Origin of the sequence: Streptomyces platensis (assembly GCF_008704855.1) — a bacterium.
Lineage (GTDB): Bacteria > Actinomycetota > Actinomycetes > Streptomycetales > Streptomycetaceae > Streptomyces > Streptomyces platensis.
This window is the reverse complement of record NZ_CP023691.1, coordinates 7,554,151-7,784,836: the sequence shown is the minus strand read 5'-3', so window position 1 is coordinate 7,784,836 and position 230,686 is coordinate 7,554,151. Positions and strand designations below refer to the sequence as shown.

General features: G+C 70.2%; 200 protein-coding genes and 6 pseudogenes (2 of these 206 running past the window's edge). 99 read left to right on the top strand and 107 right to left on the bottom strand.

Translation table 11 applies throughout. From position 1 onward, the window contains the following. Both CP981_RS34350 and CP981_RS34345 read right to left on the bottom strand, forming a co-directional pair. Positions 1-975 carry the 5' portion of a hypothetical protein gene (locus CP981_RS34350; protein WP_143658800.1) on the bottom strand. Its footprint begins 159 nt before the window's first position, so 975 of the gene's 1,134 nt are visible here — the first part of the coding sequence; its start codon is at positions 973-975; its stop codon lies beyond the left edge, outside the window. 383 nt (positions 976-1,358) lie between these two features. Beyond that, complete coding sequence (locus CP981_RS34345) at positions 1,359-2,069, bottom strand: CTP synthase C-terminal region-related (seleno)protein (RefSeq protein ID WP_085922284.1); 711 nt, start codon at positions 2,067-2,069, stop codon at positions 1,359-1,361. Between the two features lie 76 nt (positions 2,070-2,145). Between CP981_RS34345 and CP981_RS34340 the strand changes: the two genes are divergently transcribed. Together CP981_RS34340 and CP981_RS34335 are read left to right on the top strand one after the other, a co-directional pair. Further along, the gene (locus CP981_RS34340) at positions 2,146-3,024 is read left to right on the top strand and encodes a LysR family transcriptional regulator (RefSeq protein WP_085922285.1); all 879 of its coding nucleotides are present in this window, start codon (positions 2,146-2,148) and stop codon (positions 3,022-3,024) included. Positions 3,025-3,110: 86 nt separating this feature from the next. Beyond that, positions 3,111-3,746 carry a GNAT family N-acetyltransferase gene (locus CP981_RS34335; protein ID WP_085922286.1) on the top strand — a complete coding sequence of 212 codons (636 nt, stop codon included), beginning with the start codon at positions 3,111-3,113 and terminating at the stop codon, positions 3,744-3,746. Between the two features lie 296 nt (positions 3,747-4,042). Here CP981_RS34335 and CP981_RS34330 read toward each other — a convergent pair whose 3' ends face one another. Then, positions 4,043-4,936, bottom strand: a complete 894-nt coding sequence (locus tag CP981_RS34330; RefSeq protein ID WP_167536180.1) for an NADP-dependent oxidoreductase — start codon at positions 4,934-4,936, stop codon at positions 4,043-4,045. Between the two features lie 70 nt (positions 4,937-5,006). On the opposite strand from CP981_RS34330, the gene CP981_RS34325 reads away from it, so the two are divergent. From CP981_RS34325 to CP981_RS34315, 3 genes are all read left to right on the top strand, one after another. Beyond that, positions 5,007-5,582: a TetR/AcrR family transcriptional regulator gene (locus CP981_RS34325; protein ID WP_085922287.1), complete on the top strand. Its 576-nt coding sequence runs from the start codon at positions 5,007-5,009 to the stop codon at positions 5,580-5,582. Positions 5,583-5,847: 265 nt separating this feature from the next. Continuing rightward, positions 5,848-6,807 carry a DMT family transporter gene (locus tag CP981_RS34320; RefSeq protein WP_085922450.1) on the top strand — a complete coding sequence of 320 codons (960 nt, stop codon included), beginning with the start codon at positions 5,848-5,850 and terminating at the stop codon, positions 6,805-6,807. Between the two features lie 91 nt (positions 6,808-6,898). Then, positions 6,899-7,957: an RICIN domain-containing protein gene (locus CP981_RS34315; RefSeq protein WP_085922288.1), complete on the top strand. Its 1,059-nt coding sequence runs from the start codon at positions 6,899-6,901 to the stop codon at positions 7,955-7,957. 96 nt (positions 7,958-8,053) lie between these two features. Here CP981_RS34315 and CP981_RS34310 read toward each other — a convergent pair whose 3' ends face one another. From CP981_RS34310 to CP981_RS34260, 12 genes are all read right to left on the bottom strand, one after another. Beyond that, a complete protein-coding gene (locus CP981_RS34310; RefSeq protein WP_085922289.1) occupies positions 8,054-8,728 on the bottom strand; it encodes a DUF5825 family protein in 675 nt (224 codons plus the stop codon). A gap of 48 nt (positions 8,729-8,776) precedes the next feature. Further along, positions 8,777-10,711 (bottom strand): RiPP maturation radical SAM C-methyltransferase, encoded by a 1,935-nt coding sequence (locus CP981_RS34305; protein ID WP_085922290.1) that lies wholly within the window; start codon positions 10,709-10,711, stop codon positions 8,777-8,779. Between the two features lie 261 nt (positions 10,712-10,972). Then, on the bottom strand, positions 10,973-12,823 hold the full coding sequence (locus tag CP981_RS34300) for a S9 family peptidase (RefSeq protein WP_085922291.1): 1,851 nt from the start codon (positions 12,821-12,823) through the stop codon (positions 10,973-10,975). After that, entirely contained in the window at positions 12,820-14,091 is a 1,272-nt protein-coding gene (locus CP981_RS34295) for an MFS transporter (protein ID WP_085922292.1), read from the bottom strand. Before CP981_RS34295 ends, CP981_RS34300 begins: the two co-directional genes overlap by 4 nt. A 507-nt stretch (positions 14,092-14,598) precedes the next feature. Continuing rightward, a complete protein-coding gene (locus tag CP981_RS34290; protein ID WP_085922293.1) occupies positions 14,599-14,976 on the bottom strand; it encodes a DUF2267 domain-containing protein in 378 nt (125 codons plus the stop codon). 206 nt (positions 14,977-15,182) lie between these two features. Then, complete coding sequence (locus CP981_RS34285) at positions 15,183-16,346, bottom strand: aromatic ring-hydroxylating oxygenase subunit alpha (protein WP_085922294.1); 1,164 nt, start codon at positions 16,344-16,346, stop codon at positions 15,183-15,185. A gap of 344 nt (positions 16,347-16,690) precedes the next feature. Continuing rightward, positions 16,691-17,896: a cytochrome P450 family protein gene (locus CP981_RS34280; protein ID WP_085922295.1), complete on the bottom strand. Its 1,206-nt coding sequence runs from the start codon at positions 17,894-17,896 to the stop codon at positions 16,691-16,693. 151 nt (positions 17,897-18,047) lie between these two features. Further along, the gene (locus CP981_RS37970) at positions 18,048-18,209 is read right to left on the bottom strand and encodes a hypothetical protein (RefSeq protein ID WP_158092604.1); all 162 of its coding nucleotides are present in this window, start codon (positions 18,207-18,209) and stop codon (positions 18,048-18,050) included. Between the two features lie 88 nt (positions 18,210-18,297). Beyond that, positions 18,298-18,975 carry a hypothetical protein gene (locus CP981_RS34275; protein ID WP_085922296.1) on the bottom strand — a complete coding sequence of 226 codons (678 nt, stop codon included), beginning with the start codon at positions 18,973-18,975 and terminating at the stop codon, positions 18,298-18,300. Continuing rightward, complete coding sequence (locus tag CP981_RS34270) at positions 18,972-19,550, bottom strand: RNA polymerase sigma factor (protein ID WP_143658801.1); 579 nt, start codon at positions 19,548-19,550, stop codon at positions 18,972-18,974. The genes CP981_RS34275 and CP981_RS34270 overlap by 4 nt, the downstream gene beginning before the upstream one ends. 770 nt (positions 19,551-20,320) lie before the next feature. Continuing rightward, positions 20,321-21,436, bottom strand: coding sequence for an IPT/TIG domain-containing protein (locus CP981_RS34265; RefSeq protein WP_085922298.1), 1,116 nt, complete (start codon positions 21,434-21,436; stop codon positions 20,321-20,323). 410 nt (positions 21,437-21,846) lie between these two features. Beyond that, entirely contained in the window at positions 21,847-22,329 is a 483-nt protein-coding gene (locus tag CP981_RS34260; RefSeq protein WP_085922299.1) for a hypothetical protein, read from the bottom strand. Positions 22,330-22,917: 588 nt separating this feature from the next. On the opposite strand from CP981_RS34260, the gene CP981_RS34255 reads away from it, so the two are divergent. From CP981_RS34255 to CP981_RS34235, 5 genes are all read left to right on the top strand, one after another. Next, on the top strand, positions 22,918-24,390 hold the full coding sequence (locus CP981_RS34255; RefSeq protein ID WP_208853020.1) for a Dyp-type peroxidase: 1,473 nt from the start codon (positions 22,918-22,920) through the stop codon (positions 24,388-24,390). Positions 24,391-24,396: 6 nt separating this feature from the next. After that, complete coding sequence (locus CP981_RS34250; protein ID WP_085922301.1) at positions 24,397-26,526, top strand: flavin monoamine oxidase family protein; 2,130 nt, start codon at positions 24,397-24,399, stop codon at positions 26,524-26,526. Beyond that, positions 26,523-28,409, top strand: a complete 1,887-nt coding sequence (locus tag CP981_RS34245) for an alpha-keto acid decarboxylase family protein (RefSeq protein WP_085922302.1) — start codon at positions 26,523-26,525, stop codon at positions 28,407-28,409. The genes CP981_RS34250 and CP981_RS34245 overlap by 4 nt, the downstream gene beginning before the upstream one ends. Further along, complete coding sequence (locus CP981_RS34240) at positions 28,406-30,067, top strand: flavin monoamine oxidase family protein (RefSeq protein ID WP_085922303.1); 1,662 nt, start codon at positions 28,406-28,408, stop codon at positions 30,065-30,067. Before CP981_RS34245 ends, CP981_RS34240 begins: the two co-directional genes overlap by 4 nt. 114 nt (positions 30,068-30,181) lie before the next feature. Beyond that, on the top strand, positions 30,182-30,661 hold the full coding sequence (locus tag CP981_RS34235) for an HIT family protein (protein WP_085922304.1): 480 nt from the start codon (positions 30,182-30,184) through the stop codon (positions 30,659-30,661). Positions 30,662-30,747: 86 nt separating this feature from the next. Here the strand turns inward: CP981_RS34235 and CP981_RS34230 are convergent, their stop codons facing one another. From CP981_RS34230 to CP981_RS34175, 12 genes are all read right to left on the bottom strand, one after another. Further along, positions 30,748-32,061, bottom strand: a complete 1,314-nt coding sequence (locus CP981_RS34230; protein WP_085922305.1) for a sensor histidine kinase — start codon at positions 32,059-32,061, stop codon at positions 30,748-30,750. Further along, positions 32,058-32,729 (bottom strand): hypothetical protein, encoded by a 672-nt coding sequence (locus tag CP981_RS34225; RefSeq protein WP_229894036.1) that lies wholly within the window; start codon positions 32,727-32,729, stop codon positions 32,058-32,060. The genes CP981_RS34230 and CP981_RS34225 overlap by 4 nt, the downstream gene beginning before the upstream one ends. A 171-nt stretch (positions 32,730-32,900) precedes the next feature. Then, positions 32,901-35,648: a caspase, EACC1-associated type gene (locus CP981_RS34220; RefSeq protein WP_085922306.1), complete on the bottom strand. Its 2,748-nt coding sequence runs from the start codon at positions 35,646-35,648 to the stop codon at positions 32,901-32,903. Between the two features lie 299 nt (positions 35,649-35,947). Next, positions 35,948-37,669, bottom strand: coding sequence for an acyl-CoA dehydrogenase family protein (locus CP981_RS34215; protein ID WP_085922307.1), 1,722 nt, complete (start codon positions 37,667-37,669; stop codon positions 35,948-35,950). 118 nt (positions 37,670-37,787) lie between these two features. After that, on the bottom strand, positions 37,788-38,345 hold the full coding sequence (locus CP981_RS34210; protein ID WP_085922308.1) for a PadR family transcriptional regulator: 558 nt from the start codon (positions 38,343-38,345) through the stop codon (positions 37,788-37,790). Between the two features lie 137 nt (positions 38,346-38,482). Beyond that, positions 38,483-39,019 (bottom strand): hypothetical protein, encoded by a 537-nt coding sequence (locus tag CP981_RS34205; RefSeq protein ID WP_085922452.1) that lies wholly within the window; start codon positions 39,017-39,019, stop codon positions 38,483-38,485. Between the two features lie 72 nt (positions 39,020-39,091). Further along, the gene (locus CP981_RS34200) at positions 39,092-39,622 is read right to left on the bottom strand and encodes a DinB family protein (RefSeq protein WP_085922309.1); all 531 of its coding nucleotides are present in this window, start codon (positions 39,620-39,622) and stop codon (positions 39,092-39,094) included. A gap of 127 nt (positions 39,623-39,749) precedes the next feature. Then, on the bottom strand, positions 39,750-40,130 hold the full coding sequence (locus tag CP981_RS34195; protein WP_085922310.1) for a VOC family protein: 381 nt from the start codon (positions 40,128-40,130) through the stop codon (positions 39,750-39,752). A 38-nt stretch (positions 40,131-40,168) separates the two neighbouring features. Beyond that, a complete protein-coding gene (locus CP981_RS34190) occupies positions 40,169-40,555 on the bottom strand; it encodes a hypothetical protein (protein WP_085922311.1) in 387 nt (128 codons plus the stop codon). A 42-nt stretch (positions 40,556-40,597) separates the two neighbouring features. After that, a complete protein-coding gene (locus tag CP981_RS34185; RefSeq protein ID WP_143658802.1) occupies positions 40,598-41,305 on the bottom strand; it encodes a hypothetical protein in 708 nt (235 codons plus the stop codon). A 77-nt stretch (positions 41,306-41,382) separates the two neighbouring features. Then, a complete protein-coding gene (locus CP981_RS34180) occupies positions 41,383-41,763 on the bottom strand; it encodes a hypothetical protein (RefSeq protein WP_085922313.1) in 381 nt (126 codons plus the stop codon). 336 nt (positions 41,764-42,099) lie between these two features. After that, positions 42,100-45,015 (bottom strand): helix-turn-helix transcriptional regulator, encoded by a 2,916-nt coding sequence (locus CP981_RS34175; protein ID WP_085922314.1) that lies wholly within the window; start codon positions 45,013-45,015, stop codon positions 42,100-42,102. Positions 45,016-45,382: 367 nt separating this feature from the next. Between CP981_RS34175 and CP981_RS34170 the strand changes: the two genes are divergently transcribed. Next, entirely contained in the window at positions 45,383-45,811 is a 429-nt protein-coding gene (locus tag CP981_RS34170) for a DUF779 domain-containing protein (RefSeq protein WP_085922315.1), read from the top strand. A gap of 180 nt (positions 45,812-45,991) precedes the next feature. On the opposite strand, the gene CP981_RS34165 is transcribed toward CP981_RS34170, so the two are convergent. The 3 genes from CP981_RS34165 to CP981_RS34155 all read right to left on the bottom strand — a co-directional run bounded on the left by CP981_RS34165 (position 45,992) and on the right by CP981_RS34155 (position 48,940). Continuing rightward, on the bottom strand, positions 45,992-46,939 hold the full coding sequence (locus CP981_RS34165) for a hypothetical protein (protein WP_085922316.1): 948 nt from the start codon (positions 46,937-46,939) through the stop codon (positions 45,992-45,994). A 160-nt stretch (positions 46,940-47,099) separates the two neighbouring features. Next, positions 47,100-47,618, bottom strand: coding sequence for a lytic polysaccharide monooxygenase auxiliary activity family 9 protein (locus CP981_RS34160; RefSeq protein ID WP_085922317.1), 519 nt, complete (start codon positions 47,616-47,618; stop codon positions 47,100-47,102). 302 nt (positions 47,619-47,920) lie between these two features. Further along, positions 47,921-48,940: a LacI family DNA-binding transcriptional regulator gene (locus tag CP981_RS34155; protein ID WP_085922318.1), complete on the bottom strand. Its 1,020-nt coding sequence runs from the start codon at positions 48,938-48,940 to the stop codon at positions 47,921-47,923. A 342-nt stretch (positions 48,941-49,282) separates the two neighbouring features. Here CP981_RS34155 and uriH point away from each other — a divergent pair, with 342 nt between their 5' ends. Further along, complete coding sequence (uriH, locus tag CP981_RS34150) at positions 49,283-50,230, top strand: uridine-preferring nucleoside hydrolase UriH (protein ID WP_085922319.1); 948 nt, start codon at positions 49,283-49,285, stop codon at positions 50,228-50,230. After that, positions 50,227-51,714 carry a uridine transporter UriT gene (gene uriT, locus CP981_RS34145; protein ID WP_244329923.1) on the top strand — a complete coding sequence of 496 codons (1,488 nt, stop codon included), beginning with the start codon at positions 50,227-50,229 and terminating at the stop codon, positions 51,712-51,714. Before uriH ends, uriT begins: the two co-directional genes overlap by 4 nt. A gap of 76 nt (positions 51,715-51,790) precedes the next feature. On the opposite strand, the gene CP981_RS39315 is transcribed toward uriT, so the two are convergent. After that, on the bottom strand, positions 51,791-51,919 hold the full coding sequence (locus CP981_RS39315) for an LPFR motif small protein (protein WP_280117057.1): 129 nt from the start codon (positions 51,917-51,919) through the stop codon (positions 51,791-51,793). A gap of 91 nt (positions 51,920-52,010) precedes the next feature. Continuing rightward, on the bottom strand, positions 52,011-53,150 hold the full coding sequence (locus CP981_RS34140) for a baeRF2 domain-containing protein (RefSeq protein ID WP_085922320.1): 1,140 nt from the start codon (positions 53,148-53,150) through the stop codon (positions 52,011-52,013). Positions 53,151-53,417: 267 nt separating this feature from the next. On the opposite strand from CP981_RS34140, the gene CP981_RS34135 reads away from it, so the two are divergent. Both CP981_RS34135 and CP981_RS34130 read left to right on the top strand, forming a co-directional pair. After that, positions 53,418-53,828 (top strand): DUF2795 domain-containing protein, encoded by a 411-nt coding sequence (locus tag CP981_RS34135; RefSeq protein WP_425282189.1) that lies wholly within the window; start codon positions 53,418-53,420, stop codon positions 53,826-53,828. Between the two features lie 120 nt (positions 53,829-53,948). Beyond that, the gene (locus CP981_RS34130; protein WP_085922322.1) at positions 53,949-54,428 is read left to right on the top strand and encodes a DUF5709 domain-containing protein; all 480 of its coding nucleotides are present in this window, start codon (positions 53,949-53,951) and stop codon (positions 54,426-54,428) included. A gap of 43 nt (positions 54,429-54,471) precedes the next feature. On the opposite strand, the gene CP981_RS34125 is transcribed toward CP981_RS34130, so the two are convergent. Together CP981_RS34125 and CP981_RS34120 are read right to left on the bottom strand one after the other, a co-directional pair. Beyond that, positions 54,472-55,011 carry a cysteine hydrolase family protein gene (locus CP981_RS34125; RefSeq protein ID WP_085922323.1) on the bottom strand — a complete coding sequence of 180 codons (540 nt, stop codon included), beginning with the start codon at positions 55,009-55,011 and terminating at the stop codon, positions 54,472-54,474. Between the two features lie 11 nt (positions 55,012-55,022). Beyond that, positions 55,023-55,646 carry a DNA polymerase ligase N-terminal domain-containing protein gene (locus CP981_RS34120; RefSeq protein WP_085922324.1) on the bottom strand — a complete coding sequence of 208 codons (624 nt, stop codon included), beginning with the start codon at positions 55,644-55,646 and terminating at the stop codon, positions 55,023-55,025. 315 nt (positions 55,647-55,961) lie between these two features. On the opposite strand from CP981_RS34120, the gene CP981_RS34115 reads away from it, so the two are divergent. Further along, positions 55,962-57,257 (top strand): NAD(P)/FAD-dependent oxidoreductase, encoded by a 1,296-nt coding sequence (locus CP981_RS34115; RefSeq protein WP_085922325.1) that lies wholly within the window; start codon positions 55,962-55,964, stop codon positions 57,255-57,257. Between the two features lie 188 nt (positions 57,258-57,445). Then, positions 57,446-58,456: an SMP-30/gluconolactonase/LRE family protein gene (locus tag CP981_RS34110; RefSeq protein WP_244329922.1), complete on the top strand. Its 1,011-nt coding sequence runs from the start codon at positions 57,446-57,448 to the stop codon at positions 58,454-58,456. A gap of 53 nt (positions 58,457-58,509) precedes the next feature. Here CP981_RS34110 and CP981_RS34105 read toward each other — a convergent pair whose 3' ends face one another. Then, on the bottom strand, positions 58,510-58,926 hold the full coding sequence (locus CP981_RS34105; RefSeq protein ID WP_085922326.1) for an Asp23/Gls24 family envelope stress response protein: 417 nt from the start codon (positions 58,924-58,926) through the stop codon (positions 58,510-58,512). A 249-nt stretch (positions 58,927-59,175) separates the two neighbouring features. Between CP981_RS34105 and CP981_RS34100 the strand changes: the two genes are divergently transcribed. Both CP981_RS34100 and putP read left to right on the top strand, forming a co-directional pair. Next, the gene (locus tag CP981_RS34100) at positions 59,176-59,811 is read left to right on the top strand and encodes a class I SAM-dependent methyltransferase (protein WP_085922327.1); all 636 of its coding nucleotides are present in this window, start codon (positions 59,176-59,178) and stop codon (positions 59,809-59,811) included. Between the two features lie 342 nt (positions 59,812-60,153). Continuing rightward, a complete protein-coding gene (putP, locus tag CP981_RS34095) occupies positions 60,154-61,656 on the top strand; it encodes a sodium/proline symporter PutP (RefSeq protein WP_244329921.1) in 1,503 nt (500 codons plus the stop codon). 2 nt (positions 61,657-61,658) lie between these two features. Here the strand turns inward: putP and CP981_RS34090 are convergent, their stop codons facing one another. After that, positions 61,659-64,394, bottom strand: coding sequence for a type 1 periplasmic-binding domain-containing protein (locus CP981_RS34090; protein ID WP_085922329.1), 2,736 nt, complete (start codon positions 64,392-64,394; stop codon positions 61,659-61,661). 382 nt (positions 64,395-64,776) lie between these two features. On the opposite strand from CP981_RS34090, the gene CP981_RS34085 reads away from it, so the two are divergent. Next, positions 64,777-66,189 (top strand): amino acid permease, encoded by a 1,413-nt coding sequence (locus CP981_RS34085; protein WP_085922330.1) that lies wholly within the window; start codon positions 64,777-64,779, stop codon positions 66,187-66,189. A gap of 137 nt (positions 66,190-66,326) precedes the next feature. On the opposite strand, the gene CP981_RS34080 is transcribed toward CP981_RS34085, so the two are convergent. Further along, entirely contained in the window at positions 66,327-66,770 is a 444-nt protein-coding gene (locus tag CP981_RS34080) for a hypothetical protein (protein ID WP_085922331.1), read from the bottom strand. A gap of 229 nt (positions 66,771-66,999) precedes the next feature. Further along, complete coding sequence (locus CP981_RS34075) at positions 67,000-67,611, bottom strand: GOLPH3/VPS74 family protein (RefSeq protein ID WP_085922332.1); 612 nt, start codon at positions 67,609-67,611, stop codon at positions 67,000-67,002. Between the two features lie 322 nt (positions 67,612-67,933). Here CP981_RS34075 and CP981_RS34070 point away from each other — a divergent pair, with 322 nt between their 5' ends. The 4 genes from CP981_RS34070 to CP981_RS39310 all read left to right on the top strand — a co-directional run bounded on the left by CP981_RS34070 (position 67,934) and on the right by CP981_RS39310 (position 74,125). Next, complete coding sequence (locus tag CP981_RS34070) at positions 67,934-68,800, top strand: DUF4190 domain-containing protein (RefSeq protein WP_085922333.1); 867 nt, start codon at positions 67,934-67,936, stop codon at positions 68,798-68,800. Positions 68,801-69,027: 227 nt separating this feature from the next. Further along, complete coding sequence (locus CP981_RS34065) at positions 69,028-70,836, top strand: HSP90 family protein (RefSeq protein WP_085922334.1); 1,809 nt, start codon at positions 69,028-69,030, stop codon at positions 70,834-70,836. Continuing rightward, the gene (locus CP981_RS34060) at positions 70,833-73,823 is read left to right on the top strand and encodes a hypothetical protein (protein ID WP_085922335.1); all 2,991 of its coding nucleotides are present in this window, start codon (positions 70,833-70,835) and stop codon (positions 73,821-73,823) included. The genes CP981_RS34065 and CP981_RS34060 overlap by 4 nt, the downstream gene beginning before the upstream one ends. A 179-nt stretch (positions 73,824-74,002) precedes the next feature. Further along, a complete protein-coding gene (locus CP981_RS39310) occupies positions 74,003-74,125 on the top strand; it encodes a hypothetical protein (protein ID WP_280117056.1) in 123 nt (40 codons plus the stop codon). A 9-nt stretch (positions 74,126-74,134) separates the two neighbouring features. Here the strand turns inward: CP981_RS39310 and budC are convergent, their stop codons facing one another. Beyond that, positions 74,135-74,908 carry a meso-2,3-butanediol dehydrogenase gene (gene budC, locus CP981_RS34050; RefSeq protein ID WP_085922336.1) on the bottom strand — a complete coding sequence of 258 codons (774 nt, stop codon included), beginning with the start codon at positions 74,906-74,908 and terminating at the stop codon, positions 74,135-74,137. A 526-nt stretch (positions 74,909-75,434) separates the two neighbouring features. Between budC and CP981_RS34045 the strand changes: the two genes are divergently transcribed. Further along, positions 75,435-76,091 carry a TetR/AcrR family transcriptional regulator gene (locus tag CP981_RS34045; protein WP_085922337.1) on the top strand — a complete coding sequence of 219 codons (657 nt, stop codon included), beginning with the start codon at positions 75,435-75,437 and terminating at the stop codon, positions 76,089-76,091. On the opposite strand, the gene CP981_RS34040 is transcribed toward CP981_RS34045, so the two are convergent. After that, a complete protein-coding gene (locus tag CP981_RS34040; protein ID WP_085922338.1) occupies positions 76,082-77,566 on the bottom strand; it encodes an LVIVD repeat-containing protein in 1,485 nt (494 codons plus the stop codon). The genes CP981_RS34045 and CP981_RS34040 overlap by 10 nt on opposite strands. Positions 77,567-77,712: 146 nt before the next feature. On the opposite strand from CP981_RS34040, the gene CP981_RS34035 reads away from it, so the two are divergent. After that, positions 77,713-78,414 carry a DUF305 domain-containing protein gene (locus CP981_RS34035; RefSeq protein ID WP_085922339.1) on the top strand — a complete coding sequence of 234 codons (702 nt, stop codon included), beginning with the start codon at positions 77,713-77,715 and terminating at the stop codon, positions 78,412-78,414. A 97-nt stretch (positions 78,415-78,511) separates the two neighbouring features. Here CP981_RS34035 and CP981_RS34030 read toward each other — a convergent pair whose 3' ends face one another. Then, entirely contained in the window at positions 78,512-79,705 is a 1,194-nt protein-coding gene (locus CP981_RS34030) for a DUF6214 family protein (protein ID WP_143658803.1), read from the bottom strand. Positions 79,706-79,898: 193 nt separating this feature from the next. On the opposite strand from CP981_RS34030, the gene CP981_RS34025 reads away from it, so the two are divergent. After that, positions 79,899-81,296 (top strand): FAD-dependent oxidoreductase, encoded by a 1,398-nt coding sequence (locus CP981_RS34025; protein WP_244329919.1) that lies wholly within the window; start codon positions 79,899-79,901, stop codon positions 81,294-81,296. A gap of 130 nt (positions 81,297-81,426) precedes the next feature. Here the strand turns inward: CP981_RS34025 and CP981_RS34020 are convergent, their stop codons facing one another. Then, a complete protein-coding gene (locus CP981_RS34020; RefSeq protein WP_085922343.1) occupies positions 81,427-81,798 on the bottom strand; it encodes an ArsR/SmtB family transcription factor in 372 nt (123 codons plus the stop codon). Between the two features lie 165 nt (positions 81,799-81,963). Here CP981_RS34020 and CP981_RS34015 point away from each other — a divergent pair, with 165 nt between their 5' ends. From CP981_RS34015 to CP981_RS39305, 7 genes are all read left to right on the top strand, one after another. Continuing rightward, entirely contained in the window at positions 81,964-83,067 is a 1,104-nt protein-coding gene (locus CP981_RS34015; protein WP_085922344.1) for an NADH:flavin oxidoreductase/NADH oxidase, read from the top strand. 145 nt (positions 83,068-83,212) lie between these two features. After that, a complete protein-coding gene (locus CP981_RS34010) occupies positions 83,213-84,298 on the top strand; it encodes a WD40/YVTN/BNR-like repeat-containing protein (protein WP_085922345.1) in 1,086 nt (361 codons plus the stop codon). A gap of 145 nt (positions 84,299-84,443) precedes the next feature. Continuing rightward, a complete protein-coding gene (locus CP981_RS34005) occupies positions 84,444-85,121 on the top strand; it encodes a uracil-DNA glycosylase (RefSeq protein ID WP_085922346.1) in 678 nt (225 codons plus the stop codon). 23 nt (positions 85,122-85,144) lie between these two features. After that, positions 85,145-86,230: an LURP-one-related family protein gene (locus tag CP981_RS34000; protein WP_085922347.1), complete on the top strand. Its 1,086-nt coding sequence runs from the start codon at positions 85,145-85,147 to the stop codon at positions 86,228-86,230. After that, positions 86,223-87,251 (top strand): N-acetylglucosamine kinase, encoded by a 1,029-nt coding sequence (locus CP981_RS33995; RefSeq protein WP_085922348.1) that lies wholly within the window; start codon positions 86,223-86,225, stop codon positions 87,249-87,251. The genes CP981_RS34000 and CP981_RS33995 overlap by 8 nt, the downstream gene beginning before the upstream one ends. 83 nt (positions 87,252-87,334) lie before the next feature. After that, positions 87,335-88,288, top strand: coding sequence for a sirohydrochlorin chelatase (locus CP981_RS33990; RefSeq protein ID WP_425282188.1), 954 nt, complete (start codon positions 87,335-87,337; stop codon positions 88,286-88,288). A 334-nt stretch (positions 88,289-88,622) separates the two neighbouring features. Beyond that, the gene (locus CP981_RS39305) at positions 88,623-88,748 is read left to right on the top strand and encodes a hypothetical protein (protein WP_280117055.1); all 126 of its coding nucleotides are present in this window, start codon (positions 88,623-88,625) and stop codon (positions 88,746-88,748) included. A 16-nt stretch (positions 88,749-88,764) separates the two neighbouring features. Here CP981_RS39305 and CP981_RS33985 read toward each other — a convergent pair whose 3' ends face one another. After that, positions 88,765-89,814 (bottom strand): lactonase family protein, encoded by a 1,050-nt coding sequence (locus tag CP981_RS33985; RefSeq protein ID WP_085922350.1) that lies wholly within the window; start codon positions 89,812-89,814, stop codon positions 88,765-88,767. 205 nt (positions 89,815-90,019) lie between these two features. Further along, positions 90,020-91,528 carry an FUSC family protein gene (locus tag CP981_RS33980; RefSeq protein WP_085922351.1) on the bottom strand — a complete coding sequence of 503 codons (1,509 nt, stop codon included), beginning with the start codon at positions 91,526-91,528 and terminating at the stop codon, positions 90,020-90,022. Positions 91,529-91,757: 229 nt separating this feature from the next. Here CP981_RS33980 and CP981_RS33975 point away from each other — a divergent pair, with 229 nt between their 5' ends. Beyond that, a complete protein-coding gene (locus CP981_RS33975) occupies positions 91,758-92,234 on the top strand; it encodes an Lrp/AsnC family transcriptional regulator (RefSeq protein ID WP_085922352.1) in 477 nt (158 codons plus the stop codon). A gap of 191 nt (positions 92,235-92,425) precedes the next feature. On the opposite strand, the gene CP981_RS33970 is transcribed toward CP981_RS33975, so the two are convergent. Both CP981_RS33970 and CP981_RS37965 read right to left on the bottom strand, forming a co-directional pair. Then, a complete protein-coding gene (locus tag CP981_RS33970) occupies positions 92,426-93,505 on the bottom strand; it encodes a sugar ABC transporter substrate-binding protein (protein ID WP_244329918.1) in 1,080 nt (359 codons plus the stop codon). A gap of 420 nt (positions 93,506-93,925) precedes the next feature. Continuing rightward, on the bottom strand, positions 93,926-94,096 hold the full coding sequence (locus CP981_RS37965) for a hypothetical protein (RefSeq protein ID WP_158092605.1): 171 nt from the start codon (positions 94,094-94,096) through the stop codon (positions 93,926-93,928). Between the two features lie 162 nt (positions 94,097-94,258). Here CP981_RS37965 and CP981_RS33965 point away from each other — a divergent pair, with 162 nt between their 5' ends. Next, entirely contained in the window at positions 94,259-95,167 is a 909-nt protein-coding gene (locus tag CP981_RS33965; RefSeq protein WP_425282187.1) for a phenylalanine 4-monooxygenase, read from the top strand. A gap of 143 nt (positions 95,168-95,310) precedes the next feature. On the opposite strand, the gene CP981_RS33960 is transcribed toward CP981_RS33965, so the two are convergent. Continuing rightward, complete coding sequence (locus CP981_RS33960) at positions 95,311-96,159, bottom strand: SDR family oxidoreductase (protein WP_085922355.1); 849 nt, start codon at positions 96,157-96,159, stop codon at positions 95,311-95,313. 94 nt (positions 96,160-96,253) lie between these two features. On the opposite strand from CP981_RS33960, the gene CP981_RS33955 reads away from it, so the two are divergent. Further along, positions 96,254-96,715, top strand: coding sequence for a MarR family winged helix-turn-helix transcriptional regulator (locus tag CP981_RS33955; protein ID WP_085922356.1), 462 nt, complete (start codon positions 96,254-96,256; stop codon positions 96,713-96,715). Here CP981_RS33955 and CP981_RS33950 read toward each other — a convergent pair. Beyond that, entirely contained in the window at positions 96,693-96,908 is a 216-nt protein-coding gene (locus tag CP981_RS33950; protein ID WP_085922357.1) for a hypothetical protein, read from the bottom strand. The genes CP981_RS33955 and CP981_RS33950 overlap by 23 nt on opposite strands. Positions 96,909-97,020: 112 nt before the next feature. Between CP981_RS33950 and CP981_RS33945 the strand changes: the two genes are divergently transcribed. From CP981_RS33945 to CP981_RS33915, 8 genes are all read left to right on the top strand, one after another. Beyond that, entirely contained in the window at positions 97,021-98,190 is a 1,170-nt protein-coding gene (locus tag CP981_RS33945; protein WP_085922358.1) for a lactate 2-monooxygenase, read from the top strand. After that, positions 98,187-99,200, top strand: a complete 1,014-nt coding sequence (locus tag CP981_RS33940; RefSeq protein WP_085922359.1) for a 2-hydroxyacid dehydrogenase — start codon at positions 98,187-98,189, stop codon at positions 99,198-99,200. Before CP981_RS33945 ends, CP981_RS33940 begins: the two co-directional genes overlap by 4 nt. A 216-nt stretch (positions 99,201-99,416) precedes the next feature. Further along, on the top strand, positions 99,417-100,703 hold the full coding sequence (locus tag CP981_RS33935) for an MFS transporter (protein ID WP_085922360.1): 1,287 nt from the start codon (positions 99,417-99,419) through the stop codon (positions 100,701-100,703). 275 nt (positions 100,704-100,978) lie between these two features. Beyond that, complete coding sequence (locus tag CP981_RS33930) at positions 100,979-102,286, top strand: NsdA family TPR-like regulatory protein (RefSeq protein ID WP_085922361.1); 1,308 nt, start codon at positions 100,979-100,981, stop codon at positions 102,284-102,286. After that, on the top strand, positions 102,213-103,508 hold the full coding sequence (locus CP981_RS33925; protein ID WP_341873695.1) for a UDP-N-acetylmuramate dehydrogenase: 1,296 nt from the start codon (positions 102,213-102,215) through the stop codon (positions 103,506-103,508). The genes CP981_RS33930 and CP981_RS33925 overlap by 74 nt, the downstream gene beginning before the upstream one ends. 209 nt (positions 103,509-103,717) lie before the next feature. Then, positions 103,718-103,858, top strand: coding sequence for a hypothetical protein (locus tag CP981_RS37960; RefSeq protein ID WP_158092606.1), 141 nt, complete (start codon positions 103,718-103,720; stop codon positions 103,856-103,858). Between the two features lie 99 nt (positions 103,859-103,957). Beyond that, a complete protein-coding gene (locus tag CP981_RS33920) occupies positions 103,958-107,107 on the top strand; it encodes a lantibiotic dehydratase (RefSeq protein WP_085922363.1) in 3,150 nt (1,049 codons plus the stop codon). Continuing rightward, positions 107,104-108,507: a lanthionine synthetase C family protein gene (locus CP981_RS33915; protein WP_085922364.1), complete on the top strand. Its 1,404-nt coding sequence runs from the start codon at positions 107,104-107,106 to the stop codon at positions 108,505-108,507. The genes CP981_RS33920 and CP981_RS33915 overlap by 4 nt, the downstream gene beginning before the upstream one ends. An 80-nt stretch (positions 108,508-108,587) precedes the next feature. On the opposite strand, the gene CP981_RS33910 is transcribed toward CP981_RS33915, so the two are convergent. The 6 genes and pseudogenes from CP981_RS33910 to CP981_RS33885 all read right to left on the bottom strand — a co-directional run bounded on the left by CP981_RS33910 (position 108,588) and on the right by CP981_RS33885 (position 114,367). Continuing rightward, the gene (locus CP981_RS33910; RefSeq protein ID WP_208853019.1) at positions 108,588-108,872 is read right to left on the bottom strand and encodes an acylphosphatase; all 285 of its coding nucleotides are present in this window, start codon (positions 108,870-108,872) and stop codon (positions 108,588-108,590) included. 70 nt (positions 108,873-108,942) lie between these two features. Then, positions 108,943-109,716: a DUF72 domain-containing protein gene (locus tag CP981_RS33905; protein WP_085922365.1), complete on the bottom strand. Its 774-nt coding sequence runs from the start codon at positions 109,714-109,716 to the stop codon at positions 108,943-108,945. Positions 109,717-109,981: 265 nt separating this feature from the next. After that, a pseudogene (locus tag CP981_RS33900) lies at positions 109,982-110,669 on the bottom strand (XdhC family protein). After that, complete coding sequence (locus CP981_RS33895) at positions 110,662-112,809, bottom strand: xanthine dehydrogenase family protein molybdopterin-binding subunit (RefSeq protein ID WP_085922366.1); 2,148 nt, start codon at positions 112,807-112,809, stop codon at positions 110,662-110,664. Before CP981_RS33895 ends, CP981_RS33900 begins: the two are co-directional and overlap by 8 nt. Continuing rightward, positions 112,806-113,798: an FAD binding domain-containing protein gene (locus CP981_RS33890; protein ID WP_085922367.1), complete on the bottom strand. Its 993-nt coding sequence runs from the start codon at positions 113,796-113,798 to the stop codon at positions 112,806-112,808. The genes CP981_RS33895 and CP981_RS33890 overlap by 4 nt, the downstream gene beginning before the upstream one ends. After that, positions 113,795-114,367, bottom strand: a complete 573-nt coding sequence (locus tag CP981_RS33885; protein ID WP_085922368.1) for a (2Fe-2S)-binding protein — start codon at positions 114,365-114,367, stop codon at positions 113,795-113,797. The genes CP981_RS33890 and CP981_RS33885 overlap by 4 nt, the downstream gene beginning before the upstream one ends. Positions 114,368-114,709: 342 nt before the next feature. On the opposite strand from CP981_RS33885, the gene CP981_RS33875 reads away from it, so the two are divergent. Further along, positions 114,710-115,288, top strand: coding sequence for a TetR/AcrR family transcriptional regulator (locus CP981_RS33875; protein WP_085922369.1), 579 nt, complete (start codon positions 114,710-114,712; stop codon positions 115,286-115,288). A gap of 130 nt (positions 115,289-115,418) precedes the next feature. On the opposite strand, the gene CP981_RS33870 is transcribed toward CP981_RS33875, so the two are convergent. The 5 genes from CP981_RS33870 to CP981_RS33850 form a co-directional block, all read right to left on the bottom strand. Continuing rightward, a complete protein-coding gene (locus tag CP981_RS33870; RefSeq protein ID WP_085922456.1) occupies positions 115,419-116,036 on the bottom strand; it encodes an MBL fold metallo-hydrolase in 618 nt (205 codons plus the stop codon). A 114-nt stretch (positions 116,037-116,150) separates the two neighbouring features. Beyond that, positions 116,151-117,296, bottom strand: a complete 1,146-nt coding sequence (locus CP981_RS33865; protein ID WP_143658804.1) for a trypco2 family protein — start codon at positions 117,294-117,296, stop codon at positions 116,151-116,153. Next, positions 117,280-118,281 (bottom strand): caspase family protein, encoded by a 1,002-nt coding sequence (locus CP981_RS33860; RefSeq protein ID WP_085922371.1) that lies wholly within the window; start codon positions 118,279-118,281, stop codon positions 117,280-117,282. Before CP981_RS33860 ends, CP981_RS33865 begins: the two co-directional genes overlap by 17 nt. 4 nt (positions 118,282-118,285) lie before the next feature. Further along, positions 118,286-118,630 carry an effector-associated constant component EACC1 gene (locus tag CP981_RS33855; protein WP_085922372.1) on the bottom strand — a complete coding sequence of 115 codons (345 nt, stop codon included), beginning with the start codon at positions 118,628-118,630 and terminating at the stop codon, positions 118,286-118,288. Between the two features lie 108 nt (positions 118,631-118,738). Beyond that, a complete protein-coding gene (locus tag CP981_RS33850) occupies positions 118,739-119,233 on the bottom strand; it encodes a MarR family winged helix-turn-helix transcriptional regulator (protein ID WP_425282186.1) in 495 nt (164 codons plus the stop codon). 246 nt (positions 119,234-119,479) lie between these two features. On the opposite strand from CP981_RS33850, the gene CP981_RS33845 reads away from it, so the two are divergent. The 3 genes from CP981_RS33845 to CP981_RS33835 all read left to right on the top strand — a co-directional run bounded on the left by CP981_RS33845 (position 119,480) and on the right by CP981_RS33835 (position 121,875). After that, a complete protein-coding gene (locus CP981_RS33845) occupies positions 119,480-119,992 on the top strand; it encodes a nitroreductase family deazaflavin-dependent oxidoreductase (protein WP_085922374.1) in 513 nt (170 codons plus the stop codon). A gap of 57 nt (positions 119,993-120,049) precedes the next feature. After that, positions 120,050-120,976 (top strand): immunity 49 family protein, encoded by a 927-nt coding sequence (locus CP981_RS33840; RefSeq protein ID WP_244329916.1) that lies wholly within the window; start codon positions 120,050-120,052, stop codon positions 120,974-120,976. A 227-nt stretch (positions 120,977-121,203) separates the two neighbouring features. Then, positions 121,204-121,875, top strand: a complete 672-nt coding sequence (locus CP981_RS33835; RefSeq protein ID WP_085922375.1) for a DUF4142 domain-containing protein — start codon at positions 121,204-121,206, stop codon at positions 121,873-121,875. Positions 121,876-121,944: 69 nt separating this feature from the next. Here CP981_RS33835 and CP981_RS33830 read toward each other — a convergent pair whose 3' ends face one another. Continuing rightward, positions 121,945-123,087, bottom strand: coding sequence for a substrate-binding domain-containing protein (locus tag CP981_RS33830; RefSeq protein ID WP_085922376.1), 1,143 nt, complete (start codon positions 123,085-123,087; stop codon positions 121,945-121,947). Positions 123,088-123,659: 572 nt separating this feature from the next. Between CP981_RS33830 and CP981_RS33825 the strand changes: the two genes are divergently transcribed. The 9 genes from CP981_RS33825 to CP981_RS33785 all read left to right on the top strand — a co-directional run bounded on the left by CP981_RS33825 (position 123,660) and on the right by CP981_RS33785 (position 135,254). Beyond that, a complete protein-coding gene (locus tag CP981_RS33825; RefSeq protein WP_085922458.1) occupies positions 123,660-126,026 on the top strand; it encodes a sensor histidine kinase in 2,367 nt (788 codons plus the stop codon). 25 nt (positions 126,027-126,051) lie between these two features. Continuing rightward, positions 126,052-126,483 (top strand): roadblock/LC7 domain-containing protein, encoded by a 432-nt coding sequence (locus CP981_RS33820; protein WP_425282226.1) that lies wholly within the window; start codon positions 126,052-126,054, stop codon positions 126,481-126,483. A 151-nt stretch (positions 126,484-126,634) separates the two neighbouring features. After that, positions 126,635-127,051 carry a DUF742 domain-containing protein gene (locus tag CP981_RS33815; RefSeq protein ID WP_085922378.1) on the top strand — a complete coding sequence of 139 codons (417 nt, stop codon included), beginning with the start codon at positions 126,635-126,637 and terminating at the stop codon, positions 127,049-127,051. Continuing rightward, complete coding sequence (locus CP981_RS33810; RefSeq protein WP_085922379.1) at positions 126,999-127,613, top strand: GTP-binding protein; 615 nt, start codon at positions 126,999-127,001, stop codon at positions 127,611-127,613. The genes CP981_RS33815 and CP981_RS33810 overlap by 53 nt, the downstream gene beginning before the upstream one ends. A gap of 261 nt (positions 127,614-127,874) precedes the next feature. Further along, the gene (locus CP981_RS33805; RefSeq protein ID WP_244329915.1) at positions 127,875-129,689 is read left to right on the top strand and encodes a PKD domain-containing protein; all 1,815 of its coding nucleotides are present in this window, start codon (positions 127,875-127,877) and stop codon (positions 129,687-129,689) included. A 298-nt stretch (positions 129,690-129,987) separates the two neighbouring features. Next, the gene (locus CP981_RS33800; protein ID WP_085922380.1) at positions 129,988-130,947 is read left to right on the top strand and encodes a LysR family transcriptional regulator; all 960 of its coding nucleotides are present in this window, start codon (positions 129,988-129,990) and stop codon (positions 130,945-130,947) included. Between the two features lie 212 nt (positions 130,948-131,159). Beyond that, positions 131,160-133,148 (top strand): collagenase, encoded by a 1,989-nt coding sequence (locus CP981_RS33795; RefSeq protein ID WP_085922381.1) that lies wholly within the window; start codon positions 131,160-131,162, stop codon positions 133,146-133,148. A gap of 193 nt (positions 133,149-133,341) precedes the next feature. Then, the gene (locus CP981_RS33790; protein WP_085922382.1) at positions 133,342-133,722 is read left to right on the top strand and encodes a VOC family protein; all 381 of its coding nucleotides are present in this window, start codon (positions 133,342-133,344) and stop codon (positions 133,720-133,722) included. 338 nt (positions 133,723-134,060) lie between these two features. Continuing rightward, entirely contained in the window at positions 134,061-135,254 is a 1,194-nt protein-coding gene (locus CP981_RS33785; RefSeq protein ID WP_244329914.1) for a M20 metallopeptidase family protein, read from the top strand. A 78-nt stretch (positions 135,255-135,332) separates the two neighbouring features. Here the strand turns inward: CP981_RS33785 and CP981_RS33780 are convergent, their stop codons facing one another. After that, on the bottom strand, positions 135,333-135,998 hold the full coding sequence (locus CP981_RS33780; protein ID WP_244329913.1) for a TetR/AcrR family transcriptional regulator: 666 nt from the start codon (positions 135,996-135,998) through the stop codon (positions 135,333-135,335). A gap of 332 nt (positions 135,999-136,330) precedes the next feature. On the opposite strand from CP981_RS33780, the gene CP981_RS33775 reads away from it, so the two are divergent. Then, positions 136,331-136,969, top strand: a complete 639-nt coding sequence (locus CP981_RS33775; RefSeq protein WP_085922385.1) for an SRPBCC family protein — start codon at positions 136,331-136,333, stop codon at positions 136,967-136,969. 96 nt (positions 136,970-137,065) lie between these two features. Here CP981_RS33775 and CP981_RS33770 read toward each other — a convergent pair whose 3' ends face one another. Then, positions 137,066-138,334 (bottom strand): MFS transporter, encoded by a 1,269-nt coding sequence (locus CP981_RS33770; RefSeq protein WP_208853018.1) that lies wholly within the window; start codon positions 138,332-138,334, stop codon positions 137,066-137,068. A gap of 93 nt (positions 138,335-138,427) precedes the next feature. Here CP981_RS33770 and CP981_RS33765 point away from each other — a divergent pair, with 93 nt between their 5' ends. Continuing rightward, a complete protein-coding gene (locus CP981_RS33765) occupies positions 138,428-138,880 on the top strand; it encodes a winged helix-turn-helix transcriptional regulator (protein ID WP_085922386.1) in 453 nt (150 codons plus the stop codon). Here the strand turns inward: CP981_RS33765 and CP981_RS33760 are convergent. The 5 genes from CP981_RS33760 to CP981_RS33735 all read right to left on the bottom strand — a co-directional run bounded on the left by CP981_RS33760 (position 138,764) and on the right by CP981_RS33735 (position 144,747). Beyond that, entirely contained in the window at positions 138,764-139,429 is a 666-nt protein-coding gene (locus CP981_RS33760) for a 2'-5' RNA ligase family protein (RefSeq protein ID WP_143658805.1), read from the bottom strand. The genes CP981_RS33765 and CP981_RS33760 overlap by 117 nt on opposite strands. 865 nt (positions 139,430-140,294) lie before the next feature. After that, entirely contained in the window at positions 140,295-142,484 is a 2,190-nt protein-coding gene (gene katG, locus CP981_RS33750; protein WP_085922387.1) for a catalase/peroxidase HPI, read from the bottom strand. A gap of 899 nt (positions 142,485-143,383) precedes the next feature. Beyond that, positions 143,384-143,794: a hypothetical protein gene (locus CP981_RS33745; protein ID WP_143658806.1), complete on the bottom strand. Its 411-nt coding sequence runs from the start codon at positions 143,792-143,794 to the stop codon at positions 143,384-143,386. A gap of 231 nt (positions 143,795-144,025) precedes the next feature. Continuing rightward, the gene (locus CP981_RS39000) at positions 144,026-144,376 is read right to left on the bottom strand and encodes a hypothetical protein (RefSeq protein ID WP_244329912.1); all 351 of its coding nucleotides are present in this window, start codon (positions 144,374-144,376) and stop codon (positions 144,026-144,028) included. A 74-nt stretch (positions 144,377-144,450) separates the two neighbouring features. Continuing rightward, positions 144,451-144,747 carry a WXG100 family type VII secretion target gene (locus CP981_RS33735; protein WP_085922390.1) on the bottom strand — a complete coding sequence of 99 codons (297 nt, stop codon included), beginning with the start codon at positions 144,745-144,747 and terminating at the stop codon, positions 144,451-144,453. Between the two features lie 632 nt (positions 144,748-145,379). Here CP981_RS33735 and CP981_RS33730 point away from each other — a divergent pair. Further along, positions 145,380-146,195: an SDR family NAD(P)-dependent oxidoreductase gene (locus CP981_RS33730; protein ID WP_085922391.1), complete on the top strand. Its 816-nt coding sequence runs from the start codon at positions 145,380-145,382 to the stop codon at positions 146,193-146,195. Positions 146,196-146,492: 297 nt separating this feature from the next. Here the strand turns inward: CP981_RS33730 and CP981_RS33725 are convergent, their stop codons facing one another. After that, complete coding sequence (locus CP981_RS33725; RefSeq protein WP_085922392.1) at positions 146,493-146,744, bottom strand: hypothetical protein; 252 nt, start codon at positions 146,742-146,744, stop codon at positions 146,493-146,495. After that, the gene (locus CP981_RS33720) at positions 146,741-147,421 is read right to left on the bottom strand and encodes a ParA family protein (RefSeq protein ID WP_244329911.1); all 681 of its coding nucleotides are present in this window, start codon (positions 147,419-147,421) and stop codon (positions 146,741-146,743) included. Before CP981_RS33720 ends, CP981_RS33725 begins: the two co-directional genes overlap by 4 nt. 274 nt (positions 147,422-147,695) lie before the next feature. Between CP981_RS33720 and CP981_RS39630 the strand changes: the two are divergent. Together CP981_RS39630 and CP981_RS33710 are read left to right on the top strand one after the other, a co-directional pair. Further along, positions 147,696-147,788, top strand: a pseudogene (locus CP981_RS39630) (IS5/IS1182 family transposase); the annotation flags it as partial. Between the two features lie 235 nt (positions 147,789-148,023). Further along, positions 148,024-148,506: an SAM-dependent methyltransferase gene (locus CP981_RS33710; protein ID WP_085922394.1), complete on the top strand. Its 483-nt coding sequence runs from the start codon at positions 148,024-148,026 to the stop codon at positions 148,504-148,506. Between the two features lie 97 nt (positions 148,507-148,603). Here CP981_RS33710 and CP981_RS33705 read toward each other — a convergent pair whose 3' ends face one another. Continuing rightward, positions 148,604-149,029, bottom strand: a complete 426-nt coding sequence (locus tag CP981_RS33705) for a pyridoxamine 5'-phosphate oxidase family protein (protein ID WP_085922395.1) — start codon at positions 149,027-149,029, stop codon at positions 148,604-148,606. 17 nt (positions 149,030-149,046) lie between these two features. On the opposite strand from CP981_RS33705, the gene CP981_RS37955 reads away from it, so the two are divergent. Then, positions 149,047-149,211: a hypothetical protein gene (locus CP981_RS37955; RefSeq protein WP_167536179.1), complete on the top strand. Its 165-nt coding sequence runs from the start codon at positions 149,047-149,049 to the stop codon at positions 149,209-149,211. 59 nt (positions 149,212-149,270) lie between these two features. On the opposite strand, the gene CP981_RS33700 is transcribed toward CP981_RS37955, so the two are convergent. Further along, complete coding sequence (locus tag CP981_RS33700) at positions 149,271-150,200, bottom strand: EamA family transporter (RefSeq protein WP_244329910.1); 930 nt, start codon at positions 150,198-150,200, stop codon at positions 149,271-149,273. A gap of 542 nt (positions 150,201-150,742) precedes the next feature. Between CP981_RS33700 and CP981_RS33695 the strand changes: the two genes are divergently transcribed. Further along, entirely contained in the window at positions 150,743-151,303 is a 561-nt protein-coding gene (locus CP981_RS33695; RefSeq protein ID WP_208853017.1) for a GNAT family N-acetyltransferase, read from the top strand. 131 nt (positions 151,304-151,434) lie between these two features. Further along, positions 151,435-152,496 carry a hypothetical protein gene (locus CP981_RS33690; protein ID WP_085922396.1) on the top strand — a complete coding sequence of 354 codons (1,062 nt, stop codon included), beginning with the start codon at positions 151,435-151,437 and terminating at the stop codon, positions 152,494-152,496. Positions 152,497-152,517: 21 nt separating this feature from the next. Here CP981_RS33690 and CP981_RS39625 read toward each other — a convergent pair. Together CP981_RS39625 and CP981_RS33680 are read right to left on the bottom strand one after the other, a co-directional pair. Then, positions 152,518-152,685 (bottom strand): annotated as a pseudogene (locus tag CP981_RS39625) (IS630 family transposase); the annotation flags it as partial. Between the two features lie 82 nt (positions 152,686-152,767). Continuing rightward, entirely contained in the window at positions 152,768-153,793 is a 1,026-nt protein-coding gene (locus CP981_RS33680) for an Lrp/AsnC family transcriptional regulator (protein ID WP_085922397.1), read from the bottom strand. 115 nt (positions 153,794-153,908) lie between these two features. Here CP981_RS33680 and CP981_RS33675 point away from each other — a divergent pair, with 115 nt between their 5' ends. Together CP981_RS33675 and CP981_RS33670 are read left to right on the top strand one after the other, a co-directional pair. Further along, on the top strand, positions 153,909-155,462 hold the full coding sequence (locus CP981_RS33675) for an AbgT family transporter (RefSeq protein WP_085922463.1): 1,554 nt from the start codon (positions 153,909-153,911) through the stop codon (positions 155,460-155,462). Between the two features lie 48 nt (positions 155,463-155,510). Then, positions 155,511-156,692, top strand: a complete 1,182-nt coding sequence (locus CP981_RS33670) for a M20 family metallopeptidase (protein WP_085922398.1) — start codon at positions 155,511-155,513, stop codon at positions 156,690-156,692. 225 nt (positions 156,693-156,917) lie between these two features. Here the strand turns inward: CP981_RS33670 and CP981_RS33665 are convergent, their stop codons facing one another. Next, a complete protein-coding gene (locus tag CP981_RS33665) occupies positions 156,918-160,124 on the bottom strand; it encodes a bifunctional cytochrome P450/NADPH--P450 reductase (protein ID WP_085922399.1) in 3,207 nt (1,068 codons plus the stop codon). Positions 160,125-160,262: 138 nt separating this feature from the next. On the opposite strand from CP981_RS33665, the gene CP981_RS33660 reads away from it, so the two are divergent. Next, on the top strand, positions 160,263-160,916 hold the full coding sequence (locus tag CP981_RS33660; RefSeq protein WP_085922400.1) for a TetR/AcrR family transcriptional regulator: 654 nt from the start codon (positions 160,263-160,265) through the stop codon (positions 160,914-160,916). A gap of 68 nt (positions 160,917-160,984) precedes the next feature. Here CP981_RS33660 and CP981_RS33655 read toward each other — a convergent pair whose 3' ends face one another. Next, a complete protein-coding gene (locus CP981_RS33655; RefSeq protein ID WP_143658807.1) occupies positions 160,985-161,257 on the bottom strand; it encodes a hypothetical protein in 273 nt (90 codons plus the stop codon). A gap of 895 nt (positions 161,258-162,152) precedes the next feature. Here CP981_RS33655 and CP981_RS33650 point away from each other — a divergent pair. The 3 genes and pseudogenes from CP981_RS33650 (at position 162,153) to CP981_RS38990 (ending at position 164,188) form a co-directional block, all read left to right on the top strand. Continuing rightward, the gene (locus CP981_RS33650) at positions 162,153-163,100 is read left to right on the top strand and encodes an MBL fold metallo-hydrolase (RefSeq protein WP_208853016.1); all 948 of its coding nucleotides are present in this window, start codon (positions 162,153-162,155) and stop codon (positions 163,098-163,100) included. A 46-nt stretch (positions 163,101-163,146) separates the two neighbouring features. Continuing rightward, positions 163,147-163,476 (top strand): annotated as a pseudogene (locus CP981_RS39620) (SIP domain-containing protein); the annotation flags it as partial. Positions 163,477-163,552: 76 nt separating this feature from the next. After that, positions 163,553-164,188, top strand: a complete 636-nt coding sequence (locus CP981_RS38990) for a hypothetical protein (RefSeq protein WP_244329909.1) — start codon at positions 163,553-163,555, stop codon at positions 164,186-164,188. Positions 164,189-164,927: 739 nt separating this feature from the next. Here CP981_RS38990 and CP981_RS33635 read toward each other — a convergent pair. Further along, positions 164,928-165,848, bottom strand: coding sequence for a LysR family transcriptional regulator (locus tag CP981_RS33635; protein WP_085922403.1), 921 nt, complete (start codon positions 165,846-165,848; stop codon positions 164,928-164,930). A gap of 728 nt (positions 165,849-166,576) precedes the next feature. Here CP981_RS33635 and CP981_RS33630 point away from each other — a divergent pair. From CP981_RS33630 to CP981_RS38980, 5 genes are all read left to right on the top strand, one after another. Then, complete coding sequence (locus CP981_RS33630; protein ID WP_085922404.1) at positions 166,577-167,134, top strand: helix-turn-helix domain-containing protein; 558 nt, start codon at positions 166,577-166,579, stop codon at positions 167,132-167,134. Between the two features lie 48 nt (positions 167,135-167,182). Beyond that, positions 167,183-167,650, top strand: coding sequence for a YbaK/EbsC family protein (locus tag CP981_RS33625; protein WP_425282185.1), 468 nt, complete (start codon positions 167,183-167,185; stop codon positions 167,648-167,650). A 205-nt stretch (positions 167,651-167,855) separates the two neighbouring features. After that, complete coding sequence (locus tag CP981_RS33620) at positions 167,856-168,470, top strand: class I SAM-dependent methyltransferase (protein WP_085922466.1); 615 nt, start codon at positions 167,856-167,858, stop codon at positions 168,468-168,470. A 255-nt stretch (positions 168,471-168,725) separates the two neighbouring features. Then, on the top strand, positions 168,726-169,259 hold the full coding sequence (locus tag CP981_RS33615; RefSeq protein WP_085922405.1) for a DUF1648 domain-containing protein: 534 nt from the start codon (positions 168,726-168,728) through the stop codon (positions 169,257-169,259). 190 nt (positions 169,260-169,449) lie between these two features. Then, positions 169,450-169,806 carry a TetR/AcrR family transcriptional regulator C-terminal domain-containing protein gene (locus tag CP981_RS38980; protein ID WP_244330101.1) on the top strand — a complete coding sequence of 119 codons (357 nt, stop codon included), beginning with the start codon at positions 169,450-169,452 and terminating at the stop codon, positions 169,804-169,806. On the opposite strand, the gene CP981_RS33605 is transcribed toward CP981_RS38980, so the two are convergent. Then, positions 169,708-170,235, bottom strand: coding sequence for a hypothetical protein (locus CP981_RS33605; RefSeq protein ID WP_085922467.1), 528 nt, complete (start codon positions 170,233-170,235; stop codon positions 169,708-169,710). The genes CP981_RS38980 and CP981_RS33605 overlap by 99 nt on opposite strands. Positions 170,236-171,214: 979 nt before the next feature. Between CP981_RS33605 and CP981_RS33600 the strand changes: the two are divergent. After that, positions 171,215-171,433: pseudogene (locus CP981_RS33600) on the top strand (IS5 family transposase); the annotation flags it as partial. Positions 171,434-171,482: 49 nt separating this feature from the next. Here the strand turns inward: CP981_RS33600 and CP981_RS33595 are convergent. Beyond that, the gene (locus CP981_RS33595; RefSeq protein WP_085922407.1) at positions 171,483-172,247 is read right to left on the bottom strand and encodes a GNAT family N-acetyltransferase; all 765 of its coding nucleotides are present in this window, start codon (positions 172,245-172,247) and stop codon (positions 171,483-171,485) included. 337 nt (positions 172,248-172,584) lie between these two features. On the opposite strand from CP981_RS33595, the gene CP981_RS33590 reads away from it, so the two are divergent. Further along, positions 172,585-173,142, top strand: coding sequence for a hemerythrin domain-containing protein (locus CP981_RS33590; protein ID WP_085922468.1), 558 nt, complete (start codon positions 172,585-172,587; stop codon positions 173,140-173,142). A gap of 367 nt (positions 173,143-173,509) precedes the next feature. On the opposite strand, the gene CP981_RS33585 is transcribed toward CP981_RS33590, so the two are convergent. The 5 genes from CP981_RS33585 to CP981_RS33560 form a co-directional block, all read right to left on the bottom strand. Beyond that, positions 173,510-174,127 carry an SAM-dependent methyltransferase gene (locus CP981_RS33585; RefSeq protein ID WP_085922408.1) on the bottom strand — a complete coding sequence of 206 codons (618 nt, stop codon included), beginning with the start codon at positions 174,125-174,127 and terminating at the stop codon, positions 173,510-173,512. Beyond that, a complete protein-coding gene (locus CP981_RS33580; RefSeq protein WP_085922409.1) occupies positions 174,124-174,891 on the bottom strand; it encodes a PIG-L deacetylase family protein in 768 nt (255 codons plus the stop codon). The genes CP981_RS33585 and CP981_RS33580 overlap by 4 nt, the downstream gene beginning before the upstream one ends. Next, the gene (locus tag CP981_RS33575; protein ID WP_244329908.1) at positions 174,888-175,919 is read right to left on the bottom strand and encodes an acyl-CoA dehydrogenase family protein; all 1,032 of its coding nucleotides are present in this window, start codon (positions 175,917-175,919) and stop codon (positions 174,888-174,890) included. The genes CP981_RS33580 and CP981_RS33575 overlap by 4 nt, the downstream gene beginning before the upstream one ends. Before the next feature lie 333 nt (positions 175,920-176,252). Then, positions 176,253-176,816 (bottom strand): GNAT family N-acetyltransferase, encoded by a 564-nt coding sequence (locus CP981_RS33570; RefSeq protein WP_085922410.1) that lies wholly within the window; start codon positions 176,814-176,816, stop codon positions 176,253-176,255. 282 nt (positions 176,817-177,098) lie between these two features. Then, positions 177,099-177,425, bottom strand: coding sequence for a plasmid stabilization protein (locus CP981_RS33560; protein WP_085922411.1), 327 nt, complete (start codon positions 177,423-177,425; stop codon positions 177,099-177,101). A 306-nt stretch (positions 177,426-177,731) separates the two neighbouring features. Here CP981_RS33560 and CP981_RS33555 point away from each other — a divergent pair, with 306 nt between their 5' ends. Beyond that, on the top strand, positions 177,732-178,292 hold the full coding sequence (locus CP981_RS33555) for a DUF488 domain-containing protein (protein ID WP_085922412.1): 561 nt from the start codon (positions 177,732-177,734) through the stop codon (positions 178,290-178,292). Here CP981_RS33555 and CP981_RS33550 read toward each other — a convergent pair. The 5 genes from CP981_RS33550 to CP981_RS33530 all read right to left on the bottom strand — a co-directional run bounded on the left by CP981_RS33550 (position 178,272) and on the right by CP981_RS33530 (position 183,641). Then, on the bottom strand, positions 178,272-178,766 hold the full coding sequence (locus CP981_RS33550) for a hypothetical protein (RefSeq protein ID WP_085922413.1): 495 nt from the start codon (positions 178,764-178,766) through the stop codon (positions 178,272-178,274). The two genes, CP981_RS33555 and CP981_RS33550, sit on opposite strands and share 21 nt — an antisense overlap. Beyond that, positions 178,763-181,261, bottom strand: coding sequence for a molybdopterin oxidoreductase family protein (locus CP981_RS33545; RefSeq protein WP_085922414.1), 2,499 nt, complete (start codon positions 181,259-181,261; stop codon positions 178,763-178,765). The genes CP981_RS33550 and CP981_RS33545 overlap by 4 nt, the downstream gene beginning before the upstream one ends. A gap of 124 nt (positions 181,262-181,385) precedes the next feature. Next, the gene (locus CP981_RS33540) at positions 181,386-181,802 is read right to left on the bottom strand and encodes a hypothetical protein (RefSeq protein ID WP_244329907.1); all 417 of its coding nucleotides are present in this window, start codon (positions 181,800-181,802) and stop codon (positions 181,386-181,388) included. Further along, positions 181,799-182,380 (bottom strand): hypothetical protein, encoded by a 582-nt coding sequence (locus CP981_RS33535; protein WP_425282184.1) that lies wholly within the window; start codon positions 182,378-182,380, stop codon positions 181,799-181,801. Before CP981_RS33535 ends, CP981_RS33540 begins: the two co-directional genes overlap by 4 nt. Before the next feature lie 379 nt (positions 182,381-182,759). After that, on the bottom strand, positions 182,760-183,641 hold the full coding sequence (locus tag CP981_RS33530; protein ID WP_150522383.1) for a SigB/SigF/SigG family RNA polymerase sigma factor: 882 nt from the start codon (positions 183,639-183,641) through the stop codon (positions 182,760-182,762). Positions 183,642-184,196: 555 nt separating this feature from the next. On the opposite strand from CP981_RS33530, the gene CP981_RS33520 reads away from it, so the two are divergent. Continuing rightward, positions 184,197-187,232: an AfsR/SARP family transcriptional regulator gene (locus tag CP981_RS33520; RefSeq protein ID WP_085928471.1), complete on the top strand. Its 3,036-nt coding sequence runs from the start codon at positions 184,197-184,199 to the stop codon at positions 187,230-187,232. Positions 187,233-187,292: 60 nt separating this feature from the next. Here CP981_RS33520 and CP981_RS33515 read toward each other — a convergent pair whose 3' ends face one another. The 6 genes from CP981_RS33515 to CP981_RS33490 all read right to left on the bottom strand — a co-directional run bounded on the left by CP981_RS33515 (position 187,293) and on the right by CP981_RS33490 (position 199,250). Beyond that, the gene (locus CP981_RS33515; RefSeq protein ID WP_085928470.1) at positions 187,293-193,364 is read right to left on the bottom strand and encodes a non-ribosomal peptide synthetase; all 6,072 of its coding nucleotides are present in this window, start codon (positions 193,362-193,364) and stop codon (positions 187,293-187,295) included. A 29-nt stretch (positions 193,365-193,393) separates the two neighbouring features. Further along, the gene (locus tag CP981_RS38970; protein ID WP_244329906.1) at positions 193,394-193,600 is read right to left on the bottom strand and encodes an MbtH family protein; all 207 of its coding nucleotides are present in this window, start codon (positions 193,598-193,600) and stop codon (positions 193,394-193,396) included. Positions 193,601-193,661: 61 nt separating this feature from the next. Beyond that, on the bottom strand, positions 193,662-194,438 hold the full coding sequence (locus CP981_RS33505) for a thioesterase II family protein (protein WP_085928468.1): 777 nt from the start codon (positions 194,436-194,438) through the stop codon (positions 193,662-193,664). Between the two features lie 151 nt (positions 194,439-194,589). Continuing rightward, positions 194,590-196,413: a non-ribosomal peptide synthetase gene (locus CP981_RS33500; RefSeq protein ID WP_085928467.1), complete on the bottom strand. Its 1,824-nt coding sequence runs from the start codon at positions 196,411-196,413 to the stop codon at positions 194,590-194,592. Then, a complete protein-coding gene (locus CP981_RS33495; protein WP_085928466.1) occupies positions 196,410-197,444 on the bottom strand; it encodes a TauD/TfdA family dioxygenase in 1,035 nt (344 codons plus the stop codon). The genes CP981_RS33500 and CP981_RS33495 overlap by 4 nt, the downstream gene beginning before the upstream one ends. A 516-nt stretch (positions 197,445-197,960) precedes the next feature. Continuing rightward, positions 197,961-199,250, bottom strand: a complete 1,290-nt coding sequence (locus tag CP981_RS33490) for an MFS transporter (RefSeq protein WP_244329905.1) — start codon at positions 199,248-199,250, stop codon at positions 197,961-197,963. A 94-nt stretch (positions 199,251-199,344) separates the two neighbouring features. Between CP981_RS33490 and CP981_RS33485 the strand changes: the two genes are divergently transcribed. Further along, positions 199,345-200,361: a helix-turn-helix domain-containing protein gene (locus CP981_RS33485; protein WP_085928464.1), complete on the top strand. Its 1,017-nt coding sequence runs from the start codon at positions 199,345-199,347 to the stop codon at positions 200,359-200,361. 19 nt (positions 200,362-200,380) lie between these two features. On the opposite strand, the gene CP981_RS33480 is transcribed toward CP981_RS33485, so the two are convergent. Next, a complete protein-coding gene (locus CP981_RS33480) occupies positions 200,381-201,673 on the bottom strand; it encodes a condensation domain-containing protein (protein WP_244329904.1) in 1,293 nt (430 codons plus the stop codon). Positions 201,674-202,171: 498 nt separating this feature from the next. Here CP981_RS33480 and CP981_RS39300 point away from each other — a divergent pair, with 498 nt between their 5' ends. Beyond that, the gene (locus CP981_RS39300) at positions 202,172-202,297 is read left to right on the top strand and encodes a hypothetical protein (protein ID WP_280117053.1); all 126 of its coding nucleotides are present in this window, start codon (positions 202,172-202,174) and stop codon (positions 202,295-202,297) included. 228 nt (positions 202,298-202,525) lie between these two features. Here CP981_RS39300 and CP981_RS33475 read toward each other — a convergent pair whose 3' ends face one another. Beyond that, positions 202,526-203,134, bottom strand: coding sequence for a hypothetical protein (locus tag CP981_RS33475; protein WP_030077669.1), 609 nt, complete (start codon positions 203,132-203,134; stop codon positions 202,526-202,528). A 173-nt stretch (positions 203,135-203,307) separates the two neighbouring features. Between CP981_RS33475 and CP981_RS38965 the strand changes: the two genes are divergently transcribed. Further along, positions 203,308-203,757 (top strand): transposase family protein, encoded by a 450-nt coding sequence (locus CP981_RS38965; RefSeq protein ID WP_244329903.1) that lies wholly within the window; start codon positions 203,308-203,310, stop codon positions 203,755-203,757. Positions 203,758-204,481: 724 nt separating this feature from the next. Next, complete coding sequence (locus CP981_RS33460; protein WP_085928462.1) at positions 204,482-205,474, top strand: PI-PLC domain-containing protein; 993 nt, start codon at positions 204,482-204,484, stop codon at positions 205,472-205,474. Between the two features lie 173 nt (positions 205,475-205,647). Here the strand turns inward: CP981_RS33460 and CP981_RS33455 are convergent. Together CP981_RS33455 and CP981_RS33450 are read right to left on the bottom strand one after the other, a co-directional pair. Continuing rightward, positions 205,648-205,962 (bottom strand): annotated as a pseudogene (locus CP981_RS33455) (amino acid permease); the annotation flags it as partial. Further along, the gene (locus CP981_RS33450; RefSeq protein ID WP_425282225.1) at positions 205,881-206,372 is read right to left on the bottom strand and encodes a recombinase family protein; all 492 of its coding nucleotides are present in this window, start codon (positions 206,370-206,372) and stop codon (positions 205,881-205,883) included. The pseudogene CP981_RS33455 and the gene CP981_RS33450, both read right to left, overlap by 82 nt. Positions 206,373-207,418: 1,046 nt before the next feature. Between CP981_RS33450 and CP981_RS33445 the strand changes: the two genes are divergently transcribed. Together CP981_RS33445 and CP981_RS33440 are read left to right on the top strand one after the other, a co-directional pair. Further along, positions 207,419-207,955, top strand: a complete 537-nt coding sequence (locus CP981_RS33445) for a hypothetical protein (RefSeq protein WP_150522382.1) — start codon at positions 207,419-207,421, stop codon at positions 207,953-207,955. Between the two features lie 132 nt (positions 207,956-208,087). Then, positions 208,088-209,065, top strand: coding sequence for a helix-turn-helix transcriptional regulator (locus tag CP981_RS33440; protein ID WP_085924922.1), 978 nt, complete (start codon positions 208,088-208,090; stop codon positions 209,063-209,065). A gap of 501 nt (positions 209,066-209,566) precedes the next feature. Here CP981_RS33440 and CP981_RS33435 read toward each other — a convergent pair. Further along, positions 209,567-209,989 (bottom strand): YjbQ family protein, encoded by a 423-nt coding sequence (locus tag CP981_RS33435; protein WP_085924923.1) that lies wholly within the window; start codon positions 209,987-209,989, stop codon positions 209,567-209,569. Positions 209,990-210,579: 590 nt separating this feature from the next. Between CP981_RS33435 and CP981_RS33430 the strand changes: the two genes are divergently transcribed. The 5 genes from CP981_RS33430 (at position 210,580) to CP981_RS33410 (ending at position 216,187) form a co-directional block, all read left to right on the top strand. Next, on the top strand, positions 210,580-211,530 hold the full coding sequence (locus tag CP981_RS33430; protein WP_425282183.1) for an ABC transporter permease: 951 nt from the start codon (positions 210,580-210,582) through the stop codon (positions 211,528-211,530). Continuing rightward, a complete protein-coding gene (locus tag CP981_RS33425) occupies positions 211,503-212,342 on the top strand; it encodes an ABC transporter ATP-binding protein (protein WP_244329902.1) in 840 nt (279 codons plus the stop codon). The genes CP981_RS33430 and CP981_RS33425 overlap by 28 nt, the downstream gene beginning before the upstream one ends. 130 nt (positions 212,343-212,472) lie before the next feature. Next, the gene (locus CP981_RS33420) at positions 212,473-213,516 is read left to right on the top strand and encodes an ABC transporter substrate-binding protein (RefSeq protein ID WP_085924924.1); all 1,044 of its coding nucleotides are present in this window, start codon (positions 212,473-212,475) and stop codon (positions 213,514-213,516) included. Position 213,517: 1 nt separating this feature from the next. Continuing rightward, the gene (locus tag CP981_RS33415; RefSeq protein WP_085924925.1) at positions 213,518-214,723 is read left to right on the top strand and encodes an LLM class flavin-dependent oxidoreductase; all 1,206 of its coding nucleotides are present in this window, start codon (positions 213,518-213,520) and stop codon (positions 214,721-214,723) included. A 276-nt stretch (positions 214,724-214,999) separates the two neighbouring features. Continuing rightward, on the top strand, positions 215,000-216,187 hold the full coding sequence (locus CP981_RS33410; RefSeq protein ID WP_085924926.1) for an NAD(P)-binding domain-containing protein: 1,188 nt from the start codon (positions 215,000-215,002) through the stop codon (positions 216,185-216,187). Here CP981_RS33410 and CP981_RS33405 read toward each other — a convergent pair. From CP981_RS33405 to CP981_RS33370, 8 genes are all read right to left on the bottom strand, one after another. Continuing rightward, positions 216,139-216,741 carry a GTP-binding protein gene (locus CP981_RS33405; RefSeq protein WP_085924927.1) on the bottom strand — a complete coding sequence of 201 codons (603 nt, stop codon included), beginning with the start codon at positions 216,739-216,741 and terminating at the stop codon, positions 216,139-216,141. The two genes, CP981_RS33410 and CP981_RS33405, sit on opposite strands and share 49 nt — an antisense overlap. Beyond that, the gene (locus CP981_RS33400; protein WP_085924928.1) at positions 216,722-217,096 is read right to left on the bottom strand and encodes a DUF742 domain-containing protein; all 375 of its coding nucleotides are present in this window, start codon (positions 217,094-217,096) and stop codon (positions 216,722-216,724) included. The genes CP981_RS33405 and CP981_RS33400 overlap by 20 nt, the downstream gene beginning before the upstream one ends. 10 nt (positions 217,097-217,106) lie before the next feature. Continuing rightward, positions 217,107-217,514: a roadblock/LC7 domain-containing protein gene (locus tag CP981_RS33395; protein ID WP_085924929.1), complete on the bottom strand. Its 408-nt coding sequence runs from the start codon at positions 217,512-217,514 to the stop codon at positions 217,107-217,109. Beyond that, positions 217,511-220,057, bottom strand: coding sequence for a sensor histidine kinase (locus CP981_RS33390; RefSeq protein ID WP_244329901.1), 2,547 nt, complete (start codon positions 220,055-220,057; stop codon positions 217,511-217,513). Before CP981_RS33390 ends, CP981_RS33395 begins: the two co-directional genes overlap by 4 nt. A gap of 33 nt (positions 220,058-220,090) precedes the next feature. Then, the gene (locus tag CP981_RS33385; protein WP_085924931.1) at positions 220,091-220,855 is read right to left on the bottom strand and encodes an MHYT domain-containing protein; all 765 of its coding nucleotides are present in this window, start codon (positions 220,853-220,855) and stop codon (positions 220,091-220,093) included. A gap of 679 nt (positions 220,856-221,534) precedes the next feature. Then, a complete protein-coding gene (locus tag CP981_RS33380; RefSeq protein WP_085924932.1) occupies positions 221,535-222,875 on the bottom strand; it encodes an MFS transporter in 1,341 nt (446 codons plus the stop codon). A 348-nt stretch (positions 222,876-223,223) separates the two neighbouring features. Continuing rightward, entirely contained in the window at positions 223,224-223,607 is a 384-nt protein-coding gene (locus CP981_RS33375) for a hypothetical protein (RefSeq protein ID WP_085925014.1), read from the bottom strand. A 305-nt stretch (positions 223,608-223,912) separates the two neighbouring features. Further along, positions 223,913-225,076, bottom strand: coding sequence for an NAD-dependent formate dehydrogenase (locus CP981_RS33370; RefSeq protein WP_085924933.1), 1,164 nt, complete (start codon positions 225,074-225,076; stop codon positions 223,913-223,915). A gap of 185 nt (positions 225,077-225,261) precedes the next feature. On the opposite strand from CP981_RS33370, the gene CP981_RS33365 reads away from it, so the two are divergent. The 7 genes from CP981_RS33365 to CP981_RS33335 form a co-directional block, all read left to right on the top strand. Further along, positions 225,262-225,759, top strand: a complete 498-nt coding sequence (locus CP981_RS33365) for a fluoride efflux transporter FluC (RefSeq protein WP_244329900.1) — start codon at positions 225,262-225,264, stop codon at positions 225,757-225,759. Further along, on the top strand, positions 225,756-226,124 hold the full coding sequence (gene crcB, locus CP981_RS33360; protein ID WP_085925016.1) for a fluoride efflux transporter CrcB: 369 nt from the start codon (positions 225,756-225,758) through the stop codon (positions 226,122-226,124). The genes CP981_RS33365 and crcB overlap by 4 nt, the downstream gene beginning before the upstream one ends. Before the next feature lie 140 nt (positions 226,125-226,264). After that, positions 226,265-226,543 (top strand): FmdB family zinc ribbon protein, encoded by a 279-nt coding sequence (locus CP981_RS39615; RefSeq protein WP_085924934.1) that lies wholly within the window; start codon positions 226,265-226,267, stop codon positions 226,541-226,543. 81 nt (positions 226,544-226,624) lie between these two features. Continuing rightward, complete coding sequence (locus CP981_RS33350) at positions 226,625-227,263, top strand: AmiS/UreI family transporter (protein ID WP_085924935.1); 639 nt, start codon at positions 226,625-226,627, stop codon at positions 227,261-227,263. Between the two features lie 24 nt (positions 227,264-227,287). Then, positions 227,288-228,538, top strand: coding sequence for a formamidase (gene fmdA, locus CP981_RS33345; protein WP_085924936.1), 1,251 nt, complete (start codon positions 227,288-227,290; stop codon positions 228,536-228,538). A gap of 168 nt (positions 228,539-228,706) precedes the next feature. Continuing rightward, positions 228,707-230,164: a hypothetical protein gene (locus CP981_RS38960; protein ID WP_244329899.1), complete on the top strand. Its 1,458-nt coding sequence runs from the start codon at positions 228,707-228,709 to the stop codon at positions 230,162-230,164. Between the two features lie 97 nt (positions 230,165-230,261). Next, positions 230,262-230,686: the 5' end (the start) of a hypothetical protein gene (locus CP981_RS33335; protein WP_085924937.1), read on the top strand. Its footprint extends 445 nt past the window's final position; 425 of the gene's 870 nt are visible here — the first part of the coding sequence; its start codon is at positions 230,262-230,264; its stop codon lies beyond the right edge, outside the window.

Genomic DNA, 230,686 nt, shown 5'->3' with positions numbered 1-230,686 from the left:
GGTGCCCGGCCATATCTGCGCCTGCTCCGGGGGCGCCGTCTCCGGCGGGAAGGGCCCGACCATGTGACTGTCCGAGGCGGTGCCCACACTCACGTTGGTGGTGGGGCTGATGGCTTCGAAGGTGCCGCTGGTGCGCTCCCCGAGCAGCCCCGGTTCGCTCTCGGTCGTGTACGGGGGCAGCCACTGAGTGGGAGTCCGGGTGTCCAGACGGGTGTAGTCGTGGGTGCCCACGATGCGTCCGGCGCGGTCGATGTCGCGGGGGTACCAGAAGTCGTAGGGCACTCCCGCGGGCCAGAAGCGCTGGAGCGGTACGGCCGCGGCACCCCTCCTGGCGGGCCAGACGACGCCCGCCGACCACGACTCGTCGTCCTTGACGGCCTCGCCGGAACCGGCGATCTGACCGGCGTTGTTGAGGGCGGTCACCGAGGTCAGCGAGTACCCGGCCGGTGGCGCGAGCCGACGCAGGATCCGCGTGCCCTCCCATTCGAGGCCGACGAGAGAGCCGTCCTTGACCGCGTCACCGACGATCAGCCCGTGGTCGTTGACGTCCGCCGCATGGGCCCCTTCCGGCAGCAGGGTCACCGCGCGGGCGCCGGCGCGGAAGCTGAAGGCGGCGGTACGGCCCGCGGCGTGCAGCGAACCGACCATCAGCCCCTTCGCGTTGACGGCCGCGACCTCACCACCGGTGAATCCGGCGGGCAGCGGTACGCGATGGACCCGGGTCCCCGTCCAGTACACGGGCAGCCCGCGCGATGCCCCCACCGCCAGGGCGGTCGGCCCAAGTCCCTTGACCTGACTGCCGCCTGAGCCCGGCAGAGAGGCCAGGACCTGGAGGGCGGGCCGGCAGTCGGCGGGCTTACGGGCGCCGTCGGTGGACCGGCCCGACAAGGCGGGCGCCGGACCCGCCGTCAGCAGAGGCACGAGGAACGCGGTCGCGACCACCGCCACCGCGGCACGGATGGGTCTTCGCATCATGGTCTCCGTTTCCGAGAACACGGGAATGGCCCCCGTCGGCACCGGAATCAGCCGGTGCACGACGGGAAGGACCCGGCAATGCCGGAGGGGAGCTGTTCGTTCGGTGCGCTCACGGGAGAGGCGGGGGCCGACCACCTCACCTCACGGCCGCGCGGAGCGATTACCCTCCCCGCACCACCTCGGGCATGCCACGCACACGTCCGTGACGTACCGAGAACTCCCTCAACCTCCCTGGATGGGAAGTTTCCGCGGACCGGCCCCTTTCCTACCGCACCCATGACCGGTCGGGACGATTCCGCCGCCCAATGGCCGGAACTCGTCCGGGAGTGTCCGGGTCCGCCCCGGGAGCGGCCGGCTCCACTTGGGTCGGTGGCCGGGCGCGCTTATCGAGCGCCGAGGTGGTCCACGGCGGCCGAGGCCAGGCCGGTGATCAGCGGGTGCGCCCGGGTGCCGTCGCCGTCCAGCTCAGGCTGGAAGAGGGTGGCCAGGAAGAAGGGGTGAGCGGGCAGTTCGGCGATGCGCAGCTCGCCGGATTCATCGGTGCCGGTGAAGGCCATTCCGTGTGCCCGCAGGACATCGAGGTAGTCGGGGTTGGGGCCGTAGTTGCAGTGGTAGCGGGCCTGCGTACGGTCGGCGCCGAGCAGTTGGGCGGCCCGGGAGCCGGGCGTGACGTCGACGATGCCTTCGTGGCCGACCAGGGAGCAGGCGAGCGGGCGGATGACGGCGTCCTCGTCGGCGGTTTCCGGGGCGTTCTCGGCATGGCCGGCGCGGGTCACGCCGCAGACGTCGCGGGCGAATTCCAGCAGCGCGTGCTGGAAGCCCCCGCAGGTACCCAGAAAGGGAATGCCGCCTTCGCGCGCCGCCCGGATCGCCGCCAGGACGCCGCGCTCACTGCGGTAGGGACTGCCGGGCAGCACCCAGACCGCGTCGAAGCCGTCCATGCCCTGGTCGGCGTCCTCGGTGGGGATCCAGTAGGCGTCCAGGTCCAGTCCGTCCCGCACCCGCAGCGCCTCCAACAGGCCGGGGATACGGGCATGGGACCGGACGGCGTCGGAGCGGTCGCCGACCAGGGCGATACGTGCGGTGTGGTTCATGGCGACGATCCTGCAACCCAGGGCACATCAGGTCCAACGATGATGTCTGCACGCGCCATTAGCGATCCTGATGCCCATGGATCCACATCTGCTGCGCACCTTCGTCGCGGTCCTCGACCACCGCTCGTTCTCCGTCGCCGCCTCGGCCCTCGGCTATACGCAATCCGCGGTCTCCCAGCACATCGCCGCCCTCGAAGCCGATCTGGGCACCCGGCTGGTCGAACGCCGCCCGGTCGCCCCCACCCCGGCCGGAACCCGGCTGATGGAGCACGCTCCCGCCCTGCTGCTGCGGCTGGACGCCGCCCGCACCGACATCTCCCGCCTGCGGCACACCCGCTCCACGCGACTGACCCTCGCCTGCTCACCCGCCGCTCTGACCCCCGCCATCGCGCAGGCCCTGTCCCAACTGCGCGCCGCAGCACACTCGTTGGATCTGGAGGTGCATACGCTGGGCCGGGAAGCGGTGCTCGCGGAGGTGCTCACCGGACGCGCCGATATCGGCCTCGTCGACGGCGCCGCGGCCCCCAGCGACCCGCTCCCGCTGCCCGACCTCGGGCCCGCCACCACCCTCGTCGCGGCCGAGGAGCCCTTGGCCGTGCTCTTCCCGCACCACCATCCCCTGGCACGGCGCCGCACAGTGCGCCTGACCGACCTGGCACAAGCCCACTGGATCGACGCCCCGGACACCGCCATACCCCTCGACCGGCTGCGCGACATCTGCCGCACCGACGGCTTCCGTCCCCGGATCCGCCACCGCGGCACCGACCTGCACGCCCTCGCCGCACTCGCCACCACCGGCCACGGCCTCGCCGCCCTCCCTCTCCCCCTCGCCACGACGCTCGGCGGCACAGCCGTCCCGGTGGCAGAGCCACGGCTGGTACACCGCACCGAGGCCGTTCACGCCGCCAACCCCTCACGAACGACGCAGCAGTTGGTCGAGCGCATGACCTGGTGACCACAGCCGCCGTGGAGTGGGGTGGCGGTCTGTACGTGCCACACCAAACCGATCCCCCTGCAACTCAAGATCATCGAGCGTGCAGAATGACCCGTATGCCGATAACCAACCGGAACAACACCACAAACACCCCGATGACGGCCGCGATCGACGACGCTCCGCTCATCAGCCGGGTCCTCGCCGACGCCTTTGACGACGACCCGATGATGCGCTGGTTCTTTCCCGACGATGCCGCCCGTCCGGCGGGGCTCGTCCGTTACTTCAGCACCCTTTTCACCCGGCAGTACGGCCGGCACGGTGTGTGTGAACGTACCGGGGCGGCGGCTGCGTTCTGGGTGCCGCCGGAGGCGATGGCCAAGGCCGTGCCCGACACGGAGACCATCGAGGAGCTCCAGGACATCCTGGGCGACCGGGCCGCCCTGTTCCGGGAGGCCGTCGAAGCGGCGGCCGAGCATGCCCCGCAGGAGCCGCAGTGGCATCTGGCGGTGCTGGGGGCCGACCCCGCCGCCCAGGGCCAAGGGCACGGGGCCGCCCTGCTGCGGTCGGGGCTGGCCAAGGCCGACGCGGCGGGTATGCCCGTAGCCCTGGAGTCGTCGAAGCGGACCAATCTTCCGTTCTACGAGCACTTCGGGTTCACCGTGCAGCAGGAGCTCCAGCTGCCGGGCGGCGGGCCGACACTGTGGGCGATGCGACGCGAGTCGCGCCCATCGGACGACGCCTAGGAGCCGTCCGGCCGATCATGTGAAACGGCAGTCTCACGGGTCATCACTGCCACAGCCATCCCCCTCCCGAGAGGGGAGAGCCCAGCGAGTTACATGATCGGCCGGACCAGCCCCCAGCGTCTCCGCACCGGGCGGCGACCGGCCCATCCGGGAACGCCGACGGCGAGCCGGATCTCGGTGGACGACGCCGCAGTCGCCCTGGTGGGCGCGGCGTAGCCGCCCCGGCTTCGCCGACGACGCTTCACCACTCGCTAGTGACCGGCTGTTCGGCGTGGGGACGCCGGGCGGGCGGCGGCTCAGATGACCAGAACCCGGCGCCCCCGGGTGTGACCGGCGCGACTGTCGGCGTGCGCCGCCGCTGCCTCGGTGAGCGGGTACGACTTCTCGACCGGGATGTGGAGCCTGCCCCGGGCGATGAGGTCGACGGCCTCGGCGAGCGCGTCCGGCACGCTCCCGGCCACGCCGGAGAACCGGACGCCCAGCTGCGGCGCACCGAGGTCGGCGATGGAGACGACCTTGCGCGAGTCCCCGGTGAGCTCGACGAGTTCGCGGATCACGCCCGAGCCGGCCAGGTCGAGGGCCGCGTCGACCCGGCCCAGGTGCCGCACCCGTTCGACCCAGCCCTCGCCGTAGGTCGTGGCGAGGGCGCCCAGGTCACGCAGGTAGTCCTGGTTCGCGGCCCCGGCCGTGCCGATCACCGTGATGCCGCGCTCGCGGGCGATCTGCAGCACCGCCGACCCGACGCCGCCGGACGCGCCGCTGACCAGCAGCGTCTGCCCGGGCCGCACGCCGACCTCGCGGATGATGCGCAGCGCGGTCTCCACCACCGACGGGTACCCGGCCGCCTCGTCGAAGGTCAGTCCCACGGGGATGCGGGCCCAGGCCGACAGCACGGCGAACTCGGCGTATGTGTCGGCGCCTTCGCCGAACACGCGGTCGCCGACCTCGACCCCTTCGACGCCCTCGCCGACCTCGTCCACCACCCCGGCGGCGTCAAGTCCGACCCCGGCGGGCAGCTCGACCGGATGGGCTCCCAGGACTTGGCCCTCCCGAATCCTCCAGTCGACGGGGTTGACGCCCGCCGCTCGTACGGCGATGCGTATCCGACCGGGGCCCGCGTGGGGCTCCTCGGCTTCCACCAGTTGCAGGACCTCGGGACCGCCGAACTCGGCGAAGCAAATTTTCCTCATGCGGCCGAACGTAACCCTAACCGTTAGGGTTTCACAACCGTTAGGAATTCGTACCTGGTAGTGTCAGGGCATGACCGAGCCGCCCGGACGCCGCGAACGCAAGAAGGCTGCGACCCGTCAGAAGATCGCCGACACCGCGCTGCGGCTCTTCCTGGAGCGCGGGTACGACGCCGTGGGTATCCGTGACGTGGCGGCCGAATCCGACGTGGCCGTCACCACGGTCTTCTCCCACTTCGCCTCGAAAGAGGCCCTGGTGTTCGAGCGCGACCAGGACTTCGAGCAGCGCCTCACACGGGCGGTCACCGACCGGCCTCCGCACGAGCCGCTCATCCCGGCGCTGCACCGCGAGGTCCAGGCCCTGGTGCGGCACTGCACGGCGGAGGGCAGCGCCCCCGTCCGGCGCATGATCGAGGGCTCACCCGCCCTGCGGAAGTACGAGGAGTCGATGAACCTGCGTCACGCGCAGGCGCTGGCAGCGGCCCTGGCCGCCGATCCCCACCTGTCCCGGAGCGCGACGGCCTGCCGGGCGACCGCGCGTTTCACCATCGACGCCTACGCGCTGGCCTGCCAGGCGGACGATCCCGGGGCCACGGTGGACGAGGTCTTCCGGATGATCGAGGCGGCCTGGGAAGCCACCGCGTCCTGAGCCGGGGCGCCGGCCCGCTGCGGCCGGGGCCGGGTCACGGCACATGCGGGTTGCCCTGGGCGGCCGGACGGCTCCTAGGGGAAATCCGGGGGCTGCGCGGGTCGGCATGCCCCGGGCAGCACCAGTATTCGCTTGTCAGCGCGGTGCGGCCTCTTACAAGCTGGCGGCTCATGTGTGCGCGCCGGGCGTATGCAACGGGCTTTGGGAGGTCGCAGGAGTGAGTCGACGGGTGGGAGCAACAGCGGTGGATGGCGATGCCGGGTCCGTGAGCCGGGCGGATGGGCGTGCGCTCGCCGCGGCCTGCGTCACGGTGGTGCTGTGGGCGTCGTCGTTCATCGCGATCCGTAGTTCCGCTGCGGATTTCGGGCCGGGTGCGCTCGCGCTGGGCCGGCTGGTGGTGGCGTCCGTCGTGTTGAGCGCCCTCCTGCTGGCCCGGCGTGGTGGATTCCCGCCCCGCGAGGCCTGGCCGGGCATCCTCGCCTCCGGAGTGCTGTGGTTCGGCGCATACATGGTCGCGTTGAACTGGGGCGAGCGGCATGTGGACGCCGGTACGGCTTCCCTGGTCGTCAATGTCGGGCCGATCCTGATGGCGCTGCTGGGCGGATGGCTGCTGAAGGAGGGCTTCCCGCCGAAGCTGATGGCGGGTATGGCGGTTTCGTTCGCCGGGGCCGTGGTGGTCGGGCTGTCCATGTCCGGCGGTGGCACGTCGTCTCTCTTCGGCGTGCTGCTGTGTCTGTTCGCGGCGCTGGCGTACGCGGTGGGTGTGGTGCTTCAGAAGCCGACCCTGAAGCACGCCACACCGATGCAGGTGACGACGTTCGGCGCGCTCGCCGGAGCGGTGGCCTGTCTGCCGTTCGCCGGCCAGCTGGTGTCGCAGGTGAGCCGGGCTCCGCTGTCGGCGACCTTGCAGATCGTGTACCTGGGTGTGTTCCCGACGGCCCTTGCGTTCACCACGTGGGCCTATGCGATCTCCCGTACGACCGTCGGGAAGATGGGTGCCACGACGTACGCGGTACCGGTGCTCGTCGTGTTCCTGTCCTGGCTGTTCCTCGGCGAGATCCCCGGCTGGCTGACGCTGCTGGGTGGTCTCCTCTGCCTGTGCGGGGTCGCGGTGTCGCGGATGCGGGGGAAGGGGCGGGCGCAGGTCCCGGAGGCCGCACGCGGGAGTCGTACGGCTGCGCAGGCCGAGGTGTCGGCGGAGTGCGCACAGCGCACTGCCGGCTGAGCACTGCCGCCGGGGCAGCGGGGGCGATAGCGTGCGGAACACGGTGGACTACACCACCAACACTCCGAATCCATAAGGGGGTTGTTCTGGTATGAGACCGACCGGACACAGCGGCTTACGCAGAACACTCACCGTCTTCATCGCCGTGCTCGCCGTCGCCCTCGGCCTGGGTACGCAGACCGGCACGGCCCAGGCCGATGACGGCTCGGGCCTGAACGGACTGACGTTCACGTCGGTCAACAACGGCCGGAACCTGGATGTGCAGAACGGCAACACCGGGGACGGTGTCTTCATCGTCACCAACTCCGCGCCGGGCTACCACCAGAAGTGGAACGCCGGCCTTCAGGCCGACGGATCGTTCACCCTCGTCAATGACGTCACGGGCAAGTGCGTCGGAGCGGGCTATCCGCTCAAGCAGCAGTCCTGTTCCGGAGCGTCCGGTCTGCGCTGGTACTTCCAGCCCGTGAGCGGTACCAGCGACACTTTTATGATCCGTAACGCCGGTGACAACAAGTGCGTCGATGTCGTGCTGGGCGCCCAGTACAACGACGCATGGACGCAGACCTACGGCTGCAACGGCAGCAAGGCGCAGCAGTGGAAGGTTCCCTCCTCGGCGACCGGCGCCGTGGTGAAGGCCGCGGTGACCTATGCGTCGAAGCGCTGCCAGAAGGACGCCGCGACCTGCTCCTGGACGAAGGGTTCGCAGGCCCCGGCCGAACCGCTTCCGAAGCAGTGCGTCTCTCCCGTCTGGTACAACGGCACCGAGGCGCCGGTGCCCTGGACGTTCTCGCTGAACACCTCCACCGGCTGGTCGAGCCAGCTCGGGGTGTCCTTCACCTCCACCCTCGGCACGGGCATGGCGAGCCCGGTGCAGACCAGCGTCAGCCTCACCCTCTCCGGCCAGGTCACCTACGGCCTGCGGACGGACCTCGGCAACAGCCTGGTGATCACCGTGCCGTCGCATCAGTACGGCTGGGTGGCGCTGTCGGAGCTGGCGACGAAGGTGACCGGCGAGTGGACCTTCGACGCGAACGGCTTCCCGTGGAAGGCGCAGGACACCGTCACGGTCCCGCTGCGCAGCGATGACCAGGGCCGGTCCAGCATCTATCTGGCGCAGACCAGCCCGGACTTCACGAACTGCCACAGCTGAATCAGAAGGGTGGGCCCACACGGGTCGTGCGGGCCCACCCCGCAGCGGACGCGGCCTGACGAGGACTGCGTATGCGCCGGTGCTGCCGCCCGGTCCTCAGACGGCCATTGCCTCCTGGATCCACCGGTTCACCCGGTACGGGAGCCACCACAGCAGCGGGCCGGTGCGGGAGACCAGGCGCTCCGCCAGGAAGTCGGCGGCGATGGCCGGGGGCACGTCCCGGAGCGGTGCGCCGTAGGAGAGCCGGTCGATCGCCTGCTGGTATTCGGGCTCCTCGGCGGTGAAACGGCGCAGTTCGCCCCAGCGGCGGTCGCGGATCTGGACGAAGCCGGGGCCCTGGCGCCACAGGCACTTGCAGAGATAGTGCCCGTTGCGCCATTCGGCCAGCGCGGCGGCGGGGTCGGTGGGGCCGGTGAGGGTACGGGGCGGCTGGAGGTGGCTGAGGTCGCGCCAGCCGTCGTCGGGCTCCGGGGGCAGCCGCAGCTGCCACTGCACCAGTACGGCACGGGCGGTCAGATCGCGGATCAGGCACAGGCTCCGGACGGCCCGGTCGGCGTCGGCGGGGTCGTCGACCGCGGTCAGGTCGATCTCCCCGGTGAACTCCACCCGGCGTGCCCCGAGTTCCCACAACCGGGCGGCCTGGTCGTCCGGCGGCGCGGTCAGGTCGACCGCGCCCAGGCTCATGCCCGGCAGGGCGCAGGCGTCCTTGTCGTAGTCCCGCCAGGCGTGGAGGGTCAGTGCTCGGGTGGGCGGGGTGGCGGTGCTGGTCATGGCGTTCTCCTGCGGGGCGGATGAGTCCTGCTGCGGGCCGGGCGGGGGTCAGACGTGGGCGACGAGGGGCCGGGCGGCGTCGTCGGGTCGCTCCGGCGGGGCCGCCACGGCATGGGTGTGGCGCATGAAGTCGAGGCGCAGCAGGTCCTCGTTGACGGCGGCCGGTGCCAGGTGGACGTACTGGCCGCCGTCGGTGAAGACCAGCCCGAGCGTCACCCAGTGCTGGAGGAGGGCGTGGACGGCGGCCTCGTCGACGGGGTGCCCGGGAAGCTTGGCGGCGAGCTTGCGGGTCAGGGCGGCGGGGGCGTGCGGCTGGTCGAGCAGCCGGAAGGCGGCGATCTCGGTGGGTGCGGTGAGTTCCAGGGCGCCCCAGTCGAAGGCGTGCCGGCGGCTGACGAGCACGATGCGGTCGCCGAGGTCCGCGTGGGTGAGTCTGCTGTCCGCGTGGCGCTTCTTCCAGGCGGCGAGGGCCTCGTTGAGCGCGGTGACGGTGGGCTTGGTGATCCCGCGTTCGGGTGCCTCGAAGACATAGGCCATATCGAGGAGTTCGGATTCGGGCAGGTCGTAGGTGAAGCGGTAGTGCTCCTCGGGGCGCAGACCGGTGAAGCCGAGTTCGGGCCGGTTGAAGTACGGGCTGAAGCGTTCGATGGCAATACGGGCGGACAGGTCGACCGGCGGGTCGAGGTGTTCCAGGGCCGGTATCTGGGCGATGACGGGCTCGTAGTCCGAGGCGCTCTCGCCGGGGAAGCCGTGGAGGTAGTTCCAGGAGACGGAGAGTCCGGTCTCGGCTCCGTCCCGGAGCATACGGACGTTCTGGCAGCCGCTGACGCCCTTGTCCATCAGGTCCAGCACCCGGCTGTTGAGGCTCTCGATGCCCGGCTGGACGTAGATCATTCCGGCCCGGGCGAGGGTGCGCAGCTGGGGCCGGCGCATATTGGCCTTGATCTCGATATGCATCCGCAGGTCGTAGCCGCTGTCGATGATGCGGGGCAGGACGGTGGTGAGGTAGCCCATGTCGAGGATGTTGTCGACGAGGTACATGTCCAGCACCCGGTGCCGGCGGGCCAGGTCCATGATCTCTTCGTAGAAGGTCTCGGGGCTCTTGCTGCGGAACTGCATGAAGGAGCCGTTGAGTCCGCAGAAGGTGCAGTGGTGCTTCTCCCCCCACCAGCAGCCGCGGGCCCCCTCGACGACGAGTTTGGGCTCCACCCAGTTGCGGGCGACGGAGGACGCCAGCCGCTCGAAGTAGCCGCTGTAGTCGGGCGGCAGGATGGTCGCGGGCGGCAGCGGTCTGGTGCTCATCGGGTTCGCGACGCTTTCGCCGTCGGCGCCGCGGTGGCACAGCCCGGGGACGGCGGACAGGTCGCCGCCCTCGTCGAGCGCGGTGAGCAGCTGGGGGAAGGCGGCCTCGCCCTCGCCGCGGACCACGAAGTCCACGAACGGGAAGTTGCGGTGGGTGGCGTGGCCCTGTTCGGCGTCGCAGTTGGCGCCGCCCATGACGGTTCTGATGTGCGGAGCGAGGCGCTTGACGTACTTGGCGGCGGCGAGCGCGGCGGTGTTCTGCTGGAAGGTGGAGGTGAAGCCGACGACGTCGGGGCCGGCCGCGACGATCCGCTCGGCGGTCTCCTGCACGAACTCCGGTACCACGCGGTGCAGTTCCTTGGACATCCGCATCCGCTCGTCACGCAGTTTGCCGCGCATCGAGGCGGTGAACTCCGGCACCCGCCACTCGGGGTCGTCGTAGAGGGCGGAGGAGAACACCCAGTCGCCGCATCCCATGAAGTAGGAGGAGAGTGCGTAGTACTGGTAGTCGTCCGCGGTGAACTCGGTCCGCCGGGTGATCCAGTCGGTGAACTCCAGGTTCGCGTGCAGGACATCGGCCCGGCCGGAGGTGCGCTCGTCGACGCTTCGTCTCAGGATGCCGAGGGCAAGGGACGGCAGGTCGATCGGGGACCAGGGCATGTTGACCAGCAGGACGCGCATGGCGGCTCCTCGTACGACAGGTGGGGTGGGAGGTGGCCGACGGCCGGCCGGTGAGGTGCGGCGGTCCGGCCGGCCCGGTGTGCCACCGGGCCGGCCGGGGAGGGTCAGTCCTCCTCGGTGTCCTCGGCGTTACGGAACGGGACGGTCACCGTGACGCCGATGCTCGGTCTGCGGTTCTCCTCGTCACCCGCGAGCGGGTCGTTGTGGATGATGTCCTTCTGCATGGCTGCTTCTCCTCTTCTGCCGGTTACGGAACGGTTCTTACGCCCCGGGGGCACCGGACGGGCCGGTGCCTCCGGAGACCCCGTCCACCGGGGGACGGGGGGTTCGGTGGGCCGCGGGGGCGCGGCGCAGATGCTGGTCCAGGAAGCCCAGCGCGCGGTGCAGTACGGCCACGTGGTGGGCGCCGGTGTAGCCGTCGTGGCCGGTCTCCAGCCACATCGACTCGTGTGCCGCCCCGGCCCGCCGCAGTGCGCCGAGGTAGCTCCGTACCTGGCCGGGCGGGCATTTGGTGTCGAGGGTGGCGGCGATCACCAGCAGCGGGGCACGGACATCGGCGGCGTAGTGGAGGGGTGAGCTCCGCGCGTAGCGCTCGGGCACCGTGTCCGGCGTGCCGCCGAACAGCCGCTCGTCCAGGGCGCGCAGGGCGGGGGTGCCGGTGCGGTACGCCGCCGCGCAGTCGGCGACGGGTTTGACGGCGACGCCCGCCTGCCAGAGGTCCGGCCGGGTGCCGAGCGCGAGCAGGGCCAGGTAGCCGCCCCAGGAGGTGCCCCACAGGCCGATCGCGTCCGCTCGGGCCAGGCCGCGGCGGAGCAGATCGCCGCGGACCGCGACGAGGTCGGCGACCTGGGTCAGCCCGACGCCGGCGCCGTACGCGGCGCGCCAGCGGGGGCCGTAGCCGGTGGAGCCGCGGTAGTTGACCCGGGCGACGGCGAACCCGGAGGCGACCAGGGAGTGCACCTCCGGGTCGTAGGCGTCACGGTCGTGGTCGGCGGGGCCGCCGTGCACCAGGAAGACCAGCGGGGGCCGGCGGCCGGTGACCGGTTCCGGTTCGCTGAGGAGGGTGTGCACGGGCCCGTCCGGGCCGGGGGTCCACAGTTCGCGGTGCCGGCCGGGTGCGGGGGCGGGCAGGGTGGCGAGTTCCGGGAGCCGGGTGCCGGCGGTGGAGCACATCCGGGGCGGGGTGGCGGTGTCGGTCCAGAGGTAGTGCACGTCGTCGCCCGGGTGCGGGGCGGCGTCGAGCAGGGTGCCGGGCGGGGACGGTACCGGGGTCAGGGTGCGCCGGTCGAGGTCGGCCGCGGCGAGGGTGGAACGGCCGTGGCGGTCCTGGCGGATGAGGACACGGCGTTCCGCGGGGTACCAGCGCGCGGTGATCTCGGTGTCGAAGCGGCACCAGTCCTGGGGCAGCAGTCCGCTGCCGGGCCGCCATGTGGCCAGCCGGTAGCGGTCGTCGTGCTCCTGGACCAGCAGCAGCTCGGTGCCCGCCGGGGACGGTGCGAAGCCGAGCGCCCAGAGCCGGCCGTGGTGTCCGGAGAGCTGGTCGAGCACCTTCCCGGAGCAGGTCACGAGCGTGACCGCCCGGTCGGAGCCGGCCGCCCCGGACACGGCCAGCAGCCCTCCCGAGGGTGAGATGCCGGTCAGCAGCGCCTGCCCGTCGACGGTCCACACCTGCCGGGCCGGGCCGCCCGGTCTCCCGAGGTGGACGGTCATTCCGCTGCCGTCCCCCAAGCCGAGGGCCACCGTCCCGGCGTCGCTGACGGCGAGGCCGTGCGGGAGGCCCGGTGCCAGGCCGGTCAGGCCCGGCTGCCGCGCTCCGCCCTCGAAGTCCTGGAAGTACCAGAGTCCGTGGCCGTGACGGTCCTCCGCGAACCACCACACCCGGGCGTCGGCGTCGAGGGCGCAGTGCAGGGTGCCGTGCGGGCTGTCGGTGACCTGGCGGGCGGTGCCGGTGACGGCGTTCCAGGTGAAGATCTCGCAGCGGCCGTCGGCGTCCGCGGCCAGCGCCATCCGCGCCGGGTCGCGTGGACAGACCTCGGGCAGTGCCGGGTGGTAGACCCGGAAGCCGGTGCCGGCCGGGGGCTGTGCGGTGAGGTGTGCCGCGGTCGTGCTCATGCGGCCTCCGAACCGGCGCAGCGGGTGCGGGACGGTGCCACGCAGGTCGTATGGAGCGCGAGCACGGCCAGCAGTGCGGCGCAGCCGAGGAGGGTGACGGCGGCTCCGGCCCGGTCGGCCGACAGCCCGGCCAGGGCGGGCGCCACGGCGGCGGTCGCGCCCGACACGGTGGCCAGCACGGTCCCGGTGCGGGCCTGGAGTCCGGGTGGGATGACCTGGATGATCCGGGCCTGGAGCGCCACGGTGGCCACCGGCGTCAGCAGACACAGCAGACCGAAGAGCAGGCCGAAGTGCCAGGCGTCGCGGGCCATCGCGAGGGCCGCGGCGGGCGGCACCATCAGCCAGGAGACCGTCACCAGCACCCGGCCGGCGGAGCGCCGGCCGGCGATCCGGGGTGCGGCGAGCGCTCCGGCCAGGCCGGCCGCCCCGGCGAGCGCGAGGACCAGTCCCAGCGGTGCCGCGCCCCGGCCGTCGTGCTGAAGGGCGAACACCGTCGTGTAATACAGCGCGACGAGCAGGGCGTTGACGGCCGAGATCCACAGGAGCGCCATCCGCAGGAAGGGTTCACGGCGGATCAGCGCCAGCCCGGCTGCGGCTTCGGCGAGCCGGGCCCGCCGGCCGCGGCGCACCGCTCCGGCCGGAGACTGCTGCTCACGGGGCGGAGCGAGGGGCGCGCGCATGGCGCCGATACAGCCCGCCGCGACGGCGTAGGAGAGAGCGTCCGCGAGGAACGGCAGCCAGCGTTCGGCGTGGAAGAGCAGCCCGCCCAGTGCGGGCCCGAGCACGAGGGCGCCCCGCTCCCCCGCCTGTAATCGGGACAGGACGCGACGGTACTCCCCGGGCGGGCACACCAGGGCGACGGTGCCGAGCGCCGCGGCCTCGTAACAGGACGTCGCACACCGCTCGACGAGCACGGCGGCGATGAGCACGGCCAGCGGGACCGGCCCCGCCGCGACGGCGGCGGTGACCCCGGCCATCGCGGCGGCGGAGACCAGTGCGGAGCCCACCATCAGATGCTTGCGCGCCCCGCGGTCGGCGGGGACGGCGGCGAACGGGCCGAGCAGCAGCGTCGCGACCGCGGAGAGTCCGGCGAGGGCTCCGACCTCGGCGGGTGACCGGCCGAGGGTCAGCAGCAACAGGGGCAGGACCAGCCCCGATGTCTGGCTGCCCAGGGCGTCGCAGGTACCCGCCCACCAGAACAGCCGGATATCGCGGCGGACATGGGGCAGCGGTGCGGCCGGTGCCACCGCCGGCGCGGTCCCGGTCATCAGGGACGGCCCGGGGACGGTCTCGCGGCGCCGCGGTGGGCATCGCCGTGCGGAGTCCGTACCGGGCGGTGCGGACGACCGCTGGTGCGGACGCGTGTCAGGCCGTCCGCCGTCACGGCCCGGGAGGAGACGCTCGGTAAGTCGGAGGGTGCGCCGTCTGCCGGGGATGCCGTTGACCGTTCCATGCGAAGCCACCTCACACATGTGGGCAGATCATGAAGATCAGGCACACTAATAGGTCAACTTACGGAGGAAATGTGCCCGAATCGTGCCGGAGCTTAGCCAGACAGTGACGTGGGCCACAAGGTGTGTGCGAGGACCACCTTCGATCCGCGCGGCCGGGCAAGCCGCAGCCCGAAGGGGCAACGACCGCCCGGCCGTCCGCGCGATCGGGAGTCCTCGTGGAGGCCGGCCACACCGCCCCAGCCGCCGACCATTCGCCGCGGAGCAGGGCGACGACTCCGTAAGGCGGCGACGGGACGACGGCCCCGAGAAAGCGACCGCGGGTCAGCGCGTGGTCTCCACCAACTGCGTGTACTCCTTGCCGAGTTGCGACATGGCGTGCCCGAACTCCTTACGGGAGACGGCCTCTTGAAGAGTGCCGAGGACCGCCCGTACACCACGGTCGGCTTCCGACGCGGACAGGCCGGTGCGCGCTCGTACCCTGCGGATCGACTCGTCCGGCCCGAAGATCTCCATCTCCCGCCGCTCCCGCTTCAGCGAGACACGCAGCGGCTCGGGAAGTTCGAGGGCCAGATCGCGGGCTTCGCCGTCGCTCAGACGCAGTGCGAGCGTTTCGAGGGTGGCGCGGGTGAGATCGGCCCCTTCCTGCCGCGAGAGCCTCGCGCGGTCCGCCACTGCCCGGAAGAACTCCTTGTCGTCCATGCGAGCCTCCACATCGGAATCAGGGGATGGGCGAGGGAGGCACCTCACCCACCACCTTGCCACGATCCCCCGCCCACCGTCGGCCCACCACCGGCTGCACCCGCGCACCCACCGTACGTCACCGCCATAGGGCGTCCGACCTGCGGTGATGCCGGTCAGACGGCAGCTGCCCGAGCCGGGGCGGCCGCCACCACGAGCCGGGCCGGTCAGCCCGGCTGCGGGGATCCGGCCTCCGAGGTGGCGCCGGCCCGCGGTGAGCCGTCGCACAGCGCGGCGGCGCCGCAGAGGGCGGATTCGGGACGGATGGGGACCCCGTTGGTGCGCAGCACGTCACGGACATCGAGGATCAGCGGGAAGACCTCCTGGTTCCAGTCCTCGCCCTGCTCGTCCCAGGCCCGCTGCTCGGCCTCGACCGCCATCCGGTCCTCGGCGAACACCCGCTCGGTGAAGCGCCGGATCAGCGGCCAGGCGAGATGGAGGGCTCCCGGGATCGGCGGCTTCGCGATCATGAGCAGGCCATAGGCGTGATTGGTGCGCTGCTCCGTGTCCTCCGGGACGTAGGCCGCCCAGAGGGAGAAGGACGGGAGGTCGGACTTCTCGGGAACCGCGAGGAGGGTCTGATAGGGGTACTCGGTGCGCACGGTGATGACGTCGGGCGACTCGCCGCCGCCGAATCCCTCACCGGACAGCAGACCGGCGCCGCGGTCCTTCTTTCCGCCGGCGGAAGTGAACAGATACCGGGCCTCGACGAATTCCGGACCGGTGTCGTACCCGAGGAGCTTGGGCTGGATCTTGCCGAGAACACCGCGGTGCAGGAACTGGTGGTTCATATCCAGCAGGTTTTCGTGCATGAACGAGTAGTGGCAGTGCACCGTGCGCGAAAACACCATGGTCTTGTGCTTGGCCGAATCGTATTCCGGCAGCTCGGGCAGCGGGGTCGTGGGCGCTTTCTCCGGATCACCCGGGAAGACGAATACGAGGCCGTACCGTTCGCGGACCGGATAGGAGCGCACCCCGCGCGGCGGCCGGTCGACTCCCTTGGGAAGGTAGGGGATCTGCGAGATCCGGCCGTTCCCGCGATAGGCCCAGGCGTGGTAGCAGCAGCGCAGCGTCTCGCCCTCCACGACGCCCAGGCTCAGCGGTACCTGGCGGTGGGCGCACCGGTCCTCCAGCGCGAAGACCGCGCCGCTCGCGCCGCGATAGAGCGCGATCCGCTCCCCCGCGAAGGCGGTGGCGAAGGCCTTGTTCTTCGGCACGCTTCCGGATACCGCGACCGGATACCAGAAATTCGGATTGATTCCCGTACGCCGGAGGTCGGCCGTCGCTCCGGGGCGGTATTCCCGCATCCGGTCCGGGCCACCGGACGCCATGGTTCCGTCCCTTGCGGGCTGAGCCTGGGTCATACGTTTCTCCCTCGCACGCGGGTCAGTGATACGGAACGGGAGAACGTCGGGTATCCGGCGGGCAGCGCGCCGTAGGGGTTCTCCGGGATCACCTTGTGCGATTCCCCCGGTACGACGGCAATCAGGCTCGCCCCCGAGGGTGACGGGGGCCCGTCCGGCGGATCATTTGCTGGGCCATTTGGCTCCCGGCCATGACTCCCCGGCCGTGGCGGAGCCCTGGCCCGAGGTCGTCAGGCCAGGGCTCCCCGTGGTGATCAGGCGCGTCGGACCGGCGCGGCGCGCGGCACCCCTCGACGGGCCGCGCCGGGCCGTCACGACCAGCGGACCGGGAGATTCCGTGGGCCGCGGAGCAGTGCGCCCAGCCGCCAGCGCAGGTCGGCCGGGTGGGCGTCCAACTCCAGCTTCGGGCAGCGTTCCAAGAGGGTGCGCACCGCGATCCGGGCCTCCAGACGGGCGAGCGGGGCGCCCAGGCAGAAGTGGATGCCATGGCCGAAGGCGACATGGCCGCGGGCGTCGCGGGTGATGTCGAAGCGGCCGGGGTCGTCGAAGCGGAGGGGGTCGCGTCCGGAGTCGGCGATCACGGGGAGCACGACCTCGCCGCCGCCGGGGATCACCGTGCCCGCGATGTCGACCGGGTCGAGGGTGAAGCGGAAGGTGGCCGTCTCCAGCGGCCCGTCGTAGCGCAGCATCTCCTCGACCGCGCCGTCGATGAGGGACAGATCGGCGCGCAGCGCGGCGAGTTGTTCCGGGTGGGTGAGCAGCGCCAGCACGCCGTTGGCGATGAGATTGCCGGTGGTCTCGTAGCCGGCGATCAGCAACAGCTGGGCCATGCCGAGGAGTTCCTCATGACTGAGCCGGTCGCCGCCCTCGTCGCTCACCGCGATCAGATCGCTCAGCAGGTCGTCGCCGGGCCGGGCACGCTTGGTCTCCACCAGGTCGTCGAGATAGCCGGTCATGGCCGTCAGGACTTCCTTGGTCCGCGGCGTGGGGGCGCCGACCATCAGGATGTCGGTCCAGGTGCGGAAGGTGTCCCGCTCCAGGAAGGGCACACCCAATAACTCGCAGATGACGGTGATCGGGAGCGGGAAGGCCAGCGCCTCGACGAGATCGGCGCGGCCGTCGGGGGCGGCGAGCATCGCCGCCAGCAGCTCATCGGTCAGCTCCTGGACGCGCGGCGCGAGGGACGCCACCCGGCGCGCGGTGAAGGCACGGGCCACCAGGCCGCGCAGCCGGGTGTGTTGCGGCGCGTTGGCGCGGAGCATCGACACGCCGCTGGACACCGGCTGCATCGGCTGCGCGGACGAGGCATGCCGCCACTCCTTCGACAGCCGGGAGTCGCTGAGCGTCGCGCGGACCGCGTCATGGCCGACGACCAGCCAGACGACCGTGCCCTCCGGGAGGCGTACGCGATGCACCGGGCCTCGCTCGCGCAGCCGCGCGTACACCTCGAAGGGGTCACGGACGAAGTCCTCGCCCATTGCCGCCAGTTCAACGGTTCCCATCGGTTCGGTGGTCATCCGGCCTCCTGTCCGCCGAGGCCTTGCCCCGGGACGACTGGGTACGGGGGAACCCTCCCCGGCGGCGGAGCCACTAACCGCGGCCGGAGCCGCGTCTGCCGCCGGCCCGCTCGGGGCCGGCGGCGGACGCGGCGTCCAGGGCCGGTCCCGTCTACCGCTGGGTCAGGTACAGCAGCAGAGCGGAGATCACGGCCCCGGCCACCCCCTCGATGGCATGGGCGGCGGTGAAGCGGGCGTACTTCCTGAGCCACGGGCGCCGTGACTCCGCGGGAACACGCGGCGGGGGTTGCCGGTCCTCCGCATGATCCTTCATGGGCGTCTCCTTGATCGGTGGTGGTACGTGCGGGCCGTGGCTCGCCGCCGGGCCTCCTGGGAAGGCCCGGCTCCACTGCCCGGCCTCGTCAGCGCCCCGCACACCCCACGGACAGCGGGGTCTGCGGCTCGGCGAACTGCTGGAGCTCGGGCCCGGAACGCGCCAGCAGCCAGCCGGGGTCCGGGAGCGGCGCGCCGGGGGCCGGGTTGGGCAGATGCCGGCGCGGGGAGTAGCCCAGGGCGGTGGCGATGGTGCGCCACAGGCGTGCGTCGATGAGGTTGTCGTCGGCCGCGTGGTGGATCGCCAGGCAGTGCGCGGAGAGCTGGTCCTCGGCGCCGGCGGCGAACCGCCACCAGAAGACCGCCGCGTCCCGCCGGTTGATGGAGTAGAGCAGGCACGCGAAGGTCCGGGCGCCGACCGCGTCGTAGTCCCGGGCGAACTTCTCCAGCCGCCCCCTGTGCCCTCCGCGCAGCACCGACTCGCACAGGGTGTGCAGATGCCGGCGCAGCTCCTCCGGGCCCGCCGTGGCGCTCGGAACGGGCCGGGGCCGCGGACGTCTGGGCAGCGGCCGGGCCCGGCCGGGGTGCGCCGGGGCCGGGCCGCGGTCGTGCCGTCCGTCGGGCACCGGGCGGGCCGGCGGCGGTGTCTGCCGCTCGGCCTCGGCGATCCGCTCGGCCAGTCTGCGCGTGAAGGCTTCCGGGTCGTGGTCGGCCAGTACGCTTCCCACCTCATCGGCTTCGGCCTGCAGAATGTCTTCGATGGTCACGACGGTTCTCCTTCCTGATCGTTCCGGAGATAGGAGGCCGCGAGTTCCTTGGCGAGCTGGCGGCCGCGGGAGTAGTAGGTGCGCGCCGTGCCCGGGGTGATGCCGAGGGTCTCGGCGATCTCCTCATAGCTCAGCTGCGCCACACGGAGCCGGACGCAGTCCGCCTGCACCGGCTCCCGGCGGGCCAGTTCGTCCATGGCGCGGTCCAGGGCGTCGAAGGTGCCGAGGTGCAGAATCCGGTCGACGCAGGACTGGTGGAGCCCGGCTTCCGCGGCGGCGGCCCGTTCGCGGCGGCTCGCCCGGTTTCGCGAGCGGATGTAGTCCTTGATGGCGTCCCGCAGGACGCGCAGGCACAGGGCCCGGAAGTTGGGGTGCGACTGGAACTCGTCCCATTTCGCATGGATCTTCATCCCGGCTATCTGCACCACGTCCTCGGCGTCCTGACGGTGGCGCAGCAGCTGGTACGCATAACCGAGGTAGCCGTACTGCGCCTCCTTGAAGAAGGCGGTGAAGTCGCCCCGGAGGCCGCCCATCGGGTCGGGGCGCAACTGCTGTCCGTCTCCGTAATCGCTCACCGGGCGGCCATCCCTCGGCCTGCCACCGGCGGGCGGACGGCGCCGGGGTGGACCTTCGCCTGAAGGTCCCGTTCCGCACCGCACCGGCTTCCGCGGTCCGGGTCACACAACGTGCTGCCGGCCGGCGGGCCGCAGGTCCGCGAGGCGGTGTGGGTGCTCTCGCGCGCACGGGCGCGGAGCACAGCCGGGATCGTCCTGGCCGCGCCGCCCATGGCTGGCGTGCCCCAGGGCCACTGGTGGTCCACTGCCTCTCCTTTCGCTGTTCGCGGTGAACTCCCCAGCGTCCGGATGACGCCGGAGAAGACCGCATCTCTTGCCCCTAGACCGCCCGTGCGGCCGTGATTGTTAATCAGATCCGCGGACCAAAATGACCATCCGCAGTCGCCCGCTCACGTTGAGCTTCTGACCTGCGACGTTGGCGGATCGCCCGCGGCGGGAGTGGCGCGGATCACACTCCGGTACGGGCGGTGCGAGCCGGTGCGCCGCCCACCCGTCGGCCGCCCGCACACGCGCAAGGGCCTCCCGGCGCCGGCGCGGATGTCGCCATCCACTCCGGGCCGGAAGGCCCTCACCTCGTCGGAGTGCCACCCCGGGCGTGTCACCCGTCACCCACATGCCGGAAGAACACGCCCGGGCCGCGGTTCGCCAGGGACGGAAGGGGACGATCCCTGCCGAGGCGCGGGCGCGGTGGCACTGCTCGCCGGGTCATCGCGGCAGCGGACTCCCCCGGGCCCCGGCTGCCCCGTGGGCGCTGGTGGCGGAGCGGCCGCTCACACGTAGGTGTATCCGCCGCCGACGAGCGCGCTGCCGGCCACGGTGGTGACCACGACGGGAACGTTGCCGAGCGGAGCGGCCGGGGTGAAACCGATCAGGGCCGTGCCCGCCGCGTTGACCGAAACCCCGGTCGCCGCAACCCCGTTGAACGTGACCGACGCCCCGTTCAGATTGCTGCCCGTGATCACGAACGCCGTACCGCCCGCGGCACTGCCCGACGGCGGCGACAGCAGGGTCACCACCGGCAGGGGCGGTGCCGTGTAGGTGTACCCGCCCGGGACCGTGGCGCTGCCCGCCGGTGTGGTGACCACGACCGGGACGTTGCCGAGCGCACCGGCCGGGGTGAAGCCGACCAGCGCCGTACCCGAGGCGTTGACCGAAACCCCGGTCGCCGCAACCCCGTTGAACGTGACCGACGCCCCGTTCAGATTGCTCCCGGTGATCACGAACCCGGTACCGCCGGCAGTGCTGCCCGACGAGGGCGACACCGACGTGGCGACGGGCGGCGGTGCGGTGTAGGTGAAGCCGCCGGCGACGGTGGTGGTCCCGGCCGGTGTGGTGACCACGACCGGGACGTTGCCTACGGGGCCGGGCGGTGTGGTGCCGGTGAGCACCGTGCCCGCGGCGTTGATGGACACGCCGAGGGCCGCGACGCCGTTGAAGGTGACCGTCGCGCCGGTGAGGTTGCTGCCGACGATGGCGAACGCGGTGCCGCCCGCGCTGGACCCGGTGTTGGGCACGAGGGCGGTGACCGTCGGACCGGTCGGCGGAGTGAATGTGTAGGTGTAGCTGATCGGGTTGGAGTTGCCCTGGGGTGTGGTGGCGACGACCTGGACGGTGCCCGCGGCGTGCGCCGGTGCGAGGACGGTGACCGAGTTGCCGTTGGGGTCCTGGGCGACGATGGTGGCGGGGACGCCGCCGAAGGTGACCAGGGTCGTGCCCTGGAGGCCGGACCCGGTCAGCAGGACGGTGTTCCCCCCGGCGGTCGGTCCGGAGGCCGGAATGGCGTCGTAGAGTCTGGGATATCTGGGCCAGTTTCCCCCTCCCCCGTCCCCGCCGGGCCAGGAGCCGAGGGTCTGCGGATTTCCATGCTGCTGTATGACGTCGGACATGACTTCTCCCTGGGCAGCCGCCGCTCCGTCGCCCTGTCACGAGTCGATTCGTGAACGGGTCATCGCGGAGCGGAAGTTGCCGCCGTCGAATGTTTGGGTGCCTGCGACGGTAGGGTTCCCGACGGATCGGAAGAAGGCGTGTACGTGACAGCAATGATGCGTTCGGCGATCAAAATGACAATACGTAGATGAGCGTCACGCCCGCATCGCTTCCCGGCGCACGCCGGTATTCCGCCGCCCCGTTTTCCACGCGGTGGGTGCGGGCGGCGGGTGCGCGGGGATATCGCTGCTGCCCCACGGTACGGACGGCCAATCGCTGAAGTAAGCGCACGGGCCCGGGGACGGATGGCATGTGTCCCCGGGCCCGTTCTCTGCCTGCTGATCTATCCCCGCACCGAGGGGAAGACCGATTACAGGTGGTAGATGGTGGCGGCCCAGTTGGCCTTCCAATTTCCGTCGCCGAACTGGAGATTGACGGAGCACCTGCCGATGTTGCCGTCACAGTTCAGGCTGTTCGCCGGGACCGGAGCCGCCATCCGGGTGCCGTCGGCGGAGCGGAGTCCCTGGTGGAAGATGGTGGCCGACCAGCTCGCCCGCCAGTATCCGTCACCGAATTGCAGGTTGGCGATGCACTTTCCGGTGTCGCCATCACAATTCAGCGCGGTCACCGGAACCGGCGCGCGAGAGGCGGACCGGGGTGTCTGGTGGAAGATGTTCGCACCCCAGCTGGCCTTCCAATTGTTGTCACCGAAGCGGAGGTTGGCCGTGCACTGATAGGTGTCGCCATCGCAGTTGAGCGCCGTCACCGGAACCGGAGCGGCGGTGGCCGGGCCGGCCAGCCCGATGGCCAGTGCCCCGAGGGCAGCGCAGGTGCCGACGATGGTGCGTCGCATAGCCGTGTCCTTCCGTCGTGGGCGCGCAGCGCGCCCGACCACGGAGAAGGATCTGCTGAATTCCCCTCGCTCCGAGGCCGCACCCAAGGGCCTTCAACAGAAGGTGTGACGGCCCGCACCCACGCCCGAACCGGGCGCGGCACCGACCCTCGGGATCGGTGGTGAACAGCGCTAACGTTGTGATCCAGGGGCGCGAAGAGGGGCGCATTCATGGTGCCCCGGTGGTGTGTGGCGCATGCCCCGAGCGCGGTCCGGCCGCCCACGCCAGTTCCGGCGAAAGGGTGCTTCCGTGCGGAGCGGCTGTGGGCATGAGGGCACCGGCCAGGCGGGTAGGTTCTTCGGTTCGCGGCGCCGGGAGGGCGAGGTCCGTCACCGGAACGGGTGACCGGCTGCTCCGGTTGGCGTAGGTGGTCCTGCGAGGTGGCAGGTTCGGTGCTGGGCTGGCGAAACAAGCCGTTCACCGGCTGTCTTTGGTGTGCCCCTGTACCTCTTCCGTATCGACTCCGCCTCTGCGTGCCGGGAGCCGGCTTCGCCTGCGTGCGAATTTCCCGAAGCCCCCGGAGCACCGCAGCTCCCCGAAGGAGAGAAGTGACCACTACCTCGTTGCGCCCGACCGGCGCTCCGGAAATCGAGCAGCTTCCGGAACCGCCCCTGCGCCGATCCAGGGAAATCCAGGGCAACATTCTTTCCGCTTTCAACAAGGACTATATGGCGTTCCGCTATGTCCGCTTCCCGGACGGTGCGGGCGGGCGTGGCTGGCTGTCGGTCATGCTGAATACGGTCTCGGTGACCGCCACGGTCGAGGACTTCAACGAGGAGTTCTCGCTTTCCCGCCGGGCCTACGGCCAGGACCCCGCCCTCATCGCGACCTGGGTCGGGGTGTCCTTGACGTACCAGGGCCTCCTTCAGGTGGCCCGGGAACCCGAGAAGGTGAAGAAGGAGCTGGCGCCGTTCGAGTCGTTTGTGAAGGGTGCGGCCGGACAGGCCGCGAGCCTCGGCGACGACGGGACGAGCGCGCCCGAGCACTGGCAATTCGGCTCGGACCGGACCGGCGTACACGCCGTGCTGATCGTCGCCGCGGACACGGAGGAGGCGCTCAACGAAAAGCTCCGGAATATCGCCGCCGCGGATTCGGCGCACGGCGTGACCCTGGTCCATCAGGACGACGGCCGCACCCTGACCGGGGATCTGCGCGGGCATGAGCACTTCGGGTACAAGGACGGCATTTCCCAGCCGGGGGTCAAGGACTTCCATCGCGAGGACCGGGAGAATCCCGGTTTCCGCGACAACCGCCCGGGGTCCACCCTGGTCGAGCCCGGCGAGTTCGTCTTCGGTCACAAGAGTGAGAGCGGAGCACCGCCCGAGGCCCCCAAGTGGCTGGACAACGGTTCCCTCCAGGTGGTGCGCCGACTCGCGCAGGACGTGCCCGGCTGGAATGAGGCCGTGAAGCGCGAGGCGGGCAAATTCCAGCCGCACCCCATCTCCGAGGAGCGGCTGGGCGCGTGTCTGGTCGGCCGCAAGAAGGACGGCACGCCGCTCGCGCAGGGCGAGAACCCGGTGACCGGCGTCGGTCCGGAGCGCAACGATTTCACCTACGCGAACGACGGCCAGGGGAAGCAGACCCCCTGCGCCGCACACATCCGCAGGTCGCATCCCCGGCACTTCGAGTCCACCCAGAAGCACCGCGTCATGCGCCGCGGCATTCCGTACGGCCCCGCGTACACGGGCGGCAATCCGGACGCGGAGCGTGGCCTGATGTTCGTGTGCTACGGCACCTCGCTGGAGCGGCAGTTCGAGTTCCTCCAGCGCGCCTGGTCGAACAACCCCAACTTCGTTCCGGGCGATCCCGGTTCTCCCAACGGCATCGACAAGGTGACCGGCACCATCCGGCAGGGCGGTTCGGGCAGCCCGGACGCCCACATCGAGCTGGCCGACGGCGAGAAGGGCACCGTCTCGATGAACCGGTTCGTGCAGACCACCGGTGCGGTGTACGCCTTCACCCCCTCCATCAGCACCCTGCGCCGACTCGCCGCGAACGAGTCCCTCGACGGGAAGGGCTGAGCCGCTATGACCGACATCCGTCGTGACCTCCGCGGTGAGCCCACCGGAGCCGAGCGCGCCCACGAGAAGACCTATCAGCAGCTCGCCCGCGAACTGCTGCTGGTCGGCCCCGAGCCGGCCAACGAGGACCTCAAGCTGCGTTACCTCGAAGTACTGATCGACAAGGGGCTGGAGCGCCCCGCCGTCCCCAAGCGCATCCTGATCGTCGGAGCGGGCATCGCCGGTCTGGTGGCCGGCGATCTGCTGACCCGTGCCGGTCACGATGTGACGATCCTGGAGGCCAACGCCAACCGGGTCGGCGGCCGCATCAAGACCTTCCACGCCAAGAAGGGCGAGCCGCCGCCCTTCACCGACCCCGCGCAGTACGCGGAGGCCGGGGCGATGCGGCTGCCCAGCTTCCATCCGCTGACCCTGGCGCTGATCGACAAACTCGGCCTGAAGCGGCGGCTGTTCTTCAACGTCGACATCGATCCGTCGACGGGCAATCAGACCGCCCCGGTCCCGCCGGTGATCTACAAGTCGTTCAAGGACGGCAAGATCTGGACATATGGCGACCCCAGCCCCGAGTTCCGGGAGCCGGAGAAGCGCAACCAGACCTGGATCCGCACCAACCGCGCCCAGGTGCGCCGCGCCCACTACGCCCAGGACCCGTCCCAGATCAACGAGGGCTTCCATCTCACCGGCTGCGAATCGCGGCTGACCGTGTCCGAGATGGTCAACCAGGCGCTGGAGCCGGTGCGCGACTACTACTCGGTGCTCCAGAGCGACGGAAAGCGCGTCAACAAGCCGTTCAAGGAGTGGCTGGACGGCTGGGCCGGGGTCATCCGCGACTTCGACGGCTTCTCGATGGGCCGCTTCCTGCGCGAGTACGCCGGATTCAGCGATGAGGCCATCGAGGCGATCGGCACGATCGAGAACATGACCTCGCGGCTGCACCTCGCCTTCTTCCACAGCTTCCTGGGCCGCAGCGACATCGACCCCACCGCCACCTACTGGGAGATCGAGGGCGGCAGCCGCAAGCTCCCCGAGGCGCTCGCCAAGGATCTGCGGGACCAGATCGTGATGGGCCAGCGGATGGTGCGGCTGGAGTACTACGACCCGGGCCGCGACGGCCACCACGGCGGACTCGCCGGACCGGGCGGCCCCGCCGTCGCCATTCAGACCGTGCCCGAGGGCGATCCGCAGGGGCCGGTCGAGACCTGGACCGGGGACCTGGCGATCGTCACCATCCCGTTCTCCAGCCTGCGGTTCACCGCGGTGACCCCGCCGTTCTCGTACAAGAAGCGCCGGGCCGTCATCGAGACGCACTACGACCAGGCGACCAAGGTGCTGCTGGAGTTCTCCCGCCGCTGGTGGGAGTTCACCGAGGAGGACTGGAAGCGGGAGCTCGACGCGATCGCGCCGGGGCTGTACGACTACTACCAGCAGCGGGGTGAGGACGAGGCCGAGGCCGCGCTGGCCGTACCGCAGAGCCTGCGGGACCTGCCCACGGGGCTGCTCGGTGCCCACCCGAGCGTGGACGAGAAGAACATCAGCGCGCAGCAGGTGGAGTACTACCGCAACTCCCCGCTGCGCAGCGGCGTCCGCCCGGCCACGCATGCCTACGGCGGCGGTTCCACCACCGACAACCCCAACCGCTTCATGTACTACCCCTCGCACCCCGTCCCCGGCAGTCAGGGCGGCGTGGTGCTGGCGGGCTACTCCTGGTCGGACGACGCCGCGCGCTGGGACTCCTTCGAGGACGCCGAGCGCTACAGCTACGCCCTGCTCAACCTCCAGTCGGTGCACGGCCGCCGGATCGAGGTCTTCTACACCGGCGCCGGCCAGACCCAGAGCTGGCTGCGGGACCCGTACGCCTGCGGAGAGGCCGCGGTCTACACCCCGCACCAGATGACCAGCTTCCACCTGGATGTGGTGCGGCCCGAGGGGCCGGTGCACTTCGCCGGTGAGCATGTGTCGCTCAAGCACGCCTGGATCGAGGGTGCGGTGGAGACGGCCGTACGCGCCGCCCTCGCCGTCCACGAGGCGCCCGCGGCGGACGAGAGCGCCCTGGGCGCACGGGCCGCGGCTCCTCGCGAGCGCCGGACCGTCACCGGATCGACGGATCAGCCGCACGAAGGGGTGCTGACGTCATGACCACTTCCCCGACCTGCACGGTGGCCGAGTATCTGGCCCGCCGGCTGGAACAGCTCGGCATCACCCATCTGTTCGGCGTTCCGGGCGACCACCTGGGCCCGTTCCTGTCGACCCTGCACGAGAAGACCACGGTGCGCTGGGTGGGCACCCCCACCGAGGGCGGCGCGGGCCAGGCCGCGGACGGCTATGCCCGGGTGAAGTCCGCCGACGCGGAGATCGCGCTCGGCGAGCAGGGCATCGGCGCGGTCGCGGTCACCTACAGCGTGGGCGCGTTCAACCTGCTCAACTCGATCGGCGGGGCCTTCGCCGAGTACGTCCCGCTGATCGCGATCAACGCCGCTCCGTCCTACGAGCAATGGCTCAACCAGCAGGCGATCGGCCTGCTCACCTCGCATATGTCGCAGCGCCCGGAGAGCAACCTGGAGGTCTACCGCCAGGTCACCGTGGACGCCCAGGCCATCTCCAATCCCGGGCTGGCCCCCACCCAGATCGACAGCGCGATCACCGCGTGCCTCTCGCACCGCAGGCCGGTCTATCTGGAGGTCATGGATGACGTCTGGGGTGCGCAGTGTCCCGCGCCGCAGGGCCGGCTGACACGGCGCGAGCGGCCCGTCACCGTGAAGAAGCAGCAGATGCTCGACCGTGCGGTCGAGGCATGTGTGGAGCTGATCCGGGAGTACGGCAACCCGATTCTGTGGGCCGGCGAGGAGATCGACCGCTTCCGGCTGTCGGACGAGTTCGAGAAGCTGGTGTACGAGACCCGCATCCCGTTCTGCACCACCATCGGCGCCAAGTCCGTGGTGTCCGAGTACACCCCGGGCTTCTCCGGTGTCTACAACGGCAAGGCCAGCAACGAGAAGGTCGCCGAGGTCTTCAACAACGCGGGCTGCCGTATCGGCCTGGGCTCGTGGGCGACCTCGAAGAACCTCGGCGGGGTGCGGTCGATCGGGGACGACTGGGCGGTCGCCGCCCACGACGGGGTGCATGTCGGCGCCTCGTACTTCCCCGATGTGCAGCTCGCCCAGTTCCTCCCCGCGCTGCGGAAACGCCTGGTGGCCGAGTTCGGCGACGGTGCCTTCGCCGCGGACTACTTCGCCCGCGCCCATAAGGCGGGCCTCGCGGTTCCCGACAGCACCGACGCCTACCTGGCCTCCCAGACCGGCGGACCGTACCCGGAGAACGTGACGTACGACAGCCTTTTCCGGCACCTCAACGCCTTCCTCGAAACGCAGACCAGCGAGCCGCCGGAGGAGCGCAGCAACCCGTTCACGGTGGTGTGCGACGCCGCGTTCGCGCTGATCGGCTCGATGAATCTGCGGATGGCCGAGCGCGCCTCGTACGTGGCGCAGAACAGCTGGCTGTCCATCGGCTACTCGGTCGGCGCGGCCACCGGGGTGGCGCTCGGCCGGAGTCAGGCGGAGAAGCGGCCGATGGTCTTCGTGGGTGACGGCTCGTTCCAGGAGACGTGCCAGGAGATGTCCACGCATGTGCGGCACGGTCTGTGCCCGGTGGTGTTCGTCCTGGACAACGAGGCGTTCTACGGCATCGAGCAGATGCTGGTGCACCCCTGCTACTACCAGGACGGCACGCCGCGCTCCGACGGCGCCGACTTCTACAACGAACTGCACCCCTGGCAGTACGAGAAGCTCGCGGATGTCTTCGGTTCCGCCAAGCATCCGATGCACGGCTTCGCGGTCCGCCGGCACGACGAACTCACCGCCCTGCTGAAGCGGATCGCCGAGCCCAGCGACGCGATCAACCAGGGCCCGATCGTGGTGCGGGTGCAGCTGGACCGGCACGACTATCCCGAGGCCCTCAAGTACAAGGTCGCCGAGAACTGTCCGCCGCCCGTCGGCGGGGCGTCGGAAGGGAGCAGGCGATGACCCGCCGGGGCACGAAGCGGCCCGCAGCGGACACCCCCGTGGATGACTCGGCGAAAGCGCTGCGGCATGCCATGAGCGGGCTGTCCGGGCCGGAGGCCACCGGCTGGACCGGCACCGTACGGCCCGCCGGAACCCCGGGCAAGGGCGCGAAGGTGCTGATCCTGGGCGCCGGTGTGGCGGGCCTGACAGCGGCGTACGAGCTGAGCATGCTCGACTACCAGGTCACCGTCCTGGAAGCGCAGGACCGCATCGGCGGTCGCAACCGCACCGCCCGGCGCGGCGACCAGCTCTACGAGCTCGACGCTCACGGCACTCCGACTCCGACGCACCGCTGTGAGTTCGACGAGGGCCTGTACCTCAACCTCGGGCCGGGCCGTATTCCGTACCACCACCGCCGGGTGCTCAAGTACTGCCGGGACTTCGGTGTGGCGCTGGAGCCGTACGTCATGGAGACCACGGCGAACCGGGTCCGTCCACCGCATGCCGACGTGACCTGGCCCAACCGGCGGGTGGCGAACGACACCCGCGGGCACCTCGCGGCCAAGCTCGCCGAGACGCTGAACGGCCGGGACGCCTTCACCGGTGAACTCCGCGACCTGCTGCGGGTGTTCGGCGCGCTCGACGCCAACGGCAAGTACCGGGGCTCGACCCGCTCCGGCTATCTGGACAGCCCCGAGATCGCGGAGTGGCCGGTCCCGGCCCCGCCGCTGTCCTTCGAGGACCTGGTGCACTCGGGCTTCTGGAAGACCCGCTTCTACCAGCCCGTCGACCATCTGTGGCAGGCAACGATGTTCCAGCCGGTCGGCGGCATGGACCACATCGTCACGGCGCTGGCGCGGGAGGCCAAACGGGCCGGGGCGAAGATCGTGCTGGGCGCCGAGGTCCGCGAGATCGAAATCGGTCCCCGCGGCCTCGCGGTCAGCCTCAAATACCGCAAGGGCGACGACGAGCTCCAGGCCGACGCCCGCTACTGCGTCAGCAACATCCCGGTCCCGGTGCTCCGCACCATCAAACTGACCCGCTTCTCGGACCCCTTCGAGCAGGCGCTGCGCGTCGTGGAGTTCGAGAAGACCTGCAAGGTCGGCTGGCAGGCGAACCGCCGCTTCTGGGAAGGCGACCTCGGCGGCTGCGATGACACCGAGGGCATCTACGGCGGGATCAGCTGGACCGGTCACAACATCACCCAGATGTGGTATCCGTCCAACGACTACTTCTCCGCCAAGGGGACCCTGACCGGCGCCTACAACTTCGGGACCGCGGCCGAGACCCTCGGCAAACTCACCCCCGAAAAGCGCCTTCAGCTGGCCCGCGAAGGCGCCGTCCAACTCCACCCGGAATTCAAGAACAAGGAGCTCGTCCCCGACAAGCAGGGCATCTCCATCGCCTGGCACAAGGTGCCCTACCAACTGGGCGGCTGGGCGGCCTGGGAACCGCAACAGCCGGCCCACAAGAAGGCATACAAACAACTGCTCCGGCCCGAGGGCACCGACGCGTTCTTCGTCACCGGTGACCAGATCTCCCCGCTGCCCGGCTGGCAGGAGGGCGCCATGATGTCGGCCCACTACGTCGTCCAGCAGATCCTGGGCATCATGCCCCTGACGGCCCCCGAGGAGGTCGCGGTACCCGACTCGGTCGCGTTGACGCAGGGTCTGTTCTGAGGGTCCGAAGGACTCTGACGTTCCCCGCGTCGGGGGACCGGGCCCGGCCGGCAGAGGGTTGCCGGCCGGGCCCGCACGCTGAACGCCTTGATCACCTGCCGATAGATTCTGACCATGACTGATGACTGGCGGACGGACCGGATCGGCGCGGCGCTGCGGGGTGCGAACCCGACGGTGCTGCGGCGGCTGGAGTCCGGGTTCGCGGCGATCGGCGATGTGCAGTTTCTGCCGGGGTACTCGGTTCTGCTGGTGGACACCCCGCATGTGCAGCGGCTGTCCGACCTCCCGAAGAGCAAGCGGCTGTCGTTCCTGTCCGACATGGACCGGCTCGGCGAAGCGGTCGAGCGGGCCTGCCGCGGGCTGGACCCGGCTTTCCGGCGGGTCAATCTGGAGATCCTGGGCAACACTGATCCCTTCCTGCATGCGCACGTCTGGCCGCGGTTCGACTGGGAACCGGCCGATGTGGTGGGCGCGCCGGTATGGCTCTATCCACGCGACCGGTGGACCGACACCCGGTTCCGGCTCGGCCCACAGCACGATGCCCTGAGGCAGGCCATCGGCAGCGAACTGGACCTGCTGCGCTCGGCGGGGTGAGGGGGTGGGGCGGGGTTCGGCGGGAGCACCGGTTGCCGTCAGGGCCGTACGGCGCTGCGGGTAAGCCGCGTGCCGGAGGCGGCGGGCTAGCAGTCGTCCGCGCCCGTCGGCTGGTGGAGGGCCCGGTCCGGGGGCGATGGGGGGAGGACGAGTTCGGCGACGGCTCCGCCGTCGGGGGCGTTGGAGAAGTGGAGGGTGGCGTCGAGGACCCTGGCCTGGCCGGCGGCGATGGTCAGGCCGAGGCCGTGGCCGGTCTTCTTGCCGCTTCCGGAGTGGCTGCTGAAGCGCTGCGGGCCATGGTCGAGGAGCCGGCCCGGGTAGCCGTCGCCGTGGTCCCGCACGGTGATGGCCGGGCCGTCGACGGTCAGGATCACCGGCGGGCGGCCGTGCTTGTGGGCGTTGGAGACGAGGTTTCCGAGCACCCGCTGGAGTCTGCGCTGGTCGGTCTCCACCCGGGCGTCCCGCTCGACGCGGACCTCGGCCGCCAGCCCGGTGGCCAGCACCGCACGCTCGGCCAGCGGCCCCAGCTGATGCAGATCGATGTCGGCCTGCTCCACCTCCGCGTCCAGACGGGAGATCTCCAGCAGATCCTCGGTCAGCCGGCTCATGGTCCCGATCCGCTCCTGCACCATCTCGGTGGGACGGCCGGGCGGCAGCAGTTCGGCCGCCACCCGCAGCCCGGTCAGCGGGGTGCGCAGCTCATGCGCCACATCGGCGGTGAAACGCTGCTCGCTGTTCAGCTTGGCCTGGAGTGCGGCGGCCATCGCGTCGAGTGCGGCCGCCACCGCGGCGGCCTCGTCCTGGGCCTGGTCGGGCCGCAGCACCCGGGGATCGTCCACCCGGGCGTCCAGATCGCCGGTGCTGATCCTGCGGGCGACCTGGGCCGTGCGGTGCAGCCGACGGGTAATACGGGAGACGGCGAACAGCCCGACGAGGAGGGTGAGGGCGATCGCGAAGGCCGAGGAGCCGATGATGGCCCGGTCCAGCCCGCGGAGCGCGGCGGCTCGCTGGGTGTGGTCGAGGTGGACGGCCAGCGCCCTGCCGTCGGCGGGGGTGACGGCCCACATCACCGGGCGGCCCCGGTGTTCGCCGAGCTGAGTGCCGCGCTGGCCGTGCCGCGCCATGGTGAGCAGCGAGGCGGGGAGGTCGGCGGGGTTCACCGCGGCGTTGCGGCCGAGCGGCTCCCCGGCGACATACGCCGCCGCGGCGGTGTCGAGCTCGGCCAGGGCGGCACTGCGGGCCTGTTCTTCGGTCTGCCGGCCGACCAGGACGTGCACCAGCACGCCGACCACCGTGGCGAGCACACAACACATGACGATGACGAAGACGGCGAACTTCCAGTACAGCGTCGCCGTCCACGCGGGCAGCCGCAGCCGCGCACGGGGCCGGCCGGCGCTCATGGCGTCCTCTTCGGTGCGGGGGTGGCGGGGTCCGCCTCGTCGAACTCCATGGCTCGCAGCGTCATGGCCCGTGTCCGGGGGTCCCACTCGTAGACGGTGCGGGTGGCGTACCCGGGGGTGCCGGTGGGCTCCCGCAGGATCAGATCGCCGTTCGCGATCTCCACCGACAGCGGAGTCGCGCCGGCATCCATGATCCGGGTCACCACGCCGTGGCGCAGCGTGAAGACCCATAGCGCCAGGGATCGGTCCAGCGCCTCGATGCCCACGATCAACTCGGGCTTCCCGTCACCGGTCAGATCCAGGTACTGCGGTTTCCGCACCGGACAGTGTTCCGGTGCCTTGGCGCAGGCGTTGATCCTGCTTTCGGTGGCGGAGTCGAACTGCGGTCCGCCGTCGAGGGCGGAACCGGCGTCCACCTGTGCCTTGACGACGGTGAGCAGCGGCGCCTTGCGGATGTCCCCGGACGGCACCCGGGGCACCCCGGGAACGGCCGCGGGGAGGTTCTCGCCCTTGCCCCGTTCGGGCTGCGGCGCGGGCTTGCGATCCGGCCACAGCCGCACCGGGGCGGAGGCGGCCGAGGTATGGCCGGCGCTCTGCGGCTCCCCGCTCTCCGTGCAGCCACCCAACAGCGCCGCGATGCCCGTCGCCGCAAGTGCGAACGACGTCATCCGTACCGGCCCCGGGGAATGCAAGGAACGGAGCAGAAGCACATCTCTTCCAGTCATGGTGCGGGCTGAGCCTGTTCGGATCATAGTCGCTGCACCCGACCGCACAGTCGGAGAATTCCGATATGCCTGAAAGGTGAGGATTGGGCCGTCCACCCCGTGATGGCTGTGCTGTCAGGTTCCGCGGACGCCCAACCGCACGTAGTCATAGCCTCCGTAGACGTCGGCAACATGGACATCGGTCAGCCGCGGGCTGCGCCAGCTGACGTACTTGCCGTAAACGAACGGCAGGTAGTAGGCCTCCCCGGAGACCTTGTGGTTGATCTCCTCGTAGGTCTCACCGGCCGTGTTCGGGTCGGTTTCGGCGACGGCCTTGTCGAGAAGCTTGTCGAGAGTCGGGGAGTCGACTTCGGTCTGGTTGAAGTTGCCGCTCGGCAGAAGCATCCGGCTGTCGACGAGCGGGCGCCAGAAGGCCTGCCCCGTCGGGAAGTCGGCACCCCAGCTCGCGATGACGATCCCGTAGCCCCGCTTCCGCACCTCGCTCGGCGCCCCGACGAGGGTGGGCATCCGCGCCCCGTCGAAGCGCTCGACCTCCGCCCTGATGCCGATCCTGGCCAGTGCACTCGTCAGCGCTTCCGCGGCGTCGTTCTCCGACGGCCGGTCGTTGCGCACGGCGATGGTGGTCGGGAAGCCGTCCGGCCGGCCGCACTTCTTCAGCTCGTCCCTGGCCTTGGTCAGATCCGGCTCGCCGCGGTTCTTGAGCACGCCGTACGGATCGAAGGTGGGGTCGGTGCCCTTGATGCCGGGCGGGAGCAGACTCGGTGCGAGGTCGCCCCCCGCGGCGGGGCCGCCGAGCGCGGTCTGAAGACTCCGGCGGTCGGCGGCGTAGGCCACCGCCTTGCGGCAGTGGACGTTGCCCATCGGTTGCACCGTCTGCGGAAACGCCGCGTAGCGCACGACGCCGGACCGCGGGGTGTCCAGGTTCTTGTTGAGGTCGCGGTCCGACAGCGCCCTGGCCCGGGTGGCCGGCCCCAGCCCTGTGGTGCCCAGCGCCAGGTCGTCATCGCCGCTGGTCAGACTGCGGTCCACGGAGTTCTGATCGCCGGTGATCCGGACCCTGATCACTTCCGGGAGGGCATTACGGATCGGGTCGGACAGCGGCTGCCAGTGGGGGTTGCGCACCAGCTCCAGCGATCTGTCCGGCTGGTACGACCGGAACTTGTACGGGCCGCTGGAGAACGGTCTGAGACCGTATTTGGCCTTGGTGTCCTGGCTCTTCTTCACAGGCGAGGCGGCGATCATGGCCAGCATCTGCTCGAAGTCACCGTTGGGCCGGGGCAGTTTGAAGACGATGGTTCCGGGACCGCGCGTCTCGATCGCGGTCAGGCCCTTGGCCGAGGTGTCCTTGTACGGGCCCCGGTAGGTTCCCTCGGGGTCGAGCGCCTCCCTGAGGTAGTAGCTCGGTCCGCCGGTGATGACGTCCGTCGCCCACAGCCGCTCGATGCCGTACTTGATGTCCTCGGAGGTGACGGGCGATCCGTCCTCCCAGGTGACCCCCTTGCGCAGGGTGTAGGTGTAGGTCCGGCCGTGGCCGGTGATCTTGGCCTTGGACGTGGCCAGGTCCGGGGTGAGTACGGTGCCCTCTGACTTCGGGTCGTAGGTCACCAGTTGACGGGTGTAGTAGCGGGCGAAGTTCGCTACGAAGCCGTAGTAGCCACGCTGCGGGTCCCAGGAGTCGGCATCGATGGAGCTGACGAACTTCAGCGTGCCGCCCTTGCCGCCACCCCGCTTGAGGACGTGGCCGACAGCGGCGTTGTACGTGGCCTTGGTGACGCCGTCCTTGGACTTGCCGTCGTCGGATCCTCCCTGCGCACCGTTCAGCAGAGCGAGGGTGGTGGAGATTCCCGCGACCAGGAGGGCCGCCGACACCACCGCGATGGTCCTGGTCCGGACGGAGGCCGAACTTCCTGGGGAACTCTGCCCTTCGGCGGCGCGGGCAGCATTCGGCGTCGGGGGCTGTTGGGGTGTGGGGGTTTGCGCGTGCGGGTGCGGGCGGTCATCGCTGCGGGACGGCTCGCCCGGCGACGGGGACGGCTCGGCCGACGGCGACGGCGACGGCGACGGCTCAGCCTCCGGCGACGACGGCTCGACCAGCGGCCGAGGACGACGGGCGATGTGGTCGGCGTGGGCCCGGTTCCTGGCCAGGGCGATCAGCCCGCCGGTGTTGCGGTTGCGCTGCTGGGGCAGTGGTCTGGCCTTGGACGCCAGCTCGGTGTAGAGGTGCCGGTAGAGGGTCTGCATGTCCAGCAGGGACGGGCCGTCGGCGATTCCCTCGGTCAGCGCGGTGATCAATTCGCCGCTGAACGCGGTGAATTCCTCACCGGGCGGGGACAGCGCCTTCCGTGTCTGTGCGGAGGCCGCCATCAGGGACGTACCGTCGATCAGCGCGTGGTCGGCCACCTGGGTGGTACCGCTCATACCGCCCACCAGGGCCCGCCCGCTGTAGCAGCAGTCCAGGATCACCACCTTGTGCCGGGCGCCGATCCGCGAATCCAGGACCGCCCGGCGCACCCACTCGAAGGGCAGCGCGCTGTAGAGCCGCTCCTGGTCCGAGCCGGGCAGCGCCAGATACAGCTCGTCGCTGTACGGGTCGATGAGTCCGTGTCCGGCGTAGTAGACGACCAACGTGTCCGTGGCGCGCAGGGCGACGCGGCTGAGGGGGTCGAGCACGTCCTGGGCGCTCGGCGGCTGGGACAGGGCGACGCAGTGCGAGGGCGGCAGCCCCCATAACTCCGGGTCGGTGAACGCCCCGGTGAGCCCGGTCAGATTGCGCTCGACGGCAGGCAGGGCCGGCATGCTCTCGTAGTCATGGACGCCGATGAGCAGGGCCTGCGAGGCAGCGGGGTCAGGGAGGATCGTCACGGTGACCGCTGATCCGTTCGGCCTCCGCCGGCGGCGTCTCCGGACGGCTGCGGGCAACTCAGGGGCTGCACGCTCGCGTACCCCTCTCCCGGGCCTGCGCCCGCTGCGCGAACTGATCAGGATGCCGATACTAGAGGGTCTCCGGGTGCCCGTCCGGAGGGCCGGGGAAGTCTCGGGCGCCGATCGGCCCGGAGGGGCGGCGCTCGCGCGGCGGCGCCCCGGCGCGGCAGACTCAGCCATCCTGCGCGGACGGGGCCGAGCCTGCCGGACCGGGGCGCCGGCGGCGGATTGCGGCGTGGTTACGGGGCCATCTCGTACGCCCCGGACAGTGCCTCCACGCGCTGCCAGACGCGCGCCGAACGGGCGTCGTCGACGACCGGGCGGCGGACCGCGCCCAGCGCCCAGCTCTGCTGTGCCGCGGTGGCGGAGTCCTTGCCGTGCAGCTCGACGGCGTGTGCGGAGAAGTCCCGGACGAGGACGGCGAACAGCTCGTCGAGCACGTCCTCGTCGAGGCCGGTCAGCTGTGCCTGCTCCAGGATCAGCTGGCCGTGGACGACCAGCGCGAACAGCTGGCCGATGGCGAGCAGCAGATCGAGGTCGCGGCTCTGCTCCTCGTCGGGGGCGGCGGTGATGACGAACTCGCAGAGGGCGTCGGCCTGTTCGCGGAAGCGGGCGACGTTCGGCACCCCGGCGAAGGCGTCGTAGGCGGTGCGCCAGTCGTGGAAGCGTACGGCGCCCAGACCGCGGGCCGGGCCCTGCCGGAAGAGGAACGCGTCATCGGCCGCGTCGAGGCGCGTCGGCACGGGCGCGTACTCGGCCGGGTTCAGCAGATGGTTGCCCATGAACTTGAGGATCAGGGCGAGGTTGACGTGGACCGTGCCCTCCAGCTTCGGCAGGCCGCGGATCTCGGTCGCGGCCTGGGCGAAGTAGGTGTCCTTCTCGAAGCCCTTGGCGGCGATCACGTCCCACATCAGATCGATGACCTTCTCGCCCTCGGTGGTCACCTTCATCTTCGTCATCGGGTTGAAGAGGAGGTAGCGGCGGTCGTCGGGCCCGGCGGAGCGGAAGTAGTCGACGGCGCGGTCGCTGAACAGCTTCATCCCGACGAGGCGGACATAGGCGTCGGTCAGCTCGCGGCGGACGTGCGGGAAGGCGGTGACGGGGCGGCCGTAGAGGATGCGGTTCTGCGCATGGGTGACGGCCTCGTACATCGCGTGCTCGCAGATGCCGATCGCGCCGGTGCAGAGGTTGAACTTGCCGACGTTGACGGTGTTGAGCGCGGCGTCGAAGGCGGCGCGGCCGGTGTGCAGGATGTCGGCCTCGGTGACCGGGTAGTCCTCCAGGCGGAACTCGCTGACGTACTTCGAGGAGTCGACGACGTTCTTCACCAGGTGGTAGGCCGGGTGGCGGCTGTCGGCGGCGAAGAAGACATAGCCGTCCGGGCCCTCGATGTCGGTGCGGCGGCCGAAGACGGAGACGAGTCCGGCGGCGTTGCCGTTGCCGATGTAGTACTTGGATCCGGTGGCGCGGAAGCCGCCGTCACCGTCCGGCTCCAGCAGCATGTCGGTGGAGTAGATGTCGGCGCCATGGGCCTTCTCGGACAGACCGAAGGCGAACACCTCGCCCTGGGAGAGGAGTTCGGCCGCGCGGGCGCGGACCGCGGCGTTGTCGCTCTGCCAGACCGGGCCGAGGCCGAGAATGGTGACCTGCCAGGCGTACCAGTAGTCGAGCCCGTAGAAGCCGAAGATCTCGTTGAGGGCGGCTATCCGGGCGGTGTCCCAGCGCTTGTCCTGGTTTCCGTCGGCGGTGGAGGCCGGGGTGAGGAAGGTCGCGAACAGCCCTTCCTTGCTGGAGAATTCGAGGAACTCCGATAGCCAGGCGCGGGAGCGGTAGTCCTCGATCAGCTGGCGCTTGCCGCGGTTCTCGAACCAGTCGACGGTGGCGCGCAGCAGCCGGCGGGTCTCGGGGTCGAAGTGCGCCGGGTCGTAGGTGCGGGGGTTGAACAGCAGCGGGTCGGCCATGGAAGTTCGCCTTTCCGGCTCAGGTTGCGGATTGCGGGTGGTGGACGGGAAAGCTCGGGGCTGAGGCTGACCCGAACGCGGCAGCCGGGCAGGCGCGTTGGCTCACCCGGGCGCCCGTTCAGCGCTCGGGCCGGAGTCGGTGGAGGGTGGCGAGTACGTCGTCCAGCCAGTCGAGGGTCATGCGCTCATAGGCGATACCGCCGCGCAGTACGACATGCTGGAGTTCCTGGCCCGCGTCGGGCGTGGCAGGCGCCCCGGGACCGGTGAAGTCACGCCGCTCCCCCGCCAGATAGTGCGCGAGGCGGTCGCTGTGGATCTGGTGGTGCCGTTCGACCTCACGGATCAGCGCGGCGGGATCGTCGAAGGCCGCACCACGGATCTTCACCGCGAGGTCGTGCCGGACGCTCTCCGGTTCGATCGGCTCGTGCAGCCACTCGGCGAGCGCCGTCCGGCCGAGAGCGGCGACGGAGTACTCCTTCTTGTCCGGCCGGGCCTGCTGCGGCACCTCGCGGACATCGATCCAGCCGTCGCTCTCCATACGCTTGAGGACGCGGTAAATCTGCTGGTGGGTGGCGGTCCAGAAGTACCCGATGGACCGCTCGAACCGCCGGGCCAGCTCATAGCCGGAGCCCGGCTTCTCCAGCAGGGAGACAAGAATCGCGTGCTCGAGCGCCATACCCCGATCCTTCTATGCAACGAGTTGCATAGACAAGAGGCGACGCGGGGGTGAGACACGGCTCACCCGGGGGCCTTGGGGCGCTCAGGCATCGGCGCCCCGAACGCGACAGCCCCGCCCGCCAGGGCTCTGCCCACTCAGCCCGTCAGGGTCGGTGCGAGCTGCCATTCGCCGGAGTGGCCGGGTGGGAGTGCCAGGTCGCGGCGGACGGCCGCGTAGAACCCCTCGCGTGCGGTGCGTTGGCGCTGGAGCATGGCTGACCATGTTTCCGGGCTGTACGTCCGGTCTCGCAGGAACGCTTCCATCTCCATCACCACGACGACCCATTCCCGGGCCTTCTCCACCACGTCCGGGGTGCCCAGCATCAGCAGTGCCTCCCCGGCCGGGTCCCGGGCATCAGTGGCTTCGGCCAGGTGTGGCGCCGCTTCCTCGGGTGACAAGGGGTGCGGGTGAGGGTCGTTGCCGAGGTGGGCCGCGATCCGGTACGTCAGGGTGACGCTCTTCTTCAGCGCCCTGGCGAAGCCGGCGTAGGTCGTCAGCCGCCGTTCCGCCCAATGGGCCGCCTGCTCGCGACGGAAGCGGACTTGATCGCCGCGCACGCTGACGAAGTACGACCCCAGGGCACCGATTACTACGCCGATCAGGGCGGGGAGCTGTTGTATGAACGCCGACATGGCCACACGGTATAGCGCGGTGGCAGGCGCGAGGTGATGTCGTTTCCGTCCCGCCCGCCAAGAAGCGACCTCCTACTCCCCCACCGCCCCATCGGCCAGTTCGCGGGCGATGTCGAGGTGGCCGGCGTGGCGGGCGTACTCCTGGAGGAGGTGGAAGAGGATCCAGATCAGGGTGGGGCGGTCTTCGTCGGGCGGGACCGTTCCGCCGAGGGTGGCCGCTCGGTCCTCCAGGTGGGCCGCCGCGACGATGGCGCGGGATCGGGCGCACTGTTCCTGGAAGAATTTCTTGATGTCCTCGAAGGATTCTTCGGGGCCCACGTGCCACGGTCCGGGACGGGTCTTGACGTCGGCCCAGGGTTCTTCGATGTGTTCGCCCTCGAATCCCCATTGCAGCCATCGCAATTCCACACAGGCCAGGTGCTTGAACAGTCCCAGGGGCGACCATCCGGTGGGCACGCGGCTGGCCCTCAGCTCCGCGTCGGACATTCCCTCCAGCTTGCGCAGCACGGCGTTCCGGTAGAAATCGAGGTAGCCGGTCAGCAGGTCGTACGGGCTGGTGAGAGTTACCGGAGGCTCTGCGGCGGGTTCGATTTTGTGGACCATGGTGAGGACCTTATGGAGGCGGGGGTGGCCTGTCCAGGGTTCGGGTGGGCAGTGCGGGCGGACCCCGTGTAATGCACGGGGCCCGTCGGCGGGAGACGCCGACGGGCCGCAGGGTCCGTCGCTCAGCTCAGCACTTCAGGTCGAGGACGTGGATGCTGGGAAGTATTCCCTCTATCCGGTAACAGTGGTTCTTGTCGGGCTCGTTGATGTACAGCGACGTGGAGCCTCCCGACCAGTGCACCTGGACCGTGACCCCGGTGGCTTCCGCGGGGAAATACGCTTTCCAGCTGTCGCCCACCGGCCGGACGTTGTGGCAGTAGTTCTTCTTCTCTATGCCCTCCGGGCCCTTCCACTCATAGCAGGTGTCGATGAGCGACGCCGCCTGGTGGTCGAACTGGAGATAGTTGTCCGAGGCGGCAGTGGCGGTGGGTGCCGTCAGTACCGCGCCGGCCAGGGCGAGGCCCAGGGTGGCAGCACCGTATGCCAGGGATTGCTTCTTGCTTCGCATGCTGGATTTCACCTCTCGCTTCAATGGTCCGGGCACGCCTAGCAGGTCTTGTCGGTTCTCTTCGGGCCCCAGGTGTAGCCGCTCAGCTCGTAGCAGTGGCTACTGGTCAAGTCGGTGATGTGCGGCGATACGTTGTCCCCCGCTATTTGCCCGTCCACCGTCACCTCGACCTTGACGCCCTGGGCGTCATCGGGGATTTCCACCCGCCAGTCCGTGCCGATGGCCTTCCCCTTGTCGCAGGAGTCCGGGGTGGTCGAGGACGCCCAGTGGTAGCAGGTCTCGGCGATGAACCAGCCCTTGTTGCTGAAGCTGATGTATTTGCCCGAGCCCGCGGCCGCGGCGGACGGCGCTGTCATCGCGCCGCCGACCAGCGCGAGGCTCAGAGCGGCGACCCCGTAGGCCGCCGACTTCTTGATGTTCCGCACAGGATGCCCCTTCGTGAGTGTGTCGCGTGTGGGAGCGGCGGCTCAGCGGCCGTTCTTGAGGGTGGCGCCGCAGGCGACCACGTCGGTGTCGGCGCGTGCCGAGGTGTTGAGCGGGATTTCGGTGCGCAGTCCGGAGATCTTCGCGCCGCCGAACTCGCCGCCCTGGATGGTCACATCGGAGACGCGCTGTTCCATGTCGTGGCCCAGCTGGAGCATCCCCTTCTGCCCGGGCTTGATGGTGATCCTGATGTCGCCGCTCTTCGACTCGGTGTTGGTCTCGCTGTACTGCGCGGAGGCGCCCACGCCCAGCTTGTCCTTGACCAGGGTGATATCGACGCTGGCACCGACATTCCAGCCCCAGCTGAAGGTGCGGGTGCCGCTGAGCGTCTGGTTGATTTCCGCGGCGCCGGGGCTACAGTTCTGAATGGGACCGATGCCCATACCGGCGTTGTCCACGTCGAACCACTTGGTCACCTGCTTGGATTCCAGGGTCGTCGACGAGCAGGACACCTTGCTGTCATTGCACTGTTCCAGTGCGCGCTTGACCTCTTCCGCGGAATTCACCTGGTAACCGTTGTCGTAGGTGACGGAGGGACTGCCTTCCTCCACCCACTTGTCGGTGTGGCCATTGACGTCGGGGAGGCTGGATCCCTGTGCGGCGGATGCCGTGGGCGCCGCCAGGGCGAGCGCGGCGGCGACGGCGCCGAGGGTGAGCGCCATGCGGGATGCGGAGGTGGATGTGGAGATCAACGTTTCCTCGCTCTGTTCTGGGTCATTCCGATGTGCAGGAAGGCGTGACGGCGGCGCTCCCTGCGATATCCGGGTGTTCAGCAGCCCGTTTCCTGGAGCTTCGGCCGGTCGACGAGTCCGGTGATCTCGAAGCAGTGGTTTCGGTTGGTGTCGGTCACCGCGGCGGTGTCCACCGTGGCGTAGTCGACAATGCTGGTGCTGAGATCGATCTTTACGCCGGTCGCTTCCTCGGGGAAATACGCCTGCCAGGTGTCATTCACCGGCCGGACGTTGTGGCAGTAGTTCTTGCCCTCGGCGTCACGCCACTTGTAGCAGGTATTGGCGAGGATGCCGGCGTGGTTGGTGATCTGGATGTAGTTCTGGGAACCCGCATAAGCGGCGGGCGCGGAGAGTACGGTGGAGAAGCACGCGGCCCCCACCGCGAGAAGACCGAATACAGCCCGATGGTTGATCTTCACGGTTGTTACTCCCTCTTGCACTGTCCGGTGGCGCCGGAAGAATTCGACGCCGTTCGATGAGTAAGTCATGAGAGAGCTGCCGAATCAATTGGATCCGGCTAAGACTTCGGTACCCGGAGATTCCCCTCCGGGGCAACCACGAGAAACGCCACGGGAAGACGGGAACCACGGCTTCCGACCACGAGGAACCACGGTTCGCACCGGCAGCGGACCACAGGAGCGCCGCCCGCCCAGGGACATACCGAAAGCCCCCCACCCGAAGGACGGTGAGGGGCTTCTGCGGGGAAGTGAGGGGCTGCCGGCCGAGGTGCGGGGCTCGCGACCGTACGGCCGCGCTCAGGAGTCCGCCGGCTCGCTCCCCCCGCGGCTCCTGCCCGCTTCGGCCATCGCCGCCGCCAGGTGGGGGCGTCCGGTGATGCCGAGCTTGCGGTAGGCGCCGGTGAGGTGGGTTTCCACGGTCCGCAGGGAAACGACGAGGAGTTCGGCGATCTGCTTGTTGCTGTATCCCTGCGCGGCCAGGGTGCCGACACGTTCCTCCCCGGCCGTCAGCCCCCGGATGCCCTGGCTCCCGGAGCGGGCGACGCGTCCGCCGGCGAGGTGCAGCCCCTCCTCCAGTCGCGTGGCGAGCACCGTGGCACCGCACCCGACGGCGAGGTCCAGGCCCTCGCGCAAGGTTCTGCGGGCGCCGCGCTTGTCGTCCCGGCGCAGCAGGGCGACACCGAAATCGTGGCAGGCGCGGGCGAGTTCGAGGCGTGCGGGGGTGGGTCGGAGTACGGTCACGGCCTCGGCCAGCAGGTCGAGCCCCCGGGAGCCCGCTGCGACCGCCCCCGCCGCCCGCAGCGCCACCCCGAGGGCCCGTGGGAGCCGGCAGCGCCGGCCGAGGTCCAGCTCCTCTTCGGCCAGCGCATGGGCCGACTCGGTTTCCCCCAGGGCGAGATGGACGGGGACCGCGCGGGAGCGCCAGGGGGACATCGCCGGGCTGACCGTCCCCAGCGCCTCGGAGTGGTGGCCGCACTCGCGGAGCAGGGAGAGCCCGGACCGCGGCTCGCCCTGGGCGATCCGCAGGGCGGCCAGGCTCATCAGGAACCGGGGTCGCTCCCACGCCACTTCCGTCTGTCCCGCCACGGCATGGGTGACCGCGACCCGCTCGGCGTCCTCGACCCGGCCCTGGGCGAGCAGGGCGTCGATCCTGATCGTGTCCAGGGTCAGTGAGTACGGCAGCCGCCCGGTGGGGGACGCGTGGTCGGCGGCGTCCTGAGCCGCGGCGAGGGTCTCGGTGATATTTCCGCGGCGCAGCGCCAGTACGGCGCGGTAGACCGTCAGGGAGGAGACCAGCAGTTCCATGCCCCGGCCGGAGATCTCCCGGGTCAGATGGCGGTTGAGCCGGTCGGCCGTGTCGAGCTCGTCGAGGTACAGCAGCGTCTGGGCGACGAAGTAGTGCAGCGGGAACAGGTCGTGGGAGAACGCCGGCAGGTTGACGGACGCCCGCTCGATGAGAGCGGTGACGTACGGGGCGGGCAGGGCCGCGCGCAGGGCGTGGAAGGCGCGGATGGCGAGCAGTTGGCGTTCGCCCGCGGTCCGGTCGGCCAGGTCGTCGTCCTTGCCGGGGGACGGCGCGGGGGCCGGGCCGGTGACGGACGGCCGCTCGAACTCCATCCACGAGCGCAGCGCGCTCATCCGCAGCGCCAGCTCGCGGTCGGCGGCCCCGGGGCCCGAGGTGGACCGTTCGCTTAATGCCGCGATCTTCCGGTCCACGCTCGACAGGTCCGTCCGGGACCCCCGGGAGAGGAGCAGGGAGTAGGCCAGCACCCCCAGGGCGTCGCTGCGGGCCGCCTCGTCGGTCAGCCCTTCCAGTGCGCCGGTGACGCAGGAGATGGCCAGCGCGGCATCGTAATGGCTGGCCGCGGTGCCCAGTTCCAGGAGCACCCGGGCGTGCTCGGGCTCGTCCAGCGGCTGGTGCAGCGCGGAGCGCAGATAGGTCACGGCGGTCTCCGGTGCGCCGCGGCGCAGTGCCTCGGTGGCCGCCCGGCGCAGCGCCGGCAGGACCCAGGAGCCGTGGACGGGGCCGGCCGCCAGCAGATGGGCGGCGACCTCCTCGTCGGGGCGCCCGCTCAGACAGGACACCTGGGCCGCCCGCGCATGCCCGACGCCGAGTTCCTCGGGTGACAGCGTGGCCAGCACGGTGTCGCGGACGACGGGATGGGTGAAGCGGGGGTCGCCGTCCGCCCGCAACAGGCCGAGCGACCGCAGCTCCTCGGCGGCGGACTGCACCACGGCCCGCCCGGTCCCGCAGTACGCGGCGAGCAGCTCCGGGGGCTTGCGGTCGCCCAGGAAGGCCAGCGCCCGTGCCAGTGCCACGACCTCGTCGGACGCCTGGCAGAGCCGGTGGGAGATCTCCCCGCCGAGCGTGGAGAGGGTGACCGTGGGGATCCGGTCCCGGAATTCCGTCGTCGGCTTCACCCCACTGCGCTGGGCCTGGTGGAGCAGGGCACGGACGAACAGCGGATGCCCTCCGGTGGCGGCGTGACAGGCGGCCCAGAAGGCCGCGTCCGGCTCCTCGGCGCCCCAGAGCGTCCGCACCAACTGCCCCACGCCGTCCACGTCGAGCGGCTCCACGACGAGGGTGTGGCAGTTCGCGGGCCGGACCAGCTCGGCGAACAGCGGATCGAGCCGTCTGCCCTCGGCACTGCGGGTGGTCACGGCGATCAGCACGGGGAGACTGTCCGCGCGCCCGATGAAATGGACCAGCCAGCGCAGGGACGGCTGATCGATCCACTGGAGTGCGTCGACGGCCAGGAGCAGGGGCTGCCGGCGGGCCAGCCGGGAGACGAGTGCGTCCAGTTCCCGCAGCGTCGATGCCGTCACATTGGCGTTATCCGGCAGCGGATCCGTGGCGGCGGCGTCGTCCAGGGCCCGCAGCGTGGCCGCCGCCGACCCTGCCAGCAGGCGTGCCCGGTCGGTGTCGGAGACCGCCGCCAGCAGCGGCTTGAACAGCTGCCGGACGGCCCCGAAGGCGAAGGCGCGCTCCAGGGGATGGCAGCGGGCCCGCAGCACACGGAACTGCCCGTTCCGCTCCCACCAGGTGCTCAGCAGGGCCGATTTGCCGATGCCGGCCGACCCTTCGAGCTGCACGACGCGGGGACGGCCGGACAAGACGTCGGCGGCCATGGCGTCCATGACAGCGAGTTCGCGTTCGCGTCCCACCAACGGCCAGTCGTCACCGCACGCGTCACGGGAATGTGCGAACGTCACCAGTTGCTCAACTCTCGTCGTTCTCGTCTGGTTTTCGAGACGTTCCGATGGCGGCTGCGGTTGCCTGAGCCGGTCGCCCAGATGTGTGTCCACGGCCGGTGCTTGCCCTTACATCACGGCGTCGCGTGCAACCATGTCGCAACCTTGCACGGAGTTAACTGGACCGGCGCCGCCGGGACGGCTCGGTGGGCACGATCCGGCCGGGCCCGGGCGGCCCGCCCCGGCCCACCGAACAACATCCGTTTCCGCTGGTCAGGAGCGGAAGGGCCAGGAGAGGACGACACATGTACCCACCGGGGACGAAGAATCTGCCGGTCAGCCGCCCCGCCACGAAGCGGGGCCGTTTCGGCAAGCCGGGCCGCTTCTGATGGCCGCCGGCGACGGGTGCGAGACGGCCGCTCCGGGCCCCGCGGCCCCGGAGGGCACGGCACGGGTCGGGCTCACCGCGGCGGCGACCGAACTGCTGCGGCTGCTGCGGAAGGAGCACGGCCCGCTGATGTTCCACCAGTCCGGCGGCTGCTGCGACGGCAGCGCCCCCATGTGCTACCCGGCGGGGGAATTCCGTACGGGATCGTCGGATGTGCTGCTGGCCCGGCTGGGCGTGGAGGGCGTGCGGGAGCCGGTGGACTTCTGGATGTCGGCCGACCAGTTCGCGCGCTGGCAGCACACCCATCTGACGGTGGACGTCGTACCGGGGCGGGGCAGCGGGTTCTCGCTGGAGGCGCCGGAGGGAGTGCGCTTTCTGATCCGCTCACGGTTGTTCACCGAAGAGGAACGCGCGGGGCTCAGCGGCTGAAGCGGCGGGCGGCCGGGCGCCGGGAGACCCCGGGCGGGCACAGAGTGAGGCCCCACGCACGGGGGAGAGCGTGGGGCCTCACTTGTAGAAACGGGTGGAAGGCGGTTCAGGTTCCCGCACGCTGAAGATTTCGCGAGAAAATCTTGTACGGGCCGGGCGCGGTGCCCGCCGTCCCGCCCCTCAGGCCTCGCCCTGCACCAGCCGTTCCAGCATCTCCTGGAAGTCCGCGTCCGCCACCACCCGCAGCCCGTCCCCGTCCGGCTCGCTCAGCGGGGTCATCACGCCCCGGCGCCACCAGAACACCCTGGGGCTGATCGCGCCCGCCGCGTCCTCGTGACCGGCCGCAGCGAACTGCGCCATGGCCTGAAGCGCCGGGATGACCTGCGCGTCGTGGATGCGGTGGAACGCCAGCTGGTGCCGGAAAGGCAGCGCGACCAGCGCACCGTCCGGCGTGAGCCCGGTGCCCATGAGCCGCTGCACCAGCTCGTCGAGGACCAGCACCCGGCTCGCGGTGAAGAAGGAGTCGCCGAGCAGCACCTCGAACGCCGAACCGTCGCCGCGCCGTACCGTTTCATGCCCTTCGACCGGCAGCGCCCGCAGATTGTTCATCGCCCGGATCCGCAGCTCGGCCACGTCCCCGAGATCGGTCAGCGAGTCCTCGCTGAGCATCTGCACCGCCTCGGGCAGATCGAGGGCGAGCACTTCCCGCAGCCCCGGCGCCGGCGCCCGGCCGTAGCGGAAGGAGTCCGAGGCGGGCAGCGTCTCCTGGGCGACCACACGGGGGTACAGACAGGCCCGGATCTCGTCCCCGCTGAGGATCTCCAGCGGCTGCGGGCCGTCCATCGTACGGAGCACCTTGCCGACGTGATCCCGGATCAGCGCGGGCCAGCTGCGCTCCCCGCGCCGGTCGCGGTGGCACACCGCGGCGAGGTTGCCGAGGCCGAACTGCCGGCCCGCGGAGTCGGTGACCACGCCCGCGTACGCGGTGACTTCGAGCCCCCGTTCCGCGAAGGCCTGCCGGACCTGTGATCTGAAGACACCGCCCTCGCGCTCGGAGAAGAAGCTGAACTCCCCGTCGCGTGCCAGTTCGCGGGAATCCCGCTTCGGTCCTCGGCGGAACAGGCCCATCTCTTCCTCCCGGCAGCGGCCACGCACAACGGCCATGAATGGGCCGATCGTAACGGGTGCCCCGCCGCCCCCGTCGCCCTGCTCGCCGCCGCTCACGGAGGTGACCGGTGGAGGGAGACGGGGCGGCGGGGACGGGAGGGATGAGGGAGGAGACGGGAGGCTAGCCGCCGATCGTGACGTCGATACAGGCGTAGAAGGCATTCGCGGTGTCGGCGATGTTCCAGACCGCGAGGACCTTCTGTTTGCCGGTGAGGCCGCCGAAGTTGACGGTGTGCGAGACCGTCGCCGGTGGCTGCGCACCTCCGTCGTTGAACTCGGCGACCTTCCGCCCGCCGGCGAAGTACTGCCAGGTGCTGGTGGAATGACGGGCGGTCAGCCGCCAGTTGAAGGTCTGGGAGCTGCCGATCGGGGTGACTTTCCAGCCCCTGCTGTCATCGTCGAGTTCGGCGAACCGGCTGTTGCCGCCGCTACAGCTGGTCAGGCCCTTGGGGCCCTCGACGCTCTGCGGCTCCCACTTGACCGGACCGCAATCGATGGTGCCCGCGGCGCACTGTGCCTGCCGGCTGGGCGGCGAGGACACATAGCCGTGCGCGCTCGCCGGGTTGACCGGCAGGGTGACGACGAGCAGCGGGGCGATGCCCGCACCGAGGGCGAGGGCCAGCTTTCTTTTCCTGTGCATGTCAAACCTTTCGCGAGAGAGGCCGCCACGCGAAAGCAGTGGACCCGACGCCGCCGCGGCGCCGCACGTCCACCCGCCGGAAGCCTCACCGAGGGGGTGAATGACGCGAAGGTGCACACCAATTGGTCTAGACTTTACTCGCTGACCGCGTACGGTCAAGAGGTGCGGCGCACGGGAGGGGTGCGTGTCATGCCGACGGCAGGCCATGGCGGCGGGTGAGCGCGTACCGGACGCGCAGGCGCCCAACTAACCGTGCTTGCAGCATTCTTGACGCAACATCATGCGCAGGTGAGGCGCCTCGGTCAGCGGGCCGGAGAGACCCCGGCCGGCGCACTGGAGGCCCGGACGACCAGGTGCGGTGCGAGCCGGATCGTGCGGCGTGGGCCGGGGTCCGCGGTGGACGGCCGGCGGCTCAGCAGGCGGGCGGCCTCCGCGGCCAGTTCGCCGACCGGCTGGCGGACGGTGGTCAGCGCCGGGTCGGCGAGGCCGGCGAGCGGGATGTCGTCGAAGCCGGTGACGGCGACCTCGCCCGGTACGTCCGCACCCAACTGCCGCAGACGCTGGAGGGCACCGGCGGCGATGAGGTCGTTGGCGCAGATCAGGGCGTCCGGCCGGGAGGGCCGGAGACGGTCGACGGCGGCGCGTCCCCACTCCACCGAGAAGTCGCCGAGCGCGACGCGCCCGGGGGCTTCGGGGTCCAGCGCCGCGGCCCCCGCCTCGTACGCCGCGCGCCGTTCGACCGCCGCCGACGCGGTTCCGGCGGCTCCCACGAAGCAGGGGCGGCGGCGGCCCGTCGCGGCCAGATGATCGAGTACGAGGGCCATACCGGCGGCGTTGTCGACGGCGACGGAGTCGGCGACGCCGGGGCCGCAGCCGCGGTCGAGCAGCACCAGCGGCACCTGGGCGGCCGCGCTCGCCACCGCCTCCCGGCTGCGCCGCTCGTCGACGGGTATCAGCAGCAGCGCATCGACCTGCCGTCCCAGGAACGCGCCGATCCGGGCCGCCTCGGTCACCGGGTCGTCATCGCAGTCGGCGAGCAGCACGGCCCGCCCCTCGGCGTGCAGCGCATGCTCCAGCTCCCGGACGAGGGAGGGGAAGAACGGGTTGGTGATCTGCGGCAGGACGAGACCGACGGTGCCGGTGGAGCGGCTGCGCAGGGCGCGGGCCACATGGTTGGGGCGGTAGCCCAGCCGCTCGGCCGCCTCGCGTACGGTGCGGGCGGTCTCGACGCCGACCGGACGGGTGCCGGCCAGCACGCGGGAGACCGTGGCGATGGAGCAGCCCGATGCCAGCGCGACGTCTTTCAGCGTGACTTCGGCCACCGTCTCCCGGCTCCCTTCGCTCGGCCCGCCCGGACCGGAGGGAGCATACGCTCCGCTGCCTGCCTGGCAAACGTTGTCCCATGGGAGGTCGTTCTCCCCGCCACACCGGCCGCGTTTCGCCCCGATAACGCCCGGTAGGCCAGAGATTGAACCGTTGACAACCGGCCAGTCCATGGGTCAAGTTTCCGGAGAACGTTTTCCCATGTTGCTCGCTCGTGGCTGACTTCCCGCCCGGGCTCGCCATGGGTGACCGCCGGGCGCGCTGTGCACCGGAGGCCATACCGGCCCCGCATCACCACTCCGCACCACATTTCCGAGCAGCAGAGCAAAGGGGCTCTTCCGTTGGCCAGAAAGATCATCCTCGACTGCGACCCGGGGCATGACGATGCGATCGCCATGCTCCTGGCACATGGCAACCCCGATGTCGAACTGGTCGCCGTGACGACCGTGGTCGGGAACCAGACGCTGGAGAAGGTGACCCGCAACGCGCTGTCCGTGGCGCGGATCGCCGGGATCACGGGCGTACCCTTCGCCGCCGGCTGCCCCCGTCCGCTGGTCCGGGCCATCGAGACGGCGCCGGACATCCACGGCGAGACCGGTCTGGACGGCCCGGAGCTGCCCGAGCCGGCCATCGAGCTGGACCGCCGGCACGCGGTGGACCTGATCATCGACACGGTGATGTCGCACGAGCCCGGCGAGATCACCATCGTCCCGACCGCGGGCCTGACGAACATCGCGCTGGCCGTCCGCAAGGAGCCGCGGATCGCGGAGCGGGTCCGCGAGGTCGTCCTGATGGGCGGCGGCTACCACGAGGGCAACTGGAGCGCGGTCGCCGAGTTCAACATCATCATCGACCCCGAGGCCGCGCATATCGTCTTCAACGAGCGCTGGCCGGTCACCATGGTCGGCCTCGATCTGACGCACCAGGCACTGGCGACCCCCGAGGTCGATGCGAAGATCGCCGCGGTCGGCACCCGCCCCGCCAAGTTCGTCGGTGAGCTGCTGGACTTCTTCCGCGAGGCCTACCGGGAGAACCAGGGCTTCACCTACCCGCCGGTACACGACCCGTGCGCGGTCGCCTACGTCATCGACCCGGACGTGATGACCGTACGGAAGGCCCCGGTCGACATCGAGCTGCGCGGTGCGCTGACGGTCGGGATGACCGTCACGGACTTCCGGGCGCCCGCCCCGGAGGACTGCACCACCCAGGTCGCGGTCAAGCTGGACCACGAGCGGTTCTGGAACCTCGTCGTGGACGCCCTTGAGCGGATCGGCGACATCGAGGCATGAACACATCCACCGCCAAGAACACCGCCAAGAGCACCGTCGCCGAGGTGAGCACCGCCACCGGCCGGCGCCCCGCTGAAGGGACCGGCGGCGGGTCCGGGGTCCGTATAGGCGTACTGGTCACCGCGCTGCTCGCGGCCTGTTTCGCCTTCCAGCTCAACGCCAGCATGCTCAGCCCCGCGCTGAAGAACATCGAGGACACCCTCGGCGCCAGCTCCGCGGAGATCGGCCTCACCCAGACCGCGTTCTTCACCTCGGCGGCGCTGTTCTCGCTCTTCCTCCCGCGGCTGGGCGATGTCATCGGGCGCCGCCGGGTGCTGGCCGGAATGCTCGGCCTGATGGTCGTCGGCTGTGTCGTCGCCGCGCTGGCGACCAGTGTGCCGATGCTGTTCGCCGGCCGGATCATCCAGGGTGTCTCCGGTCCGGTCGTCCCGCTGTGTCTGATCATGCTGCGGGTGGAGGTGCAGGAGCCGAAGCGGTACGGCACCCTGCTGGGCGTGATCACCGCCGTCAACGGCGGTATCGCCGGTGTCGACTCCCTCGCGGGCGGCTACCTGGCCGACAGCCACGGCTTCGCGTCGGTGTTCTGGGCGATGGCGGTCGTCGCCGCCCTGGCCACCGTTCTGGTCGCCACCCTCACCCCCGAGTCGAAGGCGGCCGCCGCGAGCCGGATGGACTGGCCCGGGGTCGCGCTGCTCGTGGTCTCGGTCGGCTCGCTGCTGATCGCGCTCAACGAGGCGGGCAAGCTGGCCGCCGCCAACTGGCCGCTGATCGCCGTCCTGCTCGTTCTGTCCGCGGCCGCGTTCGCGCTGTTCTGGCGGACCGAGAACCGCAGCGGGCACCCCCTGGTCGCCACCAGGCACCTCAAGCAGCGGGCGACCTGGGCGACCCTGCTGACCACCGTGCTCACCATGACCGGCGTGTTCGCCGTCATGAACGGGCTGATCCCGGCCTTCGCGCAGGACGCCCAGGCCGGACTCGGCATGAGCGCCGAGCAGTCCGCGTGGTGGACGCTGTCGCCGTACGCGCTCGCCGGGCTCGCCATGGGCCCGCTGGCCGGCCGCCTGGCCGCGACCTTCGGCTACGGGCGCGTCCTGCGGTGCGGTCTGGCAGGGTCGGTGGCGACGGTCGCGCTGATGCTGCTCACGATGCACAGCCAGTCGCAGATCCTGCTGCTGGTGACGTCCGTCCTGGTGGGCATCGCCTACGCCGGCGTGGCGAACATCGTCCTCAACGGCCTGGGCATCGTCCTCTCCCCCAGCGAGAACCCGGGCTTCCTGCCCGGTCTGAACGCCGGCGCCTTCAACCTCGGCGCGGGGCTCAGCTTCGCGCTCCTGTACGCGGTCAAGACGGCCGCGTCACCGGCGGACCCGTCGTCCTCCGGTGGCTACACCGCCGGCATGATCGCGGGCGTGGTCATCCTGGCCGCGGCCATCGCGACGTCCTTCCTGATCCCGAAGCCGGTGGCGGCCGAAGCACAGGACTGAGACGCCCACCGCACAACACGGGCCGCCCGCCGACCGCGCAATCCGGTCGGCGGGCGGCCCGTTGCGGTGTCCGCCGTCAGTGATGTCCGCGTGCGGTGTCCGCGGCCCCGCCGAAGAGCCGTGCCACGGCGCGGAAGGGCAGGGTGACGACGGTGGCGACGGCGCCGCCGATCGACCTGAGAACGTCTGCGATCGCGCGCAACATGAGTGAACCTCCGTCATGGCCGTCCGGCACACACCTGAAGTGCCGCCTTCGGCCGGGTCGTCGGTCCGGGAGCGCCTGCCGGGGCGGCAGGTCACCCGGGTGTCGTGTCGTCCGTCCAGCGCAGGATGGCGCCGAGCCCGCCGGACGGTGCCCGCTCGGGGTCACGGACCACCACGATGTCGGCGCCGCTCGCCACCGCCGACCGCACCAGCGCGTCATCCGCCCGTGCGGCAGCCGGTCGCGTCTCGCCGAGGTACGGCAACTCCGTGCCCCGTACGCCGAGTTGATCGGCTTCGGAGCCCACCCAGACCTGCCGGGCAGTGTCCGAGCCGTGCGGGCTGACGAGCAAGGTGTCGATCCGGTGTTCCCGTGCCGCCTCGATCAGGGCGGGGATGCCGGCCGCGGCGTGCGGGGCGCTCTTGCCTCCCGGCCCCGCACCGGTGCGGAAGCGGTCCGCCACCTGCGCGATGTGCTCACGTTCCTGCACTGCCCTGACCTGGGCGATGTCCCGGTCCACCAGCGTACTCTCGGCGCCGGGCGCCCGCCCGCCGTGCTCGCTCTCGTAGGTGAGGGCGCGCAGCGGTTCGGGCAGCCTGTCGTGCACCAGGTGCCGTTCGCGGGCGTCGCCGATCAGGACGATGGCCTCGGCGCCGCACTCCTCGAACGCCTTGCGCACCGCATCGGCAATCTCTCCCGCGTTGTGTTCCCAGGTGTTCTCCACCTTGGCGCGGAAGTGGCCTTCCGACCAGTCGCCCGAGGCGGTGCGGTGCAGGGGCCAGTCGGCGCCGCTGACCTGGCCGGCGTCCTCGGTGCCCCGTTCCCCGAGGACGGCGAAGTCCGCTCCCGCCCGGTCCAGGCGGACCACCAGGCAGACCGGGTCGTCGCCGACCGCCGCCAGGAAGGGAGTGACTCTGGGCACCGGCCCCCAGGCCGCGAACGGGGTGGCCGGAGGCCCGGGAAGCGGGGTGTCGAGCACGATCTCACCGTGGGCGGCGAACAGCACCCGCCCGGAGTGCTCCCCGGACTCGCCTGCGTGCCGTGTGAGCAGTGCTTCGTGCACGGCGCCGCAGGTGGCCTCGTCCGCGCCGAGCGCGAACAACTGCGCCGTGGTGGCGCTCGCCGTCAACTCTTGCTGTTTCTCGGCGTCCTCGGTGCTGTGCGAGATATCGGCATAGACGGATGCCCAGGGGCCTGGCCGGTCGATGACCGGTTGCAGGAGCGAGATTCGCATGGCGCTGCCTCCTTGGCTTCCTCGGATTCCGTGGATTCTCCTGTGGTGCACGGGCCGTCATCGGTGGGCTGCCTTACGAATTCCCGTTCCCGAAAGGCGTATGCATCAAGGGCATATGCATCTGCCGTTACGTTCCGTGCCTGGCTGCGTGATTTGCGTAGGCGTGGTTGAAACGGCGCCGTCGGGTTGTTAGGGCTGGGGGAGCAGGGAAACTGGGAGTAACGCGACGGGTCTGTATGACTCGTGGAGCCGGAGGCACCCATGGTCATGGAACACGGAACGGACAAGACCGGCCCCGCCCGGGACGAGATGATGAAGAAGCAACTACGGGGGCAATTGACGGCGGAGCGCTCCCTGCGGACGGATGAGGAGCATGAACTCCAGCCGGCGGGCGAGGACCAGCCGGTGGCGGCGTGGTCCCCCGAGAGCGAGTTCCGGGGCGGCACACCGAGCGGCATGACCGAGGAGGACGTGGGACTGCGCTCCGAACTCGCCCAGCACCTCGGGCGCAGCCTGTACCCGGCCGACAAGTACGCGGTCATCGAGACCCTGCGGCGCAACAACGCACCGGACCGGCTGGTCGCCCTGGCCGAGCGGCTGCCCGCACACGAGCGGTTCGGCAATGTGCAGAGCATCGCCGAGGCCGTCGGGATCGCGACGGAGCACCGGCACGCCTGAGGCCGGGCCCGGTCCGCTCATCCTGGCGCTGCCGGGAGCCACCGGGAGGCGGACAATTGGTCGTAGAGCACCTGCCGCACCCCGCGGCCGGGCGAAGGGACGGGAAGAGGGAGGGCGGTCATGTCCGACGACGCGATGGGCGACGAGGTCTACCAGCCGCCCAGATCCGACCCCCGGGACAACCCCAACGCGCTCGACATGGAGGACGCCCTGGACGAGCCGGACCTCGACCAGACGCTGGACTCCGGCTATTCGCCGCCCGAGCGGCCCTTCGTGGTGAACCACGAGGGAACCACCGCGCGCGAGCTGCACGACCGTGAATCGCTGGAACACCGGCTGTCGGTGGAGGTACCGGAGGTCTGCGCCCCCGACGGCGACGGGATCGGCGATCTCCCGGGCGGGGTGGGGGAACCGACCGACCCCGAATGCGGCGAAGAACGGGCCGGCCGGCTCGTGGGCTCCGACGAGGGGTTCTGGCGCGGCGGCAGCAACGACATCGCCGCCCGGGACGTCGGGATCGACGGCGGCGCCGCGTCGGCGGAGGAGGCGGCGGTGCATATCGCCCGGGACGACGCGGGGGACGGGGACCGGGAGCTCTAGGACCTGTCCGGGCGCCCTCACAGGACGTCGGTGTTCGCCGAGCTCACAGGACGTCGGTGTCCGCCGAGCGCGCGATCCGGACCTGCATATTGCGCTCCATCAAGCGCAGCGCCGCGGCGGCGAGGTCCTCATGGATATGCGCACAGGCATCCTCGGCGACGATGACCGGAATATGCCGGATATGAGCGTCGAGTGCTGAATAGAGCACGCATTGTTCGGTGACCTGGCCGCAGAGCACGATCGTGTCGATGCCGTGCTGCCGCAGCAGATATTCCAGCGGCGTTTCAAAGAAGACCGAGTGCCGTGCTTTCACCACGAACAGCGATTTTTCGTCCGGCCTGACCGGCTCCACCAGATCGGCGTGCGGGCCGCTCAGTACGGTGTCCAGAAGTTCGTCGTGGTGTGAGCGCCACAGGCCGAAATTGTCATTGACGTAGATGATCTCGACGTCGTTCTTTCGGGCCCTTTCGATCAGCGCGGTGATATGCGGCAGGGCCCGTCGCACCGAGGGCAGGAGCCGTTCCGCGTCCGCATGCTCATAGGAATTGAGCATGTCGATCACGATGAGCGCCTTGCCGGACATGGCGTCCCCGGTCAGCCGGGCTGTCCCGGGCCCTCGTCGGCGGCCACCCGCTTCAGGGTGCGGCCGCTGCGCACGGAGCGGGCCCGCCGGGCGTCCGGCGTACCGCCCCGCCCGGCCCGGTCGTCGTTCTCCTTGACCAGCAGCCAGGACTCCCGCTTCCCGGGGCCCTCGCCGGTACGGAACCGGGTCAGCGCATAGCCGCCGTGGAGCTTGCTGCCGTCGAGCCAGAAGGAGACATGGCCGTCCTCCAGGGCCTGGCCGAACGACAGGCTGCGGCCCTTCTTCTTCCGGGGCAGCGGGCGGTAGCTGCCCTGGTCCCAGACGATCACGGTGCCCGCGCCGTACTCCCCCGCCGGGATCACACCCTCGAATTCCCGGTACTCCAGCGGATGGTCCTCGGTGGGCATCGCCAGCCGCTTGTCGTGCGGGTCGGCGGACGGCCCCTTGGGGACGGACCAGGACTTCAGCACTCCGTCGACCTCCAGCCGGAAGTCGAAGTGCAGGGTACTGGCGTCGTGGATCTGGACGACGAAGGACGAGGTGTCCTCGGCCGCCGCCGGGGCGCCCGGCGGCTCGCGCGTCCGGTCGAAGTGCCGTTTGCCGCGGTATGCCGTCAGTCCGTCCTTGGCGCCCATGTGCCCCGCCTGCCCTTCGTTCCGGTGGCCGCATCTCTCACTGTCGCGCGGGGCGCCCGGCGACGCATGTGCGGCCGCCTCGCCGCCGCGCGGGACCGGCCTGCACGGTCCCCCCCAGCGTGCCGCCATGGGGCCGCCGCCCGCAGAATGACAGGGGAGCCATGTGTACCCGGCCGCACACCGGTTAGCCGACAAGGCACCACGGTGTGCCCGCGCCGGCCGTCGGCCCGCACCGGACGGTGACCTGTTCGGCCGGCGCTCCGAGCACCATCCTCGACCGCAGGAGTCCACGTGAAGCGACGTCGTCCTCGGATCGTGATCGTCGGAGCCGGCTTCGCCGGTTACGAATGTGCCCGCACGCTCTCCCGGCAGGCCAAGGGGGCCGCCGAGATCGTGCTCATCAATCCCCATGACTACTTTCTGTATGTGCCGCTGCTGCCGGAGGTGGCGGCCGGAATCCTGGAGCCCCGCCGGATCTCGGTCTCACTCACCGCGACCCTGCCGGGCGTCCGGCTCGTCCTCGGCGAGGTCCATGAGGTGGACTTCGATGCCCGCCGGGTGGCCTACACCGACCCCGAGGACCGGGACGGCTCGCTGTCCTACGACCGGCTGGTGCTGACCGTCGGCAGCGTCAACAAACTGTTGCCCGTCCCGGGCGTCGCCGAGCATGCCCACGGCTTCCGCGGGATGCCCGAGGCGCTGTACCTCCGCGACCACATCACCCGGCAGATCGAGCTGGCCGCCGAGGCCGAGGACCCGGCCGAGCGGGCTGCCAGGACCACCTTCGTCGTCGTGGGCGCCGGCTACACCGGGACCGAAGTCACCGCCCACGGTGTGCGGTTCACCGACTCCCTGGCCCGGCAGAACTCCGGCCTGCGGGACGGCCCACGCCCCCGCTGGCTGCTGCTGGACATCGCCGACCGGGTGCTGCCCGAGCTCGACGAGCGGCTGTCGCGCACCGCCGACCGGGTCCTGCGCGCCCGCGGCGTCGATATCCGCACCCGCACCTCCGTCAAGGAGGCGACCCCGGACGGGGTCCTGCTCGACGACGGCGAGTTCGTCAGCAGCCACTCCCTGATCTGGTGTGTGGGTGTACGGCCGGACCCGCTGGTCGAGTCGTTCGGGCTGCCCACCGACAAGGGACGGCTGTGCGTCGACAAGTTCCTGGGCCTGCCCGGCCGGCCGGAGGTGTTCGCCTGCGGTGACGCCGCGGCCGTGCCCGACCTGACCCGCCCCGGCGAGATGACGCCGATGACCGCCCAGCACGCCCAGCGGCAGGGCAAGGTCGCGGCGCAGAATGTGGCGGCGTCCTGCGGACAGGGCACCCCGCGCGCCTACGAGCACCATGACCTGGGCTTCATGGTGGACCTGGGCGGCATCCAGGCCGCCGCGAACCCGCTGCACATCCCGCTGTCCGGCCCGCTCGCCGGGGTGGTCACCCGCGGCTACCACCTCCTGGCGATGCCGGGCAACCGCGTCCGAGTGGCCACCGACTGGCTCCTGGACGCGGTGCTGCCGCGGCAGGCCGTCCAGCTGGGTCTGGTCCGCTCCTGGTCGGTGCCGCTGGACACCGAAACCCCCGAAGTGGCCCGGGTGGGTGGCAGTTCGTAACAGCCGGGCCGACCCGGGATTCCCCGGATGCCGGCTGCGGAGGGTTCTGCTTGGCTGGCCGGTGAATGATCCGTGCGGCGTGCACGGGCGGTGTGTACGGGCGGCGTCCGCAAGCCGTCGGGCACAGGATTCCGGAGGCGAAAGATGGACCTGCACCGCAGCCCGGCCGCCCGGCGTGGTGGGACACGGTGAGCGGGCAGCTCACGGACCGCGCGGCGCAGGGCGGCCCGCAGACTTTGCCGGCGCTCCGTATCGTCGCGCCCGAGATCGAGGGCCCCGAGGACGTGGTGGCCGATGCCGACGGCACCCTCTTCACGGGTGCCGCGGACGGTGCGATCTGGCGGCTGCGCCTCGCGGCGCCGGGCGCGGTGGACGAGGCAACGGCCGTGGCCCACACCGGTGGCAGACCGCTCGGCCTTCAGCCGCTCCCCGGCGGTGAGCTGCTGGTCTGTGACGCCCGGCGCGGTCTGCTGTGCGTCGACCCGCGGCACGGGAGCGTCCGGGTGCTCGCCGACGAGGTGGCCGGCGCGCCCCTGCGGTTCGCCAGCAATGTCACCGCCGCGGCGGACGGCACGGTCTACTTCACCGTCTCCAGCCGCCGCTACGGTCTCGACGAGTGGCTGGGCGACTTCCTGGAGCACACCGGAACCGGACAGCTGCTGCGCCTGCGGCCCGGCGGCTCCCCCGAAGTCCTGCTGGACGGGCTTCAGTTCGCCAATGGCGTGGCCCTCGCCCCGGACGAGTCCTTCCTGGTCGTGGCCGAGAGCGGAGCCCGCCGCCTCAGCCGCTACCAGCTCGCCGGCCCCCGGGCAGGCACCACCGGCACCCTGGCCGGCGAGCTGCCCGGCTACCCCGACAACCTCTCCCTCGGTCCCGACGGCGCGTTCTGGGTGGCCCTGGCCCGACCCCGGTCAGCCGGTGTGGAGTTGCTGCATGGCATGCCGCGCAGGGTCCGGCGGACGGCCTGGGAGGTGGCGAAGCGGCTGCGGCTCTCGCTGCCTCCGCACCCGACGGCGCGGGTCCTGGCGGTCCGCCCCGACGGCGGCCCGGCCTGGGATCTTTCTGCCGTGCGGTCTCCGTACCGGATGGTCACCAGTGTCTGCCGGACGGAACATCTGCTGGCGCTGGGCAGCGTCGCGGAACGCGGTATCGCCGTCTGCGCGTTGCCCGGCGCGGACGGCTCGTCCCGCGCGCGCTGACCCGCCGGACGAACGGTGCCCGCCCGCGGACCGTGCCGTGCCGTGCCGAGTCGCTACACCACCCGTTCCGCTTCGGCTTCGTCCTCCCCTGGGAGCCGCACATCGCTGACCGCGATATTGACCTCCACGACTTCGAGGCCGGTCATCCGCTCCACCGCGGAAATCACGTTCTCCCGCACCGCCTGCCCCACCTCGGGAATGACCTCGCCGTACTCGACGACGATGTCCAGGTCCACCGCCGCCTGTTTCTCGCCGACTTCGACCTTGACACCGTGCGTGGTGGTCGTGCCGCCCCCGGGTACGCGTTTGCGCAGGGCTCCCACCGACCTTGAGAGCCCGCTGCCCAGGGCATGGACTCCTTCCACATCACCGGCCGCCAGGAAGGCGATCTTCGCGACCACACCATCGGCGATGGTCGTCCGCCCCAGGCTCCCGGTGTTCCGCGACCCGCGCTCTCCGGACTCGGTCATTGCTCATCACCCCAGTGCTCCATTGAGGGGAAGTCTTCGGCCCTCTCTTCACGCTATGGCCGTACGGGTGACGCTGCCTCCCGAAACGGCCGCGTCGGCGATAGCCCCTCGGCCCGCCCCCTCGTTTGCCGATACGGCAACGAAGCTTGTCATTTTCGCTGACTCGGGCGGAACATCCCGGCAAGGGCGGCAGGTCACGGAAACGGCGCTGCCGCACCTCACCGAGGAGCACGACCGAGGAGGACTCTCATGGCCCATGACGTCACCGTCCCGGACGAGCAGTACTGGGACGCCCGCTACGCGCAGAGCGACCGGATGTGGAGCGGCCGCCCCAACTCCGCCCTTGTCCGGGAGGCCGGCGACCTCACCCCGGGCAGCGCACTGGACCTGGGATGCGGGGAAGGGGCGGACGCGATCTGGCTCGCCGAGCAGGGATGGCAGGTCACCGCCGTCGACATCTCCGGTGTCGCCCTCGGCCGGGCGGCGGGGCACGCGACGGCGGCCGCGGTCGCCGACCGCATCACCTGGCAGCAGCACGACCTCGGTGCGACGTTCCCCGCCGGCACCTTCGATCTCGTCACGGCCCAGTTCCTGCACTCCCCCAGCGACGCCATGCCGCGCGAGGACATCCTGCGGAAGGCCGCCGCTGCCGTCGCACCCGGTGGTGTGCTGCTCGTCGTGGGCCATGCGGGACTGCCCGCCTGGGAGCCCGACTCCGAGGTGCACCTGCCCACTCCGGACGAAGTCGTCGCGGGCCTCGGACTCCCCGACGACCAGTGGGAGCTGCTGCGCTGCGAGGAGCACCCGAGCTTCCGGACCGGCCACGACGGAAAGCCGGACCCCCGCACCGACAACACCGTGAAGCTCCGCCGCCGGACCGCCTGACAGCTGCCGCACCGACCCCGGCGAACGGCCCCCACCCCATCGGAATGCGCCAAGTCCCGTGCGCCGTAGGGGTGTTGGCCGCCGCCCGGGTCCGGGCCCCGCGATAAGGTCCTGGCGCCGGTCCCGCCCCGGGCCTGCCGGGACCGGGGCGGCGGGGGCTTGCGGTCGCCAAGGACATCTGCCAAAAGGGTGCCGCTCCCGGTGGCAGATCCGTATCGTCTGCTCGCGCCGGAGCCTTCTCGCCCCGGGATCTCCCCGCGAGATCTCCCCCCGGGCGCCCGTGCCTTCGATGGCAGTGCCAGCAGCTAGGGAGCAATGGTGACACCCCTGATCGTACCCGTCATGATCACATTCGGGATATTCCTGCTCGCCATGGTGACCGTGGGCATCTGGACGTATCAGGACACCGTGACGTTCTCCGACTTCGCACTGGGCGGGCGCCGGCTGAGTGCACCGCTGGCGGCGCTGTCCGCGGGTGCCAGTGATATGTCCGGCTGGCTGTTCCTGGGACTGCCCGGCGCGGTGTACGCGGCGGGGATCGGCGCTTCATGGATCGCCGTCGGCCTGGCCATCGGCACCTATCTCAATTGGCTGCTGGTCGCGCCGCGGCTGCGTACGTACACCGAGCTGGCGGGCGACGCCAAGACGCTCTCGGCATATCTGGAGGAACGGTTCGAGGACGGCAGCAGAATGCTGCGCCTGGTCTCGGCGACCGTCACCGTGGTCTTCTTCACCGTCTACGTGGCGAGCGGACTCCTGGCCGGCGGCGTGCTGTTCGAGGGCATCTTCGGTGGCGGCTTCGAATTCGCACTCACCGTCTTCGCCGTGGTGATCGTCGTCTACACCGTCCTCGGCGGCTTCCGTGCGGTGAGTGTGACGCACTCGATCCAGGCCACGGTGATGTTCTGCGCGGCGGTGGCACTCCCCGCGATCGGCATCGCGGCGCTGGGCGGCTTCGGCGCGCTGCGCGGAGCGCTCACCCGCGAGAGCCCCGCCCTGCTGGACATGGGGGCGAAGGCCGGCTTCGACGGCAGCCGGTGGACGTCCGGTGGGCCGCTCGGTGCGGTGGCGGTCATCTCCCTGCTCGCCTGGGGGCTGGGCTACTTCGGCCAGCCGCACATCCTGGCCCGCTTCATGAGCATCCGCAGCACCAGCGACATACCCCGGGCCCGCCGGATCGGCGTGGGCTGGGTGGTCGTCTGTCTGGCGGGCGCCTCGCTCGTGGGACTGGTGGGAATCGCCGCGCTCGACCAGGCGCCGGACAACCCGGAGACCGTCTTCATCGCGCTGTGCGCCCAGTTGGTGAATCCCTGGGTCGCCGGCATCCTGCTGGTCGGGGTGCTGGCCGCGATCAAGTCCACCGCGGACAGCCAGCTGCTGGTCTCGGCGATGGCCCTCACCGAGGACTTCTACCGGGCGTTCGTCAAGCGGCAGGCCTCGGACGCGTCCATGGTGCTGGCGGCCCGCGCGACAGTGGTCGTGGTCGCGCTGGTGGCCTACGTCATCGCACTCAGCGGCGGCGCCGTGCTGGACATCGTCGCGTACGCCTGGGCGGGCTTCGGTTCGGCCTTCGGCCCGGTGATCCTGCTGTCGCTCTACTGGCCGCGGATGACCCGAGCCGGGGCGATGGCCGGGATCCTGACGGGGGCGGCCACGGTCGTGCTGTGGAAGCACATCGACCCGCTCCTCGGGCCGCTCCAGTCCGGCATCTACGAGATGGTGCCGGGGGTCCTCGCCGCCACCGCGGCGGCGCTGCTCTTCGGCAAGTTCGTCGGCCGCCCGCCGCGACGCACCTGGTCGGGCTCCATGGAGCGGAAGCACGCCACGACGGTTCCGGTCGGCTGAGGTCAGTGTTGCGCCTCGGCGGCGCACGGCGGGGGTTGCTCCTGGGTCGTCAGACCCTGCCGGTAGGCACCGCAGGCGACCACGGAGACCGCCCCCTTGGCGCCCTGCCGCAGGAGTACAAGGGTCTTGTCGACCGGGGCCGCGTTGGCGCCCGCCAGGTAGGAGACATAGCCGGTCGCTCCGTCGAAGCTCATCCCGCTGGTGAGCGCGGTCAGCATGGACCGGCGGTCGGCGTGCTTGTCGCGATACGTCACATCGGCCGCCCGGGAGAGGACATGGAAGGCGTCGTACGCCACCGCCGCATGGCCGTCCTCGCGCCAGGGGTCGGCGCCGTCCGTCGTGTCGCGCACGAAGCGGTCATAGACCTCGACGAACTCCCGGGTCTTCTCGCTGGCCCGCTTGTCCGTGACCGGCATGCGATGTGACGAGTAGTAGAGCCGCAGCCAGTGTTTGTCGCTGAAGGAGCCGGTCTGCGCCACCATCGTCAGCTCATTGCCGCCCAACACCGTGATGTCGTCCTCGATGCAGGTCCCCTGGGCGTTCAGCGCGTTGATGAAGGCGATGAAGTCACGGGCCCGCGCGGACCAGACCACCACGGAATTCGGCTGCGTCTTCAGCGCCCGGCACACCGTTTCCGCCAGGTCGTGGGCGCTGGAAACCCGGGGGGTGCCGGCGGGCGCCCGCCGGAAGTCGCCGTCCTGCGCGAAATTGATCACCTGCGAACTTCCCGGGAAGTCGTGGCTGAACTTCCCGGTCAGGCTTCTGCTGTACAGATCCGCCGGACTCTGCACGATGACGGCGTGTTCGGCCGGGGCGCAGCCGCCCTCCCCGTTCCGCCGTTCCACGATGTCGAACTTGCCCGCGAAGTCCGCCCCGATCCGGGACTCCGTGCTGTTGGCCGGCGCGAAGGGCCAGTAGCTCTGGTTGTCCCCGTCCAGCATCTCGTCGGCGGTGGCCGTGGTCCCGACGGTGGGGATGCCCGCCGCGCTGAGCACCTTCAGGGCGGCCCGGGTCTCGTCCCTGCTCTGGGAGTACCCGAGGACGCCGATGACCTGCTCGTAAGGCTTGCGACGGCTGCCGTCGTTCTGCTCCGCGACGAGCTTGCGCGCTTCCTGCTCGGCGTCCCGGAATTCCGCTCCGGCGCTGCGCACCTCCACCCGCAGCGGCACCCGGGTGTCATCGGAAATGGCTTCGTCATTCAGCCTCCGCTGCCACAGGGCGATACCGCGCAATTCCGGGATGCTGCCGTCGAACCGGGTGTTGATCTCGGTGGTCGGGCGGTTCGACTCGAAGGCCACCACGGTGCGGACCGTGCTGCCGGCCGCGGCGAGGGCCTCGGCCCGCTTGTTCTCCTTACGGATCGCACCGGTGGCGGCGTCGTACCACTCCTTGGGCCGGACGCCGACCGGCTCCGCCTGCGTGGAAGCGGCGACGGAGTCGTCCCCGCCGACGCAGGGATGGGTCGGCGGCCCCTGGACCACCCCGAAGACCCATACGCCGAGCACGGCTGCGGATACCACCGCGCCGGCCGTCACCAGCGAGGTCGCGGTCTGCCAACTGGTATTGAAAGTCTTCGGGTTCACCTGCGGAATGGGCAGGCCGTGCCGGGTCAGGGGCTCGTCGCGGAAGGTCACCAGGACCGGGTGGCCGTCCTTCTGGGTCAGCTGGAGTCCCGCCTGCGTGAGGTTGCTCTCCGCCGGGCCGCCCAGCTCCGCCAGCAGCGCGTCCGAGGGCCGGCCCACCGCGATGACCAGCGGCCCCGGCGGCTGCGCCGCGGCACGCGCCCGGTGGAACGCGCGCAGGAACCGCTCGGCCTGCTCCGCCCCCGCCGTTCCCTCCGGGGGCACCTCCACCAGCAGCACGGGCCGGGCGGTCCGGCGCCGCCGCCTGGGCAGCAGCCGGCCGGGCTGCGGCACCCGCAGATCCTCCAGCAGCGCCCGCACCAGCAGATCCTCCAGCCGCTGGAGCGACTCCTCGCGCTGGGGGTGCGCCTCGTCGAGCGCCAGTCTCAGCACCTGCCGCTGGGCCATGTCGTCCAGCACCCGGAAGAGGTTCTCCTTGCCGCGCTCGGCGTGGAGTTCGGCACCCAGCCACCGCGTGCGGCGGAACGGTGAAAGACGCATCGGCCGGACGAGCTCCCGGGTCTTGCGAAGCGCCCACCACCAGCGCGGAAAGGTCTGGGTGAGCGGCAGCCAGAGGACGCCGAGCAGCCAGCCGTAGAAACTCGCGGCCGGAGGGTTCTCACCGCCGCCGAGCTTCCAGAGAACGGCCGGCAGCCCGCCCCGCCGCACCCGCTGCTCATAGGCCCGGTCACGCAGCGCCTTGGCACCGGCGGCCGCCCCGGCACCGGCGCCGTGTTCCATGACGTCCGCGATCACATCGCGCAGCAGCGAGAATTGCGGAAAGCGGTCCGGGGTCAGGTGCCGGGGAATCCCGTATCCGAGCCGCTCCCCCGCCACCGCGGCCAGCGGACCGCTGCCCGCGGCCCCGGCTTCCAGTACGGCGTGCGGTACGAGTTTCCCCATGTCGTCGAGCGGCTGGCGTAACGCCTCGACGACCCGGCGGACCCTTCTGTCGTACTCCTCGCCGTGTCCCGGCACCCGCAGCAGGAACAGCGGCGGCTTGGTCGACAGATACGCGCGGTCGGCGGGAGCCACCGCCGTGGGAAGCTGCGCGACGAACGTGTCGGCACCGGTGTCGTCAGGAAAATGCGCAGGCACACCAAAAGGCACGGTCATGATTCCCCCGAATTCAAGTCACCCCACCCGCAAGTGATTTCCACCATATCCGAATGCCCCTGCGGCAAACCCGGGAACGCGTCATCTCCGCACGCGAAGAATTCGATCACATGAGCCCCTCGCGGAATTCACCCACTGCCTCGGGTGCCGATATGCCGCGAGGGAAAGATCCACTGCCCACGGGCAGAGCGGGGTGGCAGGGTGCGACACGGTGCGACGCCACCAGGACCCACCCCGAAGCAGACCCACTTCAATGCGTGTCGACAGCTTCACCACAGGTAAGTGAACTGTCCGCATAGCGGGCGTTCACGCCGTACGCGCAACACGTCCCCCCACACTCGTCAGGCTCACCGAACGTCACCACCAATGAACAGGCACGACCATGAGTCGGACAAACACCCGGTCACCCCAGTACTCCCCGGAGGCCGGGCAGAACTCCGAGTCCGTGTTGTCGCACGGCCTCAAGCAGCGCCATCTGTCGATGATCGCCCTCGGCGGGGTCATCGGCGCGGGGCTCTTCGTAGGCTCCGGAGTCGGCATCGCCGCGGCCGGACCGGCCATCGTCCTCCTCTTCATGGGTACCGGCGCGCTGGTCATGCTGATCATGCGGATGCTCGGCGAGATGTCCGCGGCCCGGCCCTCCACCGGCTCGTTCTCGGTGCATGCCGAGGAGGAGGTCGGCTCCTGGGCGGGGACCACCTCGGGCTGGATGTACTGGCTGATGCTCTGCGCCGGTGTGGCCGCCGAGGCCACCGCGGCGGGCACGATCATGCACCAGTGGGTGTCGTTCATCCCCGCCTACGGCTGGGTGGCGATCTTCATGGTGTTCTTCTGCGCCAGCAATCTGACCGCGGTCAAGAACTTCGGCGAGTTCGAGTTCTGGTTCTCCGCGATCAAGGTCACCACGATCGTCGCGTTTCTGGTGCTGGGCCTGCTCGGCATTCTCGGGGTGTTCGGCGACGCCCCCGGCACCAGCCATCTCACCGGCCACGGCGGCTTCTTCCCGACCGGTGTCGCCGGGCTCGCCGCCGGGCTGCTGACCACCATTTCCGGGTTCGCCGGTCTGGAGACCGTCACCATCGCGGCCGCCGAGTCCGACAACCCGAGCCGGAACGTCGCCCGCGCCGTCCGCACCGCCGTCTGGCGCATCGCCGTCTTCTACATCGGCTCCATGGCCGTGGTCGTCACCCTGGTGCCGTGGAACGACCCGAAGGTCGCCAAGAACGGCCCGTACGTCACCGTGCTCGACACGCTCGGCATCCCGGCGGCCGGCACGATCATGCAGATCGTGGTGCTGGTGGCGCTGCTCTCCGCGATGAACGCCAACATCTACGGCTCGTCGCGCATGGCGTTCTCGCTCGTCAGCCGCGGTCAGGGCCCGCGATTCCTGAGCAAGGTCACCAGGGGCGTGCCGGCGGCGGCGGTCCTGGCGTCCTGTGTGTTCGGCTTCGCGGCCGTGATCGCCGGGATCGTCTGGCCGACCACCGTGTTCGCCTGGCTGCTGAACATCGCCGGCTGCTCGGTGCTGGTCGTCTGGTCCATCGTCTGCCTCACCCAGCTGAAGATGCGCCGCCGTCTGGAGCGCGAGGCCCCCGAGCAGCTCTCGGTGCGGATGTGGGCCTTCCCCTATCTGACCTGGCTCACCTTCGCCGCCATCCTCGGTGTCTTCGCCGTCATGGCCGCCAGCCCGGACGGCCGTCAGCAGCTCATCGGCACGGCCGCAGTGGTGGCGGCGCTGGCCGGCGCCGGACACCTCAAGCAGCGCCGCGACCAACGGGCGGCCGCCACCAGCTGAGCCCGCACCTCGCTACGGCCTGTCCGGCGGATCTCGCCGCGGTCGGGGGCCCGGCCCGCCCAAAGGCGCGGGCCGCCCTGATGCGACCTGATCTGCCGGACAGGCTGATCTGCCGGACCGGCCCCGGGCCCCCTCACTTACTTCCGGACCGGCGGGCAGTAGCCGGTCTTCTCGCCGATGGAGTTGATCTCGGCGTTGGACCGTGAGTCGCCCGCGTAGTTGATCTGGTCGGTGCAGCTCGTCCCGGGCTTCTTGGGGGTGCCCGAGGGCTTGTCGCCCTTTTCCGGCACCGGGCAGTGGCCGGTCTTCTCGCCGATGGTGTTGATCTCGGCGTTGGACCTCGGGTCGCCCGCGTAGTTGATCTGGTCGGTGCAGCGCGTCCCGGACTTCTCGGCAGTGCCCGTCGGCGCGTCCTTGGCGGAGTCCCGGGCGATCTTGCGCGCGGAAGTGGGCTGGGCGGACGAGGAGGGTGCCGAGGCATCGGTGCCGCTGCCCTGGCAGGCGGTGAGCCCGAACGCGGCGACGGTGATCACCATGGCGGCTGCGGCCTTGCGGGCGTGAAGGAGGGCGGTGTGCGACATGTTCTTCCCAGTCTGTCCAGTGATTCGGGCTCGGGAGAACAAGACTGCCGGTCGCTGCTGATGATCTACCGCTGTCTTACTAACGCCCCACTAACGTCCGGGCCGCTGGCGGGTGTTGCGCCCGGTCTGGCGGGTCGTTCCTGGTGAGCAGCTTGAACGACCGGGCGCGGTGGCGGCGTGCGCAGTCAGGCCCTGAGCGCTGTCCGCGGCACATCGACACGGGGGGCGATCAGTTGCCGTCGCCCCGCCAGATGTTGTCGAAGGCGGCCTTCTCGATGGCGCGGCGCTGCCGTTCCGCCTCCAGCTCCGTGACCGCGTCATGGACGGCGGCGAGCACGGTGGACACCGCGTCGTCGACGTCGACCGGCTCGTCTCCGGTGCCTGCGGCGTCGATCCCGGCGGCCGTCGCGAGGGTGGTGAGGACGGCCTCCCGTGAGGTCCAGCGGTCCACCGCCCGGCGACGAGCGGGCGAATCGGCCAGCGCCGTCTGCCCGGCCCCGAAGGGCCGCCAGCGGCGGTGTTCCCGGGTGATCTCCCCGTCGTCCTCCAGGGCGCTCAGATAGGCCGCCGCCAGACCGTGTCCCCGGCGCCACAGCCAGTCGTCGACCGACTCGTACGGCGACTGCTGGACGAGCGAGGACGCGGCCTGGTCCAGCAGGCGGTCCGGGAGCGTCGGCCGGTAACCCGGCACGATCCGCTCACCGTCCAGTCGGACGGCCTCAGCACTCAGCAGATCGATCAGTTCGGCTCCCGCGAGCGCGAGTGACAGGTCACCCCGCTCCAGAGCGCGACCGGACTCCGCGTCCATGGCAACGATCAGCAGGTCCCGCGGTGTGGTCATGGAGAGCTCCCTGTCCGGGCATCAGCAATGGTGAGTCCATGAGCGGCCGACCCGGCCCCCTTGTGTGACGCCGAGCGCCGGCGCCCCACATGCCGCAGCCCCGTCTTGGCGACGGCGAACAGCGCAAGCCGCCCAAGCTCCGGCGGCCGGGTATCGGTCTCCGGTCCCATGGTCGCGCGTCGGACGGCTGCGCGCCCGCCGACCGCCCCGGCCGACCGCCGGATCACACCCACGACGGCTTGTCCGGACCTGCCCGAAATCCAGTGAAGAATGACCAAAGCGACTGCTAATGTCGTCAGTTCATCTACTTCGAGGACTGTGCATGACCGTGCCCACTCCGTCCGACGGCCGGCAGCCCGGTGACCGGATACCGGACGACCACGACCCGTGGAGACCGCCGCCGCCCGGCACGACGCCCCCGCCCCGCTGGGAGTCGTATCCGATGGCGCCCCTGCCGGCGCCGCAGGCCCGCAACGGCATGGGCATCACGGCCCTGGTGCTCGGCATCGTCGGCCTCGTCCTCGGCCTGCTCATCATCCTGTTCTGGATGTCCTGGCTGCCGGCCCTGCTGGCCGTGATCTTCGGCTCCGTCGGGATGAGCCAGGCGCGACGCGGCCGGGCGACGAACAAGGGCATGGCACTGGCCGGTGTGATCCTGGGTGTGGTCGGCCTGCTGGCCGCGGCCGGCGGTGCCGTGCTCACCGTCACCGCGGTGAAGAAGGTCACCGACGACGCGCGCGCCAAGGTCAAGGAGGTGAAGGCCTCCGCCTCGGCGTCCGAGAAAGCCCGCCACCTCTCCTTCGGCGAGCCCTACACCTTCGAGAACGGGCTCAAGGTCACGGTCGCCGAGCCGAAGCCGTACACCCCGGACGACTACGTCCTCGGCCACGCCAAGGGCAACAAGGCCGTCCAGGTCATCGTGAAGGTGCTCAACACCGGCACCGAGCGGGTCAAGGTGGACACCGGCCTCCCCGAAGTCAGCGACGCCGACGGAGCGTCGGCGGAGCTGTTGATCGACGGCAGCGGCCGCCAGAAGGTCATCACCGGCTATGTCCTCCCCGGCAAGGAGGCCATCGGCAAGTACGCCTTCTCCCTGCCGCCCGACGCCGCCGACAAAATCGAGGTCGAATTCAGCCCCGACGCCATGGAGTGGCAGGACGCTTACTGGAGCGGGCCTACTACTGGCTGAGGGGGCGGTTCGAAGTCGGCGCCAGGCAGGCTCCCCCACACCGAGGCCGGCTCTCCCGCACCTCCACGGGGACGGCGCCTCGCCCTCCCGCACCGCGCCCTTGACGGCACGGAATTCCATGGTCAGCTCGTTGCCGGGGCTCCTATGATGGCCAGCCCTGACCACCGGTGGCCACGGCCGCACTACCCGCGCCGTCGGGCAGCGAATGTCCTTCGGCGCACCCCTACATGACTGCTGATCACATACCGCACACCTTCCAGGTCGATCTCCGGGGCCTGGTGGATCTGCTCTCCCACCACCTCTACTCCAGCCCCCGGGTCTATCTGCGCGAACTGCTCCAGAACGCCGTGGACGCCATCACCGCACGCCGCGCCGAGGAACCCGACAGCCCCACTCGGGTGCGTTTGCACACGGAGGCCGGCGGACTGCGCGTCACGGACACCGGGATCGGCCTGACCGAGGCCGATGTGCACAACCTGCTGGCCACCATCGGCCGCAGCTCCAAGCGCGACGGCCTGGAGTCGGCCCGCGCCGGCTTCCTAGGTCAGTTCGGCATCGGTCTGCTGGCGTGTTTCGTCGTCGCGGAGGAGATCCGCGTCGTCAGCCGCTCCGCCCGCGACACGGCTGCCCCGCCCGTCGAGTGGACCGCCCGTGACGACGGCTCGTACACCGTCCGGACGCTGCCCGGGGACGCCCACCCCGAGCCCGGCACCACCGTGCATCTCACGGCCCGTCCCGGCGCCGCCGAATGGTTCGCCGAGGAGCAAGTGTGCACCCTGGCAAGGGAGTTCGGCGCGCTGCTGCCCTACGACGTACGGGTCGGGGAGGAGCCGGTCACCGATCGTCCGGCGGTCTGGGAACGCCGCTACCCGAACCCCGCCGCACGACGGGTCGCCCTCGCCCGCCACTGTCACCAGCAGTTCGGCTTCACCCCGCTCGACTCCATCGACCTCGAGGTGCCGGTCGCGGGTGTACGCGGTGTCGCCTACGTCCTGCCCGCCGCGGTCAGCCCCGCCCAGCGCGCCGGGCACCGGGTCCACCTCAAGGGCATGCTGCTGACCGAACGCGCCGAAGAGCTGCTGCCGGACTGGGCGTTCTTCGTCCGCTGTGTCATCGACACCGACAGCCTGCGGCCCACCGCCTCCCGCGAGAGCCTGTACGCCGACGAGACCCTCGCCGCGGTCCGGGACGCTCTCGGCGCGCGCATCAAGGACTGGTTCACCGGGCTCGCCGCCGGCGAGCCCGAGCGGCTCGCGCAGTTCCTGGCGGTGCACCACCTGGGCGTGAAGTCGCTGGCCCGGCACGACCGGGACGTGCTGACCACCATGCTGCCGTGGCTGCCCTTCGAGACCACGGACGGGCAGCTGTCCTTGGAGGAGTTCGCCCGCCGGCACCCCGTCGTGCACTTCACCCGGACCGTCGACGAGTACCGGCAGGTCGCCGCGATCGCCGCCGCCCAGGGCATCGGTGTCGTCAACGGCGGCTACACCTATGACGCCGAGCTCGTCGAGCTGCTGCCGTCGGTCCGGCCCGGCACCGACGTCACCGAACTCGACGCCGACACCGTCGCCGCCCACCTCGACCCGGTCGACCCCGCCGAGGAACTGGCCCTGTCGGGTTTCCTCGCCGCCGCCCGGAGCAAGCTCGACCCGCTCGGCTGCGACGTGGTGCTGCGCACCTTCCACCCGGTGTCCGTCCCCGCCCTCCACCTGGACGACCGCTCGGCCCGCCAGGAACGGGCCCGCGCCGAGGAAGAGGCACAGGCGGACAACTTGTGGGCCGGCATCCTCGGCAGCCTGCGCGGCAGCGCACCGCGCGCCCGGCTCGTCCTCAACCACCACAACCCGCTGGTCCGCAGGATCGCCCGGATCGACGACCCGGAACTCGCCGGGACCGCCGCCGAGGCGCTGTACGGCCAGGCCCTGCTGATGGCCCCGCGCCCGCTGCGGCCGGCCGACTCAGCACTGCTCAACCGTGCGTTCCTGGACCTGCTGCGCTGGGCCACGCACTCGGACGGCCAGGAGGAAAGCCGATGACGCACGAGAACACGCCGTACACCGCCGAGTCGATCCGCCACGCGCTCTGGGAGAACGACTCCGAGACCTACGGGCCGGCCCGCAACGCCCGCGCCGAGGAACTCGTCGGCCTCGCCGAGACGACCGGCGACCGGGTGCTGCTGCTCGACGCGCTCCTGGGTCTGATCGACTCGTACCAGTTCACTTCGGAGAGCGGCAAAACGCTGGTGCCGTTCGCCCGGCTGCTGCGCATGTGGGACGAGCGTCCCGCGGACTTCCACAGCCGGGCCCTGCACCGGCTGCACTGGCAGTTCAAGTGGATCGTCTACAGCCTCATCGGTAACCCCGACATCCCGCTGGACGCCGTCCGCCGCTGGCTTCCGGACATGGAGCGCCACTACCGCGTCGCCGGGCACTCGGTGCGTCCGGTCCGCGCGGCGGAGTTCCACCTCGCCCAGCACCTCGGGGACGACGGCCTGGCCGCCCGGCTGCTGACGGAGTGGACCGCCGCCGACCGCGACAGGATGAGCGACTGCCTGGCCTGCGAACTCAACGAGCAGGGCGAATGGCAGGCGGATTGCGGAGACGACGAGCGCGCCCTCGCCACCTGGGCGCCCGTACTGAACGGTGAGCAGTCCTGCGCGGAGCAGCCGCATCTCATCCTCGCGCTGTCCCTGGTGCCGCTGCTGCGCCTCGGGCGGTTCGACGAGGCCCGCCGCAACCATCTGCGGGGCTATCGCCTGGCCCGGGGCAACGGCAGTCTCGTACCGGCCCTCGCCCGGCACATCGAATTCTGCGCACTGACCGGCAACGAGGCCCGTGGCCTGGAGATCCTCGCCGAGCACGCGGCGTATCTGGACAACGGCGAGGAACCGCTCTCCCGTTTGCAGCTGCTGAGCGCGGCGGCCCTGCTGCTGCGCCGTCTGACGGAACTCGGCCACGCCGACCGGCCCGTGCCGCTGCCCGGCGACGCCCCCGTCACCACGGAGCAGCTGCTGGCCCGTACCCGGGACGCGGCCCGTGACCTGGCCCGCCGCTTCGACGAGCGCAACGGCACCGACCAGGTCAGCACCTGGGTGGCCGCGCGGATGGCCGGCACGCCGTTCACCGACCGGCTGCCCCTCGGTGTCCGCGGCGCCCGGCTCACCGCCGGCTCCCCCGCCCGTACGCAGTCCGCGCCGGAGCCCGCTCAGGAAGCGGCAGAAGCGGGGGCTGCGGCAGCGGACGGCGGGTCCACGGACCTCGCCGCGCTGCTGGCCGAGGCCCGGCGCCGCACCCTCGCCCAGCACCCGGACGCCCGCGCCGCATGGCGGGCGGTCGCCGGGGCCGCCGACCGGACCGGCACCGCACTGGACCTGTCCGACCGCGCCGAGGTGACCTACCACGCCGCCGTCGACGCGCTCGACGACCCGGAGGCGGCCGGCACGCTGTTCCGCCGGGCCGCCGAGCAGTTCGAGGCCGCCGGTGACCCCGGTGAGGCCGCCGCCGGCCGGGCCCGTGCCGCCTACACCATGGCGGTCTCCGGCCGCGCGGAGCAGGGTCTCGCCGAACTCGACGCGCTCTGCGCGGAGTTGCGCACCCTGCACGCCGACGGCCGGGCCACCGCCCGGCAGCTGACCGGGGCGCTGCTGGCGTCCGCCCGCGTACGCATGGGCACCCTCCAGGCGGCACCGGACCCCGCAGCTGCCGCGGACGCCCTCACGGACGAACTCCGTGCGCTGCTCGCCCTCGCCGAGGAACACCGCGCCGAGGACCCGCGGATGTGCTCCCGCATCGCCGACATCTCCTGCCTGCTGGGCGGCCTGCTCGCCGGGCGCGGCGACGCCCCGCAGGCAGCGGAGCTGTTCGCCCGCGCGGTGGAGCGGTACCACGAGGCCGCCGTCCCCTGGTACGCCGCGGAGGCCGAGGCCCGGCTCGCCGAGGCCGCCCTCTCGCTGGGCCGCCCGCAACAGGCCGAGCAGGCCGCCCGCGCCGCCCTCGACCACGGCGCCGGACTGTTCGAACCGCTCGGCTGCGCCCATCTCCACCTCATCCTCGCCGAGTCCCTGGCCGCCACCGGTCAGGACGACAACGAGGTGGCCGACCAGGCACTCGAAGCCACACACTGGGCCGACCAGGCGGACGGCGGCGAAGGGCTCGGCGCCTGGGCCCAGCTCGTGCTCGGCGGCGCGCTGCTGCGCCTCCGCCGCTACGACGAGTCCGCATCCGTCCTGGAGAGCGCGCTGCCGGCCCTTGAGGAGCACCACCACGAAGGCCACGTCGTGCAAGCCCGCTGGTGGCTCGGCGAATGCCTGGCGGAGCTCGACGACCACCGGCAGGCCGGTGAGCACTTCCTGCTCGCCGCCGACATCGCCAAGGGCTGGGACGGCCAGCGCGACCACGCCGTCCTCGCCCACCTCGCCGGCGACGCCCTCAACGGTGCCGGGCTGAACGAGGAGGCCGCCGCGGCGTACGCCCGCGCCGAGGAACTCTGGCGCACTCTCGGCCGACCGCAGAGCGCGGCCCGCGCCGTACGCGCCCGCGCCTGGATCACCTTGCGCACCACGGGGAGCGGCCTGCCGGTCGCCCTCGACGTGATGGCCACCGCCGAGCGCCTGCTCACCGAGGCCATCGCCGAGACGGCGGACGACGGCAGCCGCACCACACTGCGGGCCGAACTCGCCGGCACCTACCGCCAGACCGCCGAACTCCTGGTCCGCGGCTGCGACTCCGAGCCCGGCGACGAGGACGACGACGGCACCGCGCAACGCACCTACGAGGACGCCCTCGGCTACGCGGAGCAGGCCATCGCCGCCTTCGCCTCACTCGGCGAGCCCGCCCGCCACGACCGCACCGCCGCCCAGCTCATGGCCGCCTGGCTGGAGTCCGACCTCGGCCACACCTCCGCCGCCATCACCCGCGCCCGCACCGTCCTTGCCGACTACGGCGACGAGGACAGCCCCGACACCGACGACACCACAAAGCGCCGCCGCACCGAGGCGCAGGCCCTGCTCGACACCCTCGCGTAGGGCCCACTGCCCGACCCGGCTGCGAGAAACAGCGCAAGGAAGGGACCGACCGCGACGGCGATCGCGGTCGGTCCCTTCCTTTGGTACCGCCTCACGCGCGGTGCGGAGAACGACGCCCCCACGTACGCAGCCATCTGGAGGAGCGCCTGGCCGACGTCAGTCAGGGGGAGAAGTCCGCCGTGGTTCTGGACATCGACAACTCGTCGCTGGCCACCCATTACGACAAGGGCAAGCCGGTCCAGGCCATCCTGAAGGCCACGAAGTACGCGCATCAGCACGGCGCGGCGGTGCTGTTCGCGTGACGCCGCTGCTCAGAACATACGGGGCTGTCCGGAGGAGGCGCGGAGTCCGCCGTCGACCGGGAGATGGACGCCATTGACGAATCGGGCGTCGTGGCCGGCCAGGAATGCGATGACGTCGGCGACTTCCTGGGGCTCGGCCGGGCGCTGCATGGGAATGCGCTGCCGGAATGCGGCGAGAGTCGACTCGTTTTCGAGGATGGGCGCGGCCACCTCCGTGGCGGTGAGGCTCGGGTGGACCGCATTGACCCGTACGCCTTCGGCGGCATGGTCGAGCGCCATGGCATTGGTGAGGTTGACCACCGCGCCCTTCGCCGCGTTATAGGCGGCCAGCCCCCAGTCACCGCCGAGACCGGAGGCCGAGCCGACGTTCACGATGTTGCCGCCGACGGCGCGCAGATGCGGCAGTGCGGCTCTCGACATGTAGAAGACACCGTCGGCCACTACGTTCATGACCTGCCGCCAGCTGGCGGTGTCGGTCTGCTCGACGGTTCCGGCCGTGGCTGCGGCGGCGTTGTTGACCAGCACATCCAGCCGGCCGTGGTCACTGACCACTCCCTCGACGAGAGCCGTGACCGCCGCTTCGTCGGAGACATCCGCCACGCGCGCGACGATCGTCGAACCGGCGGGCGCCGCAGCGACCGTCTTGCGCAACTTCTCCTCGGTACGCCCGACCGCGATCACGGTGGCGCCGTCGCGTGCGAAACGGTCCGCCGTAGCTGCCCCGATGCCGGACCCGGCGCCGGTGATGAGAACGACCTTGCCGGCGAAGCTCTGCGCGCTCATATGTTTTCCCCTCAACTAGTTGCTATGGCGGGGCAGTTACTGCCCAGGAGAACAGGAGACCACCGCCCATTCAATGGCATGAGTCCCCTCGGCCCACGCAAGCCGACCCGACGGCACGTGTTCTGCGGTGCGGCTCGCGAAGCAGCCCCAGGCACACGGCATAAAGCGCGCCGACCGGAACAGGCGACAGGAATTCCATGCGTGATGGCATTTACGGCGTATGCCCGATGCACCGCCGGCAACGTTCAAGAACTGACGGAGAGGGACCGACCGAAGACCGGCCAAAGTGCGTTCAGAGGCACCGGGAGCGACGGGAGACCCGTTCCCTCCCCGCATGAGTCGGGGACGGCCCCTCGGCCTGGATAGTCGCAGGTCAAGAGGCCGTCCCCGGCCTCACGTTCACCCGATTCGGGCGATCCCCCGCGTCGCCCGAATCGGGCAGCTTGACCGGATCCGTTCCAAGGACGGGGATCCGGAGTCATACTGACTGCGTTGGCCCCTAGCCAGTCAACGCAGGAGTTACAGGATGTCCCCCCGCAGCGCATCGGTCAATGAAGAATTGCGGCGGCGCTCCCGTGAGCGGCTGCTCCAGGCGACGGTCGAGCTGGTGGGCGAGCACGGCTACGAGGCGACGCGGCTCGCGGACATCGCCCGGGAGGCGGGGGTCGCGCGGGGGCTGGTCTCCTACTACTTCCCCGGCAAGCGGCAGTTGCTCCAGTCCGCCGTGCACCGGCTGATGCATCGCACGCTCCAGGCCGCGCTGGAGCGGGCCCCGCGGCCGAGCGGACCGGAGGCGGGGCAGGAGCTGATGGCGCGGGCCATCGACGCGATCCTGGGGCTGGCGCATGAGCATCCGCTGCTGATGCGGACGCATATGGCGGGGATCCTGACGGCCGAGGGGTTCATCCAGTGCCCCGAGCAGCAGCGGCTGGCGCAGTTGCTGCGGGAGACGGTCGTGGCGTACGGCTCGTCCGATCCCGATGCCGACTATCCGTTGCTGCGGGCCCTGTTGATGGGGTCGGTGGTGGCGATGCTGCTGCCGGGAGCGGCCATGCCGCGGGCGCGGCTGCGTACCGAGCTGTTCCAGCGGTACGGGCTGGTATGGGAGTGGGGAGTCCCGCCGGACGAGGGACCGCCCGGCGGGACGCGGATACCGGGACCGGTGCGGGACGGTCAGCGGTAGTCGGGCTGGGTCTGGGCGTTGAGTTCCCGGAGCCGTACCGACTTGGCGCTGTCCGTCCGCCGGTCGTCGAGGGCGAGGATGTCGAAGCCCTTGGCGATGTCGTTGGAGTAGACGTGGCCGTTGTAGTAGTACGCGGACCAGGCACCGCCGGTGACCAGTGAGTCCGTGGAGAGCGGACCACGTTCGAAGTAGCCGATCTCCTTCGGGTGCGCGGAGTCGGTGAAGTCCCAGACGGAGACGCCGCCCTGGTACCACGCCTGGACCATGAGATCGCGGTTCCTGGCCGGGATCAGCGAACCGTTGTGGGCTACGCAGTTCTCGGTGTCGGCCTGGTGGCGCGGGATCTTGTAGTAGCTCTTGAAGACGAGCTTGCGATGGCTGCCCTTGCCGGTGATGTCGTAGATGCCGTCGGCACCGCGGTTCGGCCCGGTCTGCTCGTTGCAGGTGGCCGCCGCGCCACCGCCCAGCTCATCGGTGAACACCACCTTGTTTCCTCGTTCGTTGAAGGTGGCCGAGTGCCAGAACGCGAAGTTGACGTTGTCCTGGACCCGGTCGATGACCTTGGGCGCTGCCGGGTTCAACAGATCCATGAGGATGCCGTCGCCCATGCAGGCGCCGGCGGCCAGCTTCAGCTTCGGGAAGGTGGTGATGTCATGACAGCCGGTGGTCTGCGAAACCCCCGGGTTGGCGGGGCCGCCGGGGTTGCCGCCGTCCGGGAAGAGCACGGGGAAGCCGATGACGGCGGCCTTCTCGGGTGCGGCACGCGGGACCTTGACGACGGAGATGCCGTCGTGCGGCGGCCGGCAGTCGGGGAATGCCTCGCTGGGTGCGTACGACGAGACATAGACGTAGACGTTGCGGCCCTCGGGGAGCAGCGTGTGGGTGTGCGAGCCGCAGGCGGTCTCGACGGCGGCGACGTAGCGGGGGTGCTTCTTGTCGCTGATGTCGAAGACCTTGATGCCCTCCCAGGAGGACTTCTCCGTCGCCGGCTGGGTGGTGCTGGCGCAGGAGTTGTCGCTGCGCGAGGAGTCCGTGGACAGGAAGAGCAGGTTGCCGGAGACCGAGATGTCGTTCTGCGACCCGGGACAGAGCACCTGGCTCACGGTCCTGGGGGCCGCGGGCCGGGAGATGTCGTAGATCACGAAGCCGTCGTAGTTGCCGGCGAACGCGTACTTCCCCTGGAAGGCGAGGTCCGAGTTGGTGCCCTGGAGCGCCTGCTTGGGGAGGTGTGCCAGCGGGCGGACGTTGTCGCTGTGCACGACCTCGTCCACGCCGGGTATCTCGCCGTTCCTGATCGCGGCCCGGGTGTCCGCCTCCTGACCGCGGCTCACCTTCTGGGCGGCGGAGGGGTGATCGCCGGGGTCGGGGGTCGCGGCCGCCGGTCCGGCCACGAGGAGAGCGGCCGCGAGCCCGAGGGCCGCGGTCACCGCTCCGAGGGATCTGCGCCGCACGCGGGGTCTGTGCAACGACGTCACGAGGACCTCCCTGAAGTCCGTTCCGAGGTGAACGGTTCTCGGCCCGAGTATCGCGCTACTCATGTACATATCAAGAGGAGAGGATGAAGATGTCACACCCCGGCACCCGCGGAAGCGGGCGGACGACGGCCGGGCGGCCCCCATGGATGGTCCGGCGGACAGGAAGGTGTGCGGTGAAGCGTCCCAGGAGAGCGAGCGTCCTCGTCGCGGCCGGCTGTGGGCCGGTGCTGGCCCTCGCCCTTGCTCTGAGCGGCTGTTCGGCCGATGACGACGCCAAGGCGAGCGCAGCGGACGGACCGAAGGTGCTGGCGCCGGGCAGGCCGGGGGAATCGGCCCGGATCCTCACCTCCGACGAGGCCAAGAAGGCGCGCCGCGACGACTCCCCCAACCCTGCGGACCTCGCCTACGTCCAGATGATGATCCCGCACCACCAGCAGGCGCTGGTGATGACGGACCTGGCGAAGCGGTATGCCGACAGCGGGCAGGTGGGACGGCTGGCGGGGCGGATCGCCGCTGCCCAAGGGCTGGAAATCGGCGCCATGAAGGGCTGGTTGAGCAGCCATGGCGGGGATCACGAGGCGGGCGGGCACCCGCACCACGACGGGGAGATGCCGGGGATGGCGACCGCCGACGAGCTCGACCGGCTGCGGGCGGCACGCGGCGCGCGGTTCGACGCGCTCTTTCTGAAGTTGATGACCGCCCACCACCAGGGGGCGGTCTTCATGGCGACGGAAGTGCTCTCGGAGGGCAACAACGCGCTGGTGGAGGAGATGGCGAGCGAGGTCATCGCACAGCAGGGCGCCGAGATCGGGCGGATGCGGCGGATCCAGGCCGAGTTGACGCCCTGAGGCCCACGCCACCGGGGCCTGTCACCCCGGCCCTCGTGGGCCGGCGGCGCGGCATCCGGCACCGCGGACCGGCCCACGGAGATCGGGGTGACAGGCCCTAACGCTTGTTGTGACGTGGCGTCAGCAGCCCCTCGTCGCGGGCGCCGGCGATCAGCCGCAGCGACCTCCGGCGGTTACGGCCGGTGGCGTGCATGACGGCCAGCACCGGATCGCGCCCCTCCCGCTGCGCCTGCCGGTACGCGTCCGCGGCGATCTTGCGTCGCTCACCGGCCCGCGTCCGGGCGAGAACGGCGGAGCGGGCACGCTCGGCCGGTGGGGCGGAGGGGGACGACGGAGACGGCTCCGCGGCGTCGGGAGGCGTCGAGGACCCGGCGGGGGACGTCGAGGACGCGGCGGGCACGCATGCCTCGGCGGGGGCGGGCCGCCCTGAGCTCTGCTCACAGGACTGCTCATTGGGCTGTTCGCAGCTCGGCTGACCGCTCGGCTCTGCAGGAGAGTCGGTGGACGGGGCCGCAGACGGGTCGGCGGGGTGGCCGATGCCGGAGTCCGGTGCCGTCCGGTGCCGTACGCCCTCACCCTGGCCGAGCCCCGTCGCGCCCCTCGCGCCCGTCGGCCCTGCTTCCGACGCACCCGCCCCCGCCGCGCCCGCCCCCGTCGCCTCGTCCGTCGTACGCGGTGCGCGCTCCGCCGCCCCGGCCGCCGCCTCCGCTCCTGCTGCTGCCTCCGCCCCGGCCGCCATCGCCGCCGGTTCCGGCTCGCCCGCCGGCGCCGAACCACTCGTGGGCCGGGCGTGTCGTGTCGGCCCCTGCGGCGCCCCCGGCCGCGAGCCCCGCAGCGGGTCGGTCGCCGCACCGCGTCCCGGCTCCGGTGGCGGCCCGGCCTGCGGCCCTCTGCCCCGTTCCGGTCCTCCGCCCCGTTCCGGTGCGATGTCCGCCGGGCCGGCCTGCCGTGGTGTGGGCCGGGTCTTCCGCGGCTGCCCGGTGGCCGCCCGGAAGGCGTCGTCGAGGGGGCCCGCGATCCAGCGGCCGAGGTCGGCGAGGCCGTCGAGGGTCAGCGGCGGGTCGGCGCGTACGTCCTCGACGGTGATGTGGTCGTCGGAGACCGTCACGAGGACCTCGACCCGGGCGCCGTCGGCGAAGGTCAGCCGGGCGCTGCACCACGGGCCCAGCGGGTCGAGCCGGGGCAGCGGGCATCCGGGACCGGCGGAGCCGGCCGGATCGCCGGGGGCGGCGGGGTCGGGAGCGGGCGCGGCGGAGCCGTGCGCCTGAAGCTCCCACGTGGGCCACTCCAAGGGCGCGCCCTGGGCTTCATATCGGTGATTAACGGTATAAAAGTCACTTTCCGACACATTGAAAACCTAGCCCCCCGTTCACCCGGCCCAGTAGCGCGGCACGCTCATCCCACGGGGAGCAACCCCGATAGCGCATCTCCCGTCGCGCGCCCGCCGGTGCGATCCTGGGGGTATTCCGCGGAAGGGGCCACTTGTGCTTCGTGTCGCAGTGATCGGTTCCGGGCCCAGCGGCGTCTACACCGCCCAGTCCCTGATCGAGCAGCAGGCCGTACCGGACCTCGAGGTGTACGTCCTGGACCGCCTGCCCTGCCCGTACGGTCTGGTGCGCTACGGCGTGGCACCGGACCACGAGAAGATCAAGTCGTTGCAGAACAATCTGCGCACGGTGCTGGAGCATCCCCGGGCGCACTTCGTGGGGAATGTCGAGGTGGGGGCACCGGGGCTGGGCGTCGCGGAGTTGCGGGAGATCTTCGACGCGGTGGTGTTCTGTGTGGGCGCCGCCACCGACCGACATCTGGGCATCCCGGGCGAGGAGCTGCCCGGCAGCCATCCGGCGACCGAGTTCGTCGCCTGGTACAGCGCGCATCCGGACGCCGCCGCGCTCCGCTTCACCCTCGCGGCCAGGTCCGCCCTGGTGATCGGGGTGGGGAATGTGGCGGTGGACGTGGCGCGGATGCTGTCCCGTGGTGCCGCCGAACTCGCCACGACCGACATGCCGCAGGGGCCGCTCAGCGCACTCGCGGACAGTCGTGTCGAGGACGTCTGGATGGTCGGCAGACGCGGCCCCTCCCAGGCCAAGTTCACCACCAAGGAGCTGCGGGAGCTGGGCTCCCTTCCGGATACGGAGGTACGGGTACGGCCCGAGGAGCTGGCGCTGGACCCGGCCTACCAGGACCCGGGCGCGCTGCCCGCGGTGGCGCGGCGGAATGTCGAGGTGCTGCGCGGCTGGGCGGAGCGGCAGGCGGCCGGACCGGAGCGCCCGGACACCGCGCCGGAGTCGTCGCCCGCGCGCCGTCGCCGCCGCATTCACCTGCGGTTCTTCCTGCGGCCCGTCGAGATCCTGGGGGATGCCGGCGGCGTGCGCGCGGTGCGGTTCGAGCGGACGGCGCCGGACGGGCACGGCGGGGTCTCGGGTACCGGTGAATTCGAGGAGATCGAGGGGCAGTTGGTGCTGCGTTCGGTCGGCTACCGGGGGACGCCGCAGCCCGGTCTGCCGTTCGACGAGACGACGGGGACGGTGCCGCACCAGGCGGGGCGGGTGCTGCGGGACGGCTCGCCGCTCCCGGGTGTGTATGTGGCGGGCTGGATCAAGCGGGGCCCCACGGGGGTGATCGGCACGAACCGGCCGTGCGCGAAGGAGACCGCGCTGTCCCTGCTGGCGGACGCCCCTGCCCTGGCGGAGCACGCCTCGGCCGGCGATCCGGTGACGGCCCTGATCCGGGCGGGGCAGCGGCCGGTCACCTGGCCGGGCTGGCTGGCCATCGAGGCCGCCGAGGCGGAGTGGGGCCGCGGACTGGGGCGGGGCACCGTCAAGCTGCCGGACTGGTCAGGGCTGTTGGACGCGGCCCACACGGCGGAACGGAGCAGCTGATCGGCGGGCCGGTCGGACCGGGTGCACGAGCAGATCGGGTGCGGGGGGCGGACCGGGCACGCGGGCTGACCGGCTACGCAAGCGGATCGGGTGCGTCCGCCGCCGATGCGCCGTATCGGCTGCCGCCCGTTCACTCCTCCCCGAGGTGGCGCGCCTGAAGCTCCGCCCCCCGGAGGACGGCGTCGATCAGGCCGGGGAAGAGGTCCTCCAGGTCGGCCCGGCGCAGTCCGTTCATCTTGGCGGTGCCCCGGTAGAACTGCTGGATGACGCCGTGCTCGCGCAGCACCCTGAAGTGGTGGGTGCAGGTCGACTTGCTGACCGGGAGTTCGATGTCCGCGCAGTTCAGCTCGCCCTCGGCGGCCGCCAGGGCGCGGACGATGCGCAGGCGCATCGGGTCGGCGAGCGCATGCAGCACCTCGGCGAGCCGGATGTCCGCACGGGCCGGGTGCTCCAGCGAACGGGAGCCCGACGGGGTGCGCGGGGAGGTGGTCTCGGTCGGCATGACGGCTCCTGATTCTTCTGCGGGGCGCGGTAGGGCCTGACGTACCGACCCGCCCGTTCATTGTACGAGAAGCGTCGTAGTTTGACATCCACCGTAGTACGACGACTATCGTATGACTGCGGGTTCCGGCCGGTACCCGTTCATCTTCAGGTACAGGAGCCTGCTGTGAGCGCACTGTTCGAGCCCATCACCCTCCGCTCGCTGACCGTCCCGAACCGCCTCTGGATGGCCCCGATGTGCCAGTACTCCGCGGCCCCCGACGGCCCGGAAGCGGGGGCGCCCGGCGACTGGCACTTCCAGCACCTGGCCGCGCGGGCGACGGGCGGAACCGGCCTCATCCTCGCGGAGGCGACCGCGGTGAGCCCCGAGGGGCGCATCAGCCCGTACGACCTGGGGCTGTGGAACGACACCCAGACCGAGGCGTTCCGGCGCATCACCGACTTCCTCAAGGCGCAGGGCACCATCCCGGGAATCCAGATCGCCCATGCCGGAAGGAAGGCGTCCACCGAGCGCCCCTGGGTGAACCGCGGCGGCCCGGTCCTCCCTGGTCAGCGGCATGGGTGGGAGCCGGTCGCGCCGAGCGCGGTGCCGTTCGACGACGGGTTCGCGACCCCGGCGGAGCTGTCCGTGGAGCAGATCCAGGAGCGCGTCGCGCAGTTCGGCGCGGCGGCCCGGCGGGCGCTGGCCGCGGGCTTCCAGGTGGCCGAGATCCATGGTGCGCACGGCTATCTGATCAATGAGTTCCTCTCCCCCTTCACCAACCGGCGCACCGACGCGTACGGCGGCTCGTACGAGAACCGGACGCGGTTCGCGCTGGAGGTCGTGGACGCCGTACGGGCGGTCTGGCCCGACGAACTGCCGGTCTTCTTCCGGATCTCGGCGACCGACTGGCTCACCGAGGACGAGAGCGATGCGCGCGAGGGCTGGACGGCCGACGACACCGTGCGCTTCGCCCGCGACCTGCGGGAGCACGGCATCGATCTGCTGGACACCTCCACGGGCGGCAACGCCCCCGACGCCAAGATCACCACGGGGCCCGGCTACCAGGTGCCGTTCGCGGAGCGGGTCAAGAAGGAGAGCGGTCTGGCGGTGGGCGCGGTCGGTCTGATCACCGAGGCGCGGCAGGCCGAGAAGATCATCGCGGACGGCCAGGCGGACGCCGTGCTGCTCGGCCGTGAGCTGCTGCGCTCCCCCAGCTTCGCGCAGCAGGCGGCGCGGGAACTGGGTGCGGAGATCCCCGTGCCGCAGCAGTACCTCCGGGCCGTCTGAGGCCGCCGGACGGGCCTGCGGCATCGCGGCGGGAGCCGGTGCCGCACCGTCCGACCTGCGCGGATTCCCGCCGGGACGCCATTGTCAGTGGTCGGGTGCAGACTTGCCACTATCTGAGACAACGGCGTCCCGGAGGTGTTCCGGCATGACTGACGTACTACTCGCGGTGGGGACCCGCAAAGGGCTCTTCATCGGCCGTCGGCGGCATGGTGACTGGGAATTGAGCGGTCCCCATTTCCCCGCCCAGGCGGTGTACTCCCTCGGGATCGACACCCGCCGCGCGACCCCCCGGCTGCTGGCCGGCGCCGACAGCGCCCACTGGGGCCCGTCGGTTTTCCACTCCGACGATCTGGGCGAGACCTGGCACGAGCCCGCCCGCCCCGCGGTCAAGTACCCCACGGACACCGGGACTTCGCTGGAGCGGGTGTGGCAGCTGCATCCGGCCGGGCCCGCCGCCCCCGATGTGGTCTACGCGGGCACCGAGCCCGGCGGCCTGTTCCGCTCCGAGGACGGCGGCGAGACCTTTGAGCTCGTACGGGCACTGTGGGACCACCCGAGCCGGGAGCAGTGGGTGCCGGGCGGCGGCGGGCTGGCCGTGCACACGGTGGTCACCGACCCGCGGGACGCCGACGCGGTCACCGTCGCCGTTTCGGCGGCCGGAGTCTTCCGCACCCGTGACGGGGGCGCCAGCTGGGCACCGTCCAACAAGGGCGTCAAGGCGGTCTTCCTGCCGGATCAGCATCCGGAGTTCGGCCAGTGCGTCCACAAGATCGCGCAGGACCCGGTCAACCGCGACCGGCTCTATCTACAGAACCACTGGGGCGTCTACCGCAGCGATGACGCGGGCGCGACCTGGACGGATATCGGCAGCGGGCTCCCCTCGGACTTCGGTTTCGCGGTGGCCGCGCATCCGCGCACGGGGGATGTCGCCTATCTCTTCCCGATCACCGCCGATATCGACCGGGTGCCGGCCGAGCACCGCTGCCGGGTCTACCGCACCGCCGACGCCGGCCGGAGCTGGGAGCCGCTCAGCGCAGGCCTGCCGCACGAGGACCACTACGGCACGGTGCTCAGGGACGCACTGTCCGTCGACGACAGCGACCCCGCGGGGGTGTATTTCGGCAACCGCAACGGCGAGGTGTACGCCAGCGCGGACGACGGCGACAGCTGGCAGCAGCTCGCCTCCCATCTGCCGGATGTGCTGTGCGTACGGGCGGCCGCCGTTACCTGAGGGGAAGCATGGAGGGCAGGGAGAGCACCGGAATACCGAGTAACGCAGCGGTGGGGTTGGACAGTTGGGGCGCCCCACCGCTCCGGGCGGCCGGGCTCGGGCCATCGGTTGAAGCGGAGGGGCCCGCGGCCAGTAGGGTGATCCCGTGGCTGCACAACCTCTCCAAGACATTGTCGAACCGGGCTGGGCCAAGGCACTTGAGCCGGTCGCCGGACGGATCGCCGCGATGGGTGATTTCCTGCGGGCGGAGATCGCCGCGGGACGCACCTATCTCCCGGCCGGGAACAATGTGCTGCGCGCCTTCCAACAGCCCTTCGACGAGGTGCGGGTCCTCATCGTCGGACAGGACCCCTACCCCACCCCGGGGCATGCGGTCGGGCTCAGCTTCTCCGTGGCGCCGGACGTCCGCCCGCTGCCCGGCAGCCTGGAGAACATCTTCCGCGAGATGCACTCCGACCTCGGACTCCCCCGCCCTTCGAACGGCGATCTGACGCCGTGGACCCGCCAGGGTGTTCTGCTGCTGAACAGAGCGCTGACCACGGCCCCCCGCAAGCCCGCCGCGCATCGCGGCAAGGGCTGGGAGGAGGTCACCGAGCAGGCCATCCGGGCGCTGGTGGCGCGCGGACGCCCGCTGGTGTCGGTGCTGTGGGGGCGCGACGCCCGCAATCTGCGGCCGCTGCTCGGCGAGCTGCCGGCCGTCGAGTCCGCCCATCCCTCCCCCATGTCCGCCGACCGGGGCTTCTTCGGCTCGCGGCCGTTCAGTCGGGTGAACGAGCTCCTGGAGCGACAGGGCGCCCAGCCCGTCGACTGGAGGCTGCCCTGACCCCGGGCGATAGTGTGCCCCGCATGACGAATGCGAACATCCCTGCGGGTTGGTATGCCGACCCGCAGGGCACCCCCCACCAACTTCGCTGGTGGGACGGGTCCCAGTGGACGGAGCACACCCACCCGGGACAACAGGCCGCGGCGCCCGCCCAGAGCCAGGCACCACAGCCCGGCCCCCACCAGGTTCAGCAGGCGCCCGCGCAGCAGGCCACCCAGCAGCCCCCGCAGCAGCAGATGCCACAGCAGTTCGCTCCGCAGCAGTCCGCGCAGGCACCGGGCCAGGCACCGTATCCGGGCCCGCAGCAGGGCGGCGCGCCGCACGGCCAGGCCTACGGCTACCCGCAGCAGGCGCCCGGCCAGCACGCGCCCGGTCAGCCGATGCCCGGCCAGCCGATGCAGCAGCCGTACGGACAGCAGCCGATGGCGGGGCAGCCGGGCGGGAATCCGGCCGCCGTACAGCAGCAGGTGCAGCAGAAGGCGGGCGTGGCGCCCGGCGGGCCCGGTGGCGGCACCCTGTTCACCGAACCGGTGCTGGTGGTCAACCAGAAGGCCAAGCTCATCGAGGTCACGAACGAGTACAGCGTCTTCGACCAGCACGGCAACACCCTGGGCGCGGTCGTCCAGGTCGGCCAGAGCACGGCCAAGAAGGTGCTCCGGGTGGTCTCCAGCCTCGATCAGTACATGACCCACAAGCTGGAGATCCGGGACGCGTACGGCCAGCCGCAGCTGGTGCTGACCCGGCCCGCGAAGATCATCAAGTCCAAGGTGATCGTGCAGCGGCCGGACGGTTCGCCGGTCGGCGAGATCGTGCAGCAGAACGCCATCGGGAAGATCAACTTCGCGATGATGGTCAACGGCCAGCAGATCGGCGCCATCAAGGCGGAGAACTGGCGCGCCTGGAACTTCGCCATCGTGGACCACGCCGACACCGAGATCGCCCGGATCACCAAGACCTGGGAGGGCCTCGCCAAGACGATGTTCACGAGCGCGGACAACTACGTCCTGCAGATCCACCAGCAGCTGCCCGACCCGCTGCTGAGCCTGGTCGTCGCCACGGCCCTGACGGTCGACACCGCGCTCAAGCAGGACGCCCGCGGCTTTGGGTGAGCCGGCCGGCCGCCGCCCGGACACCCTCCGGGCCGGCCTTGTCCTCGGCGTCGACTCCGGCGGCTCGGGGCTGCGGTGCGCCGTCGCCCGCGCCGACGACGCCGAGGCCCGGCCGCTGGCCGCCCGTTCCTCGGACGAGCCGGTGCGCACCGGCCCCGCGGGGATCGACGCGGAGCATCTGCTGTCCCAACTGCTGCCCGCCGCAGCGGAGTTGGCACACGAAGCGGGCGCGGACGGGTTCGCCGCGGTATGCGTGGGGGCGGCCGGTATGGCCACGCTGGGCGAGGAGCTCCGCGCCCGGCTGCCGGGCGCGCTGGCATCCGCGTTCGGGGTGCGGCAGGTCGCCCTCGCCGCGGACGCGGTCACCGCGTACGCCGGGGCACTGGGCCAGCGGCCCGGTGCGGTGGTCGCCGCGGGCACCGGCATGATCGCCCTGGGCACCGACCTGACCCCGGAAGGCGGTTGGCGCCGCGCGGACGGCTGGGGCCATCTGCTGGGCGACTGCGGCGGCGGTGCCTGGATCGGCCGCGCCGGACTGGAGGCCGCACTGCGCGCGTACGACGGACGGCCGGGCGGCTCGGCCGCCCTGCTGGCGCGCGCGGAAGCGGTGTTCGGGCCGGTCGCGGGGCTGCCCGGCGCGCTCTACCCGCGCCCCGACCGGCCCGCCGTGCTGGCCTCGTTCGCCCCGGAGGTCGCCCGCTGCGCCACCGGGGACGACCCGGTGGCCCTCGGCATCCTGCGGGCCGCGGCGGGCCATATCGCCGATGCCGCGGCCGCGGTCTGCCCGCCGGGCGCCGGCAGCGCGGTGGCCTGTACCGGCGGGCTGTTCGGCATGGGTGAACCCCTGCTGGCTCCGCTGCGTACGGCACTCGCCGAGCGGTTGCCGCAGGCCCGTACGGCAGCCGCCGCCGGGAGTCCGCTGGACGGGGCACTGACCCTCGCCGCGGCACTGGCCGGCGACCGTCTGACGCTGCCCACAGATCGGAAGTTGTTGCAGATCACACGGCCTGCGCCGGGGTGACGCGCGGGATAAATCGGGACGGATACCGCTCCACCCAACCCTCCCTCCGCGCGGGGGGGTCCGAGGCGTTAGCATGCGACGCCATGAGTTCCCCCACTGGGCCCGCACCTGGCTCGCCCGATTTTGACGCCGCCTCCCCGAGCCCGGGAGCCGCACCCGGTCTGCCGGTACGGATGCCGCGCAGGCAGACCGGCCGCCACCGCAAGCCGGAGCCGCTCGCCGCACCCGAGGGCGCGCCCGCCCTGGTGCTGGCCGTACCCGGCACTCCGTCCGGCGCCTCGCGCAGCCTGGCGGAGGAGGTTTCCAGCATCGCCCGCTCCGAACTCCCGGGCCTCGACGCCCGGATCGGCTATGTCGATGGTGGCGACGACGAGTTCCCGTCCCTGGAGGCCGTGCTCGCGCACGCCGCCGCCGAGCACAAGGACCGGGTGGGCGCCGACGGACAGCCCGACCCCGGCCCCGCCGCCGTGGTGGTACCGCTGCTGGCCGGCCCGGACAGCGCCCTGCTGCGCCGGATACGCCAGGCGATGATGAACAGCGGCTCCGGCGCCGAGCTGACCGATGTCCTCGGTCCGCACCCGCTGCTCGCCGAGGCGCTGCACGTCCGGCTCTCCGAGGCCGGTCTGGCGCGGGCGGACCGCGCCCGGCTGTTCACGGTCGCCACGGCCGCGGACGGCATCATCCTCGCCACCGTGGGCGGCGAGGAAGCCGTGCAGGCCGCCGGGATCACCGGCATGCTGCTCTCGGCGCGGCTCGCGGTGCCGGTGCTCGCCGCCGCCCTGGACCAGGAGGGCGCCATCTCCCGTACGGCCGAGCAGCTGCGGGAGTCCGGTTCGCAGCAGTTGGCGCTGGCCCCGTACCTGATCGGCCCGGAGATCAGCGACGGCCTGCTGGGGGCGGCCGCGGCGGAAGCCGGCTGCGCGTCGGCCGAGGCGCTGGGCGCCTACGGCACGGTGGGCCGGCTGGTGCTCTCGAACTACGCGGCGGCGATGGGGATCACCCTTCCGACGCAGGCGCAGGGGGTCCCGGTCCGCTAGACGACAGAGCCTCGGTCCCGAGACCGGACACCGTTCTCCGAAGGGCCGTCCTCGCGCAGTGCGCGGGGCGGCCCTTCGCCGCGTCCGGGCGAGGGCGATACGTCCGGTTGCGCTCCGAGCGGCGCAGACGCCCGCCAGGCGGCCCGGCAGGGCTAAGGGTGCGGTGCGGGCGGGCGGACGGCCGTACGTCCGCGAGAGGCGCACACAGGGCGCCTGCTGTCCCCCTGACGCGCCGACCGATGAGTCCGGGCATCCGACCAGGTCTGACGTCCTGTAGAGGCCATCGCCAACGCTCGCCCCTCGTGAACGAGCGGGCCGTCCAGAAGGGAAGTTCATGTCCACATCGATGTCGTCCGCGACGACGGGCGAGCAGCATCGCAATGTCGAGGTGATGACGGTGCGGGACGGCCGGGTCACCGAGACCCAGGTGTACTTCGGCGGGAACTTCCCGCAGGGGTGAGGCGGTCGCGGGCAGATCAGACGAAGACCACGCAGGAGGCGGCCGGTGCCGTCACGGATCCGGCCCGGGCCGGGATGCCGGTCGCCGGGTCGACGGTGAACCAGGTGACGTCGCCGGAGCGCTCGTTGGCGGCGTAGAGGTGCCGTCCGTCGGGGTGCAGTGCCAGGTCGCGGGGCCAATGGCCGCCACAGGGGACGGTGGTGACGAGCGTCGCGGTGTCGCCGGACGCACCGAGGGACAGGACCGCGAGGCTGTCATGGCCCCGGTTGGCGGCCCAGGCGAACCGGCCGTCCCGGGAGATGACCAGTTCGGAGGGGAAGGTGCCCTCCGTGGCGGCCCCGTCCGGGAGGAGCCGGGTCTCCCCCAGCGGCGTCAGCAGGCCGCGGTCGGTGTCCCAGCGGCAGACCGTCACCGTCGGATCGAGTTCATTGATGACATAGGCACGGTCGCCGCGCGGGTGGAAGGCGAGGTGGCGCGGGCCGCTGCCGGGCCGCAGGCCCGCCTCCGTGTGTACGGTCAGCGCCCCGTCGCCGGAGCCGAGGGCGCAGATGCGTACCGAGTCGGTGCCCAGGTCGACGCTGAGCAGCCAGCGGCCGCCGGGGTCGGGCAGCACGGCATGCGCGTGCGGGCCCTCCTGGCGGTCGGTCCGCGGGCCGCTGCCCTGGTGGGTGAGCACGGTGGCGGGGCCGGCGAGGGTGCCGTCGGCCCGTACGGGGAACGTACTGACGCTGCCGGAGCTGTAGTTGGCGGTGATGAGCCGGCCGTCGGCCAGGGTGAGGTGGGTGGGGTCGGCGCCGTCCACTTGGACGGCGGGGGCGAGCAGCTCGGGCCCCCGTGGGGTGAGGGCGAAGGCGGCCGCGGCGCCGTCCGGGGTCTCGCTGACCGCGTAGAGGTACCGGCCGTCGGGGCTCGGCGCCAGGTAGGAGGGGTTGGGGACGGCGTCGGTGGAGTGCAGCGGGGTGAGGGCGCCGGACTCCGGGTCGACGGCCGCGGTGGTGATGCCGAGGCCACCGGCCGTGGTGAACGATCCGATGTACGCCCGTCGGCCGTTGACGCTCGTCCCCACTGGCCCGCCCTTCGTCCGCCTGCCCGTTGAGGTGCTGCGGCGACGCTAACAGGCAGCGGCCGGGCGACCCGGGCGATGGCCGGTTCCCGCCATCGGCGCCCCGGACCGTACGCACTCCCGAGGGCGCTCAGGACGCCGCGAAGGGCGCGTGCCTCCCGGCGCGGCCCGCCCGGGCGCCCGGCCGCGGGGCCAGCAGACCCGCAGGTCAGGCGTCGACCAGCGCGGAGCGCGGAGAGCTGCGCAGCGGCGCGGAGAGGTCGGCCAGCGCCCGTTCCAGACCGTGCAGATGGACGAGCGCGGGTTCCGCCGTGGGCGGCTGCGGCACCGCGACGGCGGCGGCCACCGGGTGGCGGGTGCTGCGCGGTGCGGTGAGGGCCTCGACGGCGGCTTCCACGCGCTGGCAGGCGGCGGTGAGCCGGGCGTCGTGGGAGGCCTCCGGGTCGGCGGCAATGGAGGCCAGGCCGCGGACCTCGCGGGCGCAGTCGTCGAGCAGCGCGAGCACCTGCCGGGCCCGTTCCTTACGGGCGCGCAGCGGGCTGAGGGGGTGCACCAGCGGGGCGAGCGAGAGCCGTACCCGGCTCAGCAGCGGTGCGAGCTCGGCGACATGCGGGGCGGGGTCGGCGGTGGTGGAGCCGGCGAGGCGGGCGGCGGCCTCGGCGGTGCACCGGTGGACGCAGCGCAGAGCGCGCTGGATCCAGGCGTCGGTGGTGGCGTGGGTGGTGACGGGCAGCACGAAGAGCACGGCCAACGCCGCGCCGAGCGCCCCCACGCCCGTTTCGGCGAGGCGCAGTGCGAGCAGCGCGGGGTCCAGCACCCCCAGCAGCCCGTACAGCAGCCCGGCCATCAGCGTCACCGCGAGCATCATCCAGGTGTAGGAGACCGCGGCCGTGTAGAAGATGCCGAAGACGCTGACCGCCACGAGGGCGACCGTGGGGACGAGCGCGCCGTGCAGCGGGACGGCGACGACGAGGCCGAGGGCGATGCCGAGCACCGTGCCGAGGGCCCGGCGGAAGCCGCGGACCAGGGTCTCGCCGCGCGAGGTGGTGTTCACGAAGATCCACCAGGTGGCGCCGACGGCCCAGTACCACCGCTGCTCGCTGAGCAGCTGGCCGACGAGGAGGGCGAAGGCGCTGCCGGCGGTCGCCTGGATCGCCTGGCGGGTGGTCGCCCGGGCCAGCCCCCGGGCGCTCGGCGGGGCGGGCACGCTCACCGGAGGCAGCCGGAGCTCGTAGCACCACACGGCGAAACGGACGGTGGCGGCGGCGAGCAGCGCGAGGGTGACCGCGGTGTACAGCTCGGGCAGCTGGTCCGGCACCGTGTGCAGGAACTGCGTCGCGAAGAAGGTCATGAACGCGAACACGCCCAGGGCATGGCCGCGCGGCCCCCAGCGGCGGGCGTAGACCCCCGCGCCCACGACGGCGACGAAGACCGCGTCCCGGCCCACCGGGTGGTCGTGCAGCAGCGCCGCGACGGCGAGCACCGGGAAGCCGACCGCGGGCAGCAGCGCGGTGGTGACCAGCTGGCCACGGACCGTGGCGTCGGTGACGGTGAAGAGGGCCAGCAGCGCGGCCAGCCCGCCGGTGATGGCCGCGACGAGTGAGTGGCCGGTAAGTGCGCACACCGTGACCGCCAGGCCGATGCCGAGGACGGACCGAGTGGCGCTGCGCAGCCGCAGCAGGCCCGGATCCGGAGCCACGAACACCCTCTTCAGCACAGCTTCCGCCCCTTCGACAAGCCCGCATGAAAAAGGCGCCGCGGGAGTCCGCAGCGCCATCGACGGGGCCATCACAGCATCATGTCGGCAGGTTGCTCAACAGAGGCTGTGATTGCTGTGCCATTGGTACAGTCTCAGGGCCTTCCTGGCCGCCAGAAGGAGGCCAATGGACAGGGACGTGACCTAGGGTGACGGACCCTTTTCAGCCACTCGTGAGGAGATCATTGACATGGCCGTGGACGCCCTGGACGCCAAGATCCTGCGGCTGCTGCTGGAGCAGCCGCGCACCAGCGTCCGGGAGTACGCACGCCTCCTCGGCATCGCCCGGGGCACCGTTCAGGCGCGTCTCGACCGCCTCGAACGGGACGGGGTGATCACTGCCTACAGCCCCCGGCTGTCCCCCGCCGCGCTCGGCCATCCCGTCCTCGCTTTCGTCCACATCGAGGTCACCCAGGGGCATCTGGAGGAGGTGGCCGACGCGCTGTCGGAGGTGCCGCAGATCATCGAGGCGTTCTCGACGACCGGCGGCGGGGATCTGCTGACCCGGGTGGTGGCACGGGACGCGGCGCATCTGGAGGATGTGATCCAGCGGCTGATCAGCCTGCCGGGCGTGGTGCGCACCCGTACGGAGATGGCGCTGCGGGAGCGGGTGCCGCACCGGATGTTGCCGCTGGTCGAGGCGGTGGGCGGCGCCGGGCCGCGCTGAGCCGCCGCTGGGCATCCTGGGGGGTGGGCATTCCTGGAGGCCGCGCGCCGGCTGGGCGTCGATGGAGGAGATGACGAGACGGGGCGAACGGCCGGGTGGGGATGCCCCCCCGTGCCCGGCGGTGGCCGGTGCCTCAACACCCGGCCACCGTCAGGCACTTCTTGCCCTGGAGGGCGCTCAATGCGGGGACGTCACTCCAGACCGACGGACTTGCAGGCGGCGGTGACGCCCTCGCAGAGCAGGTCGGTCCGCACGGCGCCGTCGCGCACCACGGTGTTCTTCATATTCTTCTTGGTGACGATCTGCGCCTTGAACAGCCGGGCGGGGATACCGGACTTGCTCTTGCTGTCGGCGGTGGTCGTCGTCAGGGACTTGATGCTCTTGCCGCGCAGCAGACGGAAGGCGATTTCGGCGGCGGTTTCGGCCTCCGGCCGGACTTCCTTGTAAATCGTGAAGTACTGCGTTCCGGCTACCACCCGCTGGAGCGCGGGGAGTTCGGCGTCCTGGCCGCCGACCGGCACATTCTTGATACCGGCCGACTTGAGCGCCGCGGCGATGCCGCCCGCCATACCGTCATTGGCCGAGTAGACCGCGTCGAAGCCCTCCGCGCCCTGGGCGTTGATGACATCGGTCATCTCCTTCTTGGCCGCCGCCGCGGACCAGTCGGGGATGTCCTTCTCGAAGACGATCTTATGCACCTTGTCATCGAGGACCTCGTGGGCGCCCTTCTTGTAGGCCGGCGCATTCGGGTCGGTCGGCGAGCCGTTCATCATGACGACATCGGAGGTGGCCGCCTGGGAACCGAGGGCGGTAAGAATCCCCTGCCCCTGGAGCCGGCCGATCTTCTCGTTGTCGTAGGAGACATAGGCCGCGACATCGCCCTCGGCGAGCCGGTCGTATGCGATGACCTTGACGCCCTTCTTGGCGGCCGAGTCCACCCAGCTCTTGGCCGCCGCGGCGTCGACCGGGTCCAGAATGATGACCTTGACGCCCTTCTTCACCAGCGCGTCGAACTGTCTCTTCTGGTTGTCGACCTGCTGCTCGGCATTGTGGTAATCCACTTTGCATTCGAGGCAGAGAGAGGCAATACGCGACGAAATGATACGGCGGTCGAACTTCTCATAACGGGCCGCTTTGCTCTCCGGGAGCAGCAGCCCTATGGAGTCCTTGCCCGCACCGGCATCCTGTTGGTCGCTTCCGCAGGCAGCCAAGGGTGCTGCCAGCGAAATCACCACTGCGCCGGTGAGGGCACGCCGCATTATTGCATTCATTTCCGGTACCTCCAAAGGGGCCGCCTGACCGGCCCAGAACGGCTGAAGTGAACGCCACCTGCGGCCCTACCGTCAAGAATCAAAGCCACAACGATATGAAAGCGAGTTGTGAGTTGACCCTCTGAACCACCGTCACCCGGCGGGCGTGCCGGACAGTACCGAAAAGTTCAATTCGTTCCGTATCGCTCTGGAACGTTCCATTTACCGGCCGGTCACTCGGCCTCGAATCCGGAAGTGTAACGCGCGGTAACACCACCCCCTTCCCCGCCGACCGAACCGTCAACCAGCCCAAACGCGCACGGAGTTGCACGTTCACGCCGGACGGCGGGCGCACGGGCGACACGATCACCGCCTTTCGTCCCGCGCACCGGACCACGCGGAGAGCGGGAAAATAGCTGCCGGGCACAGCTTTCCGACGGTTCACAGAGCCGCTGCGACGCCGGTCGCCCCGGCCAGGACAGCTGCTGCGCCGATCGCCGCCGCCCCGATGACGAGAAACCTTGCCGAGTATTTACGTTCCAGCGGCGCCATCAAATACAGCGACGGCAAAGGGAATTCCCAGGGAATCTCATCAGCTTGATTTTCTGCCACGGGTAACCCCTCCGCGGGCGAGCGCACCCGCCAACGGCTATCGGCAGCCGCCCCCAGCCCCTCGCCGTCCGCCCCGTTCGATGAGATCCTGAGGAAGTACGGGCGACCCCGCCGATCCCCCGCAGATGCCGGTGGGCGGCGGCCGGTGCCCGGTGCACCTGGGTGCAGAGCAAGGTGACGGACATGAGTACGGCGTGGCAGCACACCCCCATCTCCGCCGACGGCCGGCTGGGACTCGCAAGCCAGCATCCCGGCCGCAGCGACCCGGCCTACCGGCGCCGTCGTGACGCGCTGGCCGCGCGGGCCGAAGGCCATCAGGTGGGGGCGCCGTACCCGGCCGTCGACTACACCGAGGACGAGCACCGCACCTGGCGGGCGGTACACCAGGCGCTCGGCCCGGCCCACCACGCCCACGCCTGCCGTGCGGTCCTGGACGCCGGTGAGGACGCGGGCATCCGCGCCGACCGGATCCCCCAGCACACGGAGGTCAGCGCCGCCCTCACCGCCCGCACGGGATTCGCCTTCACCCTGGCCGGCGGGGTGGTGCCCAATGAGCGGTTCCTGGGGGCGATGGAGCACGGCTACTTCCATGCCGTGCAGTTCGTCCGCCACCCCGCCGTCCCGCTGTACGCGCCCGAACCGGACGTCCTGCACGATGTCTTCGGGCATGGCGTCCACCTGTCGTGCGCGCGCCTCGCCCGGCTGTACCGGCTCATCGGACAGGCCGCCAACCGGACCGAGACCGCTGAGGCCCTCGACATCCTCAGCCGGGTCTACTGGTTCACCCTCGAATACGGGCTGATCACCGAGGCGGGCACCCCCAAGGCCTTCGGCGCCGCGCTCCTGTCGTCCTTCGGCGAGATCGGCGCCCATGACGGGCGGACGATCCGTCCCCTGGACCCCCGCGCCGCGGCCGCCACCCCGTACCGCATCTCCGGCTACCAGCCCGTCCTCTACACCGTCCGCTCCCTGGAACATCTCGAAGACGTCCTCGGCGCCTTCTGCGCGGACTTCGACGACGAGAGCGCGAGCCGGATGCGCGTCCCGGCACTCTCCCGCGACCGGGCGTAGCGACGGCGTACCACCGGACGTAGCCATCGCGTACCACCGGGCGTGGGCGCCGCGTACGAGCAGCCCGGCCGGGCCCGGAGGCCGCACGTCAGGCGCAGACCCCCGCCCGGCTCCCGGCGTGCGCGCGGGCGCCGCCTGCCGGGTCAGCCGACCCAGCCACCCGTGAGGCCGAGCACCGCCGAGCCGTCCAGGTCGGTGAGCTTGGTGCCGGTGAACTCGCGTGCCCAGTCCGAGGTCTGGAGGCGGAACGCGGGCCGGTCCGCGGTGAGCGCCTCCAGTACGGCCCCGGCGGCCTCGGCGGGAGTCTGCGCGCCGTTGAGGAACTGCGCGACGGTGCGGTCCAGGTACGCCTGCAAGGCGTCCGCGTACGGGCCCGCGGCGGCGACCTCGGCCGCCAGGTCGACCCCGATGTTGTTGACGAACTCGGTCGCCACGGCCCCGGGCTCGACCACGGACACGGCCACACCGAGCCGGGCCGCCACCGGCGCCAGGCTCTCCATGTAGCCCTCGACGGCGAACTTGGCCGCGCAGTACGCCTCGTTGAACGGCTGACCGATGATCCCGCCGACACTGGTGACGGTGATCAGACGGCCACCGGTGGCCCGCAGATGCGGCAGGGCCGCCTTCGAGACATGGAGCACGCCGAAGAAGTTCACCTCCATCACGGCGCGCACATCGGCCACGCTCTCGTTTTCGAGGGTGCCGAGGTGTCCGGCACCCGCGTTGTTGATGACGGCGTCGAGGCGGCCGTGATCGGCGATCACGCCGTCGACCGCGGCGGCGACGGAGCGCTCGTCGGTGACGTCCAGCTGCCGGACATCGAGCTCCACGCCCGCTTCCCCGGCCGCCTTGCGCAGCGCACCGGAGCGGCCGGTGTCGCGCAGTGTCGCCACCACCCGCCAGCCGGCCTGCGCCGCGGCGACCGCGGCGGCCAGCCCGATGCCGGAGGACGTGCCGGTGATCAGAACAACCTTGGACGAGGAGGAAGACATGGCGAACCTTTCGGGCCGTACGAAGCATTTTTAAGTGCGTGTACACACACCATAAGCATTATGTGTGCGCACACGCAACCGGTAACCTTGCCGCATGGCGAAAAGGAAGCTCACCCAGGCCGAGATGCCCGTGGCCGATCACGCCTTCTACGGGCTGGTCTGGGCCGGAACCGTGCTCACCGAACGTGTGGACCGCGCCCTGAGCAAGGCCCATGACCTGCCGGTCTCCTGGTTCGAGGTGATGCTCTGGCTCGCCTCCAGCCCGGATCCGGTCCCGGCCTCGGTGCTCGGCAACAGCACCATGCTCAGCCGCAGCCAGGTCTCCCGCGTCGTCGACGCGCTCCAGAGCCGCGGCCTGGTCACCCGTACGCCGTCGACGCGCGACGCCCGCTCCGTCGAGGTCTCCCTCACCCCCGAGGGCCATCAGCTCTTCGAGGCGGCCGACGCCACCCGGCGCGCCTGCCTGGCCCCGGTCTTCACCGACCTCCTCGACCAGCAGGACCTCGAAGCACTGAGCACGGTGTGGCAGAAGCTCAAGGCCAACAAGGAGGGCTGATACGGGGAATGCGCGGGCCGGCTGGCGGCTTCGAGTCCAGCGCCCAGGCGGCGATCGCACGGACCTCGTCGAGCCGGCCGTCGTCGAGCACCACGTAGGCCGGTACCTGCTCGGGCACGGCGGCGACGATCGCCGCGACGACCCGCGGGGCGGCGAGCAGCTGCTGCCGGATGCGCTCCCGTTCCTCTGTCACAGGGTGATGATTCCACCCGCGTGTTGTGCGCAGCGCGGTGGACGGGACTTGTCACTGTCGCCAGGATCTCCGGGGAGCACGCAGTCTCAGCGACGAGAGGCGGGACGTACGGATGGCGAAGCACTGGGCGGACTTCCAGTACGAGATCTACCTTCACGGCATGACGGGCGTCGTACCGCGGCTGCCGACGGATCTGACCCGGCTGGAGCGGCTCGCCGAACAGCGGCTTGGGCCCGGCCCGGTCGGTTATGTGGCGGGCAGCGCGGGCACCGGCAGCACCGCCGCCGCCAACCGGGCGGCACTGGAGCGCCGGCGGATCGTCCCGCGGATGCTCCGCGATGTGCAGGAACGCGATCTGTCCGTGGAGGTGTGCGGCCGCGCGCTGCCCGCGCCGCTCGCGCTCGCGCCGGTCGGGGTGCTGTCGATCATGCACCCGGACGCCGAGTCCGCCGCCGCCCGGGCCGCCGCGGCGCAGGGCGTGCCGTACATCCTCTCCTCCGCCTCCAGCACCCCCATGGAGGAGGTCGCCGAGGCGATGGGCGACGGGGAGCGGTGGTTCCAGCTGTACTGGGCGAAGGACCGCGAGGTCACCAGGAGCTTTCTGCACCGGGCGAAGGCGGCGGGCTACACGGCGCTGTTCGTCACGCTCGACACCCCGCTCCTCGCCTGGCGGCCGCGCGATCTCGACCAGGCCTATCTGCCGTTCCTGCATGGTGTGGGCACCGCCAACTACTTCACCGACCCCGCGTTCCGGGCGGGGCTCGCCAAGCCGGTCGACGAGGATCCCAACGCGGCGGTCCGGCACTTCGTGGGGATGTTCGCCGACCCCGGCAAAACCTGGCCCGACCTGGCGTTCCTGCGGGAGAACTGGGAAGGCCCGATCGTGCTGAAGGGCATCCTGCACCCGGATGACGCGCTGCGGGCCGCCGACGCCGGGGTGGACGGGGTGGTCGTCTCCAACCACGGCGGCCGCCAGGTGGCGGGCTCCGTCGCTGCCGCCGACGCACTGCCCCGGGTCGCCGAGGCGGCCGCCGGGCGGCTCACCGTCCTCTTCGACAGCGGTATCCGCACCGGCGACGACATCTTCAAGGCGCTCGCCCTGGGCGCCAAGTCCGTGCTGGTGGGGCGGCCTTACGCCTACGGACTCGGCCTCGACGGACAGGCGGGCGTGGAGCATGTCCTGCGCTGTCTGCTCGCCGAGTTCGACCTCACCCTCGCCCTGTCCGGGCACTCCCGCCCCGCCACCCTGACCGCCGACGACCTGATCGAGGAATCCGTATGACCAGCGCGCCGCACTCGGACCCGGCTCCGGAGCCGCAGCCCGTGAAGAACGTTCTCGCCGTTGTCTCACCGCATGTCGGCGGCCGGGCCGCCGGATCCGCGCTGGCCGGTCTGTTCCCCGGCCGGGCCCGGGTCACCGTCGTCGAGTCGGCCGACGAGGACCCGGCGGCGCTGCGCGAGGCGCATCTGCTGATCACCGGGCTGAGTCCGGTCACCGCGGGCCATCTCGCCGCCGCACCGCAGCTGGAGCTCGTCCAGTGCGCCAGCCACGGCTTCGACTACGTGGACCTGGACGCGGCCCGCGAGCGGGGCATCCCGGTCTGCAACATCGGCTCCAGCGGCGCGGAGAAGCAGAATGTGGCGGAGCAGACCTTCGCGCTCATGCTCGCCCTCGCCAAGCAACTGGTCCCGGCCCACACGGCCCTGGTCGAGGCCGACTGGGCGCTGCCGCGCCTTCAGCAGTCGCTGACCGAACTCTCCGGCAAGACCCTCGGCATCATCGGCCTCGGCCACATCGGCGAGGAAGTGGCCCGCCGCGCCCTCGCGTTCGACATGACCATCGTCTATACGGGGCCGCGGCCCGCCGGACCGGAGACCGAGGCCCGGCTCGGCGGCGCCCGGCACCTGGACCTCGACGCACTGCTCCGCACCTCCGACTACATCACCCTGCACGCCCCGCTCACCGACCGGACCCGCAACCTCCTCGACGCCGAACGGCTCGCCCTCCTCAAGCCCACCGCCTTCGTCATCAACACCGCACGCGGCGCCCTCATCGACCAGGATGCCCTCGCCGACGCCCTGGAGGCGGGCACCCTCGCGGGGGCCGGGCTCGACGTCTTCGACCCCGAACCGCCCACGGCGGCGCTGCGCCTGCTCAAGGCCCCGAATGTGGTGCTCTCCCCGCACGTCGCGGGCGTCACCCGGGAGACCCTGGTCCGCATCGCCCTGGCCGCGGTGCAGAACGTCGTCGGCCATCTGGAGGGCAAGCCGCTGCGGGACGTCGTGTCCTGACGGCGGGGCGCCGGGTGCGCGATCTTCCCGAATTTCAGCCATTGTTCGGGGTGTCGGTCAGTGAGCCGGCACACCTGAGCGGGCGGTGCGATGGCGCGTTCCTGGCGCGCCACCGCCATTTCTCGACACCCCCGACGGCCGGCCCCCCCGGCGACTGGAGTAGCGTCCGCCCGGCATCGGCTCCGAGGCCCCACCAGGAAAGGCTGGCGCACGCGCGTGGAACCCCGTGGACGTACCCGTTGGGCGATCGGCGGACTGCTCGCCGGCGGTATCGTCGTCAACTTCCTTGACCGTACGGCGATATCGGTGGCGAGCTCCTCGATCGCCGACGAATTCGGGCTGGACCTCCAGCAACTCGGGGTGGTGCTCTCGGCGTTCACCTGGTCGTACTGCCTGGTGCAGTTACCCGCCGGCATGCTCGTGGACCTCCTGGGCGTCTCGCGGCTCACCCGGATCGCCTCCGCGCTGTGGGCCGTCGCGGGCCTGCTGACCGCGGTGGCCGGCGGGGTCGGGCCGATCATCCTGGCGCGGCTGCTGCTCGGGGTGGCCGAGGGTCCGTCGATGGTCGGCGCCTCCAAGGCGACCGCGGCGTGGTTCCCGGTCAATGAGCGCGGGAGGGCGACGGCCCTGTTCGACGGTGCCACCAAGCTGGCCAACATGGTGGCGTTCCCGGTGCTGGCGTTCGTGATGAGCGAGTGGGGCTGGCGGGCCGGGTTCCTGTTCTGCGCCGCGGTCAGTGTGCTGTTCACCGCCGTGTGGTGGTGGGGCTACCGGGACCCGTCCGAGTACCGCTCCCTGGGGCCGGCCGAGCGGGAGTTCATCCTCCGGGGCGGGGCGCGGGACACCGACCGGGGTGGGCTGCGGCAGTCCCGCGCGGCGCTGCGTTCCGGCCGGGTCTGGGTCGTGGCCTGCGGTTTCGCCTGTTACGGCTACACCATCAATATCGTGCTGACCTGGATGCCGGAGTTCCTTCAGCGGGAGTTCCATGTGCGGCTGTTGCAGTCCGGCTTCTACTCGATGGTCCCATGGGCAGTGGCGACAGTGGCCGAACTCGCTGTGGGCGGCTGGCTGGTGGACCGGTTGATCCGCCGGGGCCGTGACCCGTGGGTGGTCCGCAGAACGGTGCTGACCTGCGGACTGGCGCTCGGTGCCACGATCGGCGCCGCGGGCGGCGCCGGATCCCCCGCCCTCGCGGTCTGCTGGATGTCCGTCTCCCTGGCGGGGCTGGCCATCGCCGCGCCGGTCGCCTGGGGGCTGCCCGGGCTGCTCGCCCCGCCGGGGGCGGTGGGTGCGGTCAGCGGGCTGATGAACTTCCTCAATACGGCGGCCACCGCGGGCGGTGTGCTGCTCACCGGCTGGCTGGCGCAGGTGAGCGGGTCGTTCGCCACGCCCTTCCTGTTCGCGGTCGGCGTGCTGGCGGTCGGGGTCGCGCTGTACTGGAGGGCGCTGCGTCCGGCATCGGTACGGGAGGCGGTCCCGGCCCGGGAGCTGCACAGGGTCTGAGGCCCGGGCGGCGCCTGATGCTTTAATCCTGTACTTGCATACAGTGTGCAGTAGCTGTGTCGGTCATCACAGATTCGGCCTCCCGCCCCCGGGAATCCCTACTATGGCTGGGCAGTTGTCGGCAGGGGGGCGTGGAAAGCGGCTATGCAGATCGTCGGCCCGATTCCACTCCGGTCGGAGATGACTCCGGAGCTCCCCCGGCAGTCGCCGGAGCCGACGGTCCCGGCCACCCCACCCCCGGCATCGAGCGCCGCCGCGGCCGAGGTGCTCCGCCGATGAACGACACCTCTGTATTAGCGACCTGCCTGGCGCGATTGTCCTGGCCACCGGAGCGGCTGGCCCGTGAAATCAACCGGCGGTGCGGCAGCGGCACCATCAGCAGCAAGGCTCCGTACAACTGGCTGAAGGGCGCCTGCCCCCGGCGTCGGCTGCCGTACATCATCGCGACGATCCTGTCCGACCACCTCGGTGAGCCGATCACGGTCGAGGCGCTGTGGCCCGGGCACTTCGCTTCCGCGGTCCCGCCGCAGCGGCGGAGCTCCGCCCAGCCGCGCCCCGCGGCGCCCGTGCAGCCGCCGGCCACCCTCGATCCGCTCACCGCGTCGGTGGACTGGCTGGTGGCCGACGACGCGCTGCCGCCGCCCTCGCGGCTGCGCGGTGAGGAGATTCCCGGGATCGCGATCGAGATGCTGACCGCCAGAATCCAGCAGCTGCGCCAGCTGGACGACAGCGGCAGCAGCGGGCTCGTACTGGACTGGGCGCTCCAGGACCTCCAGTGGGCGGAGAGGATGGCCGCCCACTACTCCTACGACGCGTCGACCGGACGGCAACTGCATCGCATCATCGCCGAGCTCGGCCAGCTCACCGCCTGGCTGACGGCGGATCAGGGCCAGGACGAGCTGAGCAACTCCCGCTTCCTGGCCGCCCTGGGCGCCGCACGGGCCGCCGGTGACCGGCCGCTCGCCGCGTACATCATCTCCTGTATGAGCTACCGGGCCGGATGGGCCGGCCGGCCCGAGGAGGCGCTGCGGCTGATCCGGATCGCCCGCAAGGGGTCGGCGCAGGAGGATATGGGCATCGGCCAGGCGCTGCTGGCCACCCGCGAGGCCCGGGCCCATGCCAGTCTCGGCGACGAGGCGGCCTGTCAGCGGGCCCTGGACGACGCGGCCGAGCTCAGCCGGGCGGGCCGGCCCTCGGCCGAGCCGCTCTGGGCGTACTGGCTCACCCCTGCGGTCATGGTGGCCGATGCCGGCCGGGCCTGGCTGGAGTTGGGGCGCCCCGAGCGGGCTGAGCCGTATCTCACGCGCGGGATCGACATGCTCCAGGGCAGCCAGCCCCGCAACCTGCTGCTGCACAGTGCCTCGCTGGCCGAGGCGCGGCTGACGCGCGGCGAGCTCGACGGCGCGGCGGCGGCCGCCACGGACGCACTGACGCTGGCCGAGCACGTCAGCTCACAGCGCGCCCACGCGCGGCTGATGGCGCTGCGGCGGCGGTTCGTGCGGTACGACAGTGCGGTGGCGCGCGACATCGTGCAACGGGCCGACGCGCTGCTGGCGGCGGGCCGGGCGCGGGCGGCGTGCTGAGACGTGGCCACGAGCACCCGTCGGCCGCCGTGCCGTTCCGGGACCGTCAGCAGGGCCCCGGCCCCCGCTCGTCGTGCGGTGGCGCCGGGTGGCGTCCGGCCCGTCGCCCCCTGAGGGCCGGCCCTCGCCCCCGCGCCCCTTCCCATGCCACGACCCCTCGACACGGAACGGCATCCAGGAGAAACAGGAACATATGCGAGTCACTCACGAGGCACCGCTTGCCCCGATGACCACACTGGGTCTCGGAGGACCGGCGGCGGTCCTCTTCGAGCTGTTCGACCCCGCGGACTTCCCCGAGTTCGTCGCGCTGGCCGACGCCTCCCCGGGCCGGCCGGTCTGTCTCGGCGAAGGAAGCAATGTGGTGGTCAGCGACGCCGGCTGTGCGGGCGCGGTGCTGCGGATGAGCACCAAGGGCGTCCGGATGACCGGCCACACCGACGAGGGGCGGGTGCTGGTCGAGGTGCAGGCCGGACACCTCCTCGGCGACCTGGTCGACACCACCGTCGCCGAGGGCCTGACGGGCATGGAGATGCTGGTGGGCATCCCCGGGACCACCGGCGCCACCCCGGTCCAGAATGTCGGCGCCTACGGCCAGGAGACGGCCGACTGTCTGGTGGAAGTGACCGCGTGGGACTGGGAACTGGGCCGGATGGTCACCCTGGACGCCGCGGCCTGCGGGCTGGGCCACCGCACCAGCGTCTTCAAGCACTCCCGCCGGTGGACCCTGCTCACTCTGGTCTTCGCGCTGCGCCGGTCCGCGCTGAGCACGCCGGTGACGTATCGGACGGTGGCCGCCGCGCTCGATGTGCCGGTCGGGAGCCGGGTGCCGCTGGACGAGGTGGCCCAGGCGGTGCTCGCCGTCCGGCGGAGCAAGGGCATGGTGCTGGGCTGTAGTGGCACCGATGACCGATCGGTCGGCAGTGTGTTCCTCAGCCCCGAGATCTCGCCCGCCCAGGCCGACGGTCTGCGAGCGCGCAACGCCCCCGTGAACCGCTTCCCCGACGGCTCGACGCGGGTGAGTGCGAGCTGGCTCATCCGGCAGGCCGGTTTCGAGCTGAGCACCCCGATCGTCACGGGCGTGCGCGTTTCCTCGCTGCATTACACCCTCGTCGCCGACGAGGGGGCGACCGCCGCCAATTTCACCCGGGCGATCGAGCTCGTACAGCAGGAAGTGCTGCACCGTACGGGGGTCCGGCTCACCTCCGAACTCGACTTCCTCTGAGCACTGCCAGAGGGCCGCAGCGGAGGCGTGCAACCGGCGCGCCATCAGGTCAACTCCGGTGCAGAGCAAGGGTGTTGCCCTCGCTGGGCGGCCTTTAAACGCTCTTGACGAAGATCGCGACCTCGTATGAAATACCTCGGCAGTTGCGAAATATCTCCGCAACAACCGGAAATGATCCGGAATTAAATTATCTTTCCTTGGAGGGGACCATGGAGAACGTCACCATCAACCTGGACGAATTCGACCTCGACCTGGACATGGAGATCATGGAGTCGGCCACGACCGCGGCGAAGGCCCAGGACTCGAAGCTGATGACGCAGGTCTGCCCGCCCACCTCCTGGAGCTGCTGACCACACCGGTGCGGGGTGCTGCGGGACATCGTTTCCCGCGGCACCCCGCACCGTCGTCGGGCGAAGCGGTGGCACGGAACGGGCGGGGCGGGGACAGGCGTGAGCAGTGCGGATGATGTGCGATTCGAGTGCGGGAAGGTGGCTCTGGTACGGGCCGCGGCCCTCCCACTGCCCTCGGACGATCCCCCGGCCCCCGAGCCCCGGCCGTCCGGCGAGGCGCCGCACGAGGCAGCCCGGCTGCGCCGCCGGATAGCGGAACTGGCCGTCGACCCACGGCTGATGACGGCGGTCAGCCTGGCCAGCGTGAGCCTCGCGGACGAGGTGGACCGCGCCGTCGCCGGGGAATCGCTCCGGCTCAAGTCGCTGCGCCGTATCGCGATGTCACTGATGAAATACCGCTCACGGATGTCCCACCGACCCACCCCGTTCGGCTTGTTCGCCGGGGTCGGCCTCGCCGGATTCGGGCCGGCACCCGCACGGGAATTGCTCGGGGACGGGCGCACCGTGACCCGGCCGGACGCGGCCTGGCTGGACGGCGTACTGGAGACGCTGCGCGCTCTCCCCGCCGTACTGGAGCGCTCGCGGCTCACGGCCAACAACCTGCACACCGTACGGGACGGCCGGCTGGTGCTGGTCGACCACCACGACCCCAGCGGCGAACGGCAGTTGGCGGGGTCGGTGCGCCACACCCGGGTGGTCCAGCACCTCCTGGCGGCCGCGGCGCGGCCCACGCCGTTTCCTCTGCTGGTGGAAGCGGGCCGGCGAGCGTTCCCCCACGCGCCCGAAGGCGCGGTCGAGGGCAGCATCACCCAGCTCGTGCGCGGCCACTTCCTGCTGACCGATCTGACGCCGCCGCCCGACTGCACCGCCCCCCTCGACCACTTACGCGACCAGCTGCACGGGGTTGACCATCCGACTGCCCGTGAACTGGACGCGGTGCACGATGAGTTGGCGTCCCTGGATGCCGCACCGCCGGGCGACCGGCGGGCCCGGCTGACCGCGGTCTCCGCACGGATGCGGGCGCTGGAACCGGCTGCCGACGTCCTCCAGACCGACCTGGCCCTGGACATACGGCTGACTCTGCCGCCCGAGGTGGCCCGGGAAGCGGCACAGGCCGCGACGGTGCTGTGGCGGACCTCCCCCGTCCACCGCGGCAATCCGCATCTGCGCGACTACCACCTGGCCTTCCTCGAACGGTATGGCACCGACCACGCGGTGCCGGTCCTGGAACTGCTCGACGAGGCCCGGGGGTTGGGGCTCCCCCTCGCCTATCGGCAGCCCGAAGCCGTGCCCTCTCCCGAGTCGGGGGAGCGCGACCGGGTCCTCGGCGAGCTGCTGATGGACGCGGCGCGCCGTGGCGTACGGGAAGTGGTGCTGGACGAGGAGACCGTGCGCACCCTGGAACCGGCCGAGCGCGGGCCCGCCCCGCTGAGTATGGAGGTGGGCGCCGAGCTGGTGGCTCCGGACTGGGAGGCCCTGTGCGCCGGGGACTTTCATCTGGTGCTCGCGCCGCAGGCGGTGTCGCCGCTGGCGGGGGCGATGTTCAGCCGATTCGCGCCGGTATTCGGCCCCTCGGGCGCGCGAGTTCAGGAGCTGGCGCTGCACGCGGAGCAGAGCGCACCGGACGACGAGATTCCGGCCTGTGTCGCCTACCGGCCCAGGGTGGCGCGTTCCGCCAATGTCTCCGCCGTTCCGCAGTGGCTGACCCATCGCATCCCCCTGGGTGTCGGCCCCGCCGCCGCGGAGACGGCGCACGATCTGCGCCTGGAGAACCTCGCGGTCCACGCGGACACCGACGGCCTCCGGCTCATCGACGGCGCGACCGGCCGCAGGGTGCGCCCGCTCTCGTACTCGATGCTCCATCCGGCCAACGGTCATCTTCCGTATGTGGCGCGGTTCCTGCTGGAGCTCGGACAGGAGGGTCGGTCCTTCTGCGCACCGTGGAGCTGGGGACGCTGGGCCTCGGCTCCCGTGCTGCCGCGGGTGCGCCACGGCCGGACCGTGCTCTCCCCGGCGCGCTGGCTGCCGGACCGGGCCCTGCGCGCGGCGGCCGACCGCGGGGACGAGGAGTGGGGTGAGCAGGTCGGGAAGTGGCGGCGGCGCTGGGATGTGCCCCGGCGGGTGCTGCTCACCAAGGCCGACCACCGCGTCGCGGTCGACCTCGACGATCCGCTGCATCTCCCGGTCCTGCGGGACGAGGTGCGGCGGGCGGCCGGTCTGACGCTGGTGGAGCAGTACGGAGGCCGGGCGGAACGGCAGTGGTTCCGGAGCGCTGAGGGCCCCCATGCCGCCGAGTTCGTCTTTCCCGTCTTCGCCCGGTCCGCGGGCCGGGGCGCCGCGCACGGTACCCGGCAGGTCCGGCCTGCCGCGGCGCCGGTAGCGCCCCTGATGAACGGCCCGGACGGCGGCCGGAGTACGCGCACCCATCTGCCCGGCGGCGAGTGGCTCTACGCGAAGCTCTATGTGCCCCCGGCCCGCCAGCCGGAGGTGCTGGCCCGTCACCTCGGCGCGCTGACCGACCCCGAGCTGCTGCGCAGGGCGGGCGCCGACCGCTGGTTCTTCCTCCGTTACGAGGACCCGGCGCCGCACATCCGGCTGCGCTTCCACGGCACGCCGGAATCCCTGTGGCCGGTGCTGCTGCCCGAGCTCCACTCCTGGGCGCGGGATCTGGCGGCGGCGGGGCTCCTCGGGACGATGGTCCTGGACACCTACGAACCCGAGGTCGAGCGGTACGGCGGACCGGCCGCCCTCGATCACGCCGAGCGCGTCTTCCACGCCGACAGCGAGTCCGTCGTCACACTGCTGGCCATGGCCCCCGACCAGCTGGGCGACCCCTCGTTGCCGGCCGCGCTGGGCATCCTCGACATCGTCACCCGCCTCGGCTCCCCGGACGAGGCGCTCAACTGGCTCAGCGGCCCGTCGGTACTGGCGCACCGCGCAGAGGTCCCGCGGTCCCGGAAGCAGGAGGTCGCCGCGCTGCTGGACGCGCACGCCCGGCCCCGGCCGTCGGCCGCGGCGGACGGCTGGGGCGTGGGGTGGAGCACCCGCGGCCCGGCGCTGGCCGGTCTGGGTGAGGTGCTGGCGGCCGGTGCGACGGACCGCGACCGGACAGCACGGATCGCCCTGAGCCTGGCCCATATGCACTGCAACCGGCTGCTCGGCCCACGGCCCGAATCGGAACGGACGGCGCAAGTGACGGCCCGTGAGGCGCTGGCGCGGTGGCTCGGACGGCGGCGGAACAACCGATGACCGCACCCCTCGCGCTGTGCGACGCGGCGTCCGACATCGCGTACCGCGTCGCCGATCTGCTGAGCTCACCGGAGCGGGTGGCCGGTACGGCGCACGAGGCGCTCACCGCGCTGCCGCCGGACCTGTGGCAACCCGCCTGGCAGCCCGCGTCGCTGCTGATGGGCCACCCGGGCATCGCACTGCTGCACACCAGATGCGCCCGGAACGACGCCCGGTATGCGGCGATCGGGCACGCCCATCTCGCGGCGGCCGTCGCGGCGACCACCGACGCCGGTCCGGCCGCGGTCGGTGATCTGCTGCTGCCTGCACGGCTGCACGCCGACGCGCACGGCGGCTATACCCGGCTGCTGGCGCGCTGCGCCGAGGTGCACGCCGCATACGTCCGGGCCCGGGTCGCCCGGTTGACGGCCCGGCGGCAGGAACACGGCCCAGGGCTGGCGGCCGGCGACTACGACGTGATCTCGGGCCTGGCGGGCGAGGCCCGTGGCCTCCTGCTGGCGGCCGACCACGGCGACGAGCGGTGCGCGCAGGCACTCCGCGACGTCCTCACCCATCTGGTCCGGATGACGCACCCCGTACGGTCCCCGGTGGCCGACGGAAGCCACGTACCGGGATGGTGGTGCGCCCCCGACCGCTATCTCCTCGCCCGTGACCGCGAGGAGTACCCGAGGGGTGACCTCAACGTCGGTGTCGCGCACGGGATTTGCGGGCCCCTGGCCCTGATGTCGCTGGCGTACCGGTCCGGACACCGGGTGCCGGGGATGGCGGACGCCCTCCGCCGTATGGCCGACTGGGTGGTCAGCGTGGCGTACACCGGCGACCTGGGCATGCGGTGGCCCGGCCGCGTCGCCCCTACGGAGGCAGCCGGGGAGTCTTCCCACCCGCCCCAGGAGCTCCAGCCGCCCCGGGAGGCGGGGGCGAGGAGCCGGCCGGGGTGGTGTTACGGGACCGCCGGGATCGCCTGGTCCCTGTATCTGGCCGGGCGGGCGCTCGGTGACGGCCGGCTGACGGCCCTGGCGGAGGACGCGGTCAGTGGCCTGGCGCGCCACCCACTGGATGCCGCGGTAGCCACCGACCCGGGCTTCTGCCATGGCCGTGCGGGCGTCCTGCACACCGTCAGCCGGATGGCCGTCGCCACGGGACGCACCGAGTGGTGGGCGAGGGCGGACGACCTCGCCCAGGAGCTCGTGGCGGAGTACGACCCCCGAACTCCCTTTGGCTACCGCCAGGTTGTGCCGCCCTCCCCCGCGTCGGGGCCCGCACCGCACCGGGTGCACCACCCCGGGCTGCTGGACGGCGCCGCCGGGGTCGCACTCGTCCTGGCCGAGTACGCCGACGCCCGCCGGGGAGTCGGCGCGGCTGAGGTGAACGGCTGGGATGCGGCGTTCCTGATGGGGTGACGTGGTCGGTCGTGGGGCGGGGGCGGCTGGGGCGGCGGGCGGCCGGGACGTGACACGGCCCGGCCCGGGTGCCCGCCCGGTCAGAACCCTGCGGGTGTCGGCCGGATCTCGAAGCCCGTCAGCCCCTCGGGCTCCTCCTCCCGTACGGAGACCGCGTCGACGGTGGCCAGGGGCGGGCCCTGATGCGCCCAGTCCACCAGCTTCTGTACGCGCTCGGGCTCGCCCTCGCACACGGCCTCCACCGTCCCGTCCGGGAGGTTGCGCACCCAGCCGGCCACTCCCAGGCCGTCGGCCGTGCGCCGGCAGGTGTCGCGGAAGAACACGCCGTGCACGTCTCCGGAGACCACCACCCGTCTGCGGATCATCCGTGTCTCACCTCGTCACCTCGTTCGCCCGGCCCGGCCGTCCGAGCGCAGATATATCCCGGGCCCGCGGTCACCGGGCGGCGCCACGCCCGGACGGCGCACGGCTCACGGTGCGGCCGGCGGCCGCGGCGGCACGGGCGAAGGTGGTGGCGTCGCGGACGGCCGCCCCGCCCGGATCGTTGTTGAAGTAGGTGTAGACGTCGGCCCGGTCCGGCCAGGTGTCGGCGATCCGCCGTGCCCAGGTGGTGAGCGCCTGCCTGCCGTAACGCGGCCAGGGTTCCGCGCGGCCCTCGTGGAAGCGCAGATAGCCCCAGTCGGTGGTCCGCCACAGGGGCGTCACCGGCCGGGAACCGCGGTCCGCCCAGCACAGCGCGGCGCCCCGCCGCTCCAGCACCGTACGGACCTCCGCGGTCCACCACGACGGGTGGCGGGGCTCGACGGCGACCCGGGTTCCGGCGGGAAAGCAGCTGAGGCAGTCGTCCAGCAGTCCGGCGTCCGCCTTGAGTGTGGGCGGCAGTTGGAGCAGGACGGGCCCGAGCCGGGGGCCGAGGGCGGCGGCACGCGACATCAGCCGCCCGACCGGCTCCTGCGGCTCGCGCAGCCGCTTGATGTGGGTCAGATAGCGGCTTGCCTTCACGGCCATCACGAACCCGTCGGGGGTCCGGTCCCGCCAGTCCGCGAAGGTCTTCTCTTCCGGCAGCCGATAGAAGGCGGCGTTGCTCTCGACGGTGGCGAAGTGCCGTGCGTACTCCTCCAGCCACAGTCGCTGCGGCCGGTCCTGCGGGTAGAGGACCTCGCGCCAGTCCTTGTACTGCCAGCCGGAGGTTCCGACGAGGACGGTCATATCCGCATCCCTGCCCGGTCCGGGGCACGGCATATCAGTCGCCTCAGCCCCCTCAGCCCCCCAGCCCACCCAGCCACCCAGCCACCGGATATCAGCCATCGGGCATACCTCGGGCCTCCTGCCTTGGGGCGTGTCCGCAAAGTCCCTTCGTCCGCCCGGGGAGGGCGGGGCTCGCGGCGTCCCCAGGGGGCGTGGCAGACGCCGCGAGCCAGGTGGGACGTGCGGGCGGACCCGCCCTGGCGCCGGGCGCCCGGACCCGGCCGTGTCATGCGGCCGCATGCGGTCCGGCCTGGTCCGATCTTCGCTGGTGCGCATCGTGGTGAATGGGGGTCCGCGAGCCGGTCAGCGGGACGCCCGTGCCGCCCTGGCGTATCGCGACGATCTCGGCCGCGATCGACAGGGCGGTCTCCTCGGGGGTACGGGCCCCGAGGTCGAGGCCGATCGGTGAGCGGAGCCGGGCCAGTTCGCGTGCGGTGAGGCCGGCCTCGCGCAGCCGGCGATTGCGGTCCTCGTGGGTGCGGCGGGAGCAGGGGACGGCCGAGGAGTTCGGCCGGTCCACGGGTCACCAGGGCGAGGGCTGCCGCCGCTCCCCCGGTGGCGGCCGCCAGCGCAGCCGCCCACACCTGTCGGCCCGGAGTGTGCGCGCGTATCGGCGTGACCAGCACCTCGATGGCTCCGCCGCAGGTCAGCCCTACCGCGAAGGCGTCCTCGGGGCCCGGGCCGAACCGCTCCAGCACCACCTGGCCGTCCTGGAGCGCCTGGGCATACAGGTCGTGGACCGCCGCTTCCACACAGCCGCCGGAGACCGAGCCGATGACCGTGCCCCGGCTGTCGACGGCGAGGGCGGCGCCCGGACCGCGCGGCGCGCTGCCGTCGACGGCCACGACCGTGGCGACGGCGACGTCCCGCCCCTCCGCCAGCCAGCGGTGCAAGGCGTCGGCGAGGTCAAGCATCCCGGTCTCCTCCTGGTGCGGTGGCGGCCAGCAGGACGCGGTCGGGGCGGATCGGCAGGTGTCGGTGACGTACTCCGGTCGCATGCCAGACCGCGTTGGCGATGGCCGCCGCGGCTCCCACGATCCCGACCTCGCCGATGCCCTTGATGCCGACCGGGTCGTCGGGGTCCGGGTCGTCCACCCAGTCCGCCTCGATGGGCGGGACATCGGCGTGCGCGGCGAGGTGGTAGCCCGCGAGATCGGCGCCGACATGGCCGCCCGAGGCCTGGTCCCGGGCCGCCTCCTCGTGCAGCGCCATGGACAGCCCCCAGGTCATACCGCCGATGAACTGGCTGCGCGCGGTCAGCGGGTTGACGATCCGGCCCGCGGCGAAGATGCCGAGCATCCGCCGCACCCGCACCTCGCCACTCGTGATGTCCACGGCGACCTCGGCGAACTGCGCGCCGAAGGAGTGCCGTTCCTTCTTCTCCAGCGCCCTGACGGCTTCGCCGGTGTCCGCCCGTGCCGTGATGCCCTGCGGCGGGATGCTGCCGCCCAGGGCCAGTTGCTCCCGCAGCTCGCGCACCGCGGCCGTGATCGCCCAGGCCCAGGAGCGGGTGCCCATCGAGCCACCGGCGATCATCGCCGGGCCGAAGTCGCTGTCCGCGATCTTTATGTGGATCCGTTCCGGTGCCACCTCCAGCGCGTCCGCGGCGATCAGGGCGAGCGCGGTCCGTGCGCCGGTTCCGATGTCGGCCGCGGTGATCCGTACGGTGAAGGTGCCGTCCGCCTCCGCCGTCACGGCGGCCGTGGACGGCGCGACCCCTGAGGGGAAGGTGGCCGCGGCGGTGCCGGTCCCGAGCAGCCAGCGCCCTTCGCGGCGGGTGCCGGGGCGCGGATCCCGGTCCGCCCAGCCGAACCTGCGGGCGCCCTCCTGGAAGCAGGAGAGCATCCGGCGGCTGCTGAAGGGGAGACCGGAGACCGGGCCCACGTCCGGTTCGTTGCGTGCGCGCAGTTCGATCGGGTCCATACCGCGTTTCTCGGCGAGTTCGTCGAGCGCGGACTCCAGCGCGAACGAGCCCGGCGCCTCGCCCGGTGCCCGCATCCAGGTCGGCGTCGGGACATCGAGCGGGACGACGCGGTTGACGGTGTGGTGCGCGGCGGCGTCGTACATCGGCCGTCCGAAGTTGGCGCTGCGCTCGACGAATTCGTACACGGTCGAGGTGAGGCACTCCGCCTGGTGGTCGAAGGCACGCAGCCGCCCGTCGGCGTCGGCGCCGAGCCGGACCCGCTGCACCGTGGGGCTGCGGTAGCCGACGACCGAGAACATCTGCCGGCGGGTCAGAACGACCCGGACCGGGCGGTGCAGGACGGTCGCGGCCATCGCGGCGAGCACCGCATGCGGGCGGGTCGCCTTGGAGCCGAAGCCACCGCCGACGTGTTCGGACCGCACCCGCACCGAGCCCGGGTCGAGCGAGAACAGCTGCGCCAGTTCCTCCGCCACGAACCTGCTGCCCTGATTGGAGTCGACGACCTCCAGCCGGCCGTTGTCCCAGCGCGCCATCGCCGCATGGGGTTCCAGCGGGCTGTGGTGCTCTTCCGGTGTGGTGTATTCCGCGTCCACGACCACGGCGGACGCGGTGAGTTCGGCGTCCAGGTCGCCCTTCGCCGTCTCCGCCGCCACGGTGGGGGAATTCTCCGGTGTGTACATCCCGGGCCGCCCGGCGGAGAAGGCGACATCGTGCGGCTCCTCGTCATACCGGACGACCAGCCGTTCGGCGGCTTCCCTGGCCTGCTCGGGGGTCTCCGCGACGACCAGCGCCACCGGCCAGCCGACATGCGGCACCCGGTCGTGCTGGAAGACCTGAAGGATCGGGTCGGGCGGACCGAGCGGCCCCTGGTAGTCCCCGTTGACGCGCGGGGCGTTGTCGTGGTGCAGGACGGCGAGGACGCCGGGCAGGGCCAGGACGGGCGCCGACTCCACGGAGCGGATCCGGCCGCGGGCGATGGTGGACAACACCAGCCAGCCGTGGGCGAGTTCGGCGAACGGGACCTCGCCCGCGAAGCGCGCCGTTCCGGTGACCTTGTCCCGGCCCTCCAGGCGGGTGTGGGCGGCGCCCACGGCCCCGGCCACCGCGAGGTTTTCCGTGGTGGTGGTCATCGGGCGGCCTCCTCGGCGAGTTCGGTCAGTACGGCCACGACGAGGTTGCGCATCAAGGTGACCTTGTATCCGTTGTGGGGCAGCGGCTCGGCGGCGGCGAGTTCGGCGTCCGCGGCGGCGGCGAACGCCGCGGCGTCCGCCGGGCCCCCGGTCAGCACCCGCTCGGCCGTCCGGGCCCGCCACGGCCGGGACGCGACCGCCCCGAAGGCGAGGCGCACCTCGCGGACGACACCGTCCCGGACATCGAGGGCGGCGGCGATCGAGCCGATCGCGAACGCGTACGACGCGCGCTCGCGCACCTTCCGGTAGCGGGAGGCGGCGGCCACCGGGGCCGGCGGCAGGGTGATACCGGTGATCAGCGCACCGGGCGGCAGTGCGGTCTCCCGGTGCGGGGCATCACCCACCGGCAGATAGAACTCCGCGAGCGGCAACTCGCCCGGCCCGTCCGCGGTTTCGTACGAGACGACGGCATCGAAGGCCGTCAGCGCCACTCCCATGTCCGAGGGGTGGACGGCCACACAGTGCGCGGAGGCGCCCAGGATCGCGTGGTTGTGGTGCTCGCCCTCGATGGCCGGGCAACCACTGCCGGGGGCGCGTTTGTTGCACGGCTTGGCCGGGTCGGTGAAGTAGCCGCAGCGGGTGCGCTGGAGCAGATTTCCGCCGACCGTGGCCATATTGCGCAGCTGCCCCGAGGCACCGGCCAGCACGGCCTCGGCCAGCGCAGGGTAGCGCCGGCGCACTTCGGGATCGGCGGCGAGCTCGCTGTTGGTGACCGTCGCGCCGATGCGCAGCCCGCCGTCGTCCCCGGGCTCGATCCGGCCCAGGGGCAGGTCACGTACGTCGATGAGCAGCGCGGGCCGCTCCACCCCGGCCTTCATCAGGTCGACGAGGTTGGTACCGCCGCCAAGACAGCGTGCGTCAGGATCGGCCCCGAGCAGCGCCACCGCCCCGGCGACCTCGGTCACCCGCTGATATCCGAATTCCCTCATGCCGTCAGCTCCCCCTCCGCTGCGCCCGCCGTCCGTCGGGCCTCGGTCTCCGCCGCCTGCGCGACCGCCTGCACGATCGATACATAGGCGCCACAGCGGCACAGATTGCCGCTCATCCGCTCCCGGATCTCCTCGGCGGTCAGCGCGGGCGCTCCCGCTTCGGGGCGTATGTCGGCGGTGACGGCGCTCGGCCAGCCCGCCGCATGCTCCTCGATCACGGCGATGGCCGAACAGATCTGCCCCGGTGTGCAGTAGCCGCACTGATAGCCGTCGAAGTCGAGGAAGGCCTGCTGCACCGGATGGAGCCGGTCGCCGTCCGCCACGCCCTCGATGGTGGTGATCTCCCGTCCCTCGGCGGCGACCACGAGCTGGAGACAGGAGACCGCCCGGCTACCGTCGAGCAGTACCGTGCAGGCACCGCACTGACCGTGGTCACAGCCCTTTTTGGTGCCGGTGAGATCGAGCTGCTCGCGCAGCGCGTCGAGCAGGGTGGTGCGGTGGTCGACGGGCAGCGTGCGCTTTTCGCCGTTGATGTTCAGGGTGATGACGCTGGACGTCGATAGGGCCATGATCAGCCTTCTTTCGCATGGGTGAGGCGCAGCGGGCCGGCCCTGAGGGCGTGGCCGACCAGGACGTCGAGCTGTCCTTGTCGCGCGGTGCGAGAGCGTCGAACGGGACGGACCCGCAGGTGGTTCGGGAGGGAGGCGCTGTGCGTGGCGGCGTCGGCTGGGGCTTCTGCGGCGGGCGCGGTGGGCGAGGAGCCGGTCGCGGGGTCGCGGACCATCCCCATCGGCCGCATCCGGCGGTATGGTGGACTTAAGCGGACAGCTGTCCGCTAGCTTCGAAAAATCTACCGGACAGTTGTCCGCTTAGCAAGACCCGGCCGTCGGTGGATTCCGGGTGGAGGACGAGTGCAGGAGAGAAAGCCCGCGCCGGTGCGCTCGGACGCGCAGCGGAATCGCGAACGCATCCTGGAAGTGGCCCTCGCGGAACTGACGCGGTCGGCCGACGCCCCGCTGAGCGCAATCGCGAAGAAGGCGGGCGTCGGGCAGGCGACGTTCTACCGCAACTTCCCCAACCGCGAGGCACTCGTCCTCGAGGTCTACCGCCACGAAGTGCAGCAGGTCTCCGCGACCGCGTCCCAGCTGCTGGAGACGCACGCCCCCGACCAGGCCCTGCGGGAGTGGATGGACCGCCTCGCCCAGTACGCCATGGCCAAGGCCGGCCTTGCCGACGCGATGCGCAAGACCACCTGCGCGCCCGGCGCGCTGGCCGGACCGGGACACGGCCCGGTGACCTCAGCCGTCGCCCTGCTGCTGAAGGCGAACGAAGAGGCCGGCACCATCCGCCCGGGGGTGACCCCCGACGACTTCGTGCTGGCCATCTCCGGCCTCTGGCAGATCGATCCGCAGGGAGACTGGCACGGACGCGCCGAACGCCTCCTGGACCTCGTCATGGACGGCCTGCGCGCGGGCGCTCCGGGAGCCTGAGCAGGACGGTTCGACCGAGCGAGCGCCGTACGGGACCGCGGGGGGCGAGGCCGTCGGACGGGGCCTCCGTACGGGACCCCGTACGGCATCCCCGCACAAGACCATCAGGCGATCCGGCCCAGCCCTGCGCTCACCGCCCCGAGCAAGGCAACAAGGCACCCGGCGGCACCCAGCCGTAACACCCGCCCGCCTCCTCGTCGAGCCAGCCGTTGACGCTGTGCAGGCCCCGCTCGTTGATCTGCGCGTCATGGATGCCGTAGGCCCGTTCCGGCTTGACTGCCCGGACGAAGTCGATGGCCTCGGACGTACGCAGCCACGACGCCTGCACGGGCACGAGCAGCGTCTCCACCGGCTCGTCCGGCACATGGAGCGAGTCGCCGGGGTGGTAGAGGCGCTCGTCGATCAGGTAGCCGAGGTTGGCGCAGTCCGGGAGGTCGCCGTAGATCCGCGCATGCCGGCCGCCGTGCGCCGTGACGTGGAAGCCCGCCGCGCTGAACTCCTCGTCCGGCTCCACCTCGATGACGTCCAGGAGGCCGCCGAAGTCCGCTCCCTTGGGTGCGTAGACCGGCGCGCCGAGCCCCTTGAGGCGCAGCACATCGACATGGTCGGCATGCTCGTGCGTCACCAGGATCGCGTCGGCACCGTGCAGCGCCCGCGCCTCGCTCCAGATACCGGGGTCGATGACCAGTGTCCCGCCTCCCGGACGCTCCAACCGGACACAGGAATGCGTGTACTTGATGAGCCTCAGCACCCTGCGGAGAGTACGCGTCCGGGGTACCGGCGTCGACCCTCCGCAGCGGCCGTGCGGCAGGGTTCCGAAGGCGTCGCCGAGCGGCCGAAGTTGGCCTGGACCGGCGTCCTTTTACATCCTGTCCGCCACGTCGACGCTCCGATAGGCAAGCTGTCGTGGCGTCAGCGTGAGCGTGAGCCGGTGCCTGGCGGGGGCCGACGCCTTCCCCGCGGCGGCGTCCGTGACGACCCAGGTGCGCACACCCGACCGTGCCCGGGGGTCGCGTTCCAGCTCGACGGTGAATTCCAGCTCGATCGGTCCCATGTCGAACTGGAGGTCACCGCCGTCGAACGATTCGGTGGCCGCGCGCAGATCGTCGCGTACGGCCTGCACCGCTTCGGTCAGGTCAATCCGGTTCCGGTCCATGCTCCGCTGCTCTCTGTGTGGCTGTATGACGTGGTCGACGGGTTCAACACGATGGATCTCTACATGCGCCGGGATGCCGGCCAGTCCCGACGTGGCCGAGTACGCATCGGCCTCCGCCGCCAGGTGGTAGGCGGACAGCGCTTCGCCCGCGACGTCCCCGGCCTCCCCCTCTCCTCCCGCCAGGACGGCGTGCAACTGCTGGGCCCGGCTCCGCTCCGCCGCCAGCGCCGTGTTGCCCCCTACGGAGAGCTGGTCGTACATCGCCAGGGACTCTTCCAGGGGGATCAGGGCCTGCTCCCGCTCGGACCCGGCGGCCAGCAGGGTGGCGAGGTTGTGCAGACCACGGGCCAGCTCCGGCGCCACGCTCGGGTCTTCCTCGAACAGCTCCCGGTAGCCCGTGATCGCCTGGTGCGAGGCATCGACCGCCTCCGCCGTGCGGCCCGACGAGCCGAGGATCAGCGCCAGGCATTCGAGCGCGTTGCAGCGCAACCGCAGCCCGGACGGCCACAAGTACGCCGGCAGGACCTCAGTGAACGCGAGACACTCCGCCAACACATCGACCGCCTCCTCGGCCGCCCCGAGCTCGGCCAGGCAGAGCCCCAGCTGAAGCAACGCATGCGCCGGCCCGGTGCCGACGGAGACGGAGGGGTAGCGGTCGACGAGTGCCCGGTGAATCCCCACCGCTTCCTGCGCGATGAGGAGGGCTTCCTCTCCTTCGCCGGCGGCCCGAAGCCGCTGACATGCGGTCAGGAGCCGGTCCGCGAGCTGTGGGCCGTAGGTCCCGAAGTCTTCCTCCGCCTGTGCGCGCAGCCGGTCGAGCTCCCCGCTCCGCTTCCTATCCGGCGTGCTCATCGTCACCCCCCATTGCCATGGCTTGTTGCAGCAGCGTCAGTGCCAGCGCGGAATCGAAGATGTCCGCGCTGCCCACCGGGGTGTGCCAGCTCATGAGTTTGGCCGGCCCGTCGCCGTGCGGCGCGACCGCCGCGGCGACCACGGTCTCGTCCGCCGCCGCCGGATGGCGGACGACCGCGGCCTCGGGCACCCCGGCAGGAACGGGATCGACGGCCGTCAGGCTCTTCACCAGCGCCAGCCGGCGGGCCCCTCCCATCGAGGCGATCAACGGCGCATGCCGAAGCTCTGCGGACATCATCGCCGCCTTTGTCCCGTCGAACACCGCTTCCAGATCACGCACTTCACCGGCCTGTGTGGCGGCCTTCAGCGTGGCGAGGAAGTGCCCCGTGAAGGCCGTGTGATCCGCCCCGTCCGAGTCCTGGGACGGCTGGTTGGGGCCGCTGGAGGCGATGACACAGACACCGTCGGCATGGTCATCGGGCAGCTCCTCGTCGAGCGGGATCTCGACCTCGGGTTCGCTGAGGCGCAGGTCGCCCGCACCGCTCAGCAGTCCCGTGGCGACCCCGCTGAAGCAGCAGTCCAGGACGATGATCCGGATCGCGGCCGGGGAGCTCCGGACCAGCCGGCGGACCGTCTTGTACGCCAGCCCCGTGGTTTCGATCGAATCAGGGCTCGACGACTGGGAGGCCAGATAAAGGTCGCCATCGACTTTCCAGCCGTGACCGATGTAGTAGAGCAGCAGTACATCGGTGGCGGACTCGGCCGCCCGTTTGATGGCGACCCGCATTCCCTCGCCGGTGCGCGGGTTGGAGACCATCCGGCACTTCTCACGGGGAAAGCCTCCGCCGTCGGACGGTGCGAGCACACTGCGCAGCCCCGCCAGATTGTGGATCGCGGCCGGCACCTCGGGAAACTCGTGGTCCTGGTACTCCGACACCCCGATCAGCAAGGCATACGAAGCGTCGAACCGCGGCAAACGAGCCAATGCTTCACTCTTCGTCGAGCTGCCGGATGACGCGAGCGATCTCCTCGGCGTCCGTCCCGCTCACCGTCACGGTCCGGCCGTTCCGCTCGAAACTCATGGCCAGCTGCGGGGCGTTCATCTTCTTCCACTGGGCGACGGTGTAGCCCAGGGACCCCGCGCTGAAGCCGGAGCCGACGATCAGCTGCACCAGATCGAGCACAAAGCCCAGTTCGCCCTCGACCGGCGCGGCACCGACCAGCTGCACCTCGGCGTGCCGGCGGGCGTCCGGTTCGTCGAGCAGCCATTGATGGAGACTCGCGGCCAACTCCCCCGAGGCATCGGCACCTTCACACCGGATCGTGATCTGCACAGGGAGCCTCCGGTCCACGAGCGAATGTGGTCCGAGCATAGAGCCCGGCGACGCGCCCGGACGGCACTTTGCCCACACCGCAACCGCCCTCACCTCAGCGACCGCGCCTCACCCCAGCGGGTGCTCCTCCGCCGCGTCCACGGGTGGTTCGCCACCCGCTTCGTTGAACGCGGTGAGTGCCTCGATGAGCGAGGCCCGCTGCGCGGGGGCGAGGCGTTCGACGATGGCGCTGATCTCGGCGCGGCGGCGGGCGGTGACCTCCTCGACCGTGCGCCGCCCCTCGCCGGTGAGCTGGAGCAAGGTCTCGCGGCGGTTGTCGGGGTTGGCCTGACGGAGCGCCAGGCCCGCCGTGATGAGCCGGTCCACCATGCGCATCGCGGTCGACGGGGCGACCTGGAGGAGCTCGGCGAGGGTCACGAGCTTGGTGGCGCCCCGCGTGGAGAGCACCACCAGCATCCGCAGCTGCGGCAGCGTCACCCGCTCCTCCACCTCGCCGAGTGACCGCGCGGACACCGCGACCAGCAGCCTCGACGCCGTGAGCACCGCTTGGGTCACCGCATCCACATCATCCATGCCCCTCGTGGGGGCCATGCGCTCCGCCATCTCCCCTTTCTACCGCCCGGAATCTTCCGGCGTCGTCATAGGACGCCGGAAAGCGCCTGGCCTGCGGCTCTTCGGACACTTGGCCCCTTGCCGCCGCCCGGCAATGCGCACTATGCAAAAGTTGCACGGGCCACAAACTGGTACGGGCCACAAACTGCTCTTCCGCCTCCCCTCCCCGTCCAGCGAGCGGCGGCGCCGGTCACCGGTGACCGAAGCGCCCCGCCTCCGGAAGAAAGGCAGGAACGCATGACACACCCCTTCTCGGCGCAGGGACGCCCACCGCTCCCCACGGGATGGCGGCGCTTCCTGGCGCGTCTCCCCATTCGCCTCTACCGGGCAGGGCTCGGCGCGCTCTTCGGCAAACGGCTGCTCCTGCTGCACCACACCGGCCGGCGCACCGGAATCCGCCGCCAGGTCGTCCTGGAAGTCATCGCGTACGAGCGGGAGGGCGACCGACTCAGCTGGACCGTCGCCGCCGGGTTCGGCCCGTCCTCCGCCTGGTACCAGAATCTGCGGCACTCGCCGCAGGCGGTGGTGCAGAGCGGCAACCACCGGTACACCACTACGGCCCGCTTCCTCTCCCCGGAGGACGGCGGCGCCCTGATGGCCCGTTACGCTCCGGCGCATCCGAGGCTGGCGCGCCGACTGTGTTCCTTCATGGGCTTCGACGTCGACGGCAGCGAAGCCGCCTACCGCCGGGCGGGGCAGCGCATCCCGTTCGTACGCCTTGAGGCCTCTCCCGGGCCGCCGCGCGGGTGACCCGGGGTCCCTGGCTGGACACCTGCGGTGTCAGTGGCGGCTGCCAGGATGATGCTCATGACGATCAAAGACGTAGCCCGGCATGACGTGAGTGAGCAGCGGATCGCACAGGCGCTGGAGGACATCTGGGGGCGGGCCTTCAGCCGCTGGCACACGATGCAATACGACTGCTACTCCGATGCGGAGCTGGCGGGAATGCGCGACGAACTCCTCGACCACATAGCCGCCCGCACGGTGGCGGACCCCGAGCCCGGCACCGCCCCGTCACGCGTCGTCCTGCGCACCGCGGCCGAGTGCGCCATGGGCCTCCTGGACCTCGGCTGCTACCCCAACGGCGACCAAGAGATCTCCTTCACCCTCATTGACGAGAAGCTCAGCAGCGAGGACACGGACTTCGAGGCCGTTGTGGAGCAGGTGGCCACCGCGGAGAGCTGGCTGGCCGCGTTCGCACTGTCTGTGATCAGCGGCATGGTCTGGGAACGGGACTTGGTCATCGGGCTGCTGCTGCGCGGCGACATCGCGCCTGACATTCACCGTGGTGTGCCGCACTCGAAGCTGGAATCGAAGTCGGATCCGGATGAGCTGGCGGAAATGGACGCCTTGTGCGGCTACCTCACCCAGGCGGAAGGGCATCTGCCCCGGCACTGGCCGTCGGTAGCACTGTGCAAGCCGACTGCCGGCGAGCGCGCCGAGGCGAAGCGGCAGCTGGACATGCTCGATGCGCTGACGCCGGATCAGCGCCTGCTGCGCGTGCTTTTGGAGGATGACCAGTCGGCCTTCGAGCGGGCGCTGGAGCAGCGTCTGGTGCAGCACCGGGAGAGCGCACCCTTCGATGCGGCACCCCGCAGCCTCCTGCCGCACAAAACCATCGCCCTGGCCGCACTGGCAGTCCAAGTACACGGCTGGGACCTGCGCGTCCGGTCCGCCTACCTGCCGCCGGCCATGCTGAGTGCCCCTGAAGGCGCGCCGTCGGTCAGTGGCTGAACCGGCGCCCTCACCGCTGTCTCAGGCACTGCCTCAGCATGAGGCGCAAGGCCCCCTGCGCGCACGAGGAGGCGGCATGGTAGCTCATCGTCGCCGGCCGCCCCAGGGATTTGCGCATCGTCGCTGAATCGATTTCTTTGCTCAATGCAAACGTTAGCGTGACCGTGCCCCAACAGCCCCATGGGCGACAGCGCTCCAGCGACCCTCGCGCGCAATCAGGAGGCACGATGAAATCCCATGCACGCAAAGCCCAGCCCACAGCGAGCCGTGGCCGTCTGATAGCCGCCGCGGTCGCTCTGCTCGCGGTCATCGCGAGCGTATCCGTGTGGCTCGCACAGAGAGACAGCTCCGCCGACGAGTCGCACTCGGCCCATCTTCCGGCCGCGAACGCGGCCCTGGCCGGGCCTCAGGGAGGCAATGCGGGCGCACTCAGCGCCCTGGACAAGACCTTCCTCACCAAGGTCCGGCAAGCCGGGCTGTGGGAGATGCCGGCGGGCCGGCTCGCTCAGACGCACGCATCGAGCGAAGCCATCAAGCGCGCCGGTATGCACCTGCTGGAGGGGCACAGCAAACTCGACCAGCTGGCCCGTGAGGACTCCGAGGCGCTGAGCGTGCCCATCCCCGACGAGGCCACCGCCGAACAACAGGGCTGGGTGGACCAGTTGAAGGACGCCCGGGGCAAGGCGTTCGACCAGCTCTTCGTGGACCTGCTCCGCGCCTCCCACGGCAAGATCTTCATCACCATCGGCGAAGTGCGCGCCACCACGAAGAACACCCTGATCCGGCGGCTGGCCACCCAGACCAACAACACCGTCCAGGACCACATGGACGTACTGGAGGACACCGGCCTGGTCACCGAGACGACGCTGGACGATGTCGCCTCGACCATCCCCAAGTGACCAGCCGCCGAACGGATTTGGGCGCGGCCCGGGAAGCCGCGCGCCTGCCGGGCGGCACGGGTCCAGAGGTCAGTCGCCCCAGATCTTGCGGTAGGCCTGGCGGTAGCCCTCGGAGTCCCAGGACAGTGCGCCGCCGCTGTTGGTAGCGGTGGCGATGTGGACGGGGGCGACGTACCCGCTGTCCGGGGCGCCGGTGAAGGCGCGGTTGAACTCGTCGACGATCTGCCAGCCCTGTTCGGAGAGCGGCTCGGGCACGGTGGCGGCCTGGAACTCCTTGCCGTTGACGCGCTGGAAGGCCGACGGATCGCCGTCACCGGCACCGATGTTGAACGGGGCGCCGGCGCCGTCCTTGCCCGCGGCGCGCAGCGCGGGCGCGGCGTGCTGGAAGTACAGGTCGTTGATGGCGGCGGAGTAGGTCCACTTGCTGCCGAAGCGGGACATCAGGGAGCGGACTTCCTTGATGGACCGGCGGTTGACCTCGGGAATGGGCAGGTTCGTGTAGCTCAGCAGCTTGGTGCCTGAGCAGGTCGCGAGTTCCTTCTTGATCAGATCGGACTTGTGCTTCGCGAACGGCACCGTGGCGTCGGTGAACAGGACGACGCCCGCGCGCCCGTTGGACCGGGCGATGATCCAGTCGGCGCTGATCTTCGCGACATCCTCGACCCGGGAGGTGACGTTGCTGAAGAGCTTCGGTTCCTTGCTGGGGCCGGGAGCCGGGGCGGCGTGCCAGCCGATCAGCGGAATTCCCTCAGAATTCGCCTTCTTGACCTCTGCCGGGGCGACACCGGGGTCGAAACCACTGATGACGATGCCATCCGGCTTGAGACGGAGCGCCTGCTTGAACGCGGCCCGCTGACCGTCAGGCGTGCCCTGGCCGTTGAGGGTGCGGGCGTGCCATCCGGCGATCTTGGCGGCTTCCTGGACACCTTGGGCGACTCCGGCGACGCCGGGGTTGGTCAGGGTCTGAGCTATGTAGACGACGGTCTTGCCGTGGACGGCTTTGGGTCCGGTGGTGGGTCCCCGCCAGGGCGCGTTGACCGCTTCGGCCTTCTTGACCGCCTGCTTGGCCTTCGACAGGACCGTGGGGCATCCGGGCTCGGCGGAGGAGTCCCGGTGGGACGCGGTGGCGGCGGCGCCGGGTTCACAGCCGGCGGAGGTGGCCATGACCAGGAGTGCGGCGGCGGTCACGACCGCCTTGCGGGTGGGGTGCACGGGTCTCCTCGCAGGGCGGGATGAGGATACGGGTTCGGGGTGGGGGGAGACAGGTTACGGGTGGCGGTGCTCGGCGGAGCAGCCGCCTTCGGGAACGAATGGCGCATCCCTCCGGCACACGTTCCCGGTGCGGAACGGGCCGCTCCGTGCGCCCCGCTCCCCGCGGAATCCGGCCAATCATCCCATCCGTCGGCACTGCTCTCCGCCGGGGAGGCAACGGGCCAAACATGACAAAGACTTGAATACCACCTGGCCATTGGTCGTCATGTGTTGCATGCGCGTGCACAAGCGGTAGTGTTCACGGCCGGTCGGGCATGTGGCGCAATCTTTTCGTTCGCGTTCGAGCGAAACCCACAAAGCGTCACTTTCCCCCCATCGTCAGCGGTCGGCAACAACAACACCTCGGTCACCGCTCAGGAGCACGTCGTAAGGAGGCCTGGGTGTCTGTGGACACAGTGGACCCGTCACACGAACCGGACCGGTCCCGGCGTTCACCGATGAGGCCGTGGTTCGGTCCGCAGACGAGCGCGCTTCTGGACCGGTGGCCGTTCCGGCGGAAGCTCAATGTGCTGGTGATCGCGCCGGTCGCGGTCGTCGGCGTACTGCTGGGCATCGGCGTCACCACGCAGATGAACAAGGCCCTCGACGCCGACCGGACCTCGGAGCTGGTGCGGGACAGCGAGCAGGTCACCAGGCTGATCAACGACATCCAGGCCGAACACCGGCAGGCGCTGCTGCTGTCCGTGGAACAGGAGTCGACCCGGCCCGGTGCCGCCCTGCCGTCCACCGCCGCCTACCGCCGGGCGCAGCAGGCGACCGATGAACAGGTCACCGCCGTGCAGTCCGCGTTCGGGCCGGGCCTGCCGAAGGACGAGGCGCGGGCCCTCGACTACATCCGGGGCCTCGCGGTGCTGCGCGACAAGGCCGAGCGGGGCTCGGTTCCGGCCGCCGGCATCGACCCCGCGTACGCCGCCGCGGTCGACTACCTGATCGACGGCATCGGCCTGGACCGCTTCGTCGGCACCTCGTCGTCCTCGGTCACGAACCTTCTCGACACGGTGCTGCGCGCCGACGCCGCCCACGCGGCCTTCGAGAGCGGGGTGTTCTCCGCCCAGACGCGGGACGCCAACGCGCTCACCGAGTACACCCGCGCGGTCGGCGCCCACAAGCTCTACGACGAACAGACGCAACGCTTCGGCCGGATCGCCGACCCGGACCAGATGCTCCGCCTCGGCGGGATCGAGCGCGATGCCGAGGAGAACGGCATCGAGGCCCAGTTCGCGGAGCTCCAGATCGACCCCGGCTCCCTCCAGGGCCAGAGCCCGCAGCAGCTGCGCAAGGCGATGGCCGCCGGAACCCGGCAGGCCGGCGCCCGTCTCGACATCACCCGGACGCTGATCGAGCAGATCGCCGACGAGGCCGACAGCCTCTCCGCGAGCGCCCTGCGCAACGCGCTGGCGATGCTCGGCCTCGCCCTGCTCGGCTTCACCTCCTGGCTCACCTTCTCCGTGCTGGTCCGGCGCTCGGTGGTCCGCCCCCTGACGGCCCTGACCGGCGCCGCCGAGCAGGTCGTCGACGTGGCCGGCGAGGAGCTCGCCAGGGTCGAGGACGACGAGTCGCCGGAGCGCGCCCCGCTGCGGCCGCAGCCGATCCCCGTCCCGGTCCGCGACGAGATCGGCCACCTGGCCGAGGCGTTCAACCAGGTGCAGGTCACCGCTGCGGCGCTGCTGGAGCGGCAGGTGCTCAGCCGCCGCAACGTCGCCGAGATGTTCGGCAACGTCGGACGCCGGGTCAGCAACCTCACCTCGCGCCAGCTGATGCTGATCGACGCCGTGGAACGCGAGGAGACCGACCCCGACGTCCTGCAGCGGATGTACCGCATCGACCACATCGCCGTACGCCTCCAGCGCAACGCCGACAGTCTGATGCTGCTCGCCGGAATCCGGGACCCCGAGGTGGAGGCGCGGCCGACCACCCTGGTCAACGTCATCCGGGCGGGGCTCGGCCAGATCGAGGGCTACCAGCGGGTGTCCCTGCGGTCCGAGACCGAGGTCACCGTCGGACCCGACATCGTCGACGACCTCACGCTGCTGCTCGCCGAACTGCTGGAGAACGCGGTCTCGTTCTCGCCGTCCGACACCCCCGTCGAGGTGGTCGTCCGGCCCGGCACCGACATCACCGCGGACGGCGGCGCGCTGATCGAGATCATCGACCACGGCCTCGGCCTGAGCGCGGAACGGCTCGACGAGGAGAACGCCCGGCTGATCCGCCGGGAGCGGCTCGACCTCGTACCGACCAAGGTCCTCGGCCTGTTCGTGGTCGGCAGCCTCGCCCGCCGCTCGGGCATCCGGGTCACCCTGAGCCGTACCCCGGGCGGCGGCGTCACCGGCACCGTCTGGCTCCCCGCCGCGCTGCTGCTGGCCGTGCAGCCCGCCGGCACCCCGTCCACGGCAGCGGACGTCACCGGGGACCGGGCCGCGTCGGCTCCCCCGGCGACCCCCGAGCCCGAGCCCGAGTCCACCGCCCCCGAGCCCGAGCCGGCCCCGGCCACTCCCCTGCCGGTGCGGACCCCCGCCACCCTGCCCGAGCGGCGGTCCACCGCCCCGGCGCAGCCAGGCGAGCTCCCCCGGCGCCTCCCGCAGCGTACGGACGAGGAAGAAGCCGGCGCCGCGTCCGGGCCGCGGCCGGCGGACTCCGCCCGCCCGCTGCGACGTCGGGTCCGGGGTGCGACGCTCACCATGACCACCCCGCCGCCCGACCGAGCGGCCCAGGACGTGCGGACGCCGGTCGACGCCGACGCGGTCCGCTCGGAACTCGACGAATTCGAAGCCGCCGTACGCCGGGCGGAGCAGGAAACCGCTCCGCCCCCGAGGGACTCAGCGTCCTCGCCACACCAGCAACCCCGGAAGGAGTCGGGCAGTGAACACGCCGACAGGTAAGAGCGGTTCCGAGCGTGCGGAACCCATGGATCTGACCGCTGCCGCGGCCGACTTCACCTGGCTGCTCGACCGGTTCGCCACCCAGACCGCCGGTGTCGTCGACGCCATCGCGGTGTCCTCCGACGGACTGCTGATCGCGGTCTCCCAACTGCGTGAGCAAGCCGACTCCGAGCGGCTCGCGGCGATCGTGTCGGGTGTCACGAGCCTGGCCGCCGGCGCGTCCGGCAACTACGGCCTGGGCGGTCTCAACAAGGTCATCATCGACCTGGAGAACGGCCATGTCCTGGTGTCGGCCATCGGCTGCGGCGCCGTCCTCGGCGTGGTGACCTCGAAGGAGGCGAAGCTCGGCAACATCGCCTACGAGATGACCCTCTTCGCCAACCGGGCCGGGAGCGCGCTCACCCCCCAGCTGGTGCTGGAGCTCAAGAAGAACGCCGGCGCCACACCGGCCCGCTGACCGTTCCACTCCGCGGAGGCGGGATCAAGGTGCTGAGAAGAGGATCATGATGGCCGCCGGTGAACCAGGACCGGACGAGGGTGGGGGTCCCCCCTGCTCATGGGGGTCCCCCCGCTCGGGCGAAGCCGAGAGTGGGGGAGGAGCCGAGAGCTTGGGGGAGGGCAGCGCCCCGGGCCCGTCGGAGCCGGTCGGCCGTGCGCCCGCGATCCGGCCGTTCCTGCTGACCGCCGGCCGGGTGGCGGGGGGCGGCACCGGCCCACCGCTCCCGGTCGAGACCCAGGTCGTGGCGACCTCGTCCGGACTCTCCGCCCTGGGCTCGCTCGCCTTCGAACAACACGACATCGTGGCCGCCTGCCGACGGCCGCAGTCGGTGGCGGAACTGGCCGCGCGGCTGCGCCTGCACCTGAACGTGGTCCGGGTGCTGGCGGAGGACCTGCGCGCCGCCGGACATCTGGCGGTCCACGTCCCGGACGTCGGCACAACCCAGGATATTTCCGTACTGCGAAGGGTAATTGATGGTCTCCGTGCCGTCCCCGACTCACGGGACACACTCCGTGACAGCGGTTGAACAGCCGCCGGTACCGGTCAAGCTGGTCATCGCCGGCGGCTTCGGCGTCGGCAAGACCACGGCCGTCGGCGCGATCTCCGAGATCCGGCCGCTGACCACGGAGGCCGCCATCACCGAGGTCGCGGCGGGCGTGGACGATCTCACCCACACCCCCGGCAAGACCACCACCACGGTCGCCATGGACTTCGGCTGCATCACCATCGACCCGACGCTGAAGCTCTATCTGTTCGGCACGCCGGGCCAGGACCGCTTCGGGTTCATGTGGGACGACGTGGTCGAGGGCGCGCTCGGCGGTCTGGTCATCGTGGACACCCGCCGCCTGGACGACTGTTACGCCGCGGTCGACTACTTCGAGCACAAGGGCATCCCCTTCGCCGTCGCCGTCAACGCGTTCGACGGCGAAGTCCACCACAACCTCGATGAGGTGCGCTGGGCGCTGGACGTCTCCGACCACGTCCCGCTGGTCGTCTTCGACGCCCGCAACACGGGCTCGGTCCGGGACGCCCTGCTGGTCGTACTCGAAGTCGCCCTGTCCCGCGCGGAGAACACCGTGGCGGGCTGACCCCCTCACCACCGCCGCACCCACTCCCCCACCACCGCCTTGGCGCAGGCGCGTCGATCCCCGGCCGCGCCGCGCCCACCCGAGCCCCATGACTACCGGTAAGTGATCAGTTTCACTCGGTACGGAACCCCACCCGCTGACCATGCCGCCCTCCCGACTGCCATGATCCCTACCGATGCGGAATCCAGCTGATTCCGCACGCACCGAAATGACGGCGAAATCAGGGGTGTTGGCGTGAAGTTAGCGTGGTCGTGGCGGGCTGTGCGACAGCGGACGGGGACCGGCGCGAGCCCCGTCCCGAGCGGGCCGGGGGTGGACGCCCGGGCCCCTCGCGCACGGGCGGCGGGGCGTTTCGCGGCGGTCGGCGCGGTCGCGGTACTCCTCGGCCAGCTCCTCGGCGGACACCCCGCCGTGGCCCAGGCCGGCGCCCTGCCGGGATCGGCGTTCCCCCTCGTCCTCGACGTGGACATGACCCCGAATCCGGTATGCAGTGGCCCTGTGCACGGCCGGGTGCAGGTCTACGACCCCGCCGCGGCGAAGGGCGGAGCGACCGTGGAGTGGCGGGTACGCGCCGGTGCGAAGCAGCTGGCCGGCGGGCGTCTCGCCATGACCGCCGGTGTCGGCACGGCGACGTTCGACATCCCCTTCGACCAGGTGCCGGCAACCGAGACCGCGTTGCAGATCGACGCCCGTACGGCCGCCTCCGCCGAGGACGAAAAGCCCGGCCGCTACGGCAAGGTATGGCGGGACACCCTACGCCGCGGATGCGACCCGGTGCGGGTGGCCTCCGTCGGTGACTCGGTGGTCTGGGGGCAGGGCCTGGACCACGACCAGAAGTTCCCCTATCTGACGGGTCAGATGCTCGGCCGGGAGACCGGCCGGGGCCATCAGCAGCTGGACTACTCGATCTCCGGCGCGGTGCTCGACGCACCCGAGCTGCCCGCGGGCAACAAGGACGCGGCCTGTCTGCGCAGCACGGAGAAGCAGGACCCGGACGGCGACGGGGAGATGGAGTTCGGCGAGGTCACCCAGCAAATGCCGGATGTGTTCTGCCAGTTGGAGAAGGCGGGCGCACAGGCACGGGCGGGCGGCTACGGCCTCGATCTGGTCGTGATCAACGGGTGCATCAACGACCTCGACCCCTTCTTCGGCATCGGCGTCGGTATCACCCCCGGCTCGGAGCACCTGCCCGAGGCGGTCAAGCGCGAGTGCTCCGGCGTCGGCGCGGCCCCGGAGAACCCGGCGAAGGACGTGCCCTACTTCAGCGGTGCGAAGGTCGGCTACGGCGGACGCGGCATGCAGGCGGCCATCGAGAAGGCCCACTCCCTGCCGGGGCACCCGAAGGTGCTCGTGGCCGACTTCTACTACGCGCTGAGCCGCAGCAGTTCCCCGATCCCGCTGAAGCGCTGCTCGGTCCCGGGCATCACCGCGGCGCGGCTGCTCTCCTGCAAGGGCGCCCTCGGCAGGGTGTCCGAGCGCTACGAGCAGTACACCCAACTGGCCAATGCCGCCTACCGGCAGGCCGCGACCGCCGCCAACAAGGCGTCCTCGGACGGCCCGTACGCGACGGCGGCCGACGGACTCTTCACCGTGGACAATGCCGTGCTCACCCCGGACTCCAAGGTCTGGGGCACCCCGGTGACCGACCCGGCGTTCCCGCTGCGCACACGGGCCTGCCCCGAGCTCAGCGCCACTCCGGTGCAGTGTCTGAGCGCGGCCGTCGGCCACCCCGACATCGAGGGCGCCCGGCAGTACGCCGAGTCCTTCCTCCTCAACCCGAGCCTGCGCGAGTGGTTCCACCTCCCCCGGCAGGGCCCCCGGGCCCAGCTCAAGGTCCCCGAGCACGCGCACGTCGGCAGTGAGGTGCCCCTGTCGGTCACGGTGGACGGCACGGCACCCGCCACCGGATACCGCTACCACTGGTACTTCGGCGACGGCACCCAGCGGGAGACGGACGAGGCGGCCGTCACCCACGCCTACGACCACAAGGGGCCTTGGCTTCCACGGCTCGTGATCACCGACCGGGACGGCAAAAAGACCCTGGCCGAGACCCCACGGGCACTCACCACCGACTGACGCACCACGCGCCCGGCACACCACGAACTGACGCACCGCGAACTGGCGCAACCACTAAGGGAAAGCACCGTCCAAGGGGCGGCTCGCAGACGCGGGCCGCCCCTTGGCGCACGTGCAGCGCGTCCGCTTCGAGGTCTCCTACGTCGCGAAGAAGCTCCCGGCTCTGGCGCGAGCGGCCCGAGAACGATGAGGTGGGCTTCCACGTCGAACAGTCGGACGAGGGCCGCGCGCCCGGCACCGCCCCGTGATGGCACGGGACGGCACGGACAGCAGCTGCGCGGACGGGAGGAGTGCGGGCATGGAGTTGGAGCTTCGGCACCTGAGGGTGCTGTGTGCGATCGCCGACGCCGGGAGCGTGGGCCGGGCCGCCTCGGACCTGGGGTACTCACAACCGGCCATGAGTACCCAACTCCAGCGGATCGAGCAGCACTTCGGCCATCCGCTGTTCGTCCGGAACACCTCGGGTGTGGAACTGACGCGGTACGGCACGGAGGTCCTGGCGCAGGCCCGTGACGTACTGGCCCGCGCCGCGGCGATCGGCCGCCGGCCCGCCCCGGACGGTACGAGAACCCGCCGGCCCCTCCGCCTGGCGGCAACCAACTCGCCGGTCCTGGCCGGCATGCTCATCCGGCTCCGCAGTCAACTGCCCGAGCTGGCGCTCACCGTAAGCAGCGTCTATCCCTCCTCGGAGATCGTCGAGCTGCTGGAACACGGCGAGGTGGACGCCGCCATCGCCGCGGACTACCCCGGCCGGGAACTACGGCACTCAGCCACCGTCACACACCGCGGGATCGTCACCGAACCGTCCTTCGTCGCCCTGCCGGCCGGCCACCGGCTCCGGCACTGCCCCGAAGTGACGCTCGCCGATCTGGCCGACGACGCATGGTTTCTGACCCCGGACGACGGGGCCGGCTGGCCGGGAGTGTTCTACGCGGCGTGCCGGGCGGCCGGATTCACCCCGGCGGCGGTGCACGAATTCCTGGGCGATCAGCAGCAGTTACAGAACATGATCGCCGAAGGAATCGGTGTCTCCATCGTGCAGGCCACGCTCCGGCCGATCCCCGACGTCCTCGTCAAACCGCTGGTCGGCACGCCCCTGTGGTGCCGCTATGTGCTGGCCTGGCGCCGCGAAAGCGCCGCCGACGAGGTCGCCGACACCCTCTTCGGCTCCGCCGCCGCGGCCTACCGGGCACTCATCGCCCAGTCCCCCCATTTCCGGACCTGGGCCTCCCGAACCTGGAGCGTGACCAGACCGTAGGACTTGGTTCAGCACCAGGCAATCCACCCAACGCGCAGCTCCAGAACGGCAGTTGCGGGCCATCGCCCATCCATCCCCGCCTCCCCGGATGTTATGACGAACCCACCCCAGGTGCTATGTCACACCTTATTGTCGCGATCGGTGTGCGCTGAGAAGGTGCCACTCACGCCTCAGCTCGATCCCGAGGCGCATCTGTCCACGAAGGAGCATGGATGCGCTACCGCTTCCCCCTGCCCAGATGTGCGGCCGGCGGCCTGGCCGCCTGCCTCGCCACCGTCGGCCTGCTGGCCTCACCGGCACTGGCGGCCCCACACTCGCCGACCGCCGACCGGCTCGTCCCCGCGTCCCGGACCGCCTCCCACCCCGTACCGCCGACCGGCCCGGCAGTCGGCACGAACGAAAGGTCCGCGCTTCAGGGCCAACCGCGTGGCATCGCCCAACTTCCCCCGCTCAGCGCGAAGAGTCCCCCCACTTCTTCGACTGCGGCGGGCCACCGGAAGGGCGCGGACCACGGTTCCGCGGCGGCGTGCAGCCCGTCCGACTTCGGCAGCCGGACCGGCCCCGAACTGGTCACCTTCATCGAGGCCTCGACCACGGACTGCGTCAACACCCTGTTCAGCGTCACCGGCAAGGACGGGTACAACGTCTTCCGCGAGGACCAGATGGTCACCGTGGCCAACGCCTTCCAGGGCAGGGCGACCACATATCCCGGTAACAACTCGGAGCACGCCTGGCAGCTCGTGCTGTTCCTGCGCGCGGGCTATTACGTGCAGTCCAACCACCCGGACGACGTCGGCGACTACGGCCCGACCCTGGCGACGGCCTCCCGGGGCGGCCTGGACGCGTTCTTCGCCAACTCGCACTCCAAGGAGGTCACTTCGGACAACGGCGACGTCCTGGGCGAGGTCATCATCCTCTCGGACAGCGCCAACGAGCAGGGCCGCTACCTGACCACCTACAAGCAGGTGCTGAGCGGGTACAACAGCTCCTACGACGACATCCCCAGCATGCTGGCCGCCGTCAATGACGTCTACACCCCGCTCTGGCGCGGGAACTGGAACCCCGACTACGTCAAGGCGGTCACGGCCGATCCCAGCATCATCGACACCCTCAACACCTTCGCCCTCGCCCACCTGGACATGCTGGGCACCGACAACTCCTACCTCGACTCCAACGCCGGGATGAACGTCGGCCGGTACGTCGAACACGCCGCGCTCCAGGAGAAGGTCCGGCCCCTCATGAAGGGCCTGCTGGACGCCTCGAAGATCTCCGGTCCGACCGCGCCCCTGTGGGTCACCGTCGCTTCCCAGGCCGACGCCTACGACAAGGCCAACTGCTCGTACCTCGGCGTCTGCGACCTGTCCGACCAGCTGACCAAGGCGGCCCTGCCGACCACTCACAGCTGCGACGCGACCCACACCGTCAAGGCGCAGTCCCTCACACCCGAGGAACTCGACGCCACCTGCGCCAGCGTCCTGGCTCAGGGCGCGTACGTACAGAACCTGGTGAAGAACAACGGTCCGATCCCCGGCCAGTACGAATCGACCATCGACCTCGTCGTGTTCGGCAGCCGCAAGGACTACCAGACCTATGCCGGGGCCATCTTCGGCGTCGACACCAACAACGGCGGCATCACCATGATCGGGGACCCCGCCAAGCCCGACAACAAGCCCATGTCGATCATGTACCAGCGGAGCGACGACAACGGCTTCCCGGCCCGGATCTGGAACCTCAACCACGAGTACACGCACTACCTCGACGCCCGTGACGACATGAAGGGCGACTTCGGCCAGCAGACATCGGTCCCGGACATCTGGTGGATCGAGGGCCTCGGCGAGTACATCTCGTACGGCTACCGCAAAATCACCAACACCGAAGCGGTCACCGAGGCCGGCAAACACACCTACAAGCTGAGCACGCTCTTCCAGAGCACCTACGACAACAGCGACGTGACCCGCACCTATCCCTGGGGCTACCTCGCGGTCCGCTACATGTTCGAGAAGCACCCCCAGGACATCGCCACCATGCTCGAACACTTCCGCACCGGCGACTACGCCGGCGGCTATGCCGTCTACAACACCGACATCGGCACCCGCTACGACGCCGACTTCGACTCCTGGCTCACCACCTGCGCCTCAGGCGCCTGCACCACCAAGGCGTCGGCAACATCCACACCTTCAGCACCAAGGCCTCGCGCCTGACCCGACCGTCCATCTGAGTGAGAGTTTCGGCCCCGGGTGCTTACTTGCCCCGGGGCCTCCTCCGTCGAGTGGACCAGTACCGGAGGACCAGGACCAACGGCCGATCGCGCGCCCGCTGGCCGGGGCTATACGTTCCTTGTGCAACCATCCGACGGGCCCTGTCCGGGGTCCGCACGTCCCCGGGGGAACTCCCATGCGCGTCACCGGCTTCGACCACCTTGTTCTGACCGTCGCCGACATCGAACGATCGCTCGCCTTCTACTGCGGGCCGCTCGGTCTGGAGCCGGTTCGGGTGGACGACTGGCGCGCGGGCGCTGTGGCCTTCCCCTCCGTGCGGGTGAGCCCGACGACCATCATCGACCTTGTGCAGGGGCCCCGCGAAGGCTCCAATGTCGACCACCTCTGCCTCGTCGTCGAGCCCCTCGACTGGCAGGAGGTCATCGACTCGGGCGAGTTCACCGTGGTGGACGGCCCCGGACCGCGCTTCGGTGCCCGCGGCGAGGGCCAGTCCCTGTACGTCAACGACCCGGACGGCAACACCGTCGAGCTGCGTTGGTATCCGCACGACGCATAGAGGGTGGCGACCGATCTGCATGGGCCCCCATGCTGGGGTTACCCCCACTCCCAAGCGGTGGACCGCCGGATAGGCAACGGCATGTACGTGCGGCAATCGTGTCCTCCACGGGCTTCCGCTTGCCTGGCCGCGACGGAGCCCCGGCCTACAGTGCCGGGGGCCGACAGCCCGTCAGGCAATCCGGAGGCCACCTGAAGGATCGCTAAGGGGGAACAGTGGACCGCTCCACGAGGCGCGCTCTCTCGCGTCGTACGGTACTGGCCGGCGCGGCGGGAGCCGGTGCGGGAGTCGTGTGGGGAACTGCGGGGAGGGCCGTCGCCGGCGGGTGGGAGCGGCCGGTGGAGCAACGGGCGGTGGACGCCGAGGTGGTCCGCCTGAACCGGGGGCTGATCGAACTGCGGCGGGACCTCCACCGGCATCCGGAGGGGCCGGGGCAGGAGCAGCGCACCGCCGGTGTGGTGGCCCGGGAGCTGCGGGCGGCCGGGCTGGCCGTCACCACGGGGGTGGGCGGCCATGGTGTCGTCGGCATCCTGCGTGGCTCACGTCCGGGCCGGACCGTCGCGTATCGGGCGGACATGGATGCCGTACCGCCCAAGGACATCGTGGGGGGCGGTCCGGCACCGGCCCATCTCTGCGGGCATGACGTCCACACCACGGTTGCCGTCGGCGTCGCACAGGTCCTGGCACGGCTGCGCGGGCAACTGGCGGGAACGGTGGTATTCCTCTTCCAGCCTGCCGAGGAGAACCTGTCGGGGGCCCGTGCGCTGCTCGACACGGGCGTGCTGGAGCGCACCCGCGTGGCGGAGATTCACGCGCTGCACTGCGGGCCGTTCCCCGTCGGCCGGTTCGCGGTGACCCCGGGCTTCGGGATGCCGGGTCAGGACAAGGCGGAGGTGACTGCCTCCGGGCCGGACGCGCCCGATGTTGCGCGGCGACTGGCCGCCGAGATCGGCGCGCTCGCAACGGTGCAACTGCCGCAGACTCCCGCGGACCTTGAGCGGATCGTCGCCGACGCCCAGACTCCGCACGGGCCGCTGGCCGAGTTCGTGGCAGTCCGGGCCCGGGCGCAGGAGGCCAAGGTGAGTGTGTCCTACCGCTGTTGGCCTCCGGAGCGGTACCTGGAGGTACGGCAGGACGTCCGGCGCCTGGCCACGTCACACCCGGGGGCCGGGCTGAGCTTCCCCGCCGAGCCGTTCCCGGCCATGGTCTGCCCGGAACGCGACGCCCGCGTGCTCGCGCACCACCTGCGGCGCACACTCGGCCGGGACGCGGTGACCGAGCTCCATGCCGCCTTCCCTCCCTTCAGCGGCGAGGACTTCGCCCTCTACTTGGACCGCGTCCCCGGCACGTTCACCTTCCTCGGCGTCCGCGCCCCCGGCGCCCCCGTCACCACCAGCTACCCGCACTACCCCGACTTCGCCCCGGACGAGCGCGCCATCAGCGTCGGCGTACGGGCGATGGCGGGCTGGATCGCGGAGCGGGCTCACGGGGTGCATGGCCGGCACGGTGGGGCAGGCGGGTCCGGCCGGTAGGTGTGCCCGGCGGTCACAAGCCAAGCCGGAGGCGTGGGACAAAGCGGCTGAGCTTCGAGCAGGCCTTGCACCGCGACGTCAGGCCCGATGTGCCAACAGGCCGTCCAGTTCGGCTGCGAAGAACAGGGCGGGGTCGAAGCCCATGTTGGTGAAGTGGCCGGCGAGTTCCAGGGACAGAACGCCGTGCAGCCGGGCCCAGAAAGCCAGGGCCCGGTGGAGGGCCGCGGGCGGGGCGGGGTGGCCGTCGGCCCACTCCCGGTGCTCTTCGAGGTGGGCGCTGAACGGAGCCGCGGGGGCGTCCGGAGCGAGCGCCGTGCACGCGTCGAGCAGAGTCCGCATGATCTCGGAGGCGATGCCGGTGATGTCCTCGGGCGCGTGGTAACCGGGGACGGGGGTGCCGTAGATGAGGAAATACCGCTGGGCGTCCTCCAGGGCCCAGCCGCGCAGCGCGTGTGCGAGTCCGGCCAGGTCGGTGCCGGTGGTGGAGGCCGCGCGGAGGGTCTCGGCGAGGCTCCGGTACGCCTCGCGGATGAGTTCGGTGATCAGCTCGTCGCGGCCGGCGAAGTAGCGGTAGAGCGCGGGTCCGCTCATGCCCATCTGCTTGGCAATGGCGTTGAGGGAGAGCGCCGATGCGCCCGCCGTGGCGATCTGTTCCCAGGCGCGCTCCATGATCTCTGCACGCACCTGGGCGCGATAGCGCTCCCTCGGGGTCCTCGTGTCCGTCTCCGCGTCCGCCTTCACCACGATCTGGCCCCTTCTCCACCCAAATGGCTACACCTTCCAGATTGCGTTAAAGGCTATCACGCACCTGTTGCCCCCTCACATCGCATTGGGTTATAACTTATAACGAACCCAAGAGGATCTAGCCAGTGCGGGGTGCGCAGTACGGCTACCCAACGCGCACGCCACCGACCACGGGCCGAATCGGCAAGGCACTGCTGCCACGAGCAACGTCCGCAACCGGTACGCGCCCGCCCAGCGCGCACAAACAGCCACTGACGACCGACGCCCACCGACTGCACACACGCTTCGCCACGGACAACGCCGCCCACCAACCAACTGACAAGGGAGATCTCGTGCCCGGCATCCCCAACACCCGTATCCGCACTGCCCTGTTCGCTGTCCCGCTCGTCGCCGTCGCAGCCCTCGGCACCGCTGCCGCACCAGCCGGAGCCACCACCTCTCCTACCGCCAGGCCCCTCACCTGCCGCGGGGAAGGCGTCGACCCCCACGCCCTCGTCCGCTACCGGACCGAGACCGTGATCCACGCGCCACTGCGCTCCATTTGGAAACTTCAGACCGCCGTGGAGCGCTGGCCGTACTGGCAGGACGCCGTCACGACCATGAAACGCCTCGACCACGGCCCGTTCCGCGCGGGTTCGGCGTTCCGCTGGACGACCCCCGTACCCCCGAACCCCACAACTCCCGCCACCAGCCTTGAGATCACCTCGACCGTCGAGCAGCTCAGGCACCACTCCTGCATCCGCTGGACCGGCCCCGCGCTCGGCGAAGGTCTGCGCATCGACGGCGTTCACGTGTGGAACTTCACCAGGGTCAAGGGCGGCGTCCGCGTGAGCACCGAAGAGACCCACACCGGCGCCGAGGTCGAAGCCGACGTTCCCACCGCGACCAAGCTCCTCCGCCAGGGCCTCGAAGCCTGGCTGCGCGACCTCAAAACCGCCGCCGAATCCCCCACCCACAGCCAGCCGCACTGATCACGAACCAGGACCGGATCCGCGCCGCCGGCCTCCTCGGCGTCATGTGCGAGGAGGACGGCGGCGCGGCAACTACACACGGTTCAACGAGAACGCTCAACCTTCACTGCGAGAAGGCCTCTTGGTGGTGGCGGGGTCCGCGATGCTGTGTCGTGTGAAAGCCCACAGCGCGAGTCCGAGGCAGCTGAACGCGGCGCCCAGTGCGCATACGGCGCCCCAGCCGGCCACCGCGTAGAGGGAGGTCGCGGCGATGGCGCCGGTGGCGCTGCCGATCGAGTAGAAGACCATGTACCCGCCGATCAGCCGGCTGCCCGCGTCCGGGTGCAGCGCGTAGATCAGGGTCTGGTTGGTGACATGGACCGCCTGCACGGCGAGGTCGAGGAGGATCACCCCGACGCACAGGGCCCAGAGCGAGCTGCGGGTGAAAACCAGGGGCAGCCATGAGGCGGCGAGCAGCGCCAGGGCGATGCCGGTGGTCCGCCCGGAGAGTCCGCGGTCGTTGAGGCGGCCCGCTAGGGTCGCGGCCAGGGCGCCGACGACACCGATCAGTCCCAGCGCCCCGATCGCACTGTGCGGCAGGAAGTACGGGGCCTCGCTGAGCGGCAGCGCGACGCTGCTCCACAGGGTGCTGAAGGCGGCGAAGATCAGCAGACCGAACAGGGCACGGAGCCGCAGCAGTCGTTCCCGTCCGAACAGGGTGATCGTGGAGCGCAGGAGCTGTCCGTAGCGCAGGGTTGTCGGCGGAGCGTCGCTGTGGTGCGGCAGCACTCGGTACAGGATCAGGGCGAGCAGCGCGGTGAGCGACGCCGAGGCGAGATAGACGGAGCGCCAGCCTGCGAGATCGGCCATGAGGCCGGATGCGGTGCGGGCGAGCAGGATGCCGATGACGACGCCGCTGGTGACCAGACCGACGACCCGTCCGCGCCCGGCGGGCGGGGCCAGTGATGCCGCGAAGGCCACCAGCGTCTGCGTGACGACCGCGAGAAGCCCCGTCACGGCCATGCCCACGAGCAGGATGGCCGCCGTATGGGCGGCGGCCACCACGACCAGCGCCACCACCAGGAGCAGCAGCTGGGCCACGATGAGCCGTCTGCGGTCGGCCACGTCGCCCAGCGGCACGAGGAAGAAGAGCCCCAGCCCGTATCCGACATGCGTGAGGGTGACCACGCTGCCGACGAGTGCCGGGCTCATGGCGAGGTCCTGTCCCATCGTCACCAGGAGCGGCTGGGAGAAGTAGACGTTGGCCACCGCGGCCCCGCAGGCGACGGCGAACAGTAGGACGACGCCTCGGGACAGGACGCCCCTGGGACCCTCCCCGCTTCGGGCCTCGGTCCGTCGCGTCACGGCCTCACCGTTGCCGGGCATCAGCGCTCCCCCTATCTGGTTTCATCTTGCTACCAATGGCGACAGTAAGTGTCTTGGTAGCATGTTGCAACCGTCAAGAAAGTGAGAGACGCCATGGTGACCAGGACGCGCTTCGACGACAGTGAATGTCCCGTCGCCCGGTCGGTGGACGCGATCGGCGACTGGTGGTCCCTGCTGATCGTGCGGGACGCCTTCGACGGAAGCCGGCGCTTCGGGGAGTTCCAGCGCAGCCTCGGCGTAGCGAAGAACATCCTCACCGCGCGGCTGCGCACCCTGGTCGCCGGTGGTGTCCTCGAATCCGTCCCCGCCTCGGACGGCAGCGCCTACCGCGAGTACGTACTGACTCCGAAGGGCAAGGCACTCTTCCCCGTCATCGTGGCACTGCGGCAATGGGGCGAAGAGAACTTCTTCGCCCCCGACGAGCCCCACTCACAGTTGGTCGACCGCCAACAGGGACATCGCCTCCGCGCACTGGAAGTACTGTCCGCGGACGGGCGACGGCTCGACCCCGACGACACCACCGTCCACAAGGTCTCCGGCCAGTGATCCCAGCGTTAACTCACAGAGCGCGAACGACGCTCGCTCTCGCCACTTGGCGCCGTCATGGACCATGAGGACAACTGACGAGACGCGGGACGTAAAAGGGAGTTGGCCGAGAAGTTCGGCCTCAACCTCATCCAGAACAGCATCGTCCTGGCCGTCAGCGATGGTCAGGTGCGGAACGATCCCGGTGAACTTGCCGCCATAGGGAGGAGCTTCGGGCCACCGGTCAGCGATCACCTCAGTGAGCCGTCGCAACTGCGCGTCCGGCTCAGGAGCGAGATACAGCACCCCCGGAAACCGCCCGCAGCGCTCAAAACGCAGGTCAAAGGCACCATGCTTGCCGAGTAAGCCAGCGAGAGCCAGGCAGACATGCGGGGCCATCCTGCTCTCGGACAGGAACGGAAAAAGCACCGTGACATGTGCTGGAACCCCTGCTCGGGCCGATGGATCGAACCGTTCACGCCATGCGCGGACGGCCGGCTCAGCCTCCGGGACCCTGACGATGAGCCCCGTCTGGCCTGCCTGAAACCTGCGCGTACTGTCGTCTGCCATGCGACGGCATGCTGCCATCTCCGCGGCAGCCGACGGCAGTCATGATGCTTCAGAATTGACATCCATACGAAGGCATTCCTGTCGGCCTGCGTGGGTACGGACCGGCACACGCGGGTCGATCGATCCCGTCAGTGGCCGTGGCCGTGACCACCGCCGTGGTCAGCGTGGCCGCGGCCGCCGCCCTGCCCGCCCCCGCCGTGACCTCGAACTCACCTCGCGGCAGCCCGAGCCGCTCGTCGGCAGGGTCACGGATGAGATAGAGACCGGCAAGGCCCGCGTAGACGTTGACGTGGTCATCCCCATGCCGTGATCGTGGTACCAGAGCATGGACGAACGCTCGTGGTTGGTGTAGGCGCAGATCGCTTCGTTGGGTTTGACCCGACCCTGTCCCGTGAGACGACGACGCATACCTGTGTGCTCCCAGAACACCCAGTGGAAGCATGGCCGCGCCCCCATGGCACCGGCCATGAGCAATTTCCTTCGCCCGAACATCGTCTCCAGCCGTCCATCGCCTCGCCTAACGTCCTAGGGATACAGGACGGGTTCGGAGCGTTGCCGCAGCACGCCGGTCCGGTCCAGGAGAGCCACTCATTGAGCCGATCTCAGCGCAAATTCGACAGTCATGGGAATCGGGAGCGGAATCAGAATAGAAATCTGAGTCATTACTGGGTCGACCCTCCACTGAACATTCTTCTCAGCGAATTGTCGGCAGAATTCCACGGCACCGCTCTCGTCCTCCTCGGTTGCGCCATGGTGGCCAAGTGGTTGCGGGTGGAGCCCTCCTGGACCGCTCGCAGCCACCCTGACCGGACCCGAGGTGTCCCGGTCGGCCGATGACTGTGACAGACCGACCGGGACATCGGGCTCAGGCGAGGTCGAACCGATCGAGGTTCATCACCTTGTCCCAGGCTGCGACGAAGTCACGCACGAACTTCTCGCCCGCGTCCTGGGACGCGTAGACCTCCGAGAGGGCTCGGAGCTGGGAGTGCGAACCGAAGATGAGGTCGACGGCGGTGGCGGTCCACTTGACCTCGCCCGTGACGCGATCCCGGCCTTCGAAGACGTTCTCAGCCGTTGCCGACGCCTTCCACTCCGTGCCCATGTCGAGCAGGGTGGCGAAGAAGTCATTGGTCAATGTCTCCGGCCGCTGCGTGAAGACACCATGGGAGCTTCCTGCGAAGCCGGTGTTCAGGGCGCGCATACCGCCCATCAGCACCGTCATCTCGGGAGCGGTCAGCGTCAACAGGCTGGCGCGGTCCAGCAGGAGCGTCTCCGGTGACAGCTTCTCTCCCGCCCGGAGGTAGTTGCGGAACCCGTCCGCCCTGGGTTCGAGCACGGCGAACGACTCCACGTCGGTCTGCTCCTGCGAGGCGTCCGTACGCCCAGGTGTGAACGGGACGGTGATGTCGTGCCCCGCGTTCTTCGCCGCCTGCTCGACGGCCGCACATCCGCCCAGGACGACCAGGTCGGCGAGGGACACTTTTTTTCCGCCGGTCTGTGAGCCGTTGAAGTCCTGCCGGATCTCGTCGAGGGTCTGCAACACCTCGGCCACTTCGGGCAGGTCGTTGACCTCCCAGTCCTTTTGCGGCGCGAGGCGAATCCGTGCCCCGTTGGCCCCGCCGCGCTTGTCGGTGCCGCGGAAGCTTGAGGCCGCCGCCCAAGCGGTGGTGACCAGCTGGGAGACGGACCGTCCCGAGGCGAGGATCCTGCGCTTGAGGGCAGCGATGTCGTCGTCGGCGACCAGCTCGTGATCGACCTCGGGGACGGGGTCCTGCCACAGCTGCGGCTCGGCGATCCACGGGCCGAGGTAGCGCGAGAGCGGTCCCATGTCACGGTGCAGCAGCTTGTACCAGGCCTTGGCGAACGCCACCGCGAGCTTGTCCGGGTTCTCGTGGAAGCTCTTCGCGATCGGTCCGTAGATCGGGTCCACCTTCAGCCCGAGGTCCGTCGTCAGCATCATGGGAGCGTGCCGCTTCGACGGGTCATGGGCATCCGGCACGGTGTTCTGGGCCGCGGCGTCCTTGGGAGTCCACTGCTTCGCCCCCGCGGGGCTCGTCGTCAGCTCCCAGTCGTACCGGAACAGGTTGTCCAGGTACTCGTTGTCCCACTTCGTCGGCTGGGAGGTCCATGCGCCCTCCAGCCCACTGGTGAGCGCGTCGGCGCCCTTGCCGCTGCCGTACGTGTTCCGCCAGCCGAGGCCCTGCTGCTCGAGGGGAGCCGCCTCGGGCTCCGGGCCGATGTACGAGGGATCGACCGCACCATGGCACTTGCCGAACGTGTGTCCGCCGACGATGAGCGCCACCGTCTCCTCGTCATTCATCGCCATCCGCCCGAATGTCTCGCGGATGTCCCTGGCGGCAGCCATCGGATCCGGGTTGCCGTTGGGCCCCTCCGGATTGACGTAGATCAGTCCCATCTGGACGGCACCGAAAGGACCGGTGAGTTCTCTGTCGCCGGTGTAGCGCTCATCTCCGAGCCAGGTGTCCTCCGGCCCCCAGAAGATTTCCTCGGGTTCCCAGATGTCCTCCCGCCCGAAGCCGAACCCGAACGTCTTGAACCCCATCGATTCCATGGCGCAGTTGCCGGCGAAGACCAGAAGGTCGGCCCAGGAGATTTTCCGTCCGTACTTCTGCTTGACCGGCCAGAGCAAACGGCGCGCTTTGTCGAGGCTCGCGTTGTCCGGCCAGCTGTTGAGGGGCGCAAAGCGCTGAGCACCGGCGCCGCCACCGCCCCGGCCGTCGGCGATGCGGTACGTTCCCGCGGCATGCCAGCTCATCCGGATGAAGAGCGGCCCATAGTGGCCGTAGTCGGCCGGCCACCAGTCCTGCGACGTCTTCATCACCTCGAATACGTCGCGCTTCAGCGCGTCGACGTCGAGGGTCGAGAACTCCTCTGCGTAGGTGAAGTCCTCGTCCATCGGATTGGACCGGGACGAATGCTGATGGAGAATCTGAAGGTCCAGCTGATTCGGCCACCAGTCCCGGTTCGTCCTGGGCCGGGTCGGCGTGGGGGCCGGGGAAGGGATTACTGGGTTCTCGCTTTCGCTGCCGGACACGTCCGTCCTTCTTCCTGTCTCGGGGTTTTCCTTCTGCTGGCTACTGGCTGCTTGCTCTTGACGTTGGTTTGTCTCGTGGTGTCGAACACTGCGACCGCGCTCGCAGCGCGCATGGCGCCCGTCGGCGGGAACCGCCTGACCAGACCCTCGGCAGTCAACGCGGGCTACCGGCCGGCGAGAACCCACCCTCATGCACGACGCCGATGACCGATCCTGTGTCGGCGTCCGTATGGTCGCGCACCGCAGGCCGCACCGTTACGAGAACACGCTGAGCACCCTGCGTAACAAGCACTCGAAGGCCGAAGATGATGTGGTCGCGCTCCGGCGGGTACCCGGCTCCGGACGACCGGCCGACCAAGGGCTCCGCGCCGTTGGACCGATCCGCTATGAGATTGAACGACAGATCCGCAGGTGGCTCGCCGATCTGGGCGTCAGCACCTTCAGGGCGAGACGATGATGGGGCAGCCACACAGTCAGATCGGCAACGCGTTCGAGGCGGAGGGGTGGCCCCAGATCAGTCGGTCTGGCGAGGCTTCGAGTCAAAGCTTGAACAGGCGCACGACCGTCCCCCGCGGGGCTCACCGCTACCGCCGGCAGGGCGTCACGGCGGCTCGGGGAACGCACCAGCTGCCCGGCGAGCTTTCAGTCGGCAGCTGGGGAACGGCACGGGGGGGGAGGAGGCGAACCGGGCCTGCCCGGCTCAACCGACCCACCGGGCGGTCGGACCTCCTGAGTGGATGCGGTTGCGCTCTTCCCGGAGGGAGCTGTTACAACGCCTTGGACGGCCGCAAGTGCCTTGCTGACAAGCCGTCTTGGAGCGCATCGGACCGAGGGCTGCCGGGGGCGCGTCGTCGCCTGAAGGAGGGAGCGCGGGGCCCTGGCGGGCGGAGTATGCGGTCCTAGCTGTCGTCGTCCCTGTCCGCTCGCCAGAGCCCTGCCACCGACTGGGCGTAGGCGATGCGGTGGTCGAGGTGTTTGCCGTAGACGCGGTAGTCGGGTGCGCCCATTCGTTGCGTGAGTGCGGTGTGATTCCACATTCCTCCGGTGGTTTTCCAGGCCGTACGGGTCGGAGGGTCGATGACGATGTCACCGTTGGTCAAGGAGAGGAGGAACTCGATAACGATGAAGGGAAGGTAGAGCACCGACTTGATGATCGACCTGATGGAGGCTCCGCGGGCCCGCAGAAGGGGCTCCTTCGGCCGTACGATCTCATGGATGCGGCGCCACTTCTGCTCGGCTGGTGGCAGCCGGAGTTCGGCCAGGATCTGGTGGTCGGGCGTCAGGACCATGAACCGCTCTCCCTCTGCCACGAGGATGACGATGGGCTCTGAGGTGTCCTTCGTGCGGTACAGGGTGTAGCGCGGTTCGGTGCCGGGAGGCAGTGCCCAGTTCGGGGGCGTGCCTGCGGCAGCGTAGGCGAGTGGCTCACCCCGAAAGGGCGTGACGACCCATTTGAGAGGGAAAGTGCATTCGCCGAGCTCACTGTTCGAGGGGGTCGTGGTGTGGAACGAAACCTTCGCGCAGCTGTTCATGGTCTTCTCCTAGCCGAACACCGAGCGGACATCGGTGGGTGTGCGGGACGCCTCCTCGGGCTGCGCGGCGAAACGGAAGGTGAGGGTTTCACCGATCTGCCGCAACCATCCGACGTAGCGGGGAAGCTCAGCGAAGCGACTGTCGCTCACGTACTTCGGCAGGTCTCCGACCTGTCCTGCAAAGGCGCGGGCAGCCTCGCCCTCCCACACTCCGGTACCCCTGCCGAGGCGGTGCAGAACGGAGTGAGCGGAGCTCAGGGAGCGCGTCGCGGTATCGAGTTTGCCGGTGAGGTCGTCGACACTCTCCAGGTGGCCGGGAGCGGGGTTGAAGCCGAGCGCGGGGAAGTTCTGATTACTCATGAGATACCTGCCGAAGTGATCGCGGGAGGGAAGTGTGCGCAGAAGAAAGGACGAGCAGAGCGTGCTCAACAGGGCTACTTGGAGCCCTTGTTGAAGGTGTCACGCAGGGCGTGTTCGACCGCCTCGTAGTTGCTCTTCGTCTGCTTCAGCTTCTCCTCGATGGCTTGGGTGCCGTCGGCGATCTTCTTGATGGCGTTGTCCCAGCTGTCGTGGAACTCGTCGCAGGCGTTGTCGAGTGTCTCCGCGCCGGTGCTCTTCGGCCCCACGTCCTTCAGGGCGGCGAGCGCCTTGCGCATGTTCTCCTGACTGTCGTGCAGGTCTTTCAGCAGACGACTGAGATCGTCGGCTTCGACCTTGAAGTACCCACCCATGTGTCCCCCCGGAACTCGCTTACGCTGCGCCACAATTCTAAAGCGGCGAGTGGGGGTACAGGCACAAGGACCGAGGCCCCCGACCCGCCCGGCGGGCGTCGTGGGAGATGCCGCAGCGCGGGGCGGACATCGAGGTTCACACGTGAACACACCGTGTTTGCCTTGAGGTCTGGATGAGCGTTGCCTCCGAACCTCCCAGGTAAGCGCCGTGCCACGCGCCCCCGGCCAGGGGACTACATGTGCCGCCCTCAGTGCCCGGTGGATCGGGTACCACGACAGTCGCTACCTCCGCCGTCACACCGTCTACCGACTAGGGTCTGTCGTTTGGATCAGGCCGGGCTCGCGGGGCCTGGTGCGTGCAGCTGCAAGGCGGAGGAGGGAGTCGACGCGGAGCGTCGGCGAGTGACGACAACGCCGCAGATGTGCGTACCAGGCCCCGCGAGCCCGGCCTGATCCGAACGACAGACCCTAGCGGCCGCTGTGCTCGCCGCTGCCCTTTGCCGAGGTCGTTCCTCGCCCGCACTCAGCTGTGGTGCCGACAGTAGCTGTGCCCGGTCGGCCCGGCGATGCCGGCGCTTCGTATGCTCGCGGTGCGGGGAACCGGAAGTTGACCACTTCGGAGGAGAACGAGCATGTCGGAACAGCGTGTTGTCCTGGTGACGGGCGGGGGAACGGGGATCGGGGCCGCCACCGCCCGGCTGCTGCGCACCGCCGGGCACCAGGTCGTGATCTCCGGGCGGCGGCCCGAGCCGCTGCGCCGGGTGGCCGAGGAGACCGGAGCGCTGGCCCACCCTTCCGACGCCGCCGACCCCGAGGCCGTGTGCGAGCTCGTCGAGGCGACGGTTGCGGCCTACGGGAGACTCGACGGTGTGGTGCTCAACGCCGGAATCGGGCGGGGCGGCGCGGTCGGCGACACCGAGGTCGAGGACTGGGAAGAGCTGATACGGACCAACCTCACGGGCCCGTTCCTGCTGCTGCGTGCCGCACTGCCGCATCTGCTGGCGGCCCGCGGCACGGTGGTCGCGGTCGCCTCGGTCGCCGCGCTCCGCAACAGCGTCGGCAATGCCGCCTATGCGACGTCCAAGGCGGGTCTGCTCCACCTCTGCCGCTCCCTCGCCGTCGACTACGGGCCGCAGGGGCTGCGGGCCAACGCGGTGTGCCCGGGCTGGGTGCGTACGGAGATGGCCGACCAGCGGATGGCGCGGTTCGCGGCGGAGGCGGGGCTGGCGGGCGGTGCCGAGGAGGCATACGAGGAGGCGAACCGGCTGACTCCCGCCAGGCGGCCGGGCGATCCGGAGGAGGTCGCCGAGGCGATCGACTGGCTGCTGTCGCCCGCCTCGTCCTACGTCAACGGGGCCGTCCTCACCGTCGACGGCGGGGTGACCCAGGTCGGCGTCGGCGGTGCCGCCTTCGACCACCGGATCGAGGCGCGCACCCCGCGCCCGTAGCGGGCTACCGAACAGGTCCGTTCCACAGGCCCCGTGGCCCCACCCGGACGTCGGGTGTTGCGACGTTCATTAGAACCCGAGAACCTGGCGGGGCCAGGGCCCCAGAAGGAGGCTGGACCTGGCCGGCGCCCCAGAGACAGCTGTGCTCGTCGCCGGGGGATTCGATACCGGCGGCGCGGACGAGGCGGTGGCCGGCCTCAGCCCGCTCCGGTCCGGTCCGCTCCGGTCCGGGCACGGTCCTCGGGATGGAGCAGGGCCCCGCCCTCCGGGCGGACGACGGGACTTTGCGGACACGCCCTAGCCTCCGGGCCGAGTCACCCTGCCGACGGTGTCGACCAGGGTACGCAGGACGGTCGTGCCGACGAGCACCACCGAGGAGACCGGCCGGACCACCCATCGCGTCAGATCGCTTTGAAGGTCGGGATCCACCTCGACGGTCACCCGGACGTACCTGCTCTGCAGCGTGGTGACCTTGGTGGATCGGGGTCCGGAGACGTCGTCCTGCTCGCGCCGCAATGCGGCGCGGTAGTTTTCCCTGCGCTGGCTCATGCCTCTTCCTGACGCTCGATCAGTTCCTCCGCGAAGTCCATGTACGCCGAACCCTTGGCCTGGACCGAGTTCCCGAAAGATTGGGCGTACAGGTCGAGTCGCGCGATCTGGGTGTCCAGCACCTCGAAACCCCGCTCGGTGAGTGCCTCGCGAGCGTCGGCATCGGGCCCGGTGCGCGTGGCATCGGGGCGGTTGGTGCGATTGAGCAGGACCGCCGTGCGGGCCGGCTCGGCACGCAGGGACTGCACGTCCGCCATCTCACCGCGGATGGGTGCCATCCGGTCCAGTTCGATCGGGGCGGGGGTCACGGGCACGATCCACTCACCGGCGTACCTCATGATGCTGCGGGTAATGCGGGGATGGTCCTCCAGCTGGGGCGCATCGAGCACGACGGCCTGCCGGTTGCCGAGGAAGTCGTTCACGCGACGGTGGACGTCCCCCACCGGCAGAGCGATCACCGGAAACGGAAAGCCACCGGCCAGCTCGCTCCAGCGCAGCGCGGAAGAGGCTGGGTCACCGTCGACCAGCAGCGGCGACAGTCCCAACTCATGAAGCGCATGGGCCAGCCACACAGCACTCGTCGTCTTTCCGACGCCGGGCTTGAGGTTCACAAACGCACAACTCAACGGCACAAGAACGGACAATAGCGGGCGCGATCGTCCACTGTCGGTCGGCACGAGGGCGTGGCGTCGTGGTTCACCCGCAAGCAGTGAGAAACAGCGGACAACCGTTGTGGTCGCGGTCGTCCGTGTGCACCACAGGTTGCCCTTTCTCGCCCCTCGCCAGATGACTCTCGGCCCGCGCCCGACCGCACCCACTGCTCCGCTCGGCCCAGCCACTGCCGGCCCACGAGCCTGGAGACCGGCGCGAAGGGTGGACGGCATGTCCTTGGCCCCGGTCCGCGATCCCCGATCGACTCACCGAGGAGACGGCGACCCTGCAATGACAGGCTGGGCAGAGAACGCCGTCCTCCGCAGGGCCCGTGTGCGGGCGGAACATGCACTGTCCCGGTGGAAGAACTGGAAGGTCTCGCGGGACTGCAAGCACTCAAACTCCTGTCCAGGATCCGGACCACAGCGGCAACCAGCGCCAGTGTGCCCGAGACGCCGACCTCAGTTACGGGACAACCTTTAGCGGCTGGACCGCTTTTGGCGCGGTACGCACGTCACGCACACCGACTTACCGGATGCCGACGTACTGGATACCGATGACCGCAGGCCATCGGTACGGTAGGCCAACTCGGCCAACTGACCGACCCTTTGGACGAAAGGCACTGCACATGTCTGAGAACAGCACACCTGCCGCGGTGGTTTCGGTGCCGGTGGGCCGGGTGGTCGGCGGCCGGGCGGAGGTCCGCGACGACGACTGGGGCAAGGAGACCGCGATCATCCGCCTGGACGCCGGCCAGTACGGCCCGGAGGCGGTTGCGGGCCTGGACGCCTTCTCCCACCTGGAAGTCGTCTACCACTTCGACCGCGTCCCCACCGACAAGATCCAGACCGGGGCCCGGCACCCGCGCGGCAACACCGACTGGCCCCTGGTCGGCATCTTCGCCCAGCGCGGCAAGAACCGCCCCAACCGGCTCGGCGTCTCCCGCTGCCGCCTCCTCAAGACCGACGGCCTCGACCTGCACGTCCAGGGCCTGGACGCCGTCGACGGCACCCCCGTCCTCGACATCAAGCCCTACATGACCGAATTCGGCCCCCAAGGCCCCACCACCCAACCCGACTGGGCCACCGACATCATGCGCCACTACCACTGACCGACCGGGCCTCCGCGGGCGCGTGGTGGTCCCGGGCGCACCGGAGGCTTGGACGTTCGGTGAGCTCTGGCTCTGGGCGGGGCGCCGCGGCCTTTCGTCAGAAGGCTCCCAGGTCGGCCGATACCCAGTGTTCCGGCTGCATGTACAGGGCGATGTGCTCCCCGAGGTGTGTCTGGTCGTATGCGACGAACTCGGCGACCTTGTCCTGCGGGAGGTACCGCTCCGCCATCTCCCAGGAGCGCTGGCGACTATCTGGCGCCGTTCTGGTCACCGGGCCCTCCACCGACACGTAGCGCACCGTCGGCTCGGTCCGCTGCACCATCAGACTGAAACGCCCCGCAGACCGAATCGCGCGCGCCTTCCGAGAATCAGGCCCGGTACGCACCCACAGTTCGCCGCCAGGCGTGTAGTGATACCAGATGGGAACCGTGAGCGGTGCACGGTCCGGCCGCTCCATCACCGACAAGGCACCGATATGAGGTTCCGCCAGAAAATGCTCTCGTTCTCGCAGAGACAGCGTCATGCGGCCGACACTAGTGGATGAGTCCGATCCCTCGCGTCCCTTTCGTGCTGTGCACCCGGCTCGTCGGAAGCGACGGCGACGGCGACTGCGACTACGACTACGACTACGACTACGCAGCACGGCAGAGGGCCGTTCGCGCGACGGTGAAGACCGCCCCAGCGGCCGCATCGGCAAACCGCTGAGCGCCCTGGTTGAGCGCCCTACACGGCACACTCGATGTCCGTCGGACGGGTAACACCGGTCACGGACTGCCGGCGCTCTTCGTGACACGGACTGACGCTTCCTCGCGGGCCGCCCCCTCTTCCTCTTCCTCTTCCTCTTCCTCGGGGGTGCTCTCCGGGGCCGACTCGGCGGCGCGGTTCGGAGTGCGGGTGGCACCGATGGAGGCGAGGGCTACGGCGAACACGCCGGCCCATTGGGGGACGGCCAGGTGCTGGCCGAGGACGAGGAGGCCGAGGAGGGCACCGACGGCGGGTTCGAGGCTGGTGAGCACGCCGAAGGTGCGAGGCGGCAGGCGGCGGAGCGCTTCGAGGTGAAAGGTGTACGGGAGGACGCTGGAGAAGACGGCGACGACGGCGGCCAGGGCGAGGGTAGCGGGGGCGAGGAGTTCGGTGCCTGCCTGGGCGATGCCGTACGGGAGACTGAGGAGGGAGCCCCAGACCACGGCGAGGGCCAGACCGCGGCCGTCGGGGACGCGTTCGGCGAGTCGTTTGCCGACGAGGATGTAGCCGCCCCAGCAGCATCCTGCGAGGGCGCCACAGGCGAGTCCCGCTGCGTCGAGCGGGATGCCGGAGTGGCTGAGCAACACGACGCCGGCGGCGGCCAGGCAGGCCCACAGGAGATCGACGGTCCGGCGGGAGCCGAACAGTGCGATGGCGAAGGGGCCGAGGAACTCCATGGTGGTGGCCGCGCCCAGGGGGAGGCGGTCGACCGCTTCGTAGTAGCTGAGGTGGTGGATGGTGAGCAGGGTTCCGGCGGTGGCCGCGATGCCGAGCGTGGTCCGGTCCCAGCGCAGTCCGGGACGCCACAGGGCGGTGAGGATGACGGCGGCGATGCACAGGCGCAGGGTCACCACCCCCGCCGGGCCCACGGCGGGGTAGAGCCGGGTGGTGAGGGCGGCCCCGCACTGGAGGCCGAGCACGCCGCCCATGACCAGGCCGGGTGCGGGCACGGCGCCCAGCCCCCGGCTGATCCCGGCGACGGCGTGCGCACGACGGGTGGTGAGCTGGCTGATGAGTGGCCTCCTTCAGGTTCGGCACATTCGGGCTGTTCGGGCTGTTCGGGGTGTCCAGCACCGTCGCCACGTTCGGTACGCCGTGCCGCGGGGCGTGCGTGCCGCTTCGAGCGTCAGGTCGGCTGTTGCTCACCACGGGCGTCAGACGGCTGGCGGCTCCCCACGCAATTCCGCGCGGATTTCCAGCAGTTGCTGCACGAGCGGCTCCATGTCCGGCGGCCGATACACCTCCGGTATATCCAGCAGCTGAGCCGAGAGCACCCGAGGGGCCGGCCGGCCGAAGTGGAGTGGACATCGCCCGAGGAGGTGACCACGACGCCGTCCTGCTCGGCCATCCGCGTCTGCCGGCCCACCGCCTCCTCGGTGGTGAGGCCATCGGGCAGGTCAAGGGGCCACCACTGAGCCGTATCGGGCCGAAGGGTGACCGGAATCGGGGAACGCCACGGCTGAACGGCAGGTTCTCAGCCAGGATGGATCCCATGAACCCCTCGTCCATGCTGTCCGCCACGGAGATCACCTCGGATCGACTCCGGCTGCGCAAAGCACACGACACCGACCGCGACGGCCTCATCGAACTTCAGACCGATCCACAGGTCCGGCAATACCTCGGCGGCCCAAGGCCCCGAAGCGCTGTCGAACAGTATCTCGATGCGATCGGCACCACGAGCATCACCAGCAATCCCGGCACGTTCGTCATCGCCGACAAGACGACCGACCGGCTCTTCGGGACGCTCACACTCGACCGACGCTCCGCCGACCTTCCCGGGCACGTCACCGAGGAGGGTGGCGAACTGGAACTGACCTACCTGCTACGACGTGAGGCTTGGGGCGCAGGGCTGGCGTTCGAAGCTGCCACGGCCGCGTTGCGCGCCGCCGCCGGCGAGCTGCCTGACCAGCCGGTCCTGGTAGTGACCCAGACAGCCAACGAGCGTTCACTCAAGCTCGCTGCCCGCCTCGGATTCCAGCACATGAGCACCTTCGAGGCACACGACGCGGAGCAAACCCTCGCCGCGACCAACCTGCACTCGTTCCCTGCCTGAACGGCAGCGACACAAGCACCACGCCTCGCCGGTTGGGCGCCGCACGCGCACGGTTTCACATGGCCCCCGCCTCATCCGTCACGTGTGCGCGTGGACAGCCCGCATCGCAGCAGCCTTGGGAGAGCAGCACGTTGCCCCGTACGACACCACCACGCCCCATCGACGTCACCGCTGTACTGCCCGAACTGGCAGCCCACGCCCGGGAGACGACCCGGCTGCACCCACGGCCCGGCAGGCCGGACTCCGTCGACAGCTCGATCGGCGGTCCGCTTCTCTGGCCCACCAGTGAGCCGTGGCCCACGTGCACCGCGCCTCGTATGGTGCAGCGCAGCGAGCCGATAGCCCCCGAGCTCGTCATCGCGTTGCAGCAGGCTCAGGCCAAGAGGGAGGAGCAGCAGGGCGCGAGACTCGGCGGCCGGCGCAGCCCGGAGGAGCTCGCTCTGCGCGACGAAGCAGTCGGCCGCCGCGGCGCATCCGTCGACCTCATCCGCTACACCACCCACTGGTACGAGTCCGAGGCGCATAAGGAGCCGAACCCCCTGGTAGCCGTCGCCCAGCTGCACGCCCGTGATATCCCGACCGTTGGCTTTCCCTCGGGGACCGACCTCCTCCAAGTGCTGTGGTGCCCCACCACTCACCAGGATCTGCCCTGCCAGCCCCGCTTTTACGGGGGCCCGTACGTACACCTCGTCTGGCGGCGCGCGTCCGATGTTGCCTCCGCGCCCGGCAGCGCGCCCCCGCAGCCCCTGGACACGCACGACGCCTACCTGCCCACCCCGTGCGTGCTGCACCCCGAGCAGGTGACTGAGTATCAGTACGCGGATCTGCTGCCCGACGCGCTCTGCAAGCGACTCGATGCCCAGGACGACCGGTGGCTGGAGGAGACCGATTTCGCTTACCAGTACGACCTGTCCATCGCTCCCGGCTGCAAAGCCGGCGGCTGGGCAACCTGGCATCTGACCGATCCGGCGCCCGTCAACTGCCGGTGCGGAGCGTCGATGGACCTTCTGCTCAGCTTCGACAGCAGCGAATGGGACGGTGGTTCCGAGAGCTGGCGCCCCCTCGAGGATTCCGAGGCGAACCACGTGGGCGCCTGCGCGCCAACCGGATTGACTCCTGGCCGATGGGGCGCACTGCGGATCTTCATCTGTCCCATCGAACCGATACACCCCCACCTGCTGAACATCCAGTAGCGGCAGGCGGCCGCGGCACCTCGGGTCCGCACCGGGAATGTACGGCGGCAGCTGGTAGACGGTCAGCCATGGTCTGGGGGCGATCAGCTCGCGCATAGTGCGGCTGACGTGCGTGTTCAAGTTGTCTCAGACCAAGACGAGGTGGCCGGCGAGCTGCTGGTACGCGGCGTCCAGCAGGCGTGCGTAGTCCTGAGGGGCTCGTCGTAGTAGCCCTGCGAGTAAGTGGTCGGCCAGGAGCCCGGCGCGTCCGTCCGCCGGTGCCGTGGGGGCTTCAGAGCAGCGTCGGCGCGTGGAATGCGCCGAGACCGGAGGTCAGGTCCCGGTCCAGCCAGTAGCGGCGCGGTTCGGCGAGCATGATGTCGACGCTGACGGCAAGGATGCCGGGGATCTTGGCCAGTTCGTGGTCGATGAAGAGCGCCAGAGCGGCGCGGTCGGTGACCAGGCCCATGACGAGGACGGACATGTCGCTGGCGACGTGGGCGGCGAGCCGGGTCTGGGGGAGCTGGTCGATGCGGCGCATGACGTCGGGCGTGCCGCCCGGGGCCACTCGCAGGCGGAGCAGGAAGGTGGTCTGGAAGCCGAGCCATTCCGACACCATCTCCAGGCGCGGTTTGACCCATCCCTCGTCGAGGACCCGGCGGACGACGCGGTGCGCGGTGGAGGTGGCCAGGCCGGCCGCCCGGGCGATGCTCGCGGCGGATGCGCGGCTGTCCTGGATCAGCTGGGCGACGACGGTGCGTTCGGCCTCGGTGAGCGGCTTGGCTGGGGGTTTCGCGGTCGCGGTGCCCTCCCGGCGGGCGCCGGTGAGCTTCAGGAGGTCGGCGCGTTCGGCGTCGGTGAGGAACTGGGGGTCCCAGGTCATGCCCCGGCGCAGGGTGCTGAGGGCCGGCAGGGCGTTGACGCGGCGGACGCCGGGGACGGAGTACAGCCGGTCGATCGCCTCGCTGGTAGCGGCCTCGGACGGGGCGTGGATGACGACGTAGAGGGGGGCGTCGCCGGAGATCTGTGCCAGGAGCTGGAGGTGGGGCAGATCGCGGAGCCGGTGGAGGACGGTGAGCGGAGTTTCGCCGGCAATGTCCAGGAAAACGTGGACCGGCATCGCCGTGGAGTGCAGGCCCCAGGAGGCATGCCCGATCGCACGGACCATCCGGGCCTGGTGCAGCCGGTCGTAACGGCGCTTGAGCGTGCTGGCGTCGGCGGCCAGGATGCCGCCGATGTCGTCCCAGGTGGCCCGGGGTGCCACGTGCAGCGCGCCGATGAGGCGCCGGTCGAGCTCGTCGAGGAGAGGGCGGGTCATGGTCCCCCACTTTAAACTGCCGGTTAATCCTACCGTTACATCCAAAGGCTAGAGAATCTCTCACTTGGATGCCACTGTTCGCAGGAACGTCCCTCGAATGCACGAAGGGGTACCGATGAGTGCCACCTCCGCTCAGCCTCAGGCCACCGAGCCACAGTCGAGAATCCTGCGCACCGCGTTCCGGAGCTTCGCGGCGATCGAGAAGATAGGTAACAAACTCCCCAACCCCTTCTGGCTGTTCTGGATCCTCGCGGGGGTCGTCGCCGTCCTCAGCGCCGTACTGGCGGCGGTCGGCGTCAGCGCCGTGCACCCCGGCACGCACGAGATCATCAAGGTGCAGAACCTGCTCAGCAAGGACGGCCTCACCATGGCCGTCGAGGGAGCCGTCGACAACTTCGCGGCCTTCCCGCCGCTGGCCACCATCCTCACCGTGATGTTCGGCATCGCCGTCGCGGAGCGGAGCGGACTGTTCTCCACCCTGCTGCGCCGCATGGTCGCGCGGGTGCCGGGCAAGTACCTCACCTTCGCCCTGTCGATGACGGCCATGGTCAGCCATGTCGCCGGCGACGCCGCCTACGTCACCCTCATGCCGCTCGGCGCACTGATCTTCCGTGCGGCGGGCCGCAGCCCGGTGCTCGGCTGCATCGTCGCCTACGTATCGGTCTCCGCCGGCTACGACGCCTCCCCGTCGCTCACCACCACCGACGTACTGCTGTCCTCGATCTCCACCGCCGCCGCCCACACCATCGACGCGCACTACGTCGTCACCCCGCTGGCCAACTACTTCTTCGGAGTCGGCTCGTCGGTCCTGGTGGCCCTGGTGATCACCCTCGTCGTCGACAAGGTCCTCGCCCGCCGCCGGGACCTGGAGCCCGACGAGCCGGTCGCCGCACCGGACGCCGAGGAACTGGAGGCGATCGAGGTCACCGGGCAGCAGCGCCGCGCGCTGCGCACGACCGGGCTGGTCGCCCTCGGCCTCATCGCGTTCCTGGTGGTGGCCATGGTCCCCGCGTCCTCACCACTGCGCGGCGAGAGCGGCGGCATCGTCGACTCCCCGCTGGTCGGCGGGATGGCGCTCGTCCTGGGTGTGTTCTTCGCCGTGCTCGGCACCGTCTACGGCCGGATGACCGGCACTTTCTCCGCCGCCCGCGACATCATCGCCGCGATGGCCGACGGCACCCGGTCGATGGCGCCGATCCTCGTCCTGTTCTTCGCGATCTCCCAGTTCCTCGCCTATTTCAAGTGGACGAACATCGGCAACATCCTCGCCGTCAAGGGCGCCGAGACGCTGCGCGACCTGCACATGCACGGCTGGACCGTGCTGGTCGCCCTCGCCGTGCTGATCACGTTCATGAACCTCGTCATCACCAGCGGCTCCGCCCTGTGGGCGCTGGCCGCCCCGGTGCTCGTGCCCATGCTGATGCTCATCGGAATCGACGCCGAGACCACCCAGGCCGTCTACCGCGTCGCCGACTCGGTCACCAACTGCGTCACCCCGATGAGCCCGTACTTCGTGATGGCCCTGGGCTTCATCCAGCAGTACCGCAAGTCCGCCGGGATCGGCACCCTGGCCTCCCTCACGATCCCGATCGCCGCCGTCGTCTGGGTCGTCTGGATTGCGTTCTTCGTGGCCTGGTACCTGCTGGGCCTCCCCTTCGGCGTCAGCTGACCCGCCTCTGAGGAACACCGCCACCGGCCCCGTACGAGAAAGCAGATCATGACCGCACTGCCCGCTGCCGCCCTCGCCGCCCGCGCCCAGGACGTCTCGCCGGAGATCGTCACCGACATCCTGACTCTCGTCCGCCACGAGACCAGCAGCTACGACCTGCCCGGCCTCGCCGCGGGCCTGGACCTCCTGCACACGCTCGCCGTCCACCGACTCGGCCGGCCCGACCACGCACAGCGTCACCCCGGTGGCGAGTGCGGCGACACCCTCGCGCTGACCTACACCAGCACCGGCACCGGGCACGTCGCATTGGTCGGCCACTACGACACCGTCTGGCCGACCGGCACCCTCGCCGGATGGGAGCAGCCGGAGGTGTCCGACGACGGCCGGGAGAAGCTCAGCGGGCCGGGCATCTTCGACATGAAGACCGGCCTGGTCCAAGGCATCTGGGCCCTGAAGCTGGCCAGGGCGAGCGGGGTACCGGTGCCCACCGTCACCTTTCTCTTCAACGGCGACGAGGAGATCGGCTCGCTGTCCTCGCGGCCGGTGATCGAGGAGGTCGCGCAGCAGGCCGACGCCACGCTGGTGCTGGAGCCGTCCGCCCACGGTGCGGTCAAGACCGCCCGCAAGGGCTGTGGGATCTTCCGGGTCACGGCCACCGGCGTCGAGGCACACGCCGGGCTCGCACCTCAGGACGGGGCGAGCGCGATCACCGCGCTGTCCGAGTTCGTGGTCGCCGCCGCGGCCGTCGCCGCGCCCGGCAAGGGCACCACGATCAACACCGGGCTCATCAAGGGCGGCTCCGGCACCAACGTCGTCGCCAGGGAGGCCACCGCCAGTATCGACATCCGAGTCAGCAGCGAGGCCGAACAGCTCCGTGTCGACGACGCACTGGACGCCATCAGGGTCAGCGACCGCCGCGTCCGCATCGAGATCGACCACGCCTGGAACCGGCCGCCGATGACCCTCAACGCCGCCTCCGCCCGCCTCCTCGCCCTCGCCCGCGAGGTCACCCGCGAGCAGGGCCGCGGCGACTTGCCCGACGCCGCCGTCGGCGGTGCCAGCGACGCCAACTTCGTCGCCGCCCTCGGCCTGCCCGTGCTGTGCGGCATGGGCGCAGTCGGCGACAACGCCCACGCCCGGGGCGAGTTCATCTACCCCGACACGGTGCCCGCCCAGACCTCCCTGGTCGCGGGACTGCTGGGACGACTGGCGGAACCGCAGCGGGGCTGAGCCATGCTGCGAGGCGCCCGGCGTCTGGCCGTATGGCCGTATGGCCCGGACGTGGGGAATGCGGAGGAGGGTGCCGACCCTCGCGTGCGGATGCCGGGGCCGGTGTACCAGGCCGGTGCGCTGCCGCTCGGCCCGTACGCCGAGGTTGCCCTGCACGACCTGACACGGCACTCATGCCCTCCGGCACCGGCTCGTTCCCTGCCCCACTGGTCACGCGGGTCCGGGTCAGGCGAACACGTCCTGCTGGTACCGGCCCTCCGCCTCGAGCTGGGCGAGCCAGCGCTGGGAGGTGTCGTCGTCGCTTCCGGTACGGGCGCGGTGGATGGCGGCGAGTGCCTCGCGTACGGCCGGTGCCATGCGGCGGCCGTCACCGCAGACGTAGAGGTACGCACCGTTCTGGAGGGCCCCCCACACCGTATCGGAGGCGGCGGCGATCGCGTTCTGGACGAACCGGGCAGGGTGGTCGGGGAGGGCGGAGAAGGCAGTGTGCACCTCGGCGATCCCGGACCTCTCCCAGGTCTGTATCTCCTGCCGGTAGAACCAGTCGTGCTCCGGGTGCCGACAGCCGACGAAGACCTGGGACGTGCCGACCTGCGTACCGTTCGCATGCTGCCAGGCGCGCTCCTCCAGGAAGCCGCGCAGCGGCGCGATGCCGGTTCCGGGGCCGATGAGGAGGAGAGGCGTCGCGGGATCTGCCGGAGGCGCGAACGTCGGCGACGGCACGCGCACATAGCCGTAGAAGACGTCTCCGGGCTCCAGCCGGCCCAGGTACTGCGAGCACAGGCCCCGGTACTCGCCCTGACCCGACAGCGCGGGGCCTTCGACAAGTCCAACGGTCAGCCGCACATGTCGCGGATCGGCCAGGGACGAGGACGAGATGGAGTAGAAGCGGGGGCGGATGGACCCCATCATGTCGAGGAAGACCGCCAACGGCAGTCCCACGGCGGGAAAGCGCTCCAGCAGCGTGAGCACCGAGACCCGCTTTTCCAGGATCTCCGCCCGGTAGCGCTGCTCGGCCTCCTCGGTGTCGGGCGTGTAGGCCTCCAGCTGGGGCCGGGTCCAGGGGCACTCGGTGTGGTCGGCCAGCGTGCGTATCTGGGCGCGGGTGGCCACGTCCTGCAGTTCCAGGAACTGGGTCAGGAGCAGTTCGGCGGTGACGGGCACACCCACTGGCAGATGGGTCCGGCCGCCCCCGGTCGCCGGGTCGAGCCGCAGCACCTGGTCGCGGTCGACGCCGAGCCGCTCAAGGGCGCGGGCGACGAGCGCAGGGGTGTTCTTGGCGAAGACGGCGAGGTGATTGCCGGTGCCGTACTCGACGCCCTCCGGCAGTTCGACCGTGAGGGACCGTGCCGACGGGCGCGGCGGTTCGATGCCGAAATCCCACAAGCCGGTCGGGTCGCCGACGAGTTCCTCATTGGCGACGACGGTCAGGGGGTACGCCTGCCCGGAGACGATCGAGGGGCGTACGTCGATCTCCGTGAGCATTTCCACCCGGAAGCGCGGACCGTCGTCCGCGGCGGTGTCGGCGGCGTACTCCTCGGCCAGCGTCGACCACAGGGTGTTCATCCAGGCGGAGGCCATGCCATCGAAGTCGCCCGAGGCGTCGACTTCACCTCGGTCGACGACCGGGGTGGCTCCGGCGGCAAGCAGGGCGGCCTCGATCCGGCGGGGGAAGGCCTGGTAGGTGGTCCACTGGGTGTTGCCCGTGCCCAGCACCGCGAACCGCACTCCGGACAGTGCGTCTTCGGGCAGCCCGGTGGCGATGAACTCGTCGAAACGCTGCGCGTTGTCGGGGGCCTTGCCGTTGTAGCTCGCGGCGACGGTGACAAGCAGGCCCTCGGTCGGCAGGTTGTCCGCCAGATCGTCCAGAGTGGTCAGCGTGGTGTCGAAGCCGGCCCGCCCGGCCCGGTCGGCGATGATCTGCGCCAGGTCCTCGGAGCTGCCAAGGTTCGAGCCGTAGGCGACGGCGAGGCGCACGCCGACACCGCGGATTGCGGCCTGCTGCTCCTCCTCGGCGGTCAGCTCGGCGGGGTCGTCACCGAAGGCGTATCGCTCATGCGCTCGGCGCCGCCTGACCTGGATGTCGAAGCCGGACGGTTTGGAGGTCAGCGTCTCCTTGACTCGCATCTGGTAGTCGCTCGGGTCCGAGAGCGCGAAGTTCTGCAGGATGAGTGCGAGGGCGAGGCGGGCCTCGGTGAGGGCGAACTGGCGGCCGATGCAGGCGCGTTCGCCGTTCCCGAAGGGCTTGTAGGCGTGCGGGTGGTGCTTGGCCTTGTTCTCCGGAAGCCAGCGGTCGATGTCGAACTCGTCTGCCCGTTCCCACGCCTTGGGGTGGTTGTGGAGCAGCTCGAGGAGAAGGATGGCTTTCTGGCCCTTCTTCAGCTGGTAGCGGCCACCGATGACGGTGTCCTCCAGCGGCGCTTTGCCGATGGCCGCAATGGGGGACCACAGGCGGAGGGTCTCGTCCAGGACGCGGGGAATGACATCGAGCTTCATGATGGTCTCGTAGTCGGGGACGGTGTCCCCGGGCAGCAGCCGGTCCACCTCCGCGTACGCCTGGGCCAGCACGTGCGGGTGGCGCAGCAGCGAGTACAGGGCGAACGAGAGCAGGCCGCTGGTGGTCTCATGGCCGGCGATGAGGAACGTCAGCGTCTGGTCCCGGATGTTCGCATCGTCCAACTGCCTTCCTGTGACCGGGTCGGCGGCGTCCAGCATCAGGCTCAGCAGGTCCCGCTCTCCGGTGCCGACCCCCTGGCGGCGTTCCTCGATGACGCTGTCGACCAGTTTCTGCATCTGCCGGATGCTGTCCCGATAGGACCTGTCCTCGCCTCGCTTGAGTTTGGTGATCAGAGGCAACTGCTGGGTGCGCCCCATGGACACGGTCAGCGCGTGCAGCATCGCCTGGAGGAACGGGTCGAGTTCCTCGCGTTGGAAGGAGTGGAACCGGTGGCCGAATCCGCTCAGCGCGATGGTGTCCAGGGTGAGCCGGGTCATGTCGTCGGCGACGGTGACGGTCTGCCCCTCACGACGTGACCACTTGCCGATGAGCTCCTGGGCGATCTCCATCATCTGCGGGAAGTAGGCCTTCATCGACCGCTGACTGAACGCCGGCATCAGGATCCGGTGGGCTTCGCCCCAGACGTCCTCGTCGTCGCGCGCCGTGAACAGCCCGGCGCCGGCGAAGTCACGTACGTGGGACAGCGGGGGGTCGATCGGCTTGCCGAACCGCGTCTCGTCGCACACCTCGGCGACCAGGTCGGGGTCGTAGACGAAGACCACCTCGCGGCCGGCGATGTGCAGCCTGTAGATGCCTCCCGGGTACTGGCGGCCGAGCTCGGCGAAGTACTGGACCGGCCCGTCGGACGGGATCTGCAGCGTGTTCCCGACGAGCGGGGCGCCGCGGGGGGTCGGTATCGGGCGAATCTCACTCATGTGCCACTCCTTGGTCAGAGGGGTCGGAGATGCGGGACAGCGGCCGGGTGGAAGCGGCCTGGAGCAGGAGCCACCGAGACGGTGGAACCGCGTTTCCATACAACGTATGGTTCTGGTAGCAGTGGTACCATACGCTGTATGGAAAGCGCGAGAAAGGCCCCCCGAGGGACGAGGAAGAGAGACACACCTCTCACAGAGGAAGGCATCTACGCCGCAGCGCTCCGGCTCATCGACGCCGACGGAGTCAAAGCGCTCACCATGCGCAAACTCGCGGCCGAACTGGACGCCAACCCGATGTCGCTCTACCACCACGTGCCGAACAAGGACGCCCTGCTGAAGGGGGTGGCCAGGCTGGCCGGCTCCGAGTTCCGCACGGCGGAACGCAACGACCTCCCCTGGCAGGAGAACGTGCGTCAACTCGCTCTGGATTTCCGCTCACTGGCGCACCGCCATCCCAACCTCGTGACGCACGTCTTCACACGCCCCGACTTCATCCAGCCGGACGATCCCTTCTGGCGTGGACTCACCGGCGCTCTGGGTGCTGCGGGAGTTCCGGAGCGCGAGATCCCGCGGGTGAGCGCTGTGCTGTGCGCGGTGTTCTCCGGACTACTGGTCGCCGAACTGAACGGCGCGCTACGGCGGTGGATGTCCCTGTCGCCGATGCCTACCGGCCCCGATGAAGCAGAGCCGCCCGCGGCGGCTGAGGCCGATGTGGACGCCATGTTCGGTATTGCGCTTGATGCCACCATCGCAGGCCTGGAGAGCCAGTTGGCGGATACACGGAGGAGGTGACCGCCTGAAGTTCCCCCGTTGATCTGGACAGCCTGATGCTGGGACCCATGGGTCCGGGCAAAAGCAGTTCAGTCACGTGAGTAAGAAGCCACCCGCTTTCCGATCAACGAGCTCGCCTCGCGCACAAGGTTGCTGATCGGGTGAACGAGGTGGGAGTGGTACATGAACAGGGCCTCTTGGTAGCCCGGGCTGACGAAGTAAGCCCGGGCTACCAAGAGGCCCTGTTGCCGCGCGAGGCCGCTTCCGGCGACCCGGCACGCCGATGGTTGCGCGACCGCGTCCTGCGGACCGCCGCATCGTTGAACGCTTGAGCCGCTATCGATTTCGGTGATGGCTGCCATCGATATGCATCGCTATTAGTCCGAGTGCCTGGCACGTTAAACTCCGACTCAGTCGAAAGAACTCGCAGTGGTGCGGGAGACGACCGGAACTTCCCCAGCCGAATTCCCGCCCCTCCGGCACACCCGCTATCGCGTGGTCATTGCCGATGACACCGACAACACATCGAAGTGGTTCGCTTTATGACGCAGGCAATGAAATCGCCACTTGCCCACGTTCGCCAGGTGGGTCTCGCCTTACCCGATTTTCGAGAAGGCGTCGAATAACACGTCTTGCGTCTCGCCCCAGCGGGTGGTTGCTACGGGTTCCGCTTCGTCGCTCCGAATGGTCGGCTGATCCCTGACCGGCACGGACCGGCCAGGGCTACTGCTGCATGATGCGCCCGGCCCTGCACAAGATTCTCCCGACCGGGCCAGGTCGAGAAGTTTTGCTTTCCGGGCCGGGACACCGAAACGAGCATCGCTCGTCGAGGAGCCTGGAGCAGCCGCGCCCACCCGCAGGACGCCGTGAAGCCGTGAAGCCGACGGACAGGACAACGCCCTTGGCGTTCTTCGCCCTTGCCACGCAGCGTAGTGATCGACGCAGCGCCCCACCCCAGAGTCACCACCGATTGCAACGACAAGTAGGGAGCTCACAGCCATGTGCGACGGAGATATAGCGGCAAGCGCGGGATCGCACGGGAACGGCCCGGCCGAGCCGTCCAGCGAGCACCCACGGACCGTGTCACGCCGGGTCGCCCTCGGTGGCGGACTGGCTGCCGCAGTAACCGCGGGCGGCGCGGGAATCTTCGGGGGCAGCGCTTTCGCTTCCCCCGCTCCGCACTCCGCTTCGACACCGCGCCCCGGCCTCAGCACACGACCGTCTGCGAAGTCCACCAAGGACGTTGAGCTGATTACTTTGGGCACCATAGCCGGGCCTGCTGTCTATCCGGACCGGACCGGGATCTCCTCGGCGCTGTACGTGCACGGCAAGACCTACGTGATCGACTGCGGTCTGGGTTCGGTACGCCAGTTCGTGCAGGCCGGCCTGGCACCGGAGTCATTGGCGGCAATATTCATCACCCACCTGCACGCCGACCACATCGCCGACTACTACAACTTCCTCCTGATGAACGTTGGCCCTTGGATGAAGGCCGGCAAGCGAGGGGACACCGCGCCTTCCAGGTTGCAGGTCTACGGTCCAGGACCGGCTGGCGGCCTGCCGGCTCCTTGGTCGGGAGGTGCTGCTCCCACCGTGGGAAACGGCAATCCCACCCCGGGCATCGCCGATCTGACCACGCGCTGCTTGGAGGCGTACGCCTACAGTGCCAACGACTTCATGCGCAGCCTGTCATTTCCCGACCCACGCGGTCTCATGAAGGCCAACGAGATCGCACTGCCCGACGTGGGGGCGTCGTTCAAGAACACGGCTCCCGCCATGCGCCCGTTCCCGGTCATGGAGGACGAGTACGTCAAGGTCTCCGCGATCCTTGTACCGCACTACGACGTGTTCCCGTCGTTCGCTTTCCGGTTCGACATCGAAGGCGGAAAGTCCGTGGTCTTCTCCGGCGACACTCGCAAATCCGACAACGTCGCCCACCTCGCGACCGGTTGCGACATCCTCGTGCACGAGGCAGCACTCGCCGGAAAGGGATCCGACAACATCCCCAACCCCGACTACTGGCGGCTGTCCCACACCTTCCCGCCGGAGGTGGGAGACGTCGCCACTGCGGCAGGTGCACGAAGCGTCGTCCTCAGCCACCTCAACGCAGGTGTCCCGGACCATGTGTGGAAAGAGGGCGTCGCAAAGAACTACCGCGGTCCCATCACCGTCGCGGCCGACCTGCAACGATTCTCACTGACCTGATCGATCTCCCACCGTCGCCGTCTGCGTCTCCTCGGCGCCAACGCCCGTGCCACCTGTTCACCGGAGGGGAACCGGCATCCGTCGCCATCGGCGCGATGCCGGCCGCCCTCCGGAGACCGCAGACGTTCACGGGGCCGTCAAGTCCGCCCCGCGCCACGACGTGCTACCCACATGGTGCGGAAGAGACCTGGCCTGGCGACACTGCGGCGCGTTCTGCTCCGCGGCCTCCGACACGCTCGTCCAAGCCATCCGCGGCCTCGACCTGCCGGACGAACCCGGCATCACCTACCTCGCCGGAGAAGCCAGAACCTGCCAGGCCGTCCGCCGCCGCCTGACCCACGAACGAGGCCGGCCACGCCGCAACATCCTGGTCAAACCCTTCTGGCGCCCGGCACACGCGGCGTGGAACAGCCCATCGCCCGCACGACTCTCTCCAGAAAAGCCCAGCTCCCATGAACTCGACTTCACGAGCACCAGCGCCGCCCCTGGCCGAGAAAGCCGAAGGTGTCCGGGCGGCGGCGAACACTCGGCTGACCGCGCTGGCCGGCGTCCTGCTCCTCGCACTCCTGGCAGCCCAACTGGTCACCACCCTCCTTGGTGTCCGCAACCAGCTGACCGCCCACGTCGCGATCGGACTCGTCCTGACACCCGTGGTCGCCCTGAAGCTGGGCACCACTGGCTGGCGGATGGTCATGTACTACCGCGGCGACCCGGAACTCCGCCGACTCGGGCCGCCCCGGAGATACTTTCGCGTACTCGGCCCGATCCTGACCGTCCTCACCTTGATGCTGCTCGGCAGCGGGCTACTCGTCTTCCTCGGCCCCACCTCCGCGCACCACGCCGCAATGTCGACGCACGCCACGACGTTCTACCTCTGGCTGGTAGCCGTCACACTGCACGCTGGGCCCCACTACCTCAAGGCAGTGCGACTGGCCGCAGCGGACATCTTCGCGAGGATCAACCGAAGGCTTCCGGGAGCCGGCAGCCGCCTCGCGACGGTCCTGGCGAGCGGGATGGGCGGGGCTCTGCTCGCATTGACGCTTATTTCCCAGGTGACCGACTACCTCGCTCGCCACCCGCACAAGTGAGAAGGGCACGGATGGCCAGGGGCCGGCCTTCCGGTTGACCGGCACAGTCAGCCGCCTTCCGGTTGACCGGCGCAGTCAGCTCCAGCGGGCGATGCTGGTGGCGATCGCCGATTCCTGGCCGGGTGGGCCGGTGCTCGTCCCGCGGGCATGCCACCGTGATCAAACGGATCCGGTGAGCCGGCACAGCGCCTACCGGCCTGCCGCTCGACGTCCCGACATCACCCTGACAAGACGAAGTCCGTAGGGAACTCCACACCAACCGGCCAGCACACCTTCCACATGCGGCGCGGTAGACCGGTCACCCAGAAGTAGTTCACGGCACTGGTCGTTGATGCATACGCAGTCCCACGTCGACTCCGACACGAAGAACTGCAGCCGCCGTACCGCCCGGTGCCGAGCGGTGAGTTACCCGCACCCTCCGGCCTCAGGAACCCGGTCACAGTCCCGGGCTTGACCGCGAAGTCCGCCCCATCGACGGCCCTCTTGTCTCCGTATCGCTCCGCAAGCTGCCATTCCTCGATCATCCGTATCCCTCGAACTGGGCCACCAGCCGTTCCGGAGCCTCGCCCAGGAACGCTGGGTCCGGCAGCGTCCCTTTCGGTGGCGGCGAAGTGTGACTGGCGTCGTTGGCATTCCAGGTGCGATGTCAGCGCGCTTGGGAGTCGAACGCTAACGTGCCGGACACCCGGGCAAATAGCGATGAATATCGATGGAAGCCATCACCGAGATCGATAGCGGCTCAGGTATTCCATGCTGCGGCGGCCCGCAGGACGCGGTCGCGCAACCATCGGTGTGCCGGGTCGCCCTCGGCCCCCGGCGGCCAGAACATCGCCTCGCTCATGGGCCTGACGAAAAACGGAGGATCAACGAGCCGGATTCCGACACGCTCGGCGAAGTACTGGCCGAGCCGCTCATGCACCAGCGCCATGAGGCGGGTGCCCGGCAACATCAACGGCTGAAGGACGAAACTCTGGGTGCCGATATCGATGGGTCGGTCGACGCCCAGCTCGCGAAGCCGAAGCTCGCTGATCGTATGCGACGGCGTCCCGTCGAATGACACGTACGGGAGCCTGCAGAACTGCTCCTCGGTCAGCTGCTCGCCCACCTCAGGATGGTCGCGGTCGACCGCGCACACCAGCCGCTCGGTGAACAGCGTCGCCGAGTTCGCCTGCATACCCTCGGTCACCAGCTCATCGGGAAAGAAGAGGAGGTCGAGCTGCGAGCGGTTGATCTGTTCGGCGAAGTCAGGGGCGATGGGGCGCACCGTGAAGCGGAGATTCGGGGCCTCCACCTCAAGTGCGGCGAGCAAGCGGCCGAGCAGGAGCAAGAGCACATAGTCACTGGCCATGAGCGTGAAGGTCCGGTGATCGGTCCGCGGGTCGAACTCGCGGCCGGCATGAATCGTCGACTCGATCGCGTCCAGCGCCGCACGGATCGGCTCGATCAGCGCGAGCGCGCGCGTGGTCGGGACCAGGGACCTGCCCTCCCGCACAAGCAGCGGATCGTCGAAGAACTTCCGCAACCGGGCGAGCGAAGCGCTCATCGCCGGCTGCCCGACGGACATCCGCTCGGCCGCCTTCGTGACGTTGCGCTCAGCGATCAATACATCGAACGCCAGCAGCAAGTTGAGGTCGAGCCGGCGCAGCTGCTCACGGTCCATCGAGCCACCATCCGCTCGGCATCCCAGGTGTCCCCATGGTCAGTATGCCGCCGCCTACTATCGATTCCGTCGATGAATGCCATCAATTAAACATCACTGTCAGTGAGCGGCATGAACGCCCTACCATCTGCGCACGGCAGGTATACGGCCGTGCTGTGAACGATTCACGATTCAGCAGTGAAAGGGCGACACCGTGTCTGAGAAAGAGCCCGAAGCTGCGACTTTGCCGGACCGGCGCCACAACCGGCGGCCCGGTCCCCCGGCGGGGTGGAGTTTTCGCGCACACTTGAATTCGTCCCAGCAGGACAGGTAGAAGCCGCCGTGGTGTGCCCCTACACCGCCGCCCTAGGTACGCAAGAGCTCTTCTCGCACCTCCTACAGGATCCGGGGGCACGTCGCGCGACTCTGCGACGACCAGCATGTTCTGCTTCTCCCCCATACACGGCGAAGGTGCCGGACGGCCCGTCCGGCCCCTTCGGGCGCGCCTGCTGTGTCCGACCTTCATCAGTGCCAGGTACTTCAAGCCGAACACCGCAGCGTGCGCACTGCCGGTTTACCCGCGATAGCGGACCGGGCCGCGGGTCAGGGCAGTTGGCCGCGGCTATACGAGAACCGGGCCGGATGCCGTGGTCCGCGCCGCACATTTCCGGTCGTTATAGCGACCGATTGGGCATCTTGCCATCTCGTTGGGGGGGTGGGTACGTTCGGTGGCTGTGACGAGTGCGAGCATGACGATGCAGGTCGGTAGCAAGATCCGCGCTGCCCGGCTGGCCCGGGGCCTGTCCCTGAACGAACTGTCCAGCCTGGCTTCCGTAGCGAAGGCCACGCTGGCTCAGCTGGAGCGCGGGCAGGGCAATCCGACGCTGGAGACGCTGACGTCCCTGGCGACGCACCTTGGCATGTCACTGCCGGAACTGTTCTCGGCAGCGGACACTCCGGATCCTCAGGTCACCCGGGCCGGCGAAGGCCTGGTGATCCGGGACGACGGACTTGCGCTGCGCCTCGTCCACAGCGCCACCGGTGAGCGCGCCCTGTACGAGATATTCGACCTGCGCCTGGCCGAGGGCGCCTACGAATCGGGCTCTCACGGCGAGGGTGTGCTGGAGCACCTCATCGTGCACGACGGAGAGATGCTGGTCGGCCCGCACGAAGGGCGAGTACACCTTCGTCCGGGCGACTTCATCTCGTTCTCGGCAAACTGCCCCCATTCTTACGAAAGCCTCCACGGCGAGACCCGCGCGACCCTCGTCGTGTTCTACCCCGCACGCGTACCCGACCGCCGCTGATCTTCGCAGCAGTGCAGTCGGGGCAGTGTCCTTAGCTCTGGAGTACCTGTGAAGTCAGCCCTGGACCGTGTCCGCACGGCCCTGACCCTGCACGGCCACCCCGGCAACATCACCGAGCTGCCCAGCCCGGCGCCCACCGCGATGGCCGCCGCCGAGCAACTGGCCTGCCCGGTCGGCGCCATCGCCAACAGCCTCGTCTTCGAGGCCGACGGCACACCGCTGCTCGTCGTCGCCAGCGGCGGCCACCGCGTGGACGTGAAGAAGGCGGCACACCACGTCGGGGTGCGCAGAGTGCGGCGTGCCACCCCCGAGTTCGTCCTGGAGGCCACGGGGCAGGAGGTGGGCGGGGTGGCTCCGATCGGTCATCCCGTGCCGCTGCGGACCCTGGTGGACACCGCGCTGGCCGGCTATCCGCAGGTGTGGGCCGGCGCAGGGTTGCCGCACACCATGTTCCGCACCACCTTCGCAGAGCTGGTCGCCCTCACGGGAGGTGAGGCCGCTGCCGTAGGCGCCTGACCGTCTGCCGTCACTGCTCGCACTCGTCACACGGAACCTTCCGCGATGTGAGAGCAGGAGAGATCATGCAGCCCCAGCAGAACCTCGTGCTGTTCGTCAACGCCCGGCACGTAATTCGCCATGCCTGCGATCACGACTCCCCATGGGGACGACGAATCCATCGGTGTGCACTCGGCAGGCCATGACCGGCCTCTACGATGATCCGATGCGCCAGCCCGCCGCAGAGCCGTACTGGAACACCAACGTTGCCCGGCACCCGGGCATCCTCCGGTCTGTTCCCGAGGGGTGCGGCGATGCCCTGGACGTTGGCTGCGGGGACGGGCTGCTGGCACGGAAGCTTGCCGGGCGGGCGAAACACGTCACCGGGATCGACAAGTCGCCGGACATGATCGCCTGCGCACGCGAGTCCGCTTCCGGCCACCCGCAACTCACCTTCGTCGAGGGAGACTTCCTCACCGCGGGACTTCCCGGTGCGGAGTACGACTTCGTCTGCTCGGTGACCACGATCCATCACATGGACTTCGAGACGGCCCTCGTCCGCATGCGGGAGCTGCTGCGGCCTGGCGGCACGCTGGTGGTGGTCGGTCTGGCCCGCGAGGCGAGCGTGACGGAGTGGGCGGCGTTGATCGCGGCTGCCCCGATCGTGCGGATCACGAAGGTGCTGCGCCGCGCGCGCGGCCCGCAGGGCATGCCCGTCGCCGACCCGCAGATGAGCTATGGGCAGGTGCGGGCTGCTGCCCGGCGGCTGCTGCCCGGCGTGCGCTACCGCCGGCATGTGCTGCGCCGGTACTCGCTGACCTGGGAGAAACCCGTCCGCTGATCCGGCACTGATGGCGGCTTTCCCCATCCTGGGCGGTTTGAACGTCAGGTAATTCTCCAGACCACGGACCTACAGGGGGCCACGGCACCTCTGACACCCGCGCCGACTGCCCGGCTCTCGCTGCACGATGCCGCACAGCTGCCGCGGCGGGGCCCGAAAGCGCCTGGACCTCCCCACTCATTGGGACCCCGCCCAGAGACATCGAGCAGCTGAAAACGCTACCGGTGTGCACCTCTTCATCCGACAATCGGGCTCATGGTCTTCTCGGCTCCCATACGCCTGTGGTTACTCCCCAACGCTGTCCTGCTCGCCGCACTGTCTCTGTGGGGCGTCGCCCGCTACCCGCACCTACCCCATCGGATACCGCAGCACATCAGCATCGGCGGGGTGGACGCATGGACGGAACGGTCAATCGGCAGCGCGTTTGTGCTGGTGTTCCTCTTCATCGGGGTGACAGGACTACTGACTGCCTGCGCAGAGCTGACGCTGCGAGTGACCCCGCATTCCGAGCTACCGGACGGCGCCACCTCCTTCGCACCTGCGCTGGTGAGGTCCTCGCTCAACCGGCCGCGCACTCGCGCCTCCGCCTTGCGGAGCGCCCGGGCGTTGCTGGCACTCAATGCTTGCATCGGCATCTCACTCATGATCGGCTGCGGAGTGCTGTGGCGTTCCGCACCGGAACCGCAAGTGTCCGGTTGGCTGTTCACCGCGATGGTGGCGCCCATCCTCGTGGGGACCGCGCTGACCATCGCCTCCGCTGCACGGGATCGGCAAGCGCCCGTCAACTGAGCAACCTCGCCTGCGGCCCGGTTCCATCGCTGCACCCCGCACGGCTTCCCGCTTCTCCTCACCGGCTCGGACCCGACACCCGGAGCACCGTCCTCATCCCGGAAGCCGAGCCCGCCCACCTCTGGCCGCGGCTGCTCCAGAACCAGCTCGGCGTAATCGTCGGCACGAGGTCCGCCGCGATACCGACGCGGTGATCTGCCGGCTCCCCGCCGACGCCGACTCCCTGGAGGCGGACCCGGTCCGGCCGGCCCGCCAGTTCCTGACCGCTCTCACCCAGCCCCAGGGCCTCCGACTGCGCCGCCTCACCATCGCCCACGCCCACACCTTCCCCGACCTGGGCGCCGCCTGGCACGAGCAGGGATTCGAGCGAGTGCGGGACACCCTCGCCGGCACCTTCCAGCGCCTCGCCACAAGCCCTCCGACCGCCAGAGGGCGAAGGAGACAGAAACTAGACGCGGTCGCCGAGCTGCTCGCCTTGCAGATGTCGTACGAGCGCAGCGCGATGGAGGTCGGCGACAGGACGGAGGAGGTCCGGATGGCGCAGTAGCGTCGCCGCCCTGCGATCGCGGTCGGCGGGCCGGGTCAGCCGACGGAAGTCGAGGCGTACCCCGGCGGCATGCTCGCAGTCCGCGAGTGCGGCCACCGCGTCGTCGGTGAGCGCGGGCGTGGTGAGCAGACACGCAGCCCAGCTCGCCACGACCTCATCGACCCAGGTGCGCCATGGCTCCTCTGATACCTCGGGTCCGTAACTGTCGGCTCCGGTGATCCAGTCCAGTCGTGCCGAACCGCCGGGGCCGACGAGGGCGACCACGGCGGCGTCCGCTGCTGTGGGGTAGCGCAGCCATGCAGCAACTGTGGCTGCCTGGAGGGCTTGGGCCTCTGCAAGGGCGGCGTCGAGGGCACCGCCGGTCACGGGGTAGGAGCGCAGCAGCCACTGCGTGGTGGAGGCTATGACCGACGACATATCGGCGGACAACGGCACGGCTTCCCTTCTCTGGCGCGCCACCGGGTAACCGTGGGTCGCGGATCGTCACGGGCTGGGAGCCAGCCCTGGGCCCAGGGCGCCCGGGCAGCCTAGAGGCACGGACTACGGGGCGAAATGATGCAGATCACGCAGAATGCCCGCGCCGCCTCCGCGAACTCGGTTGCCGGGGCATCATGGCCAACGCCCTCTCGCCCGGCCCGACCGACACCGGCCTCCTCCGGGCCCCCACCGGGCGCCTGGACGGAGCCGCCGCCATGACCGGGCTCGGCCGGATCGGGCCCCCTTGCTTGCTGCCGAAAGGCAGCGAGGAGAAGCCCCAGCCGACAAGTGGCCCGGGCCGGGGCTTGTCCGTATTCGACGCGGGTAGACGGTGTGCATGGTTGCCACACGTAACTTTGTGCCGGGAGCCCTGCTACGGAGCCTCCATCGCCGCCGACGGCCTCGGCACGGGCGCCTGGGCCACCGCCGTGGCAAGCTCCACCGCCGGGTGCTCGCCTACCGGGACGTGGTGATCTTCCACTCTCCGGCTCCGACGAGTGAGCGGGCACAAAGTCTGCTGCTGGTGTACGTCCGCCGCGTTGTCGGGGAGGTCACCTACGAAGTGTGTGAACACTGTGCGAGCGGCGTGATCACCCAGGTTCAGGTCGCTTCGCCGTTGCAGGACAGCGGTCTGGGGACGCGCGCCGTCTCGCATCTGCGTGCCTGCTACCCCGGTATCAGCTGGCGCAGCTGCCTCGCCCAGCGCATGACGCGTGATCTCGCCCATCGTATGCGTCTGCCCAACGACCGCGACGGCCTGTCGTGTCCACACCTCCCAGGCGGTGCCGCTGAGGGCCGCGGGACACCGGGACTCACAGGACGCTGAGACAGCATGTGCCAGGTGGCACCGATGGGGAGCCCAAGTGCCTTCACGCCGGAGCGCTGGTTTCGGTGGCGAGGCGGCTTCGAGTCACAGCAGGTCAGGGCATTCTTCCCGGGCAAAGCCGATCACGTCCGCAACCGCAAGAAGCTCGGCTCCCGCGGCGGTCGGCCGCCGAAGTTCGACAAAGCCGACTACCGCGAGCGCCCCGCGGTCGAGTGCGGTAGCAATCGCCTCAAGAGGCACCGGGCGGTGGCCACGAGGTATGACAAGCTCGCGGTCCGCTACGAGGCGACCGTTCTCGTCGCAGCCATCAACGAGTGGCTGTGATCAGGGCCGTTGTGAAGAGTGGGCAGGTGGCTTGTGGGGTTCGGGGTGTTCAGGGGTTGATGGTGTGTTCGGTGAACTGGCCGCAGGTACGGAATCCCAGGCGGCGGTAGACGGGCTCGCCGTCGGTGGACGCCTGCAAGACCGCGATGCGGTGGTCTCGGTCGCGGGCCGTGTGGAGTGCGGCGAGCGTGATGGCACCGCCGTAGCCACGTCGGCGGTGGGCGGCCAAGGTGCAGATGTTGTAGATCCCGGTAACGCCTGCGTGATGAAACACTTCGGCCGAACAGACCGGATGGCCGTCCGCGTAGCCGACCAGGTAACGGGCCGGGCAGTGCGCGGCCAGTGCTTGCGGGGCGGCCCGGGTGAAGAAGCGGCGGACGGTGTCAGCAGGCGGGGTCCAGTTCGCAGCGAGAACCGCGGCATAGTCGGCGAGTTGTTCGGGCGTGGCCACCGTCTGGACGTCCAGTCCTTGGGTGGCAGACAGCGGCAGGGAGTCGTCCAGCTCGGCCCACATGGCCGTCTCGCGTTCGGATACCGACAGGCCTGCCGCCATCAGGCGGGAGGCCAGGTCCGGTGGTGTCGAGGCAGGCCCCACCCACCAGGAGAAACGACGGCCGGTGCGAGCCAGCGTCCGAGCGGTCTCGGCGATACGCACCGCAGCGGTAGCAGCGGTGAAGCGGGCCGCGGTAACGATGTTGAAAGTGTCGTCGTCCAGACCGCTGTCGGCGATCAGGAGGTCACCAGTCTCTGTGACGGTCGCACCGGTCATGCTCCGATGCAGGTGACAGGCATGTTCCGCCAGGTTCCGTTCCATCCTGTCCGTCAAGTCAGCTTCATCGAGAAAATGGACATCCATAGCGGATGATCCCAGCAGGACTGGGTGAAGGTTGCACGTGATTTTGGGTCATTCGCCGACGGTGCCACGCCGGCGACCAGCACATTCGATACACGCCCTCATCACGTCGCTTTCGCACCTACTCACCGGCGAGTCGCCGTTGCACGCTGAAGAAGGAGAAGGTGCCGCGAGGACCTGCATGAGCCTGGACCGTCCGGCGGAATTCCTCCCCACGCCGTTACCCGAGACGTGGTGCGGGGACGGTCTTCCCGAAGGCCAGGGTCGGTCTCGTCCCGGCGACTGAAAGGTGAAGATCGTGGGTCACGGTGGAGATGTCATTGCGGAGCTGACCGCCGACCATCGGGAGGTGGACGAGTTGTTCGCGCAGTTCAGTGACGCGATGCCCGGCAGTGCGGACCGTAAGCGGCTGGTGGACGCGATCACGATTGAGCTGGTACGGCATTCGGTCGCCGAGGAGCAGCATCTCTACCCAGCCGTGCGTGAGCACCTGGAGGAGGGCGCGGCGCTGGCGGACAAGGAGCTCGCCGACCACGCCCGCGTCGAAGAACTCCTCAAAGAACTGGAAGAGCGGGAGCCGGACGCCACCGACTTCGACCGGCTTGTGGTCAAGCTACGGACGGAGGTCACCGCGCACGTCGATGACGAGGAGAACCACCTCTTCGCCCAGCTGCGCAATCACGTCCACCCCTACATTCTCGAAAGTCTGGGGGAAAAGGTCCGCGCAGCGAAGAAGACCGCCCCCACCCGCCCGCATCCGGCCGCACCGAGCGCGCCGCCCGCCAACAAGCTCCTCGCCCCCGGTCTGGGGCTGGTCGACCGGGCGCGGGACTACATCACCGGCCGCGGCCAATAAGCCCCGTCACTACACGGCAGGTAAACACATGTGGCACCGGCGAAAGCCTCATGGCGTTCTGATCGCGCGATAACGCGCGATATCACCGTGCGGCCCTGGTGTGCCGGCCGAGCGGAGCAAAGAAGATCCGCGCTGAGGCGTTGCGCCTCTCTCGTTATCCCGAGGGTGTGGGGTCTTCTCGCCGGGGTGGATCGGTGTGAGGCTCAGCCCCCGGGGCTTCGGTCCGGGCACAGGGGCCTTTCTGCTGGCCGTCTTCGACGACCAGGTGCCGCAGGAAGGCCCCGAAGCCATTCGGGGCCCGTGAATCGAGCCGTGTGCGCGGGGATGACGACGGCAACAGCCATGGGCAGATGTGCGCGCGGCCCCTTCACACCAGGCCCTCTTGCTGAGCCGGCGATCGCGGGGCGCTGCCGTCGTCATTCCGGCGCATGAGGATCTGCAACGTGAAGTCGGTGTCCCGGACTTCGGAAAGCAGGCACAGCTCAGGGATAGCGGCAACCGCGGTGGCTACCTCGGGGCCGGTGCGTACGTGCTCTGGGACGGGGTGGTTCCAGTGGACGGTGACCAGCGTGCCTCCGGGTTCGAGGCCGGTGACAGCCCGGTCAAGGGTGGCCCGCAGCTGCTCGTCGTCGAAGTAGTAGAGGAGTTCGGACAGAACGATGAGGTCGAAGGTGTCCTCGGGCCACTGCTCCGGAACGGTGAGGAGGCGCACCTCGACGTTCGGCAGATCGCGGGTGCGCGCCGCGGCGTTGTCGACGGCGGAAGGGACGCGATCGGCCGCGATCAACCGGTCACACCGGTCAGCGAGTTGACGTGTGAGCACGCCGACGGAGCAGCCTGGTTCAAAACCCGCGCGATAGCGCCGCCGGGGCAAAGAGGCGAGGGTCACCGCGTACTTGCGTTGCTCGTACCAGCGGCCGGCCAGGTCCCAAGGGTCTGCCGAGGTGCCGTACATGGTGTCGAAATAGCCGGGCGGCGTGCTCAACGGAACACCGTCTCGAAGCGCCGGGTGTGGTGCTCGATCTCGTCCGGGGGAAGGATCGCGGCATTCTCCGCGCCCTCTCCCCACGGACGGAGCTGGCTGACGAACTGCCCGATCGCCGCGGACTTGAGCGCCAGCGCATCGGCGGGCAGCGGCAGACGCGCGGCATCCCCCCAGGGGACGCGCGGATCGCCCGGACCGGCCCAGTGCCACATCCACACCGGATACATCCACAGCGGCACCTTCGAAGCGCGGCATGCACGGAGGGCCGCCCGGCCGGCCGCCTCGTGGTCGCTGTGCAGGTCTCCGTACCAAGGAGCGACGCACCAGGCCGCCTCGACCTTGCGCAACAGCGCAGCGATCCGACGGGCCACCGCGCTCTCGTGCCGGTCCACTTGAGTGTCGGGGACCCCGAGCTGCTCCGGGCGCGCGCCCGGCAGGCCGAGTTGCGCCAGTGCGGAGCAGAGTTCGGCCCGGCGGATGCGTGCGAGCCGTTCCGGAGTGATGAGGGTGCTCTGCGGATGGGACAGCTCACCATCGGTGATCGTCATTACGTGTACGTCTACGTCGAAGGCCGCCAGGAGGGCCATGGTGCCGCCGAACCCCAGCACCTCATCGTCGGGGTGGGCGGCCACGACGACGACCGGCCCGTCGGGCAGCCCCACGGTGGGCAGACAGTGCAGGCCGTCCCAGGCCACCCACCGCGCTTCGGGTGTGCCCGGGGCGTCGATGGAGTCGGCAGCGGCCTGCCGGAGATCGCTGCTCACACCGTTTCCCCGCCACGCACCAGGAGAGTCCCGAGCTCCGCGTCGCTGCGTTCGGCGTGATGCTGTCGGAGGTAGACCATGAGGTCGGCCACCGCGCGGGAGTGTGCGGCGTTCCGACACAGCGGCGCGGCCCCGGTAGCCCTGCCGATGCGCTGCACGACCTCTGTGCAGACCTTCTCCACGAGGGTTCGCACGCGGAGGCTGCGCACCCGCGCTCCGCCACGCCGGTCCAGTGGGTCGTCGTCGATTTCCTGCGCCGCACGGTCGAGTACGGCCGCGGCCGCATACAGCAGGGCGTCCACCTGGCCCAGGTGCGCGGCAGCGTGTGCGTCGAGCGGGTGCTGCTCCCCCTGGGTCCGCAGAGTGCCGGCGACCGCCTCTGCCCCTCCCAGCCAGCAGGCCGCGACGCCGATACCGCCGTGCTGGAAGCCGGCTCGCTCCACGTAGCCTTCCACGTCCCCAACCGGTTCGGCGGGAACGTCGTGGAAGGTGACGTCGAGGGTGTCGCTGCCCACCATGCCGACGGCCTGCCAGGTCTCCGGCACCGGCGTGATGCCCCGGTCGGTGAGGCGTACGGCAAACAACCGCCGGCCTTGGACCGTATCTGCCGTCACCAGCGCGTGGGTGCAGATCTGCGCCCCGGAGCAGTACTGCTTGACACCCCGCAACCGCCAGCCGGCTCCGTCGCTGTCCGCCTGAAGTCCTGGGCCAGGCGGGTGAGCCGCCCACACGCCCCACCGCTCGTTCGGCTGCGCCGGCGGGCCACCCAGTTCTTCGAGGATGGCCACCGCGTCGACATGCCCCTCGGAGAGCCGGGCTACGCTCAGATCCTGCCGCCCGAGCGCCTGCAATGCCTGGAACCGCTCACCGGTCCTCCCGGAGCCGGGCAGGGGAAGAGCCAGAGCGTTGCTTGCGACCAGGTCGGCGAACTGCTCGGCGGCCTTCGCCCGAGGGCGCGCAGAGCCGGAGAAGCCCGGTCGAGCCCCGGAGGCCGCTCCGGTGCCCGCCGGGGGTATGGAGATCCCCACCCTCAGCTCCTCTCCGCCACAACGTCGGTCTCCTCAGTAGTCTGCGGTGCTGCGCAATGCCCCCGCACCTCGAATTGCGGCACGCTTGTGGAGGACGGAGCGACTGGCTCAGCCGGTGGTCCTTCTGCGTTTGCTGGGCAGTGCGACGGCGCGGGCCGCGGCCCAGAGCCGGAGCTGCCGCCATGGCCGGGCTGCCTGGCCGAGTCACACCGGCGGCCCACGCCCATGCCCGCTTCGGGGGGCCCGGAACAGGATGTGTGGCGAGACGGTCCGGGTGTCTTGGTTGCAGAGCGAGGCTGCTGCCAGGGCAGGGCCGCCGTGTCAGCGCCGCCGCTACTGCTGCTTCCACTGCTCCTTGGTGATCTCGTACCGTACGCCTCCATGCTCGGAGCCCTCGACCATTTGCATGTCGGAGGGAGTAGGGACGGTCTCCACGAGCGTCATGCCGAGCTTCTCCATGATGTTGCGCGAACCGCGGTTCACAGACATCGTCGCAGCCCAGACCATGCGCACACCGAGCTCTGTGAACGCTTTGCCCAGCAAGGCCCGCGAGCCCTCGGTGGCATAACCCTTGCCCCAAGCCGCCTGCCGCAGCCGGTAGCCGAGTTCGACCTCGTCCAGCGGGCCCTCCGACTCGGGACGCAGGATGAACCAACCGATGAACGCGCCGCCGTCCGTCTCGTGCGCGGCGAACAGTCCGAGATCGCCGCCCCACTTCTCGTAGCCGGCGAGGATTTTCGGCAGGTCACGCTCACGGACGAGCTCCGGCGCGGTCGGACTGCCGCCGGTCAGGTAGCGCATCACCGCCGGGTCACTGTCCAGCTCGATCAGCAGGTCCGCGTCATCGGCAGTGAAGCGGCGCAAGGCCAGGCGCTCGGTCTCCAAGTAGGTGTCCACGAGTCGATCATGCCTGAGGCAAGTCGGGCAGCCCAGCGGTTTTCCGCGCTGGTCGTGTCCGGAGCTGACCCGGGAGGTGGTCGCCCAGTCCGGCATTCGAAGACCGCTACAACTCCACAGCACACCCATTCCAGTGGAGGTTCACCACCTCCAACCTGGACGATCCGCTGACCGGGCTCGACCGACACACGCTCGATCGGCAGGAAGAATCCGCCGCCGGTCTCACTGCATGATCAACCCCGAAGGACTTCGAGCGCCGACCACTGAGCTGCCGACGTACGGTCAACGGCCGAGTGCTTTGCGCAGTTCTTCCTTGTTCATGTGGGAGCGGCCGTCGATGTTCTTCTTCTTGGCCTCTTCGTACAGCTGGTCCTTGGTCGGACCGCCGGGCCCGCTGTGGGAGCGTTCGCCGCCGCGCTGCGGGGCGGACTTCGGGTCCTGGGTGGAGACCTTGCCGGCCTGCTTCGCCTCGCCGGAGCGAGCGCGTTCCTTGTTGACCGTGCGCGCGGCGATCTCCTTGGCGCGGCGCTCGGACGAACCGTGCTCCTTGGCGTTCTCCTTGATGTGCTCGTACTGCCTCTCGCGCTTCTTGCTCGATCCCGCTGGCATCAGACATCCTCCACTGACCGGACCGCATGCTGCTGACTGGGCACCCAGCACTCCGGGCCCCTGCGGCGCGTAGGTGTGCATCTCTACTTCACGCCCTGGAGAACGCTCGCGCCACCCGGGAAACCGGTTCGGCTTACTCGGGCGGCGTGCCGCGGCGACGGTTCAGTCGGCACGGAAGTCCAGCGCACCCGGGTGAGACCGTCCCCCAGAGGGGCATCTACGAGTGCAACTGCGGACAGTCCCACAGTCTGATCGACTGGGAGACGGTGGAACGGTGCAGCACAGCCATCATCCGCGGCAGGAGGCGTGAAACCGGTGTTGATCACCTTCGGTCACAGCACCGCGGAACGCCAGCAGCTGATCGAGCTGCTGCGCTGGGCGGGCGTGAGGTCGGTGGTCGACGTACGCATCGGTCCCGGCAGCCGTCGCAACCCCGACCTGTTCCGCAGCAGCCTGGCCCATTGGCTGCCGCAGGCCGGCATCAGCTACCGCTGGGAACCAGACCTGGGCGGTTTCCGGAAAACGTCAGCCCACTCCCCGGACGTGGTCTGGCGCAACGCCTCGTTCAGGGGATACGCCGCCTACATGCGAGAGCCCGTGTTCGTAGCCGCCATCGACCGACTGCTCGAAGAAGCCGCTGCCGGTGCCCGGACGGCGGTGATGTGCAGCGAAGCGGTCTGGTGGCGCTGTCACAGGCGTCTGATCGCCGACTTCGCCACCGTCGCGAGGCAGACGGTCGTCCAGCACCTGATGCATGACAAGCGGCTCGTCACTCACCGCCCGACACCTGGGCTGCGGCTGCGCTCCGACGGACTGCTGGTCTACGACGACACTGCTGCCGCCTCGTCAGGAGCACCACGCACTTGAGACACCGGTCAGAAGTTGAGGGCTGAGTTCTTTCAGCACGGTGTGGGTCCAGCGCATTTGTCGCCGCGTATACGGCTGGCAGGCCGAAGCCAGCTCCAGCAGCCGGTCGTCCCGGTTCGCCTGTGCGGCCTGGGTCAGCATGTCCCAGTACAGAGAATTCCTTGCGGCCGCGAGGTGCACCTCGCTCAGCTCTCTGAGGAGGACCAGTCCGATGTCCTGACCCTCCGGTACAGAGGCCGCAGTGTGCCGTGCCCGGTCGCTCGGGTGGCTCGGCCGTTCGGCGTCCGGCAGGCCGTAGCGCGAGCCCATCGCTCTGATGCGGTCGCCGCTGGCGTAGGACCATCGGGCGAGATATCGCGCGACATGGTGCACCTCGGTCTCGGCAGGATGCCGCTGCACCAGGTCGAGCAGTTGGCCCGCGAGCTTGTACTCCCCGTCGTGGAGCGCGGCCAGAATGGCGGTGATGCCGTTCACTCGGCGTCACCGTCCCGTGGATCGCCCTCGCTTCGCGGACGGTCGGGGACTCGGCCTGGCTCCGGGCCCCGGACACCGGTCGTCGCATCGGGCGGAGCGGGGTGGGCGGGTGCGGAAGCCGCGGTGGACGGGGCGGGTGCACTCCGTCCGAGGCCGCGTTCGACGAGCGAGAGACGGGCCGCGGCGGTTTTGAAAACCGGCTGCTTCGAGACGGGATCCCAGTCGGTGACGATGGTTTCGTTCGCCGCCCGGCCACCTTCGTCTTCGGCGGGACCGCTGCCTGTGGGGGTGTCCCAGTATCCGTAGTGGAAGGGTACGAAGAGCATGCCGTCGCGGATGCGGGTGATCCGGAGCCTGCCGCGTAGGGAGCCCCGTGGCGTGGCGACCTCCACCATGTCGCCCTCCTCCAGCCCGTACCGGGCCGCCTCGACCGGGGAGAGTTCGATCCAGACGTCGGGGGCTGCGGCGTTCAGCTGGGGGACACGTCCGGTCTTCGTGCGGGTGTGAAAGTGGTAGAGGGTTCGTCCAGTGATGAGTTGGAGGGGGTACTCGGCGGAAGGAGCTTCGTGCGGCGGAAGGTACTCGGCCGCCTTGATCATCGCCTTTCCCTGCGGGTTCGCCCCTTGGTACTCGGTCCGGGAAGAGGCGGCTCCCGTGACGACGTCCTTGCCGTAGCTTTCGCACAGCGCGGCATCGGCCCATGTGAACCCCTCGGTGTAGAGGCGTTCCGTTCCCCCGGGCGTGGAGACGGTGCACGGCCACTGGATGCCGCCGGCCTGCCGCAGTCGCTCGTAGGTGAAGCCGGTGTAGTCGCAGGGCCGCCCGGCGCTGCACTCCTTCCACGCTTCGAAGGCGGATTCGGGGTCGTGCCAGGACACGAGTGTTCCTCCACCCCGGTCGCGGAATTTCATACGCCGGGCGTAGTCGAGAAAGATGTCGAGGTCGGCGCGTGCCTGGCCGGGCGGCTCGATGGCTTTCTCGGACAGATGGACCGTGCGGTCGGCGTTCGTGCAGGTGCCGGTTTTCTCCGCCCACGTCGCCGCGGGGAGGACCACGTCGGCGAGCTGCGCCGTCTCGGTCAGGAAGATGTCCTGGACAACGGTGAACAGCCCCTCGTCCCTCAAAATGGCGCGGATGCGGGTGAGTTCGGGCAGGGAGACGGCCGGGTTGGTTCCGCTGATCCAGAGCATCCTCAGCGATCCCTGTTCGGCGTAGCGGAACATCTGCATGGCATGCGTGGGCGGAGCGAAGTGCGGAATGGTGGCGGGGTCGACGTTCCACACCCGGGCGAGTTCGGCGACGTGGTCGTCGTTCTGCCAGTTGCGGAAGCCCGGCAGATCTCCGTTGGCACCGCACTCCCGGGTGTTCTGCGCCGTGGGCTGGCCATTCATCTGGAGCACCCCCGCGCCTGGTTGGCCGATCATGCCGCGTACCAGGTGCAGATTGTTGACCTGCACCGCGGCGGCGGTCGCCTGGTGGGACTGGTAGAAGCCCTGGAGCACCGTGGACACCAGCCGGCGTGCTGTGCCGAGGATCTCCGCAGCTTCCCGGATCGACTCGGCCGGGACGTCGCAGATGTCTGACGCCCAATGCGGCGTGCACTCGGCCAGGCGCTGCCTGAGTTCGTCGAAGCCCGTGGTGTGGGCCCGCACGTATTCTGCGTCGATCCGGCCGGTGCGGATGATTTCGTGGAGCAGTGCGTTCATCAGGGCGACGTTGGTGCCTGCCCGGGGCGCGAGGTGCACGGTCGCCCGGCGGGCGGAAGGCGTGGGCCGCGGGTCCACGCAAACCAGCTTCGGCGGCTGCCGACCGGCCAGCCTGTCCAGTATCCGCATCCACAGCACGGGCTGGGTCTCCGCCATGTTGTGCCCGAAGAGGGCGAGGGTGTCGGCGTGGTCAAGGTCCGAGTAGGAGCCCGGCTGGCCATCCGAGCCGAAGCTCTGCTTGAGCGCCTCGGCGGCGGTGGAGGTACACATACGGGTGTTGCCGTCCAGATGGTTGGTGCCGATCCCGGCCCGCGCGATGACCGCGAGGGTGTAGTACTCCTCCAGGAACAACTGGCCGGTGGTGTAGAAGCCGATCGAGCCGGGACCGCACTCCGTCAGCAGGTGTTGCGACCGGTCGACGATCCGTTCCATGGCGCTGGGCCAGTCCGTCTCGGTCAGCCGGCCCGCCTCGCGCACCAGCGGCCGGGTGAGCCGGTCGGGAGCGGCATTCGCCTGCCAGCCGAAGAGATCCTTGGGGCCGAGCCGTCCCCGGTTGACCCGGTCGCCGGGCCGGCCCCGCACCCCCAGGATCCGGCCCGCGCCGACCGCCACGTCCATCGCATCACCGTTGGAGTGCAGAAGGGAGGTCGTAGGGACCCACCGCTCGACATCGGGCTCGGACACCCCTTCCGCGAGCTGGGTATCCACCCGGACCGGCCACTCCTCCCCAGGTCCGAACGGTGTCCGGGTCCCCCACGGCTCTGCGATGCGATCGGTCACTGGTACCACCTCACACCTCCCTCGTCCTCCCGTGCATCAGGGCCCGGCACAGCCACACCTCTCAGGCGTCACTCATGCCGGCTGGGTCTTGCAGCAGGCGGTCGCTGGGAGGGCGGGCCACTGGGGTGCGCGGTCAGGTGTTGAGCAGGCGGTTGAAGAATGAGCGGTATCGCTGGAGGGCGACGCGCAGTTCCTCCGTCGCCACTTCCTCGCCGCGGTGCCACTGGCCTTCGAGTCCTTGCTTGTGTTCGGAGAAGGTCGTTGCCAGGGCCTGCATGACCTCGGCGACCAGCGTGTCCGCCGCACCGACCGCCGCACGGGGATCGTCGACGAATTCACTCTGGATCCGCTGCCACCGACTGCGGAACTCTTCCTGCTCGGGCCCGAGCAACGGCGCGTCCGTCTCCTGGGTCTCGCCACCCCGGTTCCGCTCCGCTGCGGCGCCCCGGTCTTCGCCTTGGGGCGCGGAAACCCCCCGGTCTGTGGCTGTCGCCTCCCCCGGGAAGGTCGGTGGCGCCTCGGCCGGAGGCTCCTGGGCCGTGCCGCTCATGCGCTGTCGCGTGCCTGCCAGATCTTCGGTGGACGGTCCGTCCGCTCCGGGCTCGGATGTATCCCTGCGCTCCATCTCTCCGCCTCCGTTTCCGTCGGGGCGGTGCCTCGCCTGCCGGTGTCGCACCGGCTCACGCACCGCTCTCCCGTGGCTTCTGGCCGTTGTGCAGTAGTTCCGTGAACAGCGCGCGGTAGTGCACCATCGCGCCCCGCAGTTCCTCCGTCGTCGCCTCGTGCCGCGTACTGCGGCACCTGGTCCCATTCGTGGGCGTACCGGTCCCGGGTTGATGCCGGCAGCTCCTTGATGTGCAGCGCGTCGTGGCGCTGCTCGCGTTCACGCAGCTCGCGCTCGGCCGCCCGCCGGCTGCCTTTGGCCTCCACGGTCCGCTGGTACTCCGGTCCGAACCGTGCTTGCAGACGGCGACGACGCATGATCATCGATGCCGCCAGCGCACACAACAGCAGCACGACCACAACAGGCACGATGATGGCTATGAGTGTCCCAGTGGACATCGGTTCCTCCGCTTGCGGTTGCTGACGCGAAATGCAGATCAATTCCAGGCGGTCGGGTGCGTTCAAGCGGCGCGCACGGCAGGTAGCCGGTCTTCGGCAGGTTCGGCCGTACCTGTGGCTGACAGCGAGATACCGCTACCTGTAGTGCCTTCGTCCCGCGACGGCGTGCCCCTTCGCGGGACGGAGCCGCAGAATCGCGCCGATGGCCGCGAGCACGATGCCGATGTCCACAGGATGGAGAGGCCTGTCACGAATCCGACGAGAAGAATGATGCCGAGAACGACCATGACAGCCCCGATCTCGCATAACTGTTCCTTTTTACTTTGATCCCGGACCGCGGCAACGGCAACTGGTGCCGTTCACGACCAGGCGAGACGCAGCACCGTGACGTGGGCGCAGTGGTCTGGGGAGCCACTCCAGTCCCACCTCACGCCGCCGGACCGCTTCATGCTGTGGCGAGGAGTGCCTCACGTAGCTTGTTGCAGATGCGGGTCAGCAGGCGGGAGACGTGCATCTGGGAGAGGCCGAGCTCCTCGCCGATCTCGGTCTGCGTCATTTCGGCGCCGAAGCGCAGTTGGAGGAGGGTGCGGTCGCGGTCGTTGAGCTTGGCCAGGTGGGGCTTGAGGGCCTGGATGTCCTCAGCGAGGCCGAGGGCGGGGTCCTCGGCGCCGATGAGGTCGGCGACGAAACCGGTCTGCTGCTTGCCGCCACCGCCGGCCTGGATGGGCCGGTCGATGGAGTCGCTGTCGTAGCCGTTGCAGGCCACCAGGCCCTCTTCCACCTCGCTCTCGGGCATGTCGAGGTGGTCGGCGAGCTCCGCGACGGACGGCTCGTGGCTGCCCTCCCCCTCCAGCTCCTCGCGGGCCCGGGCGAGGTCGATCCGGAGCTCCTGGAGGCGCCGCGGCACCCGCACCGACCACGTGGTGTCGCGGAAGAACCGCTTGATCTCGCCCTGGATGTACGGGACGGCCAGCGTGGTGAACTCCACCTCACGGGAGGGGTCATAGCGGTCGATCGCCTTGATCAGACCGATCGTGCCCACCTGAAGCATGTCCTCCAGGGACTCCTTGCGGCTGGAGAAGCGGCGGGCCACGTAACGCACCAGGGTCAGGTTCATCTCGATGAGGGTGTTGCGCACGTACTGGTACTCAGACGTGCCCTCTTCCAGAGCCTCAAGGCGCAGGAACAACAGCTTTGAGAGCCTACGTGCGTCGGCGGGAGCCACATGCCGCGGATCAGGGATCTGCGGCACCGCCGGGGCCGGCACGGCACACACCTTCGACGAGGTCGCCTGTGCCGTTCCCACCGTCACGGTGCTGTTGCGCATGTCCTTGCTCCTTCCGGTTGCTGGTCCGCCCTCGTCATAAGGCCCCTACCCGCCACCGCCACGGGCATGTTCCGGCGGGCACGACCGTCCGCTCCATTGCTCGGCCAAGTCGGCATCGGACAGGGAGGGTTGGGAAAAGCCGTGAGTGCGCAGAGGATGGCGGACCCGCGTGATGAGTACGCCCTGTCGGCGAGCACAGGATGCGGCGGGCGACGATCCTGATCACGGTGGAGGCGTGCGGGTGCAGTTCGACGTGGTCGATCTCGCCGCCCCTCACCACCCGGGCGTAGCGGAATCCGTACGAGGGTTTCCCCTTGGGGCGTCCGGCCGCACGCGTCTTGACGGTGGCGTTTCGATCGCGGCGCTGGGTGGCGTGTCTTCGAATGATCTCGGGTGATGGATCATGGCCGAGTGATACGTCGCCATGAACTTCCTGATGCCGAGTGGGGGTTCGTCCGGCCTCAAGCCCGGCGGCAAGGTCTACTCCGCCGTGCACTCAGGCGTTGCCGACGCGTCAACACCGGCTCTGTGTAGTTTAGTTGGTATACAGGAGCAATGTCACACTTATCCGCACTACACGGAGTGGCCCACCTCCGGCTGCTCGGTCCCGTCGAATACGTTTCGGCTGACGGAACGGCCGGACGGCCCGGAGCGCCGGGGCCACAGGCCGTACTGGCGGCGCTGGCGCTCCGCGCGGGGACCCTGGTGACGATCGATCAGCTGGTGGACGGTCTGTACGACGACGATCCGCCCGCCTCCGCCCGCCGAGTGATCGTGAACTACGTCCATCGGCTGCGGACATACCTCGACCGTGCGCACGCCGCGGGCAGGGAGGGTGGCGCCGAATCCGATCGAGACGGTGGGGCCACGGTCATCGGGACCATGGCGGACGGCTATGTCCTGCGACTGCCGGCCGAGCGTGTCGACGCTCTGCTGTTCGGCCGGCTCACGCTGCGGGCCCGGCGTGCGGCCGCGCAGGGCGATTCCGCGTATGCCGCATCCGTTCTGAAGGGGGCGCTCGGTATGTGGCAGGGCCCGGCGCTGGCTGGGCTCCCCGGGCCCTACGCGCAGGAACAGCGCCGGTCGCTGGCCGAACAGCGGGCCTCGGCGACAGAGCATCACCTGGAGCTGTCGCTGGCGTGCGGCCGGCATGAGGAGGTGGTGCCGGAGATCCTGTGCGCTCTGGAGGCCTATCCGTACCGGGAGCGGCTGCACGGTGCGCTGATGCTGGCCCTGTACCGGTCGGAGCGGAGCGCCGATGCGCTGCTGGCCTACGATCACGCCCGCCAGGTACTCGCGGACGAGATGGGCATCGATACCGGCCCCGTCCTCGACGAGCTGCACGCCGCGGTGCTGGCGGGTGACCGGACTCTGCTGGCGGTTCCTGATACGGCGAGGACCGCTGCCGTCCCGGCCGAGGTGCGGGTGCGGTCAGCCGTCCCCGCACTGCGGGCGCCCGCCCAGTTGCCGGCCGTACCGTGCGACTTCACCGGTCGGCACGAGGAGGTCTGCACCCTGGTCGCCGCGCTCAGCGGGCACACCTCGCACCCCGTCGCGGTCATCACAGGGATGGGCGGCGTAGGCAAGACCGCGCTGGCCCTGCGCACCGGGCATGCGGTCATGGGCTCCTTCCCCGACGGCCAGTTGTACGCCGAACTGCGCACACCGTGCGGCGCTCCTGGTGCCCCGGCCGACGTTCTGGCCGGTTTCCTGACCTCACTGGGCGTGCCGCACGAGCGCCTGCCTGCTTCGTTGAGTGACCGCGCGGCACTGTTCCGCACCCTGCTGTCGGACCGCGCCGTGCTGGTGGTGCTGGACAATGCCGCCGGCGTCGCCCAGGTCGAGCCGTTGCTGCCCGGCGCCGACCAGTGCGCGGTCCTGGTCACCGCCCGTGCGCTGGCGGCGCTGCCGGCCGCCGTCAAGGTGTCGCTGAAGGGCCTCGACCCCCACGATTCCGTGGAGCTGATCGGCAAGGTCGCCGGTATCCGGCGGATCGAGGAGGAGCCGGACGCCGTCGCTGCGCTCGCCGCCGCCAGCGGCCATCTGCCGTTGGCGCTGCGGGCGATCGGCGCTCGCCTCGCGCTCCGGCCGGCCTGGCCGGTCGCCACGCTGCTGTCCCGGATGTCCGACGAGGCCAGGCTGCTCGGGGAACTGCGGGTCGGTGAGCTGACGGTCGAGGCGGTGTTCGAACAGTCGTACGCGCAGCTCTCTCCGCAGCGGGCCCGGGCGTTTCTTGCCTTGTCCCTTCCGCACTGCGTCGAGTTCGGCGTGAAGGGCGCCGCGGCGGTTCTCGAGCTACCGGAGCGGGAGGTGGAGGACGTCCTGGAGGCCCTGGTCGACGCGGTACTCCTGGAGACCCGCGCACCGGGCCGCTACCGCTACCACGATCTGGTCGGAGCCTATGCGCGAGCGACGGCCCGAGTGGAGCTGACCGACGAGGAACTGCGCCAAGTCGTGCGCCGCGCGGCCGACTTCATGTGTGCCAGTGTCGCCGGAGCAGTCCTGGCGACCCAGCCGCTGGGCGGTCGGCTGACCGCTGAGCTGCGACCGCGGCGGTCGGCGGGCGAGGACGTGGGGACCGGCCAGGAGGCGGTGCAGTGGATGCGGAGAGCGCTGCCCACCGTGGCCGCCGTGGCGGAACAGGCGGCCGGCAGCGGAGACGCGGAGGCGGTGGCACTCGCCGTCGACGGGCTGATGCTGGCTCCCTGCTTCGAGGAGAGCGTGCCCCTCGGCATGCTGGCGCCGGCGGCCACCGCTCTGGTGCGGGCCGCGGTGGCGTACTGCGACGAGGACGTGGTGGGCACGGCTCATTACGCGGCCGGGGTGATCCTCAAGAAGCACTCCTCGCTGGACTGCCTCGACCGCTCACGGGCGCATCTGCTGAAGGCACTGGAGATCTTCGGTGAGTCTCCCGCACCCGCCGATGGCCTCCGGCCCTTCCTGGCGGTTCTCTTCACCCATGCGATGCTGGCCCACCTCGACGCCATGTGCGCCGACTTCAGCTCGGCCCGCGCCCACGCGGAGCGGTCGGTGGAGATGGCGATGGTCACCGGCGATCAGGGGCTGGTCACACGGCGGCGCACTCTCCTGCTCCAGATCCGGGCCCAGGATCCCGGCAGCAGGGGGGACCTGGCCCGGATCCGTGCGCAGTGCCGGGAGCTGGCCGACCTGCTGACCTCCGGCAATGACGTGAAGTGGCTGATCCGGGTGATGATGACGGAGGCGGACACCCTGTTGTACGGCGGGCGTCCCGCGGAGGCGGCCGCGCTCTACCGCCAGGTGTTGCCGCGCGCCCGGACCACCGGCCATGCCCGAAACGAGACCGAGTGCCTGTACCGGCTCGCCGAGGCACTCCTGCTGACCGGGGACGCCCAAGCCGCCGTCGACCATGCGCGGCAGGCCCTTCAAGGGGCTCAACTCACCCAGGAGCACCTGCTGATGGCGCGCAGCCACCAGGCACTCGGCAGGGCCCTTCAGGCAGTGCGGGCCGGGTACGTGGACGGGGAGGCGGCGGGTCACTTGGAGAAAGCCGCGGAACTGTACCGGGTTCTCGGGCTCCATACGGGTTCCGGGGCTGCCGTCGGTCAGTGACCACGGCCCGCCCGGACACCGCTGGGGTCCGGGCGGGGCGCGATCAGCTGCACTGTGGCGTCACTTCCTGTATTTGGCACACCAGTCGGCCAGCACCGGGCCGATCTGCGCGAGCTGCTCCGGGCGGGTCAGTTCGCCGTGCGCGCCACGTACGGGAGTGATGGCGAGCCGGCCCGTCACATGGGGCCGCCAGGCCTGGGGGCGCTGCATGCCCGGAACCCAGCCCTCGGTGGCCTCGAAGAACAGCACATCGCCCCGGAACGAGCGCGGAACGAATCCGCTCTGGAGGCGACTGTTGCGGGCGAACACCCGGACCATGGCCGCCAGGCCCTGTTCCCCGAGCAGGGCGAGCGGGCCGACCGTGGCATCCGCCTGGTGCCCGAGGGAGTCGAACAGGGCCTGCCGCAGTTCTTCCGCCTCCGGTGCGTCGCCCCGGTCCGTCCCCGATCCGCTCTTTTCCGTCCTTCCTGTGTCGTGGCCGTCGACGGTCGCGCGCGACGGGTAACTGTCCATCAGGACAAGCGAGTTGACCTTTTCTCCGGCCTCCTGGAGCCGTACCGCCATCTCGTGGGCCACCACCCCGCCGAAGGACCAGCCGAGGAGTGAGAAGGGGCCATCCGGCTGCACCGACCTGATCTGCGCGAGGTAGGCCTCCACCATCTCCGTCATGCTTTCCGGAGCCGCATCGGGCTCGGTGAGCCCGTGTGCCTGAAGGCCGTACACGGGCTGGTCGGGTGCAAGGTGGCGGAGCAGCCCGGAGTACACCCAGCTGGTTCCGGCCGCCGGGTGGACGCAGAAGAGCGGCTCGGGGGGTGTGGCGCCCCGTGTGCGGGATGGCGTGGCCGCCCGGCGTACGGAGCGCAGCGGGAGCAGGACCGCGAGGGAGTCGTCGGGCGTGTCCTGCGAGAGCCGCTCGGCGAGTCCGGCGACGGTGGGGGCATCGAACAGGGTCCTGATGCTCAGCTCGGCGCCGAGCACCGAACGCGCCCTGGCGATCAGCCGGGTGGCGAGCATCGAGTGGCCGCCCAGGGCGAAGAAGTCGTCGTCGATGCCCACCTCGGGCACCCCGAGGACCTCGGTGAACAGCCCGCACAACAGCTCCTCGCGCACCGTTCGCGGGCCTCGGCGGTGCTCCACCGTCCCGTCACCCGGTGCCGGCAGCATCCGCCGGTCGAGCTTTCCGCGCGAGGTCAGCGGCAGGGTGTCCAGGAACACGAACGACGACGGCACCATGTGGCGGGGCAGTGACGCCGTGGCGAGGCGGCGCAGCTCGCGGGCATCCGCCCGGCCCTGCTCCGTCGGAACCACATAGGCGACCAGCTTGCGCTCCCCCGGCCTGTCCTCCCGGACGATCACGGTCACCTGGCGGACCGCGTCGTGTCCGGCGAGCACCGACTCCACCTCGCCGGGTTCGATCCGGAAGCCGCGGACCTTCACCTGATCGTCGGTGCGACCCATATATTCCAGGACACCGTCGGCGCTCCAGCGCGCCAGGTCCCCGGTCCGGTACATGCGCTCCCCCGGCTCTCCGAACGGGCAGGCCACGAACCGCTGTGCCGTCAGCCCCGGCCGGCCCAGGTATCCGCGGGCCGTCCCCGCTCCGGCCAGATACAGTTCGCCGACCACCCCGGCGGGCAGCGGACGCAGGCCCGCGTCGAGGACGTACATACGGTTGTTGCTGATCGGCCGGCCGATCAGCGGGCGCTCGTGTTCCGCTGCCGCGCCGTGTGACACGTACACGGTGCACTCCGTCGGGCCGTAGGTGTTGAAGCCCTCGGTCCCGGAAATGGCGCGGAGTTCGCTCCACAGCGCCTGGTCGACGGCCTCGCCGCCGAGCTCGACGATGCGCGGTTGCGAGGGCTGCCCTGCGGACAGCATGCCCGCCGTCATCAGCTGCCGGCAGTACGTCGGCGAGATCTCCATGTAGTCGATGCCCGCGGCGCCGATGTACTCGACCATCGCCTCCGGGTCGCGGCGGACCTCGTCGTGCACGAGGTGCAGTTCATGGCCGCCCAGCAGCCACAGGACCGGTTCCCAGGAGGAGTCGAAGGTCAGCGGTCCGGTCACCAGGGCACGGAACCGGTGGTCCCCGGCGGCCGCCACCTGAGGCGCGAACACCGCGAAGTGGGCGTGGAACAGGTTGCTGAGATTGCGGTGCTCCACGGCCACCCCCTTCGGCCGGCCCGTCGAGCCCGAGGTGTAGATGACGTAGGCGAGATGGTCCGGGCGCAGCGGTACGGGCCGGTCCGCAGGGTGCGGATCGACCGGCGCGTACCGGCTGAGGGACTGACGCACGGCAGGGTCGTCGAGGACCAGCACCTGGAGCGAGGGATCGGCCCCCGGACGGAGCCGGGCCAGGTTCTCCCTGTCGGTCAGCAGGAAGGACGGCGCGGCGTCCGCCAGCATCAGGGCGGTCCGGTCCTCGGGGTCCTCCGGGTCCATGGGCACGTAGCAGCAGCCCGCCTTGAGCGCGGCCAGCAGCGCGACGATGTGCTCGCCGGCCCGTGGGAGCAAGGTGGCCACTCGCTGTTCCGGCCGGATGCCCTGGCTGATCAGCAGCCAGGCCAGCCGGTTCGCGTGGGCGTTCAGCTCACGGAAGGTCAGCGTGCCGTCGGCGTCGACCACCGCGGTGGCATCCGGGCTGTTCCGTACGTGCTCCTCGAAGATCTCGTGCACCAGCCGGTCGTCCGGCAGCGGAAGGGCGGTGTCGTTCCACCCGGAGAGGATGCGGACGCGCTCCTGCGGGGAGAGCAGTTCCATCGCTCCGATGGGAGTGTCCGGGGCGGCGCCGGCGGTGGTGAGGAGGCTCAGCAGGCGCTGGGTCAGGGCCTCGGCGGTGGCACGTTCGAACAGGTCGGCCGAGTAGTGCAACAGGCCGTCGACGCCGCCGGGGCTGCCGTCGGCGCCGTGCCGTTCGGTGAAGGTGAAATCGAGGTCGAATTTGGTGGGGGCCGTGTCGAGGGGTTGGGGTGTGAGGGTGGTGCCGGGGAGATCGAGGGTGCCTTCGGCGTTGTTCTGGAGGACGAGCATGGTCTGGAAGAGCGGATGACGGGCAGTGCTCCGGTCCGGGTTCAGCCTCTCCACCAGCTGCTCGAAGGGCAGATCCTGGTGGGCGAACGCCGCCAGATCCCCTTCCCGTGTCCGGGCGAGCAACTCGCCGAACGACGGATTCCCCGAGGTGTCCGTCCGCAACACCAGCGTATTGACGAAGAACCCGACGATATCGTCCAACGCCTGATCGGTCCGTCCCGCCGTCGCGGTACCCAACGGGATGTCCGTACCGGCCCCCAACCTCGTCAGCAGCGCCGCCAACCCCGCCTGAAGCACCATGAACAACGTCGCACCCTGCTCACGCGCCAACGACTCAAGACGCCCATGCAAGTCGGCAGACAGCCGGAAATGAACGAGACCACCGGAATGCGTGGGCCGGGACGGACGCGGCCGGTCGGTGGGCAGCGCCAGCTCCTGCGGAAGACCCTCCAGCGCCCCCACCCAGAAGTCCGCCTGCTGCCCACCCACCTCCGCCAGAAGCTCACGCTGCCACAACGTGTAATCCGCATACTGGACCGCCAGCGCCTCCCACACAGGAACACTGCCGGTGAGACGGGCGCGATAAGCCGTGGACAGATCGCGCAGCAGCGGAGCTTCCGACCAACCGTCACTGGCGATGTGATGCAACGTCAGCAGAAGCAGATGCTCTTCGGGGCCGACGGTGAACAACGTGACCCGCAGGGGCAGTTCCCCGGCGAGGTCGAAGGGTGTGAAAGCCGCGGCGTGGAAGCGGGCGGAGATCTCGTCGGCGGGGCACGGCACCACGGTGACCTCGACGGCGGCCTCGTCGGGGGCGAGCACCTGCTGGTGCGGCTCGCCCTCGTGGGCGGGGAAGACCGTGCGCAGTGCCTCATGGCGCCCGACGACATCGTTCACGGCGTACTGGAGTGCGTCCACATCCACCGGGCCCCGCACCCGGAAGGCGAACGGCGCGTTATAGGTCGGACTCTGCTCCAGACGATCCAGGAACCACAGCCGCTGCTGCGCGAACGACAACGGCACCACCGCAGGCCGCGCCCGCGCCGTCACCGCCGGCCGGGCCACGGCACCGTCGGCCAGCAGATCCGCCAGCCCCGCGGCCGTCGGGGAGCCGAAGAACTCCCTGACACCCAGCTCCACGCCCAGCACCGAACGGATCCGGCTCAGCAGTCGAGTGGCCAGCAGCGAGTGGCCGCCCAGGGCGAAGAAATTGTCCGCCACCCCGACCGTCGGCACACCCAACACCTGGGCGAACAGCTGACACAACACCTCCTCCCGCGCAGACCGCGGACCACGCTCGCCCCTCCCGGCACGGCCGGGGCCGTCCCCGGATGCCGGACCGGCACCTGCGGCACCGCCAGGGCCGGACGCCTGACGGGCGGGGAGCCGATGCTCGTCCGTCCGGTCCAGGAATGCCCGCTCCTCTGCCCGCGACGCGAAGATTGCCAGCGAACCGATGGCGGTGTCCGGTGCGTCCGCGGCGGCGTCGAGAGCGCGGACGAGGAGGCCGGCCATGGTGTCCGCGGTGGTGCGGTCGAACAGATCGGTGGCGAACTGGAGGATGCCGGACATGCCCAGGGGGCGTTCGTCGGCGTCCCGCTCCTCCGTGAAGCTCCAGCCGAGGTCGAATTTGGAGGGTGCGGTGTCCAGGGGTTGGGGTGTGAGGGTGGTACCGGGGAGATCGAGGGTGCCTTCGGCGTTGTTCTGAAGGACAAGCATGGTCTGAAAGAGCGGATGACGGGCAGTGCTCCGGTCCGGGTTCAGCCTCTCCACCAGCTGCTCGAAGGGCAGATCCTGGTGGGCGAACGCCGCCAGATCCCCCTCCCGTGTCCGGGCGAGCAACTCACCGAACGACGGATCGCCCGAGGTGTCCGTCCGCAACACCAGCGTATTGACGAAGAACCCGACGATATCGTCCAACGCCTGATCGGTCCGTCCCGCCGTCGCGGTACCCAACGCGATGTCCGTACCGGCCCCCAACCTCGTCAGCAACGCCGCCAACCCCGCCTGAAGCACCATGAACAACGTCGCACCCTGCTCACGCGCCAACGACTCAAGACGCCCATGCAAGTCGGCAGGCAGCCGGAAATGAACGAGACCACCGGAATGGGTGGGCCGCGACGGACGCGGCCGGTCGGTGGGCAGCGCCAGCTCCTGCGGAAGACCCTCCAGTGCCCCCACCCAGAAGTCCGCCTGCTGCCCACCCACCTCCGCCAGAAGCTCACGCTGCCACAACGTGTAATCCGCATACTGGACCGCCAGCGCCTCCCACACAGGAACACTGCCGGTGAGGCGGGCGCGATAAGCCGTGGACAGATCGCGCAGCAGCGGAGCTTCCGACCAGCCGTCGCTGGCGATGTGATGCAACGTCAGCAGAAGCAGGTGCTCATCGGGAGCGGCGGTGAACAGCGAGACACGCAAGGGAAGTTCGACCGCCAGGTCGAAGGGGGCGAACGCCGCGTCATGAAAGAGGGAGCTCAGCTCCTCGGCGGCACACGGCACCACCGCCACCTTCACCGTCGCGTGCTCGGGTGCCAGGATGTCCTGGAAGGGCTCGTCGTCGCGGACCGGGAAGACCGTGCGCAGCGCCTCATGACGCCCGACCACATCGTTCACGGCGTACTGGAGGGCGTCCACATCCACCGGGCCCCGCACCCGGAAGGCGAACGGCGCGTTATAGGTCGGACTCTGCTCCAGACGATCCAGGAACCACAGCCGCTGCTGCGCGAACGACAACGGCACCACCGCGGGCCGCGCCCGCGCCGTCACCGCCGGCCGGGCCGCGGCACCGTCGGCCAGCAGATCCGCCAGCCCCGCCACGGTCGGCGAACCGAACAGTTCGCGGACGCCCAGCTCCACGCCCAGCACCGAACGGATCCGGCTCAGGAGCTGGGCTGCCCTCAGCGAATGCCCGCCCAGGGCGAAGAAGTTGTCCGCCACCCCGACCGTCGGCACACCCAGCACCTGGGCGAACAGCCGGCACAACACCTCCTCCCGCACTGATCGCGGACCACGCCCCCTGCCGGCACGGCCGGGGCCGTCCCCGGACGGGGCTGTGGCATCGGCCTGCTCCGCGACCGCGGGACTCTGCGCTTGCGTCATGGTGCTCCTCCCTTGGAGACGGAGATGGGTCAGTTGCCGGTGGCGGGCTGCGGCGACAGGTCGCGCCAGTGCTCCTCGATGTGGTCGAGGCAGGCCTGATATCCGTCGGCGCCCCGGGTCACCGTCCAGCCCTGCGGAGGTGCCAGGTGCGACGGCCAGAGGGAGTGCTGGTTGTGCTGGTTGACCAGGACGAGATAGGTGCCGTCGACGTCTTCGAAGGGGTGCGTATGCGTCACGGGGGGTGTCCTTTCAGGTGGCTGGGAGCGGTGTGGGGCGGAGCGTTCCCGTTCGGCGGGCTCAGACCGCGGCGTGGGATGCCGGTGTGGTGAGCGGTGCGATGTGGGCCGGCAGCTGCCGCCAGATCTCCGGGGTGTAGAAGTGCCCGCCGGGCAGCACATCGTGGCGGTACGCACCGCGGGCGACCCGGCGCCACTGGTTTCCGGCGTCCGGCTCGATGACATCGTCGTCCGTCGCGGAGAGCATCTGGACGGGGACGCCCACCGTGGTCCCCGGCCGGCAGCGAAAGGTGTCACGGACCCGGATGTCCGCACGCATGAGCTCCACGGCCATCTCCTGGAGTCCCGGGTCCGCCAGGACGTGTTCGGGCATCAGGCCGTTGGTGCGCATCCAGTCCAGCAGCTCGGCGTCGGTGTCCTGGCGCGCGGGGAACATGTCCCGTGGAGTCAGACCGCGGTCCGGCGCGTTGCACGAGGAGACGACCAGTGCCTCCGGGGCCGGGCCGGCCGCGGCCTCGATCCGGGCCGCGACGTCGAAGGCCATCCATCCGCCCATGCTGTGCCCGAACAGGACGTATGGCCCGTCGGCTGCGGAGAGCACAGCGGTGGTGGCGTCCGCGGCGAGTTCCTCCCAGTCGGCCGCGTACGGCTCCAGGAAGCGCCCCTCCCGGCCGGGGTAGCAGATGGCGGAGAGGGCCACCTCGGCGGGCAGGCTGTCGCTCCAGGAGTGATACGGCCCGGTGCCGCCGCCGCAGAAGCCCAGGCAGAGGAGCGTGCGCACGGTGTGACGGTCCGGTGGTTTGATCGGGATGACGGTGGTGTCCTGAGGTCCGGGCATCGTGGCCCTCTCCCTGTCTGTGTGGGGGTCTTTTGTCTCTTCGGCGTCTCTGCTGCGTCTCTGCGGTGACGGATCGCGGTATCCGCGCGGGCGGCGCAGTGACGGTGATGCAGAAGGTGCGCGGTGATCGCGGGAGGCGGATGTCGGCCCGTCAGCGGTCGGCGCGCAGGCTCTCGACGTGCCGCGCCAGGTCCCTGAGCCGTGGATGCTGGTAGACCTCACGGGCCGACATCACGACCCCCAGCTGCTTCTTCAGCCGGGCCACGACACGCAGGGCGATCAGCGAATGGCCGCCCATGGCGAAGAAGTCGTCATCGGCCCTGATGTGCTCACGGCCGAGTACTTCGGACCATACGGCCGCTATCAGCGTCTCGGCCTCGCTCTCCGGAGCGTTGTCCAGGTCCGCCGTGGCCGGTTCGGGCGCGGGCAGGGCGGTGAGGTCGACCTTGCCGTTCACGGTCAGCGGCATCGCGTCGAGTGGGAGGTATGCGGTCGGGCGCATGAACTGCGGCAGAGCGGCGGCCAGATGGGCGCGCAGCGTGTCGGGAGTGGGGGTGCCGGTGGCAGACGCGTCGCCCGCGGCACCTGTCGCCGCCACGTAGTACGCGGCGAGCTGTTCGCCGACGGCGGTGCCGCTGTGCAGGGTGACCACGGCGGCCGCCACACCCGGATGGGTGGTCAGCGCGGCCTCGATATCGCCCAACTCCACACGGTGACCGCGGAGTTTGACCTGACGGTCGCTGCGTCCCCGGTATTCCAGGGAGTTGTCGGGGCGCCGGCGCACCAGGTCTCCGGTGCGGTACATCCGCGTGCCGTCGGCGGCGAACGGGTCGGCGACGAACCGCGTGGCGGTGAGCGCGGGCCGGTTCACATAGCCGACGGCCAGCTGCCGACCGGCGAGGTAGAGCTCGCCCTCCTCGCCGAACGGCACCGGCCGCAGCGCGGCGTCGAGGACGTGGCAGCGGACTCCCGGCAGGGGACGTCCGATGTGCGGAGCGAAGTCCTCGATCCAGGCAGCGGTGGCGTCCACCGTGCACTCGGTGGGGCCGTAGAGGTTGACCGCTTCGAGGCGCCGGGCGTCGTGTGCGGCCGCCAGCTCCCGCCAGGTGCCCTCCGGTACCGCCTCGCCGCCCATGAACAGCCGGAGCCGTCGCCCCTCGGCGGCGCGTACGAGCAGGTCGTCGCGGAGCAGCGGCCAGTGCGAGGGGGTCAGGTCGAGGTCGTGCACCCCGTGCTCGTCCAGGACTGCCCCCAGCAGGGCCGGATCGGTGCGCTCCGCCTCCCCCAGGACGACCACGGTGTCGCCCCGGCACACCCGTGCCCATTGCTGGACCGAGGCGTCGAAGGAAACGCTGGCGTTCCATGCGACGACCCGGTGCCCAGGGTCGTAGAAGCCCGCCTCCTCCAGCCCGGTGACCAGTGCCGCCACCGCGCCCCGGGTGGTTTCGACGCCCTTCGGTACGCCCGTCGAGCCGGAGGTGTAGATGACGTACGCCGGGGTCCGAGCGGAGACCGGTACGGGCGGAGCCGGAGTGTGCTCCGGGGCCGGGGCCTCCGGAGGGGGTGCGACCGGAAGGGTGCGGACACCTTCCGGCCACACCGGGCCGTCGCTTCCCCCGGTCAGCACCACGTCGATGCCCGCGTCACGCACCATCGCATGCAGGCGTTCCTGCGGATAGGCGGGGTCGAGCGGTACGTAGGCGGCGCCGGTCCGCCAGACGGCGAGCAGCGCGACGACGAGGTCGGTGCCCCGGGGCAGGCTGATCCCGATCCGCCGGCCGGGTGCGGCGCCGTGGCCGGCCAGCACTCCCGCCAAATGGGCGGTGTGCCGGTCGAGTTCGGCGAAGGTGAGCGCACCACGGTGGCTGACCGCGATGCGGTCCGGGGTCGCCGAGACGGCCTGCTGGAAACGGGTCAGCAGATCGACGGCGTGGTCCGGTGCGCTGTGAGGGCGATTGTCGAGGAGGTCGGTCATGCTGCCCGCTCCTCTCCCGGGGCGGGCGGCACGGTGGGCCGGCAGTCCGCGAGGGCGATGGGTTCGCCCATCGCGACGACGATGCGGCGGTCGCCGCGGAAGGGGTCGCGGCCATGGGTGGCCAGCACGTTGTCGACGAGCAGCACATCGCCCGGCTGCCAGGCCTCGCGCACCGTCGCACCCTCGTATGCGGCGTTGATGGCGTCGAGTTCGTCGCGCGTCAGCGGCACGCCGTCGCCGAGGCCGGTCTCGAAGGGCAGGCCGTCCGGCCCGAATTCGTCCAGCAGCGCCTCCCGGATCTCCTCGTCCAGCGACCAGGAGTTCCAGAAAGCCATGTGGTTGAACCAGACCTCCTCCCCCGTCTGCGGATGCCGGATGATCCCGGGCCGCAGTTGCCGGGTACGCAGTACGCCCGAGGCGTCCCATTCACAGGAGATGAGGTTGTCCGCGCAGTACTTCTCGGTCTGCTCCCGGGTGTCGGCGGCGAATGCGGTGCGCCAGTCCAGAGAGATGTGCTCGGAGTAGTTGCGGGTCAGCAACCAGCCGGCCGAGCGCATCCGCTGCACGAGCGCGGAAGGTATCCGGCGGAGCACTTCGCGGCAGTCGGCGACCGGTGTCGCGCCGCCCTCCTCCGGTGCCGTCAGGCAGGAGAAGAGCAGCAGACCGGGGTAGGTCAGTGTGTAGCTGTTCTCGTTGTGCATACGGATCGGCTGGTTGGGCGGGAGGTCGGTGGAGGAGTAGACGTCGTTCCCGTAGCTGCTGCGGGGGGTGGCCTTCTCACGGTAGGGAGTGCGGCGGGGCACCAGGACATCGCGTACCTTCGCGAAGTCCTCGACGTCGCGGACCGGGAGGCCCCGCAGGTACACCGCACCGTGCCGGTGCAGGGCGGTGCGCAGCTCCGCGTGGACCGATCCGAGCCACTCAACTGCTTCGGCGGCGTCGGTGAAGCGGGGGACGTGTGCCATCGCCGGCTTACCGGGTTCGAGGGTCCAGGCGGGGGGTCCCGCGGTGGCGGACCGGGAAGAGCTCATGGTTGTGCGCTGCCTCTCATGTCGTTGCTGACGGATGTCCTCGGACGCTGCTCGGGGGAGGTCACCCCCATCCGGTGTCGTTCCGGATCTCGGACGGGTGGCGCATGTTCTGCGCGGGGCCGGGGAGCGGGGACATGGAATTCCTTTCACGTCATGGGGAAGGTGCGGACGGTTCCGCGGGAGGAATCGGCGCGGTACGTCGAATCGGCACCGCACTCGGCTCGGCCCGTCCCGCGTACCGCGCGCAGGACGTTCTGCCGAAATGCGCTGCAGAATTGCTCCGGCCGCGGGTGCCAGTCGCTCTTTCCGGCCGTGCCGACGCGTTTCACGTTGTCATCGGGAAAGACGTGCACCAAGAGCATTCGGGGATGGTGTTCATGCCTGTCGCATAAAGGAGAGGGGACAAAAGGGGCACCCGTGGTTGCGGGGCCGGAGCGCCCGACGCCCGTCAGTACGGCGCGGAGGGGTCCGGGCGGGCGCGGACGGGCGCGGACAAGGGGCCCGGCCGTCATCCGCTCAGCTCGGGTCGGCCTCGCGCGCGGGCAGGTCGCGACGGGCGCGGATCGGGGACCACCACAGGATCAACGCCGCCAGCGGCATGGCTGCGGTCAGCAGCCACATCGTCGGCCGCACCCCCCACAGCGTGCCGAGGCCACCCGCGAGGAGCGCGCCCAGCGGCAGAGTTCCGTAGTTGACGAACGCCGAGCAGGCAGTCACCCTGCCGAGCACACCGGAGGGGCAATACCCTTGGATGAAGCCTGCCTTGATGATGTTTCCCGCCACCACGCCGAGCGCGGCAGCGCCGTAGCCGACGACGAAGAACGCCAGTCCGGCGCCGTCTCGGGTGAGCGCCATCAGCGGGGCGAGTGCGGGCACGCCCAGCTCGAACAGCAGCAGGGCCCGAGCGGTACCGAGCCGGGCCGCGCCCCGGCGCACCAGCAACGCGCCCAGGACTCCCCCTGCGCCGCCGAGGCCCACCAGCGCCCCCACCGCGCCGGAGGACAGGCCGATGTCCCGCGCCAGGAAGACGACGAGCAGGGCCTGGCAGCCTCCCAGGGCGAGATTCGAGGCGCCTCCGAAGAGCGTGAGGCTGCGCAGGTACGGATCACGGGCGACCAGCCGCACCCCCTCCCGTAAGTCCCCGAGCAGCGGCGGGCGGCGCCCCGACCGGGAGCCCGCTGCCGGCGGCTCGCGGTGGCGGATGCGGCCTATGCACAGGAAGGAGACGAGGAAGGTCGCCGCGTTGGTCAGCATGCCGTCGACCGCACCGGCGGCCTGTGCAATCAGACCTCCGGATCCCACACCGGCGATCTGCGCCGCGGCGGCGCTTCCGTGCAGCTTCGCGTTGCCCTCGGCCTGGTCCGGGGAGCTGAGCAGGGTGGGGAGGTAGGCGGTGTACGCGGTCTGGAAGAAGACGGCCGCCGAGCCCACCAGCAGGGCGACCAGCAGCAGCTGACCGATGCCGAGTACACCGCACCATGCGGCAACCGGCACGCTCAGGAACAGGGCGCACGAGACGGCGTCGCAGACCAGCATGACCGTGCGGCGGCGCAGCCGGTCCACCCAGACTCCGGCGGGCAGCCCGATGACGAGCCAGGGCAGCCACGTCGCGACGTTGAGCAGGCTCACCGCGAAGGTTCCGGCATGCAGCACGGAGACGGCGGCCAGCGGCAGCAGTACACCCGTGACGGACACGCCGAACTTGCCCGCGGTCTCCCCGAACCACAGCTGCCGGAAATCCCGGTGGCGGCGTAACAGTCCGCCGCCCGCAGTGCGTGCCGCCAGGTGCCCGGTCTTCACCGGCACGGGGAGGCGCCCGTCTGCTCCATGTTGACTGGCTGTTGATCAAGCATGTCTAGCGTGCCTTCCGATCGGGGGATATCTCTGATGGGGCTGAGGGATGATGAATACGTCAGAACCACCGGGACGAATTGAGCTCAGCGAGGAAGCATCGCTCGTATTCGGCTACGCCGCACAGCGCGCCGTATGCAGCATCGAGGAACTCACCGTCGTGGGACTGGACAGCGCGGACGTGGAACGAGCGGTGAAAGAGCTCGTGGAAATGCGATTACTCTGCCGCGCCGAAGGAGAGGCCGGCCGCTTGACCGTGGTGCCGCCCCGGACCGCCGCAGACCGGTTGCTGCGTCCCTTGGAGCGCCATGTGCGGGAGCGCTACGAGGAGATCGAGCGCCTCCGGGAGACGTTCGCCTCGCTGCTCCCTGCCTACGAGTCGGGGCGGGCGCGTCGTTCGGACGCCGAGCCGATCGAGCTGCTCACCGACCTGAGGACCGTCCAGGAGACCATCGACGAGTTGACGATCGGCGCCCGGCAGGAGGTGCTCACCGCCCAGCCGGGTGGTGCCCGTTCCGCCCGCGCACTCCAGGAGGCGGATGAGCGGGACCGGCAGATGCTCACGCGCGGCGTCCGGATGCGCACCCTTTACCAGCATCCCGCCCGCTACGACCAGCCGACGGTCGACCACGTCCGGCGCGTGATGCACCTCGGAGCGCAGGTGCGGACGCGGACCGACGGCCTGTGCCGGCTGCTGGTCTTCGACCACCGCGTGGCCCTGCTGGGGCTGCGGGACGACCCGGAGGCGGCCCTGCTGGTGCGCGAGCCGCATATCGTCCACTACATACGGGTGTTCTTCGACTGCCTGTGGCGCGATGCCTCGCTCTTCCCGGTCAGCTTCGACTCGGCCGCGGCCGTCCGGATCTCCGGCGAGATCCAGGAGTCGATCGTCGCCATGCTGTCGGAGGGGTTGGAGGACAAGTCGATCGCGCGGCGCCTGGGGATGTCCGTGCGCAGCTGTCAGCGCCACGCCTCGGAAATCATGAAGGCGGTCGGTGCGAAGAGCCGGTTCCAGGCCGGGTATGTGCTGGGGCGGCTGCACGCCGCCGCGCGGGACCAGGAGTGAGCCGGAAGCCGCCCGCACGTCACCGGGGCCGGCCCAGGGCTCGTACGGGGAGGCCCGGATCCACCCCGGCCAGTTCGCGTACCAGCCCGCCGAGGCCCTCGGCGTGCCGGGCTGCCTCCTCCGCCGTGTAGTTGGCGGGGTTCGCTTCCACGCACACGCTGGTGCCGGCGTGCTCGGAGTGCACGTCGAAGTACAGGCCGAGGTCCGGGATGGGCCCGGTGACCAGGGTGCGCACCACGCCGGTGGCCGGTCCGAAGCGCAGATCGCGGTCGAAGTTGACGATATTGACCACCGGTCCGACGCTGTGCTGCTCCGGGCCCGCGGCGAGCGTGCGCCGGAACTCCTCGTAGCGGTACCGGTGGTGGCGCAGCGCCTGCCCGATCTGGCGGTCCGTCCGCCGGAAGGTGTCGGTCACCGACCGCTCCGGCTCCACGAGCACCCGGAACGGCAGGAGGTTCGCCATCGGGGCGACGACATTGCGCAGCAGGCGGGTGGGCCGGCTCGTCGCGGAGCAGCCGAAGGTCACCTCGTCGGCGCCGGTGACCTGCCACAGATAGAGGGCGGCGGCGGTGATCAGGAAGCGCGCGGTGGACACCTCCAGCCGCTCGCTCTGGGCTCGGACGGCGTCGACCACCTGCCGTGGCAGATGGTGGCTGTACTGCAAGGTGACAGGTGCGGGCGGAGCGTCCGCCCGGAGCCGGCCGGTGGCCGGCCAGTCGAGCGCGACCTTCTCCCAGAACTCCCGGTCGGCCGCATACATCCGGCCGGCCCGGTAGGCGCGGTCGTGCTCGACGGCGGCCGTGACCGGCGCGAAGGGGTTGGGTTCGCAAGGGGAACCGGTGTGCATCGAGTGGTAGAGGGCCGCGGTCCTGCGGGCAACGGCGGCAGTTCCATGGCCGTCCGTGATGATGTGGTGGAAACGGCGATACCAGAAGTGGCGGTCCCCCGACACCTTGATCAGCGCACCGGCCAGCAGAGAACCGCAGGTCAGGTCGACCGGGCGGGCCATCTCGGCACGCATCCAGGCCACCGCCTCCGCGTCGGGGTCGGGCCGTTCACTCATGTCGAGGACCTCGAACGACCATTCCGCGGGCCCCAGTTCCTGGTAGGGCGTACCGTCGGTGGCGACGAGGAACCGTGCGCCGAGCGATCCTGCTTCGTCCACGGCGGTGCGGGCGGCCGCTTCGAGGAGCTTCGCATCGACGGCGCCGGTGATCTCGTAGTAGTCACCCACGTTGTAGACCGGGCTGCTCGGTTCGAGCACCTGCGATATCCAGATCTCCAGTTGCCCCGCGGTCAAAGGGGATTGCACGTTTCCGCTCCAGAGGTCTAGGGAACCGTTGTCCGCCCAGCCTGGCAGCCGCACCGGGCATCGCACAGGCCATGCCAGGGGTGGTGTCTGCGCCAGTCGTGGACCCGAGGGGGCGCGGCGCCTCCCCCGCTCCACGCTGAGGAACGTGGGCGCATACCCGGTTGGTGAAACATCGAGGAACATCGAGGACGCGAAACACGCTCGGCGCTGGTGGGAAGCGCAAGGGCTGACGCAGAACGGCGACGGGGCCAACTACCGCAGCGGGAGCCCTTGCGTTCTTGGTCAGCCGAGGAAGCTCAACCGAACCTGGCGGTTCGGGTTGTCGACGTTGGTGTCCGCGAAGCTCCGTTAAGGCAACCCGCACGATACTCGGTGACACCTGTCTCAGCTGACCAACGCGTCAGAGTCAGCTGGGCACCTTTAGGTACGCCCCCGACGTTGCGGAGCCTCGGCGGCTGCTCCGGCCCGTACCCGTAACCCCGACGCGCACCCCGCGCTATGGCGACCTGGCGCAACCTCGCGGTCGGCGCCCTGCGACTGAACGGCGCGAAGAACATCGTTTCCGGCCGTCGCCGCAATGCGCGTGACGCCCGCCGCCCCCTCACGCTCCTCGGCCTCATCTGAGCACGAAGCGGACCTCACTCGACTACACCGAAGCCCTGAGAGCTGTCGCAGAATAACTTCAGGCTTGATCTCGGTCAGGCGGGCTGTCTCGCGAGGTCATCGAATGGAACGGCGCTTCAGCGTTCGTGAGTATTTTCCGACGGCTCCCTGGGCCGCTCAGGGGTCGACCGGGGCCGGCGCATGCGTTCTCGGCGTCCTCTCAGGCCGAGACCGAGAGGTAACGCCGCCTCAGATGGTCGGGGTGTCGTCAACAATCGGCCGGTGAATCTCAACGACCGGCTTCCACCCCGCGGAGAACTCGATGAAGTCCGCACGGGTGGGGTAGGTGTCGATCGCGCGACGGTCACGCTTGGGGCTGTCGCTCCCCTTGCGCCCCCGGGGAATCTGCTCCTCGAAGATGTCGACCTTCACGTCGGGAACCTCCTTGAGGCCCTGGCGCCAGATCTGCACGACGTCGGCGCCGAAGGCCTGCCGGGCCGCAGCATAAAGGGCCGTGAGAGCCCCCTTGTCCCCACTAGGGACGAAGAGCGCCAGGTCCAGCACGACACCGGCGGACTGGAGGACCTCGATGGTCGCGGAGCCGTTCTCGTCGGCCAAGTAGATTCCGGCTTCATTCTCGTCGTCGGGAAGCCAGGAGACCTCTTCCTGGAATACGGTTCTCGCCGTGATGGAGCCGCCCTCGAAATCCTCACCGGACTTGGTCAGAAAAGCAGGGACATAGCAGTCGGGAAGCTTGAGTTCTGCCGTGTCAGCGGAAATGAAGAGCCTGTCTTTCACGCCGAGCTTCGTCACCTCTTCCAGCGAGAGGCGGCGAGCGGCGATCTTCTCCGTGTTCACGATTTCCCTTTCAGGTTGCATTTGTCCCTCCGAACAAGAACGCTATCACGAAACCCTGAGGTCAACTGCCCAGCAATCCTTGGGTAGATGGCCTCCGATGACCTGCACGGGAGGATGCCGAAGCGAGTGCCACTCGGCCGGGAACACGCATCCGCCAGGTAGTGTCCCTCGTCATGCTGTCGGAGATCAACTGGCGATTGCATTGCGGTGCGTTGGGTAGCGCGGAGGAACTAAAAGAGAGTTTACGGCAGATATCACCCATATCCCCTTCGGGGAGGTGGCGACGCGGTAAGGCGATCCATTCGTCGTGCATCTCGAAGAGCGCAGCGGAAGCCAACCGGATGGTCCGACAACGCAACAAGGAAACCCCCACCGGCAACATCCGGATGAAGCGCGAACCGGAAGTCGCGTACTACCGCGCCCTCTTCGGTCAGGACTCCGGCGTAGTCGGCTTGCATCCGGAAGTGCCCAGGAGCGATCTTCCGCCTCTGCTGGAACGCCTCGCCCAGGCCCCGGACCCGCGGGATCCGCGGGGAATACGGCACCCTCTCGTGACGCTCCTGGCACTGACGTCCTGCGCGGTCCTCGCCGGAGCGCGATCCCTGCTCGCGGTGAGTGAATGAGTCGCCGACGCACCGCCGGCCCTGCTCGAACATCTCGGCACGGCCGTCGCCCCGCCGGTTCCGAAACGGTCCTGGCCCGCGGAATCCACGATCCGGCGACTGCTCGCCAGAATCGACGCGGACGCCCTGGACCTGGCGGTCGGAGCCTGGCTCGCGGACCGGCAGACCAGGGGACAAGAGCTGCGAGGGCTCGCGGTCGACGGGAAGCCGCTGCGGGGTGCGGCCCGCCCAGTTGCGCGCTTCCTCCGAGTACCGCCACAGGCCTACATCTGGGAAGGCGTGACATCGTCGACGCCGGCCCCGCCGAACGAACCGGCGCGACGGGCCCCCGGCCCCACAGCCCAGGTGCAACAACTCACGCCGTTGATCGGTAACCGTACGCTCGATTCCGCATCTTTTCCGTGGAGTTGGCCATGCATAACAATCCCGCCGTCACGGCCTGATCGGCCCATACACCTTGCGATTCGCACCGCACTCAACAGGCGTCGAGTGCGCCTTCGGGGCGCGGGGTCCATGGGCGGCGCCGTCAGGTTTTCCGCCCCCTTGCCTCGAAACGGGGGGCGGCCGCGTACGGACGGCAGCGTATTTACTGATGGGTAACTTATCCGTACAGTGCTGCACCGGCGGGCAGTTGGCCCGCCGTCTGTCTGTAGCGCAGACAGCCACCACACGCCACACGGGCTGCCGCCACGCGTAGCCCGTGCAACCGGAAAGGACCGTCCTCATGGCCTCCCCACGCCGGCTTCGCGCCGTACTGCTGCCGCTGACTCTGGTCGTCTCCGCAGCCACCCTCGGCACCGGAGCCGCAATGGCCGTACCGGAGGACAAGCCCTCCGAGGCCGCGCCCGGCGCCACCGATCAGCGTCCCACCTGGGCCATCGCCCACCGGGTGCTGACCACGGGCGGTGTGACCAGGGCGCTCGAGAACGGGGCCAACGCGCTGGAGATGGACGCGACGGCCTGGCGCAAGGGCTGGTGGGCCGACCACGACGGCACTCTCACCAGCTACGGCGACCCCATGTCGGCCATGTTCGACCAGGTGGCGAAGGAGCATGAGCAAGGGCGTCAGGCCTCCTTCGTCTGGCTGGACATGAAGAACCCCGACTGGTGCGACAGCAACGACCCCAAGTGGCGCCACTGCTCCGTGGCCGGACTGCGGGACATGGCGCGCAAGAAGCTGGAGAGCAAGGGCATTCGGGTGCTCTACGGCTTCTACGGCAAGGAGGGCGGCAGCGGCTGGAAGACCGCCCTCGCTGACCTGAACTCCAAGGAAGCGGTCAGCTTCAGCGGCGACTACGCGCAGGTCCGGGACGGCTTCGCCGAGCACGGGCCGAACGTCCCCGGCAACCAGCGCGTGATGGACAAGGGCGAGTTCAACATGGCCTTGAAGTTCGACAACATCCGGAAGGAGCTGGAGGCCGGCAGGAAGGCCCGGGACACCGGAGAGCTCGGCCTGACCGTCGGCTGGACGGTGGGCAAGGGGGACGGGGATCGTGCCGCCACCCTGCTGGACTCCTCCGGCGGGAGTGCCGCCGTGGACAGCCTGATCTACGGCAACCGGATGTCGTGCTACCCGGACGGCGTCAGCGGCCCCAAGGGTTGCGGCACAGACGACAGCGCGGTGCGGGAGTCGCTCTCGTACATCACGGACTACGTGAAGGCCCACCCGGACACGCGCCGGATGGCCACCCCTCGGGACATCCCCTTCGGCAGCTGACACCCCGAGCTACCCCGCCCAGCCCCGCTTCCTGTCAGCACCGTCGCCGCCCTGACTGCCGGGGACCGAGTCGTACGCGGCGGCCCACGGCCACGGCTGGGCGCGGGGGAGTTCCCGCTCCAGGTCGGCGGTATGCCTGGCGGCACGCGGTGGTGCGCGTAGAGGCGAAGCCGTCAGTCCGCCGGCAGCCGGAACCGTAGGCGGCAGATGACGGCGTCGGTGTCGCGGCGCAGCGCGTGGGCGACGACTGCGCCGCGCTGGTTCTGCAGGAGGCGTTGCCACAAGTGGGCGGGTTCGGCTTCGGGGATGAGGACGGTGATGCGGGAGTCGGGGTGCCGGGTGGTGAGTTCGCGTACATACGCGGCGAACGGGCGTCCCAGGGATCGGGCGCCGGATTCCACGGCGATCAGGTCGGTTCCCGGGTTCCACAGTTCCCAGTCGCGGCGCAGTGCCTCCGCGGCCCGGCGGTCCTCGGGGTCGGTGTGCGTGTCTTGACGGTGGCGTTTCGATGGCGGCGCTGGATGGCGCGCAGCTCCATCTGGGCGCCCCACGCCTCCATGGTGAAGCGGTTTCTCGTCGGTGGTGTGGTGTCGTTGAGATCCCAAGGGCCGTCGTGGCCATACGTGACGAGCAGCTTTCCCTCATCACGCATCTTGTAGCCCGTGTTCAGGCAGTCGACGACGTTGCGGCCGAGCCGGTCCACCGCTGCGGCAACGAGGCCGTCATACGGCCCCCGCTCGTCGCGAAGCCACGGGCCGAGCTTGGGCCGGGTGGCCGGGTCCGTGGCTCCCGATACCCCCCAGTCGTCAGCCCAGCCAATGATGTGCCCGCCGACAGATGCGGCGGCTGTCAGCATGTCCTCCCGTTGACGCTCAGGGGACGACGTGGCCAACTTCATGCGGGACAGCCGCCGCACGCCGAGCAGGCTCTTCCCGCATCCGTCATAGGGGCGTTCGATCACGTCCAGGTCCGTACCGCGCAAGGTCTCTCCGTTTCGGGCACGCAGGGTACGGAGATTTCGCGGCCACCCCCAGGACGATCTCGCTCAGCCCAGGAAGCTCAGTCGAACCTGGCGGTTCGGGTTGTCGACGTTGGTGTCCGCGACACTCCGCTAAGGCGACCCGCACGATACTCGGTGACCCTTTCGGATCCGAGGCGCCTCACGTGCACGTCACATACACGGAAACGGCGCGGGCAGTCAGTGTGTGGCGAGGCCCCGCCCGATGGGGCGGGGCCTCCCGGACGCTCCCCCTGTCGCTCGTCTCCCCCGCGGAGGAACGATGGGGATCACCGGCTCCGATCACGAGGCCGAATACGAACGGGGCCTGCCACGGTGAGGGGAGGCCCACATCACCACTTCGAGCCGGCTTGTCCCTTGCACGTCCATTGCTGGGCGCGGGCTCCGTTGCGCGCTGATACACCGCCCAAGAGCGAGTTGCGTAATGCGAGCATCTTTGGTCCTTTCTGGCCGGACACATCAAAATGCACCCGACGCTGGCATCTTTTGCGTGCTGTGGGTAATAGCGCCGCATATCGGCTCCACGGTCGGCGACACCAAGAGTCCATGTGCAGGCAGTCTCAGAATGCCGGGCGCCCCTCAGGAGAGTCAGTAGCAGCGAGTCCTCGGCTTCTTAACTACGCGTCCACTCGGCACTTGTTGACAGCTGGGCACCACCATGTGCCACGGGTTGAGCCGCTCGGGACGGTCCCATCACCCATTGGCGCACCGGCCGTGGTATGGCCGGTGGCGTACAGGTGCAGAACCTCGTGGCCGACACCGGCCCCGTCAGGTTCGTGCCTCTGCCCCGCCTCCTCACTTCGTCCACGCGGCCACGGCATTCTCCACCCCACGGCAGGCCACGGCGTCGGCCTCGGCGCGGTGCCACCGACCGAGCGGCCGGAACTAGAGTTGTCGAGAGGGGTAGCGGTAACTATGGTTGTCGCATGACTTCGATTGGAATCACCCCCGAAGAGCGGGCCGAGCTGGGCAAGGCCCTTACTGATGCCCTCAATCCGCTCGCAGCGGCCATTCGCTCCCGCCAGTCAGGGCTGTCCACGGCCCGCATGTGGGAGGCGGATCCGGTTGAGGTGACGCTGTCCGTCCTCGCCGCCTGGAAGGTGGTGGATACGGAGGTCAAGCAGCTGACGGCGCGCGCGGCGGCGACAGCCGGCTCCTACGGCGCGAACTACGAGCAGATGGGTGCGGTCTGGGGCATAACCCGCCAGGGCGCGCGCAAGAAGTGGCCCGACGCAGTTCCCCGTCCCGCAGCCGCGGCGGCGAAGACGGGCACGGCGCTCGAACTCTTCGGCGGCACAGCCGAACTGGTGCAGGACCCGGCGTCCGGCGGCTGGGCCTGGGCGGGCGAAGGCGCGGACGGCGCGCGCGGCGCCGCCGAGGACGGCACCTGGTACGCGACGAAGGAAGAGGCCGCCGCTCGCGCCGGAGCCTTCCTGCGCGAGCACGTCGCCACCCACTCGTAGCGCTCCAGTGCGGGTTCGCCCGGCTCGTTACCGGGCCCGGGAATGAAGAACAGGCGCTTCACTCCTGAACTTCCGTGTCAGGGAGCAGGCATGAGCTGTTCAAGGGCTCGTGAGGCAGCTGAGGAGGAAGAGATGCTTACCGAGAGACTGTTCCGGACTGACGGCTTACCGCCGGCGGACCGGTTCGACTGCTGGCGCGAACGGGTCAGTGGGACGCATGCTCCGCTGGACTTGCTCAGCGACCACCGGGCGGATTTTCTGGCTTCACAACGAGTACTGGACCTCGGTGCCGTGTCGGTGTGGCCGACGACGTTCCAGCCAGTGCGCTTTCGACGAACGCCGAAACTCATCCGTCAATCCGATCCAGAGGGGCTCCACCTCTCTCTGCCGTTGCACGGGGCGTTGCGCGCCGTTCGGGGCAAGGAGGAGACCGTCCACGGTCCGGACAGCCTGTGCGTCGTCGATTCGTCACGGCCCTTCGACGTTCATGCGGGGGACGACTCAAGGCCGCACACGGGAATCGGGCTGGAGGTCCCCAAAGCTCTATTGCCACTGCCTCGGCACGCATTCGACCGAGTCACTGCGGCGCGTCTGTCAACGCGCGAAGGTTTCGGCGCCCTGCTGGCACAGTTGCTCACTCAGCTGGCGAAGGACACCTCTCCTTACCAGGCGGCTGACGGGCCCCGGCTCGGGACAGTGATGATCGACCTGCTGTCGGCGCTACTCGCCCACGCCTTGGACGCCGAGAACTCGCTCCCACCGGAAACTCACCAACAGGCCCTCGTACTGCGCATTCGGGCCTTCGTCCAGCAGCATCTGCACGACCCGCAACTGACCCCGTGCACCATCGCCGCCGCCCACCACATCTCCCGCAGCTACCTGTACCGCCTCTTTGAACGCGAAGAGGAGTCCATCGCTGCCTGGATTCGTGGCCAGCGCTTGGAGCACGCTCGCCGTGACCTCGCACACCCCGCCATGCGCACCACCCCCATCCACGCCATCGCCGCCCGCTGGTGCTTCACCCACGCCGCCGACTTCACCCGCGCCTTCCGAAGGGCCTACGGCATGGCACCCAGGGAATACCGCAGCGTCGCCCATCGGCCACAGTGACATCTCAGCTCGAACACACCTGTGACCTCACGAGCCGACCCAGCGCACCACCTCCCTCCGCGCCTTCTGCACCGCCATGTATGCCATCCAGCGACTACCGCCCACCGCGCCCGCCGCATCGCCGAGTAGACGTACAGTCAATAGCTGTGGCTTGGCTGCCAGCGACAGCGGAGCAATGCTCAGGACTTGTGGATCAGTGCCGGGAGGAACGCGAAGGGCGTGCCTTGGTCTCCGAGTGGGACCGCGTTGCAGCGCGAGTCGGGAATGTGCGCCAGTGCTCAGCGTAGGCACCGATGACGGCTTTCCCCCCCGCAGTCCGGCTCCCTGATCGACGACATCGCGTGCTGTCCCGGCACGTTGGTGACGGGGGACACGCCTTGGTTGGTGCTTGAAAGGGGTGCGGGCCTTCTGGGATCGGCGTGGATTGCGACATCTCCACCGGCTCTCGGAAGGCGAGGTTGTGTGCGGATCCGCTGGTGACGCGCCCAGGGCGAATCTTGGTCAGCGCAGGAAGCTCAGTCGAACCTGGCGGTTCGGGTTGTCGACGTTGGTGTCGACCAGGCAGACGGACTGCCAGGTGCCCAGGGCCATGTGGCCCGCTACTACGGGGAGGGTTGCGTGGGGTGGGATGAGGGCGGGGAGGACGTGGTCGCGGCCGTGGCCTGGGGTGCCGTGGCGGTGGCGCCAGCGGTTGTCGGCGGGTAGGAGGTCGTGCAGGGCGGCCAGGAGGTCTTCGTCGCTGCCTGCGCCGGTTTCCAGGATGGCGATGCCGGCGGTGGCGTGGGGCACGAAGATGTTCAGCAGGCCGTCGCGACCGTCGGCTGCCTCGCGGAGGAAGGCGGCGCAGTCGGCGGTGAGATCGGCGACGGTTTCCGTGGAGCCGGTGGTGACGTCAAGGGTGCGGGTGGTGAATGCGGTGCTCATGCGGTCATTTTCGTATGGATGGCCCGCCCTCGTCGGCACCCCCGCGGGTGTCGCCCGCAATGCCGTCTCCACGCTCCGGCAACAAAGGTCCATCAGCCGAGATGGTGTTTGACCCCTCTCGGAGCGCGCCGCTACGTTCAGCGGCATGTCTACATCAGCGCTGCTCACCACGCGCGGTCACATTGACCTGCTGCGGGTGGCCTCGGCCGGGTGTCGCCGCGGAGGCGGCCGTTTCTGCTGCTGATGCAGTGCTGTCATTGAGGCGTCGCCGGCGCTGATGCAGTGCTGTCATTGAGGCATTGCCGGCGCTGATGCAGTGGTGTCGTTGAGGCATTGCTGTCCCTGAGGCCGTGGCCCTGACCAGTGTGCTGATGCCGGTCTCTTGAGGGTGGGTGGTTCGCGACCCCGCGGTTTGGTATTCGGGGCCTGCGGCATTGTGGCCTGTCTCGCTTCCCGCCGGACCGTTGTGGGGCTTGGCGCCGGCGCCCTTAGGGGCTTTGCGGCGTTCCGCGGGTGCGCCGTAGTTGGTTGTCGTCGGTCGCGCCTCTTCTCCCCCTCTCGCTCTTCATTCACCTTTCCGTGGAGCATTCATGAGTGTTGATCAGGCCGTGTACGGCCATGCCCCGCCCGATCCGTCCGTTCAAGCCGTTCAAGCCGTTCAAGCCGTTCAAGCCGGGCGGGCGTCGCTCGCCAAGGACCTGGAGGTGGGGGCGGAGGCCGCTTTCCGTGGCGAGGGGCCCGAGCTCGAACGGGTTGTTCCCGTCTCGGGTCGGGGGTGGTCGGGGCCGCGGTGGTTGCGGCGGGCGGTGGGGCCTGTCGTGCTGTTGGTGTGGTGGCAGGTGTTGAGTGCGAGTGGGGTGCTGGCGGAGGACGTTCTGGCGTCGCCCGGTGCCATCGCTGCGACGGCCGGGGATCTGGTCGCGGACGGAACGCTGCCGTCGGCGATGCTGGTGTCCCTCCAACGGGTCGCGGTCGGGCTGCTGTTGGGTGGTGTGACCGGTGTGGTGCTGGCGCTCGTCTCGGGGCTCTCGCGGCTCGGGGAGGATCTCGTCGACGCCACGGTGCAGATGCTGCGCTCCATCCCGTGGGTGGGTGTGATCCCGCTGTTCATCATCTGGCTGGGCATCGGTGAGGCGCCCAAGATCGCGTTGATCTCGCTGGGTGTGGCCTTCCATCTGTATCTGAATGTCTATGCCGGTATCCGTGGCGTGGACGCCCAGTTGGTGGAGGCCGGGACCGCGCTCGGGCTGGGCCGGTGGGGGCTGATCCGGCATGTGGTGCTGCCGGGGGCGTTGCCGGGCGCCATGACCGGGCTGCGCTACTCGCTGGCCACCGCCTGGCTCGCGCTGGTCTTCGGTGAACAGGTCAATGCCGATGACGGCCTCGGCTTCCTGATGAACCAGGCCAGGGAATTCTTCCGCACCGACGTGATCGTGGTGTGCCTGGTGGTCTACGCGATCCTCGGGCTCATCGCCGACTTTCTCGTCCGTACCCTCGAAAGGCTGCTGCTGCAATGGCGACCGACGTTCACGGGGCAGTGACCGACACCCTGCGCGAGGAGGCCCCACGCGCTGCATCTCCCGGCGCCACCGCTGTCCAGGTAGCGGGGCTGGTGCGGGCCTTCGGTGGCCGTGCTGTCGTTGATGACCTGCAACTGATCGTGCAGCCGGGCGAGTTCGTGGCGCTGCTCGGGCGGAGTGGCTGCGGTAAGTCGACTCTGCTGCGGGTGCTGGCCGGGCTCGACCGGGAGATCGAGGGTGAGGTGCGGGTGCCGCGCCGTAAGGCCGTGGCGTTCCAGGCACCGCGGCTGATGCCCTGGAAGCGGGTCTGGCCCAATGTGCTGCTGGGGCTGCCGGGCCGCCCCGACCGGGCGGCTGCGGAAAGGGCGTTGGCGGAGGTCGGGCTCGGTCACCGTGCGGAGGCCTGGCCCAAGACGCTCTCCGGTGGGGAGGCACAGCGGGCGTCGCTCGCCCGTGCGCTGGTACGGGAGCCCGATCTGCTGCTGCTCGACGAGCCGTTCGGCGCTCTTGACGCGCTGACCCGGATCAAGGCCCAGCGCCTGGTGGCCGAGCTGTGGCGGGAGCGGGGCTGCGCGGTGCTGCTGGTCACCCATGACGTGGAGGAGGCGCTGCTGCTCGCCGACCGGGCGCTGGTGATGGAGGGCGGCCGGATCGCGTACGAGACCACAGTGGATCTGCCGCGGCCGCGGGAGATCTCCGATCCGCGGTTCGGTGCGCTGCGTGCCCGTCTGCTCGATCGGCTCGGTGTGGAGGGCGGCACGGGCACGCACGCGGCGGGAGGGGCGGACCACGCGGAGGTTACGGGCGATGGCTCCGCCGCCGCTGCTGCGTGACCTGCCGGGACCGGCCCGCCATCCACTGACCGACCCGGCTGACCCCACACCGGCCCCTCCCCCCTGGCCAGCCACAACCCCTCCCCTAAGCCTTCAACCCTCACCACCCCGAAACCGAAACGGACACCCCATGAGAGCACGCCACCTCGTCCCAGCCGCCCTGCTGCTTCCGTTCGCCCTGCTGCTGGCCGCCTGTGGTGGTTCGTCGCGGGCCGAGGGGGGCGGCGGGACCGGGAGCGGGACCGATGGCAAAGGGTCGCTGACGCTCAACGTCGGTGACCAGAAAGGTGGTTCGGAGGCGTTGCTGCGGGCCGCCGGAGAGCTGGACGACCTTCCGTACAAGATCAAGTGGTCGACGTTCACGTCCGGGCCGCCGCTGCTGGAGGCGATCAATGCCGGGGCGGTGGATGTCGGTGCGGTCGGCAACACCCCGCCGGTGTTCGCGGCCGCGGCGAAGTCGAAGATCAAGGTGATCGCCGGGTCCCACAGCAGGTCGGACGGCGAGACGATTCTGGTGAAGAAGGGCTCCCCGCTCAAGCGGCCGGCGCAGCTCAAGGGCAAGTCGATCGCCGTGGCCCAGGGCAGTTCGGCGCACTACCAGCTCATCGCCTCGCTGAAGAAGGCCGGGCTGACGCCGAAGGATGTCACGCTCAACTACCTTCAGCCGGCCGACGCCCTCGCCGCGTTCACCCGGGGGAAGGTGGCTGCCTGGGCGGTGTGGGACCCGTACACCTCGCAGGCCCTGGATCAGGCGGATGCCCGGGTGCTGACCACCGGGCAGGGCGTCGTCAACGGGCTCAGCTTCCAGGTTGCCGCGCCGGCCGCGCTGGACGACAAGAAGAAGTCGGCGGCGCTCAAGGACTACACCGACCGGCTGCGGCGGGCGCAGGACTGGGTGTTCCAGCACCCCGACGCCTGGGCCACGGCCTGGGCGAAGGAGACCGGGCTGCCGGACAAGGTCGCGCTGGACGCCGTCAAACGCAGCCGGGGGACGGCGGTGGCGGTGGCCGTGGACAAGGCGGCCGTCGCCTCCGAGCAGCGGATCGTCGACGCGTTCGCGGCGTTGAAGCTGATCCCCCGGTCCTTCGACTTCGGCGCGTTCGTCGACCCCCGTTTCAACGGTGACCTGCCGCCTTCGGGCACGGCGCCGCGTACCTACGGAAAGGGCCACTGAGATGTCCGTACACCTGCACTGGTTTCTGCCGACCGGCGGCGACGGCCGGACGCTCGTCGACCGGCATGCCTATACCGACGGCGGGATTCGGCGTGACCGCATCACCCCGGTGAGCGGGATACGGGCCCCGGACATCGAGTATCTGGCCCAAATCGCCAAAGCGGCCGAGCAGTTGGGGTTCGAGGCGGTGCTCACGCCGACCGGTACGTGGTGCGAGGACGCCTGGCTGACGACGGTGGCGCTGACCCAGGTCACCGAGCGGCTGAAGTTTCTGGTGGCGTTCCGGCCCGGAGTGATCTCGCCGGTGCTGGCGGCGCAGATGGCCGCGACCTATCAGCGGATCTCGCGCGGGCGGCTACTGCTGAACGTGGTGACCGGCGGCGACTCGACCGAGCAGAAGCGGTTCGGCGATCATCTCGGCCATGACCGGCGGTATGCCCGTACCGATGAGTTTCTGAAGATTGTGCGGGGCGTCTGGGGTGGGCGGCCGTTCGACTTCCACGGCGAGCACTATCAGGTGGCGGGCGGGCTGACGGCGCTGCCGCCGGACCCGTTGCCGCAGATCTTCTTCGGCGGATCGTCGGCGGCCGCGGGACCGGTCGCCGCCCGGAACGTGGATGTGTACCTGACCTGGGGCGAGCCGCCCGAGGAGGTCAAGCAGAAGATCGACTGGATACGCGGGCTGGCGGAGAAGGAAGTGCGTACGGTCCGGTTCGGCATCCGTCTCCACACCATCTCGCGGGACTCGTCGAAGGAGGCCTGGGCGACCGCCGGCCGGCTGCTGGACGACCTCGACCCGGAGACGGTGACGGCCGCACAGCAGGCGCTGGGCAAGAGCGAGTCGGTGGGACAGCAGCGAATGCTGGCGCTGCACGGCGGCTCGCGCGACAAGCTGGAGATCGCGCCCAATCTGTGGGCGGGGGTCGGTCTGGTGCGTGGTGGCGCGGGGACCGCGCTGGTCGGCAGCCATGCCGAGGTCGCCGACCGGATCGAGGAGTACCACTCCCTGGGCATCGAGCACTTCGTGCTCTCCGGCTATCCGCATCTGGAGGAGGCGTACTGGTTCGGGGAGGGCGTACGGCCGGAGCTGGCCGCCCGGGGGCTGCTGGAGGCGGGGCCGGCTCCGCCGGCCGGCGTACCGGCGGTCAATGGCCGGCCGGCGTCGGCGCCGGGTGGGGCACCGCTGCTGATCGCCGGCGGGCGCTGACCCGCTGGGCGGGGCGGCGGGTGGCCGGGCCGCCGAGGGAGCAGTGCTACCTCAGCGGCCCGGCCGTCGTGGCGTACGGCGCTCACGGCACTGGCGGCGCCCGCGGTGCCTCCGCGGGGACGGTCCCGTCGGCACGGGCGGGCGGAGGCAGGGAGGGGCGAGCAGGAGGCAGAAACCAAGAACCGGGAGGCGGGGAGAGACGAGCCGGTGGGCAGGCAGGCAAGACCCACTGACCCCGCCGGGAAGACCTAGCCCCCTCCCCCGGTTAGTAGAAGCATGAACAACACCGGGGTGCGTGCGGTCGAGGTCGTGGTGGTCGGTGCCGGGCAGGCCGGACTGGCCGCCGCCTTTCATCTGCGGCGGATCGGGTATCGGCCCGACCGGGACTTCGTGGTGCTCGATCACTCTCCACGTCCGGGCGGTGCCTGGCAGTTCCGGTGGCCCACCCTGACGTACGACAAGGTGCACGGGATGCATGCGCTGCCGGGTATGGAGCTGACCGGCGCGGATCCGCGGCGGCCGTCGGCCGAGGTGATCGGCGGGTACTTCGACAGCTATGAGCGGGCCTTCGGGCTGCGGGTGCACCGGCCGGTGCGCGTGCTGTCGGTGCGCGAGGGCGGTGCGGGCCCTTCCGGGGCGGGCTCTTCCTGGGCGGGCCCTTCCTGGACGGAGTCCGCCGGAGCGCCGGGGCGAGGGCGGCTGCTGGTCGAGACGTCGGAGGGGAGCTATGCGGCGCGGGCGCTGATCAATGCGACCGGGACCTGGGACCGGCCGTTCTGGCCGCGGTTCCCCGGGCAGGAGGTCTTCGGGGGTCGTCAGCTGCACAGTGCGCAGTACCGGGGCCCGGAGGACTTCCGTGCGGCGCGCGTGGTGGTGGTCGGCGGCGGGACCTCGGCCGTGCAGCAGCTGCTGGAGATCGCGCCGGGCGCGGCCGCCACGACCTGGGTGACCCGTCGGCCGCCGGTGTTCCGCGCGGGGCCGTTCGGCGAGGAGCAGGGCCGGGCCGCGGTCGCCCTGGTGGCGGACCGGGTCCGGCAGGGGCTGCCGCCCCGGAGCGTGGTGAGCGTGACCGGACTGCCGATGACCGAGGCGATCCGGCGGGGCCGGGAGAGCGGCGTGCTGGAGCGGCTGCCGCTCTTCGAGCGCCTCACACCCACCGGTGCGGTCTGGGACGACGGGCGCACGGTCGAGGCCGACGCGATCCTCTACGCGACGGGATTCCGCCCCGCCCTCGACCATCTCGCCCCGCTGCGGCTGCGCGAGCCGGGCGGCGGTATCCGGATGGATGGCACCCGCACGCTCCGTGACGCGCGGGTCCATCTCGTCGGTTACGGGCCGTCGGCAAGCACCATCGGCGCCAACCGCGCGGGCCGGGCCGCGGCCGTGGGCATCGACAGGTTGCTGACAGAGGATCCTCAACCAGCCGATGAGGACGCGGAGTTGGCGGGCATCCTGGCCTCGTAGGCGGAGGCCGCGTGCTCGACCAGACCGATCAGTACCTCCTTGCAGGACGCGCGCTCCCGGGCGTCGCACAGCAGCACCGGGGTCGCCGGATCGAGGTCCAGGGCCCCTGCCACCTCCTGGGCCCGGTGGGCGCGGACGCCGTCGAAGCAGTTGACGGCGACGACGAACGGGATGCTGCGGTGCTCGAAGTAGTCGATGGCCGCGAAGCTGTCGGCGAGCCGCCGGGTGTCGGCGAGCACCACCGCGCCGAGCGCGCCCTGCGCCAGCTCGTCCCACAGGAACCAGAACCGGTTCTGCCCCGGTGTGCCGAACAGATACAGCGCCAGGTCGTCGTGGATGGTGATCCGTCCGAAGTCCATGGCCACGGTCGTCGTGGTCTTCTGCTGGACCCCGTCGAGCCGGTCGACGGGACGCCCGGCCTCGGTCAGCCGCTCCTCCGTGTTGAGCGGCCGGATCTCGCTGACGGAGCCGACGAGGGTCGTCTTGCCCACGCCGAACCCTCCGGCCACCAGGATCTTGAGGGCCATGAAGGAGTCAGAGCGCGCGGAGTCCATCGATCACTTCCCTGAGTATGTGCGCGTCGGGCAACTGGGCGGGTGGCACGGGACGGTTGACGCGGATCAGTCCCTCGGCCAGGAGGTCGCTCAGCAGCACCCGGACCACCCCCAGGGGCAGCCCGGAGTCGGAGGCGACCTCGGCGACCGGGCGGGGGCGTTCGTCGCACAGCCGGTAAATCGCGTGCTGCTCGGGCGACAGCGTGGGGTCCTCGTCCGGCCGGGGCTCGGCCTGCACGACGGCCATCAGCTCGAAGGCCGCACTGCTCGGCCGGGCCCGCCCGGCGGTCATCGCATAGAGCCGGACCACCGGCCCCGCTTCGTCGTCGTACCAGTGCGGGGTGGAGTCGGTCATGGGCGGCCGGTCACTCCGTTCCGGCGCGCACGGGGGTACCGAGGTGGGCGCCGACCCGCTTGACGAGCCGGGCCATCTCGTAGGCGACCAGGCCGATATCGGCCTCGGCGTCGCCGAACACCGCCAGACACGAGCCGTCGCCGGCCGCCACCACGAAGAGGAAGCCGCCCTCCAGCTCGACCATGGTCTGGATGACCTGGCCGGCCGCGAAGTGCCGGCCCGCTCCCTTGGCGAGGCTGTGGCAGCCGGAGGCGATCGCCGCGAAGCGCTCGCTGTCGTCACGGGTGAGACCGCTGGAGGTGCCGACGGCCAGTCCGTCGCCGGAGAGCACCACGGCGGAGCGGATCTCCAGCACACGGGAGACCAAGTCGTCGAGGAGCCAGTTGAGTTCGCCGGAAAGCTGCTGGTCGCCGGTCATGGTGTGTCTTCTCCTCGTGACGGATTGTCGTTCGCCCCGTTCGGTTGCCGCGGGGCCTGCGGGTGCGGCTGCTCGGGTGGCTCGCGCCGCGGCGCCTGCGGCGGAGGGGTGTCGCCGCGGCCGCGTGCCCAGCCGGCGCGGAGCGATGCCATGGTGGTGCGGGCCTGTTCCGGGGATCGCCGCGGTGCGGGCATGCCCTCGGTGCGCGGCACCCACTCGGGCCGCTGGTCCGGGCTCGTCCGCAGCTCCGGCGCGAGGTGGGCCTGGCGCACCCGGCGCGGCAGCGCGGCCTCCGGGTCCGCCGCCGCTTCGGACGGCTGGGCGGAGGTGACGGGTGGGCGGTGCCCGGCCGCGGGCTGCTCCGCCGCGGTGTCGGCCGCGGCGGGCGGGAGCGCGTTCCGGCGGGGCGCCGCGGCCACCGGCGTCCGGTGTGCGGCCGACCGGCGCCGGTGGAAGAGCGACGCACCCGCCTCGGCCGGCCCGGTGCTCCGCGCGTCCGCCGGCTCCTCGTCCGCTCCCGCGGCGAACAGGGCATCAGGCACGAGCACCACGGCAGTGATGCCGCCGTACACCGAGGGCTGGAGGGCCACCTTGACGTGCCGGCGGTGGGCGAGCCGGTTGACGACGAAGAGGCCGAGCTGTTCGGTGTCCAACAGGTCGATCTCTTCGGCGTCCTGGATACGGCGGTTGGCCTCGTCGAGGGCCTCCTTGCCCATCCCGAGGCCGCGGTCGTGGATCTCCACGGCGATACCGGCGCCGACCCGTTCGGCGCGTACCTGCACCTTGGTCTGCGGGGGCGAGAACATCACCGCGTTCTCGACGAGTTCGGCCAGCAGATGGGTGAGGTCGGCCACCGCGCCGCCGGCCAGCCGGGCGTCGACGACGGAGTGCACCTCGACCCGCGGGAAGTCCTCCACCTCGGCGACGGCCGCGCGGACCACGTCGAGCAGCGGTACGGGATGGCGCCAGCCCCGGCCGGGCGCGGCGCCGGAGAGGATGATCAGGCTCTCGGCGTGCCGCCGCATCCGGGTGGTGAGGTGGTCGAGCCGGAAGAGGTCCTCCAGTTCCACCGGGTCCTCGGTGCGGCGTTCCATGGTGTCCAGCAGGGCGAGCTGGCGGTGCAGCAGCAGCTGGCTGCGCCGCGCGAGGCTCACATAGACGCCGGAGATCCCGCTGAGCGCCTCGGCGCGGCCGGCCGCTGCCTGGAGCGCGGCACGGTGCACCGCCACCAGGGCCTCGCCGACCTGCCCCACCTCGTCGCGGCCGGTGCCGCGGTCGCCGAGCGGCGCGACGGCGTCGATGTCCACCTTCTTGCCCGCGTGCAGCAGCCGCATGGAGGCGGGCAGATCCCGGCGGGCGACCCGCAGCGCGGAGTTGCGCAGCTGCTCAAGCTCGACGACCAGCCGACGGCCGATCTTGACCGAGATGAGGAGCGAGAGCAGGACACCGGCCAGGCCCAGGACGACGGCGATGCCGGGTCCGCCGAGGGTGCCGGCGGACAGCGGGTCGGCGTCCCGGGCCGCCCCGGTGCTCGCGGCCCGCTGTGCGGTGTGCAGGTCGTGCAGAACGGTGTCGCTGACATCGGTCCAGCGCACGGCGGGGACGGCGGTGGCGGCCGGGGTGCCCGCGCCGGCGTCCCGTACGGCGTTCTCGGCGGCGCGCAGTTCGCGGTAGGCCGCACCGTCCAGGATCCGGTGGTAGGCCGCGGCGTCCCGGGGCCGCAGATCGTCGACCGCGGCGGCGAACAGGGCGCGCTGGGTGTGCACCGCGCCGGTGAACGCGTCGAACTGCCCCGGTGACATCCGGCCGGAGAGTTGGGCGGCGCCGAGGACCGCGTCCTCATGGGCGAGCGCCTCGCGGGCCCGGGAGAGTTCCAGGACGACCCGCGCCTCCGAGGAGACCGCCGTCTTCTCCAGCCCGGTCAGCGCGCCGACGGTGGCGAAACCGTCCTCGATGAGGCCGGTGTAGTCGGCGACCAGACGGTCCCGGTCGGGCTTGTGGCCGTCGACGCGTCCGCGCAGCGCGGCCAGCCCGTCGGCGTCATGCAGCAGCCGGTCGATACGGCCGGGCAGCTGGGCGTCGGTCGTCTCCGCGTCCGCACTGCCGGAGTCGATGCCGTCCCGGAGGGCGACCGCGGCGGAGTCGGTGGCCCGCTGCCGCTCCCGCAGCGTCTGCTGACGTCCGGGATCGGGGGACGCGAGCGCGCGGGCCGCGGCGCTGCGCTCTTCCTGTACGGCGGAGACGAAGTCCCCGACGGGGGCGACGAGGGTGGCGTTGACGTCCTTGAGCCGCTGAAGGTCGGAGACATTCCGCGCGGTGGTGACGGTGGCGAACGCCCAGAGGGCGATCAGGGACACCACGGGAACCATGAGCAGCGCGACGATCTTCGCGCGCACCGAGCGGGGCATCAGGCGAACGCGGTAATCCGTAGCGAATTTCCAGGACTTGGCGACCGCGGGCAGCGCATGCCGGGGGCGGTTGTTCCCAGGCGGCTGGGCCTCCCCTGCGGGCCCGGATCCGTCCGGGGTCTGTCGTATGTGCATGAATTCCTCAACAGGTCTGACGAGGTGCGGAGTTCAGTGCTCGGGCAGCGAATCGACGGAGGCGGCTGCGGCACGCTCGCGGGCGGTCGGGGACAATGCGACAAAGGCCGCTGTGAGGAAGAGAAATGAACCGAGGGCGACGGCCAGCGGAAAGACGAATTCCATTGCGGTAACGCCGGTCAACGGCGCCCGGCTGGGCGTCAATTCGATGCGTACGGCAGCCATTCCGGTGTAGTGCATGCTGCTGACCGCAAGCCCCATGACGAGGGAGGCGAGGACCGCGCCCATGGTGCCCCGCACGGTGAGCGCGGCCCACAGGGCGGCGGTGGCGGCGCCGGCGGCGATGACGACCGAGAGCGCGACCAGCCCCGGGTCGAAGGCGACGTGCCCGTGCAGTCGCATCGCCACCATGCCCAGGTAGTGCATGGCGGCCACGCCGACACCGGTGCCCAGGCCGCCGAGCAGCAGCGAGCGCAGTCCGGGGGGACCGTAGCCGACCGTGAAGACCCCGGCGCCGACGACCACCATGGCGATCAGCAGGCTGAGGACGGTCAGCGGGACGTCGTAGTGGACCGGGCTGCCGGTGACCCCGAAGCCGAGCATGGCGATGAAGTGCATGGTCCAGATGCCGGAGCCGATGGCGACGGAGGCGGTCAGCAGCCAATTACGGCGTGACCGGCCGTCGGCCGCCCGCGCCCTTACCGTGCAGCGCAGCCCGAGGGCGGATCCCACGCATGCCATGGCATAGGCGAGGACCGGAGATATCCAGCCCGCGCTGAAGTGGTGCAGGTGGCCCACGGAGTTTCCTTTCGCGTATTCGGTTCGCGGCGACGGACGCTAACACGTGATCGTCTTGTGAAACTCGGACACCGGCGCCGAGGGATTCCGGCGGGATTATCGAGTTCCTGACGCACCGTTTCGCTACCGGCGGGTTCCGTGAGCCCACTTCCGGGTATATGTCCATCATTGCCCGGGCGCCCGAGAGTTCTGATTGCACGTCAATTCCGGGTGAATGCCGCCCGGCTCATTTCAGCAATGAGATCGGCAATGAGAAAGGTCACGCAGCGCGCGACCGGCATGCCCGCACAAGCCCCGCCATGCCCTCTTAAAGGGCGGCAGGGGCGCCATATGGGGCATCGCGAAGACTCCACACGATGCGAACACGCGAACGCGGGAGCGAGTGTTCGCCGGTAAGCAGATCGAAGAGGGAAGGCCTTCAATTGACTCGCAGCGACGAGCCATGATGACGGGGCGCGAGCGACGTGCTGCAGACCGTCACCGCGCCTCCGGTCGATATCCCCTGCTGGTCCGGAGAGTTGAGTCCCGCGACTTCAAGGAGAAGAATCCCCATGGACATCCTCACGCACCTGGTGGCCAACATCCTGCACTTCTTGGGTTGGCTGGTCTGATAGACCTCACCCCCCCAAGGCGCCGCCCGTCCCTGTCCCGGGACGGGCGGCGCCTTCGTGTCCGCCGGCTACTTCTCCAGCTCCTGCCGTGCCGTCTCCGGCAGCGTCAGATAGACGAGGAACGACACCAGGCAGAGCGCGGCCACGTACCAGGGGAAGAGGTCGGCGTGGCCGGCCTGCTTGAACCAGGTGCCGACGTACGGAGCGGTGCCGCCGAAGAGGGCGACGGTGAGCGAGTAGGGGAAACCGATGCCGGCGGCGCGTACCCGCGCGGGGAACACCTCGGCGTTCACGGCCGCGGCGACCGAGGTGTATCCGGTGAGCAGCACCATGCCCGCGCACTGCACCAGCAGGAGCGAGACGAACGAGTCGGTGACCAGGTGCAGCAGCGGCACGGCCAGGACGGCGAAGCCCAGGGAGAAGCCGAGCAGCAGCGGTTTGCGGCCGATGCGGTCCGAGAGCAGTCCGCCGAGTGGCTGGAGCAGGGCGAAGAAGATGAGCGAGAGGGTTCCGACGGTGAGCGCCTCACCTTTGTCGAAGCCCGCGTTGACCTGCGCGTAGGTGGGCAGGTAGGTGGTCCAGGTGTAGTAGGCGATGGTGCCGCCGGCGGTGATACCGCAGATCAGCAGCGACTGGCGGGGGTGGCGGCGCAGCGCCTCGAAGAGGCCGGGGCGATCGGCCGCCCGCCGCTCGACCGGGGTCTCCCCTGCTCGATCAGCGTGGAGAGCTTGGGGAAGGGTCTCCTGGGCGCCGCGCCGGATCCACAGTCCCAGCAGGCTCAGCAGCGCGCCGATCAGGAACGCCACCCGCCAGCCCCACTCCCCCATCTGCTGCTCGGTGAGCAGCGCGGCGAGCAGCGCCGCGGTTGCGGACGCCAGCAGCTGGCCGGCGGTGGTGGACACGTACTGGAAGCTGGAGAACAGCCCGCGCCGGCCGGGCCCCGCCGATTCGACGAGGAAGGTCGTGGAGGCGGCGAACTCCCCGCCCACCGAAAGGCCTTGGACCAGGCGGGCGAGAACCAGCACGAGCGGGGCGAGGACTCCGGTGGCCGTATAGGTGGGGGTGAGCGCGACCAGCAGACTGCCGCCGCCCATCAGCAGGATGGTGAGGGTCAGTGCGGTCCGCCGGCCGTGGCGGTCGGCGATCGCGCCCATCACCAGTCCGCCGACCGGCCGCATGAAGAACCCGACCGCGAAAACCGCGAAGGTCGAGAGCAGCGGGACCAGGGAGTTGCCGGCGCCCTTCGGGAAGACCTGCTCGGCGAAGTAGACCGCGAGGAAGGAGTACGCGTACCAGTCGTACCACTCGACGGCGTTGCCGATGGAGGCGGCGGCCAGCTGCCGCAGCCGCGACGGGGGACGGACGCTGTCGGGCGTCCGGTCCTTGGCCAGGTGTTCGGCGTTCGACATGGTCCTCCGCTCCCGGCTCTTCTCCCCGGCCTCTGCGGCTGGGGCAGGATGAGCCGTCAGGTGATCATGTACCAGGAAAGCGGGGATGGTCCAGGGTCGCGAGCGGACCGAGTACGGGGGCCATCTGCGCCCCGCGCCCGTGCAGGGGGACCGCCACCACGATCACGGTCCGAACTCCGTTAGGAGCGGCCGCCCTTACGCTGCTGAATTGCGGAACATGTGTGACCGAATTCCGTTTTGATGAACCATCAGCCGAGACGCCGCAGAAGAAGCGGTCCGGCGGCCGAACCGAACGGAGGGAGCCCCCGATGTGGGGGCTCCCTCCGTACGCGTTCAGGCTCGGGCCCGTCAGAGCTTTCCGCCGATCTCGCACGCCTGGCACGGCGGGCGGCCGCAGGTGCACTGCATGATGGCTTCCAGCACCTCACGGTCGTGGTAGAGGCACTCGTCCCGGCAGGTGTGGCGCGGGATGAATCCGGCCGGGATTTCGCCGGGCCAGGGCTCATGGCCGTCGCGGCAGCGGAGGAAGCGCTCGGGGTCGTTGGCGTGCAGGTCGTGCATGTTCGACCGGGCCTCGTCCTCCAGCTCCCGTACCCGCTCCACCAGGCTCCTGAGCTCGGCGGCGAGACCGGAGTACCGGTCGGAACCGGTCCGCACATGGGCGGAGCGCAGCGCCATGGCCGCGTTGCCCAGAAATCTGCCGGCATCCTGCAGGTCGGTCACGTGATGCATCTGAATGCCGTTCACGCCTCGCACCCACACGGCGTCCGTGCTGCTCACTGATCCACCTTCCCGGATTTCACCTTGGTTTTCTTGCGAAACAGTATGCGCGGCGCCGATGCCTTCGCATATGGAAAAATCATTCTTTTATGGACGCTAAAGGTCTCGCCTCGCGCCCGTCCAGGAATTTCGGCGTGAGTCCGCTCACAGCAAGTGGTGGATCTTCGGGAATTTCTCCAAGATTGCTGGATCTTTCAAGGGCCCGGAAGAATCTTCCAGCTTCCGGTGTTTTTGCCGTCCGCCGTGGCCACCGTCTGTCACCCGGCGACCGTGTACGAGCGCGCTCCCGCCCCGGCGAGACCGCCCCCGTCGACGATCAGGTACTCCGGGCGGATGGGCCGCCCGTCGAGCCAGTGCTCCAGGATCTCCCGGGTGCCGGCGGAGTAGCGGGCCTGCGCCGACAGCGTCGTACCGGATACGTGCGGGGTCATCGCCTCGTACGGCATGGTGCGCCAGGGATGGTCGGGCGGTGGCGGCTGCGGATACCAGACGTCACCGGCGTAGCCGGCCAGCCGGCCGCTGTTGAGGGCCCGCACCACGGCGTCCCGGCTGACGATCAGGGCGCGTGCGGTGTTGACGATGTAGGAACCGCGCCTCATGGCGCCGATCAGCTCGTCGTCGAAGAGGTTCTGCGTCTGCGGGTGCAGCGGGGTGTGGATCGACAGCACGTCGATCGCGGAGGCCAGCGAACGGGCGTCGGGGTGATAGGTCAGTCCCAGCTCTTCCTCGACCTCCTGGGGCAGCCGGTGCACGTCGCAGTAGTGCAGGGTGACGTCGAACGGCTTGAGGCGGCGCAGCACCGCCTGGCCGATACGGCCGGAGCCGAGCACGCCGACGTCCATGCCTTCGAGGTCGTAGGCGCGCGACGCGCTGTCCGCGATGTTCCAGCCTTCCTTGGCGGTCACCCACTCATGGGAGGGCAGGTAGTTGCGGACCAGGGTGAGGATCTGCATGACGGCGTGCTCGGACACGCTGATGCTGTTGCTGTAGGTCACCTCCGCCACCGTCATGCCGTGCGAGATGGCACTCGGCAGGTCGACGTGGTCCGACCCGATCCCGGCGGTGATCGCGAGTTTGAGGCGGGGAGCCGCGGCGATGCGCTCGGGGGTCAGATAGGCGGGCCAGAAGGGCTGCGAGATCACCACGTCGGAGTCGGGCAGCTCACGGTCCAGTGTGGAGCCCGCCCCTTCCTTGTCGGACGTGACGACGAAGGTGTGGCCCCGCTCCTCCAGGAAGCGGCGCAGTCCCAGTTCTCCCGAGACGCAGCCGAGCAGCTGTCCCGGGGTGAAATCGATGGCTTCCGGGGTCGGCGCGGTCTGACCGCCCGGATAGCCGGTGATGGTGGGAATCTCATCGCGGGCGTAATCGGGGGGATATCCGCCCACGGGGTCCGGATAGAGCACCGCAAGGATCTTTGCCATGGCCGTCCTCCAACGGTGGGGGGCCATTGCTCCGGCAAACCGGCCGGTCGTCTGGAACGGTCGGTGCCGGTGATCGAATTTTAGTCGCGCGGGCATCGGCGCGGCAATCCCCGGTGATAATGGAGGAGCTGTGCCGGTGATTGAGTGATGCGGCTATTTCGATGAGGCCTGCGGCAGGTACTGGGGTGCCCGAGCCGGACGGTGGGCCCATAGGGGCCCGCGAGCCGTTCCGCGCCCGTCTGGGGCGGCGTGTCCTGGCGGTGGTCGCGCTGGGCGGCCTGCTGGGCGGGACGGCGCGCTATGCGCTGGGCCTGGCCTTTCCCGCGCCTGCGGGGACATTCCCGTTGACGACGTTCGCCATCAATGTGTCCGGCTCGTTCCTGCTGGCGCTGCTGCTGGTGTACGTGCTGGAGATCTGGCCGCCGACCCGGTACGTGCGGGCGTTCGCCGGTGTCGGATTCCTCGGCTCGTTCACCACCTTTTCGACCTGGATGGTCGACAGCGACCGCCTTCTGGGCCATGGCCACCCCGCAGCCGCGGCGGTCAATGTCTTCGGCAGTCTCGCCGCCGGCCTGGCCGCCACCGTGCTGGGTCTGGCGGTCGGGCGGCTGGCGCGGGCGCGGCTGGCCCGGAACACCACCGGGCGCGGCCGCGGCCGGCGATACGGCTGGTGGGTACGGTGATCACCCTGCTCGCCGTCGGCGCGGCGGCCGCGGTCGGGGCGGTCGCGCGCTATGTCCTCGACCAGCACGTGCAGTACCGCAACCCGGGGTTGTTCCCGCGCGGGATCTGGCTGGTCAACATCACCGGCTCGTTCGTGCTGGGGCTGCTGGTCGGTCTCGGCGCACGGCACGGACTGCCGCCGCAGGTCGTGACCATCATCGGCGCCGGTTTCTGCGGTGCCTATACGACGTTCTCCACATTCAGTTACGACTTGGTCCACCTGTGCGAGAAAGGGCAGGTGAGACTGTCTCTGCTGTACGCCGGGGCGAGCCTCGCGGTGGGGCTGGCGGCAGCGGCGGAGGGGCTCGCGCTCGGGGCGCTCTGACCGAGGGCGGGCCCGGCCGTCCGCGACTTGACACGTGGAGGGACGAGAAGTCTCCTGGAAGTGACGAAGTGAACTGTGGCGCACGCGTATAGGGGCGCGCGCCGCACACACTCGGGCCGGCCGGCATCCGGAGACTGCTGATGGCCACCTATGAATATCTGTGCAGCCGCTGTGGGCCCTTCGACGTGAAGTTGGCGATCGGAACGGCGCCCCGGACTCATGGCTGCCCTGTCTGCGCAGCCGCCGCGAGACGCGTGTATTCCTCGCCCGGCCTCACGCTGACCCCCGACGGGGTCGCCGCCCTCCATGAACGGGAGGAGCAGGCCCGTGAGGCCCCGGCAGTGGTCTCCGAAGTCCCGGCGGGCAAGAGGGTGCCGAGGCGCCCGCATCCCGCGCTCTCGCAGTTGCCGCGTCCCTGAGGGCGGTGGTCGACCAGGCAGAACATCACAGGCGGGATTCGATGATTCCGTCCCCCACGCGGACTGAGGAGGTGCGTCCCCGTGGGTAACGTGGGACTGCTCTTTGTCGGTGCGGTGCTGTTCATCAACGGAATGCTGTTGCTGGGAAAGGTCGACGGCAAGGCGGCAGCGGTGTTCAACCTTTTCGTAGGTGCACTTCAGGTGCTGACCCCGACCTACCTCATCATTGCCGCCGCCGGTGATCCCATCAAGATCCTGGCGGTGTCCGGCATTTACCTGTTCGGTTTCACCTACCTCTACGTAGGTATCGGACTCCTGGCCGACCTCGACACCACCGGCGTCGGCTACTACTCGTTGTTCGTGGCAGTCGCGGCCCTGGGATACTCGTTCGTCAACTTCCATGTCCTGAAGGACTATCCCTTCGGCGTCATCTGGCTGTACTGGGCATTCCTGTGGTTCCTGTTCTTCCTGCTGCTCGGGCTCAAGTGGGACAGCCTTACCACCTATACGGGCTATGTCACGGCGATCGAGGGCTGGGTCACCGGTGCGATTCCCGCGGGGCTGCTGCTCTCCGGCTACTGGAAACACCCCACCGAAACCGCCATCGCACTCGCGGTCTTCGGCGTGGTGGTGTTCGCCGCCCTGTGGCCGCTCACCCGGAATTCGCGGAAGCCGGCCCCGGCGGCCCCGGAGGCCGGAACTGTGGGCGCACCAACGTGACCGGATCAGAAATGAGGAGCTGTCATGCCCGAAATTCTCTTCAATGTGGACCACAGCAAGTCAATGCGTGACCAGGACGTCCCCGGGCACAACAGGTGGCACCCGGACGTCCCCACTGTCGCCATGGTGAAGCCCGGCGCGGAATTCCGCATGGAGTGCCGCGACTGGACCGACTGCCAGGTAGGCAACAACGACACCGCCAACGACGTACGCGACATCGACCTGACCATCCCTCACATGCTCAGCGGCCCGATAGGCGTGGAAGGCGCCGAACCCGGCGACCTGCTCGTCGTCGACATACTCGACCTCGGCCCCGTGCCGCAGCAGTCCGGGGACGCGGCGGGCCAGGGCTGGGGCTACACCGGCATCTTCGCCAAGGCGAACGGCGGTGGCTTCCTGACCGACTATTTCCCGGACGCCTACAAGGCGATATGGGACTTCCACGGGCAGCAGGCGGTCTCCCGCCACCTCCCCGGAATACGGTTCACCGGGATCACCCACCCCGGGCTGTTCGGAACGGCCCCGTCCGCCGAAATGCTCGCCCGCTGGAACACCCGCGAGAAGGCGCTGATCGACACCGACCCGAACCGGGTCCCGCCGCTCGCCGTGCCGCCGGACAGCACCAACGCGCTCGCCGGGACGGCCACCGGAGACCTCGCCACCCGCATCGCCGCGGAAGGCGCACGCACGGTGCCGGCCCGTGAGAACGGAGGCAACCACGACATCAAGAACTTCACCCGCGGCTCACGGGTCTTCTACCCCGTGTACGTCAAGGACGCCAAGCTCTCGGGCGGCGATCTCCACTTCAGCCAGGGCGACGGAGAGATCACCTTCTGCGGCGCCATCGAGATGGGCGGTTTCATCGACTTCCACGTCGAACTGATCAAGGGCGGCATGGAGACGTACGGCATCACCACCAACCCCGTCTTCATTCCGGGCAACGTCGAGCCGAGGTACACGGAGTTCCTCACCTTCATCGGGGTCTCCGTCGACCACGACACGGACACGAACTACTACCTGGACGCGACGCTGGCCTACCGCCGGGCCTGCCTCAACGCCGTCGAGTACTTCAAGAAGTTCGGCTACAGCGGAGAGCAGGCCTACCTGCTCCTCGGCTCCTCCCCCATAGAGGGACGCATCAGCGGCATCGTCGACATCCCCAACGCCTGCTGCTCGCTGTACGTGCCCACCGCCATGTTCGACTTCGACGTCCGTCCGACCGCCGCCGGCCCGATGAAGGCCGACCGCGGCGAGTGCGCGATGGCCGCGGCCTGAACTCACGCCAGGAAGGGTCCAGGACCCGCCCTGCCGGCCCCCGGCCTGGAGCCGGGGGCCGGGGGCTGGGGGCAGGGGCCGGGAGCCATTGCCGGGTGTGGTGACCGGGAAGGGGGCTGCGACAGGTGTGCGACCCCGCTGTCAGTGGGGATTCCTACACTGATCGGGATGCCCTTCGCACAGGCGGTGCGGGGGCGTGCGCCCGGGGGGAGGGAGCAGCAGATGGTGCTGCGGCAGGACTTACCACCACAGCGTTCCGGTGCGGCCGACCGCGCGCCCGTGGCGGATCCCGGGCCGCCGCCCGAGGCCGCCCCGCGGGTCCTGTCCCCGGCCCGGCTGCTGCCGTGGCTGGCGCGGCTGGGTGTGCCGGCCGCCGCATTCGCCGTGTTCCAGGCGCTGTTGGGGATCCTGCCGCAGAATCTCGCGGGCGAGGCGGCGCGCTACTGCGTGGCGGCGACCGCCGGGGGCGGCGTCGGCGCCGTGGTGTGGCTGGCGGCGGGCCTGCTGCGGGCCCGCGCCGCGGCCGCCTCCGCTGTGCCACCACCCGCCCCCGTGCCCGTGCCCGCGCCCGCCGGGTCGCTGCCGGAGCTGGTGGACGGCACGTACCAGGCGCTCCGGCGCGGTCTCACGGTGATCGAGGTGCCCGGCCGCGGACCGCTCACGGGCTGGCCGCACTCCCTCGCGGAGAGTGAACCGCCGGTGCATCCGACGGCGTTCGGCACCGCGTACGGGCTGCATCTGCTGCTCGACATCGCGCCGTGCGACGGCCGAATACGGGCCGGTGAGGTGGCCGAGACGCTGTGGCGGCTGCGGCTCCCGGGCGGCGGGTGGGCCGCCCGTTCCCAGGGCAGCGGGGCCCGCCCCGAGGTGTCCGCGATCGTGCTGGGTGCGCTGGCGCGGGCCGGTGCCGATCCACGGCTGCTGGAGGCCGAAATACGCTCCTGCGAGGTGCTGTGGGACCCGGACCACGACGCGTCGGGGCTGGCGAACACCTACGTGGTCACCAATGTGCTGCGCGGGCTGCTGCGGGCGGCGCCCGGGGCCGCCGCGCTGGGCGGGCTGCGGGAGGTGCTGGTCAATGGCGCCACGGCCGATCCGGCGCGCGACCACCATCGCTGCTGGGGCGCGGCGCTGGCCACCGGCCACGGCAATCCGGCGCCGTCCGCGGTGCACACCGCGCGGGCCGTGGTGGCGCTGGACCGGGCCGCACGGGTCCTGGGCGAGGACGAGCGGCAGCGTGCGGTGCGCGAGGAGGGGCTGCGCTGGCTGCTGGCCGGCCCGGCGGCGCCTGGGGGCGGCGCGTCCGATCTGCTGAACTGCCAGGAGGAGGTCCGGCGGCCGGTCCAGGAGGATCCGCTGCATCAGGAGCTGCTGTCCGTACGGCACTTCGCGGCCGCGTGGGTGGCCCGTGCGCTGATGACGGACGGTGCCCGGCAGGTGGCGGCCGAGGAGGTGGGGCTACCGGTGTGGGAGGCACGGCTGACCGCTGCCGTGACGCGGGTGCACGGTATGCAGCAGGGCGGGGTGTGGCGATGGGACGACGGGCCCATGGGCCACCCGGTATGGATGGCGTATCAGGGCCTGTCGGTGCTGCGGCGGTACGCCCTGATGGTCTACCGGCCGTGAGCCAGGCCGGGCGCCGAGGGGCGGGGTGCTCTTCCGGGCTTCCGGTTCGGCTCAGGAGCCGTATGCGGCCAGGGGGTTCGGCGAAGGGGAGGCGGAGATGCAGGTCGAGGAGGCCCGGCGGCTGCTGGTGGAAGGGCTGGGCGCGGGGCCGGAGCCGCCGTCGCCCGAGGCGGCGCGCCAGGTGACCGCCGAGCTGGCGCACCCCGGCACGCTCGGTCCGCTGGTGCGCCGATTATCCGTCGGCGATCTGGAGCTCGCGGAGTGCGTCCGGCTGTCGTACCGCCATGTGCTGGGCTTCGACAAGCTGTTGCTGCTGCCCGGCGCGCCCCGGTTCATGCTGCGGATCCATTTCTGGCACGGCGCGGCCGGCGCCGTCTCCGAGGACATCCACAATCACCGCTGTGCGATCGCCTCGGCTGTGGTCCGCGGCCGGGTGCGGATGGAGTGCTACGAGCCGGCCGCGGACGGTGTGCCCGCGGTCGCCTACCGGGAGACCATCGACGGCCCCGGCGGGGCCTGGCG

What these genes read in the sequence shown, in the direction of transcription:
- CP981_RS34345 (WP_085922284.1), bottom strand. Translation starts at nt 2,069, where the DNA reads ATGAACCACACCGCACGTATCGCCCTGGTCGGCGACCGCTCCGACGCC.
- CP981_RS34340 (WP_085922285.1), top strand. Translation starts at nt 2,146, where the DNA reads ATGGATCCACATCTGCTGCGCACCTTCGTCGCGGTCCTCGACCACCGC.
- CP981_RS34335 (WP_085922286.1), top strand. Translation starts at nt 3,111, where the DNA reads ATGACCCGTATGCCGATAACCAACCGGAACAACACCACAAACACCCCG.
- CP981_RS34330 (WP_167536180.1), bottom strand. Translation starts at nt 4,936, where the DNA reads ATGAGGAAAATTTGCTTCGCCGAGTTCGGCGGTCCCGAGGTCCTGCAA.
- CP981_RS34325 (WP_085922287.1), top strand. Translation starts at nt 5,007, where the DNA reads ATGACCGAGCCGCCCGGACGCCGCGAACGCAAGAAGGCTGCGACCCGT.
- CP981_RS34315 (WP_085922288.1), top strand. Translation starts at nt 6,899, where the DNA reads ATGAGACCGACCGGACACAGCGGCTTACGCAGAACACTCACCGTCTTC.
- CP981_RS34310 (WP_085922289.1), bottom strand. Translation starts at nt 8,728, where the DNA reads ATGACCAGCACCGCCACCCCGCCCACCCGAGCACTGACCCTCCACGCC.
- CP981_RS34305 (WP_085922290.1), bottom strand. Translation starts at nt 10,711, where the DNA reads ATGCGCGTCCTGCTGGTCAACATGCCCTGGTCCCCGATCGACCTGCCG.
- CP981_RS34300 (WP_085922291.1), bottom strand. Translation starts at nt 12,823, where the DNA reads ATGAGCACGACCGCGGCACACCTCACCGCACAGCCCCCGGCCGGCACC.
- CP981_RS34295 (WP_085922292.1), bottom strand. Translation starts at nt 14,091, where the DNA reads ATGACCGGGACCGCGCCGGCGGTGGCACCGGCCGCACCGCTGCCCCAT.
- CP981_RS34290 (WP_085922293.1), bottom strand. Translation starts at nt 14,976, where the DNA reads ATGGACGACAAGGAGTTCTTCCGGGCAGTGGCGGACCGCGCGAGGCTC.
- CP981_RS34285 (WP_085922294.1), bottom strand. Translation starts at nt 16,346, where the DNA reads ATGGCGTCCGGTGGCCCGGACCGGATGCGGGAATACCGCCCCGGAGCG.
- CP981_RS34280 (WP_085922295.1), bottom strand. Translation starts at nt 17,896, where the DNA reads ATGACCACCGAACCGATGGGAACCGTTGAACTGGCGGCAATGGGCGAG.
- CP981_RS37970 (WP_158092604.1), bottom strand. Translation starts at nt 18,209, where the DNA reads ATGAAGGATCATGCGGAGGACCGGCAACCCCCGCCGCGTGTTCCCGCG.
- CP981_RS34265 (WP_085922298.1), bottom strand. Translation starts at nt 21,436, where the DNA reads ATGTCCGACGTCATACAGCAGCATGGAAATCCGCAGACCCTCGGCTCC.
- CP981_RS34260 (WP_085922299.1), bottom strand. Translation starts at nt 22,329, where the DNA reads ATGCGACGCACCATCGTCGGCACCTGCGCTGCCCTCGGGGCACTGGCC.
- CP981_RS34250 (WP_085922301.1), top strand. Translation starts at nt 24,397, where the DNA reads ATGACCGACATCCGTCGTGACCTCCGCGGTGAGCCCACCGGAGCCGAG.
- CP981_RS34245 (WP_085922302.1), top strand. Translation starts at nt 26,523, where the DNA reads ATGACCACTTCCCCGACCTGCACGGTGGCCGAGTATCTGGCCCGCCGG.
- CP981_RS34240 (WP_085922303.1), top strand. Translation starts at nt 28,406, where the DNA reads ATGACCCGCCGGGGCACGAAGCGGCCCGCAGCGGACACCCCCGTGGAT.
- CP981_RS34235 (WP_085922304.1), top strand. Translation starts at nt 30,182, where the DNA reads ATGACTGATGACTGGCGGACGGACCGGATCGGCGCGGCGCTGCGGGGT.
- CP981_RS34230 (WP_085922305.1), bottom strand. Translation starts at nt 32,061, where the DNA reads ATGAGCGCCGGCCGGCCCCGTGCGCGGCTGCGGCTGCCCGCGTGGACG.
- CP981_RS34225 (WP_229894036.1), bottom strand. Translation starts at nt 32,729, where the DNA reads ATGACGTCGTTCGCACTTGCGGCGACGGGCATCGCGGCGCTGTTGGGT.
- CP981_RS34215 (WP_085922307.1), bottom strand. Translation starts at nt 37,669, where the DNA reads ATGGCCGACCCGCTGCTGTTCAACCCCCGCACCTACGACCCGGCGCAC.
- CP981_RS34210 (WP_085922308.1), bottom strand. Translation starts at nt 38,345, where the DNA reads ATGGCGCTCGAGCACGCGATTCTTGTCTCCCTGCTGGAGAAGCCGGGC.
- CP981_RS34205 (WP_085922452.1), bottom strand. Translation starts at nt 39,019, where the DNA reads ATGTCGGCGTTCATACAACAGCTCCCCGCCCTGATCGGCGTAGTAATC.
- CP981_RS34200 (WP_085922309.1), bottom strand. Translation starts at nt 39,622, where the DNA reads ATGGTCCACAAAATCGAACCCGCCGCAGAGCCTCCGGTAACTCTCACC.
- CP981_RS34195 (WP_085922310.1), bottom strand. Translation starts at nt 40,130, where the DNA reads ATGCGAAGCAAGAAGCAATCCCTGGCATACGGTGCTGCCACCCTGGGC.
- CP981_RS34170 (WP_085922315.1), top strand. Translation starts at nt 45,383, where the DNA reads ATGGCCGCCGGCGACGGGTGCGAGACGGCCGCTCCGGGCCCCGCGGCC.
- CP981_RS34165 (WP_085922316.1), bottom strand. Translation starts at nt 46,939, where the DNA reads ATGGGCCTGTTCCGCCGAGGACCGAAGCGGGATTCCCGCGAACTGGCA.
- CP981_RS34160 (WP_085922317.1), bottom strand. Translation starts at nt 47,618, where the DNA reads ATGCACAGGAAAAGAAAGCTGGCCCTCGCCCTCGGTGCGGGCATCGCC.
- uriT (WP_244329923.1), top strand. Translation starts at nt 50,227, where the DNA reads ATGAACACATCCACCGCCAAGAACACCGCCAAGAGCACCGTCGCCGAG.
- CP981_RS39315 (WP_280117057.1), bottom strand. Translation starts at nt 51,919, where the DNA reads ATGTTGCGCGCGATCGCAGACGTTCTCAGGTCGATCGGCGGCGCCGTC.
- CP981_RS34140 (WP_085922320.1), bottom strand. Translation starts at nt 53,150, where the DNA reads ATGCGAATCTCGCTCCTGCAACCGGTCATCGACCGGCCAGGCCCCTGG.
- CP981_RS34135 (WP_425282189.1), top strand. Translation starts at nt 53,418, where the DNA reads ATGGAACACGGAACGGACAAGACCGGCCCCGCCCGGGACGAGATGATG.
- CP981_RS34130 (WP_085922322.1), top strand. Translation starts at nt 53,949, where the DNA reads ATGTCCGACGACGCGATGGGCGACGAGGTCTACCAGCCGCCCAGATCC.
- CP981_RS34125 (WP_085922323.1), bottom strand. Translation starts at nt 55,011, where the DNA reads ATGTCCGGCAAGGCGCTCATCGTGATCGACATGCTCAATTCCTATGAG.
- CP981_RS34120 (WP_085922324.1), bottom strand. Translation starts at nt 55,646, where the DNA reads ATGGGCGCCAAGGACGGACTGACGGCATACCGCGGCAAACGGCACTTC.
- CP981_RS34105 (WP_085922326.1), bottom strand. Translation starts at nt 58,926, where the DNA reads ATGACCGAGTCCGGAGAGCGCGGGTCGCGGAACACCGGGAGCCTGGGG.
- CP981_RS34100 (WP_085922327.1), top strand. Translation starts at nt 59,176, where the DNA reads ATGGCCCATGACGTCACCGTCCCGGACGAGCAGTACTGGGACGCCCGC.
- putP (WP_244329921.1), top strand. Translation starts at nt 60,154, where the DNA reads ATGATCACATTCGGGATATTCCTGCTCGCCATGGTGACCGTGGGCATC.
- CP981_RS34090 (WP_085922329.1), bottom strand. Translation starts at nt 64,394, where the DNA reads ATGACCGTGCCTTTTGGTGTGCCTGCGCATTTTCCTGACGACACCGGT.
- CP981_RS34085 (WP_085922330.1), top strand. Translation starts at nt 64,777, where the DNA reads ATGAGTCGGACAAACACCCGGTCACCCCAGTACTCCCCGGAGGCCGGG.
- CP981_RS34080 (WP_085922331.1), bottom strand. Translation starts at nt 66,770, where the DNA reads ATGTCGCACACCGCCCTCCTTCACGCCCGCAAGGCCGCAGCCGCCATG.
- CP981_RS34075 (WP_085922332.1), bottom strand. Translation starts at nt 67,611, where the DNA reads ATGACCACACCGCGGGACCTGCTGATCGTTGCCATGGACGCGGAGTCC.
- CP981_RS34070 (WP_085922333.1), top strand. Translation starts at nt 67,934, where the DNA reads ATGACCGTGCCCACTCCGTCCGACGGCCGGCAGCCCGGTGACCGGATA.
- CP981_RS34065 (WP_085922334.1), top strand. Translation starts at nt 69,028, where the DNA reads ATGACTGCTGATCACATACCGCACACCTTCCAGGTCGATCTCCGGGGC.
- CP981_RS34060 (WP_085922335.1), top strand. Translation starts at nt 70,833, where the DNA reads ATGACGCACGAGAACACGCCGTACACCGCCGAGTCGATCCGCCACGCG.
- budC (WP_085922336.1), bottom strand. Translation starts at nt 74,908, where the DNA reads ATGAGCGCGCAGAGCTTCGCCGGCAAGGTCGTTCTCATCACCGGCGCC.
- CP981_RS34045 (WP_085922337.1), top strand. Translation starts at nt 75,435, where the DNA reads ATGTCCCCCCGCAGCGCATCGGTCAATGAAGAATTGCGGCGGCGCTCC.
- CP981_RS34035 (WP_085922339.1), top strand. Translation starts at nt 77,713, where the DNA reads ATGGTCCGGCGGACAGGAAGGTGTGCGGTGAAGCGTCCCAGGAGAGCG.
- CP981_RS34020 (WP_085922343.1), bottom strand. Translation starts at nt 81,798, where the DNA reads ATGCCGACCGAGACCACCTCCCCGCGCACCCCGTCGGGCTCCCGTTCG.
- CP981_RS34010 (WP_085922345.1), top strand. Translation starts at nt 83,213, where the DNA reads ATGACTGACGTACTACTCGCGGTGGGGACCCGCAAAGGGCTCTTCATC.
- CP981_RS34000 (WP_085922347.1), top strand. Translation starts at nt 85,145, where the DNA reads ATGACGAATGCGAACATCCCTGCGGGTTGGTATGCCGACCCGCAGGGC.
- CP981_RS33990 (WP_425282188.1), top strand. Translation starts at nt 87,335, where the DNA reads ATGAGTTCCCCCACTGGGCCCGCACCTGGCTCGCCCGATTTTGACGCC.
- CP981_RS39305 (WP_280117055.1), top strand. Translation starts at nt 88,623, where the DNA reads ATGTCCACATCGATGTCGTCCGCGACGACGGGCGAGCAGCATCGCAAT.
- CP981_RS33975 (WP_085922352.1), top strand. Translation starts at nt 91,758, where the DNA reads ATGGCCGTGGACGCCCTGGACGCCAAGATCCTGCGGCTGCTGCTGGAG.
- CP981_RS33970 (WP_244329918.1), bottom strand. Translation starts at nt 93,505, where the DNA reads ATGAATGCAATAATGCGGCGTGCCCTCACCGGCGCAGTGGTGATTTCG.
- CP981_RS33960 (WP_085922355.1), bottom strand. Translation starts at nt 96,159, where the DNA reads ATGTCTTCCTCCTCGTCCAAGGTTGTTCTGATCACCGGCACGTCCTCC.
- CP981_RS33955 (WP_085922356.1), top strand. Translation starts at nt 96,254, where the DNA reads ATGGCGAAAAGGAAGCTCACCCAGGCCGAGATGCCCGTGGCCGATCAC.
- CP981_RS33945 (WP_085922358.1), top strand. Translation starts at nt 97,021, where the DNA reads ATGGCGAAGCACTGGGCGGACTTCCAGTACGAGATCTACCTTCACGGC.
- CP981_RS33940 (WP_085922359.1), top strand. Translation starts at nt 98,187, where the DNA reads ATGACCAGCGCGCCGCACTCGGACCCGGCTCCGGAGCCGCAGCCCGTG.
- CP981_RS33930 (WP_085922361.1), top strand. Translation starts at nt 100,979, where the DNA reads ATGAACGACACCTCTGTATTAGCGACCTGCCTGGCGCGATTGTCCTGG.
- CP981_RS37960 (WP_158092606.1), top strand. Translation starts at nt 103,718, where the DNA reads ATGGAGAACGTCACCATCAACCTGGACGAATTCGACCTCGACCTGGAC.
- CP981_RS33915 (WP_085922364.1), top strand. Translation starts at nt 107,104, where the DNA reads ATGACCGCACCCCTCGCGCTGTGCGACGCGGCGTCCGACATCGCGTAC.
- CP981_RS33910 (WP_208853019.1), bottom strand. Translation starts at nt 108,872, where the DNA reads ATGATCCGCAGACGGGTGGTGGTCTCCGGAGACGTGCACGGCGTGTTC.
- CP981_RS33905 (WP_085922365.1), bottom strand. Translation starts at nt 109,716, where the DNA reads ATGACCGTCCTCGTCGGAACCTCCGGCTGGCAGTACAAGGACTGGCGC.
- CP981_RS33895 (WP_085922366.1), bottom strand. Translation starts at nt 112,809, where the DNA reads ATGACCACCACCACGGAAAACCTCGCGGTGGCCGGGGCCGTGGGCGCC.
- CP981_RS33890 (WP_085922367.1), bottom strand. Translation starts at nt 113,798, where the DNA reads ATGAGGGAATTCGGATATCAGCGGGTGACCGAGGTCGCCGGGGCGGTG.
- CP981_RS33885 (WP_085922368.1), bottom strand. Translation starts at nt 114,367, where the DNA reads ATGGCCCTATCGACGTCCAGCGTCATCACCCTGAACATCAACGGCGAA.
- CP981_RS33865 (WP_143658804.1), bottom strand. Translation starts at nt 117,296, where the DNA reads ATGAGCACGCCGGATAGGAAGCGGAGCGGGGAGCTCGACCGGCTGCGC.
- CP981_RS33850 (WP_425282186.1), bottom strand. Translation starts at nt 119,233, where the DNA reads ATGGCGGAGCGCATGGCCCCCACGAGGGGCATGGATGATGTGGATGCG.
- CP981_RS33845 (WP_085922374.1), top strand. Translation starts at nt 119,480, where the DNA reads ATGACACACCCCTTCTCGGCGCAGGGACGCCCACCGCTCCCCACGGGA.
- CP981_RS33840 (WP_244329916.1), top strand. Translation starts at nt 120,050, where the DNA reads ATGACGATCAAAGACGTAGCCCGGCATGACGTGAGTGAGCAGCGGATC.
- CP981_RS33835 (WP_085922375.1), top strand. Translation starts at nt 121,204, where the DNA reads ATGAAATCCCATGCACGCAAAGCCCAGCCCACAGCGAGCCGTGGCCGT.
- CP981_RS33820 (WP_425282226.1), top strand. Translation starts at nt 126,052, where the DNA reads ATGGATCTGACCGCTGCCGCGGCCGACTTCACCTGGCTGCTCGACCGG.
- CP981_RS33810 (WP_085922379.1), top strand. Translation starts at nt 126,999, where the DNA reads ATGGTCTCCGTGCCGTCCCCGACTCACGGGACACACTCCGTGACAGCG.
- CP981_RS33800 (WP_085922380.1), top strand. Translation starts at nt 129,988, where the DNA reads ATGGAGTTGGAGCTTCGGCACCTGAGGGTGCTGTGTGCGATCGCCGAC.
- CP981_RS33795 (WP_085922381.1), top strand. Translation starts at nt 131,160, where the DNA reads ATGCGCTACCGCTTCCCCCTGCCCAGATGTGCGGCCGGCGGCCTGGCC.
- CP981_RS33790 (WP_085922382.1), top strand. Translation starts at nt 133,342, where the DNA reads ATGCGCGTCACCGGCTTCGACCACCTTGTTCTGACCGTCGCCGACATC.
- CP981_RS33770 (WP_208853018.1), bottom strand. Translation starts at nt 138,334, where the DNA reads ATGCCCGGCAACGGTGAGGCCGTGACGCGACGGACCGAGGCCCGAAGC.
- CP981_RS33765 (WP_085922386.1), top strand. Translation starts at nt 138,428, where the DNA reads ATGGTGACCAGGACGCGCTTCGACGACAGTGAATGTCCCGTCGCCCGG.
- CP981_RS33760 (WP_143658805.1), bottom strand. Translation starts at nt 139,429, where the DNA reads ATGGCAGACGACAGTACGCGCAGGTTTCAGGCAGGCCAGACGGGGCTC.
- CP981_RS39000 (WP_244329912.1), bottom strand. Translation starts at nt 144,376, where the DNA reads ATGAGTAATCAGAACTTCCCCGCGCTCGGCTTCAACCCCGCTCCCGGC.
- CP981_RS33735 (WP_085922390.1), bottom strand. Translation starts at nt 144,747, where the DNA reads ATGGGTGGGTACTTCAAGGTCGAAGCCGACGATCTCAGTCGTCTGCTG.
- CP981_RS33730 (WP_085922391.1), top strand. Translation starts at nt 145,380, where the DNA reads ATGTCGGAACAGCGTGTTGTCCTGGTGACGGGCGGGGGAACGGGGATC.
- CP981_RS33725 (WP_085922392.1), bottom strand. Translation starts at nt 146,744, where the DNA reads ATGAGCCAGCGCAGGGAAAACTACCGCGCCGCATTGCGGCGCGAGCAG.
- CP981_RS33710 (WP_085922394.1), top strand. Translation starts at nt 148,024, where the DNA reads ATGTCTGAGAACAGCACACCTGCCGCGGTGGTTTCGGTGCCGGTGGGC.
- CP981_RS33705 (WP_085922395.1), bottom strand. Translation starts at nt 149,029, where the DNA reads ATGACGCTGTCTCTGCGAGAACGAGAGCATTTTCTGGCGGAACCTCAT.
- CP981_RS37955 (WP_167536179.1), top strand. Translation starts at nt 149,047, where the DNA reads ATGAGTCCGATCCCTCGCGTCCCTTTCGTGCTGTGCACCCGGCTCGTC.
- CP981_RS33695 (WP_208853017.1), top strand. Translation starts at nt 150,743, where the DNA reads ATGAACCCCTCGTCCATGCTGTCCGCCACGGAGATCACCTCGGATCGA.
- CP981_RS33680 (WP_085922397.1), bottom strand. Translation starts at nt 153,793, where the DNA reads ATGACCCGCCCTCTCCTCGACGAGCTCGACCGGCGCCTCATCGGCGCG.
- CP981_RS33675 (WP_085922463.1), top strand. Translation starts at nt 153,909, where the DNA reads ATGAGTGCCACCTCCGCTCAGCCTCAGGCCACCGAGCCACAGTCGAGA.
- CP981_RS33670 (WP_085922398.1), top strand. Translation starts at nt 155,511, where the DNA reads ATGACCGCACTGCCCGCTGCCGCCCTCGCCGCCCGCGCCCAGGACGTC.
- CP981_RS33665 (WP_085922399.1), bottom strand. Translation starts at nt 160,124, where the DNA reads ATGAGTGAGATTCGCCCGATACCGACCCCCCGCGGCGCCCCGCTCGTC.
- CP981_RS33660 (WP_085922400.1), top strand. Translation starts at nt 160,263, where the DNA reads ATGGAAAGCGCGAGAAAGGCCCCCCGAGGGACGAGGAAGAGAGACACA.
- CP981_RS33655 (WP_143658807.1), bottom strand. Translation starts at nt 161,257, where the DNA reads ATGGCAGCCATCACCGAAATCGATAGCGGCTCAAGCGTTCAACGATGC.
- CP981_RS38990 (WP_244329909.1), top strand. Translation starts at nt 163,553, where the DNA reads ATGAACTCGACTTCACGAGCACCAGCGCCGCCCCTGGCCGAGAAAGCC.
- CP981_RS33635 (WP_085922403.1), bottom strand. Translation starts at nt 165,848, where the DNA reads ATGGACCGTGAGCAGCTGCGCCGGCTCGACCTCAACTTGCTGCTGGCG.
- CP981_RS33630 (WP_085922404.1), top strand. Translation starts at nt 166,577, where the DNA reads ATGACGATGCAGGTCGGTAGCAAGATCCGCGCTGCCCGGCTGGCCCGG.
- CP981_RS33620 (WP_085922466.1), top strand. Translation starts at nt 167,856, where the DNA reads ATGCGCCAGCCCGCCGCAGAGCCGTACTGGAACACCAACGTTGCCCGG.
- CP981_RS33615 (WP_085922405.1), top strand. Translation starts at nt 168,726, where the DNA reads ATGGTCTTCTCGGCTCCCATACGCCTGTGGTTACTCCCCAACGCTGTC.
- CP981_RS33595 (WP_085922407.1), bottom strand. Translation starts at nt 172,247, where the DNA reads ATGGAACGGAACCTGGCGGAACATGCCTGTCACCTGCATCGGAGCATG.
- CP981_RS33560 (WP_085922411.1), bottom strand. Translation starts at nt 177,425, where the DNA reads ATGCCAGCGGGATCGAGCAAGAAGCGCGAGAGGCAGTACGAGCACATC.
- CP981_RS33540 (WP_244329907.1), bottom strand. Translation starts at nt 181,802, where the DNA reads ATGAGCGGCACGGCCCAGGAGCCTCCGGCCGAGGCGCCACCGACCTTC.
- CP981_RS33530 (WP_150522383.1), bottom strand. Translation starts at nt 183,641, where the DNA reads ATGCGCAACAGCACCGTGACGGTGGGAACGGCACAGGCGACCTCGTCG.
- CP981_RS33520 (WP_085928471.1), top strand. Translation starts at nt 184,197, where the DNA reads ATGTCACACTTATCCGCACTACACGGAGTGGCCCACCTCCGGCTGCTC.
- CP981_RS33515 (WP_085928470.1), bottom strand. Translation starts at nt 193,364, where the DNA reads ATGACGCAAGCGCAGAGTCCCGCGGTCGCGGAGCAGGCCGATGCCACA.
- CP981_RS33505 (WP_085928468.1), bottom strand. Translation starts at nt 194,438, where the DNA reads ATGCCCGGACCTCAGGACACCACCGTCATCCCGATCAAACCACCGGAC.
- CP981_RS33500 (WP_085928467.1), bottom strand. Translation starts at nt 196,413, where the DNA reads ATGACCGACCTCCTCGACAATCGCCCTCACAGCGCACCGGACCACGCC.
- CP981_RS33495 (WP_085928466.1), bottom strand. Translation starts at nt 197,444, where the DNA reads ATGAGCTCTTCCCGGTCCGCCACCGCGGGACCCCCCGCCTGGACCCTC.
- CP981_RS33485 (WP_085928464.1), top strand. Translation starts at nt 199,345, where the DNA reads ATGATGAATACGTCAGAACCACCGGGACGAATTGAGCTCAGCGAGGAA.
- CP981_RS39300 (WP_280117053.1), top strand. Translation starts at nt 202,172, where the DNA reads ATGGCGACCTGGCGCAACCTCGCGGTCGGCGCCCTGCGACTGAACGGC.
- CP981_RS38965 (WP_244329903.1), top strand. Translation starts at nt 203,308, where the DNA reads ATGCTGTCGGAGATCAACTGGCGATTGCATTGCGGTGCGTTGGGTAGC.
- CP981_RS33460 (WP_085928462.1), top strand. Translation starts at nt 204,482, where the DNA reads ATGGCCTCCCCACGCCGGCTTCGCGCCGTACTGCTGCCGCTGACTCTG.
- CP981_RS33450 (WP_425282225.1), bottom strand. Translation starts at nt 206,372, where the DNA reads ATGAAGTTGGCCACGTCGTCCCCTGAGCGTCAACGGGAGGACATGCTG.
- CP981_RS33445 (WP_150522382.1), top strand. Translation starts at nt 207,419, where the DNA reads ATGACTTCGATTGGAATCACCCCCGAAGAGCGGGCCGAGCTGGGCAAG.
- CP981_RS33440 (WP_085924922.1), top strand. Translation starts at nt 208,088, where the DNA reads ATGCTTACCGAGAGACTGTTCCGGACTGACGGCTTACCGCCGGCGGAC.
- CP981_RS33435 (WP_085924923.1), bottom strand. Translation starts at nt 209,989, where the DNA reads ATGAGCACCGCATTCACCACCCGCACCCTTGACGTCACCACCGGCTCC.
- CP981_RS33430 (WP_425282183.1), top strand. Translation starts at nt 210,580, where the DNA reads ATGAGTGTTGATCAGGCCGTGTACGGCCATGCCCCGCCCGATCCGTCC.
- CP981_RS33425 (WP_244329902.1), top strand. Translation starts at nt 211,503, where the DNA reads ATGGCGACCGACGTTCACGGGGCAGTGACCGACACCCTGCGCGAGGAG.
- CP981_RS33420 (WP_085924924.1), top strand. Translation starts at nt 212,473, where the DNA reads ATGAGAGCACGCCACCTCGTCCCAGCCGCCCTGCTGCTTCCGTTCGCC.
- CP981_RS33415 (WP_085924925.1), top strand. Translation starts at nt 213,518, where the DNA reads ATGTCCGTACACCTGCACTGGTTTCTGCCGACCGGCGGCGACGGCCGG.
- CP981_RS33410 (WP_085924926.1), top strand. Translation starts at nt 215,000, where the DNA reads ATGAACAACACCGGGGTGCGTGCGGTCGAGGTCGTGGTGGTCGGTGCC.
- CP981_RS33405 (WP_085924927.1), bottom strand. Translation starts at nt 216,741, where the DNA reads ATGGACTCCGCGCGCTCTGACTCCTTCATGGCCCTCAAGATCCTGGTG.
- CP981_RS33400 (WP_085924928.1), bottom strand. Translation starts at nt 217,096, where the DNA reads ATGACCGACTCCACCCCGCACTGGTACGACGACGAAGCGGGGCCGGTG.
- CP981_RS33395 (WP_085924929.1), bottom strand. Translation starts at nt 217,514, where the DNA reads ATGACCGGCGACCAGCAGCTTTCCGGCGAACTCAACTGGCTCCTCGAC.
- CP981_RS33390 (WP_244329901.1), bottom strand. Translation starts at nt 220,057, where the DNA reads ATGCACATACGACAGACCCCGGACGGATCCGGGCCCGCAGGGGAGGCC.
- CP981_RS33380 (WP_085924932.1), bottom strand. Translation starts at nt 222,875, where the DNA reads ATGTCGAACGCCGAACACCTGGCCAAGGACCGGACGCCCGACAGCGTC.
- CP981_RS33375 (WP_085925014.1), bottom strand. Translation starts at nt 223,607, where the DNA reads ATGCATCACGTGACCGACCTGCAGGATGCCGGCAGATTTCTGGGCAAC.
- CP981_RS33370 (WP_085924933.1), bottom strand. Translation starts at nt 225,076, where the DNA reads ATGGCAAAGATCCTTGCGGTGCTCTATCCGGACCCCGTGGGCGGATAT.
- CP981_RS39615 (WP_085924934.1), top strand. Translation starts at nt 226,265, where the DNA reads ATGGCCACCTATGAATATCTGTGCAGCCGCTGTGGGCCCTTCGACGTG.
- fmdA (WP_085924936.1), top strand. Translation starts at nt 227,288, where the DNA reads ATGCCCGAAATTCTCTTCAATGTGGACCACAGCAAGTCAATGCGTGAC.
- CP981_RS38960 (WP_244329899.1), top strand. Translation starts at nt 228,707, where the DNA reads ATGCCCTTCGCACAGGCGGTGCGGGGGCGTGCGCCCGGGGGGAGGGAG.